This is a genomic window from Thermaerobacter subterraneus DSM 13965 (genome assembly GCF_000183545.2).
GTDB classification, from domain to species: domain Bacteria; phylum Bacillota; class Sulfobacillia; order Thermaerobacterales; family Thermaerobacteraceae; genus Thermaerobacter; species Thermaerobacter subterraneus.
This window is the reverse complement of record NZ_JH976535.1, coordinates 2,128,550-2,359,235: the sequence shown is the minus strand read 5'-3', so window position 1 is coordinate 2,359,235 and position 230,686 is coordinate 2,128,550. Positions and strand designations below refer to the sequence as shown.

Genomic DNA, 230,686 nt, shown 5'->3' with positions numbered 1-230,686 from the left:
GGTGGGGTTGGTGGGCGGGCTCGTCGGGGCGCCGGGCGCCTTCATCTATGTGCCCTTGATGATGTACGTGCTCAAGATTCCCACCCGGGTCACCCTGGGCTCGACCCTGGCCATCGTCCTCTTCACCGCGGCCTTCGGCATGGTGGGCAAGGTGGCGACGGGGCAAGTCGACTGGCCGCTGGCGCTGGCGCTGGTGCTGGGTTCGGTCCCCGGGGCCCAGGCGGGGGGGTATCTGTCGAAACGGGTCCGCGCCGGTGCGCTGCGCTGGATGGTCGCCGTCGTGGTCTGGGGGTCCGTGGTCCAAATGTGGCGCCAGGCCGTCTCCGGGTAACAGATTGTGCCGGCCGGGCAGGCCTCATCGCAAGAGGATTTCGGTCGCCAACACCGAAGCCAACACCGAATACGGTGCAAGTGATATGGAAGTGCAAGTGATACGGAAGTGCAAGTGATACGGAGCTTCGATGCCGCGGTGACCGGCTGCCTGCGGGCCAGCGATGCCCTGAACATCTCAGGCCTGTGCGTCCAAGGCGCTGGTTCTCCGCGGCAGTGTCGTGCCTTGAAGGGGGTCCGTCGATCATGGGAGGGCACCGTCACGCGTCCGTGGAGCCATGCCGTGTTCGCGTACGTCCCGGCTCGCATGGGGCCACCCGCCTTGGCCTGGCCGGGCTGGTGGCCGCATCGCTCTTTCTCGCCGCGTGCGGCGGGGTGATGACCCCGGCTGCGACCATCGATCCCAACTACGAGGTGCGCTGGTACGAGTCCCAGAACGCTGCCGGGCCGGAACTCGATCCCAAGTGGGACGGTAACGGCTGGCTCTACGTCGCCGACGAGGTGAGCCAGGGTGTCACCGTGGTCGACCTGGCCACGGGCGAGCCGGTGCAGTTCATCCGCACCGAGGGCGGGGTACCGCACCACCCCTACATTACCAAGGACCAGCGCTGGGTGCTGGTGACCATCCGCTACGGCGACTGGGTGGCGGCCATCGACACGGAGAACGGCAACAAGGTACGCCGCATCGACCTGCCCAAGTCGGCCGACGGCAAGCCGGCGGGGCCGCTGCACATGGGCATGACGCCGGATGGCCGGTACGTGCTGGTCACGCTGAACGGCTCGGGCGCCGTGGCCGTTCTGGATGCCAAGGACCCTCGGCTGTTGCGCGTGGTGGAGGTCGGGAAGAAGCCGCGGGACGTGGTGGTCACGCCCGACAGCAAGAAAGCGTACGTGAGCCTGCAGGCCGACACGCGGGTGGCGGTCATCGACCTGGAGAACTGGAAGGTCGACCACATCAACCGGACGAACACGGACTACGGCAGCGGTTCCGGCAGCGGCCTGGGGATGTCGGCCGACGGCAAGTACGTGGCCGTCGCCAATACCCTGGATGATGAAGTGATCATCATCGACACGGCGACGGACCAGATCGTCCACCGGGTCGGGAACGTGCCCAAGCCGGTGAACGTGGAGTTCCTGGGCAAGACCCACGTCATCTCCACCGGCAACCGTTCCGACGGCTCCTTCTCCTTCATCGATGCGGACAAGGGCCAGCTGATCAAGACCGTGAAGACGGGGGGCGGGGCCAACATCGCCTACTACGGTCCCGACGGCAACGTGTGGGTGAACCACAACGGCGCCCAGCACATCAGCGTGCTGGACTTCGAGACCTTCGAGGTCATCAAGGAGATCCCGGTCGTCCAGAACCCGCACTGGATCTACTTCTCGCCGGACGGGAAGACCGCCTACGTCACCAACTGGGGCGCCAACTCGATCTCCATCATCGATGTGGAGAAGATGGAGCGCGTCAACACCGTGACGGTGGGCCTCAACCCGAACGGCCTGGCGCTGAAGTCCAACGTCCCGCCGGACGTCATCGCCCGGTGGCAGGAGAACAAGGACCAGGCCAAGGAGGTCATCGCCAAGGCCGCCAGGCTGGTGATGCCGGAGCCCCGCTCGGAGGCCGAGGCGTTATTCTTCCAGAAGTGCACGATCTGCCACGACGTGGGCCGCATCATCCGCAACAACGCCCGGGGTGACCAGTGGGACGCCATCGTGGAGAAGATGCGGGGCAACGGGGCTCCCATCAACGACCAGGAGGCCAAGATCATCGCCGAGTATCTCAAGAGCGACCAGCACCGTAGCCTCAACATCAAGACCGAGCTCCAGATCGAAAAGCCGTTGGACCCGGCCAAGGGGTACGACGACGATCCCGCCATGCCTTAGGCGGGAGCTTGCGGCCAGACCATCGGAAGCCGCCGCAGGAGCAGGATGCTCAGCCGGCAGCCAGGGGAGGTCCGGCAGAGTAGGCCTGGCGACGTCACCGCAAAAACCAGCCCGGCGGGTGAGCCGGGCCAACCGTCACCATGCTGCCGAGCGCCCTTCCCGCAGTTGACGGGAAGGGCGCTCCGCCTATGGCGGGTGCACCGGCCGGGCGGGACCGCTCGAGGCGTCCACGGCCGGGAACCCGCACTGCAGCCCCACCCGCTCGCCGGAGGGGCAGCGCGCTCCCTGGCAGGGCCGTTTCACCCCGGACCGCCCGGTCTCCCGTTCCCGGTACCTTTTACCGGGCCGCCCGCTGCGCTAGAAAGAGGAGAGAGGGGAGCGAAGGGCGTGATCGTGGGGACCGGGATCGACATCGTGCAGGTGGAGCGCATCGAAGCCATCCTGCGCCGCCGGGGGTGGCGCTGGGCGGAGCGGGTCTTCTCTCCGGACGAGCTGGCCGCCGCCGGCACCGGGCCCCACAGGGCCCGGCGCCTGGCGGCCCGCTGGGCGGCCAAGGAGGCCTTCGCCAAGGCCTTGGGCACGGGCCTGCGGGGGTTGCGCTGGCGGGACATCCGGGTCCGCCAGGACGAGGGGGGCCGCCCGTGGCTGGAGGTCGCGGGCCGGGCGTCCGCCCTGGCCCGGGCGGCCGGCGTCCGGCGCATCCACCTCAGCCTCTCCCACGACGGCCAGTGGGCGGTGGCCCAGGTGATCCTGGAAGGGACCGGCCCCGGGGAGGGACGGCCGTGACGGCGGAAGAACCGGCCGGAACCGCAGGGCCAGAATTTGCAGGTCCCGCAGCCGGGATGCCGGCCACACCCGGCCGGGCATCCGGGATGCCGGGAGGGGCAGCCTCGCTTCCTGGACAGCCGCCGGCGGCTGCGACAGGGGTTTCCGCCACCGGCGTCGCACCGGGCGGCCGTACCGCCCTGGAAGCGGAACCCCGCCCTGCAGGGGTGTGGATCCTCTCCGCTGCAGCGGTCCGGCGCGGCGACCGCCTGGCCGCCGAAGCCGGGCTGGGCGGCCCGGTGCTCATGGAGACGGCGGGGCGCACGGCGGCCACCCTGCTCTGGAAGGTGGCAGGCCCCTTTTCGCCGCGGGAGCCCGTGGTGGTGCTGGCCGGCGGCGGGAACAACGGCGGCGACGGGATGGTGCTGGCCCGCTGGGTGGCCCGCTGGGCGGGGCCTGCCGCGGTGAAGGTCTTCCTGCTGGCGGAGCCTGCCCGGTTGCGGGGCGAGGCGGCGGTTCAATGGTCGTTGCTGGCCCGTTCGGGCGTGCCGGCGATCGCGCTGGCGGGCGAACCGGCCCCGGGCGCCCGGCAGGAAGCCCGCCAGAACCCTGGGGCGGAGGGCGGGGTGGTGCCGGCGGCGGACGCGTTCTTCTACCACCTGGAAGCCGCCGTCGCCCGCGCCCGGGTGGTGGTCGATGCCCTGCTGGGCGTGGGTGTGCGGGGTGCCCTGCGTCCCCTGGCCGCCCGGGCCCTTCAGGTGGTGGGAGCTGCGGGGGTGCCGGTCTTCGCCCTGGACTTGCCCTCGGGCCTTGACGCCGACACCGGGGAGGCGGCGCCGGTGGTGCCGCGCGCCACCTGGACCGTCACCTTCGCGGCGGCCAAGTGGGGCCTCTTGCTCGGCCAGGGCCCGGAACGGGCCGGGCAGGTCTTCGTAGCCGACATCGGCTGGCCGCAGGAGACCGGCACAGGCGCGGGTGGGACGGGCAGTGAGACGGAAGCCGGCGCGCCCGGCGGCGGCAGCGAAGGATTTCCCTCCGCCCGCGTCCTCGAGGCGGCCTCCGTGGCGGCCCTCCTGCCCCACCGGCCCTGGGATGCCCACAAGGGCTGGGCGGGGCACGTCGTCGTGGCCGGCGGCCGCCCGGGCCAGGTCGGGGCCGCGGTCCTGGCGGGCACGGCCGCCCTGCAGGCCGGGGCGGGCACCGTGACCCTGGCCGTGCCCGCCCCGGTGCGGGCCGAGGCCGCGGTCCACCGCCCGGAGATCATGACCTGGGCCCTTCCCGCCACAACCGGCGGCGAGTGGGATGCGGCGGCCGCCACCGCGCTGGCGCAGCGGGAAGGGGAGCGCCGCGGCCGGGTGGTTCGGGTCATCGGCCCGGGGCTGGGCCAAAGCCCGGGGGCGGCGGCCTGCCTGGCCGGATGGCTTGGACTCGACGGTCCGCCCGCTACCCGCGGGCCCGAAGATCCTGGGCCCGGGGCTGGTTCGCCTGCCGGTGTCCCGGCGTTCCCGCCCACCGTTCTGGACGCCGACGGGCTCAACCTGGCGGCCCGCCTGGGCATCGACCGCCTGCGGGAGCGGCCGGGATCCTTCCCGCTGGTCCTGACGCCCCATCCCGGCGAAGCGGCGCGGCTGCTGGGCTGGACCACGGCCCAGGTGCAAGCCCGGCGGCCCCTGGCGGCCCTTGAGCTGGCCCGCCGGTCGGGAGCGGTGGCCGTCCTCAAAGGGGCCGGCACCCTGGTTGCCGGGCCGGCGGGCGATCTGTACGCCTGCACCCGCGGCCACCCGGGCATGGCCAGCGCCGGCATGGGCGACGCCCTGGCCGGCATCGTGGGTGCCATGCTGGCCCAGGGGCTCGAACCTCTGGCCGCCGCCTTGGCGGCCGTGTTCCTCCACGCCCTGGCGGGGGAACTGGCAGCGCCTGCGGCCGGCGTCCCCGTCCAGGCTACGGAGGTCATCGCCCGGCTCCCCGCCGCCTTGCAACGGGTCCGGCGCGGGCTGCCCCGCAGCGCCGAAGCCCTGGGCGTGCCGGGAGTGGCGTGGTTGCGGCCGCCGCTGGCCGGCTGAGACGGCCGGGGAGTCCGGCCGCTTGGCCGGCCGCCTCTTGGGATGGCCCGGTGGCCGGCCTGCCTTGCGGACCGCTGGGGAAGCTGTGACGGCGAGACGGCCGCCGGCGGGACTTGCCGCCGCCGGCGACAGGGTCCCGGGCCGGACCGGCGAACCCATTGAGGTGCGGCGGTGGCCGGGGAGGGCCACCGGCGGCGCCGTTTCGACCACGTCACCGCCAGCGGAGGAGGAGTGGCCTTGGAAGGGCCGGGCCGGGGGCGGCCGGTGCGCCCCACCTGGGTGGAAGTCGACCTGGACGCCATCGCCCACAACGTGCAGACCCTCCAGCGGCTGGCCGCCCCCGCGCAGCTCATGGCGGTGGTCAAAGCCGATGGTTACGGCCACGGTGCGGTGATGGTCGCCCGCACCGCCCTGGCCCACGGCGCCCGGCGCCTGGCCGTGGCCGTAGTGGAAGAAGGCGTTCACCTGCGGCAGTCCGCCATCGCTTGCCCCATCCTGGTCATGGGCTGGACCCCGCCCTGGCAATACGCCCTGGCCCTGCGTTATGAGCTGGAGCTGGCGGTCAGCAGCGAGGAGGAGGCCCGTGCCCTGGCCGAGGCCGCCCGGCGGGACGGCCGCAAGGTGCGGGTCCACATCAAGATCGACACGGGCATGGGGCGTCTGGGCCTGCGCTGGGACCAGCCCCGGCTGGCGGAGGTCGTCGCCCGCATCGCCGGCCTGGGCGGCCTGGAGGTGGCCGGCGTCTTCACCCACCTGGCCACGGCCGACGACCCCGAGGCTCCCTTGACCGAAGACCAGCTCGGTCGCTTCGACCGGGTGCTCCAGGCCCTGGACGAACGCGGCCTGCGGCCGGGCTTGCGGCACGCTGCCAACAGCGCCGCCCTGCTGCGGCTGCCCGGGGCCCGGTACGACCTGGTGCGGCCGGGCATCGCCCTGTACGGGCTGGAACCCTTCCCCGGGGCGGTGGCGGCCTTCGGCCTCCAGCCGGCCCTGGCGTGGAAGACCCGGGTTGCCCTGGTCAAGGAGGTGCCGCCGGGGACTCCCATCAGCTACGGGGCCACCTTTGTCACCCGCCGCCGCTCCCGGATCGCCACCCTGCCTGTGGGATACGCCGACGGCCTGCGCCGGGCGCTGTCCAACCGCGGGCAGGTGCTGGTGGGCGGCCGGCGGGTGCCCATCGTGGGCCGGGTCTGCATGGACCAGGTGATGGTCGACGTCACCGATGCCGGCCCCGTGGCCGTGGGCGACGAGGTGGTGCTGATCGGCCGCCAGGGCGGCGAGCAGATCACCGCCGACGAGATGGCCGGCTGGATGGACACCATCGGGTACGAGGTGGTGACCGGCATCGGCCGGCGGGTTCCCCGCATCTACTTACGCGGGGGCCGTCCCGTGGCGCAGGCGCCCCTGTCCCACCTTCTCTGAGGGAGCCGGTGGCGGGAAGGGAGCCGGCGGGCCGGCGGGCGCCGGTTCGTCCAAGCACGGGGAGCGAGGACCGCAAGGGGTGATGGGCGGTGGCGGAAGACGCCCAGTGGCAGGCGGTGGCCGCTGCGGCCACGCCTTCTCCCCCGCCGGCAGGAACCGGCGCGGGCACGGCAGGGTCCAACTTCACCGAGGAGGGCTTGCGCCGCGGCTATCAGGAGATGGGCCCCCTCAACCAGCGGCTGGCAGAGGAGTGGCTCCCCGGGGAACTGGAACCCCGGCGCTGGGATTGGGGTGGGGAGGGCGGTTGACGTGGACGTCCGCCGCGGCGACATCTTCTTCGCCGACCTGAGCCCCGTGGTGGGGTCCGAACAGGGCGGCATCCGTCCCGTGCTGATCGTCCAGAATGATGTGGGCAACCGGTACAGCCCGACCACCATCGTGGCGGCCATCACCTCCCAGATCAACAAGGCCAAGCTGCCCACCCACGTGGAACTGCCGGCGGGCAGCTACGGGCTGGAAAAGGACTCGGTGGTGCTCCTGGAGCAGATCCGCACCATCGACAAGCGGCGGCTGCTGGAGCGGGTGGCACGGCTGGATGCCGGCGCCATGCGCCGCGTCAACCTGGCGCTGGAGATCAGCCTGGGCCTGCGCGAGATCTAGGACCCGCCGGCAGCCAGGACCAACCGGCAATCCAGGACAAACCCGTGCGAAGGCGATTGGAGACGGTGGCATGGAACCCGAATGGCTGGTGGAAGTGACCCGGGGCGGCTGGGTGGAGAGCCGCCATGCCGGTCACGCGGTGGTGGTGGACAAGCAGGGCCGGGTGGTGGCGGCCCTGGGCGATCCCGAGCACATCACCTTCCTGCGGTCAACCCTCAAGCCCTTCCAGGCCCTGGCGGTGGTGGCGGCGGGTGCCGCCGGCGCCTTCGGCTTCGATGACGCCGAGGTGGCGCTGATGTGCGGTTCCCACGCCGGGGAACCGGAGCACGTGGAACGGGCGGCCGCCATGCTGGCCAAACTGGGGCTGGGGCCGGAGCACCTGGCCTGCGGGCCCCACCCCCTGTCGAGCCCCGCGGCCGTCGAGGCCCTGAAGGCGGCGGGCGGCGAGCCCACCCGGCTGCACAACAACTGTTCGGGGAAGCACGCCGGCATGCTGGCACTGGCGCGGTACCGGGGCTGGCCGGTGGAGGGCTACCACCGGCCGGACCACCCGGTGCAGCAGGCGGTACGCCAGCTGGTGGCGGCCCTGACGGGTCTCGAGCCCGGCGGTCCCCGCTGGCGCGAGGCGGTGGACGGCTGCGGGGTGGTCACCTTTGCCTTGCCCCTGGTGGACGTGGCCCGCATGTTCCGGTACCTGGGACGCCCCGACCTCTTGCCCCCCGGTCTCGACCACCTGGGACCGGCTCTGGAACGGATTCGGCGGGCGCTGATCGCCCATCCCACCATGATCCGCGGGGCCGGCCAGTTCGACACCGAGGTCATCCGAGCCACGGGCGGGGCGTGGATCGGCAAGGTGGGGGCGGAGGGATATTACGCCGGAGCCCTCGACACCGGGCACGCCGTGGCGCTGAAGATCGCCGACGGCCAGGATCGCGCCCGGCCCGTGGCCATTCTGGCCCTGCTGGGGCGGCTGGGCCTCCTGCCGCCGGGGGCCGGGTCCCTCCAGGCGCGGTGGGGCCGGGTGGCGGTGACCAACACCCGGGGTGAGACGGTGGGCGAGATCCGGCCGGCGGGCCGACTGGCCGGCGGGCCCTCGAGGTAGGCGATCCCCGCGGCGAGCCGAACCGGCATGTGGTGGAGGGACCGTGGCCGGGGAGGGGACCGGCAGCCGGTGGAGGAGGCGGCCTGGTACCGTGGCACGACCGGAAGCCGAGCTGATGCGCATCCACGACATGGCGACGCTGGAGCAGGTGGTCAAAGGCTGCACCGCCTGCGGCCTGCGGGCAGGGTGCCGAGGGGTGGTCTTCGGTGACGGCAACCCGTCGGCCCGCCTGATGCTCATCGGCGAGGGGCCCGGGGCCGACGAAGACCGCCTGGGGCGGCCCTTCGTCGGCCGGGCCGGCCAGCTGCTGGACCGCATCCTGGCGGCTTGCGGGTTCGACCGGCAGCGCCACGTCTACATCGCCAACATCGTCAAGTGCCGGCCGCCCGGCAACCGCACCCCCACCCCGGAAGAACGGGCCGCCTGCCTGCCCAACCTGCGGGCCCAGATGTGGCTGGTGCAGCCCGTGATCGTGGTGCTCCTGGGATCCACCGCCCTGCAGGCGCTGGTCGACCCCGCCGCCCGCATCAGCCGGGCCCGCGGCCAGTGGATCGTCCGGGACGGGGTCTGGTACATGCCCACCTACCACCCGGCGGCCCTCTTGCGTAACCCGGCCCTGAAGCGGGAGTGCTGGCACGATTTCAAGAAGGTGATCGACAAGTACCGGGAACTGGTCGACCCGGCCCACGTGGCGCCCCACTACCCGCCGGGTGCGGAAGGGCCGGCCCCGGCGGCGGACCGGCGCCGCGTCCCGGCGGGCGAGGAACCCTGGGCGGCGGGGAGCGCCGCGGCCGCGGGGAGCGCTGGCGGGCCGGTGGCCGGCGCGGCGGGAGCCGCAGCGGAGGAAGCCGCTGCGACCCGGGAGCCCGAGGGCGGGACCCCACCGGCCGGCTCCAGGGACCGGGTTCCGCCTGGCGACAGCGTGCCGTCCGGGAACGGCGTCCCGCCCGGGGACGGCGTCCACCAGTTGAACCTCTTTGACCAGGCGGGCGGCGAGGGGGGGAGCCGCCGGTGACGGGCTCCCGGACCGTGACGATCCCCTCCGCGGAGGCGATGGAGCGGCTGGGTGAAGGCCTGGCCGCCGCCCTGGCGCCGGGCGACTGGATCGCCCTGACCGGACCCCTGGGGGCCGGCAAGACCACCCTGGTCAGGGGACTGGCCCGCGGGCTGGGCTACCGCGGGCGGGTGGCCAGCCCCACCTTCACCCTGGTCCACCTCTACCGGGGCCGCCTGCCCCTGTATCACCTGGACCTGTACCGCCTGGAGGGCGAGGAGGCCTTGCGGGACGTGGTCGACCCGGCGGAGATGGAGGCGTCCGGCGCCGTGGTGGTGGAATGGGCCGACCGGGCGCCGGGGTGGATCCCCGCCGGAGCCCTCTGGCTGGAGCTGGCTCCCCTGCCGGCGGGGGAGGGCCGCCGGGTGACGGCCCGGGCCCAGGGGCCGCGGGCCGCGCGTCTCCTTGACACCCTCCCGGGAAAGGACGGCGGCTGGCATTGACCTGGATCCTGGCCATCGACACCTCGGGGCCCCGCTGCGGGGTGGCCCTGGTGCGGGACGGGGAGCCCGCCGGGGCGGAAGAACTGGCCGCGCCGGGCACCAACCGCGCCCTGATGCCGGCGGTGGACCGGCTCTGCCGGCAGGCCGGCATCGGCCCCCGGGATTTGGGCGGGGTGGCGGTGGCCTTGGGCCCCGGCTCCTTCACCGGCCTGCGCATCGGGCTGGCAGCGGCCAAGGGGCTGGCGGTGGCCCTGGGCTGCCCCCTGGCCGGCGTCGGGACGCTGGATGCCGTGGCCCTGGCGGCCGCTGGGGCACCCTCCGCACCCTCCCGGGACGGGGCGGCCGGCCGCCTGTGGCTGGTGGCGCGGCCCGCCCGGCGCGGGGAGTTCTACGCAGCGATCTTCTCGCCGGGCGGCCGTGGGGCCGAAGCCGCCGGTGATCCTGCCGCGGCGGACGGGCCCGCCGGGACGGCGACCAGCAACCCGGTGGCCGCGGCCCGGCCGGCAGGCAGCATCCCGCTCCTCCGGCGCCTGTGGGGTCCCGGCCTGGTGAGCGCCGCGATGTTGCGGGAATGGCTGGCCGGGCCCGCGGCGGTGCCGGCGGTACCGGCGGTGCCGGCGGTGCCCGCGGCGCCGGCCGATGCCTCCCGCCCTGCCGGCGCTGAACGCGACACCCGGGCGACCCCGGGGGTGGCGGCCGGGGGCTGGGTGCTGGTCATCGACCCGGTGCACGGGGCCGAGCTCGCGCCGGGCGGCCGGGACGGGGCCAGGGCAGGCCGGGAGGACCGGGAAGCCCAGGGAGACCGGGAGGACCGGGGTGGCCGGGCCGCGGCGGCGGGGGAGGGCCCGGCGGGTTCGGCTCCCGGCCCGGGACCGGGGCCGCGCCCCATGGTGGTGCCCGACCCCGGCGCCGTTCCCCTGGCGGTGGCCCGGCTGGCCCAGGACCGGCTGGCGGCGGGGGGCGACGACCCCGGCACCCTGGCGCCTCTGTACCTGCCCGCCGGTTCGACCTACCGGCCTTACGTGCATCCCGCTGCCCAGCCCACCCCCCCGTCCGGGACGGGGCGCAGCTCCTGACGGGCAGGTGGGCTGCGGTGCACGGGTTTCCCCCGCCCGCCCACTGGCCGGGGCGGGACATGGCCCACCGCCCGAAGGCCCCCGGCTGCCCGGGGGGAGCCGGCGACGCGCGGTAACCCCTGCCGTGGCCCGACACGCCCCGGCAGGGCAAGATGCTATGATGGAACTGCCCTCGCGGGAGGTGAGCGGGGTGGCCCTATCCCACGACGTGCAGAGCCAGCCCGGCGAGATCCGCATCGACCCCATGACGCCGGGCGATTTGCCGCTGGTGCTGGCCATCGAGCGCCGCTCCTTCCCCACCCCCTGGTCGGAGCGGGCCTTCGCCAGCGAGCTGCGCGACAACCTCTATGCCGACTACATCGTGGCCCGCCACGGGGACCGGCTGGTGGGGTACGCGGGCATGTGGTGCATCCTGGACGAGGCCCACGTCACCACCATCGCCGTCGACCCCGAGTTCCGGGGCCGGGGGATCGGCAACCGCCTGCTCACCGCCCTGGAAGAACGGGCCCTGCGGTACGGCTGCCGGCGCATGACCCTGGAGGTGCGGGTGAGCAACCACGTGGCGCAGCGGCTCTACCTGCGCCATGGCTTCCGCCCCTGCGGGATCCGGCGGGGTTATTACGTGGACAACGGGGAGGACGCCATCATCATGTGGCGCGACCGCCTGGACCCGCCGGGACCCGTGGCGGCGGAGGGGGAGGACGCCCCGCGCACCGGACGGGATGCCGGGCTCCAGGCCGGGACGGAGCCGGCCACCGGTGCCGGCGCGGCCCCTGGCGGGAGCGAGCGCCCGTGAGCCGGCCCCACCTCACCCTGGGCATCGAGACCAGCTGCGACGAGACCAGCTTCGCGGTGGTGGCGGGCGGCCGCCGCATCCTGGCCAACGTGATCCTCAGCCAGACGGGCGAGCACGGCCGCTACGGCGGCGTGGTGCCCGAACTGGCATCCCGGCGCCACGTGACCAACGCCGTGCCCCTGCTGCAGGAGGCCCTGGCCCGCAGCGGCATCACCCTGGCGGAGGTCGACCTGGTGGCGGTGACCCGCGGGCCGGGCCTGGTGGGCGCCCTGCTGGTGGGGGTCTCCCTGGCCAAGGCCCTGGCCTGGGCCCTGGACAAGCCGCTGGTGGGCGTCCACCACCTGGCGGGGCACATCTACGCCAACTTCCTGGCCGGTCCCGGGGACGAACCGGCCCCCGAGCCCCGCTACCCCGCGGTGGCGCTGGTGGTGTCGGGCGGCCATACCGACCTGTTCCACCTGCAGGAGGGCGGGGGCCTGGCCTGGCTTGGCGGCACCCGGGACGACGCCGCCGGCGAGGCCTTCGACAAGGTGGCCCGGGAGCTGGGGCTCGGCTACCCGGGCGGGCCGGTCATCGACCGCCTGGCCGAGCGGGGCGATCCCCAGGCCTTTCCTTTCCCCCGGGCCATGCTGGACGACGACTCGCTGGATTTCAGCTTCAGCGGCCTCAAGACGGCGGTGCTCTACGAGCTGGAGCGCCGGGGATGGCGCGACCCGCAGCGGCGGGGCGAGCTGGAGGCCCGCCTGCCCGACCTGGCCGCCAGCTTCCAGCAGGCCGTGGTGGACGTCCTGGTGGCCAAGACCCTGCGGGCCGCCCGGCAGGTGGGGGCGCGCCAGATCTACCTGGCCGGCGGCGTGGCGGCCAACCGGCGCCTGCGCCGGGACCTGGAGGCCGCGGCCCGGGAGGCCGGCCTGAACCTTGCCTGCCCGCCCCCGGTTCTCTGCACCGACAACGGGGCCATGATCGCGGCGGCGGGGTATGCCGCCTGGCGGCGGGGGCGCCGGGACGGGCTGGAGCTGGACGTCGATCCCGACCCGCCCCTGGACGAATGGTTTTAGCGCGGGAGGGGTGGCCATGGTGGCGGCAGGGGACGGGCAGGCCCAGGCGCGGTGCGGAGGCGGCCGGCCGCCGGGGGAGATGGCCTGGTCCCAGGCCCTGGCGGCCGCCGGAAGCGGCAGCCCAAGGCCGGGCGGGGCCGGCCCGTCCGGCGGGGAGGGGGCCTGGCAGGCGGTGCCGCGCCAGCAGCGGCTGCGCCGGCACCCGGTGCCGCCGGGGCGCAACTCGCTGCACTACTGGCGGGAGGCCAAGAGCCTGCCCCGGGTGGCGTGGAACTTCCTGGTGATCTCCCTCTGCCGGATCCTGCCCTGGTTCGGGGTGAAGAACTTCCTCTACCGGCGCCTGGGGATGAAGGTGGGCCGGGACGTGGCCTTCGGCCTCATGGCCATGGTGGACGTCTTCTGGCCGGAACTGATCGAGGTGGGCGACAACAGCATCATCGGCTACAACACCGTGCTTCTGGCCCACGAGTTCCTCATCGGTGAGTACCGGACGGGGCCGGTGGTCATCGGCCGCGACGTGATGATCGGAGCCAACTGCACCGTCCTGCCCGGCGTGGTGATCGGCGACGGCGCCGTCGTGTCGGCCCACTCCCTGGTCAACGCCGACGTGCCCCCGGGCGCGGTGGTGGGTGGCGTGCCGGCCCGGCCCATCGGCCACCGGGGCTGAGGGCGGCGGTTCCGCGCATGCCGCCGGGGCCGGCGGCGGCCGGGAGCAGGCCGCCGGGTTGCTGGCCGGGCCGGTCCCGCCCGGTGCGAATGTTTTCCAGCCCGCGACCCCAAGCTAGCCTTCAGAAGCTCTGGCTATAGGCCCCGGCAGGCCGCCGTGGCAACCCGCGGGCCCGCGGCATACATCGTGAAGTGCGCCGGGCGGCCGGCGGTGGACAAGGGAACGGGCGGCGCGATGCGAATTCATGGCGGCATAGATGCAGGGAAGGTGGAACGGGCGATGGAGGAACCGGGGTACGCGCCCCCCATGGACTGGTCGGGCAAGCGGGTGCACTTCATCGGTATCGGCGGTTACGGCATGAGCGGCCTGGCGCGCGTGCTCCTGGCCCGGGGCGCCCGGGTCAGCGGGTCGGACGTGCGCCCCTCCGATCGCACCCGGTGGCTGGCCGGGAACGGGGCGGAGGTCCACATCGGCCATGACGCCCGCCACGTGGCGGGTGCGGACCTGGTGGTCTACAACACCGACGTGCCGGCCGACAACCCGGAGCTGGTCGCCGCCCGCCAGGCGGGCATCCCCGTCTGGCACCGTTCCCAGGTCCTGGCCGACCTGCTCAACCACCGGCAGGCCGTGGCGGTGACGGGCACCCACGGCAAGACCACCACCACGGCCATGACGGGCCTGGTGCTGGTGGCCGGCGGGCTCGATCCCACGGTGCTGGTGGGCGGCGAGGTGCCGGAGTTCGGCGCCGCCACGGCGCGGCTGGGACATGGTCCCTGGGTGGTGGCCGAAGCCTGCGAGAGCGACGGCACCTTCCTGCGCTACTTCCCCCGGATCGCCGTGGTCACCAACGTGGAGCCCGAGCACCTGGACCACTACGAGGGCGACTTCCGGCGGCTGCTGGATGCCTTTCGGGGCTTCCTCGGCAACGTGCGGCCGGGCGGCCTGGTGGTGGCCTGCGGCGACCACCCCGTGGTCCGGCAGCTGCTGGCCGGCCTGCCGGCGGGCCGGGTCCGGGTCGCCCGTTACGGCGTGGAGGCCGAGGACTGCCACCTGCGGGCCCGGGACGTCCAGACCGGACCGGAGGGAACGCGCTTCAGCGTCTGGCAGGAGGGCCGGCCCCTGGGGGAGGTCACCCTGGCGGTGCCGGGGGAGCACAACGTGCTGAACGCCCTGGCCGCCCTGGCGGTGGGGCTGGAGGTGGGCGTTCCCTTCGGCGTCGCGGCGCAGGCCCTGGCGGGGTTCCACGGTGCCAAGCGGCGCTTCCAGGTGATCCACGACCGGGACGGCATCCTGGTGGTGGACGACTACGCCCATCACCCGACGGAGATCCGTGCCACCCTGCGCGCGGCGCGGCAGCGCCGGGGCGCCGCGGGGCGGGTCATCGCCGTCTTCCAACCCCAGCGCTATTCCCGCACCCGCCTGCTGATGGACGAGTTCGCCCGGGCTTTCGGCGACGCCGACAAGGTGATCCTTACGGAGATCTACGCCCCGCCGGGCGAGCGCCCCATCCCTGGCGTCTCCAGCGCCGTCCTGGCCGAGCGCATCGCCCAGGAAGAGGGGCGGCCCGTGGATCTCTTCGCCAGCCGGGAGGACCTGATCGAGCACCTGCTGGCCACGGTGCGGCCCGGCGATCTGGTGCTGACCATGGGCGCCGGCGACATCTGGACGGTGGCCCGGGACCTGGCCCGGCGCCTCCAGGCGGTGACGCCGGCCTGACGGGTCGGCCGCGACCCGTACACTGGTCGCGATCCGTACACTGGTTTCCGGTCCCCATTGAAAGGCCCACCCTGCCGTGTTACGTATGGAACCAATAACCCGGGTGCGCCGGGCGGCCGGCTTCGTCCCCGGCCCGCCCGACCGCCATGAACCCGGTGGGGAGGGGCGAAACGTGAGGGCCGATCCGATCACGGCCGGACCGGCCGGCGACGGGCTGGCCGGAGGAACCGGCCGCGCGGCCGCCGGCAAGATCGCCGGCGAAGGACTCACCTTTGACGACGTGCTGATTATCCCCGCAGCCTCGGAAGTGCTTCCCCGCGACGTCGACGTCTCCACCCGCCTGACCCGCCAGCTGCGCATCCGCATCCCTCTGGTCTCCGCCGCCATGGACACCGTCACCGAGGCCCGCCTGGCCATCGCCCTGGCGCGGGAGGGCGGCATCGGCATCATCCACAAGAACATGCCGCCCGAGCGGCAAGCGGCCGAGGTCGACAAGGTCAAGCGCTCCGAGCACGGGGTGATCGTCGACCCCTTCTCCCTCTCACCCCATCACCGGGTGCGCGATGCCCTGGAGCTCATGGCGCGCTACCATATTTCCGGTGTCCCCATTGTCGACGGCCACGGGATCCTGGTGGGGATCATCACCAACCGGGACGTGCGCTTCGAGGAGGATCTGGAGCGGTCCATCGCCGAGGTGATGACCCGGGAGGGCCTGGTGACGGCGCCCGAGGGCACCACCCTGGCCCGGGCCCGGGAGATCATGCGGCAGCACAAGATCGAGAAGCTGCCGCTGGTCGACGGCGCGGGCCGGCTGCGGGGGCTCATCACCATCAAGGACATCGAGAAGGCGATCCGCTACCCCAACGCGGCCAAGGACGAGCGGGGGCGCCTTCTGGTAGGAGCGGCGGTGGGCGTGGGCCCGGCGGGCCTCGAGCGGGCCGATGCCCTGGTGGAAGCCGGCGTCGACGTGCTGGTGGTCGACAGCGCCCACGGCCACACGCGCAACGTCCTGGAGACGGTCCAGGCCCTCAAGCGGCGCCATCCCCAGGTGCCCCTCATCGCCGGCAACGTGGTGACCGCCGAGGGCACCCGGGCGCTGATCGAAGCGGGGGCCGACGCCGTCAAGGTGGGCGTGGGGCCGGGCTCCATCTGCACGACCCGGGTGGTGACGGGGGCCGGCTTCCCCCAGCTCAGCGCCATCCTGGACTGCAGCCAGGAGGCGGACAGGTTCGACGTGCCGGTCATTGCCGACGGGGGCATCAAGTATTCGGGCGACATCGTCAAGGCCCTGGCCGCCGGCGCCAGCGCGGTGATGATCGGCAGCCTGTTCGCCGGAACCGAGGAGGCGCCGGGCGAGCTGGAGATCTTCCAGGGCCGCAGCTTCAAGGTGTACCGGGGCATGGGCTCCCTGGGCGCCATGAAGGAGGGGGGCGCGGAACGCTACTTCCAGGAAGGCGAGGCGAAGTTCGTCCCCGAAGGGGTGGAGGGCCGCGTACCCTATCGCGGCCCCCTGTCGGAGACGGTCTTCCAGCTGGTGGGCGGCCTGCGGGCGGGCATGGGCTACGCCGGGGCGCCGGACATCGAGACCTTGCGCCGCCAGGCCCGGTTCGTCCGCATCACCAGCGCCAGCCTGGTCGAGAGCCACCCCCACGACGTCACGGTGACCAAGGAGCCCCCCAACTACTGGCTGGGCCGGTTCTGAACACGGGCTGGAAGAACCGGCCCGGCCGCCCGAGGTGGGACGCAAGGGTTGCAGGAACGCAAGACCGGTGCGGAGGGACGGGCGCCGGGCCAGGAGGCGGTGGCCTACCTGCAGGGGCTCGGCCGCTTCGGCATGCGCCTGGGGCTGGAGCGCATCCGTGGCCTGCTGGAGCGGCTGGGCCACCCCGAGGAGGGCCTGCCGCCCGTCTACCACATCACCGGAACCAACGGCAAGGGGTCGACGGCCAGCCTGATGGAGGCCATCCTGCGGGCGGCGGGCTACCGGACGGCCCTCTTCACCTCCCCCCATCTGGTCCACTACGAGGAGCGGTTCCGCTTCGACGGCCGGCCGGTGTCGGGGGTGGAGCTGGCCGCCGCCGTCGAGCAGGTGCGGCGGGCAGCGGCGGCCCTGGCGGCCGGCGGAGGGGTGGAGCCGCCCACGGAGTTCGAGGTGGCGACGGCCGTGTTCTTCCTGCTGGTCCAGGCGCGGCGGCCCGACGCCGTGGTGCTGGAGGTGGGGCTGGGCGGCCGCTATGACGCCACCAACACGGTGCCGCGGCCGATGGTGGCGGTGGTCACCAACGTGGCCCTGGACCACACCGACCGGCTGGGGCCCACGGTGGAAGCCATCGCCTACGACAAGGCGGGCATCGCCCGGCCCGGCGTCCCCCTGGTGACGGGCGCCCTGGATCCGGCGGCCCTGGCGGTCCTGCGCCGGGAGGCGGCGGCCCTGGGGGCGCCCTTGTGGGAGGTGCGCCCCGAGGAGGCGGCGCCGGAGGCGCGGGATCCGCGGGACCAGGGCGGGCCGGCGGCCGTGGCCACCTACCGGCTTCGCTCGGCGGGTCCGGACGGGTCCTGCTGGGACTACCGGGGGCCGGCCCCGGTCCCCGCCCGCTGGGACCGGCTGCCCCTGGCCCTGGCCGGACCGCACCAGGTGGCCAACGCCGCGGTGGCGGTGACGGCGCTGCTGGCGGCCGCCGCGACGGAACGGGGCCTGCCGGTGACCCGGGAGGCGGTGGAACGCGGCCTGGCCGCTGCGCGCTGGCCCGGCCGCATGGAGAGGGTCCGGTGGCGGGGCCGGGAAATCTGGCTGGATGGGGCCCACAACCCGGCCGGCATGGCGGCCCTGGCCCGGACGGTGGCGGCCCTCTGGCCCGATCGCCGGGTGGTGCTGGTGGCCGGCATGCTGGACGACAAGGACGTGGAAAAGGCGGCGGCCGCCATCGCCCCGGTGGCGGCGCGGGCGGTGGTGACGGAGCCCCCCTCGCCCCGGGCCGCCCGGGCGGAGCGGCTGGCCGGGGCGCTGGCCGCACATGGGGTGGCGGTGGCCGTCCAGCGGGAGCCTCTGGCGGCCCTGGAGCGGGCCCTGCAGGAAGCAGGACCGGGCCAGCCCGTGCTGGTCTGCGGCAGCCTCTACCTGGTGGGGACGGTGCGCGCCCAGCTGCTGGTCCCCACGGCGGCACCCGGCGGCTGACCTTGCGGCACGCAGGGAACGGACCCTTGCAGCCCGAACTGCCCGGTAGAGGCCGGCCCGGTCGCCCCGGCGGGTTCGCCGGCGGCGTCCCCGGGGGCGGGGCATCGCCTCGGATTTGCTCCATTGAGGCCGGCCGTGCGGGGGGAGAGTTCGGTGAAGCAAACCGTGATCATCGACGGGGCACGGACGCCCTTCGGCAAGTTCGGCGGGGCCTTGAAGGACGTCCCGGCGGTGGAGCTGGGCGCCGTGGCGATCCGGGCGGCCCTGGAACGGGCCGGGGTCGCCGGCGACCAGGTGGACTACGTGCTGATGGGCATGGTCGTCCAGGCGGGGGCGGGCCAGATTCCCTCCCGCCAGGCGGCGGTCAAGGCGGGGTTGCCGGTGACGGTGCCCTCGGACACCATCAACAAGGTCTGCGCCTCCAGCCTGCGGGCCGTGAACCTGGCGGATGCCCTGATCCGGGCCGGGGATGCGGCCGTGGTGGTGGCGGGCGGCATGGAGAGCATGAGCCAGGCGCCGTACCTGGTGCGCCAGGCCCGCTGGGGCGCCCGCATGGGCCACGGCGAGCTGGAGGACGCCCTGCTCACCGACGGCTTGCTCTGCGCCTTCGGGGGCTGCCACATGGGCGTGTACGGCAGCCGGGTGGCGGCGGAGTACGGCGTCACGCGGGAGGAGCAGGACCGCTGGGCGCTGCGCAGCCACCAGCGGGCTGTGGCGGCCATGGACGCGGGGCGGCTGGCGGAGGAGATCGTCCCCGTGGAGGTGCCGGGGCGCAAGGGCCAGGTGACCCGGGTGGAGGCCGACGAGGCGCCGCGCCGGGACACCAGTTACGAGAAGCTGGCCGCCCTGCCCCCGGCGTTCGAGAAGGACGGCACGGTGACGGCGGGCAACGCCCCGGGCATCAACGACGGCGCCGCCGCCCTGGTCCTCATGGAGGCCGAGCGGGCCCGGGCCCTGGGCCTCAAGCCCCTGGCCACCATCGTCAGCCAGGGGCAGGCCTCGCTGGACCCGCCCTACCTGCACACCGTGCCCTATTACGCTGCCGAGCGGGCCCTCCAGAAGGCCGGCCTCGGCTGGGACGACATCACCCTCTTTGAGGTGAACGAGGCCTTTGCCGCCGTGGCCCTGACCACCATGAAGCTGGGCGGCTGGGACCCGGAGAAGGTGAACGTCAACGGCGGGGCCGTGGCCCTGGGGCACCCCATCGGTGCCAGCGGCGCCCGCATCCTCCTGACCCTGGCCTACGAGCTGCGGCGCCGGGGCGGCGGGTACGGCATCGCCACCATCTGCAGCGGTGGCGGCCAGGGCGAGGCGACCCTGATCCGGGTGGATCCCTGACGCCCGGGCGGCGGGCCGCCGGCCGGGAGGACAGCGGCCGCCAGCCGGCAGCTGCGCACAGGACACAGGCCGAGGTCGGCCATGGAACGCCAGCGGGCGTGTAGGCGGCCTGGGACGTCCCGGGCCGCAAGGCCCGCGCCCAGGGAGGTGCCGCCGTGGCGGGGTACGAACCCGAACCAGGCCACGAACCGGACGTTGCGGCTCGCGCCGCGGAACCCCGGGCCCCCGCGCCCGCGGGGGTGGGAACCGCGGCCGGTAGCGCATCCCAGGGACCGGTCCCGGATCCGGGCGGTGGGCCGGCACCGGCTTCCTCGCCGGAGTCCGGCCTGCCGGGCGGTGGCTTCCGGGCGCCCTTCCCCAGCGCCGGGCTCCCCACGGTGGCCGAGGCCCTCCAGCGGATCCTGGCGGCGGCAGGGCGGCCGCCCCTGGCGACGGAAGAGGTGCCCCTGGCCGTGGCCCTGGGCCGGGTGCTGGCCAAGCCCGTCTACGCCCCCGAGGACGTCCCGGGCTTTCACCGGTCGACCGTCGACGGATACGCCGTGCGCAGCCAGGACCTGCGGGGCGTGGAGCCCGGCCGGCCGGCCCGCCTGCAGGTGGCGGGCCGGGTGCTGGCGGGCCAGCCCGCTCAGGTGACGGTGGAACCCGGCCAGGCCGTGGCCGTGCCGACGGGCGGGATGCTGCCGCCGGGTGCCGATTGCGTGGTCATGTTCGAGCACACCACCCGGGAGGGGCCGTGGCTGCTGGTGCACCGCTTTGCCGGCCCCGGCGACAACGTCATCGCCCGGGGCGAGGACGCCGCCGCCGGCCTGGCCCTGTTGCCGGCCGGGCGCCGGCTGGGGCCCGCGGAGCTGGGTGCCCTGGCGGGCGCGGGCGTCACCCGCCTGGCCGTGGCCCGGGGACCCCGGGTCGCCCTGCTGCTGACCGGCGACGAGGTGGTTCCTCCCGGCCAGGTGCCCGCACCCGGCCAGATCCGGGACATCAACGGGGTGGCCCTGACGGCCGCCTTGCGGCAGGATGGCGCCGAACCCCTGGACCCCGTCTACGTGCCGGACGAGCCGGACGCCTTCCGGCAGGCCCTGGGGGCCGCCCTGGCGGCTGCCGACCTGGTGCTGATCTCGGGCGGCAGCTCCGTGGGCGAGCGCGACCTGACGGCCGAGCTGGCCGCCGAGCTGGAGCCGCCCGGCGTGATCCTCCACGGCATCGCCCTCAAGCCGGGCAAGCCCACCCTCTTCGCCATGGCGGGGCGCAAGCCGGTGTTCGGCCTTCCCGGCAACCCCGTCTCGGCGCTGGTGGTCTACCGGCTGCTGGTGCGGCCGCTGATCCAGCGCTGGCTGGGGCTTGCACCCGAGCCCGGTCCCGGCCCCCGCATCCGGGCGCGCCTGGAGACGGCCCTGCGCCGCCCGCCGGGCCGGGAAGAGTACGTACCCGTGGCCCTGATCTGGCGCGGGGGCGAGTACGGTGCCCGCCCCCAGCCCCGCAAGTCCGGCCTGATCTCGGCCCTCACGGGCGCCCAGGGGCTGGTCCACCTGCCCCTGGAGATCGAGGGCCTGCCGGCGGGTGCGGAGGTGGAGGTGATCCCCTGGTGAGGGAGCCCTTGCCTTCCGGACAGGGAGCGGTTCCCGGCGCCGGGGCGCCGGCCGGCGCCGGAGGGACCGGGCCGGGCCTGGCGGCAGGGGACCAGGGATGGACCCACCTGGACGGGGCAGGCCGGGCCCGGATGGTGGACACCAGCGGCAAACCCGTCACCCTCCGCGAAGCCGTGGCCCGGGGCCGGGTGCGCATGGCGCCGGCCACCCTGGCCCGCCTGCGCGCGGGCGACGTGCCCAAGGGGGACGTCTGGGCCGTGGCCCGGGTGGCGGGCATCCTGGCGGCCAAGGAGACCGGCCGGCTCATCCCGCTCTGCCATCCCCTGCCTCTGGACGCGGTGGCCGTCGACTTCCGGCTCGGCGCCGAGGGCGTGGAGATCCAGGCCACCGCCCGCACCACCGCGCGCACGGGGGTCGAGATGGAAGCCCTGACGGCGGTCACCGTGGCCGCCCTGACCCTGATCGACATGTGCAAGGCCCTGGACCGGGGCATGGTGATCGAGGCCGTCCGCCTGGTGCGCAAGACCGGCGGGCGCAGCGGCGAGTACACCCGCCCGGACGAGCCGGCCTGGGAGGACCTGGGCGAGCCGGTGGGGCCCCCGGGCCCGCGGGCATGACGGCAACCCCTGCCCCCGGGGCCACCGCAGACCCGCAACCCGGGGGACCGGAAGGGAAGGTGAAGGCCGTGCGGGTGGCGATCCTGACCGTGAGCGACGGAGTGAGCCAGGGATGGCGCCGGGATGACAGCGGCGAGTACCTGGCCCGCTGGGCTGCCGAGGGCGGGGCGGTGGTGGTGGACCGCGGCGTGGTGCCCGATGACCGGGACGCCATCGCCCGCTGGCTGCGGGCGGCGGCCGGGCGGGCGGACATCGTCTTCACCACCGGCGGCACCGGCCTGGGGCCCCGGGACGTCACGCCGGAAGCCACCCTGGACGTGGTGGAGCGCCTGGTGCCCGGGCTGCCCGAGCGGATGCGGGCCGCCACGGGCGCGGCCAACCCCATGGCCTACCTTTCCCGGGGGGTGGCGGGCATCCGGGGCCGCACCCTGATCGTCAACCTGCCGGGCAGCCCCCGGGGGGTGGCCGAGTGCCTGGCGGCGCTGGAACCCTTGCTGGCCCATGCCGTGGCCATCCTGCAGGGGGGCGGTCACGACGCGCCGGGCCACCCTCTCCCGCCCCCGCCCTCAGGCGCACCATCCGGCCATGCCTGACCGGCCACGCATAAAGCGCCCCTCGCGCGGGAACAGGATAAGCGGCCGAGTTGGGAGCGGCGGCCAAATCGGGGCTTGACGACCGTTTTTGGCCGCTTTACCATAGTCGGTGGCTTAGCACTCTCCGGAAGGGAGTGCTAACAGGACAGGCGTCCAGCGGCCCGGGGGCTCCGGCCCGCCGGCCCGCCGGCCGGTCATGCCGCAATCCATCATCCAATCGCTGTGGCCGGGCGCCCCGGAACCAACCTGCATCCTTTCAGGGAGGTGCACGGCGGTGAGCGTTCAGCCGCAGCCCAAGGGAGGGACCGTTTCGGTGAAGCTGCGCCCTCTCGGCGACCGGGTGGTCGTCAAGGTGCTGGAGGAAGAGGAGCGGACCAAGGGCGGGATCATCCTGCCGGACACGGCCAAGGAGAAGCCCCAGCAGGGTGAGGTCCTGGCCGTGGGCACGGGCCGCATCCTCGAGAATGGCCAGAAGGTGCCCCTGGAGGTCAAGGAAGGTGACCGGGTCATCTTCTCCAAGTACGCCGGCACCGAGGTCAAGCTGGATGACGAGGAGCTGCTGATCCTCAGCGAGCGGGACATTCTGGCCATCGTTCAGTAACCGAGGAGGGGAAGCGGCATGCCGAAGCAGCTGGTCTTCAACGAGCAGGCGCGGCGCAGCCTCGAAAAGGGGCTGAACACCGTCGCCAACGCCGTCAAGATCACGCTGGGGCCCAAGGGCCGCAACGTGGTCCTGGAGAAGAAGTTCGGCTCCCCCACCATCACCAACGACGGTGTGACCATCGCGCGGGAGATCGAACTCAAGGACCCCTTCGAGAACATGGGCGCCAAGCTCCTGACGGAGGTGGCGACCAAGACCAACGACGTGGCCGGTGACGGTACCACCACCGCCATCGTGCTGGGCCAGGCCATGGTCCGCGAGGGCATGAAGGTGGTGGCCGCCGGCGCCAACCCGATCCTGGTCAAGCGGGGCATCGAGAAGGCGGTCGCCGCCGTGGTGGAGGAGATCAAGCGGATCGCCAAGCCCGTGGAGACCAAGTCGGCGACCCAGCAGGTGGCCTCCATCTCCGCCAACGACGAAGAGATCGGCAAGATGATCGCCGACGCCATGGAGAAGGTCGGCAAGGACGGCGTCATCACGGTCGAGGAGAGCAAGACCCTGGACACGACCGTCGAGGTCGTGGAGGGCATGCAGTTCGACCGGGGCTACCTGTCGCCGTACTTCGTCACCGACCCGGAGGCCATGGAGGCCGTCCTGGAGGATCCCTTCATCCTGATCACCGACCGCAAGATCTCCTCGGTCAATGACCTGTTGCCGGTCCTCCAGCGGGTGGTGGAGCGGGGCAAGCCGCTGCTGATCATCGCCGAGGACGTGGAGGGCGAGGCCCTGGCCACCCTGGTGGTCAACAAGATCCGCGGCACCCTGCAGTCCTGCGCGGTGAAGGCGCCCGGCTTCGGCGACCGGCGCAAGGCCATGCTGGAGGACATCGCCATCCTCACCGGCGGCCAGGTGGTCTCCGAAGACCTGGGCATCAAGCTGGAGAACGTCACCCCTGACATGTTCGGCCGCGCCAAGAAGGTGGTCGTGGAGAAGGAGAACACGACCATCGTCGAAGGCGCCGGCGACCCGCAGAAGATCAAGGCCCGCATCAACGTCATCAAGCGGCAGATCGAAGAGACCACCTCGGACTTCGACCGCGAGAAGCTGCAGGAGCGGCTGGCCAAGCTGGCCGGCGGCGTGGCCGTGATCAAGGTCGGCGCGGCCACCGAGGTGGAGCTGAAGGAGAAGAAGTACCGCATCGAGGACGCCCTCTCCGCCACCCGGGCGGCGGTGGAGGAGGGCATCGTCCCCGGTGGCGGCTCCACGCTGGTGCACGCCATCAAGGCGCTGGACAAGGTGGAGGCCCGCAACGAGGACGAGCGGATGGGCATCGAGATCGTCCGCCGCGCCCTGGAGGAGCCCCTGCGCCAGATCGCGACCAACGCCGGCCTGGAGGGCTCCGTGGTGGTCGAGCGGGTCAAGCAGCTGCCCGACAACGAGGGCTTCGACGCCCTGACGGGCGAGTACGGCGACATGTTCGCCCGGGGCATCGTCGACCCGGCCAAGGTGACCCGTTCGGCGCTGCAGAACGCGGCCAGCATCGCCGCCATGGTGCTGACCACCGAGTCGCTGGTGGCCGACCTGCCCGAGGACAAGAAGGAAGCGGCCGGCGGCGGCATGGGCGACATGGACTTCTGATCCGGTCGCCGCGAAGGGACCGGCCCGATCGGGGTGGCCGCAAGCCGCTGGTGCGCGGCACCCTTCCCGGAACACAGCACGCCGCGGGGCGGAACCCCGCGGCGTGCTCTTTCAAGGGGGACCGGCGTGTCAAGGGGGACCGGCTTCAGGCCGGGCCATGGTATCATGCCGTCAATGAAAAGGAGCGATGGGACCATGTCCGATGCCCGTTCCCCCCTTTCCCCGGCCGAACCCGCCGAGCGGGTGGTGATCCTGGACTTCGGCTCCCAGTACGGCCACCTCATCGCCCGCCGGGTGCGGGAGCTGGGGGTGTACTCGGAGGTCCTGCCCCACAACGCGCCGCTGGCCCAGATCCTGCGCCACCGGCCGCGGGGCGTGATCCTTTCCGGCGGTCCGGCCAGCGTCTACGAGCCCGGTGCCCCCCAGTGCGATCCCGGCCTGTGGCATGCCGGGGTGCCCGTTCTGGGCATCTGCTACGGCATGCAGCTCATGGTCCACCAGCTGGGCGGGCGCGTGGCCCGCGCGGAAGAGCGGGAGTACGGCCCGGCGACCCTGGAGGTGGAGGAACCCGGCCGCCTGCTGGCCGGCCTGGGGCCGCGCCTGGACGTGTGGATGAGCCACGGCGACCGGGTGGAAACGCTGCCGCCGGGCTTCACCGTCCTGGCCCGCACGGCCGCCTCGCCCTTTGCCGCGGTGGAGGGAGGCGGCGGCCGCTGGCTGGGTGTCCAGTTCCACCCCGAGGTGGGCCACACCCCCCGGGGCCGGGAGATCCTGGCCAACTTCCTCTACGGCGTGTGCGGCTGCCGGGGCGGCTGGACCATGGCCGGCTTCGTCGAGGAAGCGGTGCCCGCCCTGCGCCGCCAGCTGGAGGGAGCCCGGGCCCTCTGCGCCCTGAGCGGCGGGGTCGACTCCACCGTGGCGGCGGTTCTGGTCCACCGGGCCATCGGGCCCCGGCTGGCCTGCGTGTTCGTCGACACGGGCCTGCTGCGGGCGGGGGAGGTGGAGGAGGTCCAGGAAAGCCTGGTCGGGCTGGGCATTGAGCTGCGGGTGGTCGACGCCCGGGACCGGTTCCTGGCCGCCCTGGACGGCATCGCCGACCCCGAGGCCAAGCGCAAGGCCGTGGGCGAGACCTTCATCCGCGTGTTCGAGGAAGAGGCCCGCCAGCTGGCCGAAGAACTGGGACCCATCCCCTTCCTGGTGCAGGGGACCACCTATCCCGACGTGATCGAGAGCGGGGGCGGCGCCGCGGCGACCATCAAGAGCCACCACAACGTGGGCGGCCTGCCCCCGGACCTGGCGTTCCGGCTGGTGGAGCCGCTCCGCTACCTGTTCAAGGACGAGGTGCGGGAGGTGGGGCGCCGCCTGGGGCTGCCGGAGGCCGTCGTCCAGCGGCAGCCCTTCCCCGGCCCGGGGCTGGCCATCCGCATGGCGGGGCCCGTGACCGCCGAGCGGCTGGAACGGCTGCGGGCCTGCGACCGCATCGTCCGGGAGGAGATCCGGCGGGCCGGGCTGGAGGGTCGCCTCTGGCAGGCCTTCGCCGTCCTGACGGGCACGCCCACCGTGGGCGTGATGGGCGACCGGCGCACCTACGGCGAGGCGGTGGCCGTGCGGGCGGTGACCTCGGGGGACGGCATGACGGCCGACTGGGCCCGCCTGCCCCACGAGGTCCTCGACCGTATCGCCCGCCGTCTGGCCAATGAGGTGGAGGGCGTCAACCGCGTGGTCTACGACATCACGTCCAAGCCCCCGGCGACCATCGAGTGGGAGTGACGCCGGGGGGTCAGGCCTGTGGGAGTGAGCCGTGGGGAGGCGTCAGACCTGGGCATGGCCGCCGGAACCCGGCCCCGAGGCCGGGTTCCGGGCTTAGGGACCCCTGCCCGGCCGGTGGCCCCGGGCGCATGGGTCCGGCCCCAGGCGAGGGGATCCCGGCCCGTGGCCCTGGACCCAGGCGGTGAGCCCCGGGTCCCAGACATCCTTCGACAAGAAGGGCGCCCGGGCGAGGGACAGGTTGGCCGTGGCAGCGGCGAAGGATGTATGTAGCCGGACTGGTCCCGGCGCTGCAGCCTGCCTGTGCCACAACATGACGAAAAAGGTCGAAGCACGGTCCTATTTTTTCGAATTTAGGAGGATCTTGCGGGGGCTTGTCGTAACCTTTTCCTAGCAGGGCCGGAGGGAACGGGCCGGGCCGCGACAAGGAGCGGCCGGTCGCCGCCCGGGATCAGCGGGAGGGGCGGGACCGGCCGGACGCGGGTGGAGGTGACGGGGATGCTTTACCGTGCGGCGAAGCTGCTGGCCGGTGTGCTGGCGGCGCTGACCATCGTGGTGAACTATCAGGTCAGCTGGCCCATGTAGTCCCTTGCCGGAAGGGTTGGGCCCGGACCCGCAGCCCTGGCCGGCCTGGCTGCAGGCACCACCGCGCCCCTCGCACCCGGGTTACCACCATCAAAACACGGGCACCGGTGGGGTGTAAAGGCAGGTGGAACCGGTCCGGCGGGCCCTCCGGCCCTCGGCCGGGGCTGCGGAGCCGGCTGCTGCGACGCGAAAGCCGCGTTCGCCGGGGCGAACGCGGCTTTCGCGTGGGCAGGGGCACCGGCACCGCGATTCCGGCCCGGGCTCCTGCGGCTGCACGCCGCCGGGGAGGGTTGCCGCTTGGACCAGCGAAGTGGAACCGCTATGAAGCCTTCGGGGACCGTCGCCCGGTACATGCTGGCCGTGGCCACCTTGGGCCTGGCGGGCCTGGTGGTCCAGGCCGTGCGCTGGCCGGTGCCGCCATCGGTGCTGGTGCTGGTGCTGGGTTGCGCCCTGCTGGTGGCCGAACTGTACCAGGTGCCCGCCCCCGGCGGGGAGGCGGTCTCCATGGGCTCTCTGGTGGTCCTGGTGTCCCTGTGGCTCCTGGGGCCGCCCGTGCCCATCTGGGCCGAGGTGGTGGGCTGGAGCTTGCTGGCCCTGCGCCGGCGCTCTTTCGGCCTGGTCACGGCCTTCAACATCGGCCAGACGGTGCTGGCCGTGCTGGCCGCCGCTGCGGCCTTCCGCTTCACCGGCGGCGCGTGGGGCCAGCCCCTCGTGGCGGGCGACACCGCCACCCCCTACCTGGCCAGCGCCGTGGCCTTCGGCCTGGTCAACGCCACCCTGGTGACGGTGGCCTTCGCCCTCTACAAGCGGGTTCCCCTGGGGCAGCAGGTGCGCACCTACCTGGTGGCCGACAGCTGGCGGCTGGCGGTGTCCGCCCTGCTGGCCCTGGGCGTCTACATCCTCTTCACCCGCCACGGCTATCCCCCCGCGGCCCTGGCCGCCTTCCCCGCTTTGACGGTGGTCCACCACTACGTGGCCACCGTCTGGACCCGCCACCTGCGGCAGCGGGCGGTGGAACGCTTCCTGCGCACCCTCCAGGCCGACCCCCAGGGTCTGCGCCGGGCCGACATGCTGGTGCGGCTGGTCACCGAGCTGGCCGAGGCGCTGGGGGTGTCCGGGCGGGACGTCGACAACCTGCGCCAGGCCGCGCTTCTCCACGAGGCAGGCGGGCCGCGCCCCCTGGGCATGGACGACGGCGATCCCGCTCCGGCCCAGCTGGCCCGCCACGCCGTGGCCTCGGCCCGGGAGGTGGCGCGGATCGCGGTGCTGGAGCCGGTGGCGAGGGTCCTCCGGCACCACCACGAGCATTGGGACGGCAGCGGCGGGCCCGACGGCCTGGGGGGCACGGCCATCCCCCTGTGCAGCCGGATCCTGGCCGTGGCCGAGGCCTATCTTTTCGCCCTGCAGCGCTGGGGCGATCCCGGGGCGGCCTGGGAGGCGGTGCAGGGCCGGGCCGGCAGCCGGTTCGACCCCCGGGTGGTGGAGGCCCTGGGACAGGTGCGGGGCAGTGTGGCCTGGCTGCCCGAGCGGGGACTGAGCATGGCCGGGGAGCTGGCCGTGGCGGCTGAGCAGCTGCGCCGGTTCGTCCGGGAAGCGGGGCGGGGAGCGAAGGGCCGGGGTACGGGCTTCGACGACGAGGTCCTGGTGCGGCAGGCGGCGGGAGCGGTGGTGGCTCTCTCCCACCTGGCCCGGGTGATCAACGCCACCCTGCACCCGGACGAGGTGGCCGAGTGGGTCCTGGACACCTTCCTGCAGGTCGTGGGCGGGCGCGTGTTGTGGCTGGTTCCGGGGGGCCGGGCCGGCGTGCTGCGGGTGGCGGCCCTGCGCAACGGGCCGCCGGGCCTGGTGGGCGGAGAGCTGGATCTGCACCGCCCGCCCTTCCAGCGGCTGCTGGAAGGGCGCAGGCCGCTGCTGGCCCGGCTGGAACCCGGCCAGGGGCCGGACTGGCTGCTGGCGGGCCAGCGGCGGTGGGTGCTGGCCCTGCCCCTGGTGGCCAGGGACCAGCTGCTGGCGGCGGTGGTGGTGGTCCGGGACGAGCCCCTCCCCCAGGCCCTGAGCCAGACGGACCTGCTGGCGGTGGTGGCCAGCCAGGCGGCCCTGAGCCTCGACAACGCCCGCCTGTTCGAGCAGGTCCAGGCGCGCCTGCAGGAGCTCACCGCCCTGAAGCGGTTCCAGGACCTGATCTTCGAGCAGGTGGGGACAGGCATCGTCGCCGCTGACGCCGCCGGCACGGTCACCCTGGTCAACCGCGCGGCGGCGGCCATCCTGGAGCGGGCCGGCTGGGCGCCGGCCGTGGTATCGCGGCGACTGCCTAAAGTTTCAGTAGGTGCTGGTGGGGGAAAAGCGAAGGAGAGACCTCACCAGGTTGTCCCAAACGGGACAGCCGATCCTTCTGGCCAAGGATGGAGGTGAGGCCTCTCCATGAAGGATGTGATTCGCCGCATCGGGGAGATCACCCTGCAGCTTGCGCGGGTTGTGGAAAAGGCCGTGTGGGAGGCGCCGGACTTTCGAATGCTGGAGGTGGCCGTGGTCCGAGGGGCGCAGGAGGCCGCGAGGCAGCTGCTGGTCACGGCCTTGGAGGCGCTGGACCGGCAGCTGATGGAGCAGCGGGACCGGCGGCAACTGAAGTGCGTCAACCGGCAACCACGAAGCCTGATGACGTGGGTGGGCGAGATCCAGTGGGAACGGCGGTATTACCAGGAGCGGCCAAGCGGGGTACGGCGGTTCTTGCTGGATGAAGTGCTCGGGTTGGCGCCGCGGCAGCGGTACTCGCCGCTGGTGCAGGAGTTCGGGATTCAGCTGTGCACCCAAGTGCCGTTCGCGGCGGCAGCGGACTGGCTGGAGCGGGTGAGCTGCGGGGCCGTGCGGCTGAGCGCCATGGCCTTGTGGGCGGACGTGCAGGCGGCCGGGGCCCGAGCGGACGAAGCGGCGAAGGCGCAGCGGGAGGGCGGTGTTTGAGCGGGGCGAGATCCCGCCCGGGAGCCGGCCGGCGGCCGCCGTCGACCTGGAGTTTGACGAGCTGCTGGTGCGGGGCCGGCGGCGCGGGCCGGATGGGCAGAAAGAGCGGATCGCGCTGATGCATGCACTGGCGTATGAGGGCAAGGCGACGGACGCGCGGGGGCGGACGGTGCTGAAGAACCGGCGGGTGCACGTGGCCGTGGGCGAAGGGACGGCGTCCATCGAGGAGGCGCTGGCGGCCTTTGCGGCGGCGTGGGATTGGGCCCGGGTGGAACAGTGCACGGTGGGTGGGGACGGGGCGCCGTGGATCCGCAAGGTGCTGGAGTACCTCCCCCAGGCCACCTATCGCCTCGATCCGTTCCACCTCAAGCGGGCGCTGCGGCGCGGGCTGCGGCATGATCCGGAAGCCCACCGGCAGCTGGCGGCGGCGCTGGCCGAGGGGAAGCCGTGGCCCGAGGTGGCGGCGATCCTGGATGCGGCTCGCCGGCGGGCGCAGGGAGACGACCGCGACCGCGTCCAAGAGCTGAAGCAGTACATGAAGAACCACTGGGACGGCATCGTGGCCGACGCGAACGTGCGGCGGCTTGGTGCGATCGAGGGGCAGAATTACCACGTGCTGGCCCGGCGGATGAAGCGACGGGGAGCGTCGTGGAGCGAAGGCGGGGCACGGCACCTGGCCCGCCTGTTGGCGGCCCGAGCAAATGGGGAGCTCGAGCGCTATGCGCGTCCGGTCTGGCAGCGCCGCCAGGCGCCACCGGTGGTGTCGACCCCGCAAGGCCGGCTGTTCGGGCAGCGCCTGAGTCGGAGCGACGTGGAGGATGTCGCCCAGTGGCTGCGGGTGCGGATCCCGGCGCTCTACGGGCCGCATGCGGACCGTGAGTGGGTGCAGGCGTTACGGCACCTGGCCGGCCTTTCTGTGGCGTAACCGGAGCATGGGTCGGGGGGATCCACCTACCGAAGCTTGATGCAGTCTATCGCGGCCGCGGCCCTTGGGGGCGAGCAACCCCTGTGATAGCATGCTTCTGGAACAGCTGGAGGCGACCGAGCCCCTGCCCCCGCGCCTCTTGGAGCTGGAGGGGCGGGACGGGTCACCGCTGGCCGTGGCGGTCCGGGCCTTTCCCCTGGTGGGACCGGACGGGGAGAAGGCCGGGGCCGTGGTGTTGTTGCAGGACGTGACCCAGGAACGGGAACTGGAACTGCGGGCGCGGCGCTCGGAGCGCCTGGCGGCGGTGGGCCAGCTGGCGGCGGGCGCTGCCCACGAGATCCGCAATCCCCTCACCGCCATCAAGGGGTTCATCCAGCTCCTGGACCGGCGGCTGGAAGGCGAGGCAGCGGGCTACATCGACATCGTCCTGCAGGAGATCGAGCGGATCGAGACCATCGTCAACGACCTGCTGCTGCTGGCCCGCCAGCCCCGGCTGCGCCTGCGCCGCGTGGATGTGGGGGCGCTGCTGCAGAGGCTGGTGGACATGATCCGGCTGGACCAGGCGGCCCGGAGCTGTGTGGTGGAGCTGCGGGTGAGGGAGCCGCTGCCGCCCGTGGTGGCCGACGAGAGCCAGCTGAGGCAGGTGTTCCTCAACCTGATCCGCAACGGCCTGGACGCCATGCCGGAAGGCGGCTGCCTGCAGATCCGGGCCTTCGCCAATCCCGCGGCGGGGACCGTGGTGGTCGAGGTGGAAGACCGCGGGCCCGGGATTCCGCCCGAACATCTGGGCCGGATCTTCGACCCCTTCTTCTCCACCAAGGAGGGGGGTACGGGCCTGGGCCTGGCGGTGAGCTACGGCATCGTCCGCAGCCACGGCGGGCATATCGACGTGGAAAGCGAGCCGGGCCGAGGCACGCGCATGCGTGTGGTGCTGCCCGTCGACGGTCCCCCGCCCACGGCGCCCGCCTCGTCGACGGCGGGCGAGCCGGAAGCCGCCGGCTCCCCGGCCCCGGGCGCGCAGCCGGGGCCTGCGGGCCGCGTGGGGGGAAAGGGCCGGACCGGCTCCTGACCGGCCTCGGGTCGGTCCCTGTCCACAAGAGCCGGCCCGGCGTGATCCGGGACCGGCAGGTCCGGCGTGGGGAGGTTCTGGTTTTGACGGATTTGCTGGCAGATCTGAACCCTGCCCAGCGGGAGGCGGTCACCCATCCCGGCGGTCCCGTGCTGGTGCTGGCCGGGGCCGGGAGCGGCAAGACCCGGGTGCTGACCCGCCGGGTGGCCTACCTGCTGGAGCAGGGGGTGGCGCCCCACCAGATCCTGGCCATCACCTTCACCAACAAGGCGGCCCGGGAGATGCGGGAGCGGGTCGAGCAGCTGGTGGGGGCCGGCGCCCGGGACATGTGGATCGGCACCTTCCACGCCAGCTGCGTGCGCATCCTGCGCCGGGACGGTTACCGCATCGGCTACGATCGCAACTTCGTCATCCTGGACGAGGACGACCGCCGCGCGGTGCTCCGGGAGGTCCTCAAGGAGCGGAACCTCAGCGAGACCCGCTACCCGCCCAACGCGGTGGGGGCGGCCATCTCGGCCGCCAAGAACCAGCTGCTGGATCCCGAGCAGTTCGCCGCCCGCTACCGGGACTTTTACCGCCAGCAGGTGGCCATGGTGTACGCCGCCTACCAGCAGCGGCTGGAGCGCAACGGCGCCATGGACTTCGACGACCTGCTGATGCAGGCGGTGCGCCTGCTGGAAGAGGCGCCCGACGTCCTGGCCTACTATCAGCGCCGGTTCGTCCACATTCTGGTGGACGAGTACCAGGACACCAACCACGCCCAGTACCGGCTGCTGCGCCTCCTGGCGGCAGGGCACCGCAACCTGTTCGTGGTGGGCGACCCGGACCAGAGCGTCTACCGCTGGCGGGGCGCCGACATCACCAACATCCTGCGCTTTGAGGAAGACTATCCCGACGCCCGGGTGGTGCGGCTGGAGCTGAACTACCGCTCCACGGCCTCCATCCTGGGAGCCGCCCAGGCGGTGATCGAGCACAATACCCAGCGCAAGGAGAAGCAGCTGCGCTCCGTCCACGGGGAGGGGGCGCGGGTGGTGGTCTTCGGCGCCGCCGACGAGCACGACGAGGCCTGGTTCGTGGCCCGGGAGATGGAGCGGTTGCACGCCGAGGGCCACGAGTACGGGGAGATGGCCGTTCTCTACCGCACCCACGCCCAGTCGCGGGTGGTGGAGGAGACCCTGCTGCGCCGGGGCATCCCCTACCGCATCGTCGGGGGCCTCAAGTTCTACGAGCGCAAGGAGGTCAAGGACATCCTGGCCTACCTGCGCCTGGCGGTGAACCCCGAGGACCGGATCAGCCTGCGGCGGGTGATCAACGTGCCCCGCCGCGGGATCGGGGAGGCCACCCTGGCCCGGCTGGAGGCGTACCTGGACCGGGAGGGCGCCGGCCTGCTGGAGGCTCTGGCGGCCGCCGAGACCATACCGGGCATCACCCGTCCCCAGGCGGCCGCCCTGCTGGCCTTCGGCGGAGTGATCGCCGACCTGCGGGCGGCGGCGGAAAACCGGCCGGCCTATGACGTCATCGCCCTGGCCCTGGAGCGCACGGGCTACCGGGAGATGCTGGAGCAGGAGCAGACGCCCGACGCCATGACCCGCCTGGAGAACCTCAAGGAGCTGCTCTCGGTGGCCCGGGACTTCGAGCGCCAGCGGGGGCCGGGCGACGCGCCCCTGGTCGACTTTTTGGCGGAGGTGGCCCTGGTCAGCGACGTGGACCAGCTGGAGGAAGGGGCCCGGGCCGTCTCCCTGATGACCCTGCACAGCGCCAAGGGCCTGGAGTTCGACGTGGTCTTCATCACGGGGATGGAAGAGGGGGTCTTCCCCCACAGCCGTTCCCTGGACGACCCGCAGGAGCTGGAGGAGGAACGCCGCCTCTGCTACGTGGGGATGACCCGGGCGCGGCAGCGGCTCTACCTGTGCTTCACCCGCCAGCGGACCCTGTTCGGCGCCACCCGGCGCCAGGTACCCTCCCGCTTCCTGGAGGAGGCCGACGAGCGCTACCTGGAGTGGCAAGGACTGCCGCCCGGCGGGGGCGATCCGGACCTGGACGAGGAGGAGCCCCTCTGGGGCGGCAACGGTCGCCCCGGGCGCGGGTCCAGGGCGGCGTTCTCGGGAGGCTATCTGGGGGCCTGGACCGGGCCGGGCCGCACCGCCCGGCCCGGCGGCCCATGGGGTGCCGGGCCGGCCGCCCGGGCCGGTTCCACCGGTCCGGGCAGGGGTGCTGCGGGAGGAACCGGCGGCGCCGGCGGCGCCCACGGCGGGGCGGGCGCGGCGGGGAGCGCCCTGTCCGGGCGCGTCCCCGGGGGCGATTTCCGGCCCGGGGAGAGGGTGGTGCACCCGCGCTTCGGCCAGGGCACCGTGATCATGCGCCGGGGCGAGGGGGACGACGCCGAGGTGACCATCGCCTTCCCCGACGCCGGCCTCAAGACCTTCATCGTGCGCTACGCCAACCTGCGGCGGGCTTGAACACGCCGGGGCAAGGGGGAGTGGTCATGGACGGCCAGGGGGACCTGTGGAGCGCGGGGGAGGGCGCGGGAGCAGGCCCGCGGGCCGCGGGGGATGGGGCTCCAGCGGCGGGCAAGGGCCTGGGGTCGGCCGGGGCCGGGGGAAGGGCGCCGGCGGAGCGCCCGGCGGAGGACGTTCCGGCCGACCTGGAGGCGGCCCGGGCCCGGGTGGAGGCCCTGCGCGAGCAGATCCGGCATCATGACTACCTTTATTACGTGCTCGACCGGCCCGAGATCGACGACGCCGCCTACGACGCCCTGATGCGCCAGCTGCGGGAACTGGAGCAGCGGTTCCCCGAGCTGGTCACCCCCGACTCGCCCACCCAGCGGGTCGGGGGCCGCCCGGCCGCGCCCTTTGCTCGGGTCGAACACGCCGAGCCCATGCTCAGCCTGGACAACGCCTTCAGCCGGGAGGAGCTGGAGGCCTTCGACCAGCGGGTCCGCCGCGCGGTGGGGGACGACGTGGCCTATGTGGCGGAGCTGAAGATCGACGGCCTGTCCATCGCCCTGACCTACGAGGGAGGCCGGTTCGTCCGCGGCGCCACCCGCGGCGACGGTGAGGCCGGGGAAGACGTCACCGCCAACCTGCGCACCATCCGCAGCCTGCCCCTGCGGCTGCGGGACCGGGAGCGACCGGTGCCCCGGCGGGTGGAGATCCGCGGCGAGGTCTACATGACCTTCGACGCCTTCCGCCGGCTCAACCAGGAACAGGAGGCACGGGGGCTGGCGCCCTTCGCCAACCCGCGCAACGCGGCGGCCGGCTCGGTGCGCCAGCTGGATCCGGCGGTGACGGCCTCCCGGTCGCTGAACCTGTGGGTCTACGCCCTGGCGGGCTGGGAGGGCGACGAGCCGGCGCCGCGCAGCCAGTGGGAGGTGCTCCAGACCCTGCGGGCATGGGGGCTGCCCGTCAACCCCCACGCCCGGCGGTGCACCGGCCTGGACGAGCTCTTCGCCTACATCGACGAGTGGGCGGAGCGGCGCCACCAGCTGCCCTACCTGACCGACGGCATCGTGATCAAGGTCGACGACCTGGAACAGCAGCGGCAGCTGGGGGCCACGGCCCGCAGCCCCCGCTGGGCCATCGCCTACAAGTTCCCGGCGGAGAAGGCGCGGACGCGGGTGCGGGACATCCTGGTCAGCGTGGGCCGCACCGGTGCCCTGACGCCGGTGGCGGTGCTGGATCCCGTGCTGCTGGCGGGGACCACCGTCAGCCGGGCCAGCCTGCACAACGCCGACTACATCCGGGAGAAGGACGTGCGCATCGGCGATCTGGTGGTGGTCCACAAGGCGGGGGAGATCATCCCCGAAGTGGTCGAGGTGGTGAAGGAGGCCCGCACGGGCGCCGAGCGGCCCTTCTCCATGCCCGAGCGCTGCCCCGCCTGCGGCAGCCCGGTGGTGCGGGTGGAAGGCGAGGCGGCCACCCGCTGCCCCAACGCGGCCTGCCCGGCCCAGCAGCTGGAGCGCATCCGCCACTTCGCCTCGCGGGACGCCATGGACATCGAGGGGCTGGGGCCGGCCATCATCGAGCAGCTGGTCGGCCGGGGGCTGGTGCGCGACGTGGCCGACCTCTACCACCTGGAGCCGGAGCCCCTGGCCCAGCTGGAACGCATGGGTCCCAAGTCCGCCGCCAACCTGGTGGCCGCCATCGACGCTTCCCGGGGGCGGCCGCTGCGCCGGCTGCTCTACGGCCTGGGCATCCGCTTCGTGGGCGAGCGGGTGGCCGGGCTCCTGGCGCGGCACTTCGGCACCATCCAGCGCCTGATGGCGGCGGGGCCGGACGAGCTGATGGCCGTCCCCGAGATCGGGCCCCGCATCGCCGAGAGCGTGGTCATCTTCTTCCGGGACGAGCATAACCGCCAGCTGATCCGCCGGCTGGCGGAGGCGGGGGTGGAAGCGGCGGCGGGCGCGCCGGAGCCGGGCAGTGCCGCGGCGCGGGCGGTGGTAGCGGCGGCGACGGCCGCGGGCGGGCCCGCGGGAGCAACGGGCACGGCGCCTGGTGGCCCGGCGGCTGCAGGGGCGCCCGGGACCGCGGCGGGCGGCGTCGCAGGGGCGGGCGCGGGGGTGGCTGCGGCCCGCAGGGCAGGCGCCGGGGATGGGGCTGCCGGGGCCGGGTTCGTCCCTGGAGCCGGCCCCGGGGCGGGAGCTGGTGCCGCCGGTGCGCCGGCCGCTTGGCCCGATGTCCCGCCCGAGGTGCGGGAGCGGGTGGCCGGCAAGACCTTCGTGTTCACCGGCGGCCTGGCCAGCATGACCCGGGACGAGGCCCAGGAACTGGTGGAGGCGCTGGGCGGCCGGGCCACCGGCAGCGTCAGCCGCAAGACGGACTACGTGGTGGCCGGCGAGGGGGCGGGTTCCAAGCTGGCGCGGGCGCGGGAGCTGGGCATCCCCGTGCTCGACGAGGCGGCCTTCCTGCGGCTTGTCGGCCGCGAGCCGGCGGGAGGGTGAGGGGCGGCCCCCCGCACAAGAGGTGCGGGATCCGGCGGCGCATCCCGCCATGCTCCGGTGGAACGGCAGCCCGGCCCAGGCCCGGCGGGACGGCCGGAGTCCCCCTGGCGGCGACCATGCCCGGCCGGAGCCCCTGCGTGGCCGGGCGGAACCCCGCAGGCCCGGGGAGCGCGCGGGGAAAGGGGCATCTGCCGCCTGCGGCTGCCGGCGGGAAGGATCCCGGCATCCTGCAGCGAACCAGTGCAGGGAATTGCTACCGGACATGCTGCGCACCGGCCGCCGCCGGCCCCGCCGGCGGCGCTCCGTCTACCGCACCTGGGAGGAACCCGCGTTGCCCGAGGCAGCCCAGTCCCCGTTTGCAGCCGGGGCCGGGGCGGCGCCCCCGTTCCCCGGCCGGTCGCCGGTCCCTGCCGGCCCTCCCTCGCCCTCGCCGGTCCCGCCCGGGACGGGGTCCCGGCCCGCTGGCGCGGCGCCCCGGACCGGTACGGCATCGGAGGCGGCGGGCCGGCCCGGGAGGGCCGAACCCCTTCTGGAAGTGCTCGACTTGCGCACCGAGTTCCACGCCGGCGGGGTCCGCTTTGCCGCCGTGGACGGTGTCAGCTTCACCATCCACCGCGGCGAGACGGTGGGCCTGGTGGGGGAGTCCGGATCAGGGAAGAGCGTGACCTCCCTTTCCATCCTGCGGCTCGTCCCCTCGCCCCCCGGCCGCATCGCCAGCGGCTCCATCCTGTTCGAGGGCCGGGATCTCTTACGCCTCGGCGAGGCCGAGATGCGCCGCATCCGCGGCAACCGCATCGCCATGATCTTCCAGGAGCCCATGACCTCCTTGAACCCCGTCTTCACCGCCGGCGAGCAGATCGCCGAGACCCTGCGCTGGCACCGCCGCCTCCCCCGCCGGGAGGCGCAGGCCCGGGCGGTGGAGCTGCTGCGGCTGGTGGGCATCCCCGACCCGGAGGTGCGGGCGCGCCAGTACCCTCACCAGATGTCGGGGGGCATGCGCCAGCGGGTGATGATCGCCATGGCTGTGGCCTGCGACCCCCAGCTGCTCATCGCCGACGAGCCCACCACGGCCCTGGACGTGACGGTGCAGGCCCAGATCCTCGATCTCATGAAGGACCTGCGCCGGCGCCTGGGCACGGCCATCCTGCTGATCACCCACGACCTGGGTGTGGTGGCCGACATGGCGGACCGGGTGCTGGTGATGTACGCCGGCCGCATCGTGGAGGCGGCGCCGGTGGACGACCTGTTCGCCCGGCCGCTCCACCCGTACACGGAGGGCTTGCTGGCCTCCATGCCCCAGCTGCACCGGCGCGCCCAGCGGCTCCACGTGATCCCGGGCCAGGTGCCGAGCCCGGCCCGGCTGCCGGCGGGGTGCCGGTTCCACCCGCGCTGCCCCTACGCCATGGACATCTGCCGCCATCAGGAGCCGGCGCTGAAGCCCGCCGGCGAGGGGCGCTGGGTGGCCTGCTGGCTCCGGGACGAACCGGCCGCCGGCGGAGCCCCGGCGGCGGGGGCCGCCCGGGCGGGCGGTAACCCGGGCGCCGGCGACCCCGCGGCCGGTGGAGACGGCCGGGCCGGCGGCGTCCCGGCCGCCAGGGCCGTCCCGGCCGGCATGGACGGCGCGGCGTACGGTGATCGCCTGTCCGCTGGGGCCGACCAGCGGCCCGGCGCGGCCCCGGGAGGGATCCGCCCATGAGCCGCCCGCTAGTCGAGATCCGCGGCCTGAAGAAGTACTTCCCCGCCGCCGGCGGCCGGCTGGGCCGCCCGCGCGGCTGGGTACGGGCGGTGGACGGCATCGACCTCGACATCTTCCCGGGGGAGACCCTGGGGCTGGTGGGCGAGTCCGGTTGCGGCAAGACCACCACGGGGCGGCTGGTCCTGCGGCTGCTGGAGCCCACGGCCGGTTCGGTCCGGTTCGACGGCACGGACATCTTCCAGCTGCGCGGCGCGGCCCTGCGGCGGCTGCGGCGGGACATGCAAATCATCTTCCAGGACCCGTTCGGTTCCCTCAACCCGCGGCGGACGGTGGGGGACATCATCGGCGAGGCCCTGGCCGTCCACGGCATCGCCCGCGGCCGCGCGCTGCGGGAGCGGGTGGCCGAGCTGTTGGAGCTGGTCGGGCTTGCTCCCGAGCATGCCCGGCGCTACCCCCACGAGTTCTCCGGCGGCCAGCGCCAGCGGATCGGCATCGCCCGGGCCCTGGCCCTGAACCCGCGGTTTGTCGTCTGCGACGAGCCGGTCTCGGCCCTGGACGTGTCCATCCAGTCCCAGGTGATCAACCTGCTGGAAGACCTGCAGGACCGCTTCGGTTTGACGTACCTGTTCATCGCCCACGACCTGTCGGTAGTCCGCCACATCAGCGACCGGGTCGGGGTGATGTACCTGGGCAAGCTGGTGGAGCTGGCACCGGTGGATGACCTGTTCCGCCGCCCCCTGCATCCCTACACCCAGGCCTTGCTGTCCGCCGTGCCGCTGCCCGACCCGCCCCGACAGCGGCAGCGGGAGCGCATCGTGCTGCAGGGCGACGTGCCCTCGCCGGCCAACCCGCCGGCCGGCTGCCGTTTCCACACACGCTGTCCCTTTGCCGAGGCCATCTGCCGCCAGGAAGAACCGGCCCTGCGGGCCGTGGAGGGCGGCCGCCTGGTCGCCTGCCACCTGGCCGAGAAGCTGCCCACCTCGGGTGCCTGGGAGGCACCGGCCGGCGTGGCCGGCGGGGGATGATCCGGCCCGGGAAAAAGCGCGGCCAAGCGGCGCGGATCCCAGGGGTCTTGGGTCCTCGGTGCGCCCTGGTCCTCCGCCCTGCCGGCGCACGGGACCCCGAAGGTTCGAAGCCGGTGGGGCCCGTCATGTCCAGGCGGGCACCGGTCCGATGCTTCAGCGGCGGCGTCCCTTCCAAGGGGCCCGCCCGCAGCCACGGTGGCGCTGACGGTGGGGACCGCCTGGGAGGGACGCCGGTTATTCCCTGTGAAACGGACCGTATCACAGGAGGAAATCGCGCGACCGGCGAGAACATCCCTACGGTGTATGCTGCTTGTCGAAAGAAAAATGACCGGTGAAAGGAGGTGAATCCCCATCCGAACCGGTCTTGCGCCGAGGAAGGCGCAAACCAGCATCAGGGGGGTACCCATGTTGAAGCGTAATCGCAAGCTGTTCGCGCTGTTTAGCCTCCTGGTGGTTGCGGCCCTGGTCCTGTCCGCCTGCGGCAGCGGCGGTGGCAGCCAGGGTGACAACAACCAGCAGCAGGAGGAACCTCAGCAGCAGGCCGGCGGGCCCGACAGCCCCAACTACCTCAAGCTGAATCTGGGCGACGAGCCGCCGAGCCTGGACCCGCAGCTGGCGACCGACACGATTTCCTTCCAGATTATCGGCGCCACCTACGAGGGCCTGGTACGCCAGGACCCCAACGGCGAGATCAAAGAGGGCAGCGGCATGGCGGAGAGCTGGGAGGTCTCCGAGGACGGGCTGACCTGGACCTTCCACCTGCGCGACGCGCAGTGGAGCGACGGCAAGCCCGTCACGGCCAACGACTTCGCCTACGCCTGGAAGCGGGCCATGGACCCGCGGCTGGCCTCGCAGTACTCCTACATCATCGCCCCGTACATCAAGGGCGGTAATGATGTGGCGAACGCCTGCGGTGACGACGGCTCCTGCGAGGGCGACGATGCCAAGATCGAAGAGGCCCTCAACAACGTCGGCATCGAGGTCGTCGACGAGAAGACGCTGAAGGTCACTCTGAGCCAGAACGTTCCCTTCTTCCTGAACCTGCTGACCTTCGGCACCTGGCAGCCCGTGCGCCAGGACATCGTCGAACAGTACGGCGACCAGTTTGCCACCGATGCCGACAAGGCCGTCTACAACGGCCCCTTCATCGTCAAGGAGTGGAACCACAACAACTCGCTGCGCATCGAGAAGAACCCGAACTACTGGGATGCTGCCAACGTCAAGCTTGACTATGTCGACTACGTGATGGTGAGCGACGCGGCGGCGTACATCAACGCGTACGAGGCCGGCGAGATCGACGTCACCGGCGTGCCGGCCGAATTCAAGGAGCAGTTCGAGCAGACCCACGCCGACGAGCTGGGCCGCTACGCCGACGGGGCCACCTTCTACCTGGTCCTGAACACGACCAAGAAGCCGTGGAACAACCCGAAGGCACGCCAGGCCGTCTCCTACGCCATCGACCGGGAGACCTACATCAACGCCCTGAACAAGGGCATCGGTCTGCCGGCGGTGAGCTACACCAACCCGGTGATCACGGCGCCGGGCGAGCCGGGCGTCAGCTTCGAGGAGAAGTACGTCCGCCCGCTGAACCTGTTCCCGGCCAAGGCCGACCCGGCCAAGGCGAAGCAGCTCTGGCAGGAGGCCCTCCAGGAGGAAGGCCTGACCGAGGTCCCGACCCTGGAGTTCGTCGGTGACAACGGCGACGTGGTCAAGACGCGCCTGGAGTTCTTCCAGCAGCAGCTGAAGCAGAACCTGGGCATCGACATGCAGATCGTCCAGGTGCCCTTCGAGGAGCGGCTGGAGCGGCAGCGCACCCAGAAGTTCGACATCATCATGGCCGGCTGGGGTCCCGACTATGACCACCCGCTGACCTTCCTGGACATGTGGGTGTGCGACGGGCCCTACAACGACGGCAAGTACTGCAACGAGGAGTACGACAACCTGGTCAAGCAGCTCCAGCAGGCGAAGGACCCCGCCCAGCAGCGGGAGATCGCCATCCAGCTGGAGAAGCTTATTGGCCAGGACGTGCCGATCGTGCCGATCTACCACCGCGAGGTGCTGTACGCGCAGAAGCCCTACGTCAAGAACCTCATCCGGCGGGCCATCGGCTACAGCCCCGAGTTCAAGTGGGCGTACACCGAGGGCCGCGGCCAGTGAGGTCGTAGGGCGGTCAGGCGCGGTCCGTCCTGGAAGGAGACGATAGGCCGGGTCCGGCCGGGCGGGCCCCGTGGCCGCACCGCGCGGCGGAGGGGCCCGCCGGCCGCCCTGACCCGAGGCTTGCGCACCCGACGACGAGACCGGTTGGGACGATGGGATCCCGGCCTCGTGCCGGGATCTCGTGCGTCTGCTGCGTTCGTCCGATGATTGGTGATGCTGGTCGGGGGAGGAAGGGGGGACGTCGCATGCGCCGTTACATCGCCCAGCGCCTGGTGCTGATGCTGGTGTCCATCTGGGCCGTGGTGACCGTGACCTTCGTGTTGATGCACGCCATTCCGGGGAATCCCTTCGCCGATCCGCGGTTGCGGCCCGAGATCCTGGCGCTGATGATGGACAAGTACGGCTTGAACGATCCGCTCTGGGAGCAGTACCTGCGTTACTGGGGCAACCTGCTCCAAGGCGACCTGGGTGTGTCGTTGAAGAACATCGGCCAGAGCGTCAACCGGATGATCGCCGAGGGTTTCCCCTGGTCCGCCTGGATCGGCGGCCAGGCGCTGGTCTTCGCCTTGGTCGTCGGGCTGACCCTGGGCACCATCGCCGCCTTGAACCGTAACCGCTGGCCCGATTACACGGCCATGGTCATCGCCGTCCTGGGTGTCTCGGTGCCGAGCTTCGTGATCGCCGTGTTCGCCCAGTGGCTGTTCGCGGTGAAGCTCAAGCTGGTGCCGGTGCTCTGGAACGGGACCTTCGTCGCATCGATCCTGCCCTCCCTGGCCCTGGGCGGGACGATGCTGGCCACGCTGGTCCGGATGATGCGCACCCAGATGCTGGACGTGATGGGCCAAGACTACATCAACACGGCCCGAGCCAAGGGCCTGTCCCAGGGTGAGGTCATCTGGCGCCACGCCCTGCGCAACGCGATCCTGCCCATCGTGACGATCCTGGGCCCGCTGGTGGCGGGCATCCTGACGGGCACCGTGGTCATCGAGGCCATCTTTGGAATCCCCGGCCTTGGCAAGTATTACGTTGAGAGCGTATATCAGAGGGACTATCCCTTGATCTTGGGGACCACGGTGTTCTATTTCATCTTCCTGATCGTCGCCAACTTCCTGGTCGATCTCTCCTATGGGATCATCGACCCGCGGATTCGGCTGACGAACCGGGCCAGGGGGTGATTCCATGGCGGTGAACCGGGCGGCGAGGCCGGCGTCGGCGACGGGACCCGATCTGACGCCGGACCTCTTCCAGCCGGCGCCCATGGCCGCCGGCGAGGCGGAGGCCATCGTCCGGCCAAGCCTGACCTTCTGGCAGGACGCTTGGATCCGTTTTCGCGCGAACCGGCTGGCCATGCTAGGTATGGTGCTGCTGATCTTCATGGCCCTGGGATCGTTGTTGGGCCCCGTGATCTCCTATCACGTCGGGGGCCACACCTTTGACTTCCAGGATTACGCCAACATCAACAAGCCGCCCTCGGCCCAGTACTGGTTCGGCACCGACCAGATCGGTCGCGACCTGTTCACCCGGGTCTGGATGGGTGGGCGGATCTCGCTGTTCATCGGCATCGTGGCCGCGCTCCTGGAGCTGATCATCGGCGTGCTCTACGGCGGGATCTCGGGCTATCTGGGCGGGCGCGTCGACGAGATCATGATGCGCATCATCGACGTGCTCTACGGCATCCCGTACCTGCTGCTGGTGATCCTGCTGCTGGTGGTCATGAATCCGGGGTTGCCCACCATCATCCTGGCCATGGGCTTGACGGGCTGGGTCGGCATGGCGCGGCTGGTGCGCGGCCAGATCCTCCAGCTGCGGGAGATGGAGTTCGTGCTGGCAGCGCGGGTCCTCGGGGTGCCCACATTGCCCCTCATCCTGCGGCACCTGGTGCCCAACGTGATGGGGCCGATCATCGTCAGCCTGACGTTGACGGTCCCGGGTGCTATCTTTGGCGAGGCGTTCCTCAGCTTCATCGGCCTGGGGGTGCCGCCGCCGCGGGCCAGCTGGGGGACGTTGATCAACGAGGCGTATACCGTCATGCGGATCTGGCCGTGGCAGTTCGCCTTCCCGGCCCTGGCCCTGAGCATCACCATGTTCGCCTTCAACGCCGTGGGCGACGGCCTGCGGGACGCCCTGGATCCGCGCTTGCGGGCCCGGTAGAAAGGACGAAGCCTATGGAGAAGCTGCTGGAAGTCCGCGACCTGCGCGTCCACTTCCGCACCCATGGCGGTGAGGTCCAGGCGGTCCGCGGCGTCTCCTTCGACCTGCACAAGGGTGAGACGCTGTGCATCGTGGGCGAATCGGGCAGCGGCAAGTCCGTCACGGCCCAGACCATCATGCGCCTGATCCCTATGCCGCCGGGGCGGATCGTGAGCGGCAGCATCCGCTTTCAGGGCAAGGACCTGGTCAAGCTGCCCGAGCGGGAGATGCAGAAGATCCGGGGGCGGTCCATGGGCATGATCTTCCAGGATCCCATGACCTCCCTCAACCCGACCATGACCATCGGGCGGCAGATCACCGAACCGCTGATCAAGCACCAGGGGATGCGGCCCGACCAGGCCATGGCGCGCGCCATCGAGCTCCTGCAGATGGTCGGGATCCCCAATCCGGAGACCCGGGTGCGCCAGTACCCCCACCAGTTCTCGGGGGGCATGCGCCAGCGGGCGATGATCGCCATCGCCCTGGCCTGCAACCCGGCGCTGCTGATCGCCGACGAGCCCACCACGGCGCTCGACGTGACGATCCAGGCCCAGATCCTCGAGCTGATGCAGGATCTGAAGAAGCGCCTGGGCACGGCCATCATCCTGATCACCCACGACCTGGGCGTGGTGGCTCGCATGGCCGACCGCATCGCCGTGATGTACGCCGGCCAGATCGTGGAGCAGGGGTCTGCGGAAGAGATCTTCCACCATCCGAAGCACCCCTACACGGAGGCGCTATTGCGGTCCATCCCGCGACTTGACGACCGGCGGGACCGGCTGCAGGCCATCCCGGGGACGCCGCCGGATCTGTTCGCACCGCCTGCGGGCTGCGCCTTCGCCGCCCGCTGTCCGTACACCATGCGGGTCTGCCACGACCACGACCCCGCGCTGGAGGAGATCCGGCCCGGGCATTACGCCAAGTGCTGGCTGCACCATCCGTACGCGCCGGTGGTGGGTCTCAACGCCGAGGAAAGGGGGGCGTGAGCAATGGCCAAGGGTGGAACGGCGACGGCGGTGGCGGCGCGGGACGCTGCGGGGCCCGGGCGGGAGCAGCCGGCCCAGGATCGTCCGCTGCTGGAGGTGCGCAACCTCAAGCGCCACTTCGAGGTCGGCCGTGGCGCCGTCCTCAAGGCTGTGGACGGCGTCTCCTTCCAGATCCGGCGCGGTGAGGTCCTCGGCCTGGTGGGCGAGTCGGGCTGCGGCAAATCCACAGTGGGGCGCACCATTGTCCGCCTGTACGACCCCACCGAGGGGCAGGTGCTCTTCGACGGTCAGGACGTCCACAAGTTGGCGGGCCAGGACCTGATGCGCTTCCGCCGCCGCGCGCAGATGATCTTCCAGGACCCCTACGCCTCCCTCAACCCGCGCATGCTGGTGTCGGAGATCATCGGCGAGGCCCTGGACCTGCACGGCATGGTGAAGGGGCGCAAGGAGCGAACGGAGCGCATCCACGAGCTTCTGAACCTGGTGGGACTGAACCGGGAGCACGCCAACCGCTTCCCCCACGAGTTCTCCGGAGGCCAGCGGCAGCGCATCGGCATCGCCCGCGCCCTGGCGGTCAAGCCCGAGTTCATCGTGGCCGACGAGCCCATCTCGGCCCTGGACGTATCGATCCAGGCCCAGATCGTCAACCTGATGACCGACCTCAAGGACCAGTTCGGGTTGACCTACATCTTCATCGCCCACGACCTGTCCATGGTCAAGCACATCAGCGACCGGGTGGCCGTGATGTACCTGGGCCAGATCATGGAGCTGGCGCCCAGCGACGAGCTCTACCTCCGGCCCCAGCATCCTTACACCCAGGCGCTGCTCTCGGCGGTGCCCATCCCTGACCCCAGCGTGGAGCGCACCCGGGAGCGCATCGTGCTCAAGGGCGACGTGCCGAGTCCGGTCAACCCGCCGCGGGGGTGCCCCTTCAACACCCGCTGCCCCCTGGCGGAGAAGATCTGCTTTGAAGAGCGCCCCGCGCTGGAGGAGATCGCCCCGGGCCACTGGGCCGCATGCCACCTGGTCAAGGGGACCGGCGCCGCCGCCTGAGGGGTCCGGCGGCAGCCCCTGGCGCCGCCCGGCGAGAGGTCATGGCCCAGGCGCGGCCGGGGCGAACCCCCCACTGGACGAACCGGCAAGGCGCCGGAGGACCGTGACGGTCCTCCGGCGCCTTGCTTTTCTGCGTTCAAACGGCCCGGTGAGCGTCGCGTGGTGGCCGGTTCCGCGACATCCGGAACGGCGGCGGGGAGCGAAGGGCACGGCTGGTGGGCGATAACAGGCCACTGTTTATGGTTCCACGACCTGATTTCGGAAGGAGAGGGGCCGTGTCGCGGAGTATTCCTTCCGACAACCCGGGAGCTCCCAGGAGAAGGGGGGCACCAGGTGGGGGTGGGAGCGGCCGGAGTCGACTGGAGACTGTGCTTGGCGCCGCGTGGACTCGTTGCTGCCATGGCGCGGCGCTTGACGGTAGGGGCGCTCCGGGAGCCGAAGCTCGGGAGCAGACCAAGGGCGTGGTGCCTGCTCCGCAGGCTCCCGGCAAGGCTGTAGTGCGAGGGAGGTTGTGAGGGTGGTTCGTACGGGCCGACTCGGTGCTGTTCTGGCCATTTTGCTTGTCGCCGCCTTCGTGCTGGCGGCATGCGGCCAGGGAGGCAGCCAGGCCCCTGCCCAGGGGGAGCAGGGGCAGGAACAGCCGGCCGGGGGTGAACAGGCCGGACCCAAGAAGGGCGGTACCCTGACCGTCGGTACCTTCTCGGACATCATCACGATTAATCCGCTCTTCATCGACGACGTGCCGTCGCAGGAAGTGGCCAACCTGGTGCTGGCTTCCCTGTACGATGTCGACCCCAAGGGCAATCTGGTGGTCAGCGAGACCTCCCTGGCCGCCGAGATGCCCGAGATCAGCGAGGACGGCCTCACCTACACCGTGAAGCTGAAGGACACGCCCAAGTGGACCGACGGCAAGCCCGTGACCGCGGAGGATGTGGCCTGGACAATCGAGATGTACCGGACCCCCGAGGTCGGCTCGCCCGCCATCGCGTACTTTGACAAGGTCGACAAGGTCGAAGTGGTGGACGAGCATACCGTCCGGGTCACCTTGAAGCAGGTTTACGCGCCTTTCATCTACGCGTTGGGGGACCTGCAGCCGCTGCCGAAGCATGCCTTCGAGGGCGTCGCTCCGGCGGACCTGCAGAAGCAGCCCTACGGCACCGATCCCGCCAAGACCATCACCAACGGCCCGTGGAAGTGGACGGAGTGGACGCAGAAGCAGTACGTGACGCTGGAACGCAACGAGGACTACTGGGGACCGGAACCCTACATTGACCGGGTGGTCTTCAAGATCTACGCCGACCAGAACACCCTGGCCCAGGCCATGCTGAACCATGAGATCGACGTCCTGACGGGCGTCAGCATCAACACCCTGCCGGCCCTGGAGGGACAACCCGGCATCAACATCCTGGAATCGCCGGGTCCCGTGTATGACTATCTCGGCTTCAACTTCAACCCCGACAACTTCCCTGACGGGTTCGTACCGTGGGAGAGCCAGAAGACCCGCCAGGCCATCGCCCATGCCATCAACCGGCAGGGTATGGTGGACAGCATCCTCAAGGGGCACGGCACCATCCTGAACGGGCCCTTCCTGCCCGGGTCGTGGGCCGACGCCGGAACGGCCGTCAACTACGAGTACGATCCCGAAAAGGCGAAGCAGCTTCTGGCCGAGGACGGCTGGACGCCCGGGCCCGACGGCATCCTGCAGAAGGACGGGCACAAGTTCGAGTTCACCCTGCAGACCAACGCAGGCAACGAGCGGCGCGAGCATGTGGTGTCCGTCATCCAGCAGAACCTGCAGGAGGTCGGCATCAAGGTCAACATCCAGACCCTGGACTTCTCCAGCTGGGTGAACGACTACATCGTGCCCGGCAAGTACCAGGCCATCGTCCTCGGCTGGCGCCTGTCTCTCGACCCGGATGCCGAGTCCATCTTCAGCTCCAAGTACTTCCCGCCCAACGGGCAGAACTCGGGCTGGTACAAGAACGAGGAGATCGACCGGCTCTGGGTCGAGGGGTACTCGACCACCGACCAGGAGGAGCGCAAGCAGGTCTACGCCGAGATCGCGCGCCTCATCTCCCAGGACCTGCCCTACGTCTTCCTCTACACCCAGAATGTCATTGCTGCCTACAGCGACCGGGTGAAGTGGGCGGAGGAAGACAAGCCCGTCCTCACCCTGCCTGACGGGTGGCAGTACAACATGGAGAAGTGGTGGCTGGCCGACGCCGGCAGCTAGTGAACCATCGGAGGCGAATCACCGGGGTCAGGGCGGGGCGGCTTCAGGCTGGCCCCGCCCGCCTGCCCCGAGGGCAGAGGGGGCATCCGATCGTTGGCGGAGTACCTGGTGCGCCGGGTGTTGCAATCCCTGCTGGTTCTCTGGCTGGTCACCGTGGTGACCTTTGCCATCATCCACCTGGCTCCCGGCGGGCCCGTTCAGATCTTCCTCCAGCCCGGGCTCTCGCCGGCTGCCATCGAGCAGCAGATCAAGAACCTGGGGCTCGACCGGCCCATTCCCGTTCAGTACCTGGACTGGCTGGGGGATCTGCTGCGCGGCGACCTGGGCCATACCTTCAAGGGCTACATCCCGGTGGCCCAGATCATCTGGCCCACCTTCAAAAACACCCTGATCCTGATGGGAACGGCATGGGTGGTAACGCTGCTCCTTGCCATCCCCTGGGGTGTGTACAATAGCGCCCGCCAGTACGGGCTGTCCGACACGCTGGCGTCCCTGGTGGGCTACGCAGGCTTGGCCATGCCCTCCTTCTGGCTGGGCATCATCCTCCAGCAGGTGTTTGCCCTGAAGTTGAAGTGGTTGCCCCTGTCGAACATGTACACCTACGGCCGCGAGGGCGACTTGTTGGATCTGGTGCGCCATATGGTCCTGCCGGTGGCCACCCTGGTGATCATCAACCTGGCCGCCTACCTGAAATACGCCCGGGCCAGCATGCTGGAAGTTCTCGGCCAGGACTACATCCGCACCGCGCGGGCGAAGGGCGTGCCCGAGCGGCGGGTCATCTTCCGCCACGCCCTGCGCAACGCCTTGATTCCCATCATCACCATTCTCGGGCTTGACCTGCCCTTCGTGGTCTCCGGTGCCGCCCTCACCGAGGCCGTGTTCAACTGGCCGGGCATGGGCCAGCTCTTCGTCCAGATGGCTTTCGCGCGGGAATACCAGGTGTTGATGGCCATCACCTTGATCGTCACCGTGGTGGTGGTGGTCGGCAACCTGCTGGCCGACGTGCTGTACGCCGTGGTCGATCCCCGGGTGCGCTTGACGGGGAAGGGGGTGCAGTCTGCATGAGCCATCCCCTGCCGTGGCAACCCGGCGCCGGCCCCCAGGGAGAGGGGCCCGGTGCGGGGGGGCCGGGCGTCGCGGGCCCCGCGGAACTGCCCGTGGACGGGGCCGAGCCCGCGGGACCGGCGGTGGCCCTCTGGCGAGTGGCGCTGCGCCGGTTCTTCACCAACCCGTGGGCGGTGGGCGGACTTCTGGTCCTGTTGTTCTTCATCGGCGTGGCCGTGGCGGCGCCATGGATTGCCCCGCACCCGCCGGAGAAGATCGATCTGCTCAATGTGGACGCGCCGCCCAGCCCGGATCATCCCCTGGGCACCGACGGCATCGGCCGCGACATCCTCTCCCGCTTGATCTACGGCAGCCGGGTTTCCCTGGTGGTCGGCTTTGCCGTGGCCGCCGGCACCATGTTGCTGGGATCGCTGGTGGGGGCCCTGGCGGGCTATTTCGGCGGCTGGGTCGATACCGTGTTGATGCGGCTGATCGACGTGATGCTGTCGTTCCCCTCCCTGTTCCTGAATATCCTGGTGCTGGCCATCTTCGGTTCGGACTTCAAGTACCTGATCTCCATCCTGGTGCTGACCAGCTGGATGGGGGTGGCACGGCTGGTCCGCGGCCAGTTCCTGCAGCTGCGGGAGATGCAGTACGTGGAAGCGGCGCGGGCCATCGGCACCCCGGCTTGGGAGATCATCGTCCACCACCTGCTGCGCAACGCCACGGCGCCCCTGATCGTCAACGCCACCCTGATGATCGGCGGGGCGATCCTGGCCGAATCGGCCCTGTCCTTCCTCGGCCTGGGGGTCCAGCCGCCCCAGACCAGCTGGGGCCAGATGCTGAACAACGCCCAGGAGTACATGCTGACCAACCCCATGCTGGCCGTGTACCCGGGCGCCTGCATCTTCTTGACGGTCCTGGCCGTCAACTTCGTGGGCGACGGGATCCGCGACGCCCTCGACCCGCGGCAGAAGGAGCGGATCGGGCGGGGCATGCGGCTGGCCGCCCGGGCGGCGGTGGCCTTCGGCCGCCGGCATGCCGGCGAGCTGGAGGCCCGGGGAGGTGAGGCCCGTTGATCCGCAAGGCGTGGGCTGCGGCGCCCGCCGGAGCACCGCTGCCGGTGACCGGTGCCGCCGGGGGCACCAACCCGGCGAGAGAAAGCCGGCCCCTGCTGCAGGTGGAGGACCTGACCGCCGGGTTCATCACCCGCCAGGGCCCCCTGCTGGCGGTGGAGGGCATCTCCTTCCGCGTCGACGTGGGGGAGACGGTCTGCCTGGTGGGGGAGTCGGGCAGCGGCAAGAGCGTGACCTCCCTGGCCATCATGCGGCTGCTGGAGTATGACAACGGGGCCATCTTTGGAGGCCGGATCCTGCTGGACGGCACCGACCTGGTGGCCCAGAGCCAGGAGGCCATGCGCCGGATCCGCGGGCGCCACGTGGCCATGGTCTTCCAGGAGCCCATGACGGCGCTGAACCCTGTCTTTCCCATCGGCGACCAGATCGCCGAAGCGGTGATGCTCCACGAGGGCAAGAGCCGGGCGGAGGCCTGGTCCCGGGCGGTGGAGATGCTGCGGCTGGTGGGCATCCCCGAGCCCGAGGTGCGGGTGCGCCAGTACCCCCACCAGTTCTCCGGCGGCATGCGCCAGCGGGCCATGATCGCCATGGCCCTGGCGTGCCGCCCCCGGCTGCTGATCGCCGATGAGCCCACCACGGCCCTGGACGTGACGATCCAGGCCCAGATCCTCGAGCTGCTGCGGCAGCTCAAGGCCGAGCTGGGCATGTCCATCCTGCTCATCACCCACGACATGGGCGTGGCGGCGGAGATGGCCGACCGCATCGTGGTCCTCTATGCCGGCCGGGTGGTGGAGGAAGGGCCGGTGGACCGGATCTTTGAACGGCCCGCCCACCCCTACACCATGGGCCTGCTCTCATCGGTGCCGGACCTGGAGCGGCCGCGGCAGCGCCGGCTGTGGGCCATTCCCGGTTCGGTGCCCAGCATCGACCGGATGCCGCGGGGGTGCCGGTTCCACCCGCGCTGTCCCTACGCCGAGCCCCGTTGCAGGGAAGAGGAGCCGCCCTTGCGGCCCTGGGAAGGGGGCCACGTCGCCTGCTGGCTGGCCGAGCAGGTGGCCGCCCAGGGGCTGCGGTTCGGAGAGGCCCCTGCCGGGCCGGCCGGGTTTGCTACCGGAAACCCGGAGGAGGCCGGGCTGGTTGCGGGGCACCGGGGTGCAGGGGGCAGCCCGGCGCATCCGTCCGGAGGCCCGGCGGCTTTCGGCGGCGGCCGGGCCGAGGCAGCGGGCGGTGCTGGGGAGGTGACCGGTTGATGGCAGCGGTCGAACCCGCAACCCCCGCGGTCCGGCCGGCCGGGGCAGCAGGCACCGGCGAAGCACCAGGCCAGGCCGGCCAGGGGGGCGAACCTCTGGTCAGGGTGGAAGGACTCAAGAAGTACTTCCCCATCACCCGCGGCATCCTGTCCCGCACCGTGGGGCATGTGCGGGCCGTGGACGGCGTGTCCATGGAGATCTACCCCGGGGAGACCTTCGGCCTGGTGGGCGAGTCGGGCTGCGGCAAATCCACCCTGGCGAGGCTGATCCTGCGGCTGGTCGATGCCACGGAAGGGAAGGTCTGGTTCGACGGCCAGGACCTGTTTGCCCTAACGCCGGCCGCCATGCGCCGGGTGCGGCGCCAGATGCAGATCATCTTCCAGGATCCCTTCGGCTCGCTGAACCCGCGGTTCACCGTGGCGGACATCATCGGCGAGCCGCTGCGGGTGCACGGCATGCGCCGGCGGGCCGACCGCGATCGCCGGGTGGCGGAGCTCCTGGAGCTGGTCGGGCTGAACCCGGCCTGGCGCCACCGGTTTCCCCACCAGTTCTCCGGCGGCCAGCGCCAGCGCATCGGCATCGCCCGGGCCATCGCCCTGAACCCGCGGTTTGTGGTCGCCGATGAAGCCGTCTCCTCCCTGGACGTGTCGGTGCAGGCCCAGATCCTCAACCTGCTGGCGGACTTGCAGGAGCGGCTGGGGCTGACGTACCTCTTCATCGCCCACGGGCTCAACGTGGTCCGCCACGTCTCCACCCGCGTGGGGGTGATGTACCTGGGCCAGCTGGTGGAGGTGGCGCCCGTGGACGAGCTCTTCCAGCACCCGGCCCACCCCTACACGGCGGCCCTCCTGTCGGCGGCTCCGGCACCCCACCCGCGGCGCCGCCGGGAACGCATCGTCCTGCAGGGCGACGTGCCGTCGCCAGCCAGCCCGCCGCCGGGTTGCCGGTTCCACCCCCGCTGCCCCTTTGCCCAGCCTCGCTGCCGGGAGGAGATGCCGGTTCTCCGGGTGCTGGGCCCGGGGCACGCGGTGGCCTGCCACTTCCCCCTGGGGTGAGGGGGCGGCCGGCACGGTAGAAGGGCACGGCCGGGACCCGCGCCGCCGGCTCCGGCTTCGCCCGGGGCCGCGGCGAGCCCGGCCGCCGGCCGCCGGCCAGGGTACGCGGCCCCTGCCCGCGCAGTCATGGCACGGGCAGGGGCTTTCATGCCGGGAGGGAATGCCCCCGCCCTCGTGGAAGGTGGGGGCACCGGCGCCCCCGTTGCCGCCGTGACCGTCAAGGGCGGAGCCAGGCGCCCGTGGTGCTGGCCCCTGCGGCGCCTATCATGCCGGCGGTACCGGCCTCTGCGGCGCCACGCCGGTAGCGCTGCCCCCTGCGGCGCCGCGGCCATACCGGCCGGCCGCTTCCATACCCGGTTCTGCGGCCGGCCACGCTGCTTGCGGAGAAGGAGGGGTTCGGCCTTGGAAGGTGCCCTTGCCTACAGCCGGGCCCACCGGGAGACGGCGCTGGACGACCTGCGCACCCTGCTGCGCCAGCCCTCGGTGGCGGCCCAGAACCTGGGCATGGAGGACTGCGCCCGGCTGGTGGCATCCATGCTCGAGGGCATCGGCGCCACGGTGGAGGTGGTTCCCCTGGAGGGGGGCTTCCCCGTGGTCTATGGGGAGATCGACGCCGGTGCACCTCGCACGCTGCTCTTTTACAACCACTACGACGTCCAGCCGCCCGAGCCCCTGGAGGAATGGGAGGTCGACCCCTTCGCGGCCGAGATCCGCGACGGCCGCCTGATTGCCCGCGGGGTGGCCGACAACAAGGGCAACCTGATGACCCGCATCAAAGCGGTGGAGGCGTGGCTCAAGGGCGAGGGCCGGCTGCCGGTCAACGTCAAGTTCGTCATCGAAGGGGAAGAGGAGATCGGCAGCGTCCACCTGCACCAGTTCATGGACCGTTACGCGGACCGGCTGGCCGCCGACGGCGTGGTCTGGGAGTCGGGCGGCAAGGATGCCCGGGGGCGGCCTGCCATCTCCGCGGGGTGCAAGGGCATCCTCTACGTGGAGCTGGTGGCCCGGGCGGCCAACCAGGACCTGCACTCCAGCCTGGCCGCCATCGTGCCCAACCCCGCCTGGCGCCTGGTGCAGGCCCTGGGCACCTTGAAAGACGTGGCGACGGACCGGGTGCTGATCGAGGGCTTTTACGACGCCGTGCGCGGCCCGACCCCGGCCGAGCGCCGGCTGCTGGAGCAGTTCCCCCTGGAAGAAGACGAGATGCTGGCCTCCTGGGGGCTTAAGGAGTTCATCGGCGGCCTGCGGGGGACGGCACTGCAGGAAAAGCTGCTCTACGCTCCCACCTGCACCATCTGCGGCCTGGTGTCGGGCTACACGGGCCCGGGGACCAAGACGGTGCTACCCCGGGAGGCTCGGGCCAAGATCGACTTCCGCCTGGTCCCCGACCAGCGGGCCGAGGACATCCTGGCGAAGCTGCGGGCCCACCTGGAGCGCCACGGTTTCGGCGACCTGGAGATCGTGGTGCTGGGCCCGGAAGATCCGGCCCAGACGGACCCGGACCACCCCCTGGTAGGCGTGATCCGTGACACGGCCCGGGAGGTTTACGGGGTCGAACCCGTGGTGCGGCCGCGAGCGGCGGGGACAGGCCCCATGTTCCTCTTCCACCGCATCGGCCTGACCGCCACCGTGGACGGGGTGGGCATCGGCCACCACGGCTCCCTGGTCCACGCGCCCAACGAGAACGCCTACGTGGACGACTACTACCGCGGCATCGAGCACGTGATCCGCATCCTCGACCGGTTTGGCCGGATTTGACGCGGTTTCCCAGTTCCACCGTTCACCGGATTCCACGCTGCGTGGGCGCCACCAGGCGCACTGCATGGAGGGGGCGGCGATGGGACGATGACCGTTCACACCGGTGGCCACCAGCACGACTGGCGCATCAGCGACGCCGAGCTCCTGCGCCGGCGCCGCCGGGTCCAGGAGGAACTGGCCCGGCAGGGGGCGTCGGCCTTCATCACCTACAGCCCCACGTCCATCTTCTATCTGACCAACTTCCATTTCATCCCCACCGAGCGGCCAGCCGCCCTGGTGCTGGACGAAACCGGCCGCTGCGGCCTGCTGGTTCCCCGCTTGGAGCTGGAGCACGCCCAGCTGGTCGCCCTGGTGGACGAGGTGCGGGACTACCCCGAGTACCCCGGCGAGATCCACCCCATGGATCACCTGGCCCGCTGGCTCAAGGACCGGGGCCTGGGGGCGGCCCACCTGCTGGCGGAGGCCGCGGGCTACGGCTCCTCCTGGGGCTACCAGGGGCCGGCCCTGGCGGAACTGCTGCCGGAGGCCCGCATCACCGTGGATGCCAAGCTCATCGAGCGGCACCGGCTGGTCAAATCCCCCGAGGAGATCGCCCTGATCCGGGAGAGCTGCCGCTGGGGCAACCTGGCCCACGAGCTGCTCCAGGAGTATGCGGTCCCCGGGGCCAGCGAGGTGGAGATCAGCCATCAGGCCTCCCACGAGGCCACCATGGCCATGATCCGGGCCTTCGGCCGGGCACGCCGGCCGGTGGGGCCGCTCTCGGCCCTGGCCACCTTCCGCGGCCAGGTGGGGCCCAACAGCGCCCTGCCCCACGCGGTCACCATCAACGCCATCCTGAAGCCGGGCGACGTGCTGGTGACGGGTGCCGCCGCCTACGTGGGCGGGTATTTGAGCGAGCTGGAGCGGACCATGTTCGTGGGCGAGCCCAGCGCCGAGCAGGTCCGGTTCTTCCGGCACATGGTGGAGCTGCAGGAGGTGGCCTTTGGCGCCATCAAGCCGGGCGTGCCGTGTTCCGCCGTCGACCGGGAGGTGCGCCGCTACTACGACGAGCACGGCCTCTGGCCCTACTGGCGCCACCATGTGGGGCACAACCTGGGCCTGCTGGCCCACGAGGCGCCCTTCCTGGACATCGGCGACGAGACCCTGATCGAGCCGGGCATGGTCTTCTCCGTCGAACCCGGACTCTACGTGCCCGGCCTGGGGGGCTTCCGCCACTCGGACACGGTGCTGGTCACCGAGACGGGGATCGAGCTTTTGACCTACTACCCCCGGGATCTGGAGAGCCTGATCTGCGGGCTGTGACGGGATGGGGCGCGAGGATCAGCAAGGCCGGTGACGCCCCCGCCGCGGCGGGCCGGGCGGCGCTGCGCGCCGTCCTGCGCCGGGGGGTGCTCGGCCTGCGGCGGGCGGCGCTGCCGGTTCCTCCGGGGCCGGGAAGGCTTGGTGTATAATGGCCGCACGAAAGGAGGACGAGCATGGCCGACATCACGCGGGAGGAGGTGCGGCGCATCGCCGCCCTGGCCCGGCTGGGGCTCGATCCGGCGGAAGAGGAGCGCCTGGCCGGCCAGATGGTCCGCATCGTCGAGGCCATGGCCCAGCTGCGCCGGGTCGAGACCGGCGACGCCGAGCCCCTGACCCACGTTCTGGGCGGCCTGGGCAACGTCACCCGGCCCGACGAGCCCCGGCCGGGGACGGACCGGGAGGCGTTGCTGGCTGCCGCCCCCGATCGCAACGGCCCATTCCTGCGCGTTCCCCGGGTGATCGAATGATGGAGGAACTCTGGTTCGAGCCGGCCCACCGCCTGGCCCAGCGCCTGGCGAAGGGGGAGGTCAGCTCGCGGGAGCTGACCCGCCTCTTCCTGGACCGGATCCAGGAGCTGGACGGCACGGTGGGGGCTTACCTGACGGTGACGGCGGAGCTGGCCCTGGCCCAGGCCCGCGAGGAAGACGAAAAGCGCCGCCGGGGCGAGGCGGCGGGGCCCCTGGCGGGGGTGCCCGTGGCCGTCAAGGACAACCTTTGCATCCAGGGCGTTCCGACCACGGCGGCCTCCCGGCTGCTGGCCGGCTACCGGCCGCCGTACACGGCCACGGCGGTGGAGCGGCTGCGCCGGGCGGGGGCCGTGATCCTGGGCAAGACCAACATGGACGAGTTCGCCATGGGGTCGTCCACGGAAAACTCCGCCTTCCGCATCACCCGCAACCCCTGGGATCCCCAGCGGGTGCCCGGCGGATCCAGCGGCGGGTCGGCGGCGGCGGTGGCGGCGGGCGAGGCGCCGGCGGCCCTGGGTTCGGACACCGGCGGCTCCATCCGCCAGCCGGCGGCCTTCTGTGGCGTGGTAGGGCTCAAGCCCACCTACGGCCGGGTGTCCCGCTACGGCCTGATCGCCTTCGCCTCGTCCCTGGACCAGATCGGCCCCCTGGCCCGCGACGTCACCGATGCAGCCTTGCTGCTGGAGGCCATCGCCGGCCAGGATCCGGCGGACGCCACCTCGGCGCCCGTGCCGGTGGCCGCCTGGCGCGACGCCCTGACCGGGGAGGTGGAGGGCCTGCGCATCGGCCTGCCCCGGGAGTTCTACGGCGAGGCGGTGGAACCCCCGGTGGCGGAGGCGGTCCGGGCGGCGGTGGAGCGGCTGTTGGCCGACGGCGCCGTGGCGGAGGAGACCTCCCTGCCGTCGGCGGAGCACGCCCTGCCCGCCTACTACCTGATCGCCACGGCGGAGGCTTCCTCCAACCTGGCCCGCTACGACGGCGTGCGGTACGGCTTCCGGGCCGAGGCCGGCGACCTGGCGGGCATGTACCTGGAGACCCGGAAGAACTTCGGCCCCGAGGTCAAGCGCCGCATCCTGCTGGGCACCTTCGCCCTGCGGGAAGGCTACTACGACGCCTACTACCGCAAGGCGCTGCAGGTGCGCCGGCTGATCAAGGACGACTTCGACCGGCTCTTCGCCACCTTCGACGTGCTGATCACGCCCACCTCGCCGGTGGTGGCCTTCCCCCTGGGCGCCCGCACCGAGGACCCGCTGGCCATGTACGCCGCGGACATCTGCACGCTGCCCGTCAACCTGGCGGGCCTGCCGGCGGTGTCGGTCCCCTGCGGCTTCGCCGGCGGGCTGCCCGTGGGGCTGCAGATCATCGGCCGGCCCTTCGCCGAGGACGCGGTGCTGCGCGTCGCCTACGCCATCGAGCAGCGGTTGCAGCTGGACCTGCGACCGCCTGTGGGGAGGGTTGCGGCATGACGGGTGCGGCGGAGGCCCATCGTGCCCACGACGCCGCGGCGATGCCGCCCGGGGCCGCCATGGCGCCGGCCGCGGCGACTGGGGTTGCGGTGCGTGATGCCGCTGCGGGGCAGGCCGCTGCGACCCCTGCCGCCGGAGGCCCGCGACCGGCGGCCGGTTCGTCCGCGGATCCGTGGCAGGAGCAGGACGGGCTGCGCTACCGGGTGATCGTGGGGCTGGAAGTCCACGTGGAGCTGCGCACCCGGACCAAGATCTTCTGCAGCTGCCCCAACCAGTTCGGCGCCGAGCCCAACACCCACGTCTGCCCGGTGTGCATGGGCCTGCCCGGCACCTTGCCGGTCCTCAACCAGCAGGCCCTGGAGTACGCCGCCCTGGCGGCCCTGGCCCTCAACTGCCGCATCGCCCGGGAGACCAAGTTCGACCGGAAGAACTACACCTACCCCGACCTGCCCAAGGGCTACCAGATCTCCCAGTACGACCAGCCCCTGGCCACCGGCGGGTGGGTGGAGATCGACACGCCGGACGGCCCGAAGCGCATCCGCATCCGGCGGCTGCACCTGGAGGAGGACGCCGGCAAGTCCGTCCATGACCAGGACGCCACGGGTACCCTCCTGGACTTCAACCGGGCGGGGGTGCCCCTGATCGAGATCGTCACCGAGCCCGACCTGGCCTCGCCCGAGGAGGCGCGCCTGTTCCTGCAGGAACTGCGGGCCGCCATCCTTTACACCGGCGTCTCCGACGTGCGCATGGAGGAGGGCTCCCTGCGCTGCGACGCCAACGTCAACGTGGTGGTGGCGGGGGCCGGGCCGGGGGGGACCGACCTGCGCACCCCCATCACCGAGATCAAGAACCTCAACTCCTTCCGCTCGGTGGTGCGGGCCCTGGAGCATGAGGTGGCCCGGCACCTGGATGCGGTGCGCCGGGGCGAGCCGCTGCAGCGGGAGACCCGCCACTGGGACGAGGGGCGGGGCGTGACCCGGCCCTCCCGCGGCAAGGAGGAGGCCCACGACTACCGCTACTTCCCCGAGCCCGACCTGCCCCGGCTGGTGCTGGACGAGGCCTGGGTCGAGGGCTTGCGGGCGCGGCTGCCGGAGCTGCCCCGCCAGCGCCGGGCCCGGTACGTGGACGAACTCGGCCTGCCGGCCTACGACGCGGGCGTGCTGACCGCCGATCCGGCCCTGGCCCGGTTCTTCGAGGACGTGGTGGCGGCAGGGGTGGCGCCCAAGGCGGCCAGCAACTGGATCATGAGCGAGGTGCTGGCCCACCTCAACGCCACGGGGCGATCGGTCCAGGACCTGCCCTTCGGGCCGGGCCAGCTGGCGGCCTTGCTCCGGCTGGTCGACCAGGGCACCATCAGCGGCAAGATCGCCAAGCAGGTCTTCGCCATCATGCTTGAAGAAGGTGGCGACCCGGAGGTCATCGTCCGGGAGCGGGGCCTGGTGCAGGTGACCGACGAGGCCCAGCTGGCCGAGTGGGTCGACCGGGCCATCGCCGAGAACCCCGAGGCGGTGGCCAACTACCGGGGCGGCAAGGAGACGGCCCTGGGCTTCCTGGTCGGCCAGGTGATGCGCTTCAGCAAGGGCAAGGCCAATCCCCAGCGGGTCAACGAGCTCCTGAGGGAGCGGCTGAAGGGCTAGATGGCCGGACCGGTGGCTCCGGCCGGGCTGGCCTGCGGGGAGCAGCCCGGGTGGACCGGGTGGACAGGAGGGCGGCCCAGCAGGTCGCCCGCGGTCCAGGGAGCGCAAATGCGGGGATAAAAGGGGGGCCGGCGGGCCACCCTCCAAACCGGCGGCGCCGGCGCGCCGCCGGTCCTTTTCGGGGAGGGTCCGCGGTGCCGGTCTGGCGCTGGGCCATCGCACGGCCGGTGGCCACCCTGATGGCCATGGGGGTGCTGGTGTGGGCCGGGTTCTTCGCCCTGCGCACCTTGCCCGTCGGCCTGTTGCCTGCCCTGAACCCGCCGGTGCTGACGGTGGTCGCCTCCCTGCCAGGGGCCTCGCCCGAGGCCATCGACCAGCTGCTGGGCCAGCCCCTCTCCCAGGCCCTGCGGACCGTCAGCGGGGTCGACGAGATCACCTCCCGTTCGGGTGACGAGACCGCCGTTGTGGTCCTGCGCTTCCACTGGGGGACCGACCTGGAGGCGGCCCGGGAGCAGGTCCACCAGCGCCTGGACGCCGTGCCCCTCCCGCCCGGGACGGGCCGGCCCCAGATCCTGCGGTTCGACCCCCAGCAGCTGCCCGTCATGGAGATCAGCCTGGCGGGGCCCGGTGACGCGGTGGAACGGGCCCGCCGGGCGGAAGAGGTCCTGCTGCCGCGGCTGGAGGCGGTGCCCGGCGTGGCCGCCGTCACCCTGCGCGGCGCTCCCGCGGAGCGGGTGGAGGTGGTGCTGGACGCCGCAGCCTTGCGGCGGCACGGGCTGGTGCCGGGGCAGGTGCAGGTCGCCGTGGCGGCGGCCGCCGCCACCGTGCCGGCAGGCGCCGTGGCGGGGAGCGACGGGAGCCGCCGCTGGCCCGTGGAGGTGGAGGGCGGGTTCCACCGCCTGGAGGAGCTGGAGCGGGTGGTGGTCGGCCTGTCCTCGCCGGTGGCGGTGCCGGCTCCGGCGGCACCGGCGGCGCCGGGCGGTGTCCCCGGCGTCCCCGGCGTCCCGGGCAACGACCCCGGCCTGCCGCTCCCGCCCGGCAGGACGCTGGGGGACCTGCTGCGGGACCCGGGAGCGTTGCTCCGGAAGCTGGGTGGCGGGCCGCTTCCCGGACTGTCCCCTTCTCGGTCCCGGGACGGGATGGCGGGGGGAACGGATCTCGCCCAGGCCCCTGGTGGCGCGGCCCCCGGTGGTCGAACGGGGCGGGCTCCGGGGTCCGATGGCGCGGCGCCCGGCCGGGTTCCGGGGTGGGGCGCCGCGGCCGTGGGTGGAGGGGACCCGGCCGCGGTGGCGGGCGGCGTCCTCGGCCGGGCCGCGGGGCAGGGGGCGCCGGTGCTGGCCGGCGCCGTGCCGGTGCGGCTCGGCGATGTGGCCCGGATCCACATCCGGCGGGATCCGCCCGGCAGCCTGGAGCGGCTGAACGGCAGGGACGGCCTGGGCCTGATGATCTACCAGGAACCCGCGGCCAACACCGTGTCCGTCAGCCGGGCGGTGCGCGCGGCCCTGGCGGCCGCCCTGGCCTCCCTGCCGGGCTGGCAGGCCACGGTGACCTACGACGGCGGCCTGCTGGTGGAGCGGGCGGTGCGGGGCGTGGGGCAGTCCCTGCTGGCCGGCAGCCTGCTGGCCGTGGCCATCCTCTGGCTCTTCCTGCGCCGCGGCCGGGCGGTGCTGGTCATCGCCGCCGCCATTCCCGTCAGCGCCTGCGCCACCCTGGCCGCCATGCACCTGGCCGGCATGACCCTCAACGTGATGAGCCTGGGCGGCCTTGCCCTGAGTGCGGGGGTGCTGGTCGACCAGGCCATCGTGGTGCTGGAGAGCATTGCCCGCCGCCGGCAGGAAGGCCTCCCTGCCGCCGAGGCCGCCGCGGCCGGCACCGAGGAGGTGGCGGCCGCCATCGCCGGCTCCACCGTCACCAACCTGATCGTCTTCCTGCCCGTGCTCTTCCTGGGCGGGCTGCCTGGCCAGCTGTTCCACGACCTGGCGGTGACCAACGCCCTGGCCCAGGCCGCCTCCCTGCTGGTCGCCGTCACGATGGTTCCCGCCCTGGCGGCCTGGTGGCTGGAAGAACCGGCCACGGCGCCGGCCGGCGCTCCAAGCCCCCAGGTTCCCGCCCCAGCAGCTGCCGGCCCGCGGTCTCCCGCCGGCGGATGGCCGGCCGCCGCACCGTTCGGCCGGCCCGCTGCGCCCGCCTCCGCCGCCGACACCGGAGGGGCGGGCGCAGCCGGCCGGTTGCCGCGGCCCGTGGAGGCTTGCCTGGCCCACCCGGGCCTGACGCTGCTGGCGGCCCTGGTGATGGTGGCCGCTTCCATCCCGGCGGCGGCGCGCCTGGGGACTGAATTCCTGCCCGCGGTGGACGAGGGCGCTGTGGACATCGCCGTGACCCTGCCCGAAGGGGCGTCCCTGGCCGCCACCGCCGGCGCCATCCGGCAGGTGGAGTCGGCCCTGGCCGGCCTGCCCGGGATCCAGGCGGTGATCAGCCGGGCGGGCGGCGGCCCGTGGCCGGGGCAGGCGGGAGGGCCGAATCAGGGGCTGGTCAGGGTCCACCTGGCGGCAGGGGCCGGTTCGTCCCAGGCTTGGGCCGAGCGCATCCGCCGGCTCCTGGCCCGGGCCGGGGAAGGCCGCGGCGGCCTCGGGGGAGCCGAGGTCACCGTGCGGCCGCGCAACCTCTGGGCCGAAGTGGGGGCCGGGGCGCCGGTGGTGGAACTGGCGGTGCGGGCTCCCGACGCCGCCACCTTGGCCCGGGCGGCGGAACGGGCTCGCCGTGCCCTGGCGGCCACCCCCGGGCTGGCCGACGTGGCGGTCGATCTGGACCGCAGCGAGCCCCGCCTGGCCGTCCGGGTCGACGCGGCGGCCGCGGCGGGCTTTGGGCTGGCCCCGGTCCAGGTGGGGCAGCAGCTGCGCCTGGCCCTGGCCGGCGAGACGGTGGCCCGGGCGCGCGTGGAAGGGCGCTGGCTGCCCGTGGTCCTGCGCCTCGGCGAGGCGCCGACCGGGACGGCCACCCCGGTCCTGGCAGGCGGCGCGGGCGGCGCAGGCGCCGCGGCGGCTGCCGGGGGCGGGGAAGGTGCCGCGCAACCCCCGGACGGCGGGGGCCTTGAAGATGCCGGAGCACCGCAAGGTGCTGGCAGCGGGGGCCTGGCGGGCCTGCCCGTGGCCGGAGGGACGGGCTGGGCGCGGCTGGCCGACCTGGCGGTGGTGCGTCCCGGTCACACGCCGGCCGCCCTGGTGCGGCGGGACGGCTGGCTGGCGGCGACCCTGACGGCCCGGGTCCAGGGAGTTGACCTGGGCACCGCCGTGGCCCGGGCGCGGGAGCGGGTGGCCGCCGTGCTGCCGCCGGGCGCCGCGGTGGAACCGGCGGGCACCGCCGTGCTGATGGCCGAAGGGTTCGGCACGCTGGTACCGGCGGCCCTGGGCGCCCTGCTTCTGATCTACATGGCGATGGCGGCCCAGTTCGAATCCCTGGTGCATCCCCTCCTCATGATGGTGACCCTGCCCCTGGCCCTGACCGGCGCCGTGGCGGGCCTGGCCGCCACCGGCCATGCCATCGGGCTGACGGCGGTGATGGGGGCCGTGGTCCTGGCGGGGATCGCGGTCAACAACGGCATCGTGCTGGTCGACGCCGCGCGCCGTTACCGGGCGGCCGGTGCGGACGCCGCGACCGCCATCCGCCTGGCCTGGAGCCGGCGGCTGCGGCCGGTGTTGATGACGGCCCTGACCACTTTGCTGGGCTCCCTGCCCATGATCCTGGTGCCGGGGCAGGGCAGCGAGCTGGAGGTGCCCCTGGCGGCGGTGCTGGTGGGCGGCCTGTTCACCTCCACGGTCCTGACCCTGGTGGTCTTGCCTTGTGCCTGGCTGCTGGCCGAAGGCCGGCGACGGCCCGGTGCGGCCGGCCGGGCCTGAACGGGGGTCGCCGGCGGCCCGCGCTGGTGCGCCGCCGCCGGCCTCCGGCACTCCGCCGGCCTCCGGCACGCCGCCGGCGGGGCTCGCGGTCCTCTCCAACGCGGCCCCCGACCCAGGCACTTCACCTGAGGGAGCCGTGCTGCTCCTCCGCCGCGGCCACCGGCCCCGGCACTTTGCCGGCGGGGCCCGCCGCCGCCCTGCAGCGCCGCGACTGCCCGCCGGGGGTGGGAGGAGCCATGATTCGCCAGACAACAGGGCAGGGTCCGCGGCCGCCGGTGGCGAAGCGAGCCTGCCGGGCCCGCCCCGGGCCCCGGCCGCCTGTGCGCCCGGGGCCGGCGACCAGAGCATGGGGGGAAGGGGATGGACTGGCGGAACTGGCGCCATGTGGTCAAGCTGGATCCCGCCCGCCCGCTGGATCCGGCGGTCATTGCCCGGCTGCCGGCCACCGGCACCGACGCCCTGGTCCTGGGCGGCAGCGACGGCATCCGGCGCGGGGCCGTGTTCGGCCTGCTGGGTGCGGCCCGGGAGACGGGGCTGCCCGTGGCCATCGAGGTCTCGTCGGTGCAGGCGGTGGTGCCGGGGGCCGACTGGTACCTGATCCCCATGGTGCTCAACACCACCGACCCCCGCTGGCTGGTGGGCGCCCACCAGGAAGCCTTTGCGAACCTGCACCGCATCGCGCCGGGCATTCCCGTTCCCTGGGACCGGGTGGTCACGGTGGCCTATGTGGTCTGCAACCCCGCCGCCACGGTGGCCCGGGTGGCGGCGGCGCGGCCGCCGGAAGGCCCCGCGGCGGTGGCGGCCTGGGCGACGGTGGCGGAGAGGCTCTTGCGTGCAGACATCGTGTACATTGAGTACAGTGGCCGGTTGGGCGACCCGGCCTGGGTCGAGGCGGCGGCCGGTGCCCTGCGGAGGGCCCGCCTGTTCTACGGCGGCGGGCTGAGCACCGCCGAGCAGGCGGCGGTCATGGCCGCCCGGGCCCACACCGTGGTGGTGGGCAATGCCCTCTACCGGCCGGACGGGCTGGAATGCATCCGGGCCACCGTGCGGGGCGCGCGCCAAGTGCGGCCCGGAGAGGGAGGGGAACCCTTTGCCGCCGGAAGTCGTCTTCCTTAACGGATCCTTTGTTCCCTACGAGCAGGCCGTGGTGCCCGTGGAGGACCGCGGCTTCCTCTTCGCCGACGCGATCTACGAGGTGATCCGCTGCTACGGCGGCCGGTTCTTCCGCCTGGACGATCACCTGGAGCGGCTGGAGCAGAGCGCCGCGGCCCTGGACATCCCCCTGCCCTATGACCGGGCCCGGTGGGCGGCCCTGCTCGACGAGCTGATCCGGCGCAACGGGGTGCGGGACGGGTCGGTGTACGTCCAGGTGAGCCGCGGGGTCGCCCCGCGCAGCCATGCCTGGCCCCAGGGGCTGCAGCCCACGGTGGTGGCCATCGCCCGGCCGGGCGGCACGCCGCCGGCGGAGGCGGTGGAGCGGGGCGTCAAGGCCATCACCGTGCCGGACAACCGCTGGGGGCTCTGCTGGGTGAAGACCACCGGTCTCTTGCCCAACGTCCTGGCCAAGCAGCAGGCGGCGCGGGCGGGGGCCTACGAGGCCCTGTTCGTCCGGGACGGCCTGCTGACCGAGGGCACGTCGAGCAACGTGTTCGTGGTGCTGGACGGCATCCTTTACACCCACCCCCTGGCCAACATCCTGCCCGGCGTCACCCGGGCCGTGGTCCTGGACGTGGCGCGGCAGGCGGGGCTGGCGGTGCGGGAACAGGCCATCCCCGCCGTCTGGCTGGAGCGGGCGGAGGAGGTCATCCTCTCGGGGACCAACAGCGAGGTGCTGGCCGTGGTGGAGATCGACGGGCGGCCCGTGGGCGGCGGCCGGCCCGGACCGGTGTTCGCCCGCTTGCGGGAGGGCTACCTGGCGCGGGTGGCGGCGGAGACCGGCGCAGCGGTGGAACCGGGCCCGGGCGCCTGACGGCGTCTCCGGAAGGTGAGCCCGGTGGCGACGCGGGTCCTGGTGCTGTCCGACACTCACATCCCCGGCCGGGCGCGGGCGCTGCCCCCAGCGGTGCTGGAGGCGGCCGCTACGGCCGACCTGATCATCCATGCGGGGGATCTGGTGAGCCTGGACGTGTATGATGAACTGGCGCTGCTGGCGCCGGTCGTCGCCGTCCACGGCAACGTGGACGACCCGGAGGTGTACCGGCGGCTGCCGCCCCGGATCGTGGTGGAACGGGACGGGGTCCGGGTGGGGGTGACCCACGGGCATCTGGGCCGGGGACGGTCGACCGCCGAGCGGGCCCTGGCGGCCTTCGCCGGCGAGGAACCGCCGCCGGCGGTGGTGGTCTTCGGCCACAGCCATCAGCCGCTGGTGGAGCGGCGGGATGGGGTGCTGTTGCTGAACCCGGGTTCGCCCACCGACCCGCGCTGGGCGCCGGCGCCGAGCTATGGGTGGCTGGAGCTGGAGGGGGGCGAGGCCCGGGCGCGGCTGGTCCAGCTGCCCCGGCGGTAGGGACGGGACAAGCGGCCGTCCCCCGCGGGGCCTGCGGCGGGGCCCGGGCAGGGCAGGCCAGGCCCTGGCCGCGGCGAGCCATGGGTGAGCAACGGGTAGGGAGAGGATGGCGCTTGACCGAGCAGACCCTGAGCTGGCGGCGCCGCCTGGGGGCGGCACTGATCCTGGCCCTGGTGATCACCGCCGTGGCAGGAATCTGGCGCATGGCCGGCACCACGGGTCGCGCCCCCGCGATGCCGGCCGGCGGCGGCGCGACGCCTGCGCCGGCGCCCGGGGACGGCCCCCAGCCGCCCCAGCTGGTGCTGGGCAGCCTGGGCGGGTTTGAAGGGTGGAACCCGCTCTTGACGGAGCGCCACCCCCTGCAGCCGCTGCTCTTTCGCAGCCTGGTGCGGTACAACGACCGGATGGAAGTGGAGCCCGATTTGGCCGCCTCGTGGGAGGTGGGCAAGGACGGGCGCGTCTACACGCTGCACCTGGCGGAGGCCACCTGGTGGGACGGGCGGCCCGTGACGGCCAGCGACGTGGTCTTCTCCCTGACCACTCGCCTCCACCCCCGGGCCGACCGCCTGGCGGCCTACAACCTAGCCGCCTTGAACGGCGCCGAGACCTACCTGGCGGAGCTGGACCGGCTGGACCGGGACCGCCAGGCAGGCCTGCTGGATGAAGCCACCTGGGAGGCCCGGGCCATGGCGGCCTACGACCGCTGGCTGGAACGGGGCGCGGTGCGGGCTCCCGATCCCCGGACGGTGGTGGTGACCTTTTCCGAGCCCTACGCGCCGGCGCTGGAGCTCTTCACCCTTCCCGTCGTTCCCGCCCACGCCTTCGCCAGCCGGGCCGAGGCCCTGGACCCCCGCCACCCCTTCCACACGGGCCACCCCGTGGGTTCCGGGCCCTATCGCCTGGACAGCTGGGTGCCGGGTGTCCAGGCGCGACTGGTGGCCCGGGAGGACCTGCCGCCGGAGCAGGCCCCCGGATACCCGCTGGTGGTGGTCCGGTTCTTCCACGAGCAGGAGGAGCTGGACCGGGCGGTCCTGGCAGGCGAGGTCGACGCCGGCAGGCTTTCGCCGGAGGCCGCCCGCCAGGTGGTGGCGGGACAGGCGCCGCTGCGGCTGGTGGAGTTCCCGGACCTGGGCTATACCTATCTGGCATACAACCTGGCCGACCCGATCCTGGCCGACCCGGCGGTGCGCCGGGCCGTGGAGCAGGCCGTTGACCGTTCGGCCCTGGTGGGCGCGCTGTTCGGGCGCTATGCGGAGGTGCTGGCGGGACCGGGCCTGCCCGGGACCTGGTGGGCGGCGCCCCAGGCCCCGCCGCGCTATGACCCGGAGGCCGCCCGCGCCCTGCTGGAACAGGCCGGCTGGGTCGACGGCGACGGCGACGGCGTGCGCGAGCGGGGCGAACAGCAGCTGGCCATCCGGATCATCACCCACCGGGAGAACCGCTACCGCGAGGAGGCCGCAGAGATGCTGGCCGGGTTCCTCCGCCAGGTGGGCATTGCCGCCGAGGTGCAGGTGGTGGACTGGCCCGACCTGGTGGCGGTCCTGCGGGAGGGCCGGTACCAGGCGGCCCTTCTCGGGGTCGGCGTGGGCGTCGACCCCGACGGGTACGCCCTCTGGCACTCCGCGGGCCACCTCAACTTCACCGGGTTGCACGACGCGGAGGTGGACCGGCTGCTGGAGGAGGGCCGGCGCGGCGGGGACCGGCGGGTGATCTACCGCCAGGTCCAGCAGCGGCTGGCCGAGCTGGAGCCCGCCCTGTTCCTCTGGCAGGAGATCCTGGTGCTGGGCGTGCGGCAGGGGGTGGAAGGCCCCATCAGCGGCTCCCCGGGCGGGTTCTTCTGGAACGTGGCCGCCTGGCACCCGGCGGACGAACCTGGCCCCACCGGCGGGCCGGCAGCGGCAAGGGGCGGGACCTCGAAGGCCCGGCGGCAGCCGGCGCATGCCGGCGGCGCGCCCGGGGTACACGGGGCGGCCTCCCGGTGACCGGCGCCGGGGACCGGCGAGAGGGGGGAGCCCGGCCCCGGCCCGGTGAAGCTCCGGGCGGCGCCCTCCGGGCAGCGCCCTGAGAGTGCACCAGCCCGCATGGCGCTTTGGTTGACACCCATTTTTGCTTCTCCATATAATGTGGATGGCTTTCGGGCGGGCTCCTTCATGTTCCGAATTTCACGAAGTCCCGCCCGTCGCCTTTCTTACCTCTTGCCCGGTGACGCCCACCCGGTAACGCCGGCCGGTAGACGGTGTCCGGTGGCGGCAGCCCGCCGGGGGAACGGGGGTCGGCCAGTTGGATTCCCGGATCTGGATCGACGTGCTGGTCTTCCTCATCGCCGGGGCCAGCTTCCCCATGGTCAACGTGGCCGTGAGCCGGCTGCTGCGGCGCGACTGGCGCGAGCCCAGCAAGCTCACCACCTACGAGACCGGGATCCGCCCCTACGGCGATGCCCGCGTGCGGTACAGCATCCACTATTACATCTTCGCCCTGATCTTTCTGGTGTTCGACGTGGAAGTGGTCTTCCTCTATCCCTGGGCCGTCCGCTTCCGCGAGCTGGTCCAGGCGGGTCCCTTCGCCTTCATCGAGATGGCCCTGTTCATCGTCATGCTGGGCGTGGGTCTGATCTACGCCTGGAAGAAGAAGGTGTTACGATGGGTGTGACCAACCCGCGGGTGACGGGTCCCTCCGGCATCACCGTGGCCGACTTGGCCTGGGACGAGACGGACCCCGAGCACCTGATCGACCGGGCGGCGGAGCGCCTGCCTGGGGTCTGGGAGTACCTTCCCGGCGTGATCACCACCAACCTCCAGACCCTGGTCAACTGGGGCCGCAAGAACTCCCTCTGGTACCTGCTCTTCGGCATCGCCTGCTGCGCCATCGAGATGATGGCGGCCGGCGCCTCCCGGATCGACCTGGACCGGCTGGGGTCGGTGTTCCGTGCCTCGCCGCGCCAGGCCGACATGATGATCGTGGCGGGGACCGTCACCGAGAAGATGGCGCCGGTGATCAAGACCCTGTACGACCAGATGGCCGAGCCCAGGTACGTCATCGCCATGGGCGCCTGCGCGTCCAACGGCGGGCCGTACTACCAGGGCTACAATGTGGTCGACGGGGTCGACAAGATCGTTCCTGTGGACGTGTACGTGGCCGGGTGCCCGCCGCGGCCGGAGGCGCTGATCTACGCCATCATGAAGCTGCAAGACAAGGTGGCCCGGGCGAACCTGCCGGCCTGAGATCCGACGTCGCAGCCCCGCGGGGAGCGGGGCTGGCGTTTGCCTGGGGACCCGCACCGGCGGCGGCCGCCGGAGCGGACGAGCCGGCGCCCCGGGCCGGGCCGGGCGGGGCCCGCCAGGTAGGGCGCCGGGACGGACCGCTGTGGAGACCCGGCGGCCCCGGCCCGGCGGCGGGCCCGAAGAATGGGGGGAAGAACCTGTGGCCGAGCACCCTGAGGCGGCGCCCGCCCAAGCCGGGGACGACCGCCCGCTGCACACGCACCAGGACGACAAGCCCCTTCTCGAAGCGCTGCCGCTTCCGGCGGAGGGGACCTTCGTCGATCCCAAGGCCAAGAAGAAGGCGCCCGCGGGGGAGGCCGGCGCCGAGCCGGCGGTGGATCCGGTGGTGGCCCGCCTGCGGGAAGCCTTTCCCGACGTGAGCTTCGATCCGGTGGCTGCCACCGCCGACGGCTGCCCCATCGTGACCGTGCCTGCGGAGCGGTGGCTGGAGGTGGCCCGGTTCCTCCGCGACGATCCCCAGCTGGGTTTCGACTACCTGTCCGATCTCTGCGGCGTCGACTACAAGGACGCCCTGCAGGTGGTCTACCAGCTGCGGGGAGTGGGCCACGACCGGCGCCTGACGGTCAAGGTCAACGTGAGCAAGGAGCAGCCGGAGGTCCCCAGCGTGGTCGAAGTCTGGCCCGGCGCGGGCTGGCACGAGCGGGAGGCCTTCGACATGTTCGGGGTCCGCTTCAGCGGCCACCCGGACCTGAGGCGGATCCTGATGCCGCCGTGGACGCCGGACGACGTCTTCCCGCTGCGCAAGGACTTCGTCGACCGGCGGCCCAAGCGGGAGCGCAAGGTGCGGCCGCGCTGACGGCCGGCGGAGCCGGCGCCCGGCCTGCCCGCCGGCCCGGCGGAGCGGGTGCCGGTGAGGGCGCGGCGAGGAGACGGAAGGGCATGAGCGCGCCGGAAGGGCTGGTATGGGCATAGGGAAGGCGAGGTGAGGGCCGTGAGCCTGACGCGGGAACCGGTGCAGCCGCTGGAGCTGGATCCACGCCTGGGGGACCGGGTGCGGATCGAGCCCCTGGAAGGCGGGCGCCAGACCATGACCATGAGCATGGGCCCCCAGCACCCCAGCACCCACGGGGTGTTGCGGGTCGTGCTCAGCCTGGACGGCGAGACGGTGGTCGACGCCCAGCCCGACATCGGCTACCTGCACCGCAACTGGGAAAAGATCGCCGAGTACATGACGTACGCCATGACGGTCCCCTTCTCGGACCGGAACGACTACCTGGCCGCCATCACCAACGAGCTGGCCCTGGTGCAGGCGGTGGAGAAGCTGACGGGCCTGGAGGTGCCCGAGCGGGCCCAGATCCTGCGGGTGATCTTCTCCGAGCTGCAGCGCATCACCAGCCACCTGCTGTGGTTCGGTACCTTCGGCCTCGACCTGGGTGCGGTGACGGCGTTCCTCCACGCCTTCACCGCCCGCGAGTACTGCTACAAGCTCTTCGAGCAGGCCACCGGCGCGCGGTTCCTCTACGCATACCTGCGCATCGGCGGGCTGCGCAACGACGTGCCCGACGGCTGGATCGAAGATTTGCTCTCCTTCCTGGACCAGCTGGAGAACAAGTACTGGCCCGAATTCATGAAGCTGCTCATCGAAAACCCGATCTTCATCCGCCGCACCCGGGGCATCGGGGTGCTGAAGCCGGAGGTGGCCGTGGCCTACGGCGCCAGCGGGCCGGTGCTGCGGGGTTCGGGCATCAAGTACGACGTGCGCAAGGCCGACAACTACCTGCCCTACGACCGGTTCGAGTTCGACGTTCCGGTGGGGGAGAACGGCGACGTCTACGACCGGGCCCTGGTCCGCATGTACGAGATCCTGGAGAGCGCCCGGATCATTCGCCAGGCCGTCAAGGAACTGCCCGACGGCCCGGTGATGGCCAAGGTACCGCGGGCCATTCGCCCCTACGGCGAGGTGTACCACCGGGTGGAAGGGCCGCGGGGCGAGGTGGGCGTCTACCTGGTGGCGGCCGGTGACACCAACGCCTACCGGGCCCGCTGGCGCTCGCCCTGCTTCGTCAACCTGCAGCTGCTGCCGATCCTGGCGAGGGGGCACCTGGTGGCCGACGTGGTGGCCATCATCGGCAGCATCGACATCGTCCTCGGGGAGGTCGACCGCTGATGCCGGAGTGGCTGGTGGCGGTGCTGTGGGCCATCCTCAAGGCCACCATTGCCCTCGCCTTCATCGGCGTGAACTTCATGTTCCTGGTCTGGCTGGAGCGGAAGGTGTCCGCCCGGATGCAATACCGGGTGGGGCCCTACCGGGTCGGCAAGCCCCACGGCTGGGCCCAGCTCTTCGCCGACGCCATCAAGATGTTCTCCAAGGAGGACGTCATGCCCGCGGCGGCGGACCGCTGGGTCTGGGCGGCGGCGCCGGTGGTGGTGTTTGCGCCGGCGGTGCTTTTGTTCGTCATCCTGCCCGTCGGGCCCGGTTTCGGCGTCCAGCCCGACTTCAACCTGGGCCTGCTGTTCCTCAGCGCCGTCTCGTCCTTCACCCTGTTCGGCATCTTCATGGCCGGGTGGGGTTCCAACAACAAGTACTCCCTGATCGGTGCCATGCGGGCCGCGGCCCAGCTGATGGCCTACGAGATCCCGCTGGTGCTGGCGGTGCTGGGCGTGGTCATGCTGGCGGGCAGCCTCAGCCTGCAGGACATCGTGGAGGCCCAGCAGCGGTACTGGTTCGTCTTCCCGCAGTTCCTCGGGTTCATCGTCTTCCTCATCGCCGCCATCGCCGAGCTGAACCGCACGCCCTTCGACCTCGCCGAGGCCGAGTCGGAGCTGGTGGCGGGCTACTTCACCGAGTACAGCGGGATCCGCTGGGGCATGTTCATGTTCGCCGAGTACACCAACCTGTTCACCATGTCCGCCATCGCGGCCAGCCTGTTCTTCGGCGGGTGGAACGGGCCGATCCTGCCGCCGGTGGTGTGGTTCCTGATCAAGACCTACGCCTTCGTCCTGCTGGCCATGTGGATCCGCTGGACCCTGCCGCGCATCCGCATCGACCAGCTGCTGGACCTGGGCTGGAAGTTCCTCGTCCCGGTGGGCCTGCTGAACCTGGTCATCACCGGGTTGTTCCTGGTCTGAAAGGCGGTGACCACGGATGAGCGTCCTGGCTGAGATCTGGCAGACCGCGAAGAGCCTGGTGGCGGGCCACGCCGTGACCTGGCGGTCGGCCGCCCGCCCGCCGGTGACGGTGAACTACCCGGACGAGCGGCCCGACCTGCCCAAGGGCTACCGCGGCATCCCGGTGCTCAAGACCAACCTGGAGACGGGCGACCTGAACTGCACGGCCTGCGGCCTGTGCGCCCGCTCCTGCCCCGTCAACGTCATCGAGGTCATCGAGGAGACCGACGAGAACGGCAAGCGCCTGCGCCGGCCCAAGGTCTTCAACATCGACATGTCGCGCTGCATGGTCTGCAACCTGTGCGTCGAGGCCTGTCCCTTCGACGCCCTGGAGATGGCGAACCACTTCGAGATCGCCGACTACTCGGTGCCCAACCTGATCTTCAACAAGGAGCAGCTGGCGGAGATCTGGAAGCAGTACGACGCCGTCCGGCTGGCTGGGGGCGAGAAGCCATGAGCGGGACGGCCGTCATCTTCGCCGTGCTGGCGGCGGTGGTGCTGCTGGGGGCCTGGCGGGTGGTGACCAGCGAGCAGATCGCCCACAGCGCCCTGTTCCTCGGCCTCACCTTCGTCGGCATGGCGGGCCTGTTCATCCTGCTCAAGGCGCCGACCTTCGCCCTGCTGCACGTGCTGGTGTACGTCGGGGCGATTCTGACCGTGGTGGTCTTCGCCATCATGCTCTCGGACCCCGAGGAGCTGCGGGGCGCGGGCGACCTTGCCCTGGGCGAGCGCCTGCGGCGCCGGTTCCTTTCGCCCTACTACGGCTGGCTGCCGGTGGTGGTGGCCGGGGTGCTGGTGGCCGTGATCCTGGCCGGCCTGGCTGCCGCCCAGCTTCCCCGGGTGCCCCTGGGCGAGCCCGTGGCCGACGACCTGCGGGCCATCGGGGGCGAGATGTTCACCCGCTACGCCATCCCCTTCGAGGTGGCCTCGGCCGCGCTGTTGGCGGCCCTCATCGGCGCCATCGGCCTGACGCGGCGCGAGACGGCGGAAGAGCGCGGTCGTGGCGGGCGCGACGGGGGGGCGGCCCGCACGGCGCCGGTCGCCCGGGTGCAGGGCGCCATGGCGGCCCAGGACCTGGGTGACGGGGTGCCGCAGGCCGGGACGCCCGCCGGATCCTCGCCGGCCGGGAACCGGGTGACGGCGGCGGCCGGTTCGTCCGGTGGAGCCGGTGCGGCAGGGGAGGTGGGCCGCTGATGGGCGGCATTCCTTTGCTGGATTATCTCGTGGTGGGGACCCTGCTCTTCGGCATCGGCCTGTGGGGCGCCCTGACCCGCACCAACGCCATCCGGATCCTGATGTGCATCGAGCTGATGCTCAATGCCGTCAACCTCAACCTGGTGGCGCTGAACCAGTACCTGGACCCCGGGTCGGTGGAAGGGCAGATCTTCGGCCTGTTCATCATCGCCATCGCGGCGGCGGAGGCGGCCATCGGCATCGGCATCGTGCTGATGGTGGTGCGGCGCCGCGGCGAGGTGGACGTCAACAAGATCCGGCTGATGCGCGGTTGAGCCCGCGACGGTCAGGCCGGGGTGCGATACGGAACGGGCTGGGTACGGACGGGACTGCGAGGTGAGCGGCGTGGTGGAATCGGCCTGGTTGATCCCGCTCTTCCCCCTGGCGGCCTTCGTGCTGACGGTGTTCTTCGGCCGCCGGCTGGGCGAGCGGGCGGGCTGGATCGGCGTCACCGGCATGCTGGCGGCGGCGATCCTGTCCCTGGGCGTATTCCGGGACGCGGTGGCCCGCCCCGAGGCCTACGAGGCCGCGTGGCGGTGGCTGCAGTTCGGCTCCTTCGAGCTGCGGGCCGGGTTCCGGGTCGACAACCTGGAAGCGGCCCTGCTCTTAATGGTGTCCTTCGTCAGCTTGATGGTGCACGTCTTCTCCCTGGGCTACATGCATGGCGATGCCCGCTACAACCGCTACTTCGCCCTGATCTCCCTGTTCACGGCGGGCATGCTCGGGCTGGTCATCGCCGACAACGCCGTCTTCTGGCTGATCTGGTGGGAGATCATGGGCGCCTGCTCCTACCTGCTCATCGGCCACTGGTTCGAGGAGCGGGAGAACCAGGCGGCGGCGTACAAGGCCTTCATCACCACCCGTATCGGCGACGTGCTGATGATGGCCGGCTTCTGGTACATGTTCCACCTGACGGGCAGCCTGCGTTTCGCCGACTGGCAGGCCTGGGTGGAGCACCAGGCGGGGGCGGGGGCCCCGGACTTCGCCCGGGCCATGACCGTAGCGGCCCTCCTGATCTTCGGTGGCGCGGTGGGGAAGTCGGCCCAGGCGCCGCTGCACGTGTGGCTTCCTGACGCCATGGCCGGTCCTACGCCCGTCAGTGCCCTGATCCACGCCGCCACCATGGTGGCCGCGGGCGTGTTCCTCGTCGCCCGGACCTACTTCATCTTCGCCGAGTCGGCCACGGCCCTGGCGGTGGTGGCCTTCCTGGGGGCGTTCACGGCCTTCCTGGCGGCCAGCATCGCCGTGGTACAGACCGATATCAAGAAGGTGCTGGCCTACTCGACGGTCAGCCAGCTGGGCTACATGGTCATGGCCTTGGGCGTGGGCGGCTACGCGGCCGCCATGTTCCACCTGTGGACCCACGGCTTCTTCAAGGCCCTGCTCTTCCTGGGCTCGGGGGCCGTCATCCACGCCGTGCACACCCAGGACATGCGGGAGATGGGCGGCCTGGCCGGCAAGATGAAGCTGACGGCCCTGACCTTCATCGTCGGCACCTTGGCCCTGGCCGGCATCTGGCCCTTCGCCGGGTTCTACTCCAAGGACGAGATCCTGCTGGCGGCCTACCACTCCCCCTACCCGGTGCTCTTCTGGGTGGGCACCCTGACCGCCGGGCTGACGGCCTTCTACATGACCCGGGCCGTGGTGCTGACCTTCTTCGGCCGGCCGCGGGACGTCCACAAGTACGAGCACGCCCACGAGGGCGGGCCGGAGCTGCGCTGGCCGCTGGTTTTGCTGGCCATCCCGGCCTTTGCCGCGGGCTTTCTGGCCCCGGCCCTCTTCGGCGCGCCGGTGCACGAGTTCATCACCTTCGGCGAGCACGTGGCGGCACACGAGCCCGAGTCCGTCGTGGTGCTGCTCGGCACCCTGTTCGCCGTGGGCGGCATCCTTCTCGGCATCGTGGTGTACGGCCTGGGCTGGATCTCGCCCGAGACCCTGCGCGCGGCCTTTGCCACGCCCTACTTCGTCCTGCAGGAGAAGTGGTTCTTTGACCGGGCCTACCAGGTGGTGGTCCTGGGCGGTTCGTCCGCGCTGGCGCGGCTGGTGGCCGGCTTCGACCGGCTGGTGGTGGACGGCATCGTCAACGGCGTGGCGCGCCTGGTGGCCGGCGTGGGCGAGGTGGTGCGGCGCTGGTCCACCGGCCTGGTGCAGGGGTACATGCTGACCCTCTTCGCCGGCGTGGTGGTGCTGGCGCTGCTGATCCTGCAAGTGACGGGAGGCTTGAGGTGATGTCCGCGTCGCTGCCCTATCTCAGCCTGATCCTGGGGGTGCCGGCGGCGGGCGCGCTGCTCACCCTCCTGATCCCCCGGGAGAACCACCGGGCCATTCGCCTCGTGGGGACCGTGGCCCTGGCCGTGCCGCTGCTGCTGGTGGCGGCGGTCTGGGCCGGGTTCGACCCGGCCGCGGGCGGCCCGCAGTTCGTGGAGCGCTACCGCTGGATCCCCACCCTGGGCGCCTGGTACTACCTGGGCGTCGACGGGCTGTCCCTGCCCCTGGTGGCCTTGACGGCGCTGGTCGCGCCCCTGGCGGCCCTGGCTTCCTGGGGCATCGAGCAGCGCGTCAAAGAGTACTGGGTGCTGCTGGGCATCCTGGTGACCGGGATCTTCGGCGTGTTCCTGGCGCTGGACTACCTGCTGTTCTACGTGTTCTTCGAGCTGTCCCTGATCCCCATGTACTTCCTTATCGGCATCTGGGGCGGCCCGCGCCGGGACTACGCCTCCCTGAAGTTCTTCATCTACACCCTGGTCGGCAGCATCGTGCTGATCGTGGGCATCCTGGGCCTGTACTTCCTCACCGGCGCCAGCACCTTCGACATGGTGGAACTGGCGCGCCGGGCGCCGGCGGCGGTGCCGCAGGCGCTCAAGCTGCCGCTGTTCCTGCTGCTCTTCGCCGGGTTCGCCATCAAGACGCCCATGTGGCCGGTGCACACCTGGCTGCCCGACGCCCACGTGGAGGCGCCGACCCCCATCAGCGTGATCCTGGCCGCGGTCCTGCTGAAGATGGGCACCTACGGCATGATGCGCATCACCTGGCCCACCCTGCCCGACGTGGCCCGGGACCTGGCCGGCACGCTGGCCGTGCTGGCGGTGATCGCCATCCTCTACGGCGCCTTCACGGCGCTGGGCCAGCGGGACTTCAAGCGGCTGGTGGCCTACTCGTCGGTCAGCCAGATGGGCTTCGTGGTCCTGGCCCTGGCGGCCGCGGCGGCGGCGCCGGCGGCGGCGGAGGCGGCTCAGCTGGCGGGGCGCGATCCCCAGGTGGTGCTCCAGGCGGGCCAGTCCGCCACCATGGCGGCCGTGTTCATGATGGTGGCCCACGGCCTGGCCTCCGCCCTGCTGTTCCTCCTGGTGGGCTTCTGGTATGACCGCACCCACACGCGGGATTTCGACCGGCTGGGGGGCATGTTCCGTACCACGCCGGTGGCGGCCACCTTCCTGGGCATCGCCGCCTTCGCCAACCTGGGGCTGCCCGGGTTCAGCACCTTCATCGGCGAGTTCTTCACCCTGATGGGGACCCTGCCGGTGTTCCCGGTGGCGGTGTACGTCGCCCTGATCGGCCTGGTGGGCGGTGCCATGTACAACCTCACCATGCTGCAGCGGGTGGCCATGGGCGGGCCGAAGCCGGAGTGGCACGGCCTGCCTGATGTGTCGGCCCGTGAGCTGGCGACCTTCGTGCCCCTGGTGGCGGCCATGCTGCTTCTGGGCTGGATGCCGGGGTTGCTGACCCAGGTCTTGAGCACGCCCGTCGCGCAATTCGTCGCCAAGTTGGGGGGGATGTGAGGATGCCAGTGCCATCGGCTGGAGAACTGGTCTATCTCCTGCCCGAGATCGTCCTGGTCTTCACGGCCATGCTCCTCCTGCTGGCAGACGCCTTTGCGGGCGGGCGGGCGGAAACCCAGGGGGCCGTGGCCTCGGGGGCCGGAACCGGGTCCGTGCCGTTGAGCAGCGCCCAAGAGGCGCGCCGGGACTGGATCGGCTATCTGGCCGTGCTGGGCGTGGTGGTGGCCATGATCCTGATCCGGCGCGACCTGACCCAGCCCGGGCCCATCCTGGGGAACATGGTGGCCAGCGACGGCTACGCCGCCTTTTTCAAGGCCGTGTTCCTCATCGCCACGGCGCTGGTGGCGCTGATTTCCATCGACTATGTGGCCGCCCGGGGCATCGCCGCGGGGGAGTACTTCAGCCTGCTGCTGCTGGCCACCACCGGGGCCCTGTTCATGGCGGGCGCGGCCAACCTGCTGACCTTCTACCTGGGCCTGGAGCTCCTGTCCCTCAGCTCCTACGCCCTGGCCGGCCTGATGCGCACCGATCCGCGTTCCCAGGAGGCCTCGCTGAAGTACTTCCTCAACGGCGCCCTGAGCTCCGGCATCCTGCTCTTCGGTATCTCCCTGCTCTACGGGGCCACGGGCACCTTCGACCTGGTCGAACTGGCCCAGCAGGCGGGCCAGGCGCTGCAGGGCGGCGCCACCGCCGGGCCGCTCCCGGCGCCGGTACTGGCCCTGGGCATCGCCTTCCTCCTGGCCGGCCTGGCCTTCAAGGCGGGTGCGGTGCCCTTCCACCTCTGGCTTCCTGACGCCTACCAGGGCGCGCCCACGCCCATCACCGCCTACCTGGCGGTGGCGTCGGAGGGTGCGGCCTTCGCCGCCATCCTGCGGGTGTTCTACGGCGGCCTGGGCGGCGCGCAGGGCAGCTGGCAGCTGGCCTTCGTCCTCCTGGCCGTGCTGACCATGACCGTGGCCAACGTGGCCGCGCTGCGGCAGACGGACGTCAAACGCCTGATGGCCTATTCGTCCATCGCCCAGGCAGGGTACATCCTGGCGGCCGTCGCCGCGGCCACCGAGCTCAGCCGGCCGGCCGTCCTGTACTACGTGATGGCCTATACCTTCATGAACGTGGGGGCCTTTGCCGTGATCACCGCCCTGCAGGTCCAGGGCGAGGGCCGGGAGGTGCGGGATTTCGCCGGCCTGGCCCGCCGGGAGCCGCTGCTGGCCGCCCTGCTGGTGGTGTTCCTGGTTTCCCTGGTCGGCCTGCCGCCCACGGCGGGGTTCATGGCCAAGTTCTCGGTGTTCCGGTCCCTGGTGGCCGCGGGCAACTACTGGCTGCCGGTGGTGGTGGCCCTCAACAGTGTGATCTCCGTGGGCTACTACTACAACTTGGTGCGGTACATGTACGTGGTGTCGCCGGAGAAGGAGCCCGTCCCCGACACCCCGGTGGCGGTGCCGGCGCCCATCTGGACCGTGCTGGTGGTGTGCGTGTTCTTCACCCTGGTGCTGGGGCTCTGGCCCGAGGCCTTCGTCCGGTGGGCCGAGGTGTCGCTGATGGCCATGGGGGGCCGCAGCTTCTAAGCCGGGCACGGCTTGCATGGGGGCAGGTCCCCTAGGGGTACCAGATCCCGCAGGAGAACGGCCAGGGGCCGGCGCGGTCAGGCGGCGCCGGCCCCTGTTCCTTGGCCCCCGGTCCTTGCGCGCCAGGTCCTTGCCTGGCAGGCCTGGTCCTTGCCTCGCTACTGGACGACAAGCACCGGCCCGTCCCAGTGCTCGATCACATAGGCGCTCACGCTGCCCAGCAGCGCCGCCTGCAACCGGCCCAAGCCCCGGCGACCGACCACCAGGAGGTCCGGCCTTTGTTCCCGGGCCACCGCCACGATCTCGTGGCCCGGGTCACCGCGGCGCAGCAGCTGGAGGACCGGGGGCCGGGGCTCGGGCAGGCGCCGGGCGGCGGCCTCCAGGATGGACCGGCCGAGGCGCTCCGATTCCTCCATGAACCGGTACACGGCGTCCAGACCGACGAACAGGTCACCGCTCATGCCGGCGACGCAGTGGACCAGGATCACCTGGGCGCCTTCCCTTCCCTGGATGAGGCGCCCGGCCATGTCCACGGCCCGGGCCGAGGGCGGCGAACCGTCGACGGCGACCATGACTTTCACGAGGTCCCGACCCCCTTCCGGCGCCATCAGCCGGCTTCTCCCGAGCGGGAGCCCGGGATGGGCGAGTAGGCGGCGGCACCCGACGGCGATCCGGGAGCCCTGCCGAAGGACCAGCGCAGCAGGATGGGTGTCAGCAGGGTGGTGAAGAGGGTCATCACTACCATGACGGAGAACACCGCCTGGGAGATGACGCCCTCCTGAAGCCCGATGCCGGCCACGATCAGGGCGACCTCGCCGCGGCTGACCATGCCGATGCCCACCCGCAGCGCCTCCATCCAGCCGAAGCCGAAGGGGCGCACCCCCAGCCCGGAACCCACGATCTTCCCCAGGACCGCCGCCACCAGGATGAGGACGAGGAAGCCCGGGCCGCTGGCGGCCACCGACTGGACCAGGTCGGCTTCGAGGCCGATGTTGACGAAGAAGATGGGGACGAAAAAGCCGTAGGCCAGGATGGCCAGCCGTTCTTCCACCGCCTGCTTCAACTCGGGGACCAGGGCGAGCATCACGCCCGCCATGTACGACCCGGTGATGGCCGCCACGCCGCCCAGTTCCTCCGCGGCGACGGCCAGCAGCAGGCCGGAGACCAGCGCCATGGCAAACTGGGGTTCCGTGCCAGGCCACCGGCCAGCCTGGCGGAGCAACCAGGGCAGGACCCACCGCCCAGCGGCGAGGGCCGCCGCGAAGAAGGCGGCCATGCGGAGGAGGATGAGGGCCACGGTCGCCAGCCCGGCCCCACCGGCACCGGCTGCGGGCCCTTCGGGACCGGCGGCCGCGGCGGCCTGGTCCGCCAGGGGTGCCGCGGCCATCCCGGCCTGATGCAGCGCCACCACCACCGAGAGGATCACGATGCCCATCACGTCGTCGATGACGGCGGCACCAAGGACCGTGGTGCCTTCGCGGGACCGCAGGCGGCCCAGTTCCAGCAAGGTCTGGGCGGTGATGCTGACGGAGGTGGCGGTGAGGATGGTGCCGATGAAGATGCTCTCGTAGACGGGAAAGCCGAAGGCGAGGCCCAGGGCCGTGCCGCTTAGGAAAGGCAGGGCCACCCCGCCGGCGGCGCCGGAGAAGGCGGCCGCGCCCACCTTGCGCATCTCCTGCAGGTCGGTCTCCAGGCCGGCCAGGAACATCAGAAAAATCACACCCAGCTCGGCCAGGTCGCCCACCAGATGCTCGAGATACTGGGGATCGGAGAACAGCGGCCAGTGGAGAATGTCCAGCAGGGTGGGACCCAGCAGGATCCCGGCCAGCAACTCCCCAAACACGGCAGGCTGGCCGAGCCGCTTGGAAAGCGCGCCGGCACCCTTCGCCGCGGTGATGACCAGCGCCATCAGAACCGCCACCTGCAAGAACGAGGGCATGTCCAGCAGGTCCTCCTCCGCCAGGGAACGGTCCGGCGGCGGCAACGCGTCCGGGACCGTTCCCGTACGTCCCCCGGCCGGAACGCCGGCCGGACGGGCTCCCCTCGCTCCTCAGGAGCGCGAGGGGTTGCCGGCCTGCCCGCGCCGCCCTGCGGCACCGGAGGCATCAGCCGGCCGGGATGGCTCCCCGGCAGCCGCCGTGGCGTACCACGCGGCGAGCCGCTCCGTCACGTGAGGGGATCCCTGGGCCTCGGCCGATGGCAAAACCAGCCGGCCCAGATGCTCGGGATTCAACTGCCAGCAGCCGTGCTCCAGTACCGGCCCGCCGGCCGGGCGCCGGGTCAGCACCAGGACCGGCTGCAGGGGTTCCGGCCAGGTTAGGCCGGCGGCGGCCAGGGACTCGCCCAGGGACCTGGTCCGTGCCTGCAGCAAGTCGCAGGCCCGCCGGAGGTGCTTGCGGGCCGATCGTGGCCGGGCGGCGGCCGACAGATCCAGCGTACCCAAAACCCACGCGCGGTTGGAGCCCACCAGCAGGATCTCCGCACCGCCCCGCCCGGCTGGACCCCTGTGGGCCGCGGGCAGGGCCACCCGCAAGATCCCCGGTGGCAGCTGGTCCACCGCGTCCAGCAAGCGCCGCCGGCCGTCGGCCACCTGCAACAAGGTGAAGAAGCGGGCCGCCGCCAGCCCGGCCCCGACCAGGCACCAGAATCCGAACATGTCCAGGATGTTCACGCCGGTCAGCTGGCGCAGGCGGAACAGCGAACCCGCGCCCCAGCCGAAGGCAAGACACGCCGCAGCCCAGCCCCAGGGGAGCGACGGGGGTTGCAGCGGGGTGCCGATCCAGCCTTGCCGGTTGCCGGCCACGGGGGTGGCCGCAGCCGGGCCTGCCGTGCTGGAGGAACCGCCCATACCCTCACGACCTCCTGTCCAGCGGGCGCCAGGGCCCTCAGACGAAGGATCTGTACAAAGCGCAGAGGGGCACCGGCCATCGGCACCCGGTGCCCCTCCCTTGCGACGCGGTGCGATGTCGCCACCAGCGGGGCGGCCTGAAGCAGCCCTGAAGAAGGCAGGGGCGGTGGTCAGGAGCCACCGCCGGCGCCACCCTGGGAACCGGACCCCCCACCCTGGCCCTGTCCCTGTTCGCCGGCACTGCCGCTGCCTTCAGCCGGGTTGGGCTCCTGGGCGGCGCGCTGGGCCACGTCGCCGAGACCCATCAGGAAGCGGGCCAGCAGGCGAATCTCTTCCTGCGACATGGCGTCCTTGTACGCCGGCATGATGCTGCGGAACTTCTCCGCTTCCTTGCGATACACCTCGGTCAGGTCCACCGGGGTGCCCTGACCGTGCCACACGGAGGGCATCCGCTCCCAGGGCTCGAAGGACTGCGGGTCGCTGATCCAGCGCTCGGTGAACTCCTGGCTGGGGAGCCACTCCCCGGCGCGGGTCAGGTTGGGCCCGACCACCCCGCCGTAGCTGCCCAGGGTGTGGCACTGGACGCAGTTCATCGTGACGAAGAGCTCCTTGGCCCGCTGGTTCTCTTCGTCCGTCAGGCCCGCCGCCTTGACGTCCAGATCCTGCGCCGTCACCGGCCGGGTGCGCTGTTCCTGCTGGCCGGTATCCTGGTTCTGGACGTACTCCGTCACGGTGAGGCGCGCTACCTCGGGAGCCGCGGCATGCTTGCTGGGCTCCTGCCAGTTCCCGTACATCAGGAAGGTCACCAGGTCGCGGATCTGCTGCTCGTTGAGCGGCCCGTTATCCGCGGTCGACCAGGTGGGCATCCGGGTGTACGAGTGGATCTTGCCGTCCTCGATCTCCCACGTGTTGTGGTCGAACCCCGGCCGGCCCCGGGCGATCACCTTGGTCAGGAAGTCCTGGATGGTCGCGGCCTGGATGGGTGTCTTGCCCTCGGCCCGGAACTCCTCCCGGTTCAGGGGGGGACCGATGATGCCCTCGCCCACCGGCCCGTGGCACAACATGCAGTTCTGGGCGTAGAGCTGGGCGCCGTGGGCGGCCTGTTCTTCCCGCGCCGCCGCCGACGCCTTGGTCATGCGCTGGCTTTCGAAGAGCCAGTACCCCTGGATGATCAGGATCAGCACCCAGAGCAGTGACAGGGCGACGACCTTGCGCTTGCTCAAGGCTGGGACTCCTTTCCGCGCGGCCGGGAGTCAGTCGTCCTCGCCGGACTTCTCCAGCGGGCGTCCCGTGAACCGCTCCACGGTGTCAACCGCCACCAGGCAGAGAAAGATCACGATCATCACGGCCAGAAGTTCAACGGATTCCAGTACCTCGAACATGGTCCCAACCTCCTCGCCGTGGCACCCGGCCGCACCGGCCCCTGGCCCCCGTCGCAACCGGCGGGGCGAAGCGGGCACGGGACGCCCTCACGCTGCGCCGGACCCGCCTCCGGACGGCCTCCCCGGGGAACGCCCCCCGGGACGGCCGGATTAAGAGACCGGTGTCAGCTGGCTGGGGTCAAAGGCCTGGCGCTGCTGCACACGGCCGGTGTCGACCCACACGTTGCCCGCGGCATCGATCTCGATGGGGAAGTAGTCCATCGGCCGCGGGGCAGGGCCGCCGATCTTCTCGCCGACCTTGTTGAACTGCGAACCGTGGCAGGGGCAGCAGAAGCAGCCGCCCGCGTCGGGCCGTTCTTCCGGCTTCCACGGTACCGTGCAGCCCAGGTGGGTGCAGCGCCAGTACAGGGCGATGAGCCCCTGCTCGGTGTGGACCAGGTAGAACTTGCCCGCGTCCACCTTGGTGACCGACCCCACCGGGAAGTTGGACACCGGCCCGATGTTGATCTTCTGCCCGAAGAAGCCCACCTTCCGCGGCCAGAAGTAATAGGCGAAGTTCCCGGCGAACTGGCCGAGCCAGAGCAAGGCCGATCCCCAGAGGGCCCAGTGCAGGAAATCGCGGCGCGTAACGGGCTCGTCCCGGCGGGCGGCGGCACCATGCCCGCCGGCCCGGGCCGCGGGCCTGGCCGCCGCACCGGCTGCGGACCCCGGCCCTGCGGCGGCACCGCCCTTGCCGGCTCCGGCCCCCGCCTTGGCGGCTGCCGCCTTGGCTGCGGCTGCCCTGGCTGCGGCCAGCTTTTCCGGATCCACCTTGGGCCGCGCCGGCGTGCCGGCGGCCTCCTGGCCCCCCTGGCCTCCCTGGCCCGCAGGCGCTCCGCCCGCGGCGACGGGAGTATCCTGGGGGGTGCCGGACGCTCCGCCTGCGGGCTCGGCCCGGTCCGGGCTTCCCGCTTCAGCGCCTGTCGCCGGCTGATCCTTGCCGGCTTCCGGGCTGCGCTCGCGTTCGTCGGCCATGTGCCAATCCCTCCAGCCATCAAGAGCATCCCGATGCCTAGTACCCGATCACTGGGGCGGTTCCAGCTGCCACGGCCACACCAGGTGCAGGCTCTCGCCGCGGAAGCCGGTGCCGATGATGGTCAGAACGAAGTAGGAGGCGACGAACACCGTGAACAGCGCGATGATGGTCTCCCGGGTGTTGGCCTGGTAACGCCGGCGCACGATGACCGCCAGGACGCCCGGCACCGCCGCCATGACGATCAGCGGAATCACCACGCCGGCGATGTGCTCCACCAGCTGCGCCTGGGCGTGGATCGCCTCGGGGCTCATGAACAGGCCGAACACCGCGGCGACCAGGCCGCGGGTGCCGATGTAGTCGACGCCCCCCACGTTGACCGCGAAGAAAGCGTCAAACAGGATCAGGCCCAGCACGATCAGCGACGTGTACAGGAAGGAGAACTTGAAGATCCGCAAGCCCTTCTCGCCCGCGAACCACACGCCGGTGTCCGAGGGGTCCGTATCGATGTAGGGGATGGCTGCGATCAGGACCAGCACGAGCCCCGGCACGATGACGCCGGCCAGGCTGGGGTGCATGTGCAGCAGCAGCTCCTGCAGGTTGAGGAAGTACCAGGGCGCCTTGGCCGGGTTGGGCGTGTGGGACGGGTTGGCCAGCTCCAGAAGGGGCGCCTTGATCAGGATGGCCAGAAGCGACAGGCCGATGGTGTAGATCAGGGCCCCGACGAATTCGATCAAGAGCAGGTGGGGCCAGACCGTCACCTGTTCCTTGGGGTTCGGCCGCTGCGGCTCCTCGCCGGTCGCGGCCGGAGCCGGTTGTGGCTGTGCCACGGGACTCCCTCCTCGTGCCCTCCGTTGCTGGCGTGTTCGGCGGATGCGGCCTCTGGCCGGGCTCGGGCGGCGAACCGCCCGTCTCCCCGGCTACTGCCTCAGCGGGAGAAGCCGTCCTTGCGGACCCGCCAGAAGTGCATCCCCATGAACACGGCCGCCACCAGCGGCAGGGCGAAGACGTGCAGCGTGTACCACCGGATCAGGGTGTTCTGGTTGATGTCGTAGCCGCCGATCAGGAGGAACTTCAGCTTGTCGCCCACGAAGGGCGTCGCGCCGGCCATGTTGGTACCCACCGTCACCGCCCAGTAGGCCAGCTGGTCCCACGGCAGCAGGTAGCCCGTGAAGCTCATCAGGAACGTCAGCACCAGCAGGATCACGCCGATGACCCAGTTGAACTGCCGGGGCGGCTTGTAGGCGCCGGTGTAGAAAACCCGTACCATATGTAGGAACACCAGCAGCACCATGGCGTGGGCCGCCCAGCGGTGGATGTTGCGGAAGAACTGGCCGAAGGCCACGGTGGTCTCCAGGTCTTCGATGCTGAAGTAGGCCTGGGGGACCGAGGGGATGTAGTAGAACATCAGGATGACGCCGGTGACCGTCAACAGGATGAACATGAAAAACGACGTGCCGCCGAGCCCGAAGGTGTAGCGGAACGTCAGCGCCTGCCGGGTGATCCGGCCCGGGTGCAGGTGCAGGAACAGGCTGTTCAGAACCGCCAGGCCGCGGGTGCGCCGGTCCCGCGGGTAGGGGTTCATGTACATCGACTTCCAGAGGGCGCTGTTGAAGATCCAGTCGGCAAGCCGCCCGATCAGCGACTTGCGCCCCCCGGACGCCGGCGGCTGTTGCTCCGGTGTACCAACCCGGCTCAACGGGAAGCTCCTCCTTCCGGCCGACGATGGTTGCCGCCCTGCGGAGCCGGCCGCGCGGGACCAGGCCCCAGCCCTGGAACGGCGCCCTGTCGAGCAGGCGGGATGGGCGCCAGGGGGGCGGCGGGCCGGCGGGGCCGGATCGGTCGAGCCGCCGGCAGCAACCCGGGCCACCCGGGTGTCCGGACGCCGGAACCGCGGCCCAGCGGCCTGCCGGTTCGCACGGGGCCCCGCATGTCTACCACTCAACACTACACAAAGTCGCTTTCCACCCGCAAGGGTCGCACACCGGATTATGCCTGGGCCGGCTCGGGCGACCATCCGAGCCGGCCCAGGCCAGGCCGGACGCCTGCCGCCCGTTCCCGGACACCGGGACCCTTGCCACGGCGAAGGCTCCCGAACCAGGGCGTTAGTATTCCCTCCCTGCGCAGGATCCCGTCCCACGACCTGTCAGGGGAGTTGCATCGGCGGCGCGCCTGTCGCACCCTGCAGGAGGCAGACCTTCGGACAGGTTCCTGGCACCCGGAAGGAAACCCGAGGGCGCTGGCGAATCCCGCCCTCGTAGATGGGACTACATATGGTGGAGAATGATGTCGCGGCGCCTAGATGTTGTTGTTCGGCGCCGCCGTCGTTCCCCCGGGCAGGGAAAGGAGGTGAGCCGGTGCGCTGTCCCCGCTGTCTCGCACCGGACACGCGGGTGCTGGACTCCCGCCCGACGGAAGAGGGCATGGCCGTCCGCCGCCGGCGGGAGTGCCAGGCGTGCGGCGAGCGCTTCACCACTTACGAAAAGGTGGAGGTCACGCCGCTCCTGGTCATCAAGAAGGACGGCCGGCGCGAGGCGTTCGACCGGGACAAGGTGCTGCGCGGCATGCTCACCGCCTGCGAGAAGCGCCCGGTCGAGCTGGAGCGCCTGCAGGCCATCGCCGCCGAGATCGAGCGCGAACTCCAGAGCCGGTATGACAAGGAAGTGGAGTCGCGGGTCATCGGCGAGATGGTCATGGAACGCCTGCGGCACCTGGACCAGGTGGCTTACGTTCGCTTCGCATCGGTCTACCGCCAGTTCAAGGACCTGGAGACCTTCCGCCGCGAGCTGGACCGGCTGCTGGGAGGGGACGAACCGGCTCCCGCTCCCCGCAGCGCCGGGGAGGCCTCCTCCGATCCTGTCGGGGACCGCCAGGCGCCGGCGGCCGCCGCCGGCGGCAGCGCCGGCCCGGTTCAAGCGGGGGACGGGCACCCCGCGGCCGGTATCGTGCGGGGGACAAGCCCGGTAGGCCCCCGCTGAAAAGGAGGACCGCCGATGGAACTCACGGGTATCCGGAAGACCGTGTTCCTGGATCGGTACGCCCGCAAGGGGCCCGACGGGAAACCGGTGGAATCGTCGCCGGAAGAGATGTGGGACCGGGTCGCCCGGGCCATCGCCGAGGTGGAGGAACCGGACCGGCGGGAGGTCTGGGAGCGGCGCTTCCGCCAGGCCCTGGATGGATTCAAGTTTGTTCCCGGCGGTCGTATCCTGGCCGGCGCCGGTACCGGGAACAAAGTGACTTATTATAACTGCTACGTGATCCCGTCCCCCGAGGACAGCCGCAAGGGGATCATGGACAACGTTTCGCTCATGGTGGAGATCATGTCCCGGGGCGGCGGCGTGGGCGTGAACCTCTCCACCCTGCGCCCGCGGGGCACCTACGTCAAGGGAGTGAACGGCACCGCCAGCGGTCCCGTGTCGTGGGCCGAGGTGTACAGCACGGCCACGGGCAGCGTGATCCAGGGCGGCAGCCGCCGGGGCGCCCTCATGCTGATGCTGGACGACGACCACCCGGACATCGAGGAGTTCATCACCGTCAAGCGGGACCTGACCAAGATCACCAACGCCAACCTTTCGGTGTGCATCAGCGACGCCTTCATGGAGGCCGTCCAGCAGGATCTGCCCTGGGACCTGAAGTGGAACGGCAAGGTGTACAAGACCGTGCGGGCCCGGGACCTGTGGGAGCTGATCTGCGAGTCGGCCTGGGCGTCGGGTGAGCCGGGCGTGGTGTTCATGGAGCGGGTCAACAAGCGCTCCAACACCTGGTACTGCGAGCCCATCAACTGCGTGAACCCCTGCTTCGTGGGGTCCACGCGCCTGGCCACCGCCGAAGGGCTCAAGACCATGGAAGAGCTCTACCGGGAGGGCCGTCCCGTCACCGTCCTCACCGACCTGCGGGCGGAGGACGCCGCGCTGCAGGTGGTGGGTGCGGGCGCCGGCTTCCCGCGCCTGGGGACCCGGTTGCGTCCGGCGGCGCCGGTCATGCTCACCCGGCGGCAGGCCGAAGTCATGCGGCTGGTCACGGAGCACGGCTTTGAGGTGGTGGCCACGCCGGATCATCCCTTCCTGACCCCGGCGGGCTACGTGGCGCTCAAGGACCTGCGCCCCGGCGACGTGCTGTTCCTGCAGTCCGGCGAGGGGGCCTGGCCGGCCGACCCGCAGCTGCCGGACGAATGGCACCGGGCGGTGGCCGCCCGCGGCCGCATGCGGGGGCGCATCGAGCGGGGCGAGGCCGCTCCGCCCCGAACCTGGAGCCGCGAACTCGGCCAGGTGCTGGGCTGGCTGACGGGCGACGGCTACGTGTACCGCGATCAAGGCAAGCCGCGGGTGGGGTTCGTCTTCGGTTGCGACGAGGCCGACGTCCTGCCGGTGATCCGTGAGCGGATCCGCCGCTGGTTCGGCGTCCGCGGAGCGGTCAGCACCAGGAACCACACCACGGCCCTGCTGTACGGTAGCACGGTGGCCACCTTCTTCGAGAGCCTGGGGGTCCGGGCCGTCAAGGCGCGGGAGAAGCGGGTCCCCGAGGCGTTGTGGCGCGCTCCCCGGGAGGCGGTGGTGGGTTTCCTGCAGGGGCTGTTCACCAGCGACGGCACCGTCAACCGGACCGACGCCAAGAAGTCCTGCTCGATCCGCCTGGCCAGCAGCTCGAAGGCGCTGCTGCAGGACGTGCAGTTGCTCCTTCTGAACCTGGGCATCGTGGCCGCGCTGCGGGAGCGACGGGCCGGTGGGGAGAGCCGGCTGCCCGACAGCCGCCGCCGGCTGCGGCGCTACGCCACCGCCCCGCAGTACGAGCTCATCCTGGACAAGGCCAACCGCGACCGGTTCCTCACCGAGGTGGGGTTCATGAGCCCGCGCAAACAGGAGAAGGTGGCGGCCTTCGTGGCCGGCAAGGCGCGGCGCTCCAACCGGGAGACCTACATCACCCGGGTGGTGGCGGTGGAACCGGCGGGCACCGCCGACGTGTACGACACCACGGAGCCGGTGACCCACTCGCTGATCGCCAACGGCCTGGTGGCCCACAACTGCGGCGAGCAGCCGCTGGGCCCCTGGGGCGTCTGCAACCTGGGCGCCATCAACCTGGCCGCGTTCGTCCACGAAGGCGAACTCGACCTGGAGGGCCTGAAGGACACGGTGGCCGTGGCCGTCCGGTTCCTGGACAACGTCATCGACGCCACGGAGTACTTCTTCCCCGAGAACGAGAAGGCCCAGCGGTACGGGGTGCGGCGCATCGGCCTGGGGACCATGGGCCTGGCCGACATGCTGATCAAGCTGGGTGTGCGCTACGGCAGCGAGAAGGCCTTCGAGGTCTGCGACCAGGTGTACCGGCTGATCCGCGACGAGGCCTACCGGGTGTCGGCGCTGCTGGCCCAGGAAAAGGGGCCCTTCCCCCTGTTCGACCGGGAGAAGTACCTGCAGGGCTGGTTCATCCAGCGGCTGCCCGAGGACATCCGGCAGCTCATCGCCCAGCACGGCATCCGCAACGGGTTCCTGCTGACCCAGGCGCCCACGGGCACCACCAGCCTGCTGGCGGGCGTGAGCTCGGGCATCGAGCCGGTCTTTGCGTTCTCTTTCAAGCGCACGGACCGGACGGGCACCCACATCGTCTATCACGAGCTCTACAAGGAGTGGCTGGAGAAGCACCCTGACGAGCCCGTGCCCGACTACTTCGTGTCGGCGGACCAGCTGACGCCGGAAGAGCACGTGCGCATGCAGGCGGTGATCCAGCAGTACGTGGACGCCTCCATTTCCAAGACCGTCAACGCGCCGCGGGAGCATACCGTCGACCAGGTGCGCACCCTGTACCGGTTGGCGTACGAGCTGGGCTGCAAGGGCATCACCTACTACCGCGACGGCAGCCGGGAAGGCGTGCTGCACAAGCTGGACGACGGCGAGAAGGGCCGGCAAGGCAAGGGGGCGGCCCAGGGGGCTGCGGCCGCAGGGGCCGGCGCGGGGCCGGACACGGGCGGTGCAGGCGAGCCCCAGCAGCCGGCGGTGGCGGTGACGGGGGCGCCCGGTACCCCGGGCGGCCTGCGGGTCACCTGGGGGCAGATCCGGCCCATCGAGCGGCCGAGCAAGCTCAACGGCTTTACCGTGCGGCGGACCACGCCGCTGGGCAACCTCTACCTGACGTTGAACACGTTCAACGGTTACCCCTTCGAGCTGTTCGCCCAGATCGGCAAGGCGGGCTCCGACGTGGCGGCCTTCACCGAGGCCATTGCCCGTCTGGTGTCCCTGGCCTTCCGGGCCGGCATCGACCCCCACGAGGTGGTGGAGCAGCTGCGTGGCATCGGCGGCAGCCGCTCCGTCGGGTTCGGCCCCAACCGGGTGCTGTCGGTGCCCGACGCCATCGCCCAGTTCCTTGACGATTACCTGGCCGGCAAGATCGAGCGGGACCCGGTGGATGAGGTGGCCGCCGGTCAGCTGACGGTCTTCCCCGGCGACCCCGCCCAGGAGGCGCGGGAGGTCGTGGCGGCGGCGCGGGCGGGCCAGGGGGCTGCCGCTGCGGACGAACCGGCCGGCGGCACCGGGGCGGGTCTCGCCGGCGATGCCGGGACCGGCGCCCAGGGATCCGGTGGGGCGGCCGGCAACGGCGCGGCCGGCAACGGCACGGCCCGGACCGATGGCGTCACGGCGGGCGGACGGGCCCTTGCCGCCGGAGGCACGGCGGGCCACGGGCGGCAGGGGGCAGCGCCCATCACCGGCGGCAACGGCCGGGAGCTCAGCATGAACCTGTGTCCGGAGTGCGGCAGCCACGCCCTGGTGCATGAAGAGGGCTGCAGCAAGTGCCTGGCCTGCGGATACAGCGAGTGCTGAGGCGGCAGGGGCCGGGCGCCGGTGGCCGGGCACAGGGCGGGACACCGGAGGCGGAAGGGCAAGACGGGGCCTGAGGCCCCAGGGCAAGGGGGCGACCGGGCCGCCGCCCGGCCGCAACGGGCAGGGCTGGCACGGGCGGCGGAACCGGGCCCCAAGCCGGGCCGAGACGGCAGAGCCGTGGCAGGGGGCGGGGGCAGGATCCCCGCCCCCGCCTTCCATGGGGCCCGCCTGTCATCACCGGGGCCGGCCGGCGGCCCATGGTCCCAAGGCCTGCGCCGACGGCCTGCCGGTTGCCGTGGCCAGGATCAAGGGGGGTCGCTTGCACTGGCGGTCCGAACGTCACCTGCCGTCGGGAGCCAGGGCCGCCCCGCCGGGGGAAATCGTTTGACCTGCCGATCCGGCCAAAGAGCGGCTGAAAGAACCTCGGGGGCCGGAGCGGCGGACCAAACCAAGGACCAGGGAGGGCCCAAGGTGCCGGAGCGGGAGCTGTCGGGGCAGGTGTGGGTGATCACCGGCGGCGCCGGGGCCATCGCCGGCAGCGTGGCCCGTGCCTTCGCCGCTGCGGGGGCGCGGCTGGTGCTGGCGGACGTGGCCGGCGCAGCCCTGGAGGCCCGGGCCCGGGAACTGGGGGCCGAGTTCGTCCCGGTGGACCTGACCCGGGCCGGGGAGGCCGAGGGGCTGGCCCGGCAGGTCCAGGCCCGCATGGGGCGGATCGACGGGCTGATCCACACCGTGGGCACCTACGCCGGTGGCCGGGTGCACGAGGTGGACCCGGCCCAGTACGACCGGCTCTTCGACCTGAACGTGCGGACCCTGTTCTACTGCGTGCGGGCGGTCCTGCCGGTGATGCTGGAGCAGGAGGAGGGTTTCATCGCCGGTTTCGCCTCCGGTCCCGCATGGCGGGGTGCCGGACCCCGCGCCGCCCTGTACGCGGCGGCCAAGGGCGCCGTGGCCACCTTCCTCCAATCGCTGGACGAGGAGCTGCGGGAGGGGCAGCCGCCGGGTTCCGGAGGTGCACCCCCGTCCAGGGGGCGCATCCGCGTGGCCGTGGTCTACCCGATGGGCGTGGTGGACACCCCCGCCAACCGGAAGGCCATGCCCGGTGCCGATCCGGCGGGCTGGATCGACCCCGGCGAGATCGCCGCGGCCCTGCTCTTCGCCGCCACCCGGGGACCCGGCGGGAGGCTGCTGGAACTGCCCGTCTACCCGGGACGATGAGGGACGGCACAGTGACGGCCTGGCAGCCGCCCCGGCGGGAGGGGCGCCGGCCGGGCAGGCGGCGGAGGGAACCGCCCAGCCGGCGGGCCGCCGGGGCCAGGCCAGGGCGGCCCGGGCGTTGCCCGGGAAGCGGGCCGGCCCACCGCTCAGCCCGCGGCCGCTGGTCGTTGGGGACCTGTCGCCATGCGGCTCGAGAGCAGGAGGGTCGCCGCCAGCACCGCCGCACCGCCTGCCAGCATGGGCGGCGTGAAGGGAACGCCCAGCCAGAGGGTGGCCGAAGCGGCGGCGGCCAGCGGTTCCATGCAGGCCAGCAGGCTGGTCTGGGACGGGCGCAGGTGGCGGAGGCTGACCAGGTACAGGGTGAAGGCCAGCAGGGTGCCGCCCAGCACCACGAAGGACCACAGGCCCGCCGCCACGCCGTCCCAGGGGACGGGACGGGGACCAGGGTGCCACGGCGGCGCCACGATGCCCATGGCCGCCCCGCCCAGCGCCATGGCCCAGCCGATGACCAGTGCCGCCGGCCACCGCCGCAGGAGGCCGGCACCGGCCACGGTGTAGAAGGCCAGAGTCAAGGCCGAGACCAGGCCCCAGACCACGGCCCCGGCCGGTACGGCCAGCCGGCCCACGGACCCGCCCGTGGCCAACAGCAGCGTGCCGCCCAGCGCCAGCAGCAGCGCGGCCACCTCATGGTTACGGGGCCGGCGCCGCCAGCGCAGCACCTCGTACACCGTGACGAAGGCCGGCCCGAGGTATTGGAGGAACGTGGCCGTGGCCGCGTTGCCCAGGGCGATGGAGGCCATGTAGCTGTACTGAACCCCGACCAGGCCGCCCAGGGCGAAGGCGACCAGCTGCCGGCGGGACGCCCCGTCCCGCCAGGGTGCCAGGCGGTCGCGGGCGCCGAGCCACGGGCTGGCCAGAAGCAGCACCAGCCCCGCCACCAGCATGCGGGTGGTGACCAGCCACTGGGGGGTGACGCCGTAGCCCTGCATCAGCTGCTGGGCGGCGGTGCCGGAGAGGCCCCAGAGGCCGGCGCCGGCCAGCACGCCGGCCATGGCCCGCCGTACCTGGGCGGCGGTGCTGCCCGTGCTCGCAGGGAGCCCGGTCGGGGAAAGGGCCTGGGGAGCAGCCATGATGGCTTGGTGATTCGTGGCCCCGGCCCGGGATCCTGCCGGTCCGGCCTGCTGGGCAGGCCCGTCGCGCAAGCCCGTTTCTCGGCCGCCGGGGGCCTCGCCGGGAGGTTCGGGGCGGTCCCGGCCTGCAGCGGCGCCGGGGCGCAGCGGCGCCGGGGTGACACGGCCGGTCCGGGCCGGGGCGTACCCCCATCCATGCTGGCCGGCCGCAGCTGGCGTAAGATGAAAGCGGTGATGGCCGTGAACGTGGCCTTCTTCCTCCTGCCCAAGTCCGACGTGGTCTGGCTCAGCCCCCGTAACACCCTGCGCCAGGCCATGGAGCGGATGGAGCACCATCGCTACACGGCAGTCCCCCTGGTCGACGACGAAGGACGCTACGCCGGCACCCTGACGGAAGGCGACCTGCTCTGGTACATCAAGGGCGCCCGGAACTTCTCCTTCGACCGGGCGGAGCGCATCCTGGTGGCCGAGGTGCCGCGCCGTTTCCGCTATGAGCCCGTCTCCATCTACGCCGAGGTGGCCGATTTGATCCGGCTGGCGGCAGCCCAGAGTTTCGTTCCGGTGGTGGACGACCGCGGCCTGTTCATCGGCATCGTGCGCCGGCGGGAGATCATCGAGTACTGCGCCCGGCTGCTCTTCGAGGGCGGTGATGCGGAGGGGGCGAGCTAGGCTGTAACCCGGCCGGCTCGGAGAGCCGGACTGGCACCCCGCCCGCCGAAGGGTGCCGTCTCGTGGCCGCCGGCTCGCTTGGCAACTTCACTGAGCTGGCGTGATGAAGATGGGCTTGACGCCGGCGCCTGGCACGCGGCTGCCACGCAGCCCGCCCCTGCCGCTACCCAGCCCGCCCACCCCCGTCGCCTGCCCGGCTGCCTGCCCCGCCTCCGGCCCCCGCCGGGCAACGTCTGGCCTTCACAGGCGCCGCCACCGCCGGACGAACCGGCTGGCCGCCCGGCACAGGCGGGCGCCGGGCCCGCCGGCCGCCACCAGCTGCCGGGCCACGGGTTCCAGTCCCTGGCTCGCCACCTTGGGGTCCGTCAGGTACAGGCCCAGCAGGCCGTCGACCACCAGCCGGTGCAGGGCGGCCTCGGGCAGGCGTTCCGCCTGCCGGGCTGCCTGGCGGGCGAAGGCGGCGAGACCGGCCGCAGCCCGCTGGGGGTCGCCGTAAGGCCGGACCAGATTGAGGTCGCCTCCCGCCCGGTCCTCCGCCTGGTCGATGAGGTAATCCAGCAGGATGTGCAGCCCGCCGATCCAGGGGAAATAGGCGCCGGCCAGGGCCCTGATCCGGGCCGGGGACGGCTCCGCAGCCAGCAGGGCTTCCCGGAAGAGGGCGAAGACCCCCAGGGTCGAGCCGCAGGCGGCGGCGAACTCCCACCAGGCCAGCCGTCCCTGCCACGGCCCCGCCTCCCGGCGGTACCAGGATTGCAGGCGGGCCAGGCGCCCTTCCCGGTCCCCGTGCTTGTTCACCTGCAGGTCGCTGTACAGGGACACCAGCCGCCGGACCGTCCCCGCCACCTGCGGGTAGCCAGGGAAGCGGGCCAGGGCCTGCTGGCAGGCCGCCACAAGGGACTCCAGGTAGCCGCCGTCGTCCCGGTGGGGGTGAAGGCGGTAGTAAGACCCGCCGTCGCGGGCAGGTCCGGCCCAGCGGGGCGGGGCTTCCGGGACCGCCCGGGGCCCGGGCCCGTCGGGCCCGCCGGGCAAGGTCCGGGCGGGCGGGGGACCGCCTGGCAACGGCTCGCCGGGCAGGGGCATGCCGTCTTCGCCGCGCCGGGACTCCCGGGGGCCTGCCGGCAGGGACCTGCCGGGCACCGCCACGGCGTCCAGCATGGCCTGATGCAGCTCCCGGTAGTCTGCCGGGTCCAGGCTGTCGCTGCGGTCGCAGAGGTTGTCCAGGTAGTCGCTGATGGTTTGCAGGGCGACCACAGCCTCAAGCAGCAACGGCCGCCGGTCCGCAGGCACCGCGGCGGCGAAGACCGCCCCACCCTGGCAGTGGAAGCGCTTGGCCCGCAGGCTGGCCAGGGCCTGGCGGCGCAGCTCGGGGTCCGGGATGCGGCTTGCCCGCTCCTGCCAGCGCTGGAGGAGCCGGTCGACCACCGGCAGGACGGCGCCCACGTAGACGGCCAGGAGCGCCGCCTCCCCGGCGAAGCGTCCCACCGGCCCGAGGGCCGGGGTGCGCCCGCCGGCCCCGGCCTGAGGGGTATCCTGCGGCGTGCCCGTGCACGTGTCCACGGAATTAACATGCCCCGTTGTTGGCCTGCCCCGCGTCCCGGGAGAAAGGGGCAGGGAAGGGATAAAGGCGGCGCGGCCCCCTCTCGGGGCCGCGCCGCGGGGCCGGGTTCGTCCCGGAACGGTCCCTGGTGCGAGTCCGCGGACGGCCGGCATGCCTTCTCTCCGGCGGGGAAGCGGCCTGCCGCTGCAAGGGCGGCAGCCCTGCGGGCACCATTGTGCGGGGTTCGCCGCCCGGACGGCACCGCCCCACCGGGTAGCCCGTCCAGGGAGGGTTCTCCGCAAGCCGGTGGCCTCGGGGCTACTCGCCCGAGGCGCTGCGCCGGCCGGCGGCACCGTTGCCACTGGAGGCCAGGAACCGGGCGGGATCGACCCCCGGCGGGGGATCCCAGGGTTCGACGTCATCGGATGTGCATTCTTGCTCGTGACCGGATTGCCAGCGTACGCGGATGGATTGGCGGGAACTGCGGAGCCGGACGATGATCCCCAGCTCACCGGACCGGCGGTGGCGCACCCACTGGCCGCGACGGAACACGGCATCGCCCCCTTTCCGGTAATCGGGCTTTGCCAGTATAGACTTCGGGGCCAGGGGGGCGGTTTCCTTTTACTGGGGCAGCCTGGGCGCCGGCGGCCCGCCGTTGACCCCACGTCAGTCCTCCAGCCGCACGCACGCGATGTAGGGCAGGTACCGGAACTGCTCGGCGTAGTCGATGCCGTAGCCCACCACGAACTCGTCGGGGATGGTGAAGCCCACGTACTCCACGGGCACGTCCACCACCCGCCGCTCGGGCTTGTCCAGCAGGACGCACGCTCTCAGGGAAGCGGGATCCTGGGCCAGCAGGTGTTCCCGCAGGTAGCGCAGGGTCAGGCCCGTGTCCACGATGTCCTCGATGAGCAGCACGTGCTGACCCCGGATGGGCCGGTCCAGGTCCTTCAGGATGCGGATGATGCCCGACGTCTGGGTGGCCGAGCCGTAGCTGGAGACGGCCATGAAGTCGACCTGCAGCGGGACCCCCTGTTCACCCAGGGCCCGGACCAGATCGGCGGTGAAGACGAAGGCCCCTTTGAGGATCCCCACCACCGTCAGGGTGGGAAGGCCGCCATGGCCACCGGCCGCCCCCTCAAGGACCGGGCCTGGGGCCGCCCGCCCGGCAGTCCCGTAGTCGTGGCGTATCCGTTCCGCCAGCTCCCGCACCTTGCGGGCGATGGCCTCCTGGGAGAAAAGGATCCGGTCGATCCGGGCCTTGCGCGGGGCCGCGGGCGGCATGCCGCCCGTGACGCCGCCCGTGTCGTCGCCGTGCATGGTTCACGCTCCTCCGGGCCGGGGGAGCCGGTCACCGGTTGCCGGCCGCGGGACGCGGGCCGCCCCGGTTCCCGGTCCCCGTGGGACCGATCCGCCAGCGGTGGAATCCACGGACGATTGTGGCCCATGAACCCGATTCTGTCCAGTTATCGTTAACTTTTCCGGTCCGCCCCGGTTAACCGTTCGGAAACCGCCGCCCGTCGGGGGCCAACCCGGTGACGGGGGCCGGGACCCGCCGGACGGCCGGAACCGGCATGGGAGCCGGCCGTCAGCAGGCGTGCCCTCCGGGGAAGCCGCGGTTTCACCGCCGTCGCCAGGGCGGTGCCCCATCTCCCGAGCCGGCGTGCCGCGGCCTGGGCCAGGGCGGCGGTATCCGGCACCAGCAACACCCATCGGAACCGCCAGCCGAAGTGGCGTTCCAGATCGCGGCGCAAGGTGCGGGCGACGTCCCGCACCGCCTCGCCGGGCAGGGCGGCGGGGTCCGGCGCATACCGGGCGCTCTCGTAGAGGGTGGCCAGCCGCTCCCAGGTCGGCGCCAGCTGGGGCAGGCGCCCCTGGAGCCAGCCGGCGTACTCCCGTGCCGTCATGGCCGGAGGCCGCCCGTAGCCCAGGCGATCCAGCCACCGCTCCACCCGGACGAACACGGTCCGCGCCGCCCGGGCCGGGTCGGGCGGAAGCCCCCGGCGGCGCCGGCGCCAGAGCACGGCGGTGGCCGCACCGCCGGCCAGAAGCCCCCCCAGGGCGAGCCCTGCCGCCCATCCCCAGGATGCTCCCTGGCGGGCACCGGTTCCGGCACCGTCCCTCCGGTCACCCGGTGCCGGGGCAGGCTCCGCCGGGTCCTCCACGGGTTGGGGTCGCCGGGTGGGCAGCGGCAGGTCAGGGCCGGTGGCTTCCCCGTCCCCGCCGGTCCCGGCGTCTTCCCCGGTCGAAGCGGGCAGCAGCGGGCCTTCAGGGTAGGCCGGCGTGGGCTCCAGGGGGATCCAGCCGTAACCGGGGATCAGCACCTCCGGCCAGGCGTGGGCCTGGGCGTAGGTGACGGGGTAGGTTCCCGGCCGCCCTCCCGTGGGGATCACAAAGCCCTCCACCCACCGGGCAGGAAGCCCGGCGCTGCGCAGCAGCACCACCGCAGCCGAGGCGAAGGCGACGCAGTACCCCCGCTGCAGGTCGAAGAGGAAGAAGTCGACGAAATCCCGGTCCCGGGGCATGAAGGGCATGTTGGGGTCGTAGCGGAAGCCGCGCAGGTAGCGCTCGATGGCCCGGGCCTGGTCGTAGGCGTTGTCCTGGCCGGCCGTCAGCCGGGCGGCCAGATCCCGCACCCGCTGGGGAAGATCCTCCGGCAGCTGCAGGTACACCCCCAGAGCGGGGTCGTCCCGCCAGCGGGGATTGAGGGCCTCCGCCCGCGCGGCCGCCTGGCGGGCCGCGGCCGGGTCGACCCGCGGCACCAGCGACCGGACGGTGTAGGGCTGCTCCACGGGGTGGAGGACCATCAGGGCGCTGTCGGCGGTGCGCATCACCGGGTTCTCCCGGCCGGGGTCGTAGTGGATCCCCGGCTGCGGACGTTCGACCAGGGGCGGCCGGCCGTCGACCTCCCGGACCTCGAAGGCGCCGTAGAGGTACGGGTGAACCGGCACCTGCGGCACGATCTCCTGCTCCAGGGTCCGGGCATCCCGCAGCACCGGCAGCGGGGCCCCGGGGTCGCCGTAACCGTTGACATGGTACGAGGCGTCGCCGCCGGGGCCGCCCCCCGCCAGCCAGCCGGACAGGCCCTGCCGGCTGGCCCAGGCCACGTCCACCGGCGGGCCCCAGGAGCGGCCGTCGTAGGCTACCCGCACCGGGCCGCGCAAGTAGACCGTGGCCGGGATGTCCTCCCCCGCCAGGCGAACCTCCAGCAGCGGCGTCGGGTCGGGGAAGAAGGGCCCGCCCAGGAACTGGCGGGAAGCGGCGGTCAGCCGGCCCGCCGCACCGGGGACGGCACCCCAGCCGCCGGTCCGGTCGGCCACGGTGAAGGGCAGCAGCCGGTTGGCCACGCTGGTGACGGCGACCCAGTCGGCGGCGGGTTCGTCCAGGAAGGGGGCGGCACCGGCCAGCAGGGCCGCCACCAGGATCACCGCCAGGGCCTGGACCGCCACGGGAAGAACCAGATGGCCCGGCACCGCCCGCCGGCCCGGCCCGGCGCTGGCGCCCCGCGCCAGGGCCACGAAGGTGAAAGCCAGGCACAGGTAGGCCAGCAGCGGCCCTTCCGGGCGGGGGAGGTCGCCGTAGAACCAGGCCAGGAGGAGCAGGAGGCCGCCCGCTACCGGCGGGACCAGGGCGAGGCCGGGCCGCCGGGCGGCCAGGAAGACCAGGCCCAGGTGGACCCCGGCCACCAGGGCGGTTCCGCTCCGCAGGAGATCGGAGGGCAACTGCTCGTAGGCCCCGAGCCACAGGTCCTGAAGAACCGGTGCCCAGCGGGCGGCCATGCCTGCACCCAGCCCGGAGACTTCCCCGTCCAGGAAGGTGGCCAGCCGCTCGGGATGGCGCAGGGCCAGCCAGCCCACCCATGCGGCTGCACCTCCCGCCAGGCCGAGGAGGAGCCAGGGGAAGGTGAGGGGCGCCCACAGCAAGGCTGCCAGGGCCAGGACCAGGCTCACGGGCTCGGGCTGGCCCGGCGGCCAGCCGAGGAAAGGCATCAGGCCTCGCACCAGGGCCAGGGTGCTGGCCACGCCCGTGGCCACCAGGAGGGCATACCACGGGCTGAGCACCGGTACCCGGGCCGGCCCGGGACCGGCGGGCCTGCGCCTCATGACCACCACCCCCGGGTGCGGGCGACGGGGGCCGCAGCATCCTGCGCGGACCGGCGGAGCCCGGTTCCCCCCAGCCGAACCCGGCCGGGCGGCGTGCCCGGCCAGGGGACGGCCGCCTCCGACGGGCCGGGCCCGCCAGGGCCAGGGTGCTGGGGCGCCCGGCGCCCGGCTCCAGCCGGTGGCGGGGCAAGGGGCCTTCGGAGTCCGGACACGCCGGCCGCTCCGGGCGGGCCCGCCGGGGCGGCGAGGGAGCGCCCCTCCGCCCCGGCATCCGCTCCGGGGTGCTCCGGCCATGGCACCGGGTGGATCTCCACCCCTTCCGACAGCAGCCAGCGCACCAGGGCGGGATCAACCCCCGGGATAGCACCTGCCGCACTGGCGCTGGCGCCGGTGTTCGCCCCGGCGCTCACCCCGGCGGCGCCGCTCGCATCGGGCCGGGAAGGGGCGGAACCTTCGCCCCCGCTCCCGCTGGCCGCCCGGATCGTGCCGGCGGCAGGCGACCCGGCACCGCCGCCCCCGGTTGCCGGCATTCCTTCCCGGGTGGCCGCGGCAGAGGCCGAGGCGGTGACCGCGGCCGCCGTGCCCCCATCCTGGTGCAGGTACCACACGGCGACGGCATGGCCCTGGCTCCGCAACTGGGCGAGCACCCGGCCCAGGCGCCGGTCCATCTGCGGCGTGACCACCAGCACCGCCGACCGGGGGGTCAGCCAGCTCCGCCGGGCGGCGAGGAAGTCGGCCAGCGGCATGGTGCCGGGCTGGTTCACGTCGACCAGCCACTCCAGCAGGCGCCGGTACTGCTGCGGTCCCCGGCCCGGCGCCAGCCGGTGGGGCCGGCCGGTATGGGCGGCCGCGGCCACCACCAGCTCGCGGTGGAGGGCCAGGGCCGCGATCCCCGCGGCCACGCCCGCCACCCCCTCGCTGATGTCCAGGGGGAGCGGCTCTGGGGCCGGCCCGGTGCGGGGCGGCTCCGCTGCGGCCGCCCCCGGGCCCGTCACCGGTGCCCGCCCCGGCCCACCCCTCAAGGCTTTCCCTGCCGTCGCCATGCCGGCAGCCGGCGGGCCGCCCAGGCCCGCCGGGCTTGGCGGGCCCGCCGGGCCGGCCCGCTCATCCGGTGACACCCGGCGGCCGCCCGTCCAGGGGTCGCCCTCGGGGCCGGCCCCGGCGTGGAGGTCGAGGAACAGGTAGCAATCCGTGGTCGCCCGCAGGTCGAACTCTTTGACGTGCAGCTCGTCCAGGCGGGCCGACACCTTCCAGTGGATGTGCTTCGGGTTGTCTCCCGGCCGGAAGGGGCGGACGTCGGCCAGGCTGGAGGGATCCTGCCAGGCCCGGGTGTCCACCCGCTGCCGCCCGAAGGGCTGGCGGGGAAGAATGGGCAGCCCGTCTACGGGCACGGGCCGCGGGTACACCACCAGGGCCGGCTCGGCGAACACGGCCCGCCGCAGCCGGAATAGGCCCAGGGGCTCCTGCACCTCGACCACCACGGGTCCCAGGCGATACCGGCCGCGCCGCGGCAGGATCACCGCTTCCCGGTGCAGCAGGTTCCCCAGGGGTCCCAGACTGCGGTAGAACACCCGGCCGGGTTCCGGCCACGGGCTGGGGCGCCCCCTGCCACCGGCGCCCGCCGCGGACGGGGGGTCGCCGTCCTCCGGACCCGGCCGCCAGCCGCCCGGCCGGAGCGGCTCGTCCCAGGCGGGCAGGGCGATGACCAGCCGCGGTGCGGGCAGGACGGACTCGTTGTGCACGAAGACCTCAAGTTCCACCCGCTCGCCCGCCACGGCCCGCCCCCGGTCGACGCGCGCCTGCACGTCCAGCCCGCGGGCCAGCAGCCAGGCCCAACCGGCCCCCAGCAGGTGCAGCGCCAGCAGGAACTTGAACAGGAACCAGGGTACGGGCCCGCCGGTGGTCAGGGCAAAGACCAGCGCCGCCAGCGTCCACAAGGGCAGGCCCCAGCTCTGCAGCCGCATGGCTCGCCTCCCATGGTTCGCCTCCGATGGCTCGCCTTCCCGAACCTTCTACAGCCGGCCCAGGAGCCCGCCGATCCGGCGTCCCGGCCGGTGTTCCACCCGGCGCTCGACGGGTGCCGGCACGTGCTCCAGCACCTCCCGCACCACGGCCTCCGGATCGGCGTCCTGCCACCGCGCCTCGGGCTGCAGCACCAGCCGGTGGGCCAGCACCAGCGGCGCCAGCTCCTTGACGTCATCGGGAAGGACGAAGGAGCGGCCGTCGATGGCGGCCAGCGCCTGGCTCAGGCGGTACAGGCTCAGGCTGGCCCGGGGGCTGGCGCCCAGATAGACGGCGCTGTGGACCCGGGTGGCCTGGATGATCCGCACCAGGTAGTCCTTGACGCTGTCGTCCACGTGGACCTGGGTGATGAGCTGCTGCAGTTCCAGGATCTCCTCCGCCGTGGTCACCGGCTCCAGGCCGTCCACGGGGCGGCCGCCGTGGTGGAGGTCCAGGATGGCCCGTTCTTCCGCGGGGTGCGGGTAACCCAGGCGAATGCGCAGTCCGAACCGGTCCAGCTGGGATTCCGGCAGGGGGAAGGTGCCCTCGTACTCGATGGGGTTCTGGGTGGCCAGGACGAAGAAGGGCCGGGGCAGGGGGTAGGTCTGCCCGTCCACCGTGACCTGGCCCTCCTCCATGGCCTCCAGCAGGGCCGACTGGGTCTTGGGCGACGTGCGGTTGATCTCGTCGGCCAGGACCACCTGGCTGTGGATGGGCCCGGGCCGGAAGGTGAACTGGCGCGTGGCCGGATCGTACACGGCCAGGCCCGTGATGTCCGAGGGCAGCAGGTCCGGTGTGAACTGGATGCGCCGGAAGGTACAATCAATGGAGCGGGCCAGGGCACGGACCATGGTGGTCTTGCCGACGCCGGGGACGTCTTCGATCAGCACGTGACGGTTGGCCAGCAGCGCGGCCATAAGGTAGCGGATCTCGGCCCGCTTGCCCACGATGGCCCGCTCCACGCTGGCCAGCACCCGTCCTGCCACTTCTTGCACGCGTTGCATGGGCCACCTCGGTTCGCAGGGGAATGGATCGGGAAGAACCCGCGCCGCGCCAGCCTCGCGCCCCCCGGCCCTGAAGACCCGCGCGGTCGCGGCCGGGGTGCAGCGAAGGCCGGCCCTAGGTCCAGCAGGAATCCGCCCGGGGCACGGCCGCGGACCGCGGCGGACCGCGGCGGAACCCTGGCAGTAGCTTTCCACTTGCAAACAGCTATTCCTTGCGCTCGGGTTGCAGGTTTGCCGTGCCAAACCCTGCCCGGCGCCCATGGGGAGGGGGGAAGACCATGGCCGGGAGCGGGGCCGGGGAGGTGCGGTTCGACTACGATGCGGTGTTCGACCCCGACGACTATCTGTACTTCTATGAACCCATCCTGACGTCCGAGCGCACCCAGCGGGAGGTGGCCCTGGTCTGGACCCTGCTGGACCTGCGGCCGGGAGAGGCGGTGCTGGACCTGGCCTGCGGCCACGGCCGGCTGGCGGTACCCCTGGCCACCCTGGGTGCCCGGGTGACGGGGCTCGACCGCAGCGTGGGGTTCCTCGCCCGGGCGCGGGAGGAGGCGGCCCGCCAGGGCGTGGAGGTGGAATGGGTCCAGGGCGACATGCGCCGGCTGCCCTGGCGGGACCGGTTCGATGCCGCCTTCAACGTGTTCACCAGCTTCGGCTACTTTGCGGACGAAGAGAACCTGGCGGTGCTGCAGCAGGTGGCGCAGGCCCTGCGGCCGGGAGGCCGGTTCCTCCTGGAGACGGTGTTCCGGGACGCCGTGCTGGCCCGTTTCGCCCCCTACAACGTGGTGGAACGGGGGGACGACGTCCTCATCGACGCCCACCGCTGGGATCCGGTGACGGGGCGGATGATCACCCGGCGCACCGTCCGGCGGGCGGGGCAGGTACGGCGGGGGGAGTTCTTCGTCCGCCTGTACACGCCGCCCGAGCTGGCGAGCCTGTTCGAGCAGGCGGGGCTCGAGGTCACGGGGTTCTATGACGAGACGGGCGCCGCCCTGTCGGCCCAGAGCCGGCGCCTGGTGGTGGTGGGCCGCAAGCGGCCGGCAGGCCGCCGGGTGCAGGGGGGCGGGGCGGAGGGACCCCCGCCGGGAGCCCTGGTGCCGGCGGCCCTGGCCGAGTTCCTCCGCCTCTACCATGCCGGCCGGTTCTTCGAGAGCCACGAGGTGCTGGAAGAGGCCTGGCACCGCACCCGCAGCGATTTCTACCACGGGCTCATCATCCTGGCCGCCGCCTTCGTGCGGCGGGACCGGGGAACGCCCCGGGGCGTGCGACGCAACCTGGCCAAGGCCCGCCGGTACCTGGAACGTTATCGGCCCCGCTACCTGGGGCTCGACGTGGAGGCCGTGCTGGCCTTCATCGACCGGCAGATCCCGGCGGTGGAGCAGGCCGGCGACCCAGAGGGGGATGCGCTGCGCCGGCTGGTGCCGGACCTGCCCCTTCCGGTTCATCCCGGCTGGGTGCGGGGGGACGAGCCGGAGTGGCAGGACGAGGTGGTGTAGGGAGGGCGGCGGGGCTTCGAGGGGCTCGCGGGCACTTGCGGGGGCTTGCGGCCCGGGCTGGGCGGCCAGGTTCGGAAAGCGGCTCCCGCCGGCGGGCGGTGGACGGGTCCAAAAGAGCGGGTTTGGCAACAAGCGGGCAACGTCGTGGGAGGCCGACGAAGAAGAACAATCCTCGGAAGAACAATACCTCGGGCTGAGGTACCAACAGCCATGTACTGGGGAGGGACAAGCCCATGGTAAAGGTGGGCGAGCAGGCGCCGGACTTTACCGCCGTGAACGACCGCGGGGAGACGGTGCGGCTGTCCGACTTTCGCGGCCGCAAGGTGGTGCTGTACTTCTACCCCAAGGACGACACGCCCGGCTGCACCCGGGAAGCCTGCAGCTTCCGGGACGACTACGGGCAGCTGCAGGAAGCCGGCGCCGTGGTGCTGGGGGTGAGCCCGGATCCGGTGGAATCCCACGTCAAGTTCCGGGAGAAGTACGGCCTGCCCTTTCCGCTCCTGTCGGACCCCGATCACCAGGTGGCCGAGGCCTACGGGGTCTGGAAGGAGAAGCGGATGTACGGCCGGACCTACTGGGGCATCGAGCGGACCACCTTCGTCCTGGACGAGGAGGGCAAGGTGCTGGCGGTGATCCGGGGCGTCAAGCCCGAGGAGCACCCGCGCCGGGCCCTGAAGGCGCTGGGGGTGGCCTAGGAGGGCCGGGCGGGGCCGGCTCCTGTGTGCGGGATGGCCGGTCGCCGCCTGGTGCAGCTCGCGGGGTGCCCTGCGCCTTCCTGGTGTTGCCTTGCTGTCCGAGGATGTCGATTGCTAGGATGGGGGCGGCGGTCGCCGTCGGGGGAGCAGCTGGTGACTGGTGTCGCCCCTGGTCTTCAAAACCAGTGGGGGGCGGAAAGACCGTCCCCGGTGGGTTCGATTCCCACATGCTCCCGCAAGGGTTTTCGGGCTATACCCCCTCCGGGGTATAGCCCGATTGGCGTTCAATCGGGGGCATTTTGCAAATCTTTTGCAAATCCGACGACTCTGGTAGGGCTTACGGGTTTTCCGCCGGGGCACTCAGGAGGGCATCGACCACGCGGGCGGCGGCTTCCTGCATGTCGGGAAGGGAATGCCCGTAGGTGTCGAGGGTGAAGGCGGCGGACGCATGGCCGAGCCTTTCCGCGACCGCCTTGATGGGCGTCCCGTCCCGCAGGAGAAGCGTCGCATGACTATGGCGCAGGTCGTGGAACCGGAGGTCAGGGAAGCCCGCCCGCTTCGCCAGGCTGGTAAACGCCTTCGAGAACTCGGCGGGATCGTAGGGCTTCCCGTTGGCTTGAGCGCACACGAGGCCATGATCCTGGTAGGCGGGGCCTAAGCGAAGCTTCTCCTGGGCCTGCTGCGCTCGATGGCGGCGGAGGGCTTGCACAACGAGTGGGCCGATCCGAATCACGCGGCGGCTCCGGTCGGTCTTCGGGTCGGTGAATTGAAGTCCGTCGCCCGTCTTAACGAGGGTCTGCCGGACGCTGATCCGCCCGCCCTCCAGGTCCACGTCCTCCCACCGGAGGGCAAGAATCTCGCCCCGGCGCATCCCCGTGGCAATGGCAAGCAGGATCGGGATGTAGTACCGGCTCCGGCGTGCTGTTTCGAGGAGCCGTTCGATCTCGTCCTTGTCCAGAACCCGCATTTCCTTGCGCTCGGGCCGTGGGGGCTTGACGGCGTCAGCAGGGTTCCGGGCCAACATCTGAAGCTGGACAGCGTGTTCCAGGGCCTCGTGAAGCACGCGGTGATGGTGAAGCACGGTGCGCTTGGAGAGGCCGCCCTTGCCGTCCCTGCGCCCGTTCTCCAGGGCATCCCTGTAGTACGCCTGAATGTGGGCGGGACGGAGTTTCTGAAGCTGGTACTTGCCAAGGGCCGGAATTAGGTGCCGTTCCACGATGATTTCATAGCGGTGAAACGTGGTAGGGGCCACACGGGACCGGATGTCTCCGAGCCAGAACCGAAGGTACTCCGCGACCGACATCTTTTCGGGCTCCACATACGCGCCCGTGTGGGCGTCGTTGACCAGGCGGGCTAGTTCCCGCTCGGCATCGGCTTTGGTCTTGAAGCCGCCGTGCCAGCGGTACTGCTTCTTCCCCGTCGCTTCATCCCTGCCCAGGTAAATCACGACGGCCCACTTGTTTCCCCGCTTTCGGATGTGCCCCCTCACGAGGTTCCCTCTCCTTCCTGATTTCTGTGGGCGTTCCGCCAGCGCCGCATTCTGTCTGCTGAAGCACAGCGCGGCGAGCAGTAGCGACGGTCCGAACGATGAGTCAGAAACCAGTTGCGGCAGGTTCGATTCTGACACTTGCGGGGAACGTCATCAGTTTCCAGTATGTCACGAGCCAATTCGAGGTACATGCTGGCAAGCAAGTCATCGATGTGCAAGGCTAGTTCTAGACGCTCTCCAAAATCCACGATGGCGACCTCTACCTGTACGTGCTCAAGCTGCCGAGTTAGCGCCTTGCTGAGAAGGTACCGCGCATGGGCCTGCAGGCTCTCGATGTCTTCCTCCACGGGGTGCCCTTTCTCTCCCCAAACTGCTTCCAACATGCGACATGCTTCAAGGAGTTGTTGGGCATCGGCAGGTTCGGTCCGAAGGGCCTCCACGACCTGGAGGACAGCCCTCATCTTACGGATCTCATGGGCAATAGCGTCAATCTCATCAGTCCCCAGCCAGCCTTCCCGGCTCACAAAGTCGGCTAGAGCCTCTGGGTCCTCCTCGTTTAGGGACGCGAACTGAACATACGGAGGTTCTTCCCCCTGCGCTATGCGCTCTTCTAGGTGACTGTGCGGGTTCCTGAGCTCCGTGAGGTCTTCCCATGTGCCTGCCGGAACCAAGCGGCCTCCCTGCGGACGGACCCGCTGGACCGGGACAATACCGAGAATCAACACGACCAACTCCCTCCCCCGTTACGCAAAGGTTACGCCTCCGTTACGCGAATGATGGATTGTTTGCGTGACAGGTCCAGTATAACATGGAAGCACAGGCAAGGAAAGGAGGGGAGAGGGGATGCAGGGCACGACAGTGCGGAGCATCGAAGACCTGCCGCTCCTGCTCACCGTGCCCGAAGCGGCCAAGGTGCTGCGGGTTGGCGTGAGTCGGGCTTACGAGATGGCACACCGGGGCGAGATTCCGGCGGTTCGAATTGGGCGCCGCGTTCGCGTTCCTCGCGACGCCCTGACGTTGTTCCTCAAAGGGGTTCCAGAGGAAAGGAATTCGCCGATTGCGCGTGTGTGAGGACCATTAGTGGGGAAAACCGGGGTTTCGATGCGGGGTGAAAGGAGGAAAACCTGGTTTTCCCCTTGACTTTTTCTCAAAAGTGTGATATAATATTGATAGGAGTGGTATGCCAGAAAGGGGGTCGCGATGAATGGAGAACCCGCTTGTAGAGGCGGTTCGCAAGGCCGGCCTGACCCGAGCCGCCCTTTCGCTCCGAGCTGGCCTCTCTTACGCCGCCGTAGCGCACGCCCTGCGGGGATATCCGAAGAAACCCCCGCAGGCAATGCTCAAGGTTCTGGAGTCCCTGGGTTGGGACGCGGAAGAACTTGAGCGGCGGTACGTTGAGTGGCGCAGCGCATACCGTGACCATTAAGGCTCGGTGCCGTAGGTGGGGAAAACGGGGGAGTCCAGGAAGGGAGGGAATCTAAGCAAAGGAGGAAAAACAGCGTGAAGCCGAAGGTCATCGGCTACCTCGTCGTCCAGCAGCCCCCGCCACCCAGACCCTCGCTTGAAGAAATCCTCAAATCCGATTCCATCTCCTTCGCAAAGCCCATCCGAATCATCCCCCTCCTGTTAAGCGACGACAACCAGCCCGTCGTTGACGCTGGGGAAGTCGTCCTTGGCGTCATCCCGGCGTGTGCCTGTTTGGGGGAAAAGAAGGAGGAGTGAAGCCAGGTGACTGTGGTTGCGACCAACGGAACCGAGGCGGTGCGGTACCTCAAGAGGGGGTGGACCATCGTCCCCTTATGCTGGCCAACTGACGGTGGGTGCGGAGCAGGTCACCCCACCTGCTCCGCCGATCCCCGCCATATCGGTAAAGCCCCCATTAAAGGTAGCACGCTGTTCAGGCCAGGGCAAGAGGCCGAGGCGGAACGGTTTTGGTCGGAGTACCCGAAGGCGAATATCGGCATTCGGCTCGAAGAATCCGGGCTGATCGTTGTGGACATTGACGACCCTGACGCGGTTCCGCCTGAAGACCGCCAGCGCTTCGACCTGTATGAAGACTACGTAAGCACGGGCCGGGGCAAGCATATCTACTTCCGCCGGAACGACCTGCCCATTCCGAAGGCGGCCATCGACCTACGGAAAGAACGAGGGTGGGAAATTCGGCTGCGGGGCTACGTGGTGGCCCCGCCAAGCCGTCACAGATCGGGTAAGGAATACCGCTGGTCCAGGGGAATCGAAGTGGTCCACCCTGAAGTTCCCGACTGGATTGCCGAAATCATCCGGGCGGCCAGCGAGCAGAAAGTCCAAGACGTCAACATCGACTGGGACCACCTGCCCGACGTGGATATCTCCCGGATTCCCCTGTCCATCGAGACGCGGGAGTTAATCCGGTTCGGTGCGCCGAAGGGGGCGCGGTCGGAGGCGATCTGGCGGGTCATCGGCGACCTCATTCGGGCCGGGTGCGACGACGCGACGGTGGCGGCGGTGCTGATGAACCCCGAGCACCTTATTTCGGAGAAGATTCGGGAGAAGGCCCCCGAACAACAGCACAAGTACGTCGAGTACCAAATCGCGAAGATGCGATCCGAGTTTCGGTCGCCGGCCTCAAAGGGTGCGGAGTGGACGAACATGGACCAATCCGTTGCAAGTGCACAGCCGGCCATGGAGCACTTTACGGATTTGGGTAATGCAAAACGCCTTGTCCGAAGGCACGGTAAGAACCTGCGCTACTGCCCTGAGTTGGAAAAGTGGCTGGTCTACGATGGACGCCGTTGGGTTGTGGACAAAACGGGCGAGGTCATGCGTCGGGCGAAAGAGACGGTGCAGTCCATGTACCAGGAAGCCGCGCAGATCGCGGACGAGGATAAGCGCAAGAAGCTCGTCCAATGGGCTTTGAACTCCGAATCTGCGTCCAAGCTGAAGCACATGGTGGAACTGGCCCAAACAGAACCCGGCATTCCCGTGAAACCATCGCAGTTGGACCGTGATCCGTGGCTTCTCAACTGCCTGAACGGAACCATCGACCTTCGGTCTGGAGAGTTGCGCCCGCACAGGCGGGATGACCTCATTACGAAGCTGGTTCCCGTTGAATACGATCCCGACGCCAAGGCTCCGCTGTGGGAGAAATTCCTCCATCGGATCATGAACGGGAACCAGCGCCTGATCGAGTTCTTGCAACGAGCCGTGGGATACACCCTAACCGGCGACACAAGCGAACAGGTGTTGTTCCTGTTGTACGGCACAGGTGCGAACGGAAAGAGCACGTTCCTCGAAGTGTTGAGGAGTTTGTTCGGCGACTACGGTCAGCAGGCGGAATTCAGTACGTTCCTCGCTCGTGATACCGAACGTGTGCGCAATGATCTCGCCAGGCTGGTCGGAAAGCGGTTTGTATCGGCTGCGGAGGCCGAGGAGGGAAGACGCTGGTCAGAGGTTGTCATCAAACAACTAACTGGAGGCGACACCATCACGGCCCGGTTCCTCTACCGGGAATACTTTGAGTTCCGCCCAGCCATGAAACTCTGGTTGGCGGCTAACCATAAGCCCCGCGTGCGTGGTACGGACTACGCTATATGGCGACGCCTCCGACTGATTCCTTTCACCGTCACCATTCCGGAGGGAGAGCGCGACAGGGACCTGTCTTCGAAACTGTGTCAGGAGCTACAGGGCATCCTCGCATGGGCTGTTCAGGGGTGTCTGAAATGGCTGGATAGGGGTTTGGACGCACCGCCAGAAGTGATGGAGGCCACGAACCAGTACCGCGAGGAGCAGGACGTAATCGCCCAATTCATCGAGGCGGCGTGTGTCCCACACCCGAATACCCGTGTCAATGCCACCGACCTGTATAAAGCCTACCTGAAGTGGTGCGAAGACGTGGGTGAGCGACCCGTGAGCCTGACCGAGTTCGGTGAACGGCTAAACGAGAAGGGCTTCCCTACCAAGAAAATTCAAGGGCTGAAGTATCGTTTGGGCATCGGGCTGTTGGCGAACGCCGAAAAGGCACAAGCGCAAAAACTCGTGGACAATGACGGAGGTGGGGAGGGTGGGGATAGTGGGGACACTTCCTCGAAAAATTCCCCTATAAAGAGGGTCGAGCCAAAGTTTTCTGATAAGGGTCCCCAACTGTCCCCACTGTCCCCACAGCCTTTGGGAGAACCTATGCGGAACTTGCCTCGCAGCGAGTTCTACCAGCTTCAGTCCGCTGGTGCCCGGCAAGATACCGAGGACGAGGACGATGATCGCATCGAGTGGGACGATTATGAGGGGGCCGAAACCGCATGACCCCTTCGCCCCGGTTCGTGACCTGGCTCCTCATCCACAGCGACCTTCTCGCCGCGTGCCTGGTCCTCCTGGTGATGCTGGCAACTCGATAGCGCCCGTGGTCCTGGGCGGGTGGGGAGAAACCCTGCCCGCCCCTTTCTCGTTTTCGGAGAACTCCCAAAGCGATGGGAGCGGTACGAGGAGCAACTGAATAAGGATGCGGAATCGGTGCATAAATACCAAATGGAAGGACTCGTGCGGGGAAAAACGAACCAAACCCCACCGAAACCACAGCACACGGGGAGGCGTGCAGGTGGACGCACAGAGGGGAGGAGGGCGTGGAGAGGGAGAATCCCGCCCTGTCAGTCCCATATGACCCCCGTTCCCCGCTTCGCTGGTTCCCTCCTGCTCTACAGCAATCTCCTCGCGGGATGGCTGACTTTCTTGGCTGCTCTTTGGTCGCGGTAAGAACGAGCCACACGGCGGGTAGGGGGCGACCCTACCCGCCTTTTGTTTTGGGGAACCTCCCAACGACAACAACCGCAAACAAAAGGGGATGAATAAAATTTCACCAACATCGTATAAGTTTGCATCCGCAGGATTTGCTTGAGGAAAAACGAACCACCGTCCACGGACACCGATCGGGGGAGGGTCCGTACATGGCTGCAACGGCGGAAAAGGAGCACGTCACGCTTCAACGGCGGCCCGCAAGCCCCGTATGGCTTCTCTACGGCGTGTACCTCGTGCTCCTGGGGTGGTTGGCGTTCGGGTCGCACGCGCCGGACACCGAGAAGATGTTGATTTCCTTTGGAGTTCGGCGGCTTTGGGAGAGGCCGTTTGTTGTGCAGGAATCGCTATTCGGTCAGAACTTTGAAAGCCTTAAGGTTCTTAGCCGATACGGCCCGAACTACGGCGGGGTGCTCCTTTACGCGGTCGGAGGTGGTCTCGTGGCATACTACCTGAACGACCGGCAACGACGGGCGGAAGGGCGAACGGAGCAGGAAGACCCGGTTCCCCGCAGGAGTACGCAGTAAGCTCTGTAAGAGAGCGCAATGCTCGCGTGTGCCTGTGGGGGTGGAACAGCGTGAAACCGTTCGTACCGATGGTTCTGACGGTGGTGCTTCTTACGGGTTGTGGTGCACAGGCACAGCAGGCCAACCAGGTTCAGGTTTTCGAGCAGCGAATGAAGGCCCTCGAGCAGCGTCAGCAGGAACTTGAAGCCCAGCTTGAACAGACGCAGAAGGAAAGAGCGGAACTCGCCAAGCGGATCGAAGAACTTCAGGCGGCACAGCAGGCCATCCAGGAGCGGCAGGCTGCGTTCGAACAGAACGTCGAGAAGTGGGCGACCGACATGACGACGGCCCTCGAACAAACGCAAAAGGCCGTGGCACAGCGCCCGAAGCCGAACTGCAAGGACCCCGGCAAAGCGCTGGCCGAGGCGGTGGAGAGGCTGAACGGCCTCCCAAGCCCTGCCATGCTCCAAACTCTCGCAGACATCGCGTTTCGAGAGTACGACGCCTGTATGAGAGCGGCAGGAAGGTAACAGGACGCCGTGCCACCTGTGGGGCGGCGTCAGTTGTGCGCTACACCGCGATGACCGTGTGTCCCTTGCTATACATCGAGCCATTGGTGGCACTAGGGGATTTTGGGACGATCTAGAGGCTGGACGGAACGTAGAGGTTACCTTTGTCGTTGAACAGGAACTGAAAGCCCTTCACGAAGCGGGGTTTTGGGTTTTCGGGTCCTTGTCGAAACGACGGATTCGGGCGCGTGCCCTTGACCAAACCCACGAAGATGTATGGCCTGTAGCGGTCGTTTACGTCGCACGGGAGGACAATCCGACGATTGTAAAAGGCCATATACCCACGTTTTCCAGGCAGCAGACACGGGGGCAGGCCGTTATGAGGGCCTTGATCCAAGACGCGTTTGCGGGAGTCCTTACCGCCGTAATCCTTTCGGGCTTAGTAGCCGGGCGGCGCTGGGTGGGGGTGGCGGCTTCACGGTGCCGGCCTCCTGCTGATGCGGATATTCGGGATTACGGGACGGTGGTGGTATTCGGCACGCGGCCCGGCAGGCCCACGTCGTGGAAGCACCGTCTGTGGTGGGCTGTGCTTTGGCGGTTTGACCCGACCTGGAAGGGCGGGCGACCTTCATCCTGGTATGAATAGAATACGCCCCCATGCGTAGCTCCTACACACGGGGGCGCGACTTTAAGTGGTAGCCGTTACTGTGTGTTGAGGAGGGCCGCCAGTACCTCCAAGGCGCGTGGTTCCCCGACCCGTGGCCGATCCGTCAGACCCAACTCCTCCGTCGTTGGAACGTACATACCCTGCCGGCGGAGGTTCGTGATTTGGTCCTGGAGGCGGCGTGCGTAGAGCATGGAGCCAACGGCGAGTTCGCGTTCGGGGTTGAATGGTGACGCGAAGGAACTCATGCCGGAGAGTCCCCGGAGGAGTTGTTCGAGGGCGCTTTGTTCGGGGCGCGGCGGGAGTTCCGTCACCTCCTCGACCTGCGGGCGGAAGGTGCGGGTCAGCGACCGGCCCGCCACCGGGACGAGTTGCTCGAAGAGGTAGAGGAGCCGGGGGTCGACCTGGCGCTGAACGGGGCCAACCTGGAGGGGAATGACCTGCCCTTCGCGGCTCTGGATGGGGGAGCCGCTGAAGAACTGGGTGTTCCCCGCCAGTTCCATCGGCACACGGAGGAAGGGCGTCATCTGCCCGCCGACGTACCGGGCGACGGACTGGAGAAAGTCGCCGGCCCCTTCGGTGGGGGATTCGATGCCCGACAGCGGGTCGACGGGGAAGCCGAGCGAACCGGCGTAGAACCGCTCGCCGATCCGGTACACGAGGCCGAGGTCCTGCCGGACCCACTCCGGCACTTCCTCCTCCGAGACGCCCGCCGCTTCCCGGGCTTCACGGCTCGCATACCCGCCCGCCTTAAAGAGTTCGGGGTGGGAGAAGATGCCCTCGAAAAGGACCGGCAACTCCTTCCGCCAGAAGGTGTAGAACCAGAAGAAGTTCCGAAAGATGTGCTTCTCCGCTGGCGTGATGTCGGTATAGTCGAACAGATAACGCCGCACACGCCGGGCCGCTGCGTCGGGGTCGAGGCCCTGTGCGATGAGGTCCCGAAGGAGGGCCAGCTTCGAGTTCGTGTCGACGGCGGCGGAGGCCCGGTGCGGCGGGAGGCGGCGAATCTTCTCCGCCGCCCGTTCGAGGAGGGAGTTCGTCGCTTCGGCGGCAGGCCGCAGAAGGCCTGCAATCTCCGCCGTCTCGCCCGTCGAGATGAGGTTGTGCCGCCAAAGGATATCGTGCAGGTCCTTCCACCGATACGCACGGCCTCCGGCCTGCACAGCCACCTGCTCCGCCATTTCCGGTGTCCAGGACCGCAGGGACGCCACGAACCCCGAGAGGAACCGGAGCGGCGGCACACCCGCGATGACGGCGTTGAAGGTGTTGCCGATAAAGTCGCGGAAGACCTTGCCGGGGGTGGCGGTGACGATGCCCTTGAACAGCCCGTTCGCCAGTTCCGCCGTGCGGATGAGGTCCTGGATTTCCCGGCGGTTCGAGAGGGCGTCGTTGAGCGTCGTGATCGACCGGGCGAGTTCCGGGTGAAGGAAATACCGCGCCTTCACCCGACCGCTCTTCGTCCGGTCGATCAGGTTCTCCATGAGCATTTCCGCCGGCACCCAACCCTTCGGGGGGTTGGGGCGCTTCTTCCCCTTCGGGGCGCGGGCCGGAATCCGCACGATGGAGGCTGCATCCGCCTCGTCGGCCTTCTTGGCGAGCGAGCGGAGTTGCTGTGCCAGCAGGTGGTTCATCCGCGCCCGGGCCGACTGCCAGGACCGAATGGCGATGATCCGTTCGGGGTCGTAGATGACGTTGAACCCCGCCTCTTCGAGTTCCCGGGCGTAACTCTTCGACCGCGCCAGCCGGAACGCCGCGAACTCGGTGGTGCGGGCACGGGCCTGCTGGGCGAGGGAGGTTTGGAGGGAGCGAAGGTATTCCTCCGCCGCGTCCTGATCCCGTTCGACGAGGTGCGGCAGGTAGTTCTCCCTGCGGCGATAGGTCAGCCCCGTTGCCTGTTCGGCGTCGTACAGGGCGTCCATCTGCTGGCGGAGGAACTTCGAGAGCTTCTCGACGCGCTCTGCGGTCTCGGGGTCGGTCTTCCGAAGTTGGGCGAGGGCCTGAATCCCCTCCTCGTCGCCCTCCCCGGCAAGGAACGCAATCCGGTGGAGGGACGGGTCCATTTGATGAGCGCCGATCTCCCGAAGCGTCTTTCGGGCTTCGAGAATCTCCCGCGTCGTCAGGCCGCTTTGTGCGGCCTTCGTCTCGAAGACGGTCTGCTGGGCCTGACGAATCGCCTCCCGCATGGAAGCCGGAAGCCGGGCCGACGCCCCGCCCCGCGAGAAGAGGGGCCGGAGAGGGTCCACGATGGGCGCGGCGGCCCGTTCGACCGCGCCGACAACCCGCTCCGCCGGGGCGGAGGCGATGGTGCGGGCCGCCCCCGTGAAGGGGACTTGCAGGTTAACGACGAATCGCCGGGCGGCCTGTTCGACCCCCTCCCGCGCAAGGGCCTGTGCTCCTTCCCGGGCCACCGTGCCGAGGCCGAAGGAAAGGTACGACAGCGGGGAGGTCAGCACGTCGATGGCGGTGCCGCCGAGGAAACGGAGGACGGGGTTCTCGACGCCGAGTTCTTCGAGAAACTTCCCGCCGCCCTCACGGAGAGCCTGAAACCATCGTTCGTTCTCCAGCCCCGGGATTTGGGCGAGGGCGTTGAAAAGGAGCCGCCGGTCGAAATCGAGAAGGTTGACGAGGCTTTCGAGGGCGCTCCGGTTCTCCTCCGGGGCGGGGATGGGCTGGCCCACCGACGCCAGGCGGGCCTGTGCGTTGAGGATCGTGTTGAGTTGTTGTTCGGCAAAACTTCGCGGCTCGGGCTGGGGTTGGGCCAGCATGTCTTGAAGGGTGGGAAGGCGGTAGGCGTCGAGAAGACTCCCCCGCATGCCCCGACGGATGTTCGTCTGGGAGAGAATGGGGTAGTACGCCGCGAAGATGGCGTCCGAAGGGGTTGGCACGGAACTTCACTCCTTCCGCTTGCCCACCAGCGATCCAACCGCCCACGCCGGGTAACAAAAAGGACCCGTGGCGCACGGGGCGCACCACGGGTCCGTGGGGTGGGGGAAGGAGGAGTGTCGTGCCAACCTGAACCGGCGTGTCCTAAGCGGTTGGGGTGGGGCGGCGGTTGAGGAATTAAGATGCGACCCGCTCGCTTTCAACGGGCACAGGGGCTGCGTGTCCAATCAGGTCCCATATGTCCTGCAATACAGCGTACAGCCGTTTCAGCTCGTCGGGGGTGAGGTCGGCCCTCGTACGGGTGCGGTGGACATAGAGGTCGTCGACGATCTGCCTCACACCCTCCGGTAGCCGGTCTACGAACCGGACCACGGCCCGCGCAAATTGGTAGGGTTCATGTTCCTCTAGGGTTGCAACCGCAGCAAACGTGGGATCTCCGTAAACGGATCGCCGGCCCGCAGGACCTTCCCACGGAGCACGCCCCTTGGATAAACGGGCAACCCGCTCAACAACGGATTCAACGTAGTCCCGTAGGAACGGAAGATGCCGGAGAAGGTGTTCGGCGCGGGAGATGGGGTCCGGGAGGTTTGCGAGGGCTTCAAGGATGTCCCGAATGGGCACGGAGTAAACCTCCCTATTTCTATTATACCACAAGTCGGCGGCAAAAATCAAGTCATCGAGGCAAGAATTCTTCGGCCTCGATTCGGGGAATTGTGTGCGGGAGACTGGAGTCTCATGGGCGCTTGCCGCCCCGGTGGTCCCTACCCCCGGGGTGCCGGCGGGTTCCCATGCGGCCCGAATTCCTCCCCCGCCCCACCCGCCGCCCAACCCCGACGCACAGCCACGAAATGAGCCTAGACGGCCAGGAAGGAAACGGACGCGATCCACAGGACCCGCCAACGGTTCCAGGGCAGAATCGACGCACACAAGTTTTTCCGAGCAAGGGGTTGAAACGTGCTATAACACTTGTTATAGTATGGGCAGAACCGCCGCTCGGCGGGGGGAGGTGAAGAACATGACAGCGGTGGTTAACGCGACCCAAACCATCGAGGGAGGGGATACCATGCTGACGGAGGAAGCGGTTCGCCAGTTCGTGATGGATTCGGTTGCGTTCCATGCCCAGGAGCGGGAGGAGGCCCAGCGGAGGCTGGTGGATTTCCTGAAGACGTGCCGCTCCCAGGAGGAGGCCCGAGAAAAGGCGCTGTGGGAGCAGGTCGCCCGGGAGCCGGACCCCGACCGGCGAGCGAACCTGCTTTACTCCATCGGCAACGCAGAAGGTGCCGCCAGCGCGTTCCGGTTCGTCATCGACCTGCTGGAAGGCAACCTTGATGTCGAGGAGGAGTGAGGGAAGGGGGCCGGGGTTTCCGGCCCCCAATGGAAGCACGGGCCGCCGCTCAAGGCGGCCCTTTTCTCCATACCGTAGGAAGGGCGTGCGGGTCAATGGAAGCGGCAATCCTTCGTTTTCTCAAGAGCCTGGAGGCACAGGGCCGGAGCGCCAGCACCCTAAAGGCGTACCGCTGGTGGCTTGGCCGCTACGCCCGCTGGTGCGAGGAGGCGGGCGTGGACTTTCGGAAGGCGTCCTATCAGGACATGGAGCGGTTTCGGGATTGGCTCGTTGCTCAAGGAATCCAACCCCAAAGCCGACGGCAAACCATCACGGCGGTGCGGAGCTTCTATGACTTCCTGGCACGCGAGGGGGAGGTTCCGGCGAACCCTGTGCCCCGTGGACTTCGCTGAGTCGCAGTGTGGTAGGGATTCGGTTGGAGCCACCCTGCAAATCCGCTGCAAATCCGAGGGCCAGAAACCGGGGAGAAAACTCGGAACGGAGAGAGGGCCGGGAGGGGAGAGAAAGCCTTATACCACAAGGGTTTCCAGAAACTCAGGGCAGTACGAGGAAACGCAGAGACATGTCGTTGTCGAACTTCAAAACCAGTGGGGGGCGGAAAGACCGTCCCCGGTGGGTTCGATTCCCACATGCTCCCGCAAGGTCGGCATGTGGTGCCAGTGCACCGTGCCTCCGGCGCACCGTGTCGGCGGCACGCCGCGCAACAGGATCCGCGTGCTGAAGGGCCATGCCCGGGGCGGCGTCCCTCGGCATGGCCCTTCACTTTTCCTTCCTCTTTCCTTCTTCGCGGCAGGGGCCCCGAGGCGGCTCGCCGAATTGATGCCGAATTGATGGAGTGGAAAGGTTCTCCAGAGGGGGGGCGGCCCTTGCAATACCGGATCCTGCACCAGCCCAGCTACGCCCTGGCCATCGTCGAGCTGGAGCCGGGCGAGGAACTGCAGGCCGAGCCCGGGGCCCTGGTCTCCATGAGCGGCAACGTATCCCTGCAGGCGGAGGCCCGGGGCGGGCTGCTGGGCGCCCTGAGCCGCTCCCTCCTGGGAGGGGAGTCCTTTTTCACCAGCCGGTACCGGGCGGACGGGGCGCGGGGTGAGGTGATGCTGGCCCCCGCGTTGCCCGGCGACATCACGGTGCTGGAACTGGCCGGCGAGGTCGTGTACCTCAAGTCGGGTGCCTACCTGGCCGGGGCCACGACCCTGACCGTCGACGCCCGCTGGGGTGGTGCCCGGGGCTTCTTCGGCAGCGGGGGGCTCTTCCTGCTGCGGGTCGCGGGGCACGGCGCCCTCTTCATCAACAGCTACGGGGCGCTGCACCGCAAGGATCTGGCACCGGGCCAGCGTTATGTGGTCGACACCGGCCACGTGGTCGCCTTCACCGACGGCATGGCCTTCCAGGTACGAACGGCCGGCAGCGGCTTGTTCAGTTCCATCGCCAGCGGCGAGGGCCTGGCCTGCGAGTTCACCGGACCCGGCACCGTGTACATCCAGACCCGGTCGGAGGCGTCATTGCTTAGCTGGCTGATCCCGAAGCTCCCGTCGAGGCGCGAGTGAAGGCCTCCGTCGAGAAGGACTCCCGGGACGGGTGTCCGGCAGCAACGCTCCGGAGAGGGACAGCAGGGGAGGGACCGCAGGGGAGGGACCGCGGGCGGAACCCGGTCCCCGCCCGTGCCCTCCTGTCCATCCGGGCTGCCAGGTACGGGGCGGGTCCCGGATACGGGTGCTAGGATCCCAGGAACCGCCGCACCTCCGCTGCGTAGCGCTCGGGCTCCTCGATGTCGGGGAAGTGGGCGCTGCGCTCGAAGATCACCAGGCGGCCCTGAGGCAGCCTGGCACTGATGTCCCGGCAGAGGTCGACCCCGACATTGCGGTCGTGCAGCCCCACCATGACCAGGGCGGGGACCGGGATCCGGGACAGCGCCTCCATCCGGCTGGGGGGCTGGGGCTGGGCGGCCAGGGCGCGCTGCATGTCGCCGGTGTTGACGAGCCCGCTTTCCTCCCACAGCCGGCGGTTGAGCCGGGCGGCGGCGGGGTCGAAGAACAGGAAGCGGTCCACCGTTTCCGTGTCCACCAGGTTCCAGGCCTGCTCCAGGCGGGCCGGGGCCGGTTCGTCCCCTGCCAGGAGCCCGGCGATCCGGTCCTTGAGCTGTCCCGCTGCCACGTGGTAGAAGCCGTACAGCTGGATCCAGGCCAGCCGCACCGGGTCGCAGAAGGTGGGGGCCTGGAGGATCAACCGCTCCACCCGGCCGGGATGGGCCAGGGCATACTCTAGCGCCAGTTCCCCGCCGAAGGAGAAGCCCAGGGGGATGAAGCGGTCCAGACCCAGCCGGGCCCGCAACCCTTCAAGGTCCGACACCAGCAGCGGCAAGGAATAGTCCGCGGGACTGGCCGGCCGGTCCGACCGGCCGCAGCCCCGCTGGTCGTAGTAGATCACCGTCGCAAAGGCCTCAAGGAGAGGGCCGATGGTGCGCTCGAAGTTGTAGACGTTCCCACCGGGTCCGCCGTGGATCACCACCAGCGGTGTCGTGCCTTTCCCCGCGCCGGCGATCCTGTACCAGTGGCGGATCCCGTTCACGGTGACGTAGAACGCGCCGTCCTCTAGCGGTGCCCCGGGCATCGGGCCGTCGTGGGATGGGCCGTCGTGCAACGCGCCTTGCTCCTTTCCGCCTGGGGGACGCCCCCCCGCTCAGGATGACCGCTCGCCGCACGGGGGGCCAAGCCCCCAAGGGCAGGGGGCCCCGGGCCAAGGCCCCGGGCCATGGATCCCGGGCGAAGGAACCCGGATCGGACCCGGGGGCGCCGGGGTCGTCGGGGTCGCCGGCCGGCCCTCCGGCGCTTCCTCTCCGCCCGCGCGGGTCACTGCCCGAACCAGCTGCGGACGGCGTCCACGGCCGCCAGGACCCAGTCCCACAGGCGGTTGAAGAAATCCCGGATGATGGGCGTGTCCTCGCCCAGGAAGCGGTTCACCTGCTCCCGCACCCGCTGGAGCTGCGCCGTCACCGCCTGCCAGTCGATGCCGGCGTCCCGCAGCTTTTCCACCAGGGTGGCCAGTTCTTCCCGGAGGGCGTCGCTGAGCTGGATGCCCAGCTGCTGTTCCAGCTCGCGAATCAGGGCCAGGATCTCCTCCCGGCTGGTCGGCGGGTGCTCGGCCATGCGCTCCTTGAGCAGGGTCAGGAACTGGCTGGCCTTCTCGGGGCTTCCGATCTCCTGGGCGATGCGCACCATGACGCCGATCTCCCGGGCGCCCAGGTCCTTGCGCCCGGCGTCCAGGTTCTCGCCGGCGGAGACCTCGTAGGCCTTGTAGATGCCCGCCAGGGCGGCCGTACCCGAGACGTCGAAGGGCGCCGCCACGTAGACCACGGCGTCCTTCACCCCGGCGGTGGCCAGGGCCTCGGCGTACATCTCCGGCGCAACCCAGGTGATGTGCTTCGTCTCCACCCGGATGCCGCTGCCCGGCTCCGCCGGTTCGACCCGGACGGACGAGATGGCCCGGCTGCCCAGCTGCTCCCGCGGCACGTAGTCGCCCACCAGGGCCACTTCCTCCTGATGGGTCAGGATCAGGGGCTCGCCGTCCCAGGTGGCAGGGTCGAGGCCCAGGAGGCGCAGGACCTCCTGGCGCTGGGCTTCCGTCAGGTCGGCCCCCAGGACGACCACGGCCTTCCCGGGGGCGGGCGCCTCCTGCGGGCTGGCCTCCGGTGAGCCCGCAGCGCCGGCGGGCGCACCGGCACCCGCTGGCGCGGCCGAACCGCCCGCGCCGGTGGACGGGCCTGCGGCCGAGGACGCCGCGGCCAGGGCGGGCGCCAGCGTCATCAGGACGAAGGAGGCGACCAGGGTCAGCACCAGGGCGACCCATACCCAGCGCAGCTGCTGTTTCCGCCTGCCGGTTCCCATGGTCATCACCTCGCCGTTGCTTGCTGCGCCGCCTGCCGTGGCCCGGCCGGCCGCCGCCCCGCCAGGGACGGCCCGGCCGGCGTCGCTCCCGCGGGGTGATCCGGTCCCGCGTCGCTCCCGCTCGGGGCGATCCGGCCCGCATGCCCCCGCCTGGCGTGACCTGCTGCGCCAGGCTCGGCAGGGCGCCGTCAGGCCAGCAGGCCGCCCGTGCCGGGACCTGCTCAGCGCCGGGGCCATCCCGCCAGGCGCAAGCCGATGCCCACGGCGGCGGCCGCAAGGATCACCACCAGCAGCACGTGCTGGTAGACCCGGACCCACTCCTGGACCAGGGGCCAAGCCGCACCCAGGGCCGCCCCTGCCGCGGCCAGGGCGGTGTTCCACACCAGCGTGCCCAGGACGGTGTAGACCACGAAGACCGCCGCCGGCATCTCGGCGATCCCGGCCGGAATGGAGATCAGGCTGCGCACGATGGGCACCACGCGCCCCGCCAGCACCGCCCAGGGCCCGTGGCGGGAAAACCACGCCTCCGCCTTTTCAACCTGTTCGACGTGCACGCCCAGGTAGTGGCCGTAGCGCCGGGTCAGGGCCTCCAGGCGCCGGCGTCCCAGGACGCGGCCCAGCCCGTACAGGACCAGGGCCCCCAGCACCGAGCCCGCCGTCGAGGCGGCGATGACGCCCGGCAGGGTGAGGACGCCCAGGCTGGTGAGGAACCCGGCAAAGGGGATCACCACTTCCGACGGAATCGGCGGGAACAGGTTCTCCAGGGCCACCACGGCCACCAGGCCAAGGTAGCCCCAGCGCTCCACCACCTGGGTCAGCCAGTCCACGGCCTGCCCTCCTTGCTCAGGGCTGCGCGGCCCCCGGAGGTGGGGCACCGCCTTGTCCACGGGCTGGTTCATCCTACGCGGCCTGTCCCCGATTCTTGCCTGGTTCTTTCCCCGGTTCCTGCCGGGTTCGGCCGCGGGGTTGGGCCGCTTGACCGGGCTGCCGGGCAGGCCGGCCTTGGGCCGGCTGCCGGGTAGGGCGGCCGCCGCCGCGACCCGTGGCGCCCCGTCCATTATTGCGGAGGAACGCCCCCCGGCCAAGCGGGCAGCGGGGAAGCCCTGCACCGCGCCGTTCCCCTGGTCGCGCCGCAGGGGGCCGGTCCGGGAAGCGGTCCCGGGCCGTCTGCGGGAAGGACCGCATCCCAATGCATCCGGTCGTGCTACAACTGCACCGGGCTTCCGGCCCTGCCACCTCCGGTCCACCTTCCGGGCGCCCCCGGGCTCTGCGCTGTGCCTCCGCTGCCTGGGCCGGGCCGCCAGGGAAGGACCGGGCGGCCAGGGAAGGAGCGGAGGGCGGCGGAATATGGCACAATGGGCGCGGCGGGGCGGCCCGTGGGGTGGACGGCACGGGCCGCCGGGGCGCAGGGCGGCCCGCGTCAGGGCAAGAGCCGCAGAACGGGCGGCGGCCTCCGGGACCCGCTGGCGGTTCCGCTGGGCGTGACGTCTGCGCCCCAGACCCCGCTGCGGCCGCTACGGCCCGGGTTCCGCGGATCACGGCTTGCCCGAAGGACCCAGGAAGACAGGGCCACAGGACCGAGGGCCAGAGGAGGGACCGGCATGCCAGGGGGCTGGACCACGCTGCTCGTCACGGCCGCGGTGCTGGCGGCGCTGGTGCTGCTGGGCCGCTCGCTCTTGCGGGCGCGGCCACGGCTGGAGGCCATGCGCCGGCAGCGGGAATGGGAGGCGAGCCGGCAGGCCGACCGGGAGGCGGCGCGGCGCGTCCTGTCCGTTCCGCCCGGGGAGTGGCCGCTGCTGGAGCGGCTCCCCGAAGGGGTACCCGACCGGCCGGCGTATTATGCCGCCCGCTGCACCCTCCTCCAGGAACGCCCCGGCGGGGGCTATGGCTCCCTGGCCCGGGGCTGGCTAGTGGTGGGGCGGGACAGCCTGTTCTTCCATCCCGACGAGGGGGCCCCGGACACATCGCCCGACGCCCCCGGCGCCTCCCACGGCGGCCCCGGGACCCTCACGGCAGGCCCCCTGGACATTCCCTACGCCGCCATCGAGCGGGTCGACTCCCCCTACGTCAACGTGCTAGAGGTCATCGAGCAGGATCCGGTGACGCGGGTGTGGGTCACCCATGCCTTCCGCCTGAACCGGCCCCTGGTGGTGGCCGCCTACCTTTCCCGGCTGGCGCACTTCGAGCTGATCCTGTCCTGACGGCGTGACGCCGGGGATGCCGGGGAGCCCGCGCAGGGTGCAGGTCCAGGTCCCGGGCTACGGCTTAGCGGTACAGCCGGGGCTTAGGGGTGCTGCGCCCGGCTGGGTGCAGGTCCTGAAGCCGCTTCCTCCCGGGACCTGCCGGAATCGCTGCCCTGGGCTGGTCCAGGCCCGGCCCGGCCCACCTGCGCCCCTCAGCGGTACAGCTGCACCACGGCGGTGCCCGGGTAGTAGTGGGCCAGGATCTCCCGGTAGCCCCGCCCCTGCCGGGCCATGGCCTGGGCGCCCCACTGGTCCAGGCCCACGCCATGACCCCAGCCCCGGCCGCGGAAGATCCACACCCCGCCTTCCAGCGGCTCGATTTCGATCAAGTAGGTGGACTTGAGCCGGTTGGGCCCGATCTGGCGCCGCAGGGTGGCGGCGTGGACCAGGCGCGGCCCGATGCGCACCAGCACCGCCCGCCCCGAGGGCCCGCGGCGGGCGATGGAGACCTGCTGGACCAGGGAGGGGGCCACCCCGGCGACCCCTGCCAGCTCGCCGGCCGTCAAGGCCACCGACCAGCGTCGGATGAAATCGGGCGCCGCCCGCTCGCAGGGCGAGGGGACGGGGCGCAGGTAGGGCGCCTGCCGGTCGTCCCCCGGGAAGGATTCCCTCAGCCCGGCGGTGCGGTCACCGGCACAGGCGCTGAACAGGGCCACGATGGGTTTGCCATCGTAAACCACGATCTCCCCCCGGGTGGCCTGGACGGCCGCGGCCACCGGCGGCGGGACCACCGGGTTGAAGGCCTGCGCTTCGGCGGGGTCGGTGGAGGTGTCGGTGCCGTACAGCCGGCGAGGCGTCGACTGCTCGCCCGCCAGCAGCAGGGACACGGTGTAGGTCCGGGCGGCCACCGCCTGGGCCCGCAGGGCGTCGGCATCCCAGGAGGGGACGGCCTCGCCGGCCACCACGTGGGCGACGTACTCTTCCATCGGCATCGCCCGGGGCCCGCCGGCGGCGTGATCGAACACGGTGATCTGGGGTTCCCGGGCGAACCGCCGGGCGATGGCGGCATCGACCCGTCCCGGGGCGGCAGCGCCGTCGCCGGTGCCAGGTCCTTCCCCGTCGTTGCCCGTGCCCGGGGCGCCGGGCCGGGCTCCGGACAGGGGCGGCTTGGCGGCAGGTCCTCCGGCCAGCGGCGCCGGACCGGCAGCCAGCAGGGCCTGCACCAGCACCAGGGCCACCAGGGCCCAGGCGGCGACAGGCGGCAACAGGTTCCTCCCACCGGGCCCGGGTGCCTTCCGCGGTCGGGCCCGGTGGTCTCCCGTCCCGGGTCCGGCGCCGCCCCCGGCGGCGCCAGGGCGGGCATGACCGGTCATCCCACATCCCCCGCCCATAACCTGGGGCGAAAGGGGGCCCGGCCATACCCTGCACCTGCCCCGGGTTCCGGCCGGTCCGCCCCTCGGCGGGGGGTGGCGGGGAGTCACGGATCGTCCACGGGCAGCCACGGACGGCGGCGCCGTACCGGGTGCTGCACGGGGACACCCGGACCCCGGGACCGCGGCGCCCGAGGCCGTGGCGCTACAGCCCGGCGGGAGCGCCGTACCCCAGCAGCGCGCCGCTCCCGGGTGGCGGCAAGAGGGTCGGGCGGGCGGGAGCCCCGTCCGGCCGGATGGAGAGGGCTTCGACCAGGGCGTCGGCCACCCAGCGGGCCGTGCGCAACGACTCGGCCAGGGTGTTTTCCGCGCCGCCGATCTCGACGATCAGCGATCCCGGGAGAAGATCCTGGTTGTAATGCCACGGTTTGAGGGCGATGCCCCGCACCAGCTGCGGGTGGATGCGCCGCAGGCGGCCGGCCAGCGCCTCGGCCAGGGCCAGGTTCTGGTGCCAGCCCGGGTGGCCGGCTCCCACCACCAGCAGGACGCCGGCGGCCGGCTGGCCGCCCACCTGGACCCGGGTACTGACGGCGTCGCGATGGATGTCCAGGGCGATGCGCAGGGTCGGGTGCCGCGCCAGCAGGTCTTGAAGGCCCGCTCGGGCGCGCTCGTAGGCGTCGTCGCGGCCGGCGGCGTCGTACACCGTGCCCGACCAGACGACGTCAAGGCCCCGCTCGGCCAGCCGGCGGGCCACCGCTTGCCCCAGGGCCCGGACCGAGCGCCGGGCGTCGCGGGTGAAGGCGTCGCGGTGGATGTCCCGGTCCGGGCGGCGGCCGGCCGGCAGGTCGGGCAGGAACCCTTCCGTCGCGTGGGTGTGGTAGACCAGAACCAGCGGCCGCTCGCCCCACTGCAGGATTTCCGGCAGCGACCGGGCGCGCCACCAGAGGGAAGCGCCCACCACCACGGCCACCGCCAGCAGGATCCACAGGACGACCCGGCCTCCCGGCCCCGCCAGGAGCCCGGCCGGCAGGGGCCCCCGCAACCCGCGGCCTGGGCCGGTGGACGAACCTGCCATGTGCCGCACCCCCACCGGCGGCCCAATGACCCGCATGCCGCCTGCCCCTTACCTCTATTCCAGGACCCTGCCGGCCATGTCAGAGCCCGTCCCGCAGACCGCCGCGGGCTGCGACGTATGGTCTCAGCGGCGGTTACGGTCAGATTACAGCCGCTCATCAGAGCCAAACTAAGGCACCGGAGGTGGGAACCGATGCACCCTGCGGAACCCGCCGGCCGCCCGGCGGGCTGGACGGACGACGAAGCAAGCGGCGCGGCAGGTCATGCTGCGCCGTCGCCAGAACTCAGCGGTGCCGGCGCGCCCGCCCCCGAGCCCCAGGGGGCGGGCGCCGGCCCGGCCGGCACCCCGGAGGGGGCCATACGGGCGCCCCAAGCCCCGGCCGCGGCCGCCGGTCCTGAGGATGCGGCCCTGGCGGGAGGCCACCCCGCTGCAGGCGTCCCGGCCGGCAGCCCGCAGGGGGAGGGGCTGGAGGCGGCCACTTCCTTTCCGGCGGAACCGGCGGCCGTGACCTCGCCCTGGGCCGGCATCGAGCTGCCGCCCACCGCCACCTCCCGGCGCCGGCGCAAGCGGGGGCACCGGGGCGGGGTGGGGCGGCGGGGCGGCCGGCGCGTGGCCCAGCCCAACCCGGAAGACGACCCCCTCTACCCGTTCAAGGTCCAGGCGGCGCAGGAACTGGGCTTGTGGCCCAAGGTGGAGGCCGAGGGCTGGGGTGCCCTGACGTCCCTGGAGAGCGGCCGCATCGGCGGCTACATGCAGCGCCTGCTGAAGGAGGCCGTCGAGGAGGGCCGCCTCTCCGCGGAAGAGATGCAGCGCCTGCTGCAGCAGCGCAGGATTCGACCGGCCTCCACGGAAACCTAACGGAAATCCCGAGGACCCTTCCCGAAATCCGAGGACCCTTCCGGCGCCCGTGCCGGACGGGGGGCCTGGCGTCGAGGACGTCGCCGGGTCCGTGGTGACGGGGGGCGGAGACGAGGAGGCGGCGGCCCATGCGCCTCACCATCCTGGGCCGGGACGGGCCGTACCCGGGTCCCGGAGGTGCCTGCGCCGGCTATCTTCTCGAGGGCCCGGAAGGGCCCGTCTTGCTGGATTGCGGCCCCGGGGTGGTGGCCCGCCTGCGCCAGCGGGTCGACCCGGCCGAGCTGGCGGCGGTGTTCTACTCCCACTACCACCCCGATCACAGCAGCGACCACTTTGTCTTGCGGTACGTGCTGGACATCGCCCGCTACCTGGGCCGGCCGCGGTCGCAGCCCATGCCGCTGTACGGGCCCGCCCGGCCGCCGGAGCTGGCGGGACGCATGCCGTACAAGGACGTGTTTGCACCGCATTTCCTCGAATCCGGGGACCGGATCACGGTGGCGGGGTGGACGGTGGCGGTGCGGGCCACCGACCACCCCCTGCCCTGCCTGGCCTCCGCCTGGAGCGCCGGGGGGCGGCGTCTGGTGTACTCGGGAGACACGGGGCCGGAGGCCGCTGCCCAGCTGGTCGAACTGGCCCGGGGCGCGGACGTCCTGCTGATCGAAGCCAGCCTGCTGGCGCGGCGGGGCGACCGGGCGCCGGGCCACCTGACCGCCCGCCAGGCGGCGGAAATCGGGCAGGCGGCCGGGGTGAAGCGCCTTCTTCTCACCCACCTCCTGCCCGAGTACGATCCGGACGAGGTCCTGGGGGAGGCCCGGGAGGTATTCCCCACCGCCCAGCTGGCAGAGCCCGGGGCGGTGTTCGACCTCTAAGTCAGGGAGAGGATGAGCCGCGATGCACCTGTCGGCCCGAGCTCGGGGCATCCAGCCCTCGGTGACCATCACCATCGACGCCCGCGCCAAGGAACTCAAGGCGGCGGGGGAGCAGGTGATCAACCTCAGCGCCGGCGAGCCCGACTTCCCCACCCCGCGCCACGTGCGGGAAGCGGCCAAGGCCGCCATCGACGCGGGTTTTACGCGCTACACGCCGGCCGCCGGCATCGCCGAGCTGCGGCGGGCCATTGCCCAAAAGCACCGCCGGGACAACGGCCTGGAGTATGCCGAGGACGAGATCGTCGTCTCGGCCGGCGGCAAGCACGCCCTGTTCAACGCCTTCATGGCCATCTGCGATTCCGGGGACCAGGTCATCATCCCCGCCCCCTACTGGGTCTCCTACCCGGAGATGGTGCGGCTGGCGGGCGGCGAGCCGGTGATCGTGGAGACCGGCCCCGAGACCGGCTTCAAGCTCACGCCCGAGGCCTTGCGGCGGGCGCTGACCCCGCGCAGCCGGGCCCTTGTCCTCAACAGCCCCAGCAACCCCACGGGAACGGTCTACACCCGCCAGGAACTGGACGACCTGGCCGCCGTGGCGGCGGAGGCGGGGTTGTGGATGGTGACGGACGAGCTCTACGAGCATCTCATCTACGAGGGGGAGCACGTGTCCGTCGCGGCTCTGCGCCCCGAATACCGGGAGCGGGTGATCCTGATCAACGGCGTCTCCAAGGCGTACGCCATGACGGGCTGGCGCATCGGCTGGGCGGCGGCTCCGCGGCCCGTGGCCCGGGCCATGGCGGCCATCCAGTCCCAGGCCACCTCGTCGGTCAACTCCATCGCCCAGAAGGCCGCGGTGGCGGCTTTGACCGGTCCGCAGGACGAAGTGGCCGCCATGCGGGACGAGTACCGGCAGCGCCGGGACCTGCTGGTGGAGGGGCTGTCCCGGCTACCGGGGGTCGAGGTGCTCCGGCCGGCGGGGGCCTTCTACGTCTACCCGTCGGTCCGGGGCCTGCTGGGCCGCGAGATCGGGGGCCGGCGGGCCGGCGACGACGTGGCCCTGGCGGAGGTCCTGCTGGAGGCGGCGCGCATCGCGGTGGTGCCGGGCACGGCCTTCGGCACGCCGGGCTACCTCCGGCTCTCCTACGCCACCTCCCGGTCCGACCTGGAAGAGGCCCTGCGGCGCCTGGAGCGCCTGCTGGAGGGAGCCTGAATGCCGGCGGAGGGGCACGCGGGCCCGCCACCGGCGGCAAGGGAGGCACCGCTCCCGCCAGGGAGCATGGCGCAGGGGCCTGAGGGGAGGGCGGCAGGGCGGCCGGGGCACGGTGCCGCCGGGCTTTCGGTGGGGCACCCGGGCCGGGGGCCTGGAGAGCCCGCGGCCCGGTCCCCGGGGGAGCGAGGGGTGCGGCGTCCGGGAGCCACGCCGCCCCTGGCCGGCCCGGTGGCCGTGGTGGGGCTTGGCCGCAGCAACCGGGCCCTGGTCCGGTACCTGCTGGACCGGGGGATCCCCGTCGTAGGCTGCGACCGGGTGCCGCCGGAGCAGGCGGACCCGGAGATCCACCAGCTGGCCCGGGCCGGGGTCGAGCTGCACCTGGGGCCCGGCTACCTCCGTGTCCTCCAGGAGCGGCCCTTCGGCACCGTGTTCCTCACCCCGGGGATGAAGAAGGACCTGCCGGAGATCACCGCCGCCCGGGCGGCGGGAGCTGCCGTCCGCGGCGAGATCGACCTGTTCCTGGAACGGTGCCGGGGCAAGGTCCTGGGGGTCACCGGCAGCGCCGGCAAGACCACCACCACCACCCTGCTGGCCGAGGGCCTGCGCCAGGCGGCGGCGCCCGGCGGCCCGCTGGCGGGCCGCCCCGTGTTCGTCGGCGGCAACATCGGGCGGCCGCTGATCGAAGAGGTCGACCGTATCCCGCCCGAGGCCCTGGTGGTGCTGGAGCTCTCCAGCTTCCAGCTGGAGCTTTGCCACCGGGCGCCCGACGTGGCCGTGTACCTCAACCTGCGGCCCAACCACCTGGACATCCACGGCACCATGGAGGCCTATGCCGCGGCCAAGGCCCGCATCGTGGAGCTCCAGGAACCGGACGGCTGGGCGGTGCTCAACGCGGACGAACCGGCCCCGGCCGGGCTCGCCGGCCGGGCGCCCGGCCGCGTGGCGGCCTTCGCCGCCTCGGCCCGGGCGGCGCGGGAGCTGGCGGAGCGGGAAGCCGCCCGGCGGGGCGGGCCGGTCCGGGCGGCCTACCTGGCGGGCGACCGGCTGGTGGCGTGGGACGGGCAAGGGGAGCGGCCCCTGCTGGAGGCGGGCGCCATGCACCTGCGGGGCGCCCACAACCGTCTCAACGCCCTGGCGGCCATCCTGGCCGGGTGGGTGGCCGGCGCCGATCCCGCCGGGATGGCCCAGGCCGCCGCGGCGTTCCGCGGGGTCGAGCACCGGCTGGAGCCGGTGCGCGAGCTGGACGGGGTGTGGTACTACAACGACTCCATCGCCACCGCTCCCGACCGGACCCTGGCGGCCCTTGAGGCCTTCACCGAACCCGTGGTGCTGATCGCCGGGGGGTACGACAAGGGCATCCCCTTCGATCCCCTGGGGCCGGCCCTCTGCCGGCGGGCCCGGGCGGTGGTGCTGCTGGGCAGGACGGCGGAAGCGATCCAGCGGGTGATCGAGGAGGCGGCCCGCCAGGAGGGCAAGGCACCGCTGGTCCGGCGGGTGGCCTCCCTGGAGGAGGCGGTGGCGGAGGCCCGGCGCCTGGCCCGGCCGGGGGATGTGGTGCTGCTGTCCCCGGCCTGTGCCAGCTACGACATGTTCCGGGACTTTGCCGAGCGGGGCCGGCGGTTCAAGGAGCTGGTGATGGCCCTGTCCTGACCCGGGGGCCCGGCCCCGGGAGCCCGGCCTCGGGGGCCGGGGCCGGACCCTGCCTTCTTCTGGTAGGGTGGCCGGCCGGGGTGGGCACCACCGGCGCGCCACCGCACGGCGGGCCTCCCTTGCCACCGGGCTCTGCCTTGCGGCTTTGCGGGGCCTGAGAGGCCGGGGCGGGGGCTCAGGAGCCGGTGGTCGACCTGGGTCTATCGCTGGTTTCGCTGGTAACTTGCCCTTCAGGGCCCGTCCCGGCTTCCCGCCCCGGGGGAGGCGGGGACCGGTTCGACCCGCAGGCGCAGCAGGGAGCGGGGCCCCAGGACCACGCTCTCCACGGTGATCCGGTAAAGGGTGTCGTCCACCTGCAGGCGGCGCCGGTCGAACAGGTCCCGCACCACCGCTGGGCTGAGGTGGTAGACGTCCTCGCCCACCAGCCGCTGGGCCAGCGGTTCCAGCTCGCGACGCAGGACCACTTCGGTGGCCGGTGGCAGCCGTTGGCCCCGGCCGTCCACCAGCTCGAGCCGGGTCTCGTAGACGGCAACGGACGCCGGCGGCTCTTCCCGCAGGCGGGCCAGCTCGTTCTCCGTCTCGGCCAGCTCCCGCAAGAGGTCGGTGGCCAGCAGGGTCAGGGTGTCGACCCGGCGGGCCGCCAGGGGCAGGGTGAGACCGGCGCCCAGGAAGGCGCCGACGGCCAGGGCGGCCAGCAGCCTCAGGCGGGGCGACGGGGTCACTGCGGTCCCACCTCCGGGCGGTGCTGGTTTGTCACGGCCCCGGCCGGGCCGTTTTGGCCAGGGGGTCTCCTGCCGCAGAACCCGGGGTTTCGCCGTTCGACCCGCCTCCGGTGCACCCGCCGGCTTCAGCCGGACCCAGCCGGCCGCGGGGCCGGGGTCTTCAAGCCCTGGGGCCGAGGTGTCATGGCCCGGGGCGGGGGGGTCAGGGCCCGGGGGGCGAGCCGGCCAGGTAACGCAGGGCCACGTAGGCCAGGTGGGCCCCGGTGAAGGCGCTCAGGATCAGGAGCAGCTGGGTCGCGGCCACGCCGAAGGACCGCCCCAGGATGCCCGACTCCAAGTTTTGCAGCGCCGTCAGCGTGCCGCCCAAGGCGGCAAAGGTGCCCCACAGCTTGAGGCGGCTGGCCAGGTCGGGCAGCGAGCCCACGGGCAGGCTGCTGGGCGCGTCCAAAGGCACCTGGACGAACAGCAGCCGCGCCAGCCCGCCCGCCAGGGACCCGCCGACCACGATCCCCGCGGCGATGCACGCCACGTAGATCAGATGTCCGAGGGACAGGCGCGCCATGGTGGGATCCCTCCACCCCAGCCTATGTCCGGGGGCGCCGGACCAGAAGCTCGGCGTGACCGCCCCAGCGGGCGCCCCCCTTCCGGCCGGTGACTGCCTAAAGTTTCGGTAGGTGCAGGTGGGGGAAAGGCGAGACTTTCGGGCGCTAACGGCCCAACAATGACAAAGCTACAGGCGCGGAAGGGTCATCGTTACCCTTCGGGATGCTATAGTGCCTACTGCGTGTATGCGGACGATACAGTTGAGGTTGCAGGAGCGCTGGAGGGGAGGGTGTGCCGGTTCCTGGCCGACGCTCTTGAGCGGGCCGCCGGCGAATACGCCGAAGCCTGGCGCGAGAGCCAGCCTCGGTCGCACCCAGATGCGGCGTGGCGGGAAGCGGCGCCGGCGAGGGACGCGTCGTGACGGAGCGGTGGCTACTCGATACCAACCTCATCATCGATCTGCTTGCGCCCGATCAGGCGCCGAGCGACGCGGTGCGGGATCGGGTACGGGCGCTCTTTGAGCGAGCAGCCCGGGGCGCGGTGACCCTGGTCGTGACGCCGCTCGTGGTGTTTGAGACCTTGCTCGTGCTTTCCGGGTTCGACCTGAACGCCCGCGAAGCGGCCGGCCTTGTCGAGCGGGTGCTCGCCTTGCCCGGGGTGGAGTGTGAGGACGAGGAACACGTTCTGTATGCCCTGAGCCGGTATTCGAGGAAGCTCGACTTCGTGGACGGCTACCTTGCCTCGCGGTCCCAGACCGAGCCTTTCCGGGTCGCCACCCACCACCTCCTGGCGGTGGGCAACCCGCAGCTTGCCCCGCTCAGCCAGCGTCTTCATCCAGGCTGCCGACCGCAGTTCGGAGAACGTCACCTGCTCATCCAGCTCGAAGCCGCTCCGGATTGCCTCTCGGAGCTTCTCTGTCAACATCCCGGGCCTACCTCCCATGCCTCTGGATCACGCCCACCCTACTTACCGGCTTAGCGGATCTTCTCCACGGCCTCCCGTAGTCGCCGCTGGGCCACGTGGGCGTAGATCTGTGTCGTGGCCTGTGTCGTGGCCACCGTGGCATGACCGAGCAGGTCCTTGATGACCAGCAGGTCCACGCCCGCCTCCGCGAGTCGCGTCCCAAACGTGTGCCGGAGTTTGTGGGCGCTGGCCCGCCAGAGCCCGGCCCGGACCAGGTGGCGCTTGACGGCGACCTGGGCCGCATTCTTGGTCAAGGGCTGGCCGGTGAGCGTCCACCAGACCGGATCCTGCGGCGCCTTCGGCTTCTTCCGGCCGGGCCAGGTCGCAAGGTAGCGCAGCAGGGCTTCCTTCGTCCGGCGGTGGAGGGGGAGGAGGCGTTCCTTGTCGCCTTTGCCGATCACCCGCAGGGTGTCCTCGTCAAAGTCCACGTCCCCGTATCGCAGCCCCACGGCCTCGCTGATCCGCAGCCCCTGACAGAGTAGCGTCGTCACCAGGGCGTGGTCCCGTTCCTTAAGCCGGGCATGGTGGGCTTTCTGCCGGGGCGTGAGGCCCTGATCGGAGAGGACGGTGCGCAGAAGCCGCTCGGCCTCGGTCTCGGCGAGATAGACCGGAAGCCGCTTGTGCCGCTCGCCGCGAACCGGCCGTTCCAGGCCCGCAAAGGGGTCGCGGGGGAGAACGCCTTCGGCGACCATCCACCGGAACCCGCCGCCCACCGTGTTTCAGCGCCGGTCCCGCGTGGAGGGCGCCAGCTCCCGATCGGCCAGATGCGCGAGCCAGCGGCGGGCGCCGTCCCGGTCGAAGCCGGCCAGGTCCGCGTCGGTCAGGTCCTCGGGATTCTTGCGGAGCCGGCCCGCGAGCCCGCGGCAGAAGTCGGCCAGGTCGCGGCGGTACTCCTCAAGGCTCGAAGTCCGCAGGCCCCGTTCGACCCGCTTCGTTTCGAGGTACTGCTCGGCTCGTTCGGGGAGTGGCGTCAAAGGACAAGAGCCTCCTTCAGTCCATCTCAGCGACCGCTCAAACCTTTGCGTCCGGCCTGGCGGCCCTGGCTGGCCGCTGCCGGCACGGACTTACGGACTTTCGAAGGCCTCTTCGGCCAGGGCACGCTCCATCGCATCCCGGGCCGACCGCATGTTGAACCCCTCGGCGTCGATCCGCGGGAAATCGAGAAGGGACTGCCGGGAGAGCACACGGACCTCAAAGTGCCCCGGGTCCCGCGCTTCGAGCAACAGGACATCGCCCGGCTTGACGCCCACCGCCTTGCGGAAGGCGGCCGGCAGCGTGAACTGCCCTCGGCCCTGGACCCGTACGACCGCCACGGCTCGTCGCAGGTTCACCCGTTTTCCCTGCCTGGACCGATTATCGCATCGGAGCCGGTGTGCCGACCATGGAGGCTGTAGCCCTTGCCGGCCGATTAAAATCGGACGAACACGCATAGACTCCGAACACAAAGAGAATCGTTTGAGTTCCTCCTGCGGAGGTGGTAGCATGGGGACGCGAGGTGATCGCGCCGTGGCCATCGTGAAGATTCTGCAGAGGGGGCAGATGACGCTGCCCAAGGCTATCCGTGAGCGCGTGGGGCTGGAGGAAGGGGACGACGTACTCGTGTACGTCAACGGCCAGGGGGAGATCGTGCTCTACCCGCTGCCGCGGCCGCGGAGCCTCAAGGAGCTGGGCAACGTGCTCAAGATCGACCGGCCCGTCAGCCCGGCGGAGGCGCGGCAAGCCATTCGCGAGCACCGGGCCCGCCGGTGGGCCGAAAAGGACGGCCTTGAAGCTGCGGGGACGCAGGGACTGGCGCAGGCGGCCGCAGGCGGGGAACCGGCCGCAGAGCGGGTGAGGGAATAGCCCGTGAGCACCTGGTTGCTCGACGCCAACGTCGTCGTGTATTGCCTGGCCCGTGAGCATATCCTGGCGAACCCGCAGGCCGCGCACCTTCACGAGCGGCTCGAGGTGCTCGACCGGGCCCTGGAGCGGGCCATTGCCGCCGGGCACCGGCTGCGGATCACGCCGGTGGTCGTGGCCGAGACGCTCTACGTCCTGGAAGGCGCGTACGGCTACAGCCCTGCCGAGGCGGTCGCGGCGCTCCTTCAGTTTGTCCGGGCCCCGGAGGTGGACGTGGAAGACGAAGAGGCCGTCCTGGCCGGACTCCGCCACCATGCGGCGGGGCAGCTCGACTTCGTGGACGGCTACCTGGCGGCCCGGACGGCCGACGAGGACGTTTTCCTGCTCACCAACGATCGCGCCATCGCGAGGTTCACGGACGCCCGCGTGGTGCAGTGGTAGGCCCCGTCCCGAGGCGAGCCTGATGGCCGGGAATCGCAGCAAAGGAGGTGGGCTTGGGCATGGCCACGGGGCAGGTGATCGGCCCGGCACGGGTCCAAGCAGAAGGCCGCCTCCAAATCCCGGCGGCGCTCCTCGAAGCCCTGGGGATCCGGCCGGGCGATGGGTTGTTGTTTGAAGCAGTGGGACCGGATGAGGGACGGTTCTGGGTGATCCGGTCGCAACCGCGCCTCTCCCAAAAAGGGGATCAGGAATGTCGAGAGGGGATCAGGAATGTCGAGGCTGAAACGGGTGTACTGGCTGGCGGGTTTGATCCTCGTGCTGACCGTGGCTGCATTCGGGCTGCCCCTGCTCTTCCCGGATACTACAAGCAGCGACATATCTGACCCAGAGCTTCATCGGGAAGCGGTCCATCGCCTGCGTGTCGAAATCGATTCAATCTACAAGATCAATCCAGCGTACCTGCAGATCATTGAAGTGCGACTCGCGAGTGAGCAACCACCCATCGAACCCGAAGGAGTGGGCGTCTGGCGTACCCTCTTCGGTATACCGGTGGGTGTGGTTGAGTATAAGCTGCCAGACGTAGAGTTCAACCTGAACACTTCACGCCTAGGTATTGTGTGGGGTTCGTTCCTGTTGATACAGACTTTACTTGCGCGCCAGTTGGTCGTGGCATGTAGACGAGCCCACTAAACGTAGACAGGCTCAGTCTGCGCGTATGCATCGAACGGTTGGCCATGCACTTGCCCCGTTGTCGTGGACAGTTACAGGGCTGCAGGATCAAGGGCTGGCCGGCCAGGATCAACCGCCCGTTGCAAGGCGAATACCCCTGCCTCTAGGTCGACGCCAGCGGCAAGATAAAGGCAATGCGCCGGATTAGTCTGGTGATTGCCGGCCGGTCAACGGGTCCGCCCTCCATGCCGAAGGGCACGCCCAGCGTGGGGGACAGGTCCGACAAGAGCAGAAGTGGACACCGCGACTCCGCGGCGTCCCGGCGAAAGGGCCGCTGGCGACAAGGGTTTCCGTCGCCTGTCCAGGTGGTCAGGGCGTGGTGCCAGTCGATGGGCGATCAAGCGGTTACCCACCGACGGGAGACCCTGGCTGGTTCGTCCGGCGGGCGGCAGGCTGCGGGGTGCTACAATGGCAGTAGATCCGCCGGCAGCCAGGAGGGGTTCCGTTGACGCCCAGCCAGCGCTTCCTCGCCGCCTGCCGCCGCCAGCCCGTCGACCGGACGCCCGTCTGGTTCATGCGCCAGGCGGGCCGGATCTTCCCGGAGTTCCGGGCACTGCGGCGGCAGTACGGCTTCGTCGAGCTCATGCAGCACCCGGACCTCTGCGCCGAGATCACCGTGATGCCCGTCGAGCGGCTGGGGGTCGACGCGGCCATCCTCTTCGCCGACATCATGACGCCGCTGGCGCCCCTGGGCGTCGACTACCGCATCGAGCCCGGGGTGGGGCCCGTGGTGGGCCAGCCGCTGGCCGCGGCGGCCGACCTGGGGCGGCTGCGGCGGTTCGACCCGCGGGAGGAACTGGCCCCGGTGCTGGAGACGGTGCGGCTGGTCCGGCGGGCCCTGGGCGACCGGGTTCCCCTGATCGGGTTCGCCGGCGCGCCCTTCACCCTGGCCTGCTACCTGATCGAGGGCCGGCCGTCGCGGGAATTCCACCGGGCCCGGGCGCTGATGTATGGCGATCCCGCCTTCTGGCACGGGCTGATGGAGCGGCTGGCGGAGACGGTCCTCGACTACTTGCGGGCCCAGGTGGAGGCCGGGGTCCAGGCGGTGCAGCTCTTCGACTCCTGGGTGGGCGGCCTGGGGCCGGCGGCATACCGCCGGTTCGTCCTGCCCTACTCGAGCCGGGTGCTGGAGGGGCTGGCCGACCTGGGCGTGCCGCGGATCCACTTCGGCACGGGGAACGCGGCCCTGCTGCCCCTGATGGCCGAGGCGGGCGCCGAGGTGGTAGGGGTCGACTGGCGGGTCGACCTGGATCGGGCCTGGGAGGCCATCGGCCCGGACAAGGCGATCCAGGGCAACCTGGATCCCGCGGCGCTGCTGGCCCCCTTCGACCAGGTGGAAGAACAGGCGCGCGACGTGCTGCGGCGGGCGGCGGGGCGGCCCGGGCACATCTTCAACCTGGGCCACGGCGTGCTGCCCGAGACGCCCGTCGACCACCTGCGGCGGCTGGTGGAGCTGGTCCACCGGGAGACGGAGCGGCCGGCGGAAGCGGAGGCCCGGCCGGCGGCGGGGGTCTAGGGGCCGGTTCCAGGGTCCAGGGGTTGGACCGGAAGGGGGGTTGGGCGAACCCGTTGCCGCCGCACCGCAGCGCCAGCAGGTCGCCGGGCCGGGACCGGGCGGGCCCCCGGGAAGGACCGGCCGGGGACAGGGAGGGATCGCCATGAGCATGGAGATGCTCGACATGTTCTTTGCGCCCATGCGGGAGGAACTGGTCCGCCTGGGCTTCACCGAGCTGCGGACGCCGGAAGAGGTGGACGCGGCCATGGCGGAGGCGGGCGACGACGAGACCACCCTGGTGGTGGTCAACTCCATGTGCGGCTGCGCCGGCGGCATCGCCCGGCCGGCGGTGGCTATGGCCCTGGAGCATGAACGGCGGCCCCGGCGGTGGCTGACGGTCTTCGCCAGCCAGGACCGGGAGGCCACGGCCCGCATGCGGGAGTACTTCACGGGTCAGCCGCCCTCCTCGCCGTCCATCGCCCTGCTCAAGGGCCGGCAGCTGGTCTACATGCTGCACCGCAGCGACATCGAGAACCGCACGGCGGAGGAGGTGGCCGCCGACCTCAAGGCCGCCTTCGACCGCTTCTGCGCGTGACGGAGGCATGCCCATGCGGCACGGAACGGTGCGCTGGAAGGGCGGGAGCCGCTACGTCGGGGCCAACGACCTGGGCCTGGAGGTGCCCTTGCAGGGGGCGCCCCGGGAGGGCGAGCGGCGGGAGGCGCCGTCGCCCAAGGACCTGGTGCTGCTGGGGCTGGGCGGCTGCACGGCCATTGACGTGGTGGAGATCCTGAACAAGATGCGTCAGCCCTTGGGCTCGCTGGTCATCGACCTGGAGGCGGAGGAGCCCGAGGAGCACCCCAAGGTGTTCCGGCAGGTGCGGCTGGTGTACCGCCTGGAGGGCCACGGCCTGGATCCCGAGCGGGCCGTCCGGGCGGTGACCTTGAGCCAGCAGAAGTACTGCGGCGTCAGCGCCATGATCGGCCGGACCGCGGCGATCCACTACGCCGTGGAGGTCAACGGCGAGCGGGTGTACGAGGGCACGGCCGGCCTGGCGGCGGCCGGTACGGCCGACGGCAGCTGACCCGGCTGGTCCGAATCCGGCGGGCCCCGGGCGATCCGGTGCGCGGAGCCCACCGGGGCGGCTTGGTGAAGGAAGAAGCGGCGCGTCGCCCCGAGCACCCGGCGCTCGGGGCGACGCGCCGCATTGGCACCGCGGCGGCCCCGCCGTGCGGGGGCGGCTCCGGGGCGGCTTCAAGGGGGCAGCTCGGTCCGGGGCGGATCAATCCGTGGCGGGGTGCTGGACCTGGGAGGCGGCCTGCCGCCGGCTGCGCAGGGCGGCCTGCACCAGGAGCCCCAGGCAGACGGCCGCCACCAGGGCGTAGGCCAGCAGCCGGGTCAGGCCCGTGATGCCCGCAGCCCCGAAGAGGGTGCGCAGGTTGACCAGCAGGACCGCGGTCCCCACCATCACGCCCAGCACCTGGGCCGGCAGCCTGCGGGCCATCCAGGCCGCCAGGGGCGCCGCCACGGCACCTCCGGCCACCAGGGCGGCCACCTGCAGCCACGCCACCCCCTCCCAGCCCAGGGTGAGGGCGAAGCCCAGGGTGGCCGACACCGCCACGGCGAACTCGGCGATGGACACCGACCCCACCACCTGGTGGGGCGGCAGGTCGCCGCGCACCATGAGGGCCGGGGTGGCGATGGGACCCCAGCCGCCGCCGCCCGTGGCGTCCAGGAGCCCCGCCACGAACCCCAGCGGCATCACGTACCGCAGCCGCAGCCGCGGCGGCCGCCGGTGGCGCGGCATGGCGGCCAGGGTGAACCGCACCAGGATGTACACGCCCAGGACCAGGAGGAACCCGGCCACCACCGGCCGCACCCGCTCCGCCGGCAACGAGGCCAGCAGCACCGCACCGAGGAACGCCCCCACCGCCCCCGGCAGCACCAGGCCGCGAACGGTGGGCCGGTGCCAGTTGCCCATGCGCCAGTGGGCGAGACCCGACACGGCGGTGGTGATGGTCTCGGCCAGATGGACCGACGCCGAGGCGGCGGCGGGCGCCAGGCCGTAGAGCAAGAGCAGCGACGACGAGGTCACCCCGTAGGCCATGCCCAGGGCCCCATCCACCAGCTGGGCGATGAGGCCCACCAGGGCGAACGCCAGCAAGCGCTGCAAAGGGCTGCACCTCCCCAGGCGACGGGTTTCAGGCGGTGGGACCGCCGGCCGCCCGTTGCCCGCGGGCGCCCGTCCCGGCCCGGCCGGGCGCCGCGGCCGGGCGGGCCGGGCGCGCGTCACGGACCACCCTATGGACCGCCCGCAGCGCCGGTGCGTGTCCGGAGCGCCCAACGGTCGCCCGGGCCGGCCGGAATGCCCCGGAACTCCGATGGGCTTCGTCGTGGCCAAGCGGCGGCCGGCAGGGAGTGGGCTCTACCTGCGGGCGGCCGCAGGCTCAAGGGCAGGGGCCGGGGCCGGGGGTGCAGCGGTGGTGGGCGGCGCGGGCGGGCCGGGAACCCCGGCCCGAGGCGAGGGGGCCGCCAGGAGCCTTCATGGCCCGTGGCGAAGGTGGACAGGAACCGGTCGAACGGAGGGGTGGCGATGGAACCCTTCGTCCACCTGCACGTCCACAGCGAATACAGCCTGCTCGATGGCGCCGCCCGGGTCGGCGAGCTGGCCGCGCGGGCGGCCGAGCTGGGCATGCCCGCCCTGGCGCTGACGGACCACGGCGTCATGTACGGCGCCATCGACTTCTACAAGGCGTGCAAGAAGCACGGGATCAAGCCCATCATCGGCTGCGAGCTGTACCTGGCCCGGCGCACCCGGCACGACCGGGAGCCCAAGCTGGACGACCAGCCCTACCACCTGCTGGCCCTGGCCCAGAACGAGACGGGCTACCGCAACCTGATCCGCATCGTCTCCCGGGCCTATGCCGAGGGGTTCTACTACAAGCCGCGGGCCGACCGGGAACTGCTGGCCCAGTACAGCGAGGGCCTGATCGTCACCTCGGGCTGCATCGGCAGCGAGATCCCGCGGCTGCTCCTAGAGGGGCGGGAGGAGGAAGCGCTCCAGGCCGTGCGCTGGTACCTGGAGGTCTTCGGCGACCGCTTCTACTTCGAGATCCAGGACCACGGCCTTCCCGAGGAACGCAGGGCGTACGCCCGCATCCTGGAGCTGGCCCGGCGCTTCGACGTGCCGGTGGTGGCGACCAACGACGTCCACTACTTGAACAAGGACGACGCCGCCGCCCACGAGGTGCTGCTCTGCATCCAGACGGGCAAGACCCTGGACGACCCGAACCGCATGCGCTTCGAAGGGCCGGAGTTCTACCTCAAGACGCCGGAGGAGATGGCCGCCCTGTTCCGGGACGTGCCGGAGGCCCTGGCCAACACGGTCAAGCTGGCCGAGCGCTGCCAGCTGGAGTTCGAGTTCGGCCGGTTCCTCCTGCCCCACTACGAGGTGCCGGAGGGGCACGACGCGGCCTCCTACCTGCGCTACCTGTGCGAGAGCAAGCTGCCCGAGCGTTACCCCAACGCGGGCAGCGAGGTGCGGGACCGGCTGAACCACGAGCTCGAGGTCATCACCCGCATGGGCTACCCGGCCTACTTCCTGATCGTGTGGGATTTCGTGGACTACGCCCGCCGCAACGGCATCGCCGTGGGCCCGGGCCGCGGCTCGGCGGCGGGCAGCCTGGTGGCCTACGTGCTGGGGATCACCGACATCGATCCCCTGCGCTACAACCTGCTCTTCGAGCGGTTCCTCAACCCCGAGCGGGTCACCATGCCCGACATCGACATCGACTTCGACGACCACCGGCGCGACGAGGTCATCGAGTACGTGGTGCGCAAGTACGGCCGGGACCGGGTGGCGCAGATCATCACCTTCGGCCGCATGCTGGCCCGGGCGGTGATCCGCGACGTGGGCCGGGTGATGGGCCTGCCCTACGGCGAGGTCGACAAGATCGCCAAGATGGTCCCGGCCCAGCTGGGCATCACCCTGGACCAGGCCCTGGAGTCCAGCCCCGAGCTCAAACAGGCCTACGACCAGCAGCCGGTGGTGCGCCAGCTGGTCGACATGGCGCGCAAGCTGGAGGGGATGCCCCGCCACGCCTCGGTCCACGCCGCCGGCGTGGTGATCGGCCGCGACCCGCTGATGGAACACGTGCCCCTGCAGCGGATGCAGGACGGTTCCACCGTCACCCAGTTCCCCATGACCACCCTGGAGGAGCTGGGCCTGCTCAAGATGGACTTCCTGGGCCTGCGCACCCTGCACGTGATCCAGGAGACCGAGCAGATCATCCACCAGACGGGGGCCCGGGACGTGCTGGCGGAAGAACCCGGCCCGGCCGGGCCGGGCGGAGCAGGCGGCCCGGCCGGCGCGGGCGGCGCGGGTGGTGCGTCGGGGGAGGTTGGCAAGGATGGCCCGCGCGGCGCGGGCGGGGCGGGTGGCGGCCCCGGCGGCGACGGTACCGCCGCCCGCCGGCCCTTCCGGGTGCGGGACATCCCGCTGGACGACGCGGCGACTTTCGAGGCCATGAGCCGGGGCGAGACGGCCGCCATGTTCCAGGTGGAGTCGTCGGGTTTCACCCAGATGCTGCGCTCCCTCAAGCCGTCCAGCATCGAGGACCTGATCGCCGCCGTCGCCCTGTTCCGGCCCGGCCCCCTGGGCAGCGGCATGGTGGACGACTTCATCAAGCGCAAGCACGGCCAGGTGCCGGTGGAATACCCGCACCCGTGGCTCGAGCCGATCCTCAAGGAGACCTACGGGACCATCGTCTACCAGGAGCAGGTCATGCAGATCGCCAGCGTGATGGCCGGCTTCACCCTGGGCGAGGCCGACCTGCTGCGCCGGGCCATGGGCAAGAAGAAGCCCGAGGAGATGCAGAAGCAGCGGGAGAAGTTCCTGGCCGGGGCCGCGGCCAAGGGCATCGACGCCGAGCTGGCGGGCCGCATCTTCGACCTGATGGAGTACTTCGCCGGGTACGGGTTCAACAAGAGCCACTCGGCGGCCTACGGCTACCTGGCCTACGTGACCGCCTACCTCAAGACCCACTACCCGGCGCCGTACATGGCCGCCACCCTGAGCAGCGTGATGAGCAACTCCGACCGGGTGGCGGAATATATCGCCGAGTGCCGCCGCCTGGGCATCCCGGTGCTGCCTCCCGACGTCAACCAGAGCGAGGCCCGCTTCACCGTGGTGCCCGACCCCGGCGCGCCTGGCGGCCAGGCGATCCGCTTCGGCCTGGCGGCGGTGAAGAACGTGGGCTTCGGGGCCATCGAGTCCATCGTCGCCGCCCGGCAGGAGGGCGGGCCCTTCCGCTCCCTGGACGACTTCTGCCGCCGGGTCGACCTGCGCCAGGTCAACCGCCGTGCCCTGGAGAGCCTGATCAAGGCCGGGGCCTTCGACAGCCTGGGCGAGCCCCGCGCCCGGCTGGTGGCGGGCCTGGAAGAGGTAATGAACCGGGCCCAGCGCTGGCACAAGGAACGGGAGACGGGCCAGGTGTCCCTGCTGGACCTGACGGCGGCCCTGGTGGGGGCAGGCGGCCGCGGCAGCGGCGGTGGTGGAACCGGCGCCGGCGCCGCCGCCGCCGACCTGGAGGTCACCGAGCTGCCGCCGGTGGACGAATGGCCTCCCAACCGCAAGCTGGCCATGGAGAAGGAGGTGCTGGGCCTCTACCTGTCGGGCCACCCCCTGGCCCACTACCAGCGGGAGCTGGCCCGGCGGGTCACCGCCACCACCCGCCAGCTGGCGGACCGGGAAGACGGCGCCCGGGTCCAGGTGGGCGGCCTGGTGCAGGGCGTGCGCCGCATCACCACCCGGGGCGGCGATTTCATGGCCTTCGTCCAGCTGGAAGACCTGGAGGGAACGGTGGAGGTGGTGGTCTTCCCGCGGACCTACGCCGAAGCCGCCGAAGCCCTGCAGGAGGATGCGGTGATCGTCGTCCGCGGCCGGGTCGACCGCCGGGAGGAAGAGGAGCCGCCCAAGGTGGTGGCCGAGGAGATCTGGCCGCTGGTGACGGGGAAGCGGCTGGTGGTGGCCCTGCCGGACGGCGGGCCCGACGCCGTGGAGGGCGTGCTGGCCCGGGTGCGCGGCGCCTGCCAGCGCCATCCGGGCACCTCGCCGGTGGTGCTGGTCTTCCCGGGGCGGGGCCATGCCCTGCAGGTCGATGCCCAGTACTGGGTGACGCCGCGGGCGGAGCTCCTGCAGGACCTGGCCCGGGTGGTGGGCGACAGCGGGTTCTACCTGGACGATCACTGACCGCCGGGCGGACCGGAACATCGCGGGCCGGCCGGCGACATGGGAGGTGGCTGGCCGCCGGCGGCATGGCGGGTGCGGTCCGCTGGTGAGGGGATCCGGGCATGGGGCACGGTCCTGCCCCTTCGCCGCGGCCCCCGGGCGGGGGCCGGCCGGAGCGGTCCCCCGGGACGGTCTCCGCCTCCGGCGACAATGGAGGCCGGCAGCAGTGAGGCAAGGGGGGGCCCAGTTCCACGGACAGCGGTTGCCACGGACAGCAGTTTGCGCGGAGCAGCGATAGGCAGCGATCGGGCGAGGGAGGAAGCGGGGAGGAGGGGTCGGGTTGGCCGAAAGGGCGCCAAAGGTCTCCGAGCCGGTCCGCCTGCGGGTGGACCACCGGGCCGAGGTGATCCGCCGCCTGGAGCGGCGCGGGGTCACCCTGCGGGACATCGCGGAGATCGTCCTGGCCATCCAGGAGAAGTACGTGCCGGGCATCACCCTGGAGCAGTGCCTGGCCAGCGTGGAAGCGGTGATCGCCAAGCGGGAGGTCCAGCACGCCCTGCTGACGGGCATCGCCCTGGACGAGGCGGCGGAGCAGGGGCTGCTGGAGGAGCCGCTGCTGTCCATCCTGCGCACCGACGAGCCGCTCTACGGCGTGGACGAGGTCCTGGCCCTGGCCATCACCAACGTGTACGGGTCCATCGGGCTCACCAACTTCGGCTACCTGGACAAGGTGAAGCTGGGGGTCATCGAGCGGCTCAACAACGAGAAGAGCCAGGGGCGGGTGCAGACGTTCCTGGACGACCTGGTGGCCGGCGTGGCGGCGGCTGCCGCGGCGCGGATCGCCCACAACGAGCCCTGATGCTGCTCGGGTGAGCCCTGTCGCAGCCGGGGCCGGACCGTGGCGCCGGCCCCGGCTGCCGGGACGGGGCCCCGGCCCGGGCCTGCCGCGGCGGCGCGGCCCGGGCCGGCCGGAAGGAACCCGGGCCCGGCCCGCAGGAGGGAACCCGGGCCGGGCGGGGAAATGGGCACCAGCCGCCCTCGCGGAATCCGCCGGGGGCCGGGAGGTCGGGCCGGCCGCCGGAGGCTGGGGGCGGGGCGTGGAAGCCCGGCCGGCTTCTCGGGACGGCCGGGGGCTTGCGGCTTGCGGGGCGGCGGGGGCGCATGGCCCCCTGGGCGGCCAGTAAGGAGGGTGCCGGCAGCGCCGGCCCGGCGGGGTCCGGTAACGTAGCACCAGCCGGCCGCCGGCGGCGGCGGGCGCAACGGTCGCCGAACCGGGGCCGGCGGGAGGGGCGCGCGGTGGAACGGGAGGGGCAACACCCGCGGGAAGGCCACGGGATGGGCTCCGGGGCGCGGTTCAGCGGCACGCGGCACGGGGAGCCGGGGGTGGAATACCCCCCGGACGGGCCGGCCGGGCCCCGCGGGCAAGGCGGGCCCGAACCGGGCGGGGAGCACGGGGTGCCCCGCCCCGAGCCGCCCCTTGCACCTTCCGGTACACCGGGGCCGTCCGGAGCAGCGGGGGTTGGGGTACCGGTGGAGGAGCCAGGGGGACCCCCGGCCCCGGCCATCCTGCTGGCCGGCCCGGGGCGGGCCGGTTCCAGCCTGGCCCTGGCCTGGCACCGGGCGGGCGGGCCGGTGGCGTGGGTGACCGGCCGCCGGGACGAGCCGGCCCGCCGGCTGGCGGCGCAGGTGGGCGCCCGGACCATCGGCTGGCAGCGACTGCTGGCGGAGGGGCTCCCCGGTCCCTGGCCGCCCGTGGTGGTCCTGGCCGTGGCCGACCGGGCGGTGGCGGAGGCGGCCGCCCGGCTGGCAGGCCGGCTGGAGGCCGTGCCCGAGGCCTGCCGGCCCCGCTACGCCCTGCACCTGAGCGGCGCCCTGGGGCTGGAGCCCCTGGCGCCCCTGGCTCGGCTGGGCCTGGCCACCGAGGTGTTCCATCCCCTGCTGCCCCTGCCAGGTGGTCCCGCCGCCGGGCGGGACCACCTGGCAGGGGGGTACGCCACGGTGGTGTACGACCCGGGCCAGAACCGGGCCCCGGTGGGCCCGGTTCTGGCCCGGGGGCTGGGCGCCACGCCGGTCCTCTGGCCCGGCGCCACGGCCCGGCAGCTGGCCCTGTACCACGCCGCCGCCACCCTGGCGGCCAACGGGGTGACCGCCCTGCTCTGGGCCGCCCGGGAACTGCTCCGCCTGTCGGGGTACCCCGGCATGGCGATGGCCGCCCGGGTCGCCGCCGGCCGGGACCCCGGACCCGGGGCGGGACCCGGTTCCACCACGGCCGCCGGTTCCTCCTGGGGTCCCCTGGAGGCCCTGGCGCGGGCGGCGCTGGAGGCGGCGGCGGAGAGGGGACCGCTGGCGGCCCTGACGGGCCCCATCGTGCGGGGAGACGCGGCCACGGTGCAGCGCCACCTGGAGGCACTGGCCGGCGGAGCTGGAACGGGCGGCGGGCTGGGCGCCTTCGATCCCGGGCCCGCGGGTCGTTACCGGCTGGCGGCCACGCTGGTTCTGGCCGCCGCCTCGGCCCGACCCGGGGACCCGCCGGCAGGCCTTGAAGACATCGCCCGCCTGCTGGGGGCGGGCGGGGAGGGGGCCGGCCGGTGAGCGGTCCGGGCCGGAACCCGGCCCGCCCGCATCCCGAGGGCCATCCCGTGGGGGGAAGCATCATGGCGTCGCGGGTTACGGTGCGCACCGTCCTCGAGTACAAGGAACAGGGCCGGCCGGTGGTCATGGTCACGGCCTACGACTACCCCTTCGCCCGGCTGGCCGACGCCGCCGGCGTGGACATGATCCTGGTGGGCGATTCCCTGGGCAACGTGGTGCTGGGCTACCCGGCCACCGTGTTCGTCACCCTGGACGAGATGGTGCACCACACCCGGGCGGCGCGCCGGGGCGTGGAACGAGCCTTGCTGGTGGCCGACATGCCCTTCCTGACCTTCCACCTCTCCGTGGACGACGCGCTGCGCGCCGCGGGGCGCCTGGTGCAGGAAGGGGGTGCCGAGGCCGTGAAGCTGGAGGGGGCCGGCCGCGTGCTGGAAGTGGTCCACCGCCTGACCGGCGCGGGCATCCCCGTGGTGGGTCACCTGGGCCTGCTGCCCCAGCGGGTGCATGCCCTGGGCGGCTACCGGGTCCAGGGCCGGGACGAGGCCGAGGCCCGGCAGCTTCTCGACGATGCCGTCGCCCTTGAGCAGGCGGGGGCCTTCGCCCTGGTGCTGGAGATGGTGCCCCGGGAACTGGCCGCGGCCATCAGCCGCCGGCTGCGGATCCCCACCATCGGCATCGGGGCCGGGCCGGACTGCGACGGCCAGGTGCTGGTGCTCCACGACCTGCTGGGCCTGACCCAGGGCCGCGTCCCCCGCTTCGCCCGGCGGTATGCCGAGCTGGGGCAGATCGCCCTGGAGGCCCTGCAGCGTTACGCCGCCGACGTGCGGGCGCGTGCCTTCCCCACGGACGAGCACAGCTACCACATGGCGGCGGGGGAGGCCGGGTCCCGGGCCGGCGACGCGGCCGGTGCCCCGGCCGGTCCCGGGGGTTCCCGGTCACCCGCCCCTGCCGGTCCGGCCGGGGAGGCGCCCTGGGGCGGCCGTCCGGCCGGGGATGCCTCGTCCGGCGATGCGCCTGCCGATGCGCCCTACGGGGACCGGTAGGCGCTCGCCCGGATCCCGTGCCCGCGACGCGACCGGCGGGCCGCCAGGCTCCGCCCTGCGGCGCCCGGCAGCGGCGCGCCCGGATCGCACCCGGCAGCCACCGGGAGGAGGGACCCCCATGGAACTGGTGCAGGACATCACCACGTTGCGGCAGCACATCGCCCGCTGGCGCCGGGAAGACCCCGGGGGCCGGGTGGGCTTCGTCCCCACCATGGGCTACCTCCACGACGGGCACCTCTCCTTGATCCGCCGGGCCCGGGCGGAGTGCCGCCGGGTGGTGGTGAGCGTGTTCGTCAACCCGCTGCAGTTCGGCCCCCACGAGGACTTCGCCCGCTACCCCCGCGACCTGGAGCGGGACCGGGAACTGGCCGCCCAGGCCGGAGCCGACCTGCTGTTCCACCCCGCGGTGGAGACCATGTACCCTCGGGGCGAGCCGGGGGTCTACGTCGATGTGGGAGACCTGGCCCGCCGCTGGGAAGGGGCCCGGCGGCCGGGTCACTTCCGCGGCGTGGTCACCGTGGTGACCAAGCTCTTCCACCTGGTCCAGCCCGACCGCGCCTACTTCGGGCAAAAGGACGCCCAGCAGGCCGTCATCATCCGGCGCATGGTGGCGGACCTGGATTTTTCCCTGGAGGTGGTGGTCTGCCCCACGGTGCGGGAGCCCGACGGCCTGGCCATGAGCTCCCGGAACGTCTACCTGGATGCCGGGCAGCGCCGGGCGGCTCCGGTCCTTTACCGGTCGCTCGCGGCAGCCCGCCGCCTTCTGGAAGCCGGGGAGCGACGCCGGGACCGGGTGGTGGCGGCCATGGAGGCCGTCCTGGCCGCCGAGCCCCTGGTTGAACCCGAGTACGCGGCCGCCGTCGCCGCGGAGACCCTGGAGCCCGCCGATCCGGTGGAGGGCGAGGTGCTGCTGCTGGTGGCCGCCCGCCTGGGCACCACCCGGCTGATCGACAACTTCTGGCTGGTGGTCGGCCCGGACGGCGTCCGGGACCGCTGGACTTAGAGCAGCTACCTAAGAGCAACGTCGCGGCCCGTGCATACACTGCCGTAGGACGCCGCCGGCCCACGGGGTCCCGGTGCCGGGCCCCCGGGAGCAGGACGCCACGGGCCCGCGCGGCTCCCGTGCCGGGCCCCGGGGTGGCCGGGGCGCCGGTGGCCGGCCCGCGGTGCAGAACCCCCCGCCCCGGGACGCAAGACGGGGGACCGGTGGCGCGGGAGCACGGGTTCCGGCTCCGTCCGTCCCCAGATGCCCCCGGGACGAACCCCCTGGGATTTCCACCCTCGCCGGCCGGTTCTTCCTCCCACGACGAGCCCCGCCTACATAACGGCCCCGGGCGACCCCGGGCGGTCCGGGACGCCCAGGATCTGGATTGTCCGGCCCGCATTCGCCACCGCCCGGGCACATACATCCGGAAAAACCCCCACCCTCGCCGCTGGCCTGGACCGGCGCGGCGGCAGCCCGCCGGTCGTCCACCGAACGGCCGCTGCCCGGAAGGGGCCCGTACATACCGCGAGGGGGTGAGGTCCATGCCGCGGGGCGTGATCGACTGGTCCCTGCACCGCAAGGGGCCCGTCGACCAGGCGCGGCACCAGGAAAAGGTCCGCGCCGCCATCCGAGAGAACCTGGCCGATCTGATCACCGACGACTCCCTGCTGACCACCGACGGCCGCCGGGTGGTCAAGGTGCCCGTGCGCTCCCTGCGGGAGTACCGGTTCCGCTTCAGCACGACCGACAACCCCCAGGTGGGGCAGGGGCGGGGCGGCAGCCGCAAGGGGGACGTGCTGGCCCGCCAGCCCGGCCAGCCGGGCGGGCAGGGCGACCCCCACGGGGCGGGCCAGGGGCCGGGAACCGACTACTACGAGACGGAAGTCACCCTGGACGAGCTGGAGTCCATCTTCTTCGAGGAGCTGGAGCTTCCCGACCTCAAGCCGCGCCGGCAGCCGGCCCTGGACGCCCGGCGGCCGCGGTTCACCGAGGTGGCCCGGGCCGGGCCCCTGAGCCGGGCCGACCTGCGCCGCGCCCTGAAGGAGAACCTCAAGCGCCACGCCCGCCAGGGGGAGGCGCGGCTCGGCCCCTTCCGCCGCGAGGACCTGCGCTACCGCAGTTGGCGGGACGACCCCCGGCCCCATGCCCGGGCCGTGGTGGTCGCCATGCGGGACGTCTCGGGCAGCATGGGCGAGTTCAAGAAGTGGACGTCCCGGACCTTCTTCTTCTGGATGAACCGGTTCCTCCAGAGCCGCTACGCCGATGTGGAGCGGGTGTTCATCACCCACCACACCGAGGCCCAGGAGGTCGACGAGGAGCGCTTCTTCCACCTGGGCGAAAGCGGCGGCACCCGGGTCTCGTCGGCATACCGCCTGGCCCTGGACATCGTCACCGGCCGCTACCCGCCCGACGGCTGGAACATCTACGCCATCCACTTCTCCGACGGCGACAACTGGGGGGAGAGCGACAACGGGCTGTGCGTCCAGCTGGCGCAGCAGCTGGCCGACCTGTCGAACCTCTTCGCCTACGGGGAGATCAACGAGAGCGGTTACCGCTCCCCGCTGATGACGGCCTTCGAGCGGGTGCGCCACCCCCGGTTCGTCCGGGTGAAGATGAGCCGGCGGGAGGACATCTACCCCGCCTTGAAGGCCATCTTTCGCGCCCAGCCCGGCGGGGCCGTCCTGGGCGCGGGCCCGGGAGCGGGCGCGGGGTCCGGCGGGGGAGGTGAGGGACCATGAGCCGTCCCGGCGTCACCGCCTCGGGCCCCGGGGCCGAGGGGCTCCTGCCCCACCTGGAGCGCATCTGGGCCGTGGCCCGGGACCTGGGGTTCGACCCCCTGCCCACCCACTTCGAGGTGGTGCCGGCCCCCGTGGTCTACGAGGTGGCGGCCTACGGCCTGCCCGGCCGCTTCACCCACTGGAGCCACGGCAAGGCGTACCACTTGCTGAAGACCCGGCACGACTACGGTCTGCACCGCATCTACGAGCTGGTGATCCACGCCGACCCCTGCCAGGCGTTCCTGCTGGAGAGCAACAGCCTGTTCGAGAACCTGTTCGTGGCCGCCCACGTGGCCGGCCATGCCGACTTCTTCCACCACAACGTGTTCTTCCGCCGGGCGGGCCGCGAGATGGCGGGCCTGGCGGCCGTCCACGCCGAGCGGGTGCGCCGCTACGAGTACGATCACGGGGTCGAGGCGGTGGAGCGGGTGCTGGACGCCGCCCTGGCCCTGGAGCCCCACGCCGACCCGTGGCTGGCAGAGGAGCAGGAGATCCCGCCCCTGCGCCCCGAGGAGCCCTTTGAGGACGTGCTGCTGTTCATCCAGCACCACGCGCCCCACCTGGAGGACTGGGAGCGGGACCTTTTGGCCATGGTGCGCGCCGAGCGGCTCTACTTCTGGCCCCAGATCCGGACCAAGGTGATGAACGAGGGCTGGGCCTGCATCGCCCACAGCCGCATCCTGCGCCGGCTGGACCTGCCCGACGGCGACTACACCGAGTTCGCCCGGCTCCACGCGGCCATCCAGGCCTCCTCCCCCTTCGCGTTCAATCCCTACGCCGTGGGCTACCACACCTGGGAGCGGATCCTGGCCACCCGGGGCTGGGACGAGGCCCGGTTCATCCTGGAAACCGAGGACGACGTGGCCTTCCTGCGCAACCACCTGGACCGCCAGGTGGCCGAAGCCTGCGACCTGTACATTTACGCCCGCCAGGGCGACCAGTGGGTGATCGTGGAGGACGACTGGGCCCGGGTGCGGGACCTTTTGGTCTTGAGCCGCGTCCGCGGCGGGTTCCCGCTCATCGCCGTGGTGGACGGCGACTACCGGGGCCGGGGTGAGCTGCTTCTGCGGCATATCTTCGACGGCCGCGAGCTGGACCTGGATGAGGCCCGCCAGGCGCTGGCCCTGGTGGAGCGCCTGTGGCGGCGCCCCGTCCACCTGGAGACCCGGGCCGGCGGGCACGACGTGGTCCTGTCGGTGCCCGGGGGAGACAAGGGGTGAGCGTGACCATGGGGACGAACCTGCACGAGCTCCTCCGCCGCCACCGGGAAGAGGAGGCCCGCCTGCGCTGGGAGGGGACCTTTGCCGAGTACCTGGACATCGTGCGCCGGCGGCCGGAGGTCGCCCGCCTGAGCCACGCCCGGCTCTTCGACATGCTGCGGGCGGCGGGGGTGACGGAGGCGGAAGAGGGCGGCGACGGCGAGCGGCGGCCGCGGCAGATCCACTTCTTCGACGGCCAGCTCTTCGGCCTGGAGGAACCGCTCAACCAGCTCTACGACTACCTGGAGTCCGCGGCCCGGCGGCTGGAGGTGCGCAAGCGCATCCTGCTCCTCATGGGGCCCGTGGGCGGCGGCAAATCGACCATCGTCACCCTGCTCAAGCGCGGGCTGGAGCGCTATACCCGCACGGAAGAGGGGGCGGTCTACGCCCTCAAGGGTTGCCCCATGCACGAGGAGCCGCTGCACCTGATCCCCGACTCCCTGCGGCCCCAGGTCAGCGAGGAACTGGGCGTGCACATCGAGGGCAGCCTGTGCCCCGTCTGCCGCTACCGGCTGGAGGAGGAGTACGGCGGGGACATCGAGCGCTTCCCCGTCCAGCGCATCGTCTTCTCCGAGGCGGAGCGGGTGGGCATCGGCACCTTCACCCCGTCCGACGAGAAGTCCCAGGACATCGCCGAGCTGGTGGGGTCCATCGACCTCAGCACGGTGGGCGAGTACGGCACCGAGTCCCATCCTCTGGCCTACCGGTTCGACGGCGAGCTCAACGTGGCGAACCGGGGCCTGATGGAGTTCGTGGAACTGCTCAAGGCCCAGACGGAGTTCCTCTACGCCCTTCTTACCCTCTCCCAGGAGCAGTCCATCAAGACCGGCCGCTTCGCCATGATCTACGCCGACGAGGTGGTGATCGGCCACACCAACGAGGCGGAGTACCAGGCCTTCGTCAAGAACGAGCGCAACGAGGCCTTGATCGACCGGATGATCCTGATCAAGGTGCCCTACAACCTGCGCCTGTCGGAGGAGGTGAAGATCTACCGCAAGCTCCTGGCGGAGAGCGACCTCCAGGGCGTGCACGTCGCGCCCCACACCCTGGAGGTGGCGGCCATGTTCGCCATCCTGACGCGCCTGGAACCGCCCAGGCACCCCAACCTGACCCTGATGAAGAAGCTGCGCCTGTACGACGGCCAGCCGGTGGAAGGATTCAGCCCGCGGGACGTGCGGGAGATGCGGGAGGCGGCCGAGCGGGAGGGCATGACCGGCGTCTCCCCCCGCTTCGTGATCAACTGCCTGTCCAGCGCCGTGATCCGGGCGGAGAACCGTTGCCTGGGGCCCCTGAACGCCCTGCGCGCCCTGCGGGATGGGCTGGATCACCACACGGGGCTTACGCGGGAGCAGCGGGAGCGCTACCTCAACCTGATCCACGAGACCCGGCGCGAGTACGACGAGATCGCCAAGAACGAGGTGAACCGGGCCTTTGTCTACTCCTTCGAGGAGACGGCCCGCAACCTCTTCAACAACTACCTCGACCATATCGAAGCCTTCTGCAACAAGACGAAGCTGCGCGATCCCCTCACCGAGGAGGAGCGGGATCCCGACGAGAAGCTGATGCGTTCCATCGAAGAGCAGATCGGCGTCCCCGAGAGCGCCAAGAAGGCCTTCCGGGAGGAGATCCTGCTGCGGTTGTCGGCGCTGGCCCGGCGCGGGCAGAAGTTCGACTACACCTCCCACGACCGGCTGCGGGAGGCCATCGAGAAGAAGCTCTTCAGCGACCTGCGCAACGTGGTGAAGATCACCACTTCGGCTGCCCACCCCGACGAGGAGCAGCTCAAGCGGATCAACCAGGTGGTCCAGCGGCTGTGCGACCGCCAGGGCTACTGCCCGGCTTGCGCCAACGAGGTGGTTCGCTATGTCGGACAGCTGCTGGGCCGGTGACCGGCACTGGTGAACCGATCCGCACCCTGCAAGCGCGCGCGGGAGCCCGGCGGGGCTCCCGCGTGCCGTCTTGCCCGCCCGGTGGACCGGCGGGCGGGCGGTGAGGCGTGATCCACGGTACGGCCGGCGGTTATTTCTGCTTGTACTGGGGCTCCTGCTGCTGGATCTGCTGCAGCCGCTGCTTGAGGCCGTTGACGGTCTGCTCCATCTGGTTGGCCAGGTCCCGGAACAGCTGCTTGGCCTGCTGGTCCTGGGTCTCCAGCTGGTAGCTCTTCAGATCGGCAAGGATGCTCTCGGCGCTGGCCAGCGTCTGCTGCATCTTCAGGCCGACCGTCACTCCGCTCACCCCCGCCTCTAATGTCGGCGGGCACGACACGGGACATGTCCGGCAATGGGTTGCTGTGATGCCGCGGGACAAGCTGCGCTACCATGGAAGGGTCAGGGCGACGCCGGTCGGCGAGGGGCAGGGTGAGTACGGCCGGCTGCCGGCCGGCAGGGGGAGGGCAAGGCGTGAAGCGCATCGCACTTCTGACCAGCGGCGGGGATGCGCCCGGGATGAACGCGGCCGTGCGCGCGGTGGTCCGGCGCGCCCTGGCCAGCGGCTGCCAGGCGGTGGGCGTGCAGGAAGGCTATGCCGGCCTGATCGAAGGGCGTATGGAGGAGCTGGACCACCGCGCCGTGGGCGACATCATCCACCGCGGGGGCACCATCCTGCGCACGGCGCGCAGCCAGGCCTTCCGCACGCTGGAAGGCCAGGAGCGCGCCCTGGAACAGCTGCGCCGGCACGGCATCGACGGCCTGGTGGCCATCGGCGGCGACGGCACCCTGCGCGGTGCGCTGGCCCTGCACCGGCGCGGCTTCCCCGTGGCCGGCATCCCCGCCACCATCGACAATGACCTGGCCGGCACCGACGTCACCATCGGCTTTGACACGGCGGTCAACACCGTGCTGGAAGCCATCAACCGGGTGCGGGATACGGCCACTGCCCACGGCCGGACCTTCGTCATCGAGGTGATGGGGCGGCATAGCGGCCAGATCGCCCTGATGGCCGGCCTGGCCGGCGGTGCCGAGTCCATCCTGGTCCCCGAGGTACCCTACGACCTGGACGACATCTGCGCGCGCCTCCTGCGCGGGCGCCAGCGCGGCAAGCGCCACAGCATCATCGTCGTGGCGGAGGGTGCCGCCCACGGCTTCGAAGTGGCCCAGGCCATCGAGGCGCGCACGGGCCTGGAGACCCGGGTGACGGTCCTGGGGCACATCCAGCGGGGGGGCACGCCGTCGGGCCGCGACCGGCTGGTCGCCAGCATCCTCGGCGCCGCGGCCGTGGAGGTCCTGCTCGGCGGCCGGTCGGGCGTCATGGTGGGCGTCCGCGGAGACGGCTGGATCGCCACCCCCATCGAGGAAGTCCTCGCCACGCCGCGCCCGCTGCCGGCGGGGTGGATCGAGCTGGCCGAGGTCCTGGCCCGCTGACCCCTTGATTCTTGCGTCACCGAGGTGATCCCCGTGGAGTACCGGCGGACCAAGATCGTCTGTACCCTGGGCCCGTCCACCGACGACCCCTGGGTGCTGCGCCGCCTGCTGGAGGCCGGCCTTGACGTGGCCCGGATCAATCTCTCCCACGGCACGGCGGACGACCACCGGCGAAGGGTGGAGATGCTGCGCCAGGTGGCGGCCGAGCTGGGCCGCCGCGACGTGGGCATCCTGTTCGACACCCGGGGACCGGAGGTGCGGGTCGGCCCGCTGCCCGGTGGCGCCCTGGAGCTGGCCGGCGGCCAGCGGGTGGCCCTGGTCGCGGCGGAGCGCGGGGAGGCGCCAGGGGGCTCGGAAGGCTCCGGAGCCGGGGGGCGGGCGCCGGCCGGCTGCCCCGTGATCCCCGTCTCCTACAGCCGGGTGGCCACCAGCGTGGGGCCCGGCGACCGGATCCTGCTGGACGACGGCAACCTTGTGCTCACCGTGGAAGAGACGGACGGCGTCTACGTGTACTGCCGGGTGGACGCCGGCGGCCGCCTGCTCCAGGGCAAGAAGGCCACCCTGCCGGCCGAGAGCCTGGATCTGCCCTACCTCAACGAAGCGGACCGGGCCGACGTGCGCCTGGGCATCGAGCTGGGCATCGACTTCATCGCCGCCTCCTTCGTGCGCTCCGCCGCCGACGTCCACGCCCTGCGGCGGGTGATCGAGGAAGCCGGCGGCGACCAGTGGGTCATCGCCAAGATCGAGAACCGGCTGGGCGTGGAGCGGCTGGACGAGATCCTGGCCAGCGCTGACGGCATCATGGTGGCCCGCGGCGACCTGGGCGTCGAGCTGCCCGTCGAGGACATCCCCCTCCTCCAAAAGCAGATCATCCAGGCGGCCAACCGGGCGGGCAAGCCGGTGATCACCGCCACCCAGATGCTGGAGTCCATGGTCCACCACCCGCGGCCCACCCGGGCCGAGAGCACCGACGTGGCCAACGCCATCCTGGACGGCACCGACGCGGTCATGCTCTCGGCGGAGACGGCGGCGGGGCAATATCCGGTGGAGGCGGTGGAGATCATGGCCCGCATCGCCCGCCGCACGGAGGCCGCCCTGGACTATGCCCAGCGGCTGGCCCGCACCGGTCGGGAGGAACACCGCACGGTGACCGACGCCGTCAGCTACGCCTCCTGCACCGCCGCGGAAGATCTGGGGGCGGCGGCCATCCTGACGGCCACCCAGTCGGGCTACACGTCGCGGATGATCTCCCGCCACCGGCCGCGCCAGCCCATCGTGGCCGTCACCCCCAGCCAGCGGGTGGCCCGCAAGCTCAGCCTGGTCTGGGGCGTGCGGGCCCTGGTCACCGCGCCTCAGCACGACGTGGACGGCCTGATGGAGGAAGCGATGCGGGGTGCGGTGGAGGGCGGGTTCGTCCGGCCGGGGGACCTGGTGGTGATCACCGCCGGGGTGCCCGTGGGCCAGCCGGGGACCACCAACATGCTGCAGGTCCACACCGTGGGCCAGGCGGTGCTGCGAGGAACCGGCGTCGGCCAGGGCAGCCATACGGGGCCCGTGCGCATCGTGCGCGACCCCGAGGCGGCGGGTCCCTTCCACGGCGGCGAGGTGCTGGTGGCCCTGAGCACCGACCGCGACTTCATGCCCCTGATCGAGAAGGCGGGGGCTCTCATCACCGAAGAGGGCGGGCTGACCTCCCATGCGGCCATCGTCGGCCTGCACCGGGGCATCCCCACCATCGTGGGGGCGGTGGGTGCCCTGGAACGCCTGCAGGACGGCGAGACCGTCACCGTGGATGCCCGGCGCGGCCTGGTCTACCGCGGTTGGGCCCGGGTCGGCTGAGGACCGCGGCCCCTGGGCCCGCCGCCCGCCGCGGGTTCCCCGGTGACCGGCCGGAAGGGCTTGGCCCTGCCCCCCGCGGTGCCCGCCGGGCTCCGGTTGGACGGCCTCGGCGGGCTGCCGGCGGGCGCGGGCCCCCGGGGCTGGTACAATGGAGGCACGGAGAAAGGGGGGACGGCACCGTGTCCCAAGTGACGCGGGAACAGGTCCTCAGCGCCCTGGCGCAGGTCAAGGACCCCGAGCTGAACCGCAACCTGGTCGAACTGAACATGGTCCGCGACCTCCAGATCGACGGGGGCCGCGTGGAAGTGGAGATCGCCCTGACGGTGCGGGGCTGCCCGCTGCGGTACGAGATCAAGAAGGACGTGGAGGCCAAGCTCCAGGCCATCCCCGGGGTGACCGAGACGGTGGTCCACCTGGGGGCCATGACCGACGAGGAGCGGCAGCAGCTGATCGAGAAGTTCCGGCAGCCCCGCCAGCCCAAGTCGCGCATCATGGCCGACGACTCCCAGACGGTGATCCTGGCCATCTCCAGCGGCAAGGGCGGCGTGGGCAAGTCGACGGTGACGGCCAACCTGGCGGCCGCCCTCCATGCCTTGGGCTACAAGGTCGGCGTGCTGGATGCCGACATCTACGGCTTCAGCATTCCCGGCATGCTGGGCATCGAGGGGCGCAAGCCCGTGGCCTTCAACAAGGCCATCGTGCCGATCCCGGCCCACGGCATGCAGGTCATGTCCATGGGCTTCTTCGTCGACGCCGACACGCCCCTGATCTGGCGCGGTCCCATGCTGATGGGCGCCGTCGAGCAGTTCCTGGCCGACGTGCTGTGGGACGATCTGGACTTCTTCCTGATCGACCTGCCGCCCGGCACCGGCGACGTGCCCCTGAGCATCCTGCAGAAGCTGCCGCGGGCCCAGGTGGTGGTGGTCACCACGCCGCAGCCCGCGTCGGTGACCGTGGCCCAGCGCACGGGGATCATGGCCCGCAAGGTGCAGCATGAGGTGCTGGGCGTCATCGAGAACATGTCCTACCTGGTTTGCTCGAACTGCGGCGAGCGCCACGAGATCTTCGGCCGGGGCGGCGGCCGGCAGCTGGCGGAGAAGCTGGACACGCAGTTGCTGGGCCAGCTGCCCATCCAGGAGGAGCTGCGGGAGGCCGCCGACGCCGGCAAGCCCGTGGCGCTGTACGCGCCCGAGAGCCACGTGGCGAAGGCGTTCCTCGACCTGGCCGGTCGCATCGCCCAGCTGACCCTGCCGGCCGAGCGGCTGGCGGCCGCGTCCCGATAGAGGGATGCAGGGAGGCATCGCATGCACGGGAAGGACGCGGCCCGTCAAACGGAACGATCCTGCTCTTGATGGGGCGTTGATGGGGCGCCGGGCGGGCCGCGTCTGGGGGGTGCCGCCCACGACACCCCGCTAAGCAGGGGGCCGCTGCATGCCGCCGAGTGGGGCATCATCCCGTGGCCTCTGTGGCCCCCTTGCGACCCCAGCGCAAGGCTTGCGCTCCGCTTCCGCCGGCCGGGTGTCCCCGGGGAATCCCCGGCGACCCCGGCCGGCTGGCGTGTCTTGCCGCAGGCTGGAAGGTGGTCTCCGCCCCCGGGTCGAACCCGTTGGCTGGTTCGATGGCTTTGGCAAGGCGGATCTTCGTGGGCAGCCGGGCTCGCCGGCGTGGCCGGCAACCGGCTGGAACGCCAAGCGGGGGATGGCGGGTGAGAGGGAACCTGGGGGACCTAGGGGCCGGAACGGGCCGCCGGCCTCGCCTGCGGCGGTGGCTGGGGTGGAGCCTGGCGGCGTTCCTGGTGCTGGTCACGGCAGCCTGTGTGGCGATTTCCTGGCAGGTGGGCCTGGGCCTGATCCACCCCGAGCGAGAGCCGGTGACGGCGGACCCTTCCAGCCGCGGCCTGGCCTTTGAGGACGTGACCTTCACGAGCCGCGATGGCGTCCGCCTCGAGGGCTGGTTCCTCCCCGCGGCGGGCGGCGTGGCGCCGCGGACCGTGGTCTTCGCCCACGGCTACGGGAAGAACCGGCTGCAGGACGACGTGCCCGCCCTGGACGTGGCGGCGGCCCTGGTCCGGGCGGGATTCAACGTCCTGATGTTCGACTTCCGGAACAGCGGCAGTTCGGGCGGCGACCGCACCACCGTGGGCCAGGAGGAGGTGCAGGACCTGGCCGCGGCGGTGGAGTGGGTCCGCGCCACCTACGGCCCGGACCAGGCGGTGGGCCTGCTGGGCTGGTCCATGGGGGCGGTGACGGCGATCCTCACAGCGGGCGGGGCCGAACCGGTGCAGGCCGTGGTGGCCGACGCGCCCTTCGCCGACCTGCGCACCTACCTGGAGGAGAACCTGTCCCACTGGACCGGCTTGCCCGAGTTTCCCTTCAACTGGCTGATCCGCACCCTGCTGCCCCCGCTGGCCGGCGTCCACCCCGAGCGGGTGCGGCCCGTGGAGGCCGTGACCCGGATGGCGACCACCCCCCTGCTGCTGATCCACGGCACCGCGGACACGGTGATCGGCCCCCACCACAGCCGCCAGCTGGCCCTGGTGGCCGAGCGCTCGGGGGTGCCGGTGGAACTGTGGGAGGTGGAGGGGGCGGGGCACGTCAAGGCCTACGCCACGGCGCCGGAGGCGTACCTGCAGCGGGTCGTCGCCTTCTTCGACAGCCACCTGGGCGGCCCGTCCGGCCGGTAGACCTTTACACGGATGCCGCCGGGCGAAACAATACCGGACAAGGACTCTGGCGTTGGGACGGAGGAATGAGCCTTGTCCCTTTGGGTGTGGAAGTTCGGCGGCAGTTCTGTGGCGGGACCGGACCGCATCCGTCACGTGGCCCGGCGGGTGGCGGAGGCCCGCAAGGAAGGGCACGACCTGGTGGTGGTCGTCTCGGCCATGGGGGACACCACCGACGACCTCATCGATCTCGCCCGGCAGCTCCACCCCGAACCTCCTGCGCGGGAACTTGACGCCCTCCTGGCGACCGGCGAGCAGGCCAGCGCGGCCTTGCTGGCCATGGCCCTGGACGCTCTGGGTGTGCCGGCCCGCTCCTTTACCGGCTGGCAGGCGGGCATCCAGACCGAGGGGGCCCACGGCAACGCCCGGGTACGGGCCATCGCCGCCGAGCGGCTGCGGGAGGCCTTGGAGGCCGGGTTCGTCCCCGTGGTGGCGGGCTTTCAGGGGCTCAACGCCGAGGGGCACGTGACCACGCTCGGACGCGGCGGGTCCGACACCACGGCGGTGGCCCTGGCGGCGGCGCTGGAAGCCGAGCGCTGCGAGATCTTCAGCGACGTGGAGGGCGTGTTCACCGCCGACCCGCGGGTCGTGCCGGACGCCCGGCTGCTGCCCGTCATCTCCTACGACGAGATGATGGAGCTGGCTCGCCTGGGTGCCCAGGTGCTCCACCACCGGGCGGTGACCTGCGCCCAGCGCCACGGCATCGTGATCCATGCCCGCTCGACCTTCTCGGACCACCCGGGGACGCGGGTGGTGCCGGCGGGCACCGTCGAGCCCGACCGCCCCGTCAGCGGCGTCACCTCCGATCGCCACGTGGCGCGGCTGGCCCTGGTCTCGGTGCCCAACGTGCCGGGCATCGCCCACCGGGTCTTCAGCGCCCTGGCCGAGGCCGGGATCAACGTGGACATGATCAGCCAGTCGGTGGCGCGCAACGGCCACCAGGACATCGCCTTCACCATTGCCGACGGTCACCTGCCCGTGGCCCGCCGCGTGCTGGAACCGCTGGTGCGGGAGTTGCCGGCCCAGCGGCTGGTGGTGGACGACGGCATCGCCAAGGTCAGCGCCGTGGGGGCGGGGATGGCGACCCAGCCCGGGGTGGCGGCCACCATGTTCGGCGCCCTGGCGGGGGCCGGGATCAACATCGAGATGATCAGCACGTCGGAGATCAGCATCTCCTGCCTGGTGGCCCGGGAACAGGTGGACGAGGCGGTGCGGGCGGTCCATGCCGCCTTCGACCTGGGGCGGTGAGGCTGGCGGCGCCGGTTCACCCGTCCACCGGGGCCATCAGCTGGCACCAGAAAATGAAATTGACACTCAATAATGACTCCGTTACCATGGGCACTGTCTGATAACCCTTCTCATTAATTTTCGGGAGGGCGGGGTGCCCATGGAAGCGAGGTTGTTCGGTGGAAGCACGCAGACGGCCGGAGGAACGCGGCGGGCCAGGCGGGCGCGGGTGCCCAGGGGCAGGCTGCTGATCGTGGCCTTGCTCCTAGCATCCCTGATGCTCGCCGCCTGCGGCGGCTCGGCCGGGAACACCAGCGGCGGCACGCCGACCGGGACGGCCAGCGGCAGCGGGACCGGTACGGGCACGGGCTCGGCTGAAGGCTCGGCAGAAGAAGGCTATGTGGTCCGTCACGCCATGGGGGAGACCCCCATCCCCCGAACCCCGGAGCGGATCGTGGTGCTGACCAACGAAGCCACTGAGGCCCTGCTGGCCCTGGGCATCAAGCCGGTGGGGGCGGCCAATTCCTGGCTGGGCGATCCCTGGTATGACCACATCGCGCCCCTGATGGAGGGCGTGACGCCCGTCGGCAAGGAAGACCAGCCCAACCTTGAGGCCATCGCCGCCTTGCAGCCGGACCTGATCCTGGGCACCAAGATGCGCCACGAGAAGATCTACGGCCAGCTGTCCCAGATCGCGCCGACGGTCTTCTCCGAGACGATCCGCGGCAAGTGGCAGGAGAACTTCATGCTCTGGGCCGAGGCCGTGAACCGCAAGGCCGAGGGCGAGCACCTGCTGGCCGAGTGGGACCAGCGGCTCGAGCACTTCCGCCAGCAGGCGGGGGACAAGCTGGACCTGCAGATCTCCCTGGTGCGCTTCATGCCGGGCCGCGTCCGCATCCTCTACAAGGACACCTTCGCCGGCAGCATCCTGGAGGAGATCGGCTTCAAGCGGCCGCCGGCCCAGGACAAGCCGGAGTTCGCGGCGGAGGTCGGCAAGGAACGGATCCCCGAGATGGACGGCGACATCCTGTTCTACTACAGCTATGAAACCGGCGACGGCCAGGCCACCAGTCTGGAGCAGGAGTGGACCCAGGATCCCCTTTGGAAGAACCTGCCCGTGGTGAAGCGCGGCCAGGTCTACAAGGTCGATGACGTCATCTGGAATACCGCGGGCGGCATCCTGGCAGCCAACCTGATGCTGGACGACCTCTACCGGTACGTGCTGGGGACCGAACCGCCGGCCCGCTGATCTGGGGGCATCCGTTAGCCCGGGTGACCCGCGGGATGCATGCCAGGCGCGGGATGCATGCAAGGTGAGATGGTGGACGGCCGGGCCGGATGAGGGGCCTGCCCGCAAGGGCGGCCCCTCATCCGGCCCCTTGGTGCCGGGAGGCCCGGGATGCCGGAGCGGGTAGCGGCTCCGGCATCCCGGGCCTCATGCTTTTGGGACGGGCCGGCCGCGACGGCGCCGCGAACGAGCGGTCGAGCCGGCTTTGACCAGCTTCGGGCCGTAGCCGATCACGGGCCCGCGGCGGCCGCGCCTGGGGCGCCTGGGGCGAGCTCATGCCGGCGGCCGCCGGCGGCAGGCGGGATGGGGGTCCTTGTGTCCGCCTCTGCGGTGCGGGCCGTCGCGGTATCGGCCCCGGCCCCGGCCTGGGCCATCCACCGGCTGCACGGGACGCAAAGGGGCGTGCCGTGGATGGGGTCGGGGATGATCCGGCATTCGATGCCGAATACCTGGCGCACCAGTTCCTCCCGCAGCACCTCGGCCGGCGCCCCCTGGGCGTAGACCCGCCCCTGGTGGACGACCACCAGGTGGTGGCCGTACCGGGCCGCCTGGTTCAGGTCGTGGAGGACCATGACCACGGTCCGCCCGTCGTGGGCGTTGAGCCAGGCCAGGAGGTCCAGGATCTCCATCTGGTGGGCCAGGTCCAGGTAGGTGGTGGGTTCGTCCAAGAGGAGCAGGGGCGTGTCCTGGGCCAGGGCCATGGCGATCCAGGCCCGCTGGCGCTGGCCTCCGGAGAGGGCGTCCACCGGCTGGCCGGCCAGGTCCTCCAGGCCCGTCCAGGCCAGGGCCTGGCGGACCCGCTCCTCGTCCTCCCGGGTCCACTGCTGCAGCCACGACTGGTAGGGGTAGCGCCCCTGCTTGACCAGCTGCAGGACGGTCATGCCCTCGGGCGCCACGGGGCTCTGGGGGAGGATGGCCAGCTGCCGCGCCACCTCGCGGGTGGGCAGGGTGGCGATGGCGCGGCCGTCCAGCAACACCGCTCCTGCCTGGGGGCGCATCAGCCGCGCCAGGGCGCGCAGCAGGGTCGACTTGCCGCACCCGTTGCGCCCGATCAGCACGGTGATGCGGCCCGGGGGGATCTTCAGGTCGAGGTCCGCCACCACCGGCTCGCGGCCGTAGGACAGGGTCAGATGGCGGCTCTCCAGAACGGGCATGGCCTTGCCTCCTCTTTCAGGCGGCCGGTCGCACCGGCTTCAGCCCCGCTGCTGGCGATACAGCAGCAGCAGGAAAAAGGGCGCCCCGACGGCCGCTGTGAACACCCCCGCCGGCACATCCAGGGGTGGGAAGGCCACCCGGCCCAGGGTGTCGGCGGCCAGCAGCATCAGCCCACCCGTCAGGGCCGCCGCCAGCCCGCCCTGGCTGAAGGCGGGGCCTGCCAGGAACCGGGCGATGTGGGGGGCCAAAAGGGCGACGAAGCCCACCGCTCCGGCCACGGCCACCGCGGCTCCCGTCAGGGCGGCGGCCGCCGCCAGGGCCAGGACCCGGTCCCGATCGGGGCGCGTGCCCAGGCCCCCCGCCACCGCATCCCCCAGCTGGAGGGCGTTGATGCGGCGGGCTGCGGCCAGGGTCAATCCTCCTGCGCCCAGCAGCCACGGGGCCAGCAGCAGAGCGTCGGTCCACGTCGCGCCGTAGACGGTGCCGGTCAGCCACAGCATGGCCCGGTTCGTCAGGTAGATGGGGCTCTTGACCACGAACAGGGTGGTCAGGGCGGCGGTGGCCGCCCGCAGGCCGATGCCTACCAGGATGAGCCGCAGCGAGGCGCCCGTGCGCCGCGCCAGGGCGTGCATGGCCAGGGCGGTCACCATGGCACCGGCAAAGGCCGCCGGCGGCAGCCAGCGGATGCTCAGGCCCTCGCCATAGGTGAGGAAAGCGACGGCCGCCGCCGAGGCACCTCCCGTGACCCCTAGGATGTCGGGGGCCGCCAGGGGATTGCGGAAGACCGCCTGGGTCAGGGCCCCCGCCAGGCCCAGGGCAGCCCCGGCCAGGACCGCCACCAGGGCCCGCGGCAGGCGCAGGTTCTGCACCACAAAGGCTTCCGGCCCGGCGGCGGCGGTGGCAGCCGCGCCACCGCCTGTCCCGACCCCCGCCGCCGAAGCCCCGCCGAGCCCGTCGAGCAAGGCGGCCACCACCCGCTGCGGCGGGATGGCCAGGGAGCCGAGGCACAGGCTGCCGGTGAACGCGGCCACCGTGACGGCCAGCAGGGCGGCCGTGGCGACCACCGACCGCCGGCTGGGGTGGAAGGAGACCGGCAAACCCGGCAGCCGCAACGTCCAGTGGCCCGGCAGCGGCCGGCGGGAGAGCCGGGGCAGACCGGGCGCAGGGGCCGGTCGGAGCGGGTGGAACCGGGCGGCCTTCATCGCACCGCCCTCCGTCCCAGCAGGATGAAGAAGGGAGCGCCCAGCAGGGCGGTGGCGACCCCCACGGGCAGTTCCTCCGGCATGGCGAGGAACCGGCCGGCCAGGTCGGCCGCCAGCAGGGTGGCCGACCCGATCCAGGCGCTGTAGGCCACCATCCAACGGGGGTTGAGCCCCACGGCCGCCCGGGCCAGGTGGGCGGCCACCAGGCCCACGAAGCCGATGGGACCCGCTGCGGCCACGGAGGTTCCGGCCAGCACCACCACCGCCGCCCCCGCGGCCAGACGGACGGCACCGGCCGGGACGCCCAGTCCCCGGGCCACGTCGTCGCCCAGGGTCAGGGTGTGGAGGGCGGGGGCCACCGCCAGGGCCACCAGCCAGCCTAAAGCCATCCAGGGCAGCAGGGGGGCGAACAGGGGCAACTCGCGCCCGGCCACCGAGCCCTTGAGCCAGAAGAGCACCTCGTCCAGGGCCCGCTCGTGGGCGGTCAAGAGGCCGCTGGTCAGGGATTCGCCCAGGGCCCAGACGGCGGCGCCGGCCAGGGTCAGCTTCAGCGGCGTCGGGCCGTCACGCCCCAGGGCGGCCAGCGCGTAGACCAGAAGGCCACCGGCGGCGGCACCGGCCAGGGATGTGGCGGTGAGCACGCCCAGGGAGACGGGTCCTCCCAGCACGGCCAGCAGGACGACGGCCGTCGCCGCCCCCGCGTTGATGCCCGCCACCTCCACGTCGGCCAGGGGGTTGCGGGTCAGCATCTGCAGGAGCAAGCCGGCGATGCCCAGGCTGGCGCCCACCGCAACGGCCAGCAGGGTGCGGGGCATGCGGACGGTAGTCACCACCAGGTGGGCGTCTGTGCCGTCGAAACGGGTATACGCGCCGATGACCTCGCTCAGCGGGATCGCCATGGCGCCGTAGGCCATGCTGGCCGCCGCCAGCGCCGCGACGAGTCCGATGCCCGCCGTGAACCCGGCTGCCGGCCGCGCCAGGGGAAGGATCGGCGGCCGCCCGGGCGCCGCTGTCACCGGCCGCGCGCGCAGGAAGGAAGCCAACATCGACGCCCCCTCGCCCATCGACCGCTTCCGCCGCCGGGCCCGTGTCCCGACGGCCCCGTGGCTTCGGGCCCTTCACCGCTCCCCGTTGGACGGACGGCCCGCTGCGGGCACGCGGTCTCGGGGGCCCATGCGTGGCAAATGGTTTTGAGAATCCTTCTCCATTTCGCACTCGATTCGATCTTGAGGGGTCGGGCCCCTTCCCGTCAACCGCCCGGTCCAGACTGGATTGGAGGAGGCGGCGCGGGATCGGCGCACCGAGCCTGCACCTCACCGCGCCCCCGGAGGGGGCAGCAGCGGCAAGGCTTCCCCTCGGACAGCCGGAAACGAAGGCAGCAGGCCCGGCGGACGCGGCGGGCGGAGGGGGTCGCCGCGTCCCGCCACGGGCATTCCACGTACTCGATCCGGCCGGCCAGTGGATTGGGGTCGAACCCGGCGAGGGTCGGGGCGGTCAGCAGCCACGCGGCATCGTGGGCGGCGGCTTCCCGCAGGCCGGTGGGCACGGCCGCGAGAGGAGCCCTGGCGCCGCTGCTCTCACCGGTGGTGGACCCACGACGCTCACCGGCGGGATGTGCCGCGCCTGCGAGTTCTTCGTACAGGCTGGCGCAGAAGTTGGCCGTGTTCGTCCACAGGGTGGCAGGTCGGAGGCCCGTGGCCTGGTGCAGGGCGGCCACCATGGGAGCCACGTACTCCTCGAGAAGCAGGCCGAGGAGGTCGTCCATCCACGGGGCGCGGGGGACCGGCGCGCCACACCCGGTCGCGGCCTCGGGGACCGCCGTGGCCCCCGCCGCGGAGGCTGCGGGAAGCGCGCCAGGACCGGTCTCTCCAGCAAGCGGGGGGCGGCATTGGGGCCTGCCCAGGGAGATCCTACCCCGGCGCGGCTGGGAGCGGTGGCCCAGGAGCCTGGCGCCGATGCCGACGGGCAAGCCCGCGTTCCGCCCCGGTCCAGCCTCCAGGATGACGACGGTTTCCTCGCCGGGAGCGGCGAGCGCCACGCCCGCGCCGGTCATGGCGAGTAGGGGAGCGGTGAGGGCGGCAGCGCCGTAGTGCTTGTGCCACTGCGAGGCGACGGCTTCCACCGGGCCTCCCCAGCGGATTCGCAGGCCGGCGATCACGCGACGCAGATGTGCGGGATCGCGGAGGAGGGGCAGCGGCGCCGAGGGGTGGATCAGAGCACCCACGGTCCCGCGACCCCCCGCCCCTTCGGGGTCACCGGTCGTCGTGTCGACGGCGGCCGCCTTGCCGCCCGCCGTGCCCTCGCCTCCGGCCCCCGCATCGAGGTGCGATGCGGCCAGGGACACCAGCAGCCGGCGTCGCGTGCCCGGTGTCAGGGGGAGGGTGGTGAGGGCATCCAGAGCGGCCGCGTCGGCCGGGCAGCATGGGACCATGTTCCAATGATACTGCAAGCCGTTTGCAAGACCAACCGCGGGGGCACTCGCGGGCTTGCCCAAGCTTGAAATGCAAAAGTGCGGCGAGGAACTCCCCGCCGCCAAAGCCTGCAGGAGGTCTACTGCAATTTTATGCAGAGACATCCTCCTCTTTGAGATAATCAATGGCAAACTGCGACCAGGACTCCAGCCGCGCATAGAATTGCGGCTTGGTCAATTCAGAGACATCGGTCCAAAAACCGCGCAGCTGGTCTTTCTCCCGTACCTCAACCTGAATGGATTCATCAAGCTCCAGGAGAGTCAAAAGACCAATGTGCACACGTCCGACCCCGTTGATGTCATCGTTGATGAGGGCCATGACACCACGGTCCTCAACCGGCATATGACCATGACCAAAAACAATTTCTGTCCCGTCCGGCCGACGGAGCAAAAGCTCTTCAGTTAGCTCACGCATTGTTTCACCAGCAAGAACACTGCCGAAGGTTTCGGAATCAAAAAGCTTTTGCATGTGTCCACCAACGCCAATCGAAAGCTTATTGTGCAGGCGCGTCTCACCGCTACCGGATAGACGCTCGTAAACATAGATCTTTCCTGTGCCTTTCTGGCGCAGAACCACGTACGGAATAGGCTGTTTGTACGCCGGGTTTTCTTCGGCGTCGCCTCGACGCATCAGACGCGCATCCATCGTCATGTTCATTAGTACGACACGCACGTCATCCGGGTCTGTCAGGAGGCCTTGAAATGCATAAATTTCCCTTTCTCCAAAAAGCACACGTCGTGGCACAACAACAATTTGTTCGTCCATCTTTCCCATAGCGCAATCTTCTTTCTCCTCGACCTCTTTGTTCCCCAAGGGTTTCTTTGCTTTCGCGCGGTGTTGCCAGAAGTTCCAGCTCACTAATAAGGAGACATTATCCTGCTCCAAACTCGTCAGTAAAGCCTCGAAATCGGGGGGTGAACCGTCACAACACCCGCGGGCTGGAGCGGCATCGAATCGGTCTTCCCTTCACGCCGGTTCAACCCGCTGCGGACCCGGACGACCGGCGGTCGGGGAGATCGGAACGGGTGCCGACAGCAGCGGCGCGATGCGATATCCCTCCAGCCACTCGTCGCGATAGGCGGCGATGAAGACGAAGGGCGGCTCCGGTTCCAGCATGCGCGGCAAGAAGAGGGGGATGTTGCCGACCACACGGGGGTCGCGGAGCACCTGCTCCACCGGCCACCAGGCGAGCCGGCCCTCATCGGATGCCAGCAGCTCGCCGGTGGCGGCATGGGCTAAGAAGGTGTAGATCATCTGCGGCCGCCACCGGCCGTCCAACTCGTGGAAGCACAGGATCGCCCGCAGGACCGGGTCCTGGAGGACCAGCCCCGTCTCTTCCGCGAACTCGCGGACGACCCCCTGGATGGGGTCCTCGCCGGCTTCGAGCTTCCCGCCCGGCGCGTTCCAGCGCCCGGCGTTGGGCGGCTTGCGCCGTTCCAGCAGCAGGACCTGGCCCTCCCGGACCAAGAAGCCCAGGGTGAAGACCTCGAAGACGTGGCGCGGTTTCGGTGCCGTCGTGGTCATGGGTACACTGTTCGGCCCGCCTCCGTCGAATCCTGTTGCTGTCGACTCCCCGTGCTGGGGCGCTCTGCTGGCGGGCCGGGTCAGGTGGTGCCGATTTCCCGGGAAATGTGCCGGTCCGGGTCGCGCGGGCGCGAGCGGGTGCGGCCAGGGCAGGGCGCCGGGCGACCGGGCCGGCCGGCCGGGTGAAAGCGAGAACCGGCTTACGGCGCGGGGGGGCCGTATCCTGGGCCCATCAGGCAGGCGGCGCCGTCAGGTGCACCGGGATGCCATTGGGGTCCAGCACGGTCCAGCCCCGGGGCGACGGCCTGGCTTCCAGGCTCGCCCTCTGTACCCGCTCGAGCACGGTGGCCAGGCTGGCCTCGCCGGGGAGGGCCAGGGTGAAGCCGGCCAGGCCGGCGGCTCCCGGCGGCGGAGGGGGCGCGCCTTCCCCCGCCCATACGTTTAGACCCAGGTGATGGTGGTATCCCCCGGCCGCCACGAAGAGGGCTCCGGGGAAATCCCGCTGGGTCACCTCAAAGCCGAGCACCCCGCAGTAGAAGGCCTCGGCGGCGGCCAGGCTGGCCACCTGCAGGTGGACGTGGCCCACCACCGGGCCGGGGTCCTGGCCATCGTCCCCGGCCGGGGGCACGGCGCCGTACCCGGCCTGGAGCACGGCGCCGTGCTTATTGGGGGGCTCATGGGGCGTGCTGCCGCGACCTGGCCTGGACGGGATGGCGACGGCCGCCCTGGCGGCGCTCCCGGCCCTGGCGGCGCTCCCGGGAGCCGCGCCGGAACGTGAGCGGGCGGCGGATGCCACAAGATCGTCCAGATCCAGCGAGGCGGTATACATGGCGATGGTGCCGTCCGGGCGGCGGGGCCACTGGTCCCGGGGCCGGTCGGCATAGAGCTCGAGCCCGTTGCCTTCAGGGTCTGCCAGGTAGAGGGCTTCGCTGACGCCGTGGTCGGCAAAGCCCTGAAAGCGCCACCCGCCCTCCAGCAGGCGCAGGAAAGCCCGCGCCAGGGCCGCCCGGCTGGGATAGAGCAGCGCCACGTGGTAGAGACCGGTGGTCCGGGGTGGGCGCGGCAGCGCCTCGGGAGCCTCTTCCAGGCAGATCAGCGGCGGTCCCCCCGCCCTGGCGGCCAGGCCTGTGACGGTCGCCGCTTCCCGGTGCGGTTCGGCATCCCGGTGGGGCCCGGCCGGGGCATGTACGGCCGCGCCGGGCGCCGGTGCGCCGCCGTTCTGGCGGTGTTCATGCGTATCCACAGCCGGCTCCCTTTCCCCCGGCCGGGGGACCGGTACGGGGACCAGACCCAGCCGATCGCGATAGAACGCCAGGGCGCGGGACAACTGGCGCACCCGCAGGTAGACCGGGCCGAGGCGCAAGCTGGCCGGCAGGGGGGTGGCCGGTGGGGGCGTGGGGTTCATGGCGCCAAAACCTCCTCAGAGTCTTCACCGGTCGTTGGATTCGTCGTTGGATTCACGGGTCATGCGCATGGGTTGGATGATGGGCCGGTGCTTACTGCCATTGTCGCCCATGGACGGCCGGCGTGTCGCGGTCCGGCAACGTTGGGTTGGCTCGTCGGGGGCCGGGACCGATTCACAGGAGGGTCGCGCCCGGCCCCCGAGGGGGGTGGGGTGAGGCGCGGGTGAGCGCTGCCCCCGGAGGCCGGAAGGGAGAGGGGGCGCTGGGGTCGAAAGCCATGACATCAACCCGGCATGTCAACCCGGCAAGGCGGTGTAAGGTTTGTCGACGGCGGCAGAGCGGTTCACACCGCGCCAGCGGGAACTGCTGGCCCGGTTCGTCAGCAATTTGGACGAGAACGTGTATGCAATTTACAACCTGCCCGAAGAAGTCGTCGCGGTGATCTTCGCCTACGTGAGCCGCAGCCCCCGCAGCTTTCGGGAGAATCTCTTGCGCCTGATGGAAGACCCGGAGCTCAACCTGCTCGGCAGCCTCCCGTCCCAGCCCGAGCCCGCGGCCGCCGGGGGGCCGGCCTCCGCCGCCGCGGCGTCCGACCCAGCGGGCCCTGACCCGGCCGGCGTCCATCGGGAGGGCACGATGGCGCTGGCTCCGGGAGCGACGGGCCCGGCGGGCGTAGAGGCGACCGGCGAAGCAGGGGGGGCGGGGCGCCCCGCGGCCACCGCTGGGGCCCGTTCTGCACCCTCTGCGGCACCGGCGGGGACGCCGGCGGCGGCGGGCGCCGGGGACCGTCCGCAAGGGGCAGGCTCCCTGGCCGTGGCGGCGGAAAAGGCGCGCCGCTTCCACGAGAAGTGGGTGGTCGGCTACGGCCACGCCTCGGTGGCCGAGCTGGCCAAGGCTGCCGTCGGTATCGAGGGCATCTCCCGACTGGCCAGCGCGCGCCTGGAGACGGCCAACCCCTGGCTCTCCTTCATCGAATACAGCCAGCGCTATCAAATGCCGCGGCGCGGCGCGTACGTCGTACCGCCGGAGCTGGAGGCGGCCGGCGCGCCCGAGCTGCTGGACGAGTTCCACCGGGTTCAGGAGATCACCTACGACGCCTACCAGGAGCTGTTCCGGGGCCTGGTGGAGCACCTCGACCGGGTCGAACCGGCCCAACCCGGCGAAACCGCGCGGGCGCGGGCCAGCCGGCTGGAGAAGCTGGCCTTCGAGGACGCGCGCTATGCCCTGACCCTGGCCGTCGAGACCAACCTGGGCATGGTGGGCAACGGCCGTGCCCTGCGGGATGCCATCGTCCGTCTGCTGTCGGACCCCTACGAGGAGACCACGCGGCTGGCCCTGGCCATCCGCCGGGAGGTCACGCGGGTTCTGCCCACGCTGGTTCGATATGCCGAACCCAACCCGCGCCTGCAGGCGGCGGAGGCGGAGGTGGCCCGGGGTGTGGCCGAGGCCCTCCAGCGGTACCGCGGGGTCCGGGCGGTGGCCAGCGACCCCGTGCTCCTGCTGGACTGGACAGGCCGGGGGGCAGGCGCTGGGGGCGGGCCGGCGGTTGCCACGGCATCCGGCGGCGCCGGACTGCCCGGTGCGGTAGCGGGGGCCGGCGCGGGACCGGAATTCGGCGTGACGCCTGGGGCCAGTGCGGCTCAGGGGGCCGGTGCGGCGCCGGAGGCGGCCGGTGCGCTCGGTGCAGGTAGTTCGCCGGGGGTCTCCGGTTCGCGCGGGACCCTCGCTTCGCCCGGGGCCGTCGCGGAGGCGTTGCCGACCACGCCCGACGAGCAGGCGGCCCTGGACGTGATCCTGGCCGCCTGGATCAACGAATACGGGTCGGGCGGCTGGCCGGAGACCGGCGACGTGCTGGCGGCCATGACGGCGGCAGAGAAGCTGGCGCTGCTGGAAAAAGCCGTGGCTGGCCTCGGGCCCCACGATCCGCCGCCCGACGCCTTCAAGCTGGTCCGATACCGGGCCGAACTCACCGTTTCCGAGGCCTGCTGGCACCAGCTGCTGCGCCACTCCCGCCGCATGCACTTCGCCGCCCAGGCGCCGGGGGTCGAACACGGCATCACCGTACCGCCGCGCATCCAGGAGGCGGGCCTGGCGCCCGTGCTGATGCGCGCCGTCGATGCGGCGGAGCGCCTGTTCTTCCGGCTGGTGAGGGCGGGCCTGCCGCTGGCCGCCCATTATGTGGTGACCAACGCGCACCGGCGGCGGGTGGTGGCGGAGTTCGATCTCTGGCAGCTGTACCACCTGATCACGCTGCGGGGCAAGCCGGAGGCGCAGTGGGATATCCGGCAGGTGGTCCACCGGCTGGCGCAGCGGGTGATGGAAGTGCACCCCAACCTGGTGCGCAGCGCGCCCCGGCTGATGGCGGTACTGGAGGCCGCCGGCACCCTGGAGCCGGTTGCCAGGGAGCAGCCCCGTTGAGGGCATCCCGGCGCTGTGCTACCATGCTGATACGTGAGCCGGGGTGTCGGAACCGGTAGACGAGGCGGACTCAAAATCCGTTGGGCGCGAGCCCGTGCGGGTTCGAATCCCGCCCCCGGCACCGAAGGGCACTACGACGACCGTGATGTGCCGGAGACAGCTTCGCCGTTTTTAGACAGCTTCCGTTTTTAGACAGCTTCGTTGTGTTTCGATCAAGGCCCGCGCCGCGGAATGCCCGGCGCGGGCCTTTTTCACCACGTGGGCGCTGCCGCCACGTGGTGGCCCAGGCCTCTTGGAATCACGGCCGCTTCGTCTGGTGGCACAAGTACAGCGCGTCGATCGGGTCGCCTGCTGCCTGGTCGATTGGTTTTGACTGACCGGAAGGGAAGTCCGCATTAGTATCGAAGTGATATCATAACGATATAGTCCCTTGGGGGGGACCAGAGGATGCAGGGGATGAAGGAACTGCGGGCCCGCGCCCTTCCGGGCATTGTGGGCGTGCTGCTGGCGCTCGCGCTGGAGGCCCTGGCAGTGTACCTGTTCGTCCGCGGGGCTACGGCTCTTGACGAAGGGGGGCCGCCGCTGCTGGGGCACGGCGGAGTGGATCTGGTGGTGAGCTTCGTCCTCCTGGCGGCCGGGACGGTGGTGGCCACGGGACTGGTCATCGTGCAGCCCAACTACTCCCGCTCGGTGATCTTCCTGGGCCGGTACCTGGGCACCTTACGGGAAGCGGGCTGGTGGTGGACGGTGCCCCTGACCTCCAAGCCGGCCGTGTCGCTGCGGGTGCGAAACTTCGAGAGCGAGAAGCTCAAGGTCAACGACCTGCGCGGGAACCCCATCCAGATCGCCGCGGTGGTGGTCTGGCGGGTGATCGACGCCGCCCGCGCCCTGTTCGAGGTCGACCAGTACGAGGAGTTCGTCAAGATCCAGAGCGAGACGGCCCTGCGCCACATCGCCAGCCAGTACCCCTACGACCACTTCGAAGACGAGAGCACCCCCTCCCTCCGGGAGAACACCGACCGGGTCTCCCAGGCGCTGGCCCAGGAGTTGCAGGAGCGCCTGGCGGTGGCCGGCGTGGAGGTGCTGGATGCCCGCCTGACCCACCTGGCCTACTCGCCCGAGATCGCCCACGCCATGCTGCAGCGCCAGCAAGCCGAGGCCGTGGTGGCGGCGCGGGCCAAGATCGTGGAGGGCGCCGTGGGCATGGTGGAGATGGCGCTGCGGGAACTGCAGCGGAGCGGGCTGGTCGACCTGGACGACGAGCGCCGGGCGGCCATGGTGAACAACCTGATGGTGGCCATCGTCGGCGAGCGGGCCGTCCAACCGGTGATGAACGCCGGAACCATTTACTGATGGGCAGCCCCAGGGTGCGGCCCCAGGCCCGCGATCCGGAGGAACCCGGCCGGCCTCCGGTGCCTTCCCGGGGCGCCGGCCGGGGCGCTCCCGCCGGATCGGCAATGGGAAGTGACGAACTTGCCCGAAAAGAAACGCTTCCTCCTGCGCATCGACCCGGAGATCTACGACGCGATCCAGCGCTGGGCCGCGGACGAGTGGCGCAGTGTGAACGGCCAGATCGAGTATCTTCTGCGCGAGGCGTTGCGGAAGGCGGGCCGGTTGCCCGCACCGGGCCGGCGGGCTGCCCGCCGGGGCGGCGGGCAGCCCGAGGTGCCTCCGGACCCTGCAGGCGATGCACCCACGGGCGGCGCTGGCGGGGTGGACCCGCCGGCGCCAGGGAAAACAGGTGAATGAGGGCAGGGCCGTGAACGCGCGACCCCCGCCGCCCGAGGGCGGAGCGGGGGTCGTGCCTTTCGGTCTTGGCTCCCGGCCACGGCTTCGATTCACGGTCCCGGGCCGCGGTTCCCGGCCACGGCCCCGGGTCGCGGTTCCGGGCCACGGCTCCCGGCCACGGCCCCGGGTCGCGGTTCCGGGCCACGGCTCCCGGCCACGGCGCCGGACCATGGTTCCAGGCCCCGTAACCGCGCCTCAGCGCGGCCCCATCCGCAGGGCGCCGTCCAGCCGGATGACCTCGCCGTTCAGCATCGGATTCTCCACGATGTGCCGCACCAGCATGGCGTACTCCCGCGGCCGGCCCAGGCGGGAGGGGAAGGGAACCTGTTGCTCCAGGGACTTGCGGGCGGGTTCGGGCAGCCCCGCCATCATGGGTGTGTCGAAGATGCCCGGGGCGATGGCCACCACCCGGATCCCGTACCGGGCCAGCTCCCGCGCCACGGGCAGGGTCATGGCCGCCACGCCGCCTTTGGAGGCCGAATAGGCCGGCTGGCCGATCTGGCCGTCGAAGGCCGCCACCGAAGCGGTGTTGACGATCACGCCCCGCTCGCCCTCGGCGTTGGGCTCCTGCTGGGCCATCACCGCCGCCGCCAGCCGGATCACGTTGAAAGTGCCCACCAGGTTGACCTCGATCACGCGCCGGAACCGGTCCAGGTCGTGGGGGCCTTCCCGGCCCAGGACCTTCTCGGCGATGGCGATCCCCGCGCAGTTGACGGCGCCGTGCAGCCCGCCGAAGGCATCCACCGCCGCCTGGACCGCCTGCTGCACGCTCTCCGGGTCGGTCACGTCCGTGGGGACGAACCGGGCCCGCTCGCCCAGCCTTGCGGCCACCGCCTCGCCGGCCTGGCGGTTGACGTCGGCGACGACCACCTGGCCTCCCGCCTCAAGCAGGAGCTCGGCCGTGGCGGCGCCCAGGCCCGAGCCGCCGCCGGTCACCAGAAAGGTTGCGCCCTTGACCTCCATGGATGCGCCTCCTCCTACTCCAGCCGCTCGATGATGGTGCAGGTGGCCATGCCGTGGCCGATGCACATCACCTGCAGGCCGAACTGGCCGCCCGTGGCCTCCAGCCCGGCCAGCATCTTGGCCATCAGGCCGGCGCCCGTGGCCCCCAGCGGGTGGCCGTGGGCGATGGCTCCGCCCCACGGGTTGACCTTGTACATGTCGGGGTCCAGCTCCCGCGCCCAGGCCAGGACCACGGTGGCAAAGGCCTCGTTGATCTCGATCCAGTCGATGTCCCGCAGGCTCAAGCCCGCCCGTTCCAGCGCCAGCCGGGTGGCCGGGATCACGGCGGTCAGCTGCATGGTGGGATCGTCACCCACCACCACCCGGGCGCGGAAGCGGGCCTTCGGCCGCAGCCCGTCGGCCAGGGCCGCCTCCCGGTCGGCCACCAGCACCGCGGAAGCGCCGTCGGAGATCTGGCTGCTGTTGCCTGCGGTCACGATGCCGTTCCCCTGGGGGCGAAACACCGTGGGTAGGGCCGCCATGCGCTCGGGGTCGATCCGGTCGCGGATGCCCTCGTCCCGGGTCACGGTGACGGGCTGCCCGTCAGGGTCCAGTCCCTCGACGGGCACGATCTCCCGGTTCTTGCCCTCGCGGGCGGCGGCGCTGGCCCGCCGGTGGCTCTCGGCCGAGTAGGCGTCGGCTTCCTGGCGGCTGATCCGCCAGCGCTCGGCGATGCGCTCGGCGCTCTCGCCCTGGTGGATCAGCTCGTACCGCTCCCGCAAGGCGGGGTTCAACGTTTCGAAGCCGCCCCGGATGTCGCTGAACATGGGCACCCGGGTCATGCTCTCCACACCGGCGGCGATCACGTAGCGGGCGTCGCCGGCGGCCACGGCCTGGGCCGCGAAGTGGATGGCCTGCTGGCTCGACCCGCACATCCGGTTGAGGCTTACCGCCGGCACCCGGACGGGGAATCCGGCCAGCAGCACGCCCAAGCGGCCGATGTTGGCTCCCTGCTCGCCGGCCTGGGTGACGCAGCCGGTGACCACGTCATCGACGGCCGCCGGGTCCAGCCCGGTTCGCTCGATCAAACCCTGCAGGGCCAGGGCGAGCAGCTGGTCCGGGCGCGTGGCGCGGTGGACCCCGTCCCGCCGGCCAAAGGGTGTGCGAACGCCCTCCACAAGCACGGGTTCGCCCATGGCCAACCCTCCTTCCCGGATCCCGGCCGGGATGGGGACGAACCCGCGGCCGGGTCGGCTGATGGACCCTTCGGCGCCGCCGGTCGCCGCCCCTGCCGGAACCGCCCCGCCCGGGGATTCCGGCGAGCCCGGCTACGCCGGCTACGGCTCCCTGTCACGGGCCACTGCGCGGGCGGGCCCGGCACCCGCTCAGCCGGTCCCCTCGGCAAACCGGGCGCGCAACTCGCGCTTCAGGATCTTGCCCGAGGCGTTGCGGGGCAGGTCGTCCACGAAGATGACCCGTTTGGGGACCTTGAAGGGCGCCAGGTGCTGGCGGGCGTGGGCGATCAGGTCGTCCGCCGTGGCGGTGGCGCCCCGCTTCAACACCACCACCGCCGTCACCGCCTCGATCCACCTGGGGTCGGGCAGGGCGATCACGGCCACCTCCGAGACGGCGGGATGGGTGTAGAGGACCTCCTCCACCTCCCGGCTGGCGACCAGCACGCCGCCCGTGTTGATCACGTCCTTGATCCGGTCGACCACGTACAGGTACCCTTCTTCGTCCATGTAGCCCAGGTCGCCCGAGTGGAACCACCCGCCCTGGAACGCCTCCGCCGTCTCCTCGGGCTTCTCCCAGTAACCCACCAGCAGCTGGGGCGACCGGTGGACGATCTCCCCCAGCTGGCCCGGCGGCACGTCCCGCATGTCCGGGTCGACCACCCGGGTCTCCACGTGGAGCACGGGGCGCCCGGCCGAGGCGGGGCGGGCGTCGTGCTCCTCGGGGCGGAGCACCGTGGCCAGGGGGGCGATCTCGCTCTGGCCATAGCAGTTGTAGACCGCCACCCCCGGCAGCCGCTGCCGCAGCTCCTGCAGCACCGGTACCGGCATGATGGAGGCGCCGTAATACACCTTCTTCAGGCTCGACAGGTCATGCCGGTCGAACTCGGGATGCCGGAGAAAGTTGATCCACACCGTGGGCGGGGCGAACATCGAGTTGATCCGCTGGCGGGCGATCAGGGGCAGGCACACCTCCGGCACCGGCGCCGGGAGGATCCAGCCCGTGGCCCCCACCAGGAGCTGCGGCATCAGGAAGACGTGCATCTGGGCGGAATGGTAGAGGGGCAGGGCGTGCAGGCAACGGTCGTGGTGCTGGATGTCCAGTTCCACGATGCAGCTCAGGTACTCCGCCAGGAGGGCCCGGTGGGTCATCATGGCCCCCTTGGGGGCGGCGGTGGTGCCCGAGGTGTACAGGAGCTGGACCACCTGGTCCTCGTCCACGGCCGCGAAGGCGGCGTCACCGGCGGCGTCACCACCGGCGTCATCACCGGCGTCACCACCAGCGTCGGGTGCGCCACCGGCAGCGGCATCCGGAGCCCCGCCGGCCGAAGCGGGGGAGCCGCTGGCGGGAGCGGGCGAGCCTGCACCGGGCGCGGCCCCAGATCCCTCCTCGCCCGGTCCGGCGGCCAGCACGGTCTCCAGCAGCGACTCCATGGTGGCGAAGAGGGTGGCGGCGGCCTGGTCGCGCACCGCGGCCACCGCCGGCTCCAGCTGGGCGTCGTAGAACACCGCCCGGCTGCCCGACTGGTTCAGGATGTAAAGAAGCTCCCGGCCCGTCAGCATGAAGTTGACCGGCACATGGATGAACCCGGCCCGAGCGCAAGCGAGAAAGAGCAGGACGTAGGTGTCCGAGTTGCGGCCCAGGGCGGCCACCCGGTCGCCCGGCTCCAGGCCCATGGCCAGCAGGGCCCGGGCGAGGCGGGTGACGGCGGCATCCAGCCCGGCATAGGTCCACCGGCGGTCGCCGAAGTGGAGGGCGATGCGGTCGCGGTGCTTGCGGGCGGACCGGCGCAGGGCGTCGCCGATGGTGTTGCGGAGGGCCAGGCGCAGGGCCGGATCGTCCGGTGCGGGGGGCATGGGACGGCCTCCTTTCCAGAGGTGGCTCCAGAGGTGGCAGGAGCTGGCCGGCAGTCGAGCGGGCGGCGGGCGGCTCAGCCGCCCGCCGCCAGGTGGTCACGGAAGCGCTCCCGCAGGGCGGCCTTGAGGAACTTGCCGGTGGATGTGCGAGGAATCTCCGGCACGAAGACCACGTCGTCGGGCAGCCACCACTTGGCGAACTTGGGCCGGAGCCAGTCCAGGAGTTCCTCCCGGGTGACCGTGTGGCCCTCTTTGAGGACCACCACCGCCAGGGGCCTCTCCTGCCACCGGGGATGGGGTACGGCGATGACCGCCGCCTCGGCCACGGCGGGGTGGGCCATCAGCTCGTTCTCCAGGGCCACGGAGCTGATCCACTCGCCGCCGGACTTGACCAGGTCCTTCTCCCGGTCCTTGATCTCCACGAAGCCCCGCGGGTCGATGGTGGCGATGTCGCCGGTGCGCAGCCAGCCGTCGGCGGTCCAGCGGTCGGCAGCCTCGGGAGCGTTGTAATAGGAGGCGGCGACCCAGGCGCCCCGGATCTCCAGCTCGCCCATGGTTTCGCCGTCCCACGGCGCCACGCCCTGGTCGTTGCGGATGCGGACCTCCACCAGGGGAACCGGCCGGCCCTGCTTGGCCCGCAGGTCGTACTGGACGCCGGCGGGAGCCTCCGCCAGGTCCGGGGGCAGGTGGGAGAGGGTGCCCACGGGGGAGGTTTCGGTCATGCCCCAGCCGTGGATCACCCGCAGGCCGTGCCGCTCCTGGAACGCCTGGATCATGCCGCGGGGCGCTGCCGAACCGCCCACCAGCATGGCCCGCAGGCTGGAGAGATCCCACCGGCCCGGGTTCTTGTCGAGCTCCTGCAGGATGCCCAGCCAGATGGTGGGGACGCCGGCGGTCAGCGTCACCCGCTCCTGGGAGAAGTCTTCCAGCAGGCTGACGGCGTCCAGGTGGGGCCCGGGGAAGACTTGCTTGGCCCCCACCATGGTGGCCGTGAAGGGCATGCCCCAGGCGTTGGCGTGAAACATGGGAACCACGGGCAGGCAGCAGTCGGCCTCGCCCATGCCCACGCAGTCGGGCAGGGCCGTGCCCAGGGAGTGCAGGACCAGGGCCCGGTGGGAGTAGACCACGCCCTTGGGACGCCCGGTGGTGCCGGAGGTGTAGCACATGGCGGCGGCTTCCCGTTCATCCAGGTCCGGTTCCCGGTACCGGGAGGGGTCGGCGGCGGCCAGCAGCTGCTCGTAATCGAGGAACCCGCCGGCGCCGGCCGCCTCGCCCGCGCCGGAACCCCCCGCGCCCGGACCGGCGCCCGCCGGCGCGGCGCCCACCACGATCACGTGCTCCAGCTGCACGTGGTCGCGGAACTGCTGGTAGAGGGGCAGCAGGGTCCGGTCCACGATCAGCACCTTGTCGCCGGCGTGCTGAACGATATAGGCCAGCTCCGAGGGGTGCAGGCGCAGGTTCAGGGTGTGCAGCACCGCCCCGGCGGCGGGAATGCCGAAATAGGCCTCCAGGTGCTGGTACTGGTTCCACATCAGCGTGGCGACCCGGTCCCCGCGGCCGACGCCCAGCTCCTGAAGCGCCACGGCCAGGCGCCGCGCCCGCTCGGTGAACTCCCGGTAGGTGTAGCGGTGGAAGCTCTTGTCCGGCAGGCGGGTGACGATCTCGCGGGCACCGAACAGGGCCTCGGCCCGCCGAAAGATGGTCAGGAGAGTAAGGGGGAAGTCCATCATCAGTCCCTGCACGGGCCATCCTCCTCTCGCGGGTGGCCGGCCCCGGCCCCCAGTGCCGGGACGGCGGCTGACGATTGCCGGGAACCGTGGCAGCGCCGGCTGCCGCCTCATCGCGCCCGATCCGTCAACGCCTTGCGTCTGCAGCGCCATCCGCTTTCCGGCATCACCTCCCTGAGGGTGCCTCCGGCCTCACCGCTGCCCGCACGGCGACGATGGGCAGGTCCCGGCAGCGTGCCCAGGCCTCCCACTCCTCCGCCGTGCGGCGGCGGAAGGCGGTGGCCAGGCGAGCCTCCACCCCCATGGGCAGGACCGCCGACAGGCCCGCCCCCCTTGAGGTCGCCTCGAGCAGCCCGCTCAGGGCGCCGGGGGCGGGAAGGGGGGTGTCCTGGGTGCTTTGCCGGTCCCCTGGCGCGGCCGCGCTCTCCTTCGGTCGAGGGGCGCCGCCGGTGCCCTGGCCGGTGTCTTCCAGCAGCTCGCCGTCTTCCAGCAGATCGGCCAGCAGCCGCCGGGCGAAGTGGGGCTCCAGGGCCGCCACGGCCACCCAGCCTTCCCGGGCAGCGTAGCACCGGTAGAAGGGGAAGGCGCCCCCCAGCAAGCCACCGGGTGCCGTCAGCCCGTGCCGCAGGGGCTCGGCCAGGGCGAAAGCCGCCTCGGCCAGGCTGACCTCGACCGGGTGGAGGGGGAGGCCCCGCTCCCGCGCCAGCAGGAGGGCCAGGGCGGCGGCCACCGCCCGTTCGGCCCCGGCCAGGTCGGCCAGCAGGGTGCGGGGTAGAGCCGGCGGGTCGAGCAGTCCCGCTTCCGCCAGGTAGGTCAGGTCGTGGCCGGGTTCTTCCTGCCGGGGCGCGGGGTAGCCCACGATGGCCACGTGGGCCAGCTGCCGAAAGCGCCGGCCCAGCTCGGCGGCCGAAAGCCCGAGCCGGGCCAGGGCCGAGGGGCGCTGGGCGGTCAGAAGCAGATCCGCCCCCGCCAGCAGGCGGTACAGCTCATCCCGCCCTGCCGCCGACTTCAGGTCCAGGCGGCGCACCTCCTGCCCCGCGGTCAGGGACCGGTACCAGGCGGGAGCCGCCGTGGCCAGCGGATCGCCGCCCGGTGGTTCGATTTTGTAAACCGTGGCGCCCAGGGCTTGAAGCCGGGCTGCGGCCACCGGCCCCGGGACGTTGACAGCCAGGTTGACGACCCGGCAACCCTGCAGCGGAGCCAGGGACGGGGGCGGCGCGGGGGAGGGGCGGGCATGGGCGGGCACGCACTTCACCCCGATTCGTCGCCAGAAGTGGTGGTGGACACGGAATTCGCCGTGCCCGGCCGGTATCCTGCCGGATGCCGCTGAACCCGTGGCCGAATCCGGCCCCGGCGCGGCTCTTCCCTTGCGGCCCCGCACCTTGGAGTCCCCCGGCCCCACCGGCCGGGGCGGTCCCCCTGCGCACCGGCCGTGCGGCCCTATACCGTTCCGACAGCTCGCCGGCCCGGCCGGCCCTCCCAGCCGCGAGGGCCCACCAGGCCGGTTCCGGGATCAGCTGGAGCGGTCCCGTGGCGGATCCCCGGCCGGGGTGTCGCCCGCCAGGGCCCGGTAGAGCAAGGGCAGCGAGAGGTCGTAGCGGTGGGCGATGCTGAAGTGGCCGCCGTCGAACTCGTCGTAGGTGTGGGCGATGCCCAGGTCATCCAGCGCCCGGTGCAGCTGCCGCGCGCCCCAGAGCAGGTTGAACTCGTCCTGGCGCCCGCAGTCGATGTAGACCAGCCGCAGGCGGCGGAGGGTGCCGGCCACCCGGGGCGCCAGGCGGACGGGGTCCAGAGCCAGCCACCGTTCCCAGACGGCGGGGCGCAGGGCGCCGATTTCCAGGTCGACCGGCAGGGCGATGCCGTGGGGTTCTGCGGGGTCGGGCGAGTAGCAGGCCGCCATGGCCAGGATGTTCAGGGACGCCTGCCAGGTTCGGTTGAGGGACCGGCCCTGGGCCCGCAGCTGGCGGTAGGCGTCCAGGTAGGCATCAAGGCCGCCCAGCTGGCGCACATGGTCGAGGAACTTGGGGAAATCGGGGAGGTAGCAGTACTCGAACGCCATGTCCCCCGAGTGGCAGGCGAAGGCCTGGAAGACCTCCGGGTGCCGCGCGGCCTGGACGAAGGACCCGTACCCGCCCGACGACTTGCCCGCCAGGCCGTGGGCCGACACGGCGTAGTGCCGCTCCACCAGGGGGACCAGCTCCCGGACCAGGTAGTCTTCGTAAGGGCCCACGGCGGGGGAGTTCAGGTACTGGCTGCCGCCCAGGAAGGTGAAGCAGTCGGGCAGGGCAAAGAGGGCGGGCCCGATGCGGCCCTCGGCGTAGAGGCGCCCCAGCCGCTCCGGCAGGGTCTCCTCCCAGGGGTTGAAGTTGAGCTGGCTCGCACCCGTTCCCCCGAAGCCGGAGAGGATCCAGATGCAGGGCACCGGCCGGTCCGGCAACCCATCGGGAGGAACCAGCACCCACAGGGAGCGCTCGGCCGGGTCGCCCCAGGGGTTGCCCGCCAGCAGCCGGCTGCGGTGGCGGTGTTCCACGGCCTGGAAGGGCGGGTGGTGGGGTCGGTGCACGATGGGATCACCTCGTCGCGGCAATCTGGGTTGAAGCAGTCCGGGTGCGGGGCCGCCTTCGGCCCGGCCCCCGGGCCCCCGGTGTGGTACCTTCTAAGGTAGCCCGATACCGGGATGTTCCCGATACCGGGATGTTTCTGGACGGCGGGCTTGCTTCCTGGCCGCGAGCCCGGCGCCGGGCGCCGGGCTGGGCCCAGGGCCTGAGAGAAGCCGCTTGGGCCGCGATTCGGGCCGCAGCGGCCCGCAACTGCAGGTCCTGACACCGAGGGGCCGCCCGCGGCCCGGCCCGCCCCATCCCGGTTGCCTGGAGGGTGGCCGTTGCTGCAAGGATACCTGGCCGGCATCCGCCGGCTGACCCTGCGCCAGGTCCCCGTGCCCGAGCCGGGGCCGGGGGAAGTGGTGGTCAAGATCCGCTGCGCGCTGACCTGCGGCACCGACCTGAAGACCTTCCGCCGGGGCCACGCGCGCCTGCCCGTTCCGGGCCCCTTCGGCCATGAAGCGGCCGGAGTCGTCCATGCCGCCGGCGAAGGGGTGGAACGCTTCCGGCCGGGCGACGCGGTGATGTGGGTGCCCACGGCACCGTGCGGCCAGTGCCCGCCCTGCCGGCGGGGCCAGGAGAACCTGTGCCGGCACCTCTTCGATCCCGAGCGCATGGCCCTGGGGGCGTATGCCGAGTTCATCCGCCTGCCGGCGCCCATCGTGGCCCGGCACCTGTTTGCCAAGCCCGGTCACCTGTCTTTCGAGCAGGCCGCCTTCCTCGAACCCCTGAGCTGCGTGGTGCGGGGCTGGCGGCGGCTGGGCCGGCCCGAAGAAGTGGTGGTCATCGGCACCGGCACCATCGGGCTCTTGCACGTCATGGTGGCGCGGGCGTTGCAGGTACCCCGCATCGTGGCCGTGGGGCGGCGAGCGGCGGGGCTGGAACTGGCCCGGCAGGCGGGGGCCACCGAGACCCTGGCGGCGGATGCCCAGGAGGCCCTGCCCCGGATTCGCGCCCTCTTCGGCGGTGAGGGGCCGGCGGCGGTCATCGAGGCCACCGGCCGCGCGGAAAGCTGGCAGGCGGCCGCCCAGTGGGTCCGGCCGGGCGGGCGGGTGCTGCTCTTCGGCGGCCTGGCCGGCGGCACCTGGGTACACTTCGAAGCCTTCCGGCTCCATTACGAAGAGGTCGACCTCATCGGTTCCTTCCACTACACCCCGGCCGACGTGCGGGAGGCGTACGATCTTTTGGCCCGCGGCCGGCTGCCGGTGGCGATGCTGATCACCCACCGGCGGCCCCTGGCCGAGCTGCCGGAGGTCTTCCAGGCCCTGGACCGGGGGGAGGCGATCAAGGTCGCCCTCTACCCTGAGGGGGCCGAAACGGGCGGGGCGGGCGAGGCGGGCGGGCCGGCCCGGCCGGGCGGAGGGGACGGGCCGGGTCAGGGTTCGTCATCGCAAACCCTGCCCTGAGTCCCGCCCGGAGCGGAAGCCGAGCCCCGGCGCCCGCCGGGTGCCAGGGCAGGAGGGGAGGCTGGGCATGGCGGAAGGGGTGACCGGTCCGGCGACGGGGGCGCCGGTTCTTCCGGAGGCGATGCAGGTGGCCCTTCTCGACGGGCAAGGGCAGGTCCGGGTGGCCCGGCGGCCCGTGCCGCAGCCCGGTCCGGGTGAAGCCCTGGTCCGGCTGCGGGCCTGCGGCATCTGCTCCAGCGACCTGCTGGACTGGTACGTGGCGGGGAAAGCCCGGGAGGGACCCTTCGTCTTCGGTCACGAGCCGGCGGGCGAGATCGTGGCCTTCGGGCCGGGTGCGGTGCCGCCGCCCGGGGTGGATGTGGGCAGCCGGGTCTTCGTCCACCACCATGCCCCCTGCATGGCGTGCGCCGCCTGCCGGAGGGGCGATTACGTCCACTGCCCCCTCTGGCGCCAGCCGGGCCTGCGGCCGGGCGGCATGGCGGAGTACGCCGTCATCGCACCCCAGGTGCTCCGGCACGACACCCTGCCCCTGCCGGAGGGCGCGGGATGGGAGGTGGGGGTCCTGGTCGAACCGGTGGCCTGTGCGGTCCATGCCCTGCAGCGGGCCGGCCTGGAACCGGGGCAGCGGGTGATGGTGATCGGCGCCGGGTTCATGGGCCAGGTGCTGGGGCTGGTGGCCCGGGCCTGGGGCGCGGCCGAGCGGGCCGTGGTCGACCGGGTGCCGGGCCGGCTGGCCTGGGCGGCCCGGCGCTGGGCGACCCTGGTCCTCGACACCCGGGCCGGGACCCAGGCCGAGCCGGCGCAGCCGCCGGGCGGTCCGGTGCCGTGGGTCCGGGTGGCCTCCGGCCCCGAGGAGGTGGCGCGCCGCCTGGCCGAGCGCTGGGGGGAGGGCGCCGACCTGGTCCTGGTCTCGCCAGCCGGGGAGCAGCCTCTGCGGCTGGGCATCGCCTGCGCCCGGCCGGGAGGTACCGTGGTGATGTTCGCCCCCACGGCCCCCGGCCACGATCCGGCCATTCCGGGGTATGACATCTTCTTCCGGGAGATCCGGCTGGTCCCCAGCTACTCGGCGGGGCCGCCCGACACCCGGGCGGCGCTGGACCTGCTGGCCTCCGGCCAGGTTCCGGCGCGCGAGCTGGTCACCCACCGCTACCCCCTGGCGGAGGTGGCCGCGGCCTACCGCCAGGTCAAGGACCCCGGCGCCTTGAAGGTCCTGGTCGAGCTGTGACACGGCCCGGGGAGGCGGCCGCGGAGGAGGTTGCCCGATGGAAGCGACGTCCAATCGTCCCCTGACGGCGGAGGAGTTCGGGCGGCTGCGGGTACGCCGGTTCGACCCCGCCACCTTCCGCTGGGAGGGCATTCCCGACCAAGTCTACCAGGGTCCGGAGGAACCGGCCCCCCGGTTCCGCGACGTGATCCGCCGCACCCTGGTGCCCGGCGGGGCCACCCCTGCCGCCTTCGAGGTGCGGTACTTCGAGGTGGGCCCCGGGGGTTACTCGCGCTTTGAACTTCACCAGCACATCCACGCGGTGCTGGTGCTGCGGGGCGAAGGGGAGGTCCAGGTGGGGGGCGAGGTCTACCGGGTCCGCCCCTTCGACCTGGTCTACATCCCTCCGGAGACGCCCCACCAGTTCCGGCACCGGGGGGCCCCGGGGGACGAGCCCTTCGGGTTCCTCTGCGTGGTCGACGCCCAGCGGGACCGTCCCCGGCCGCTGGATTGAGGGGGCCTGGCCCTGGGCCGGCTCACGGCCGGCGGGGTGGCCGCATTCACCGGAAGGGTTTCAGGGAGCCGGGCTCCCGCCCGGTGGCGAAGGAGGGCACAGCCCGCCGGGTGCCGCCGGCCCGGGGAGGAACGGGGACACCCGCGGCGGGCGCGCCCGGCGCCCCAGGCGGGTAGGAGGTCGCCCCGGCCGCCAGCCCCGGCCTGCCGGCGCCGGGCGGGAGGGTGGCGGCTCCCGGCAGGTCCGGCCCCGGCGCCGGGGAGGGCCCCGGCGCCCGGAGGACCGCCGGCGGCCGGAAGACCGCCGGCGGCTGAACGGCCGAGCCCGCTCCAGCCTCCCGCCCAGGTGATGGCGCCGTGATCGCGCTGCCCGCGGGACGCCGGGGGTCGAACCGGGTACCCCACCCGGGCGCCGGGGGGAAGGACCGCCGGCGGCAACCCCGCCAGGGCCTGGGGCACCGGCCGGAGACGGAAGGCCGCCGCCCGGGCCGGCGCGCCGTCCCGGGCCGTCGCCGGCCCGTCCTGCACCGGGTCCGAACCGGTGGCGTCTTGCCGCACGGGCGGTACCGGCTCCGGGCCCGCAGGTCCGGCCCCACCGGGCCCTTCCTCGGCCGGGGGCCCGGGATGCCCTGCGGCGGCCGGCTGACCCGGTTCCACCTCGGGGTCCTGCTCCTGGCCTGGCGCCGTGGCGTTTCCGGGGCGAGGGCCCGCCGGTGCCGGCTCCCTGAGACGGCCTTCCTCCCCGGCAGGGACACCGGGCCAGGCGTCCCAGTCCTGGCGGGTACCGCCGGCTCTGCCGGAATGGCCGGCCTCGGCCCCCCGGCCGGGTGCAGGCGGGCTCCCGGTCTCGCCGCCGGTGACCATGCCGGTTCCTCCGCCACCGGATGCTTCCCCGCTTCCCTCGCCGTGGCCGGTGCAACCTGGCAAAGAGAGGCCCGGCCCGGCATCGCCGCCTTCGGTGGCGGCGCCCTCGCAGGTGCCGCCCTCGGCGGTGGCGCGGCCCGCCGGGCCGCCGGGGTTCCCGGCGCGGGCCGGGCCGGTTTCCGGACGTCCGAGGGCGGGCCGGGCCCACGGCACCACGGGCTGCCGCGGCCCGCCGTAGAAGGCAACCAGCCCGGAGTAGAGGGCGGCGGCGACCACAGGAGCCGGCCAGCCCGCGGGCAGGGTCAGGCTGGCGGCGAGGGGAGCGACTAGGACGACCGCCCCGGCGGGCGGACCGGATCCCGGCGCGCCTGCCATGGCCCGCGGGCCGGCCGGTCCAGCGGGGCCGGGCGGTGCGGCTGCGGTGGCAAGGGGCTCCGGCCCGCCTGCGGAGGGGCGGTCCACCAGAAAGCGCAGCTTGTGCCGGGGCCAGGCCCGCTGGTGTACGGGCAGGCAGCCGGCTTCCCACAGGCTCCGGGCCAGGTGCCGGCCCAGCCACCAGGCCCGCCAGGGCCGGCGACCGGCGGTGGCGACCCGGCCCCGCAGGGAAACGGCGTCAAGGTGGATGTGGAGGGCGACGTCGGCTGCCAGGCGGGTGAAGGCCGGTGCGGCGGGGGACGAACCGGCGCCGCCGCTCCCGGCGGCCGCGCCGGAGCCCGCCGGGGCGCCGGAGGGGCTGCCGGTGCCCGCTGCCGGCCCGGGAGGGGCCGCGCCGGCCGCCCTGGCCGGCGCGGCTTGTGGGACGGGGACCTGCTGTGCCCCGCCCGCAGGCACCTGGACCACCGTCACCCCTGCCCGCTGGAGGATGGTGGCGAGTTCCTCGGCCAGCCTTTCCGCCGGCCCGCCGGGCTGCGGGGCAGCGGGGCCGGGCCCTCCACCTGGTGCCGCCGGCGGAGCGGTGCGGGGGCCCGGTTCGTCCGCCGTCACCTGCAGGATCACCGTCCGCCCGTGCAGGGCCGAGTCGACCGCCGCGTAAGCAGGCCCGTCCCCGCCGCCGCCCATCCAGACCCGGTGCCCCAGGCGTTCCAGCACGGTCACCCAGCCCGGGATGCCTGCGGTGTCGTCCACGTCGACCAGCCAGCGGTGGCGGACCAGCACCTGCATGGCGACCCCTCCTCCGGTCGCTGTCAGCATACGCACGGCCCGGAGGCGGGGTGCGGGGGAAAGGGGGCGGCTTTGCCCAGGTCCCGGGGGGCAGGTTTCAGGCCTCCTGGCGGGCGCCGTTCAGCACGCCGCCCAGGACACCGCCGTAGACCAGGTGGGCCAGGGCGGCCACCAGGGCGCTGCGGGCCCCGGAAAAGCCCGTGCCCAGGAAGCCGGGCGACGGAGCTGCACCGGCGGCGGACAGCAGGGGCAGGATGACCAGGGCCCCTGCGACCCAGACGGCGAGCCCAAAGGCCATACCGGTCACCGCATTGCCGGCGGGCGCCACGGCGCGGTACACGAAGGCCCAGAGGACGGCGGCCACCAGCAGGGCCGCCAGGCCGCCGATGGACATGGCGGCCTGGGCCGTGATCCGGCCGTCGCCCATGCCCAGGCCGTCGGCGACAAAGCGGCTGAAGGCGCCGCGCTGGGTGCCCAGGATGGGCTGCAGCACGTAGACCGTCGCGATCTGCACCAGCCCGGCGACCAGTCCGGCGGTCACGACGCGGGCGGTGGCCACCTTTCGCACCGGTGCCACGGCCATCTCACTCCTTCGTCTTCTGGCGAGGGCGCGCCGGACCGCGGCCCCAGGGCTGCCGGCCCGGCGGCAGGCATCATGGTTAGGGTGACCACGGGCCGGACCGGCCATGCGAGACCGGCCAGGCGATGCAGGATCGAGCCCGCGCCGCATTGCACCCGGCGGGTCCATGGGCTACGGTGGTCCTGGTCCGGCCCGGCGGTGCCGGGGTACGGCGCCCGCGGCGGGACCCGGTGCCGGGGAGGCTGCCGCCCGCCCGGGCCAGGGCCAGCGTTCCCAGGCGAGCTCTGCGGGCTTGTCTGGAGGTCTCAGGCTGGATTCGGCCAGCATTTGGGCACGAGCATTCCACGAGCCGGCCGGATTTCAAGGGGAGGGATGCGGGTATGCCCGATGGCGCGGCAGTTCCGGGGCACGGGGGCAGGCCGCCGGCCGGCAGCGGCGCCTTGCGGCCCGGCGGCGGCCTGCGCTGGCTGGCGGTGGTGGCGACGGTGACCATGTTCCTGGTGGTGGTCGCCGGTGCTCTGGTCACGGCCACCGGCTCGGGGGAGGGCTGTGGCCGCTCCTGGCCGCTCTGCGGGTCGCCGGAGTGGACCCTCCAGGCCGTCATCGAGTTCAGTCACCGGGTCATCTCCGGCATTGCCGCCCTGGCCGTGGTGGCGCTGGCCGTGCTGGCCCCGCGGCGCCTGGGCGGCCGCCGCGACGCCCGCTGGCTGGCGGCGGTGGCGGTCGCCTTCCTTTTCCTGCAGGCCGGGCTCGGTGCCGGCGTGGTCCTGTGGGGGCAGTCCGACGCCGTCCTGGCCCTGCATTTCGGTATCTCCCTGGTCTCCTTCGCATCGGTGGCGCTGCTCAGCCTGCGGGTGTGGCGAGGAGCCGCCGCCCCCGCGGGACGGGCCGGCCAGGCGGGCCCGGGCGGCGGGCACGGCGTGCCGACCGTGCTGCGCCGGGGGCTGTGGCTCGTGCTGGGCTACACGTACCTGGTGGTGTACACGGGGGCTTACGTCCGCCACACCCAATCCAGCCTGGCCTGCCCGGCCTGGCCGGCCTGCGGGACGGCGTGGGAGGGGGCCGCGCTGGTCCAGATGGTCCACCGGCTGGCAGCCGGCGCGCTGCTGGTGGGGCTGGGCATCCTGGTTGGGATGGCCCGCCGCCACCGTCGCGAGCTTCCCTCTCTGGTCCGGGGCACCTGGCTGGCGGCCGGCCTGGCCGTCCTGCAGGCGGCCAGCGGCGCCTACGTGGTCCTGAGCCGGCTGGAACTGGCGGCCACCATGCTGCACAGCAGCATCATGGCCCTGCTCTTCACCGTGCTGTGCCACCTGGCACTGGAGGCGGCGGGGCCGGCGTGGTCCCTGCACGGTGGTGTCGCGACGGCGGCCGGGCGCCCGCCATCTTCACTGCCGGGTCCGGCGGTAACGGCCGGTGCGGAGGAGCCGGCGGCCCTTGCCGGCTCGCCGGGCTCGGCGGCGGCCGCGCCGGCGGCCCGCAGCCGGCCGGCGGGGGCGCCCACGGGGCCGGCGTGACCCGGGTCGCAGCACCGGCGCGGGCCGGAGAGGGCCGGCGTAAAGACCAACGGCGCAGGGGGCCGGCCCCTGCGCCGTTGGTCCTGCATGGGTCTCTCGTCCCTTGCCCCGCTCGTCCCCTTGCCGCTCGGATCCCTCACATTCGGCCGAGCAGGGCGTTGACCACCTGGTGCAGCGTCACGTCCAGCACCATGGCCCCGAAGACGCCGAAGAGGTACACGATGCTGTAGCCGTAAAGGGCCCGGGCACGCCCCTCGGTGGTCTGCCGCAGCAGCCCGCGGGTGAGCCGCAGGTAGCGGGCGCCCAGGACCACGGCCACCACGGCGTAGGTCCAGCCCAGCTGGCCCAGAGGGAGCATGGCCAGGGTAACCGCCACGGTCACCCAGGTGTAGAAGTACACCTGGCGCAGCGTGGCCTCCACGCCGGCCACCACGGGCAACATGGGGACACGGGCTCTGGCGTACTCGTCCCGCAGAGCCACGGCCAGCGCCCAGAAGTGGGGCGGGGTCCAGAAGAACACGATCAGGAACAGGACCAGCGCCGCGACCTCCAGCCGCCCGGTGGCGGCGGCCCAGCCGATCAGCGGGCCCACGGCGCCGGCCGCGCCGCCGATCACGATGTTCTGCGGCGTCCGGCGCTTGAGCCACGCGGTATAGATCAGCACGTAGAAGGCGATGCCGCCCACGGCCAGGTAAGCGGCCAGCGGGTTGACCTGCGTGTACAGCAGCGCGAAGCTCACGACACCCAGGACCACGGCGAAGACCGTCGCCTGACCGGGACGGATCCGCCCCGCGGCGATGGGGCGCCGGCTGGTGCGGGGCATGGCGGCATCCATGTCCCGGTCCAGCACGTGATTCAGGGTTGCGGCGGAGCCACCGGCCAGCAGGGTCCCCACCAGGGTCAGGAAGAGGGTCCAGGGATGGGGTGCCTCTCCCAGGGCGACCCACATGGAGGCCGCCGTGGTGACCAGCACGAGCAGCATGACGCCCGGCTTCATCAGCGTCAGGTAGTCGCGGAGCGCGTTGCTCCGGCTGGTGGTGATGGCGCGCGCCAGCACCGCGCTGTTGGGCATGCTCATGTTCGTTCCTCCATCCGGCATGGCGAACCCGCCGGTCAAGGCATCGCGAAGCCGCCGGATTCCGCCAGCCGCGCCCTCGCAACGACTCGCAACGATTAGAAAATACCGTAAACCCGGAGGTTCATGCGACCCAAGGGGTGCCTGCTCCGGCTTCAGCCCGAGGCGCATCGGTTTCCAGCCCGATGGCCAGGACAGCGCCCGTTCGGGGACTTTTGATAGTGAGCTGCAGGAAAGAGGAGCGCGCAGGAACGATTACGCCACTATTCTACCGGTTTGCGGATCGCTGGCAAGACTGGGCACTGGGTGGATCGCGGCACCAGGGGCCGGCCTGCCGGTCTTGTCATTTGTCGCCTTGCGGCGGTGGGGGGGATCCCATACAATCCAAGCGGGCTTCGACCTTATTGCATCGCCGGTGCAACAGGGACGGATCGTCGGATTCTGGCCTTGCGGTCCGGAGGGAACGGTTGAATGCCCGCCGGGCCGCAGCGGGGATTGGAGGCAGAGGGCGACATGCAGCAGGCGACCGAGCGCGACAACCGGCGCGCCGGTGCTGTCATGACCCTGCTCATCGGGCTCGTCCTGGTGGCGGGTGTGGCGAGCACCGTATACGCGACGAAGCGCTGGTGGCTGCCGCCCCTGGTGTCGGCGGCCGCGGCGCCCATCGATCGCTTGTTCAACATCATCATGGTCAGCATCGGCATTGTCTTCGTGCTGACCCAGGGTTTGCTGGCCTGGTTCGTATGGAAGGCGGCGCGCAATCCGCGGGCGCTGTACTGGCATGAGAACAGGCGCCTGGAGTCCGGCTGGACCGTGGCCACCGCCGTCATCCTGACGGTCTTCATCGTGATGGGCTACCAGATCTGGCTGACGCTGCATACGCCGGCGGCTGCGGCGGCGGAGAAGTCGACGGTGGTGGAGGTCTGGGGGCAGCAGTTCTTCTGGACGGCGCGGTATCCGGGTCCCGACGGCCAGTTCGGCAAGACCGACCCGCAGTTCGTCGACTTCCAGAAGAACCCCTTCGGCATCGACCCCAACGACCCTGCTGGCAAGGATGACATCGTGATCGACGGCTCCAAGGGGCCCATCGTGATGCCGGCGGATTATCACGTAACGGTCAAGCTGAGCTCGCGGGACGTGATCCACAGCTTCTTCGTGCCCAATCTGCGCGTGAAGATGGACGCCGTCCCCGGTCGGGTGACGGAGGTCTACGTGCAGCCCACGGAGCCGGGTCGCTACGAAATCGCCTGCGCGGAACTGTGCGGTGTCGGTCACTTCGCGATGCGCGGCGAGATCGAGGTCCTGCCGGAAACGGACTGGCAGGCCTGGCTTCAGCAGCATGCGGGCCAGCACGGCGGCACGGCTCAGTGATCGGTAGCCTGTAGACCGTCGCCGGCTCGGAGAGAGGAGGAGCGGTCATGGCGCACGGCGGAACCCAGGCCGCGGTGGCAGGGCACGCGACGGGTGCAGCCCACCACCACGAGCCGCAGAGCTTCTGGCGCCGTTACATCTTCAGCACGGACCACAAGATCATCGCCATCCAGTACCTTCTGACGTCGCTGGTCATGGCGGCGGTGGGTGGCTTCCTGGCCATGCTGATGCGCGTGCAGCTGGGCTGGCCGGGGAAGGAGTGGCCGTTGCTGGAGGCCATCATGCCCAACGCCTTCAAGGGCGGGCAGATGAACCCGGACTTCTACTACGGGGCCGTCACCATGCACGGCACCATCATGGTGTTCTTCTTCCTGACCACGGCCCTGAGCGGTGGGTTCGCCAACTTCCTGATCCCGCTGCAGATCGGTGCCCGGGACATGGCCTTCCCGGTTCTCAACATGCTGTCCTTCTGGGCGTTCCCGGTGTCCATCGCCTTCGCCCTGGCGTCCTTCTTCGTCCAGGGCGGCGCGCCGGGTACCGGTTGGACGGCCTACGTGCCCCTCAGCGACCGCGAGACGGCCGGCCAGACCCTCTGGCTGATCTCGGTATTCATCCTGATGCTGGCGTTCCTGGCGGGTGGCATCAACTACATCACGACCACCCTCAACATGCGCACCAAGGGCATGTCCTTCAGCCGGCTGCCCCTGACGGTGTGGGCGCTGTTCGTCACGGCGCTGGTCGGCCTGTTCGCCTTCCCGGCCCTGATGGCGGCGTCGTTGATGCTGATCTTCGACCGGGTCGGCGGGACCCACTTCTTCGATCCGGCGGGCGGCGGCGACCCGATCCTGTGGCAGCACCTCTTCTGGTTCTTCGGGCATCCTGAGGTGTACATCGTCATCCTGCCGGCCATGGGCATCGTGTCCGAGGTCCTGGCGGCCCACGGCCGCAAGCCGGTCTTCGGCTACAAGTACATGGTCGGGTCGATCCTGACCATCGCGGGCTTGAGCTTCCTCGTCTGGGGGCACCACATGTTCTCCAGCGGCATGAGCCCGACGCTGGGCAGCACCTTCATGGCGACGACCCTGGCCATCGCGATCCCGTCGGCCATCAAGACGTTCAACTGGCTGGCGACCATCTACCGGTCGAAGATGCGGTTCACGGCGGCGTCGCTGTACGCCATCGGCTTCGTGTCGCTGTTCATCACCGGCGGCCTGACGGGCATCATCCTGGGCAACCCGTCCGTCGACTTGTACTTCCATGACACGTACTTTGTCGTCGGCCACTTCCACTTCATCATGGGAGCCGCGGCGCTGTTCGGCGTCTTCGCGGGGATCTACCACTGGTTCCCCAAGATGTTCGGCCGGATGATGAACGAGCGCCTGGGGAAGATCCACTTCTGGCTGACGTTCCTGGGGATCTACGGCACCTTCTTCCCCATGCACTTCCTGGGGACGGCCGGGATGCCGCGGAGGATCTACAACTGGGACGCCTATCAATTCCTGGGCGACGTGGCGACCCTGAACCATGTGATCTCCATCTCGGCCTTCGTGCTGGGCGCCGCGCAGTTGATCTTCGCGTACAACCTGTTCTACAGCATGTTCCGGGGTCCGAAGGCCGAGCGGAACCCGTGGCAGGCCAACACGCTGGAGTGGTGGGCGCCGTCGCCGCCGCCCCACGGCAACTGGGATGAGGCGGAACCGGTGGTCTACCGCTGGCCGTACGAGTACAGCCCGAAGGATGCCCCGGAGGGCGTGGACCATATCCCGCAGTGGGTGCCCGAACCCGCGCTGGCCGCTGCCGGTGGGGACCGGGCCGGGTCGCGGTGAGCGCATCGCCCGATTCGCGGGCCAAATGCCGGTAGGTGCCGGCAGGGCCCGCGGGACCGGCTGGACGGCCAGGTGCAAGGGCATCCACGCGCCATGGCGAATCGGGAGGTACCGGTGCCGGCGGCCTGCCGCCGAGGTCAGGGGGTGAACCCGATGGCGACAACGACACGGAAGCCGTCCCGAACCCGCCCGCGCACCCGCCCAGGCCGCCCGGCGGGGCGGCCGCCGGTGCCGGTGATCCCGGGGGGCCGGGCCGGTGAGCCGGTCCGGATCCCGCCCGGAGGCCCGGGTGGCGGCGGTGGCAACGGCCGCGCGCCCGGCGGCGGCGACGAGGAGGCGGCCCGCGCCCGGGCCGCGACCATGGCCACCTGGATCGTCGTGGCGGCGGTCACCCTGATGTTCATGGGTTTCACCAGCACGTACGTGGTGCGCAGCGCGGAGCCCGGCTGGGCGCGCCAGGACCTGCCCTCCCTGCTGTGGTGGAACACGGCGGTCCTGCTGGCCAGCAGCGTCATCATGGAGGTGGCCCGCCGCCGGGCCGCCCGTGGCGCCGTCCAGGGCGCCCGGCGGGCGCTGGCCCTCACCCTGGTGCTAGGCGCCGCCTTCGTCGCGGGGCAGGTGACGGCGTGGTTGCAGTGGCTGGCTGCGGGCATCGCGGCGGCGGGTAGCACCCATGCGGCGTTCTTCTACCTGCTGACCGGTACCCATGCGGTCCACGTGGCCGGCGGCATGGGCGCGCTGATCTACGGCCTGTGGCGGTTGGGGCGGCCTGGCACGACGGCGCAGCGGGCGGCGTCGCTGGCCAACATCGCCACGTACTGGCACTTCGTCGACGTGCTGTGGATCTATCTTTTCGCCTTGCTTCTCTGGTAACGACGGGGGTGTCGGCATGAGCACGATTGAGGCGACGCAGCATCCGCTGGCGGCCGACCAGGAGGCGGTGCTGCGCTCGGAGTGGGGCGGCGGGCGCTCGCCCTTCGGTGCTGCCCATTCCAAGCTGGGCATGTGGGTCTTCCTGGCGTCGGACGTGCTGGTTTTCGCCACGCTGCTGACGGCCTACGGGGTGGCCCGGCTGAAGGCGGGCACCTGGCCCGACCGGACCCACATCTTCGAGGGACTGTGGCTGGTCACGTTGATGACCTTCATCCTGATCAGCAGCAGCTCCACCATGGCGGCGGCCGTTGGCGCGGCACGCCGGGGCGACCAGAAGGCGGCGGTGCGGTTCCTGCTGCTGACCATCCTGGGTGGCCTGTTCTTCCTGGGATCGCAGGCGTTTGAGTGGACCAGCCTAATTCGTGAAGGTGCGCGGTTGTTTACCAATCCCTGGGGTGTGCCGCAGTTCAGCGCCAGTTTCTTCGTGATCACGGGCTTTCACGGCTTCCACGTGCTGACGGGCCTGATCTACCTGGCGGTGGTCACGCTCAACGCCATGCGCGGGCGCTACTCGGGCCTGGGCGTCGAGGTGGCCGGGCTGTACTGGCACTTCGTCGACCTGGTGTGGGTGTTCATCTTCACCCTGTTCTATCTGATCTAGGTTTGCTGGCGAGGAAGGAGGGGCGCCCGGTGAGTGGTTCCACGGAGCATGCGCTGGAGCATGGCCACGGCCACGAGCACGATCACGGCAACCGGCTGTACTTCACCACGTGGCTGTGGCTGCTGGTGATCACCGTGCTGGAGGTGGGTGTGGTCCTGTTCCACCTGCCCCGGGCCCTGCTGGTGGGCATCCTGCTGCTGATGACGGTGCTGAAGGCGGTGCTGATCGTCGCCAACTTCATGCACCTGCGTTTCGAGAAGCTCAACATGATCTACGTCATCATCACGCCGATGATCTTCGCGCTGATCATGTGGTACGGCGTGGCGCTGGACTACTGAGCGGGCGGGAAGGGTTCTCCGGAGGCACGGCTGCGGAAGGAGCAGGGCCGCGACACCCGTCGCGGCCCTGTGCTCCCGGAGGGGGAAGGCGATATGACGCCCCTGGAACTGGCCAGCCACTGGACAAGCGGCGCACAGCTGCCCAAGGCGTTCCTGCTGATCATGCTGGGCGTGACGTACGGGCTCATCGTGCTGCTGGGAATCGGCGCCTACCGGCTGCTGAAAGGTGGCCAGCGCCCGCCGGACGATCCCGGCAGGCCGCCGGAGCCGTCGGGGCGGGACCGGCAGATCGGCAGGCCGTAGCCCCGTGACGGCGCGGGCAGGTCGGGATGGGCGCAGGCAGGGCCGGGCAGGGCATGGATGGATCGGGGAGACGGACCGGAGTGCAGGCGGGCGGTGCCCCAGGGCACCGCCCGCCCGTTTGGCACCGGCCATCTCACAGGTGGCCGCCCCGGCACCTACCTGGCCCGGGGACCTACCTACCGGTAGCGGTCGCCCAGGAACAGCTGAACCACCAGGACACCGTACGGAATGGGCACCACCGCCACGCCGATGGCGTCGTGGCTGGGGTTGAGCAGGTTGGCCCGGTGCCCTTCGCTCGCCATGAGCTGCAGATGGGCCCGGTCCACGTCCCGCGACATGGCCAGGTTCTCCGCGCCCATGACCCGGGCCGAGATGCCCGCGCGCCGTTCCATCTCATAGGGCGAGCCGTAGGTTGGGGATACGTGGTCGAAGTAGCCGCGGGCGCGGAGGTCCTCGGCCTTCAGCCGGGCCAGCCGCACCAGATCCGGGTCGACGGCCAGGGCCGGGAGCCCGCGGTCACGGCGCGCGTCGTTCACCAGGTCCACCAGGTGTTTCTCCGCGGCCGTCAGGGCCGGCCGTACGGCGGGACTGGACGGAGACGGCGCCGCCGGGGCAGGGGTGGACGGCGCGGAACCCGGCCCACTGCCGCGGGGCGTCGGCGCCACCGGGGCCGCCGGGGTGCTGCCGCCTGCCGGTGCCGGCTGGGTGGCGGGACCTGCCGTCCCGTCGGCCGAACGCTGGCGGAGGATGGCCAGTTTCCAGGCGTAGTACCAGGACGGGGAGCCGGCAGCGACCGGGCGGGCCGTGTCCACGGCCTGGTTACCCGTGCCAGGGAGGGGCGCGGTTTGCTGGGGCTGCTGGACCGGGGCGGGAGCCGGTGGGCTGGCGGTCCGGACCCCGGCAGGTGCGGACCGAGACCGGACCAGATACCACGATGCCTGGGCGGGGCTTGCGGTAACGGCCATCAGGAGCAGGGCCGCCGCCGTTGCGGCGGCGCGCCGCCAAAGAGAGGCCATTCCCATAAAATCCCTCCCCTTTTGAGTGGAACCCAGCATCCATTGTTCAGACCTGCAGCCTGAGGGGCAAACGCTTGAGTTGGCATCGTACCGGCCGAGGAGAGAAAGGACGCCGCCGGGGAGGGCTGTCCGTACGGCCAGGCATCTTTCGAAGCCCATGGAAGAATTCGGCTAGGGGCGGGAGCCATGGGGGAACGGGCTTCTGCCCGGCCTGGCGACGTGCCCCACCGCCGGCACTGTCCCTGGAGGCCTCAGATCGCCCTGGACGGGTTCCGGCGCAGGTTCCCCGGAAGGTCCTGCGGGCGGGAGCGGCTGCATCCGGGGCGCCTCCACCTCGGCGGGCGGTGTCCCCTGGGAGGTCTCCCCGAGGGGTGCAGTCACCCCCAGGTCCGCCAGCCAGCCGATGTCCACGGTGGTTCCGGCCTGGACCGGCGGCGGCGGTTCCGGAGCCTGGTCGGCCTCCGCCTTAGCGGGGGCCGGTTCGTCCGGCTGCCGGCTGCAGGCTTTCCGGCGCAGCTCCCCCTCCGGGGTGATCTGGGCGAGGAGCCGCACCCCGCCAGACCCGGTTCCACCGGGACCGGCCAGAACCAGGGCGGCGCCCCCGGCGGGAGCCACAAGCAACCGCACCATGGCCCAGGCGGCAGGGGGGCGACGGGCGGGGAGCCTGGTGGCGGGTCCTGCACCGGGCGAGGCCGGCCGGCCGGTGGTGGGGCAAAGCGAGGAAAGGTCGAGATCGACCCATTCGGCGAGCCAGTAACCGTCCCCTTGACGCCGCCAGATCCCCAGCCAGAGCCCGGGACCGCCAGGGCGGGCCGGAGGCGCGCCTTCAGGTTGCCCGCCCTTCCGAGCCGCCGCCGTGCCGGGTCGCGGGGCGGGTTCCTCGGCGGCGAGCCGTTCCCCGGAAGGGACGGCGGTCGCCCCTGCGGGCGCCGGCCACGTTCCCCGCGGCAGTACCAGGAGCACCACGGGCGACGTGCCCCGGCACCAGCCGGCCGAAGCCGGCCGGGGGACCGGGCCGCTCTCGGCTCCGGCGGGGGCATGGGCGGCTCCGGCGGAGGCACGGGCGGCGGGGATGGCCGGTCCCGGAAGAAGGTCCCGGACCTCCACGGGGCCCACCGGCCCTGCACCGGCGGCCGTGAAGCCAGCCCTCCTGCTTCCCGTGCCCGGGAGAGAATGGCGCGAGGCCGGACCCGGATCCCCCGGCCCGGTGGGATGGGGCACCACCGGCTCGTCGCGCCACCGCTGCCGAAACCAGAGAACACGCCACTCCCCCGCGATCCCGGCCATACCCTGGGCCGGTCCCGCCCGGAACCAGGGGACGAACACGGCCCGTCCCCGCGGGTCGCTGCAGGGAACGGCCATCAACACCCGCTCGCCCCAGAGGGGCCTTACCCGGGCCCCGCCGGCCGGGCCGCCCCCAGGATCGATCCACACATCCACGTCACCCGGATCGGATCCCCGTGCCCACCGGGTGAGAACCACCCAGGGCACGGCCGGGGCGGTGCCCGTTCCCCCCGCTGCTGGATGCGGGAACCGGGTCTCCCGGGCAGCAGGGCCCCATCCGGCCCAGACCAGCGGCCCGCCCGCCGCCCGGCCCGCCACGGGACTGGCTCGTCCCAGCCAGGGGGTTCCGGCGGCACCGGCACCCGCCACCAGAAGCGGCTGTCCGGGCAGGGGCTGCCAGCTCCACGGTTCCCCCTTCGGCCCAAGACCGAGGAAGACCAGGCCGGCGCCCGGGTCCGGGCCTCCTGGGACCTGGCCGGTCCGCACAGGGGGCTCGGCTTCGGGGCGACCCGCGACCGGTGGTCCGGCCATCTGCGGCTCAGGCTTTGGGGCGGCGGGAGCCACCCGCTCGTCCAACGGAAGGGACGGCCCGTTGCCTTCGCCAGCGGGATCCTGCCCTGGACCACAGCCCCAGGGGCGCTTGACGTCCATGGGCCGCACCCTCCCCCCAGGTTCTGCAAGCTTCTACGGCGATCCCGGCCGGGCTATGCCACCCTGCGCCACGGGATGGCGGCCCAGCGGAGCGGGCCGCGCGACCCCGCCCCAGCCCGCCCAAGCCCTGGCGGGGTGCGGCGACCGCCCAAGGGGAGTGGTGCAACCGGCCTCGCCCCGGGGACACGAACCCAATCTTGGGACCAGGCCGTGGCCACCCTGGAGGGCGGCTCATATAGCGGTAGCAGGCGAGGCGGGACGACCGGCCGGGCCTTGTGGGTCCGCCGGGTTGACCCATGGGTGGGCGCCGGGGGGCAAGCAGGGGCGCGAGCCCCCGCCGCACGCAACACGCCGGGTGCCCGGTGGTCCAAGGGGACTGCCGGGACCGGCTGAACACACCGGCCCACGGGGCAGGAGGGATCGTCGTGAGCGACGGAGTGCGGGTGCAGCAGGTCGATCAGGTGGTGCCCGGGCCATGCGACCCGGTGTACGGGTGCCCCGATCCCACCGAGATCGTCTGCATCGAGACGGTCAAGGTGTACGACTTCTGTTTCCAGACGGACCGGCGGGAGAACGTGTGCTTCCCCATCCCCGCCGCGTTCCAGGGGATCCTGCTCTCCGACCTGGTGACCTGTGAGATCGTGCAGGTCACCTGCCAGGAGGTCTCGCGGGAGGAGGATCCCAACAATCCCGGCTTTGCCGACGTGACCCTGCTGGTCACCGTGACCATGCAGTTCACCATCCGGCGCAATGACAGCGTGGTCGCCCAGTTCGAGGATTCCTTTGGATTCCTCAAGACGGTGTTGCTCTGCGCGCCGGAGGGGACGGTGATCCAGTGCGAGTCGGCCGGCTCGCGCTGCGGCCCGTGCGTGATCATCAACGGCCAGGTCTGCTGCGAGGTCGACCTGTGCCTGCTGATCCAGTCCAAGGCGCTGGTCAAGCTGCTGGTGCCGGCCTACGGCTTCTGCGTGCCGGCGCCCTGCGTCACCCTTCCCAAGCCGCCCCTGGTCTGCCCGCCGGAGAACCTGTTCCCCCCGCAGTGCGTGCCGCCCACGACCTGACGAACCGGCGGCACCGGCGCAAGGGGCCGCACCGCCAGGCGGTGCGGCCCCTGCAGCTTCTGCGCCGGCTGCCAGGGGAGGCGAGCGGGTGGCAAGGCGAAAGGAGGGTGGCCGCATGGCACGGTCCGCCGGTCCGTGCTCCGGCTCCGGCCCCGCCGGGGCCGGAGCCGGAGCGAGTGGCACCGGGGGCCCGGGTGCCGGAGGAGCCGCCACAGGCCCTGGCCCCGGCGCCGGGCCCCATGACCCGGCGAGCGGCGCGGCCCCCGGTCCGGCCCGCCCCCTCACCCAGGGGGGCCGCGGCGAGAGGCCCCGTTCAACCCCGGGCGGGGCAAGCGGCACGTCCAGGGTTCCCGCTCCGGCCGGGCAGGGCGAGCGAGACCGGGTGGGCCGGATTCCCCTGTCCCCAGCCGCCGGTCAGGCCCTGCGCCGCTGGGAGGCCACGGTGCGGCCGCGCTACCCTGATCTCGACCCCCGGTTGCTGCGCCCCGGCTTTTGTTTTCCGCTGCCCCGGGGCAGGTACCGGTTCGACCGGGACACCTTTGGTGATCCGCGGCACTGGACCCCTTCGGGCCCGCGACCCCGGCGGCACCAGGGCAACGACCTGCTGGCGGCCAGGGGGACGCCCGTCCGATCGGTGGGGCCGGGCCGGGTCCTGGCCCGCGGCTGGAGCCCCTACGGGGGCTGGTTCATCGTGGTGGAACTGGCCGGGACGGGCTACGCCGCCTACTACTCGCACCTGAACCGCTACTCTCCCGAGGTCCGGGTGGGGCAGCGGGTGCGGGCGGGACAGGTCCTGGGGTACGTGGGCAACACGGGCTACGGCCCACCGGGGACCCGGGGCAAGTTCTGGCCCCACCTCCACTTCGAGTTGCGCCGGCAGGGCGGGCACCCGGGGCCGGTGAACCCGTACCCTTATCTCCGGTACTGGGAGGCCCTGGAGGCCGCGGAAGGGGACGGCTGATCCCGAACCGGCCGGCCAAAAGCCGGCCAGAAGGAAAAGGGGCCGGGCGGGGTGACCCGGCCCCTTTCGCGATTTCCCCCGCCGGTTTCCATCGTTGCCCTCCTTCGCTCCTGCTGTGCCTGCTCCGGTGCTTCATCCCGCGCCGGCGGCCGGCCATGCCCCGTTGCCTGGCGGCCCGCCTCACTCGCCGCCCGGAGCCTCCGGTCCAGCCCCGGAAGGACCCGGGCCTGGCCCCGCTCCCGGCGCCCCCGCGCCCGCCGCCCTGTAGACCTCCACCGTCGCCTCGACCATCGCGTCGAGGCTAAGGCGGGCCTCCGCGTAGCGCCGGCCGAAGGCCATCAGCTCCGCCAGCCACCTCCGGTCCCGGTAGAGCCGCAGAAGGTCCTGGAGGATGGCCGCCGGATCCGGCGGCCCCAGGCCGCGGCCGGTGCCGCTGAAGTCGGGGAAGTCCATTCGTTCCACCAGGTCCGGGGTCACCGGGCCGTGGTACTCCCGCCCCAGGACCAGGCAGGCCGCTCCTGAGGCCAGCCCCTCGCGGATGACCCGGCCCGTGCCGGCGACCACGTGCACCCGTCCCATCACCCGCTCCAGTTCGGAAACCCAGCCCAGATTCTGGATTCGCCCCCCTCCCAGGCGGCGGGTGCTGGCCGCCCACACCTGGGCGTCCCGGGGAAGTCCCTGCACCGCTTGCCGGAACGCAGCCAGGGCGGGCCGCTTCCAGCGATCCACCCGACCGGCGTACAGGAGGGTCCAGTGCGGCTCGCGAATACCGGGGCGAAACCGTTCCAGATCCACGCCGTTGCCCACCACGGCGATCTTCGACCGGTAGGCTCCCAGGTCGCGGGCCACGCGGGGGCCCACGCAGATGAGCCGGCTGGCCGCTGCCAGGGCGCGCCGGTAGGCCGGCTGGTCGAGCCCGAGACCGTGGCAGGTCAGCACCAGGGGAACGCCGAGCACCTCGGCCAGGCGGCGGCCCAGTTCGAAGGACCAGGACGACTGGGCATGCACCACGTCGTAGCGCTCGCCCGGCAGGCCGGCCCGCTCGCCCACTACGGGGGCGGGGAGGAAACGCACCGCCACCCCCGCCCCTTCCAGGGCGGCCACCGTGCTGGCGTGGGCCTGGCGACCGCCGCGGGAGTGGGTGACCCACAGGTCCACCCGGTGCCCCCGCCGCACCAGCCCCCGGGCCAGGTCCAGGACGTGGGCCGTCTGTCCGGAAGGGAAGAAGGCCGCCGTGAGCATCAGGACGTGCAAGGTGCCATCCCTCCCGTTGCCTGGAACCTATGCGCCGGCGATGGTGGCCGTCCCCGGGAACCGGCGCCGGGATCCTGGCGTCCAAGGCGGTGCAGAGAGGAGGACGGCGATGCACCTCGGCGAGGGCGGGCGGCTGGCTGCCGGGCCCGCGGCCGCAGGGACCCCGCCCGGCGGTGAGGCCGTCAACCCCCCGGTTCCGGCCGGCGACCAGGCCTCCGACGAGGACCTGGTCCAGCGGGCCTGCCAGGGGGACCACAATGCCTTTGCGGAACTGGTCCGGCGGCACCACGGGCTGGTCTACAACCTCTGTCTCAGGCTGGTGGGGCAGCCGGCGGACGCGGCCGACGCCACCCAGGAGGTCTTTCTTCGAGTGTTCACCCGGCTGGCCCACTTCCGTGGCCAGGCCCGGTTCCGCACGTGGCTTTACCGGATCGCCGTCAATACCTGCCAGGACGAGCTGCGCCGGCGCCGCCGGCGACCCTGGCCGTGGGGCGACCTTCACGGCGACCTTCACCCGGGTTCCACCCGCAGGAGGGGCGCAGCCCTGGGGTCCGGTCCGGATCCCGCCGGAGGGTCCGGTGCCGGGCCCTCCGCAGGCGGGGTAGGGGACGAACCCGGCCCAGCCGGCGAACCCGCCCGGCCGCCCGCCGGCCGGGGGGCAACCGCCGCACCTGCTGAAGCCGGCGGCACCGGCGCCGGCGCCGGTGCCGCGGTAGCCGGGGCCGCGGTGGCCGGGGCCACGCCGGACCCTGGCGGCGGGGGCATCCGGACCGGTAGCAGCGCCCTCCGGGGCGGGAGCGGGGACCGCGCGGCAGGTGCGGCGCGGCACCCTGCCCGGTTCCCGGATCCCTTCGCTCCGGGCTCCAGTCCGGAAGCGGCGGTGCTGGCGGGGGAGATCCGCCAGGCCGTTGCCGCCGCCCTGGCCGGCTTGCCCGAGCCGTTCCGGGTGGCGGTCGTCCTCCGTGACCTGCACGACCTGTCCTATGAGGAGATCGGCGCCGTCCTGGGTTTGCGCCCGGGAACGGTGCGGTCCCGGATTCACCGTGGCCGCCTGCTGCTGCGGGACGCCCTGATCCGCGCCGGCTGGGCGCCGGGAACCGGAGGCGAGACGCCATGAGATGGTCCTGGATCGACTTCCTGGCCGGTTTCCCGGGCCTGGGACTCCACCCGGTCCGCTGGCTTGACGGTGACGCCCGCGCCCAGCTGCCGCCGCAGCGGCGGCAGGCCGTCGAGCGCCACCTGGCCCGTTGCCCCCGGTGCCGGGCCCTGGCGGAAGCCGAAGCCCAGGCTCGCATGGCCCTGGCGTCCCTGGAGCCGGTGGAACCGCCGCCCGGCCTGCTGGAGGCCATCCTGGCCCGGACCGGGATCCCGGCCGGCGTCCCCTCCCCCGCGGCCGCGTCCGCACCAGCAGACCGGCCGGAAGCGGGACGGCCGGTGGTGGGGCCCGCACCCGGGGAAAGGGCCGAACCGGCGGCAAGGCCCGGCCCGGAGCAAGGGGACCGCCACGGGGGCCGCCACGGCCCGGGGCGCCGCCGGGTTCCGGGGCGCGGGCCGGGGCGCGGGCCCCTGCCGGCGGTGCTGGCGGCCGCGGCGATGGTGGCCCTGGTCCTCCTGGCCGGCCGGTTCGGCGGCACCGGTGACGGCCCGGCCGGCTCGCAAAGCACCCCTCCGGGCCGGCAGGGCCTGCCCGCCTTGGAAACGGCGGGCACCCCCGCCGGCGGCCCTGCGGTGGCGACCGATGGCGACGAGCTCCGGGACGGCGGGGCCGTGACGGCGAACCGGGCGGGCGCGGGGGAGGCCGCAGAGGCCGGAGCGGAGGGATTCGGGGACGGGCCGGGAGCGGCTGAAGGAGCCGGGCCCGCGGACCCCGCCGGCGTGCCGGCTCCCGGACCCCGGGGCGGTGACGCCGCCGAAGCCCGCCTCCTGGCTGCGGGTCCCGGCCAGGACCAGCAGGGCCCGTGGCTGATCCGCTCCGGCCGCCTGGAGCTGGCCGTGCCGGACGTGGAGCCCGCCTTCCGGGAGGCGCAGGCCGTGGCCCGGCGCCTGGGAGGCTTCACCGAGCAGGCGCAGCTTGAGGGCGGGGGACCGGCCCGCTTTGCCTACCTGGTGCTCCGCGTGCCCGACCAGCGGCTGGAGGAGGCCATGGACCGGCTGGCGGGCCTGGCCGGTGACGGCCGGGTCGACCTGAGGGCCCTGAGCGCCGAAGACATCTCCCAGCAGTGGGTGGATACCCAGGCCCGCTTGGCCAACTTGCGGGCGCAGGAGGAACGGCTGCGGCAGCTGGCCGGGCGTTCGGGCAGCGTGGAGGAGCTGCTCAAGGTGGAACAGGAGCTCTGGCGGGTGCGCGGGGAGATCGAGCGGCTGGAGGGCCAGGTCCGCTACTGGGGACAGGCCATGCGCCTGGCCCGGATCGAGCTGGCCATCGAGGCCCTGGCACCGCAGCCTGCTCCTCCCGCCGGCGACCTGTTCACCCGCGTCCGCCTAGCCTGGCAGGCCTCGCTGCGGTCTCTCGCCTCCCTGGCCACCCTGGCGCTGGTGGGGGTGGCGGTGGTGCTGCCGTACGCCGTCCTGGCCGGCGCCGCCTTGCTGGCCTGGCGCAGCTGGCGGCGGTGGCGGGGACGCTGACGGGTGGTGTCCTTGGGCGGGCGGGGCCCTTGGGCGGCCGGAGCCCCTAAGGAGCTGCGCCGGGCCGGAAGCGGCCCCCGCGCCCGGAACCGGGGCGAACCTGCCTTCAGCCGGCTCGAAGCACCTTCACAGGGCACCTTTTGGGACCGTCTCCCGCCGGCGGCGGGACCCCAAACCTACGAATTTGGGCCCGCGGCATCAAGGAGACCGGGGGCCGACCTCGTAATTGGCATCCCCAGATCCTGCAAGGAGGGGATGCTGCATGGGTTCACGGCGTCCTTCCGTACCCACAGGGGTTGGTCTGCGGTGCCGGTCCTGGCGGCACCGGCTGGCGGCCTGGGCAGCCGCCGGGAGCCTGATCCTGCTCTCCCTCGGCCAGGCCCTGGCTGCCGTGGCGGCGTCGCCGGGGCCGGGCCGGGGGGCCGGCAGCCCGCTGTTTTCGGCGGTGACGGTCGCAGCGGCCGGTGCTCCCTCGGCGCCATCCGGACCCGGGGCGGCAGCCGGTGGGGACGGCGACGGCGCGGCGGCAAGCGGAAAGGAGCCCGCCAGGGCGGGGTGGCCCGCCGGCATTCTACCCGTCCTGACGGACACCGACGGGGACCGGGTGAGCCAGGATCTCGAGGACTGGCTGGCCCAGGCGTCACCTGGCGACCGCCAGGCGGTGATCGTCCGGCTGCGGCCCGGGACCCTGGGGCGGGAAGGCGGCGTGCACCGGCTGGTCGGCCGGTGGCAGGCGGCGGTGGGGAGCTTCGCGGCCGGTCCCTCCTGGCAGCACGCCCTGGAGGGATTCGCGGCGCGCCTGACCCCCGGACAGATCCGCGCCCTGGCCCAACAGCCCGAGGTGGCCGTCATCGAGCCGGACCGGCCTGTCCGCGCCCATCTCGGCACCGCCACCACCTGGACCGGGGTTCGCCAGGCCTGGAGCGACTTCGGCGTCACGGGCGACCGGGACGGGCGGCCCACCGCCTACTCCCGTACCGACGTGGTGATCGCCGTCATCGACACGGGCATCGACGCGACCCACGTCGACCTGGACGGCGGGAAGGTGATCGGCTGGTACGACGCCGTGCGGGGCCGCACTACCCCCTACGACGACAACGGCCACGGCACCCACGTGGCCAGCATCGCCGCCGGTACCGGCGAGGGGAACGCCGCCTACACCGGCGTGGCGCCGGGAGCGGCGCTGGTGGGCATCAAGGTCCTGAACCAGCAGGGCAGCGGCACCACCTCCCAGATCCTCAGCGGCATCGACTGGATGGTCCGGAACAAGGACACCTACGGCATCCGCATCGGCAACATGTCCCTGGGAGCCGCCGGCTGCTCCGACGGCACCGACTCGCTGTCCACGGCGGTGAACAACGCCGTGGCGGCGGGGATCGTGATGATGGTGGCGGCGGGCAACGAGGGGCCCAACCGCTGCACCATCGGGACCCCGGGTGCGGCGGCCGGCGCCGTCACCGTGGGGGCCGTGTACGATCCCGGCGAGCGGGGCTGGGTCCTGGCCGAGTTCTCCAGCCGGGGGCCCACGGCCGACGGGCGCGTCAAGCCCGACGTCACCGCCCCGGGCCGCAACATCACCGCGGCCAAGGCCGGTTCGACCACCGGGTACGTGACCTACAGCGGGACGTCCATGGCGACGCCCTTCATCGCCGGCACGGCGGCCCTGATGCTGGACGCCAACTACGGGCTCACGCCCTCCCAGGTGAAGAACCTGCTCACCGCCTCGGGCAACGTGAAGGATTTCGGCCCGGGCGGCAAGGACATCGACTGGGGCGCCGGCATCAGCATCGCCTACAACGCGGTCAAGGCCGCCGGCGGGTACAGCGGCAGCTTCAGCGACGGCCTGCAGCACGCCTACTGGGCGGGGTCCCTTTCGGGCAGCGGCGACGGTGACCTCTACAGCGTGACCGTCACCGACGCCACCCGCCCCCTGGGCCTGACCATGAACATGGCCTCGAACCCCAGTTGCGGCCTCTGGAGCTGCAGCCCGGACTTCGACCTCTACCTGTACGATCCGGCCGGACGCCTGGTGGCGCGCTCCGAGGGAACGGCGCGGCAGGAGCAGATCCTCTACCAGCCCTCGACGACGGGGACCTACCGGGTGGAGGTCTACAGCTACGCGGGCGCGGGGAGCTACCACCTGGACACCAGCTACCGTTAGCACCCGTTGCCGGTCCGGTGGCGGGTCCCGCCGGCCGTGCCGGTTCCGGTAGGACGGCGGGTGGCAGGGTCCCGGTGACCGGTCTCCGTTGGATCGGTGCAGGATGGGGTGACGGGTCTCGGACCTCCGCGGGGTAGGGGCGGCGGGGCTGCGGCTCGCCGGGGAGTTCATGGCGGCCCGCAGGATGACCGGTCACCGCGGGGAAGGGGCCGCCGGCAGGCTCGGCCCAGCTCCTGAGGCCGGTCCATGGCCGGCCCGCCAATCGAGGGTGCCCCGGGCCCTCCGGCCAGGCGGCCGGAGGGCCCGGCGGTTTTGAGGGGCATCCTGGGCGTCCCGGTCCGCCGGCCCGCCGGTCCGCCGGTCCGCCGGTAGAACGATCAGGAAAGGCCGGCACGGCCGTCCGAGACCGGCGACGCCCCCAGGCCCCGCAACGCGGCCGGAGCGGCGGTGGCCGGTGCTACAATGGACGGGACGAACCCCGTCACCCCATGGGGACACGACGGGCACGGAGGCACGGCAGCCGCCGGGCGCGGTTGTCGCGGGGAGGGGGCAGCACGCCGATGGACGCCGATCGCCAGCCACAGGTAGCCGGGTCGCCGGGCGCGACCCGGGCAGGAGGAACCCGGCCCCGGCGGGCGGCCGGGGGGGCGAAGACCCCGCCGGCGGGGCAGGAGGGCAGCACCGGCGGGGGGCGCCGGGGAGGGACGGGGCGCTCCCAGGGCCGGGGCACCGGTGCCCCATCCCGCCCCGAGGACCTGCTGGCGCCTGACCCGGCGCAACTCGAAGATAAGCTGGTCCTGATCGACGGGCACAGCCTGATGTACCGGGCCTTCTTCGCCCTGCCTCCCCTGACCACGGCCGACGGCCTGCCCACCAACGCCGTCTACGGCTTTCTCACCATGCTGCTCCGCCTCCTTGAGGAGGAGCGGCCGCGGTACGCGGTGGTGGCCTTCGACCGGGGGCTGCCCGCCTTCCGGGTCGAGCGATATGCCGCGTACAAGGGCCACCGGCCCGAAACCCCCGACGACCTGCGCAGCCAGTTCCCGGTGGTCAAGGAGATCCTGGCCGCCCTGGGGATCCCCATGGTGGAACACGACGGCTACGAGGCCGACGACCTCCTGGGCACCCTGGCCCGCCGCGCCCGAGAGGCGGGTGTGGGCAGGGTGCTGCTGGTGACCGGCGACCGGGATGTGCTACAGCTGGTGGGCGACGGCATCGAGGTGCTCCTCACCCGGCGAGGCATCAGCGACGTGCATCGCTATGACGCCGCCCGGATCCGGGAGGAGATGGGGATCGACCCGGCCCAGTACCTGGACGTCAAGGCGCTGATGGGCGACCCGTCGGACAACATCCCCGGCGTGCCGGGCATCGGCGAGAAGACCGCCCTCAAGCTGATCCAGCAGCTGGGCGATCTGGAGTCCGTGCTGGCCAACCCCGAGGCGGCCGGGGGCAAGAAGCTGCCCCAGGCGCTGCAAGAGTACGCCGATCAGGCCCGCCTGAGCCGGGATCTGGCCCGGATCCGCACCGACGCGCCCGTGGACTTCGACCCCCAGCGCTGGTGCCGCCGGCCTGCCGATGCCGGGCTCTTGCGGCCCCTGCTCTTGCGCTTGGAGTTCCGCAGCCTGCTCGACCGCCTGGGCCTGGCCCAGCGCACGCCCCAGGCGGGACAGGAGGCCGCGGAACCGCCCGGTGAAGGTGCAGGTGGCGCTGCCGGTGCGCCGGGGACGGCCACCGTGGCCCAGGAGGGCGTGGGAGCCGGGGAGGACGAGGTCGGGGCAGCAGGAGCCCGGAGAGAGGGGGGCAGGCAAGAAGGATCCAGGGAAGAAGGAGCGGGTCTGCCTGTTCAGGTCGAGCCGCTGTCTGCCGGGGACGTGGCCGCCTGGCTCGATGAGGCCCTGGGCCGCCTTGCCGCCGGTACTGCCCAGGGTTCTCCGGACCCGGGCGAAACCGATGCGACCGCGGCCGGCGGTGACGTGGCGGTGGTCGCCGCCTGGCTGGGGGAGGCGGAAGGTCCCCAGGGGGGTGCCGGTGCCGTGCTGGCGGGGCTCGGCCTGGCCGCAGCGGGCAGGGTGGGCGCCTGGCTGGCGGGAGAGCCGGAGGACGCCGCCGGGGACGCGGCCGGTCGCGTCCGGGAGGCGCTGTCCGGCCGGCCGCTGGCCGGCTTCGACCTCAAGCCCCTGTACCGGTGGCTGCTCCGCCGGGCGGGCGCGGCAGGGGAGGACCCGGATCCTGCCGCCCAGACCGCCCAGAGCCCGGAGGGTGAAGGACCGCCCGCCCGGGCGGGCCGGCACGTCCGGCACGTCCGGCCCGTTCTTCCGGCACCGGTGACGGATCTCAAGCTGGCCGCCTACCTGCTGGACCCGGTACGCAACCGTTACCACCTGGTGGACACCGCCCGCCAGTTCTTCGGCTGGGACCTGGAGGAGGGACCCGCCGACCGCCCCGGCGACCCCGCCGTATGCACCTCCTCCCTGCTGGGTCGGGATGCGGCCCTGTGCGCCCGGCTCCGCCCTGCCGTGGAAGCCGAGCTGGCGGCTCGGGGGCTGGAGCGGGTCTACCGGGAGATCGAGCTGCCCCTGGTGCCGGTGCTGGCCGCCATGGAAGAGGCGGGCATCGCCGTCGACCGGCGCCAGCTGGAGGAGCTGGGCCGGCTCTTCACCCGGCGCAGCCAGGAACTGGCCGAGCAGATCTACGAGCTGGCGGGGCAGACCTTCAACATCAACTCGACCCAGCAGCTGGGCCAGATCCTGTTCGAACGGCTGGGCCTGCCCGTGGTGAAGAAGACGAAGACGGGCTATTCCACCGACGCCGAGGTCCTGGAGACCCTGGCGGCCCGCCACCCCATCGCCGAGCTGGTGCTGGAATACCGGTCGCTGGTCAAGCTGCAGGGCACCTACGTGGACGGGCTGGCCGAGCACATCGGCCCCGACGGCCGCATCCACACCACCTTCCAGCAGACGGTGGCGGCCACGGGCCGGCTCTCCAGCACCCAGCCCAACCTGCAGAACATCCCCATCCGGGACGAACCCGGCCGCTCCCTGCGCCGCGCCTTCGTGGCGCCGCCGGGACACCGGCTGGTGGCCGCCGACTACTCCCAGATCGAGCTGCGGGTCCTGGCCCACTACAGCGGCGACCCCGGCCTGGTGGAGGCCTTCGCCCAGGGGCAGGACGTCCACGCCCGGACGGCCAGCGAGATCTTCGGGGTGCCCCTGGAGCAGGTGACCCCCGAGCAGCGGCGGGTGGCCAAGGCGGTGAACTTCGGCCTGGCCTACGGCCAGACGGACTTCGGGCTGGCCCGCGCCCTGCGCATCGACCGCGCCGACGCCCGCCGCTTCATGGAACGCTATTTCGAGCGGTATCCCGGCGTGAAGCGGTACATGGAGGAGACGGTGCGGCGGGCGCGCCAGCAGGGCGAGGTGACCACGCTGCTCGGGCGGCGGCGGCCGGTGCCCGAGATCCGGCACCGGGTCTTCCACATCCGGCAGAACGCCGAGCGGGTGGCGATCAACACGCCCATCCAGGGCACCGCCGCCGACATCATGAAGCTGGCCATGATCCGCGTCCACCGGGCCCTGGCGGAAGAGGGGCTGCGGGCCCGCATCGTGCTGCAGGTCCACGACGAGCTGCTGGTGGAAGCCCCCGACGCGGAGGTGGCGGCCGTGGCCGCCCTGCTGCGCCGGGAGATGGAAGGCGCCTTCCGCCTCGACGTCCCCTTGGTGGTCGAGGTCAAATCCGGTGCCAACTGGTACGAGATGGAGGCCGTGGACGCCGGTGCCTGAACTGCCCGAGGTGGAGACCATCCGGCGCGACCTGGAACGCCATCTGGCCGGCGCCCGGATCACCCGGGTCCACGTCCTGCGGCCCGAGGTGGTGTGCGGTGCCGGGGGGGAGGCCATCGGGCCGGAGGCCTTTCGGGCCGTTCTGGAGGGAACCCGTTTGGGCCGCTTTGCCCGCCGGGGCAAGTACCTGCTCATTGAGCTGCACCGGGCGGCGGGGGATCCTGCGGCCGGGTCCGGGCTCAACACCGCGCCCGTGCTCCCGGACGAACCGGCCGGGAGGCGGGTTCGTCCGGCCGGGCCGGGTGGCGGGCGGCTGTGGCTGGCGATCCACCTGCGCATGACCGGCCGGCTTACCCTGGCGCGGCGGGGCGAGCCGCGGCCGCCTCACACCCACGTGGTGTTCGAGCTTGAGCCCGGTCCGGGTCGGTCGTGGGAGGAACTGCGTTTCTCCGACGTGCGCCGCTTCGGCCGGCTGTACCTGCTGCCGGACAACCCCCTGGCCCGCGCCCGCGGCCGGCCGGCAAAGCGCCGGGCGGGGGGCACGGTCCCGGAGGGACCCCACGGAGGAACCGGCCTGCAAGGCCTCTACACCCTTGGGCCTGAACCCCTCAGCCGCCGCTTCGGCGCCGCCGAACTGGGCCGGCGCCTGGCCGGGCGCCGGGCGCCCATCAAGGCCGTGCTCCTGGATCAGCGGGTGGTGGCGGGGCTCGGCAACATCTACGCCGACGAGGCCCTCTTCCGCGCCCGCATCCACCCGGCCCGGCCGGCAGGATCCCTGACGGGCCAGGAGGTGGCGCGCCTGGCCCGGGCCATCCGCAGCGTGCTGCGGGAGGCCGTGGCGGCCGGTGGCACCACCTTCTCCGATTACCGCGACGGGCTGGGGCGGGAAGGCCGGTTTGGCCGCCGGCTGGCGGTCTACGACCGGGAGGGCCTCCCCTGCCCCCGCTGCGGCACCCCCGTGGCAGCCTTGCGCCTGGCCGGCCGCACCAGCCACTACTGCCCTCGCTGCCAGCCGAGCGGACCCGGGTGGTGCCCGGTCCCGCGCGGCTCGGCAAGCTGAGCCCGCCGGCTTGGCAACCGGCTCCCTGCCGCCTGCTCCATCGGAACCGCGGGACGGGCCCCGGGATCTATCTCCGGGGTCCTGGCGCACCGCCGTGGCGGGTGCCGGGGCGGCGGGCGGCACCGGGCGGCGTGGCGGGCCCGCCCTCGCCGGGTGCCGGCCGGGTCGCTTCCGGCGCGCCGTACGCGGTGCGGCCGGGTTCCTCCCCGCCGATGTCCGCGGTCACCCGCAAGCCCGGCACCTCGAATTCCACCTGGGGCCGGATGCCCATGGCACGGGCTTGGCTGTCCGCCAGGTCCTCCAGCTCGTCGATCCAGCGGTCGTCGTCGGTGAAGGAGGCCGGTGCGCCGGCAGCGGTCAGGTCGTCGCGCTCAGGGGCCCCCGCTTCCGGTTGAACCGGGCGGCCGCGGCGGCCGTCCGGCCTCACCCGGGCCGGCCCGCTGGCCGCGCCCTCCGGGTCGCCCGGGTGCAGGGCCCCGCCCTGGCTCCCTCCCTGGTTTGCCGGAGCACCGCGACCTTCACCGGGGCGCGGCCTGCCATCTGGTCCTGTCATCGCTTCCCGCTCCTTTGCCGGTCCACCCCGTCTCGGGTTCCCGCCCCCATCGCCGGCACCGCAGGGGGCGGCACTCCATGGCGCAGGTCGAATCTGTGCCGGGAACCGGCCCGGGTCAGGGTCCGTACGGACCGCCGCCTGGCAACCCGCCGGCCCGGGGTGGGCCGTCCCCACCGGGGACGGCGGCCGGCGTGACCCTGCGGCGGCCCGGTCCCGGGCAGTTCCCGCTGCGGCCGGTGGCCGGGGTTGGACTATACTAGCGTGGCCGACTGGAGGCCGGTCCAATCGTGGAAGGCAATGGGGCGGGACAAGGGGCGCCCGCAGGGGCGCGCAGACCGGCGGGGGAGCGGAAGGCCTTCGCCACCGGCCGCGCAGCCAACGGCCTGGAACCTGCCGGAGCAAGGCCAGGGGCGGGGACCCTGAGTCCCCGCCCCTGCCTTCGGTCCCCGGCCGGCGGCCGGGGACCGTGCCCGATGGAGTCCTGCATCGTCAATCCCGGCGTCCACCCCGCCCGTCGCCCCGGGCCCGTGCGGGATGGTGCCGCCGCCAGGGCCGGCGCCGGCCGGCACCGCCGGAAGGGAACCTCAGTAGGCGAACCGGTGGTTGCCGATCCAGCCCGCGCTGGGCCGGCTCTCCAGGAAGGGCTGGTAGCCCGACTTGACGGGATTCCAGAAGTAGAGGGCGCCGCCCGTGGGATCCCAGCCGTTGACCGCGTCGATGGCCGCCTGCCAGGACTCGGCGCTGGGTTCCTGCCAGAAGGTCCCGTTCAGCACCGGCTCGAACTGGTACGGCTCGAACAGCACGCCCGCCACGGTATCGGGGAACAGCGGGCTCTTCACCCGGTTGAGGATCACGGCCGCCACGGCCACCTTGCCCACGTAGGGCTCGCCGGCCGCCTCGGCCTCGACCATCTGGGCCAGCAGGCGCAGTTCATAGTCGGTCGCGCGCACCCCCTGCCCGCCTGCCTGCGACCGGGAGGGAGCCGGCGCGGGTGCCGCCGCGGCAGTCCCGCCCGAGGGCGCGCCCGTCGCACCACCCAGGGGCACGATCAGCCGCTGTCCGGGCAGGATCAGGTCACCGGCCAGGGCGTTGGCTCGCTGCAGCTCGGCGGCCGCCAGCCCGTAGGCGGCGGCGATCTTGAACAGGGTATCGCCCCGCCGCACGGTGTAGATGTCGTAGCGGTCGATCCTGGGGATCGCCAGGTAGGTGCCGGCCCAGACCACGCTGGCCGACGGCAGGCGGTTCAGCTGCACGATGTCGTCCATCGGAACCCCGTACTTGCGGCTGATCTTCCAGATGGTCTCGCCGCGCTGGACGTAATGGGTGACGAAGGCCGGACCGCCCCCGGAGGCCGCCGCCGGGACCGTGCTGCCCATCACGGCCAGGACGGACAGGCTCACCCCGGCCAGCAGGCCGGCCAGCGCGCGCCGCCACCGACAATTCGCCATGCGTCTCCCTCCCCGGACGAAATCTGGATGTAACATGGACGAAACGAATTATAGAAAACTGCAATATTCGCAGGCATTAGCAAAATGTTTCCTGTAGAGCCGGGAGGGATAAATGGCAAGGGATTGGTAAAAACCGGGGGCGGGCGCCGGTCACGGCGCCCGCCCCCGGGTGGAGCCATCGCGTGGGATCGAGAAGGAGCCACCGCTCGCAATAGCCAGGTCAGGACCTCGCGTTGCAACAGCCACTCCGGACCTCGCGAGGGCTGGCTCGCGAGGTCCGGAACGAACTCCAACCTCAGTAGGCGAAGCGGTGATTGCCGATCCAGCCGGCGCTGGGGCGGGACTCCAGGTGGGGCTGGTACCCGGACTTGGCCGGGTTCCAGAAGTAAAGGGCTCCGCCGGTGGGGTCCAGACCCCGGGCGGCATCGCGAGCGGCGCGCCAGGAAGCGGCGCTGGGCTCCCGCCAGAACCAGCCGTTGAGGACGGGCTCGAACTGCCAGGGCTGGAAGATGACCTCCTCGACCGTGTCCGGGAACAGGGGGCTGCGCACCCGGTTCAGGATCACGGCGCCCACCGCCACCTTGCCCTCGTAGGGCTCCGCGCCGGCCTCCGCCTCGATCATCTGGGCCAGAAGCCGCAGTTCCCGGGGAGTCAGGTGCATGGCGCGCTCCCGCGCCTGGGCCCGCAGACCGGCCTGCCCGGTACCAGGCGTACGCGCCGGGCCGGCAGCGCGCCCGCGCTCCCGGGCCGAGCCGGCTGCCGCCGCCTCCTGGCGCTCGTCACCGCCTGCCGCGCCGGCCCGGTCCGGCGAGCCGGCCGGGTTCTTCCGCCCACCGGCCTTCTCGGCCCGGTCCGCGGCCCGCTGCTCGGCCTGCTGGACCGCTGCCACCAGGCCACCCGTGGTGGCGCTCTTCTCGTCCTCGGCCCCGGCCAGGCTTGCCTTCGCCGTCACGGCCACCGGACCGGACCCTGCCGCCCCGGCGACACCGCCCTGTTCCGAGGGCTTCGCGGCGATGGCCAGGGCCGCCGCCGGCCCGGACAGCACGAAGGCCAGCGCCAGGGCCGCACCCACCAGGGGCAGCCCCGGGCGCCGGCTCCGGCCGCCCCGGCCGGTCAAGCTTCGGGCCGGCGGGGTAGCCTGCTCCATCGCTGTAGCCCGCATTTCATTCCCTCCTTGCTTCCGAAAGGGACTTATATCTACGGTTGTCGTTGAAATTATAAAAAGTCGCTATTTACGTGGCATTATTGAATCCATGGTCATCGGGCATGGGTTCAACAGAATAGGAAAAATATCGGCATCCGGCAGGAAGGCGTCTCCGGCCAGGCAGGAAGCGGGTGCTCGCGTCCGTTCAGTGCAGGCGCCCGGCGGCGGCAGCTGCCGGCATGGGGCCTGGCATCCGGCTTTCGCCGCCGGCCCCGGCAGGCGGTATAATCCGGGCGGGATCATCGTGGCGGCCGCCGGGCATCGCCCGGGCGGGGATGGGAGGGAGGCCCCATGATGGTGGTGGCCCTGGAATTCGAAGACGAGAAGAAGCTGGAGGCGGCGGTCCAGCGCCTGCGCCAGAACCTGGGCGTGACGGGGGAACTGGCCATCAAGCCCCTGGAGGGCGGCCGCTGGCGGCTGACCATCAGCTCCGAAAAGCCGTTGCGGGAGAGCTCTCTGGAGAAACTGGGCGGCCGGCGGGTCGACCTGTGATGCCGGGCGGCGGCGCCCGCGCCGCCCGCCGGCCCCTGCTGATCGGTCTGACGGGCGGCATCGGGAGCGGCAAGAGTTCCGTGGCAGCCATGCTGGCGTCCCTGGGTGCCGCCGTGGTGGACGCCGACGCCATCGCCCGCGAGGTAGTCGAACCCGGCGAGCCGGCCCTGGCCAGGCTGGTGGAAGCCTTCGGCCCCGGTATCCTGCGTCCTGACGGCACCCTGGACCGGCGGGCCCTGGGACGCCGGGTCTTCGGCGATGATGCGGCGCGCAAGGCGCTGGAGGGCATCGTTCATCCCGCCGTTCGCAAGCGCACGTGGGATCGCATCGGCGCCCTGATGGCGGCAGGACGCCATCCGGCGGTGGTGTGGGACGTGCCCCTGCTCTTCGAGGTCGGGGCCGAGAAGCTGGTCGACCAGATCTGGGTCGTCACCGCCCCGCGCGGCGTGCGCCTTCAGCGCCTGCGGCAGCGGGACCCCGACCTCTCCCCGGAAGAGCTGGAACGGCGCATGGCGGCGCAGATGCCCTTGGAGGAGAAGGCGGCCCGGGCTCATGTGGTGATCGACAACGGCGGCGACCTGGAGGCGACCCGCCGCCAGGTGGAGGCAGCGTGGCGCCGGCACGTGTTGCGTGAAGAGGGCTCCGCGACCTGGCAGGGCTCCAGGCCCGGCGACCGTCCGGAGGACCGGGCGGGTTCCGGTCGCCGTACCGGTGCGGAGGGAGGCAGCGGGTGCTGAACATGGTGCGCTGGCTGGGGTGGGGTACGACCCTGGCCGTCGCCGCGCTGGTCGCCATGGCCGTCCTGTACGCGGCCTATCCCGTGCCGATGGCGGCGTTGATTCAGCGGGAAGCCCGGGCGTGCGGGCTGGACCCCTTGCTGGTGGCGGCGGTGATCCGGCGGGAGAGCGGTTTCGAGCCCCGCGCCGTGTCCAGCCGGGGCGCCCGCGGCCTGATGCAGCTCATGCCCGAGACGGGCGCGTGGGCGGCCTCCCGCCTGGGAATCGAGGGATTCCACCCGGACCGGCTCTTCGAGCCGGAGGTCAACCTTCGCCTCGGGTGCTGGTACCTGGCATACCTGCTGGACAGGTTCGGCGGGGATCCCGTGGCCGCCCTGGCCGCCTACAACGGTGGGGAGGGAACGGTGGCGGACTGGATGGCGCGGGGCCACTGGCACCCCGCCCAGGGGCCGGGCGAGATCCCCTTTCCGGAGACCCGCCACTTCGTCGCCGGCGTGCTGCGGGATTACCGGGTCTACCGCTGGCTCTACCGTCACCTGCCGGCCGTGTGGGGCAGGGTGGAGCAGCTGGCGGCGGCCGGCACGGCGGCAGTGGAAGAGCGCCTGGGCCGGTAGGCCCGGCCTTCCTCACCGCCACCGGCCCTGCCCCGTCGCCGGCCAGGAGGGGCTTGCGCCGGGCGCATGCAGGTGCTATATTACGAACTGCGCAGCCGGTCGAGCCGGCAGCGAGCATGCCGAAGTGGTGGAACTGGCAGACACGCGGTGTTCAGGGCGCCGTGGGCTTACGCCCGTGTGGGTTCGAATCCCACCTTCGGCACCGGCGGACAGGAAATCCTGTCCGCCTTTCCCGTCCAGAAAGAAAGCCGTTGGCCCGGAAGGGCCGGGCGGCCGTGCGAGGGTGCTGGAACTGGCAGACAGGCACGTTTGAGGGGCGTGTGGGTTTATCCCGTGCGGGTTCGAGTCCCGCCCCTCGCACAGGACAGAGGCGCCGGGCGGCGTGGTAACCAGGCCACGCCGCCCGGCGCCTTCTCGCTTTCTGCACCCGGCCTGCGCGGATGCGGCCGGGCGGCCTCGCCCGAGGGTCTGAGGCCTCCGGCTCCCGCCTGCTGCGACTCCCTGGCGCGGGCGCGGAGCCGCTTTCGCGGGCCTGCGGCAAAGGATAAGATCAAGCCGGAGCCCGTCCCTGGAAGGGGCATCCAGGCCGTGCCCGCGCCCGGCCGGCGGCGACGTGCACCGGGCGCCGCCACCTCGTCACATGCGGCGCGATCCCGCGCCGTGAGGTGGTGCTGCCGGCGCCGCCCAGGCGGCACGCCGGTGCCGTCCGCCCGTGGTCCGGCGCCGGGAGGGGAGCCGCGGGGTCGTGCGGGCGGCCCCCGGCGGCGGGCGGCCCAGGGCTGGGTGCGGCGGGCGCCCAGGGCCGGACGCGGCGGGCGGCAGGCCAGGGGCGGACGCGGAGGGCGGCAGGCCGGGACCGGCGGCCCTGGCGGCGGGGCGTTGCGGGCTGGCGCCGGCCCGCCCCGGACCCGAGCCGGACTACGGCAAGGCAAAGGCAGGTGACACCCGTGCAGCAGCTCTTCCCGGAGGCGCGGCCGTGGCCCGATCCTCTCACCATCTACGACGACCTGGATCTTCCTGCCGGGCCACCCCACCGTCCCTACGTGCTGGTGAACATGGTCTCCACCGTGGACGGCAAGGTCACCATGGGCCGCGGCGCCGTCCAGGAGCCCATCGGCAGCAAGGTGGACCACGGCCTCATGGCCCGGCTGCGGGCGCCGGTGGACGCCGTGTTGCGCGGCGCCGGTACCGTCCGGGCCTACGACGTGCCGCCGCGCGTGCCCGCCGAGTACGCCGAGCGGCGGCAGGCCCGGGGCCTGCCGCCCCAGCCCCTGCCGGTGGTGATCACCGGTTCCTGCGACCTGCCCCTGGACGCCCGGTTCTTCCGGGAAGCGCCGCGGCGGCCGCTGGTGCTGACGCGCCGGGCGGCCCCCGCCGACAAGGTGGAGGCCGTGCGCCAGGTGGCCGACGTGGCCTTCGCCGGGGAGGAGCAAGTGGAGATGAGGGCGGCCCTGGCCCTCTTGCGGGAGCGCTACGGCATCCAGCGCCTGCTCAGCGAGGGCGGCCCCACGGTGAACTTCGCCATGCTGGAGGCCGGCGTGGTGGATGAGCTCTTCTGGACGGTGGCGCCCAAGATCGCCGGCTACGCCGAGGACAAGACCATGGTGATGGGGCCCCGTGCCCTGGATCCCCTGGTCCGCCTCAGCCTGGCCAGCGCCTTCTTCCACGAGGGAGAGCTCTACCTGCGCTATCACGTCCTGGACTGATCTCCCGGACGAACCGGCAGCCGCCCGAGTTCCCGCAGGGGCCGGCGCTGCCGGCCGGTGACGGCGTCGAAGGGCCAGCCGCCGGCCGGTTCGTCCCAGCCGCGGACCAGGGCGTCGGCCATGCGGGCCACCCGGGCGTTGGCCCGCACGTCGTGGACGCGCACCATGTCGGCGCCGTGGACCACGGCCAGGGCCGTGGTGGCCAGCGTGCCCTCCAGCCGGTCGCCGATGGGCGTCTCCAGGATGTTCCCGATCACCGAGGTGCGCGAGGCGCCCAGCAGGACGGGGTATCCCAGGCTGCGGAAGGCGCCCAGGTTCTCCAGGATCTCCAGGTTGTGCCGGGTGCGCTTGCCCACGCCGATGCCGGGGTCGACCACAATGGCTTCGGGGCGCACGCCGGCGGCCAGGGCCCGCTGCACGCCCTCGGCCAGGTAGCGGGCGACGTCCAGCACCACGTCGTCGTAGCGGGGTTCCCGGGCCAGGCGCCGCGGGTGGCCTTGCAGGTGCATGATCACCACCCCGGCACCGTAGCGGGCGCAGACGGCCGCTAGGTCGGGGTCGGCGTGCAGGCCGCTGATGTCGTTGATGATGTGGGCACCGGCCTCGAGGGCCGCTTCGGCCACGGGCGCCTTGTAGGTGTCGATGGAGATGGGCACGTCCACCTCCCGCACCAGCCGCTCGACCACCGGGACCAGCCGGGCCAGTTCCTCCTCCAGTTCCGGTTTGGAGGCGGCGATGTTGGCGCTCTCGGCCCCTACGTCAATGAGGTCGGCGCCTTCGGCCACCATCTCCAGGGCGCGGCGCAGCGCCCGGTCGGGGGCGTTGTAGCGGCCTCCGTCGGAGAAGGAGTCGGGGGTGACGTTGAGCACGCCCATGATCAGGGTGCGCCGGCCGAAGAGCAGGGAGCGGCCCCGGAAGTCGACCTTGCGGGGACCCAGGGCCAGGGGCACGGGTCCCGCCGGGAACCCCCCGGCGGGCCAGGGGGCGCCGGCCGCCGGCGCCGCGGAAACCGGCCCCGCCCTCCCGCGCCCGGCGGGGGCCGTTCCCCCGACCGGGGAGCCTGCAGGAACCCCGGCGGGCGACAAGGGGGCGGCGCCGCCCTCTGCCCCCAGCCGCCCGGGCGGGAGATGGGGCAGCGAGAGGAGAGCCCGCGCCAGGGCGTGGCCGGCAGAGCGGGTCAGGTCCTCGCCGGAGGCGGGTTGGTCACGGCCGGTGAACGGGGCGCCGAGGCCCGCCGTGGTTCCTCCGGGCTCCGGGCCTCTGCCCGGGTCCGGGACCGCAGGGTGACCGCCCCACCGGCAGGCCAGGGACCACAGCTGGGGCAGCGAGCCGCCCAAAAGCAGGCTGGCGGCGCCGGCGTAGGGGCGCCAGGTGGCGAAGCCCGTCTGGCCGGCGGCCTCGTGGGCCAGGCGGCGGGCCAGCTCGGGCGGCAAGGGCGCGATCTCCAGGACGTGCTGCCAGCGGTCGTACAGGGCGCCGGCACCGGGCCAGCCCGCCCGGACCAGCCGGGCCGCGGCGTCGCCGGCGGGCCAGGGGCCGCGCAGCACGGCCACCACCGCCCGGGGGCCGGGCCCGCCTCCGGCCGGGGCGGGACCGGGCGCCTGGCTGTCGATGCCGGCAGGCCGTTCGGGGTTGCGGTGGTCCAAGACCGTTCCTCCTTGAGATGGAGATGACCCTTGATGGGGAAAGGGGCTTCCGCCTGGAGGCGGTGCGCCGGGCCCGGCCCCTTCAGCGTTCTCACCCGGGCCGGCATCCGGTCCGGTGCCCAGGGTCGCGGGGGCCAGTTCCGCCCAGGCCCGGTCGGCCAGCGGGCCCCAGAGGTCGTAATGGGGGATGCTCCCGTGGCGGCAGATGCCCCGGGCGGGAAGCCCGTAGCGGGTGCCCCAGGCCGCCAGGCGCCCTTCGTCGGCGCAGAGCACTTTGACCAGGTACGGGGCCACCGTCCCGCCGGGCACGGGCCGGTGCCAGGGCTGGCGCAACACCGCCAGCTCGCCCCGGCGGGCTCGCGCCAGGGCGCGGCGCCACTGATCCACCAGGCGCAAGGGCATCCTCCTTCCGGGCGGCCGGGGCCCGTTCTTCCCCAATATACCAGGAGGTGCCGGGCGATGCGGCAGGAGGAGCCGTGGACGGCCGGTCGGCTGGCCGGGGAGGTGGCGGTGGTGACGGGGGCGGCCCGCGGCATCGGGCGGGCCATCGCCCTGAGGCTGGCGGCGGAAGGCGCGGCGGTGGGCGTGCTGGACATCGACGGCCCGGGGGCGCGGCGAACGGCCGGAGAGGCTTGTGGCGCGGGCGGGCGGGCCGTGGCCGTCGAGGCCGACGTGGCGGACAGCGGGGCGGTGGCCCGGGCCATGGCCCAGGTGGCCGGGGAGCTGGGACCGCCCACCATCCTGGTCAACAACGCCGGCATCGGCGGGTTCGTCCCCCTGGAGCACGAGGCGGCCGAAGCCACCTGGCAGCGGGTGCTGGCGGTGAACCTGACGGGCGCCTACCTTTGTGCCCGCCACGTGGTGCCGTACATGCGGCAGGCCGGGCGGGGCGCCATCGTGCAGATCGCCTCGACCCGCGCCCTCATGTCCGAACCCGACGGGGAGCCCTACGCGGCGGCCAAAGGGGGGCTTTTGGCCCTGACCCACGCCCTGGCCGTCAGCCTGGGCCGCTACGGCATCCGGGTCAACGCCATCAGCCCGGGCTGGATCGACACGGGCCACGAGCCCGTGGGGGAGCAGGACCACGCCCAGCATCCGGTGGGCCGGGTGGGCCGGCCCGAAGACGTGGCCGCCGCCTGCGCCTTTCTGGTGTCGCCGGAGGCCGGGTTCATCACCGGCCAGAACCTGGTGGTCGACGGCGGGATGACGGTGAAGATGATCTACCTCTGACCGGCCTCGGATTCACCGGAGCCTGCGGGCGATCTCCCGCCAGGCCGCCGGGTCTTCCATCCCCAGCCGCCAGATGGCGACGCCCCGCACCCGGTGCCGCCGAACCAGGTTGATCTTCTCCGCCCAGCTGCGAGCGTTTTCGAAGTACACCGCGTGGCTGGAGCCGTCCTCGGCCGTGTAGGTGAAGTAGGGTACCCGGGCCCGGTCGTCCCAGCGCACGTCCACGCCCTGCTGGCGGGCCAGCTGCACCGCCTGGGCGTGATCCAGGTAGCGCGGGAAGGTGCCGCCGCCCCAGTCGAAGCCGAAGGCGCCGAGGCCCACGATCACCTTGTCCCGCGGTACGTAGCGCAGGGCGTAGCGCACCATGCGGTCGACGTAGTCCAGGGACGCCAGGGGACCCGGCGGCGTGTCCGCCCGGTGCTCGGAGTAGGTCATCAGGATGAAGAAGTCGACGGCCTCACCGAGGGCGGCGTAGTCGTACACGCCCGTGTTGGGGTCCGTGCGGTCGTCCCGGTCCCGGGGGAAGACGGCGATGCTGAGGAGCTTGCCGTCCGGTAGCGCGTCCCGCACCTTGCGGACGAAGGCCGTCAGCCGCGGGCGCTCTTCCGGCGGCACCGTCTCCAGGTCGATGTGGATGCCGTCGTAGCCCTCCTGCCGCATGATGTCCAGCAGGCCGCGGACGGCCCGCTCCTGGGCCTGGGGGTCCCGGAGGAACCGGCGGGCGGTGGCCGCGCTGCGCTCGCCCGAGCCGTAGAGCAGATTGTGGACGATGAGTTCCACCTTGAGGCCGCGCCGGTGGGCTTCCCGGATCACCTGCTTGCGGCGCTCGGGCGGCGGCGCGGCGTAGGCTTCGATGGTGCCGTCCCCGCTTTCCGCCAGCCGGAACCAGAAGGGCACGATCACATCCAGGTCCCGGGCGTGGCGGACCATGGTCTCGAAGGAGCCGGCCAGGGGCGGTTCGGGTTCGGTGTAGAACCCGTAGACCACGGGGTCCTTGCCGACGATGTCCGCGGCGCCGCCCGTGCCGGGCCCTGCGCCGGGCCCCGGCTTGGCGGGGGCACGGGAGGCCGGGCCGCCGGCCCGGCAGGCGCCGAGGAACAGGGCGATCAGCAGCAGGGCGGTGACGGCAGGGACTCCCCGCCGCCGTCCCGGGCGGGCGGGGGGCACGCCGGCTGGGCTGCGTCGCGGCGGCAGCAGGCTCCACCCCCGGCGGCGACACGGGTGCGGGTTCATCGGGCATCCCTCCGCCCGCAGTGTCACCGACCCGGGGGAACGCCATGCGCCCGGACACCCAGCTGGGCCAGCCCCCGGACCAGGCCTTCCACCGCCGCGGCGGCCAGGTGCCGGCGGCCCTGGGGGCTCAGCAGGATGGCGCGGTCGGCGGGGTTGGTCAGGAAGGCGAACTCCACCAGCACGGCGGGGCGGCCCGCCTTCGCGAGAAGGAAGAAGTCGGCGGGCAGGGCCTCGTTGCGGGCCTCCGGCGGGAAGGCGGCGTTCAGGCTCGCCTGGACGGCCAGCGCCAGGCGGCGGCCGGGTTCGTCCCCGAACTGGTAGAAGACGATGGGGCCGCGCAGGCGGCTGTCCCGGGCGGCGTTGACGTGCAGGCTGACCAGGGCGGCGGCCCGGGCGTCGCGGGTGATGCGCAGCCGCTCCTCCAGGTCGCGGCGCACGCTGGCGTCGTCGTCGCCGGGGGCCAGGGCGTAATCGGCGGTGCGGGTCAGGACCACGCGGAACCCGGAGGCTTCCAGCAGGGGCGCCATCGCCTGGGCCAGCTGCAGGGTGAGGTCCTTTTCCAGAATGCGCCCCTGGAGGTGGGTGCCGCCGTCGATGCCGCCGTGGCCCGGGTCCAGCACGATGACCGGGCCGTCACGGTTCGAGGGGGCGGGAGCATGGGCCCGCTGGGACAGGAGCACAAGCACCAGCACGGCCGCAAGTACGGCCAGCAGTGCCGTCTCCCCGCCGGAATCCCGCACCGGGCCTGGGTGCCGCCTGCGGGCATGCACGGACCTCCACCTCCTCCGGCTGGGCTGGGCCGGTGGGCGCGGGGGCTGGGGCGGTGCGGCGGGCCGCCGCCGACCGGCCCAACACGGACGGGTTCGCGCCATTCCTCCCGGCCGGGGCCTCCGATGCGATGTATGCAAGGGCGTCGCGGATCTTGTGGGGAAGAACCGCGGGGACGAACCGGGGCTCGGGACCTCACGGGCCCTGGCCCGATGCCCGCCGCACCCGTGGAGCGTCCGGTCGTCCGGGACGGGGAGGCCCGGCGGGAGGAACCGGCCCGTGCGGGAGGGAACTGACGGGCAGAGGACGCCGGGCAACGGAAGGACCGGGCTCCGGGGGACGCCGGCGGGGAAGCGGCCGGTGCGGGGCCTGGACCGCCGGGGACGCGGTCCGGGACGTGGCCTGCCCGGGGAGAGGGCAGGGACGGCGGCGTCGGGTGCCCGGTCCGGGCGGTCGGGCGCCGGCCGCGGCGTGACCTGTGCCGGGCACGGCGTGACCCGGATGGCGGTGGTTTCGCCCGGGGGAGGGTGGCTTGGATGTCCCGTGCAGACGGCCGGCAGGTACCCGAGGAGTCCCGCCGCCGGGCGGGGCCGCCCGCGGGAGGGGGGAAGGCGGCCGGACCCGGGCCGGCGGGTGGAGCCGGGGAGGGCGGGGCCGGCGGGCAGGGCGGCCGTGACCTGCTGTTGATCCGGCCTGCTGACGTCCGGGCCCAGGGGGTGGAACAAGATCTGCGCCTGGGGGAACAGGCAGCGCGGGGGGCGGAGGCGGGTCCCCGGCGCCTTCGGCGCCGGTGGCTTCCCCGGCTCCAGCGCCGGCCCGGGGCGCCGGAGGCAGGGCAGGCGACCCCGGCGATCCCTGGCCGGGAAGCCTTGCCGGCCGGGGACGGCGATCTTCCACCCCCGGTGGATCCTGCGCCCCTGGGCTGGTTCCTCCTGGCGGTCACCTACGCCTTGACGGCGGTCTACAGCGCGGTGCCCGCGGCGGGCAGCACCCTCTTCGGCGCCGGCGCCCAGGGGGCAGGCCGGATGGCGGCGGCCCTGGTGGTGATTCCCTACGTGGTGGCGGGCGTCTACACGGGTTGCACCGCCGGGGGCCGGGGCTGGCTCTACCCGGCGACCTTCGCGGCCTGGCCGGTTCTTCTGGAGCGCCTGGCCCTGTACCTCTTCGGCATGGCCGGCCAGTGGATGGTGGCCGGCTTCCCCCACGGCTGGCGGGAGGCCCTGCCGCTGGACACGGCCCTGGCCTTCACCCGCGCGACCCTGGCTCCCTACGCGACGGTGGGCTACCTGGCGGCGGGGGCCGCCAGCCTGGCCCTGGCGGTCGGCGTGTTCTTCGCCACACGGTGGCTCGCCGCCCGGGTGGCAAGGAGCCGCTTCTAGATGCCCCTGGACGGTGCCGGCAGCCTGGGCCGGCACCCTGGCCCCGGCCAGGAAGCCCGCCGGCAATCACCGTACTGCCCGCTATTGCGCCGCTTTTCGTCCCTTCATCCCCACCCCCTAGCGGAACCCGCTTTAAAGTTCCAGGCCTGGAACAGAAATTCGTTGTCTTGAAGGTGCCCGCCACCCGCGGCCGGCAGGATTTGGGCCGCCGGCGCGGAATTAGGCATCCCATATCGTGCCATGGGACGTTCCTGGAACAGGCGTGCCCCGGCCGGAAGCCATGGCGCTGAAAGGGGGCGATGAAAGAGAAGGGGAGGGAGAAAGCTGCCGGCGGGAGCCGGAGGGAAAGGCAGGGGCATCGCGCCGGTACTGCGGACCGGTGACGACCCTCTGGATCACGGCGGCGCCATCACGGGGAAAGGCAGGGGCTTCGCACCGGTACTGGGGACCGGTGGGGGCCCTGGCCGGCAGGGCGCCCGGCCAGGAGCGTTCCAGGGACCGCGAGAGGGGAGGTTTCCTGCATGGGGGCCGTCAGTGCCACTGCGGCCGGGCCTGCGGACAGCCGGAACATCTGGCGTGTCATCGCAGCCTCGGCCGGCGGTACCGTCATCGAGTGGTATGATTTCTACATCTTCGGCAGCCTCTCCACCGTCATTGCTTCGGCCTTCTTTCCCAAGGGGAACCCGACCGTCGCCTTGCTCAACACCCTGGCCATCTTTGCCACCGGGTTCCTGGTGCGGCCCTTCGGCGCCCTGGTGTTCGGGCGGTTGGGGGACCTGATCGGGCGCAAGTACGCGTTCCTGATGACCCTGCTGATCATGGGCGGTGCCACCACGGCCATCGGCCTGGTACCCACCTACAGCCAGATCGGCATTGCCGCACCCCTCATCGTCCTGGTGTTGCGGCTCCTGCAGGGTCTGGCCCTGGGCGGCGAGTACGGCGGCGCGGCCACCTACGTGGCCGAGCACGCCCCCGACGGCCGGCGCGGGTTCTACACGTCCTTCATCCAGACCACGGCCACGCTGGGCCTGTTCGTTTCGCTGGGTGTCATCCTCATCGTCCGCCTGTCCATGAGCCCGGAAGCCTTTGCTGCCTGGGGATGGCGAATCCCCTTCCTGCTCTCCGCCGTGCTGCTGGTGCTCTCGGCGTGGATGCGCATGCGCCTGCAGGAATCGCCCCTGTTCCAGCAGCTCAAGGCCCAGGGCAAGACCACCCAGGCGCCGATTCGAGAGACGTTCCGCAACTGGAAGCTGGTCCTGCTGGCCCTGCTGGGTGCCACGGCCGGGCAGGCGGTGGTCTGGTATACGGGCCAGTTCTACGCCCTGGTCTACCTGCAGAATACCCTGAAGGTTGACTTCGTCACCGCCAACATCATCGTGGCCGTCGCCCTGGCCCTGGGCACGCCCTTCTTCGTCGTCTTCGGCCACCTGTCGGATCGCATCGGCCGCAAGCCGATCATGATGGCAGGCAACCTGATCGCTGCCCTGACCTACTATCCGCTGTACCAGCTGATGCACCAGAACGCCGGCAATCCGGTGGTGCTCACCCTGCTGGTCTGGATTCAGGTGCTCTACGTCACCATGGTCTACGGGCCCATCGCCGCCTTCCTGGTCGAGACCTTCCCCGGCAAGATCCGCTACACCGCCCTGTCGCTGCCCTACCACCTGGGCAACGGCTGGTTCGGCGGCCTCACGCCGTACATCTCGGCCAGCCTGGTGGCCAGCACGGGCAACATCTATGCCGGCGTCTGGTATCCCACGGCGGTGGCCCTGATCACCTTCGTGGTGGGGACCTTCCTGCTGAAGGAGACCAGCGTGGTGTCCATCTGGCAGGAGACCCATGCCACCGAAGCCACCGCCGACTGATCTGGCGGACGAACGGGCCGGTGGGCGCCGGCCCCGCGGGCCCTGGCGGCGCCGCGGGGCCGGCTTTTGCCCGGGGCCGGCAAGGGCCGGGCGGTAGGGTCGCGACGGCGCCTTCCCGGTGCCGCGGCTTCGCCATGCCCGGCCGCCGCGGCGGCGACGCGGCGGCGCGCCTCGCGTCAATCGCGTCCCCGGGGCCCGGGGCGGAGGGACGTGCGGGACCCGCTCGGGCCGTCCCCGCGGAGGAGGGGTTGGGCGCCGGCCGCAGGATCTGAGCGAGTTCCGTTCTAATTAGAGGTATAGGGGACGAATTCCGGCGGGACCGAGCCCGCAGAGGGAGGGGACACCATGGCAGACGCGGCAGGAAGGCCCATCGATGCCCTGCTCCGGGAAGAACGGCGTTTCGCACCCCCCGAGTCCTTCCGGGCCCGCGCCCACGTGCGGGACGAGTCGGTCTACGAGGAAGCGGAAAGGGATCCCGAGGGCTTCTGGGCCCGGTGGGCGGAAGAGCTGGAGTGGTTTCAGAAGTGGGACCGGGTGCTGGAGTGGAACCCGCCCCATGCCCGGTGGTTCCTCGGCGGCAAGCTGAACGCCAGCGTGAACTGCGTCGACCGGCACATCCGCGGGCCGCGGCGGAACAAGGCCGCCATCATCTGGGAAGGTGAGCCGGGGGATACCCGCACCCTGACCTACTATGACCTCTACCGGGAAGTCAACAAGTTCGCCAGCGTCCTCAAGGGCCTGGGCGTGAAGAAGGGCGACCGGGTGACCATCTACCTGCCCATGATCCCCGAGCTGCCCATCGCCATGCTGGCCTGTGCCCGCATCGGCGCGCCCCACTCGGTGGTCTTCGCCGGCTTCAGCCCCCAGGCCCTGGCCTCGCGCATGGAAGATGCCGGCTCCCGGTTCCTCGTCACCTCTGACGGGTTCTACCGCCGGGGGAAGGTGGTTCCGCTCAAGGCCCAGGCCGATGAGGCGCTCAAGCTGCTGGCGGGCAAGCAGGATGTGGAGGCTGTGGTGGTGGTGCGGCGCACCGGCCATGAGGTACCCTTCACGCCGGGCCGGGACCGCTGGTGGCACGAGCTGATGGAGCAGGCGGAGCGGCTGTGCCCGCCCGAAGCGATGGACGCCGAGGATATGCTCTTCATGATGTACACCTCGGGCACCACGGGGCGGCCCAAGGGCATCGTCCACACCACGGGCGGGTACCTGACGGGCGTGTACGCCACCACCAAGTGGGTCTTCGACCTGCAGGAAGACGACGTGTACTGGTGCATGGCCGACATCGGCTGGATCACCGGCCATTCGTACATCGTCTACGGCCCGCTGGCCAACGGCGCCACGGTGGTTATGTACGAGGGGGCGCCCGACTGGCCGGACAAGGACCGGCCGTGGGTGATCATCGAGAAATACGGCATCACCATCTTCTATACGGCTCCCACGGCCATCCGGGCCTTCGCCGCCGACGGCCCCGAGTACCCGCGGCGGCACGACCTCTCGAGCCTGCGCCTCCTGGGCAGCGTGGGCGAGCCCATCAACCCGGAGGCCTGGATGTGGTACCACGAGCACATCGGCGGCGGCCGCTGCCCCATCGTGGACACCTGGTGGCAGACGGAGACGGGGGCCATCATGATCACCCCGCTCCCCGGGGTGACGGTCACCAAGCCCGGCAGCGCCACCCGGCCCTTCCCCGGGATCAAGGCGGCGGTGCTGGACGACCAGGGCAACCCCGTGCCGCCCGGCCAAGGCGGCGGCTACCTGGCCATCCTGCGCCCCTGGCCTTCCATGCTCCGGGGCATCTGGGGCGACGAGGAGCGCTACGTCAACACCTACTGGTCCAAGTGGGGCCGGGATGTGTACTACCCCGGCGACGGCGCCAAGATCGACGAAGACGGCTACTTCTGGGTGCTCGGCCGGGTGGACGACGTGATGAACGTGGCGGGTCACCGGCTGAGCACCATGGAGATCGAGAGCGCGCTGGTGTCCCACCCGGCCGTGGCGGAAGCGGCGGTGATCGCGGCACCTCACCCGGTCAAGGGCCAGGTGCCCGTGGGCTTCGTGATCCTGGAGGCCGGCCGGCAGGGCGGTCCCGAGCTGGAGGCGGAACTCAAGGAGCACGTGGCCAAGGTGATCAGCCCCATCGCCCGGCCCGACCGGGTGCTGTTCGTGCCCGACCTGCCCAAGACCCGCAGCGGCAAGATCATGCGGCGCCTCTTGCGGGATATCGTGGAAGGGCGCCAGCTGGGCGATACCACCACCCTGCGTGATCCCGACGTTCCGGAGCAGCTGCGCCAGATGTACGCCTCCCAGCCTGCCCGCTGACCACCCGCTCACCAGCCTGCTGCTGGCGGGCGGACCGGGCCAGCTCCCGGCCGGGGACCGGGGTCCTGCGGGATCCCGGTCCCTTTCCGGTGAGGGCGGATGACCAGCCCACCGCCCGCCACGCCCGGCCGGGATCATGCCCTCTGTTGCTTCGCATGGTCCCGGCCAACCGCTCTGGTCGGGCGGGGCAGGCTTTTTGCGATCCGCTCTGGTTGAAAGCGTCAAGAAAAGTTTACAATCGAACACGATTGATATAAGTGGTCGCCCCCTCTTTCGCCATCGTTCGACAGGTTTTGTCGAAAATGCGCGGTCGGTGGGTGGCGACCCCCACTGGTCACCGCACCGGCGGCACCCCCGGCCCTGCGGCTCCATGGCCCGTGGGCGGCCGGGCCGGCCTCCCGCGGCCGCTGGGCGGCGCCCGTACGGAGGGGAAAGAATGGAACTGGCGCCTGATGGGCCCCTGGCGCCTGGCGCACCGCACCTGGAACGGCCGGACACCGGGGGCGCAGGGCCCCGCCTGGACCAGCCCCAGGAGGCGGCGCCCGCCGGAGGGCCGGCCCCTGCTCCGGAGCCGGAGCCGGCGCAGGCCGGTTCGCCCGGTGACCACCGGGCCGGGGACCGGAGCGGGGCCGAAGGCGAACCCGGCGCCGCTGCCGCGGCGACCGGCCTGGCGGGGATCCCCCTCGACTTGCTGGACATCCCGCCTCGGGTCCGCCTGGCGCTCCAGCAGCGGGGTTACGAGACCGTGGGCGATCTCGCCTGGCGGCATGACCCGCGGCTTCTGGCCGCCCGCGGCATGGGGACCCGGGGCCTGCTGGCCCTGGTCACCGAGCTGGCGCGGGTCATGGCCGACGGAGCCTACCAGCGGCAGCTGCTGGCGCGGGCCACCCGGTACGACCCCCAGCGGTTCCCCGAGGCCGTTCGCCGGCGGCCCGTGGACGATCTCGGGCTGGGCCAGCGGGCCTACCGGGCCCTGCGCCGGGCCGGGATCCAGACCGTGGGCCAGCTGCTGGAGCTGGGGGAACCGGGGCTGCAGCGGCTGCGAGGGCTCGGGCCCCGCTCGCTGGCGGAGATCTGCCATCGCCTGGACGCCCTGCAATCGGGCCGGCCCTTGCCGCCACCCGGCGGTGCCACCGGCGACCCCCTGGCCCCCGACCTGATGGACGATCCGGCTCCCATCGGTGCCCTGCTCCTGCCGCGCCGGGTCGTCACCGCCCTGCAGCGGGCGGGGCTGCACACCGTCGGGGCCTTGGCCGGCTTTACGCAGGAAGGGCTGCGCCGGTTGCGCGGGCTCGGGGAGAGCGGCGTCGCGGCCGTTCTGCAAAGCCTGCACCAGTACCGGCAGGAGTGCAGCCGCAGGGGAGCGTTCCCCCGCCGGCTGGAGGACTGGCTGCAGGAGCTGATCGAGCCGCTGCCCGACCGGGAGCGGGAAGTGCTGGCCCTGCGGTACGGCCTGCTGGGGGAGGAAGCCCACGACCTGTCGGCCATCGCCGCGCGCTGGCAGACCACCCGCCAGTGGGTCAGCGTGGTGCAGGGGCGGGCGCTGCGCCGCGCCAGGGCCCGGGCACGACTGGAGCGCTTCCAGCCGCTGGTGGACGCGGTCCGGGCTGCGGCGACCCGCTGCGGCGCCGCGGGGCCTGCCGAGCTGGCCGAGGCCCTGCGCCAGGACGGCACCGTGGGCGTGCCCGAGTCGACCGACCAGGCGGTCCGGCTGGTGGGCCTGCTGGTGCACGTGACGCCCGGGCTGCGGCGGGTGGCGGGGTCGACCTGGTCGACGGCGGAGATCGCCCAGCACCTGCCGGAGGCGGCCCGGCGCCTGCAGGAGTTCCTGGCGGCGGCCGGCCGCCCGCTGGCCCTGGCCGAACTGGCCGCCCACCTGGAGGAAGGCATGGGGGACCTGCCCGCCCCTGCGGAGGCGCTGGCCCGGGCGGTGGTGACCACCCAGGCTTCCTTCGCCCGCTTCCCCGGCGGGACCTACGGCCTTGCCAACTGGCGCGCGGGACGAAGGATGCGGGCCCGGGACTACGTCTACCAGGCGCTGCAGCGGCACGGGCGGCCCCTGCACTACGCCGAGCTCACCCGGCTGGTCAACCAGCTGTTGCCCGAAGGGCGGAAGATGCCGCCGACCCACGTGTTGACCATCCTGTCGTCGGGGGAGCCCTTCCGCCGCGTGGACCGGGGGATTTACGGCCTGAGCCACTGGGAACGGCAGCCGGAGCGGAACCTGGCGCAGCTGTGCCGCGATGCCCTGGCCGAAGCCGGGGAGCCGGCCAGCCTGGACCAGGTGGTCGCGGCCGTCCAGCGGGTGCGCAGCTACCCGCGGCGGACGGTGGCCCGGGCCCTCAACGAGGACACCGCCGTACTGCGCTACGGCCGGGACCGGTTCGGCCTGGCCGCGTGGCTGGCGACGGACCCCCGGTCCGCGGGGACGGTGCGGGTGCCTGCCTATGGCCCCCGCCCCACCAACCTGGCGGCGGTACGCGGGCTGCTGGCCGAGCTTCTGGCCGGTCACGTGTACGACACGTCCCAACTCACCTCGTACCTGGGCCGCTGGCGGCAGCGTTCCCAGGCCCGGCAGGTCATCGCCTACCTGGCCACCATGGGCTGGCTGACGGGCGTGGAGGACACCTGGACGGCCACGTCCCTGAACGACGGGTGGGTCCGGGCGGGCGGCGAGATCGACCAGCTGGCCGCCCTGGCTCTGGCCGACCCGGCCTTCGCCCACGCCGTCGTGCTCCACGGAGCCTTCCGCCAGCTGGCCCAGGGGGATGCAGGGCCGGCCCTTGACGTCGCCGCCGCCGCGGGCGGGGACGGGGGCGCTGGCG

188 protein-coding genes and 4 tRNA genes (2 of these 192 cut by a window edge) are annotated in these 230,686 nt (G+C 72.0%); 136 read left to right on the top strand and 56 right to left on the bottom strand.

What is annotated here, in order from left to right; translation table 11 throughout:
- The 63 genes from THESUDRAFT_RS09595 to THESUDRAFT_RS09285 form a co-directional block, all read left to right on the top strand.
- Positions 1 to 331, top strand: partial view of a sulfite exporter TauE/SafE family protein gene (locus tag THESUDRAFT_RS09595; protein ID WP_006904595.1) — the final stretch only. The gene continues 443 nt to the left of window position 1, outside the view; only the last 331 of its 774 coding nucleotides appear in the window; the start codon falls outside the window, past its left edge; it ends in the stop codon at positions 329 to 331.
- Between the two features lie 245 nt (positions 332 to 576).
- Positions 577 to 2,214, top strand: a complete 1,638-nt coding sequence (locus THESUDRAFT_RS09590) for a YVTN family beta-propeller repeat protein (protein WP_006904594.1) — start codon at positions 577 to 579, stop codon at positions 2,212 to 2,214.
- A gap of 387 nt (positions 2,215 to 2,601) precedes the next feature.
- Entirely contained in the window at positions 2,602 to 3,000 is a 399-nt protein-coding gene (locus THESUDRAFT_RS09585; protein ID WP_006904593.1) for a holo-ACP synthase, read from the top strand.
- Positions 3,001 to 3,206: 206 nt separating this feature from the next.
- Positions 3,207 to 5,042 (top strand): NAD(P)H-hydrate dehydratase, encoded by a 1,836-nt coding sequence (locus THESUDRAFT_RS09580; protein WP_242823310.1) that lies wholly within the window; start codon positions 3,207 to 3,209, stop codon positions 5,040 to 5,042.
- Between the two features lie 237 nt (positions 5,043 to 5,279).
- The gene (gene alr, locus THESUDRAFT_RS09575) at positions 5,280 to 6,464 is read left to right on the top strand and encodes an alanine racemase (RefSeq protein WP_006904591.1); all 1,185 of its coding nucleotides are present in this window, start codon (positions 5,280 to 5,282) and stop codon (positions 6,462 to 6,464) included.
- An 89-nt stretch (positions 6,465 to 6,553) separates the two neighbouring features.
- The gene (locus THESUDRAFT_RS09570) at positions 6,554 to 6,772 is read left to right on the top strand and encodes a hypothetical protein (protein WP_006904590.1); all 219 of its coding nucleotides are present in this window, start codon (positions 6,554 to 6,556) and stop codon (positions 6,770 to 6,772) included.
- A gap of 1 nt (position 6,773) precedes the next feature.
- Positions 6,774 to 7,124: a type II toxin-antitoxin system PemK/MazF family toxin gene (locus tag THESUDRAFT_RS09565; RefSeq protein WP_006904589.1), complete on the top strand. Its 351-nt coding sequence runs from the start codon at positions 6,774 to 6,776 to the stop codon at positions 7,122 to 7,124.
- A 70-nt stretch (positions 7,125 to 7,194) separates the two neighbouring features.
- Entirely contained in the window at positions 7,195 to 8,226 is a 1,032-nt protein-coding gene (locus tag THESUDRAFT_RS09560) for an asparaginase (RefSeq protein WP_006904587.1), read from the top strand.
- 91 nt (positions 8,227 to 8,317) lie between these two features.
- Positions 8,318 to 9,241: a uracil-DNA glycosylase gene (locus tag THESUDRAFT_RS12455; protein WP_006904586.1), complete on the top strand. Its 924-nt coding sequence runs from the start codon at positions 8,318 to 8,320 to the stop codon at positions 9,239 to 9,241.
- A complete protein-coding gene (tsaE, locus tag THESUDRAFT_RS09550; protein ID WP_006904585.1) occupies positions 9,238 to 9,723 on the top strand; it encodes a tRNA (adenosine(37)-N6)-threonylcarbamoyltransferase complex ATPase subunit type 1 TsaE in 486 nt (161 codons plus the stop codon). Before THESUDRAFT_RS12455 ends, tsaE begins: the two co-directional genes overlap by 4 nt.
- The gene (gene tsaB / locus THESUDRAFT_RS14680; protein WP_006904584.1) at positions 9,720 to 10,799 is read left to right on the top strand and encodes a tRNA (adenosine(37)-N6)-threonylcarbamoyltransferase complex dimerization subunit type 1 TsaB; all 1,080 of its coding nucleotides are present in this window, start codon (positions 9,720 to 9,722) and stop codon (positions 10,797 to 10,799) included. The genes tsaE and tsaB overlap by 4 nt, the downstream gene beginning before the upstream one ends.
- 190 nt (positions 10,800 to 10,989) lie before the next feature.
- Positions 10,990 to 11,595 (top strand): ribosomal protein S18-alanine N-acetyltransferase, encoded by a 606-nt coding sequence (gene rimI, locus THESUDRAFT_RS09540; protein ID WP_242823309.1) that lies wholly within the window; start codon positions 10,990 to 10,992, stop codon positions 11,593 to 11,595.
- On the top strand, positions 11,592 to 12,653 hold the full coding sequence (gene tsaD / locus THESUDRAFT_RS09535) for a tRNA (adenosine(37)-N6)-threonylcarbamoyltransferase complex transferase subunit TsaD (RefSeq protein WP_006904582.1): 1,062 nt from the start codon (positions 11,592 to 11,594) through the stop codon (positions 12,651 to 12,653). Before rimI ends, tsaD begins: the two co-directional genes overlap by 4 nt.
- Positions 12,654 to 12,669: 16 nt before the next feature.
- Positions 12,670 to 13,320, top strand: coding sequence for an acyltransferase (locus THESUDRAFT_RS09530; RefSeq protein ID WP_006904581.1), 651 nt, complete (start codon positions 12,670 to 12,672; stop codon positions 13,318 to 13,320).
- 279 nt (positions 13,321 to 13,599) lie between these two features.
- Positions 13,600 to 15,036 carry a UDP-N-acetylmuramate--L-alanine ligase gene (murC, locus tag THESUDRAFT_RS09525; RefSeq protein ID WP_006904580.1) on the top strand — a complete coding sequence of 479 codons (1,437 nt, stop codon included), beginning with the start codon at positions 13,600 to 13,602 and terminating at the stop codon, positions 15,034 to 15,036.
- A 214-nt stretch (positions 15,037 to 15,250) separates the two neighbouring features.
- A complete protein-coding gene (guaB, locus tag THESUDRAFT_RS09520) occupies positions 15,251 to 16,738 on the top strand; it encodes an IMP dehydrogenase (RefSeq protein WP_083855432.1) in 1,488 nt (495 codons plus the stop codon).
- A 48-nt stretch (positions 16,739 to 16,786) separates the two neighbouring features.
- A complete protein-coding gene (locus THESUDRAFT_RS09515; RefSeq protein ID WP_006904578.1) occupies positions 16,787 to 18,211 on the top strand; it encodes a bifunctional folylpolyglutamate synthase/dihydrofolate synthase in 1,425 nt (474 codons plus the stop codon).
- Positions 18,212 to 18,364: 153 nt separating this feature from the next.
- Positions 18,365 to 19,549: an acetyl-CoA C-acetyltransferase gene (locus THESUDRAFT_RS09510; RefSeq protein ID WP_040826455.1), complete on the top strand. Its 1,185-nt coding sequence runs from the start codon at positions 18,365 to 18,367 to the stop codon at positions 19,547 to 19,549.
- A gap of 155 nt (positions 19,550 to 19,704) precedes the next feature.
- Positions 19,705 to 21,135: a molybdopterin molybdotransferase MoeA gene (locus tag THESUDRAFT_RS09505; RefSeq protein WP_006904576.1), complete on the top strand. Its 1,431-nt coding sequence runs from the start codon at positions 19,705 to 19,707 to the stop codon at positions 21,133 to 21,135.
- Positions 21,132 to 21,752 (top strand): cyclic pyranopterin monophosphate synthase MoaC, encoded by a 621-nt coding sequence (moaC, locus tag THESUDRAFT_RS09500; protein WP_006904575.1) that lies wholly within the window; start codon positions 21,132 to 21,134, stop codon positions 21,750 to 21,752. Before THESUDRAFT_RS09505 ends, moaC begins: the two co-directional genes overlap by 4 nt.
- The gene (locus tag THESUDRAFT_RS09495) at positions 21,749 to 22,345 is read left to right on the top strand and encodes a MogA/MoaB family molybdenum cofactor biosynthesis protein (RefSeq protein WP_006904574.1); all 597 of its coding nucleotides are present in this window, start codon (positions 21,749 to 21,751) and stop codon (positions 22,343 to 22,345) included. The genes moaC and THESUDRAFT_RS09495 overlap by 4 nt, the downstream gene beginning before the upstream one ends.
- A gap of 274 nt (positions 22,346 to 22,619) precedes the next feature.
- Entirely contained in the window at positions 22,620 to 22,946 is a 327-nt protein-coding gene (gene groES / locus THESUDRAFT_RS09490) for a co-chaperone GroES (RefSeq protein WP_006904573.1), read from the top strand.
- A gap of 18 nt (positions 22,947 to 22,964) precedes the next feature.
- Positions 22,965 to 24,584 (top strand): chaperonin GroEL, encoded by a 1,620-nt coding sequence (gene groL, locus THESUDRAFT_RS09485; RefSeq protein WP_006904572.1) that lies wholly within the window; start codon positions 22,965 to 22,967, stop codon positions 24,582 to 24,584.
- 195 nt (positions 24,585 to 24,779) lie between these two features.
- Positions 24,780 to 26,354 (top strand): glutamine-hydrolyzing GMP synthase, encoded by a 1,575-nt coding sequence (guaA, locus tag THESUDRAFT_RS09480; RefSeq protein WP_006904571.1) that lies wholly within the window; start codon positions 24,780 to 24,782, stop codon positions 26,352 to 26,354.
- Positions 26,355 to 27,233: 879 nt separating this feature from the next.
- A complete protein-coding gene (locus THESUDRAFT_RS15125) occupies positions 27,234 to 29,348 on the top strand; it encodes an HD domain-containing phosphohydrolase (RefSeq protein ID WP_006904570.1) in 2,115 nt (704 codons plus the stop codon).
- Between the two features lie 9 nt (positions 29,349 to 29,357).
- Positions 29,358 to 29,894 (top strand): UPF0236 family transposase-like protein, encoded by a 537-nt coding sequence (locus tag THESUDRAFT_RS15120; protein ID WP_006904569.1) that lies wholly within the window; start codon positions 29,358 to 29,360, stop codon positions 29,892 to 29,894.
- On the top strand, positions 29,887 to 30,819 hold the full coding sequence (locus tag THESUDRAFT_RS15115; RefSeq protein WP_006904568.1) for a UPF0236 family transposase-like protein: 933 nt from the start codon (positions 29,887 to 29,889) through the stop codon (positions 30,817 to 30,819). The genes THESUDRAFT_RS15120 and THESUDRAFT_RS15115 overlap by 8 nt, the downstream gene beginning before the upstream one ends.
- 91 nt (positions 30,820 to 30,910) lie before the next feature.
- Positions 30,911 to 31,888 (top strand): two-component system sensor histidine kinase NtrB, encoded by a 978-nt coding sequence (locus tag THESUDRAFT_RS09460; protein WP_006904567.1) that lies wholly within the window; start codon positions 30,911 to 30,913, stop codon positions 31,886 to 31,888.
- Positions 31,889 to 31,971: 83 nt separating this feature from the next.
- Positions 31,972 to 34,347: an ATP-dependent helicase gene (locus tag THESUDRAFT_RS09455; protein ID WP_006904566.1), complete on the top strand. Its 2,376-nt coding sequence runs from the start codon at positions 31,972 to 31,974 to the stop codon at positions 34,345 to 34,347.
- Between the two features lie 185 nt (positions 34,348 to 34,532).
- Complete coding sequence (gene ligA, locus THESUDRAFT_RS09450) at positions 34,533 to 36,827, top strand: NAD-dependent DNA ligase LigA (protein WP_040827492.1); 2,295 nt, start codon at positions 34,533 to 34,535, stop codon at positions 36,825 to 36,827.
- A gap of 535 nt (positions 36,828 to 37,362) precedes the next feature.
- Positions 37,363 to 38,523: an ABC transporter ATP-binding protein gene (locus THESUDRAFT_RS09445; protein WP_423219088.1), complete on the top strand. Its 1,161-nt coding sequence runs from the start codon at positions 37,363 to 37,365 to the stop codon at positions 38,521 to 38,523.
- Positions 38,520 to 39,548, top strand: coding sequence for an ABC transporter ATP-binding protein (locus THESUDRAFT_RS09440; protein WP_006904563.1), 1,029 nt, complete (start codon positions 38,520 to 38,522; stop codon positions 39,546 to 39,548). The genes THESUDRAFT_RS09445 and THESUDRAFT_RS09440 overlap by 4 nt, the downstream gene beginning before the upstream one ends.
- Before the next feature lie 405 nt (positions 39,549 to 39,953).
- Positions 39,954 to 41,705: a peptide ABC transporter substrate-binding protein gene (locus THESUDRAFT_RS09435; RefSeq protein ID WP_006904562.1), complete on the top strand. Its 1,752-nt coding sequence runs from the start codon at positions 39,954 to 39,956 to the stop codon at positions 41,703 to 41,705.
- 245 nt (positions 41,706 to 41,950) lie between these two features.
- The gene (locus THESUDRAFT_RS09430; protein WP_006904561.1) at positions 41,951 to 42,880 is read left to right on the top strand and encodes an ABC transporter permease; all 930 of its coding nucleotides are present in this window, start codon (positions 41,951 to 41,953) and stop codon (positions 42,878 to 42,880) included.
- A gap of 4 nt (positions 42,881 to 42,884) precedes the next feature.
- Positions 42,885 to 43,856, top strand: coding sequence for an ABC transporter permease (locus THESUDRAFT_RS09425; RefSeq protein ID WP_006904560.1), 972 nt, complete (start codon positions 42,885 to 42,887; stop codon positions 43,854 to 43,856).
- Between the two features lie 14 nt (positions 43,857 to 43,870).
- Complete coding sequence (locus THESUDRAFT_RS09420; RefSeq protein ID WP_006904559.1) at positions 43,871 to 44,881, top strand: ABC transporter ATP-binding protein; 1,011 nt, start codon at positions 43,871 to 43,873, stop codon at positions 44,879 to 44,881.
- A 3-nt stretch (positions 44,882 to 44,884) separates the two neighbouring features.
- Positions 44,885 to 45,934 (top strand): ABC transporter ATP-binding protein, encoded by a 1,050-nt coding sequence (locus tag THESUDRAFT_RS09415; RefSeq protein ID WP_006904558.1) that lies wholly within the window; start codon positions 44,885 to 44,887, stop codon positions 45,932 to 45,934.
- Positions 45,935 to 46,451: 517 nt separating this feature from the next.
- Complete coding sequence (locus THESUDRAFT_RS09410; protein ID WP_006904557.1) at positions 46,452 to 48,167, top strand: peptide-binding protein; 1,716 nt, start codon at positions 46,452 to 46,454, stop codon at positions 48,165 to 48,167.
- A 93-nt stretch (positions 48,168 to 48,260) separates the two neighbouring features.
- Positions 48,261 to 49,232 carry an ABC transporter permease gene (locus THESUDRAFT_RS09405; RefSeq protein ID WP_006904556.1) on the top strand — a complete coding sequence of 324 codons (972 nt, stop codon included), beginning with the start codon at positions 48,261 to 48,263 and terminating at the stop codon, positions 49,230 to 49,232.
- Positions 49,229 to 50,290 (top strand): oligopeptide ABC transporter permease, encoded by a 1,062-nt coding sequence (gene opp4C, locus THESUDRAFT_RS09400; protein WP_006904555.1) that lies wholly within the window; start codon positions 49,229 to 49,231, stop codon positions 50,288 to 50,290. The genes THESUDRAFT_RS09405 and opp4C overlap by 4 nt, the downstream gene beginning before the upstream one ends.
- On the top strand, positions 50,287 to 51,537 hold the full coding sequence (locus tag THESUDRAFT_RS09395) for an ABC transporter ATP-binding protein (protein ID WP_006904554.1): 1,251 nt from the start codon (positions 50,287 to 50,289) through the stop codon (positions 51,535 to 51,537). Before opp4C ends, THESUDRAFT_RS09395 begins: the two co-directional genes overlap by 4 nt.
- Positions 51,537 to 52,592 carry an ABC transporter ATP-binding protein gene (locus THESUDRAFT_RS09390; RefSeq protein ID WP_006904553.1) on the top strand — a complete coding sequence of 352 codons (1,056 nt, stop codon included), beginning with the start codon at positions 51,537 to 51,539 and terminating at the stop codon, positions 52,590 to 52,592. Before THESUDRAFT_RS09395 ends, THESUDRAFT_RS09390 begins: the two co-directional genes overlap by 1 nt.
- Positions 52,593 to 52,994: 402 nt before the next feature.
- Entirely contained in the window at positions 52,995 to 54,350 is a 1,356-nt protein-coding gene (locus THESUDRAFT_RS09385; RefSeq protein ID WP_006904552.1) for a M20/M25/M40 family metallo-hydrolase, read from the top strand.
- Positions 54,351 to 54,437: 87 nt separating this feature from the next.
- Complete coding sequence (locus THESUDRAFT_RS09380) at positions 54,438 to 55,652, top strand: M24 family metallopeptidase (RefSeq protein ID WP_006904551.1); 1,215 nt, start codon at positions 54,438 to 54,440, stop codon at positions 55,650 to 55,652.
- Positions 55,653 to 55,825: 173 nt separating this feature from the next.
- Positions 55,826 to 56,119: an Asp-tRNA(Asn)/Glu-tRNA(Gln) amidotransferase subunit GatC gene (gene gatC, locus THESUDRAFT_RS09375; protein ID WP_006904550.1), complete on the top strand. Its 294-nt coding sequence runs from the start codon at positions 55,826 to 55,828 to the stop codon at positions 56,117 to 56,119.
- The gene (gene gatA, locus THESUDRAFT_RS09370) at positions 56,116 to 57,585 is read left to right on the top strand and encodes an Asp-tRNA(Asn)/Glu-tRNA(Gln) amidotransferase subunit GatA (RefSeq protein WP_006904549.1); all 1,470 of its coding nucleotides are present in this window, start codon (positions 56,116 to 56,118) and stop codon (positions 57,583 to 57,585) included. The genes gatC and gatA overlap by 4 nt, the downstream gene beginning before the upstream one ends.
- Positions 57,582 to 59,222, top strand: a complete 1,641-nt coding sequence (gene gatB / locus THESUDRAFT_RS09365) for an Asp-tRNA(Asn)/Glu-tRNA(Gln) amidotransferase subunit GatB (protein ID WP_006904548.1) — start codon at positions 57,582 to 57,584, stop codon at positions 59,220 to 59,222. Before gatA ends, gatB begins: the two co-directional genes overlap by 4 nt.
- Before the next feature lie 194 nt (positions 59,223 to 59,416).
- Positions 59,417 to 63,118, top strand: a complete 3,702-nt coding sequence (locus THESUDRAFT_RS09360) for an efflux RND transporter permease subunit (RefSeq protein WP_006904547.1) — start codon at positions 59,417 to 59,419, stop codon at positions 63,116 to 63,118.
- Positions 63,119 to 63,478: 360 nt separating this feature from the next.
- Positions 63,479 to 64,234: a geranylgeranylglyceryl/heptaprenylglyceryl phosphate synthase gene (locus THESUDRAFT_RS09355; RefSeq protein WP_006904546.1), complete on the top strand. Its 756-nt coding sequence runs from the start codon at positions 63,479 to 63,481 to the stop codon at positions 64,232 to 64,234.
- Positions 64,209 to 65,087, top strand: coding sequence for a D-amino-acid transaminase (gene dat / locus THESUDRAFT_RS09350; RefSeq protein WP_006904545.1), 879 nt, complete (start codon positions 64,209 to 64,211; stop codon positions 65,085 to 65,087). The genes THESUDRAFT_RS09355 and dat overlap by 26 nt, the downstream gene beginning before the upstream one ends.
- 24 nt (positions 65,088 to 65,111) lie before the next feature.
- Positions 65,112 to 65,624 (top strand): metallophosphoesterase family protein, encoded by a 513-nt coding sequence (locus THESUDRAFT_RS09345; protein WP_006904544.1) that lies wholly within the window; start codon positions 65,112 to 65,114, stop codon positions 65,622 to 65,624.
- 113 nt (positions 65,625 to 65,737) lie between these two features.
- On the top strand, positions 65,738 to 67,606 hold the full coding sequence (locus tag THESUDRAFT_RS09340) for an ABC transporter substrate-binding protein (protein ID WP_006904543.1): 1,869 nt from the start codon (positions 65,738 to 65,740) through the stop codon (positions 67,604 to 67,606).
- A gap of 298 nt (positions 67,607 to 67,904) precedes the next feature.
- Positions 67,905 to 68,273 carry an NADH-quinone oxidoreductase subunit A gene (locus THESUDRAFT_RS09335; protein ID WP_006904542.1) on the top strand — a complete coding sequence of 123 codons (369 nt, stop codon included), beginning with the start codon at positions 67,905 to 67,907 and terminating at the stop codon, positions 68,271 to 68,273.
- Positions 68,264 to 68,845, top strand: a complete 582-nt coding sequence (locus THESUDRAFT_RS09330; protein ID WP_006904541.1) for an NADH-quinone oxidoreductase subunit B — start codon at positions 68,264 to 68,266, stop codon at positions 68,843 to 68,845. Before THESUDRAFT_RS09335 ends, THESUDRAFT_RS09330 begins: the two co-directional genes overlap by 10 nt.
- 199 nt (positions 68,846 to 69,044) lie before the next feature.
- The gene (locus THESUDRAFT_RS09325; RefSeq protein ID WP_006904540.1) at positions 69,045 to 69,701 is read left to right on the top strand and encodes an NADH-quinone oxidoreductase subunit C; all 657 of its coding nucleotides are present in this window, start codon (positions 69,045 to 69,047) and stop codon (positions 69,699 to 69,701) included.
- A 135-nt stretch (positions 69,702 to 69,836) separates the two neighbouring features.
- On the top strand, positions 69,837 to 71,012 hold the full coding sequence (locus tag THESUDRAFT_RS09320; protein ID WP_006904539.1) for an NADH-quinone oxidoreductase subunit D: 1,176 nt from the start codon (positions 69,837 to 69,839) through the stop codon (positions 71,010 to 71,012).
- Positions 71,012 to 71,974, top strand: coding sequence for an NADH-quinone oxidoreductase subunit NuoH (gene nuoH / locus THESUDRAFT_RS09315; RefSeq protein ID WP_006904538.1), 963 nt, complete (start codon positions 71,012 to 71,014; stop codon positions 71,972 to 71,974). The genes THESUDRAFT_RS09320 and nuoH overlap by 1 nt, the downstream gene beginning before the upstream one ends.
- A 16-nt stretch (positions 71,975 to 71,990) precedes the next feature.
- Complete coding sequence (locus tag THESUDRAFT_RS09310; RefSeq protein WP_006904537.1) at positions 71,991 to 72,470, top strand: NuoI/complex I 23 kDa subunit family protein; 480 nt, start codon at positions 71,991 to 71,993, stop codon at positions 72,468 to 72,470.
- Entirely contained in the window at positions 72,467 to 73,207 is a 741-nt protein-coding gene (locus tag THESUDRAFT_RS09305; RefSeq protein ID WP_006904536.1) for an NADH-quinone oxidoreductase subunit J family protein, read from the top strand. The genes THESUDRAFT_RS09310 and THESUDRAFT_RS09305 overlap by 4 nt, the downstream gene beginning before the upstream one ends.
- Positions 73,207 to 73,521 carry an NADH-quinone oxidoreductase subunit NuoK gene (nuoK, locus tag THESUDRAFT_RS09300; protein ID WP_006904535.1) on the top strand — a complete coding sequence of 105 codons (315 nt, stop codon included), beginning with the start codon at positions 73,207 to 73,209 and terminating at the stop codon, positions 73,519 to 73,521. Before THESUDRAFT_RS09305 ends, nuoK begins: the two co-directional genes overlap by 1 nt.
- A gap of 70 nt (positions 73,522 to 73,591) precedes the next feature.
- Positions 73,592 to 75,475 (top strand): NADH-quinone oxidoreductase subunit L, encoded by a 1,884-nt coding sequence (nuoL, locus tag THESUDRAFT_RS09295; protein WP_006904534.1) that lies wholly within the window; start codon positions 73,592 to 73,594, stop codon positions 75,473 to 75,475.
- On the top strand, positions 75,475 to 77,025 hold the full coding sequence (locus THESUDRAFT_RS09290) for a complex I subunit 4 family protein (protein ID WP_006904533.1): 1,551 nt from the start codon (positions 75,475 to 75,477) through the stop codon (positions 77,023 to 77,025). Before nuoL ends, THESUDRAFT_RS09290 begins: the two co-directional genes overlap by 1 nt.
- 2 nt (positions 77,026 to 77,027) lie before the next feature.
- Complete coding sequence (locus THESUDRAFT_RS09285; RefSeq protein ID WP_006904532.1) at positions 77,028 to 78,590, top strand: NADH-quinone oxidoreductase subunit N; 1,563 nt, start codon at positions 77,028 to 77,030, stop codon at positions 78,588 to 78,590.
- Positions 78,591 to 78,748: 158 nt separating this feature from the next.
- Here THESUDRAFT_RS09285 and THESUDRAFT_RS09280 read toward each other — a convergent pair whose 3' ends face one another.
- From THESUDRAFT_RS09280 to extP, 8 genes are all read right to left on the bottom strand, one after another.
- On the bottom strand, positions 78,749 to 79,162 hold the full coding sequence (locus THESUDRAFT_RS09280; protein ID WP_242823390.1) for a universal stress protein: 414 nt from the start codon (positions 79,160 to 79,162) through the stop codon (positions 78,749 to 78,751).
- 35 nt (positions 79,163 to 79,197) lie between these two features.
- Entirely contained in the window at positions 79,198 to 80,529 is a 1,332-nt protein-coding gene (locus THESUDRAFT_RS09275; RefSeq protein WP_006904529.1) for a cation:proton antiporter, read from the bottom strand.
- 111 nt (positions 80,530 to 80,640) lie between these two features.
- Positions 80,641 to 81,438 (bottom strand): hypothetical protein, encoded by a 798-nt coding sequence (locus THESUDRAFT_RS09270; RefSeq protein ID WP_006904528.1) that lies wholly within the window; start codon positions 81,436 to 81,438, stop codon positions 80,641 to 80,643.
- A 170-nt stretch (positions 81,439 to 81,608) separates the two neighbouring features.
- Positions 81,609 to 82,661, bottom strand: a complete 1,053-nt coding sequence (locus THESUDRAFT_RS09265) for a c-type cytochrome (RefSeq protein WP_006904527.1) — start codon at positions 82,659 to 82,661, stop codon at positions 81,609 to 81,611.
- A gap of 30 nt (positions 82,662 to 82,691) precedes the next feature.
- Positions 82,692 to 82,820, bottom strand: coding sequence for a hypothetical protein (locus tag THESUDRAFT_RS15110; RefSeq protein ID WP_006904526.1), 129 nt, complete (start codon positions 82,818 to 82,820; stop codon positions 82,692 to 82,694).
- A 150-nt stretch (positions 82,821 to 82,970) separates the two neighbouring features.
- On the bottom strand, positions 82,971 to 83,834 hold the full coding sequence (locus THESUDRAFT_RS09260) for a QcrA and Rieske domain-containing protein (RefSeq protein WP_006904525.1): 864 nt from the start codon (positions 83,832 to 83,834) through the stop codon (positions 82,971 to 82,973).
- A gap of 48 nt (positions 83,835 to 83,882) precedes the next feature.
- Positions 83,883 to 84,662: a cytochrome b family protein gene (locus tag THESUDRAFT_RS09255; protein WP_006904524.1), complete on the bottom strand. Its 780-nt coding sequence runs from the start codon at positions 84,660 to 84,662 to the stop codon at positions 83,883 to 83,885.
- 98 nt (positions 84,663 to 84,760) lie between these two features.
- Positions 84,761 to 85,531, bottom strand: a complete 771-nt coding sequence (gene extP / locus THESUDRAFT_RS09250) for a selenite/tellurite reduction operon b-type cytochrome ExtP (RefSeq protein ID WP_006904523.1) — start codon at positions 85,529 to 85,531, stop codon at positions 84,761 to 84,763.
- Between the two features lie 658 nt (positions 85,532 to 86,189).
- Here extP and nrdR point away from each other — a divergent pair.
- The 3 genes from nrdR (at position 86,190) to THESUDRAFT_RS09235 (ending at position 91,862) form a co-directional block, all read left to right on the top strand.
- The gene (nrdR, locus tag THESUDRAFT_RS09245; protein ID WP_006904522.1) at positions 86,190 to 86,810 is read left to right on the top strand and encodes a transcriptional regulator NrdR; all 621 of its coding nucleotides are present in this window, start codon (positions 86,190 to 86,192) and stop codon (positions 86,808 to 86,810) included.
- 15 nt (positions 86,811 to 86,825) lie between these two features.
- Positions 86,826 to 90,644 carry an intein-containing adenosylcobalamin-dependent ribonucleoside-diphosphate reductase gene (locus tag THESUDRAFT_RS13555; RefSeq protein WP_006904521.1) on the top strand — a complete coding sequence of 1,273 codons (3,819 nt, stop codon included), beginning with the start codon at positions 86,826 to 86,828 and terminating at the stop codon, positions 90,642 to 90,644.
- Positions 90,645 to 91,115: 471 nt separating this feature from the next.
- Positions 91,116 to 91,862: an SDR family oxidoreductase gene (locus tag THESUDRAFT_RS09235; protein WP_006904520.1), complete on the top strand. Its 747-nt coding sequence runs from the start codon at positions 91,116 to 91,118 to the stop codon at positions 91,860 to 91,862.
- 146 nt (positions 91,863 to 92,008) lie between these two features.
- Here THESUDRAFT_RS09235 and THESUDRAFT_RS09230 read toward each other — a convergent pair whose 3' ends face one another.
- Complete coding sequence (locus tag THESUDRAFT_RS09230) at positions 92,009 to 93,064, bottom strand: DMT family transporter (RefSeq protein ID WP_242823307.1); 1,056 nt, start codon at positions 93,062 to 93,064, stop codon at positions 92,009 to 92,011.
- Between the two features lie 162 nt (positions 93,065 to 93,226).
- On the opposite strand from THESUDRAFT_RS09230, the gene THESUDRAFT_RS09225 reads away from it, so the two are divergent.
- Positions 93,227 to 93,661 (top strand): CBS domain-containing protein, encoded by a 435-nt coding sequence (locus THESUDRAFT_RS09225; RefSeq protein ID WP_242823306.1) that lies wholly within the window; start codon positions 93,227 to 93,229, stop codon positions 93,659 to 93,661.
- Between the two features lie 240 nt (positions 93,662 to 93,901).
- Here the strand turns inward: THESUDRAFT_RS09225 and THESUDRAFT_RS09220 are convergent, their stop codons facing one another.
- The 6 genes from THESUDRAFT_RS09220 to THESUDRAFT_RS09195 all read right to left on the bottom strand — a co-directional run bounded on the left by THESUDRAFT_RS09220 (position 93,902) and on the right by THESUDRAFT_RS09195 (position 102,306).
- Positions 93,902 to 95,218 (bottom strand): tetraprenyl-beta-curcumene synthase family protein, encoded by a 1,317-nt coding sequence (locus tag THESUDRAFT_RS09220; RefSeq protein WP_242823305.1) that lies wholly within the window; start codon positions 95,216 to 95,218, stop codon positions 93,902 to 93,904.
- Between the two features lie 298 nt (positions 95,219 to 95,516).
- A complete protein-coding gene (locus tag THESUDRAFT_RS09215) occupies positions 95,517 to 95,750 on the bottom strand; it encodes a hypothetical protein (protein WP_006904516.1) in 234 nt (77 codons plus the stop codon).
- Between the two features lie 114 nt (positions 95,751 to 95,864).
- Positions 95,865 to 96,518, bottom strand: coding sequence for a hypoxanthine phosphoribosyltransferase (gene hpt, locus THESUDRAFT_RS09210; RefSeq protein ID WP_006904515.1), 654 nt, complete (start codon positions 96,516 to 96,518; stop codon positions 95,865 to 95,867).
- A gap of 152 nt (positions 96,519 to 96,670) precedes the next feature.
- Positions 96,671 to 99,301 (bottom strand): DUF4129 domain-containing transglutaminase family protein, encoded by a 2,631-nt coding sequence (locus tag THESUDRAFT_RS09205; protein WP_006904514.1) that lies wholly within the window; start codon positions 99,299 to 99,301, stop codon positions 96,671 to 96,673.
- Entirely contained in the window at positions 99,298 to 101,265 is a 1,968-nt protein-coding gene (locus THESUDRAFT_RS15105; protein ID WP_006904513.1) for a DUF58 domain-containing protein, read from the bottom strand. The genes THESUDRAFT_RS09205 and THESUDRAFT_RS15105 overlap by 4 nt, the downstream gene beginning before the upstream one ends.
- A gap of 48 nt (positions 101,266 to 101,313) precedes the next feature.
- Positions 101,314 to 102,306, bottom strand: coding sequence for an AAA family ATPase (locus tag THESUDRAFT_RS09195; RefSeq protein WP_006904512.1), 993 nt, complete (start codon positions 102,304 to 102,306; stop codon positions 101,314 to 101,316).
- Between the two features lie 278 nt (positions 102,307 to 102,584).
- Between THESUDRAFT_RS09195 and THESUDRAFT_RS15100 the strand changes: the two genes are divergently transcribed.
- The 3 genes from THESUDRAFT_RS15100 (at position 102,585) to THESUDRAFT_RS13550 (ending at position 104,733) form a co-directional block, all read left to right on the top strand.
- Complete coding sequence (locus tag THESUDRAFT_RS15100; protein ID WP_006904511.1) at positions 102,585 to 103,802, top strand: DUF309 domain-containing protein; 1,218 nt, start codon at positions 102,585 to 102,587, stop codon at positions 103,800 to 103,802.
- 233 nt (positions 103,803 to 104,035) lie between these two features.
- Positions 104,036 to 104,497 (top strand): thioredoxin-dependent thiol peroxidase, encoded by a 462-nt coding sequence (gene bcp, locus THESUDRAFT_RS09185; protein ID WP_006904510.1) that lies wholly within the window; start codon positions 104,036 to 104,038, stop codon positions 104,495 to 104,497.
- 142 nt (positions 104,498 to 104,639) lie between these two features.
- Positions 104,640 to 104,733 (top strand) — tRNA-Sec (locus tag THESUDRAFT_RS13550).
- A gap of 101 nt (positions 104,734 to 104,834) precedes the next feature.
- On the opposite strand, the gene THESUDRAFT_RS09180 is transcribed toward THESUDRAFT_RS13550, so the two are convergent.
- Positions 104,835 to 105,986 carry a site-specific integrase gene (locus THESUDRAFT_RS09180; protein WP_006904509.1) on the bottom strand — a complete coding sequence of 384 codons (1,152 nt, stop codon included), beginning with the start codon at positions 105,984 to 105,986 and terminating at the stop codon, positions 104,835 to 104,837.
- Positions 105,983 to 106,711, bottom strand: coding sequence for a CGNR zinc finger domain-containing protein (locus THESUDRAFT_RS13545; protein WP_006904508.1), 729 nt, complete (start codon positions 106,709 to 106,711; stop codon positions 105,983 to 105,985). Before THESUDRAFT_RS13545 ends, THESUDRAFT_RS09180 begins: the two co-directional genes overlap by 4 nt.
- Positions 106,712 to 106,829: 118 nt before the next feature.
- Here THESUDRAFT_RS13545 and THESUDRAFT_RS09170 point away from each other — a divergent pair, with 118 nt between their 5' ends.
- From THESUDRAFT_RS09170 to THESUDRAFT_RS09150, 5 genes are all read left to right on the top strand, one after another.
- A complete protein-coding gene (locus tag THESUDRAFT_RS09170) occupies positions 106,830 to 107,057 on the top strand; it encodes a helix-turn-helix domain-containing protein (RefSeq protein WP_006904507.1) in 228 nt (75 codons plus the stop codon).
- A 429-nt stretch (positions 107,058 to 107,486) separates the two neighbouring features.
- Positions 107,487 to 107,708 carry a hypothetical protein gene (locus THESUDRAFT_RS09165; protein WP_006904505.1) on the top strand — a complete coding sequence of 74 codons (222 nt, stop codon included), beginning with the start codon at positions 107,487 to 107,489 and terminating at the stop codon, positions 107,706 to 107,708.
- Between the two features lie 6 nt (positions 107,709 to 107,714).
- Positions 107,715 to 110,264 (top strand): phage/plasmid primase, P4 family, encoded by a 2,550-nt coding sequence (locus THESUDRAFT_RS09160; RefSeq protein WP_006904504.1) that lies wholly within the window; start codon positions 107,715 to 107,717, stop codon positions 110,262 to 110,264.
- A gap of 638 nt (positions 110,265 to 110,902) precedes the next feature.
- Positions 110,903 to 111,277: a hypothetical protein gene (locus tag THESUDRAFT_RS09155; RefSeq protein ID WP_006904502.1), complete on the top strand. Its 375-nt coding sequence runs from the start codon at positions 110,903 to 110,905 to the stop codon at positions 111,275 to 111,277.
- 50 nt (positions 111,278 to 111,327) lie between these two features.
- Positions 111,328 to 111,786: a hypothetical protein gene (locus tag THESUDRAFT_RS09150; RefSeq protein WP_040826444.1), complete on the top strand. Its 459-nt coding sequence runs from the start codon at positions 111,328 to 111,330 to the stop codon at positions 111,784 to 111,786.
- Positions 111,787 to 112,467: 681 nt separating this feature from the next.
- On the opposite strand, the gene THESUDRAFT_RS09145 is transcribed toward THESUDRAFT_RS09150, so the two are convergent.
- Together THESUDRAFT_RS09145 and THESUDRAFT_RS13540 are read right to left on the bottom strand one after the other, a co-directional pair.
- Positions 112,468 to 115,314 carry a hypothetical protein gene (locus tag THESUDRAFT_RS09145; protein ID WP_006904500.1) on the bottom strand — a complete coding sequence of 949 codons (2,847 nt, stop codon included), beginning with the start codon at positions 115,312 to 115,314 and terminating at the stop codon, positions 112,468 to 112,470.
- Between the two features lie 175 nt (positions 115,315 to 115,489).
- Positions 115,490 to 115,933: a hypothetical protein gene (locus THESUDRAFT_RS13540; protein ID WP_006904499.1), complete on the bottom strand. Its 444-nt coding sequence runs from the start codon at positions 115,931 to 115,933 to the stop codon at positions 115,490 to 115,492.
- Positions 115,934 to 116,327: 394 nt separating this feature from the next.
- On the opposite strand from THESUDRAFT_RS13540, the gene THESUDRAFT_RS09140 reads away from it, so the two are divergent.
- From THESUDRAFT_RS09140 to THESUDRAFT_RS09130, 3 genes are all read left to right on the top strand, one after another.
- The gene (locus tag THESUDRAFT_RS09140; protein ID WP_006904498.1) at positions 116,328 to 116,657 is read left to right on the top strand and encodes a hypothetical protein; all 330 of its coding nucleotides are present in this window, start codon (positions 116,328 to 116,330) and stop codon (positions 116,655 to 116,657) included.
- A gap of 29 nt (positions 116,658 to 116,686) precedes the next feature.
- Entirely contained in the window at positions 116,687 to 117,049 is a 363-nt protein-coding gene (locus THESUDRAFT_RS15310) for a tyrosine-type recombinase/integrase (RefSeq protein WP_083855403.1), read from the top strand.
- A gap of 474 nt (positions 117,050 to 117,523) precedes the next feature.
- On the top strand, positions 117,524 to 118,204 hold the full coding sequence (locus THESUDRAFT_RS09130; RefSeq protein ID WP_006904496.1) for a TIGR00266 family protein: 681 nt from the start codon (positions 117,524 to 117,526) through the stop codon (positions 118,202 to 118,204).
- Positions 118,205 to 118,373: 169 nt separating this feature from the next.
- On the opposite strand, the gene THESUDRAFT_RS09125 is transcribed toward THESUDRAFT_RS09130, so the two are convergent.
- The 3 genes from THESUDRAFT_RS09125 to THESUDRAFT_RS09115 all read right to left on the bottom strand — a co-directional run bounded on the left by THESUDRAFT_RS09125 (position 118,374) and on the right by THESUDRAFT_RS09115 (position 121,368).
- Positions 118,374 to 119,297: an alpha/beta fold hydrolase gene (locus THESUDRAFT_RS09125; protein WP_006904495.1), complete on the bottom strand. Its 924-nt coding sequence runs from the start codon at positions 119,295 to 119,297 to the stop codon at positions 118,374 to 118,376.
- Positions 119,298 to 119,506: 209 nt separating this feature from the next.
- Positions 119,507 to 120,541, bottom strand: a complete 1,035-nt coding sequence (locus tag THESUDRAFT_RS09120; RefSeq protein WP_006904494.1) for a DUF1002 domain-containing protein — start codon at positions 120,539 to 120,541, stop codon at positions 119,507 to 119,509.
- A gap of 221 nt (positions 120,542 to 120,762) precedes the next feature.
- Positions 120,763 to 121,368, bottom strand: coding sequence for a DedA family protein (locus THESUDRAFT_RS09115; RefSeq protein ID WP_006904493.1), 606 nt, complete (start codon positions 121,366 to 121,368; stop codon positions 120,763 to 120,765).
- A 774-nt stretch (positions 121,369 to 122,142) separates the two neighbouring features.
- Between THESUDRAFT_RS09115 and THESUDRAFT_RS09110 the strand changes: the two genes are divergently transcribed.
- On the top strand, positions 122,143 to 122,742 hold the full coding sequence (locus THESUDRAFT_RS09110; RefSeq protein WP_006904492.1) for a hypothetical protein: 600 nt from the start codon (positions 122,143 to 122,145) through the stop codon (positions 122,740 to 122,742).
- 194 nt (positions 122,743 to 122,936) lie between these two features.
- Here the strand turns inward: THESUDRAFT_RS09110 and THESUDRAFT_RS09105 are convergent, their stop codons facing one another.
- Complete coding sequence (locus THESUDRAFT_RS09105; RefSeq protein WP_006904491.1) at positions 122,937 to 123,989, bottom strand: SpoIID/LytB domain-containing protein; 1,053 nt, start codon at positions 123,987 to 123,989, stop codon at positions 122,937 to 122,939.
- Positions 123,990 to 124,299: 310 nt separating this feature from the next.
- Positions 124,300 to 125,205 (bottom strand): stage II sporulation protein P, encoded by a 906-nt coding sequence (spoIIP, locus tag THESUDRAFT_RS09100; RefSeq protein WP_006904490.1) that lies wholly within the window; start codon positions 125,203 to 125,205, stop codon positions 124,300 to 124,302.
- Positions 125,206 to 125,361: 156 nt separating this feature from the next.
- Here spoIIP and THESUDRAFT_RS09095 point away from each other — a divergent pair, with 156 nt between their 5' ends.
- From THESUDRAFT_RS09095 to murD, 4 genes are all read left to right on the top strand, one after another.
- Positions 125,362 to 126,027, top strand: a complete 666-nt coding sequence (locus tag THESUDRAFT_RS09095) for an alpha/beta-type small acid-soluble spore protein (RefSeq protein WP_006904489.1) — start codon at positions 125,362 to 125,364, stop codon at positions 126,025 to 126,027.
- Between the two features lie 128 nt (positions 126,028 to 126,155).
- Complete coding sequence (locus THESUDRAFT_RS09090) at positions 126,156 to 126,896, top strand: MBL fold metallo-hydrolase (protein WP_006904488.1); 741 nt, start codon at positions 126,156 to 126,158, stop codon at positions 126,894 to 126,896.
- Between the two features lie 22 nt (positions 126,897 to 126,918).
- Positions 126,919 to 128,106: a pyridoxal phosphate-dependent aminotransferase gene (locus THESUDRAFT_RS09085; protein ID WP_006904487.1), complete on the top strand. Its 1,188-nt coding sequence runs from the start codon at positions 126,919 to 126,921 to the stop codon at positions 128,104 to 128,106.
- A 189-nt stretch (positions 128,107 to 128,295) separates the two neighbouring features.
- Positions 128,296 to 129,756 (top strand): UDP-N-acetylmuramoyl-L-alanine--D-glutamate ligase, encoded by a 1,461-nt coding sequence (gene murD / locus THESUDRAFT_RS09080; protein ID WP_242823304.1) that lies wholly within the window; start codon positions 128,296 to 128,298, stop codon positions 129,754 to 129,756.
- A gap of 230 nt (positions 129,757 to 129,986) precedes the next feature.
- Here the strand turns inward: murD and THESUDRAFT_RS09075 are convergent, their stop codons facing one another.
- Positions 129,987 to 130,478, bottom strand: a complete 492-nt coding sequence (locus THESUDRAFT_RS09075; RefSeq protein ID WP_006904485.1) for a hypothetical protein — start codon at positions 130,476 to 130,478, stop codon at positions 129,987 to 129,989.
- Between the two features lie 202 nt (positions 130,479 to 130,680).
- Entirely contained in the window at positions 130,681 to 131,040 is a 360-nt protein-coding gene (locus THESUDRAFT_RS09065) for a YtrH family sporulation protein (protein WP_006904484.1), read from the bottom strand.
- Between the two features lie 365 nt (positions 131,041 to 131,405).
- Between THESUDRAFT_RS09065 and THESUDRAFT_RS15305 the strand changes: the two genes are divergently transcribed.
- Entirely contained in the window at positions 131,406 to 131,999 is a 594-nt protein-coding gene (locus THESUDRAFT_RS15305) for a PIN domain-containing protein (protein WP_423219085.1), read from the top strand.
- Here the strand turns inward: THESUDRAFT_RS15305 and THESUDRAFT_RS09055 are convergent.
- From THESUDRAFT_RS09055 to THESUDRAFT_RS09045, 3 genes are all read right to left on the bottom strand, one after another.
- On the bottom strand, positions 131,996 to 132,676 hold the full coding sequence (locus tag THESUDRAFT_RS09055; RefSeq protein ID WP_040826438.1) for a tyrosine-type recombinase/integrase: 681 nt from the start codon (positions 132,674 to 132,676) through the stop codon (positions 131,996 to 131,998). The genes THESUDRAFT_RS15305 and THESUDRAFT_RS09055 overlap by 4 nt on opposite strands.
- Positions 132,677 to 132,703: 27 nt before the next feature.
- A complete protein-coding gene (locus THESUDRAFT_RS09050) occupies positions 132,704 to 132,958 on the bottom strand; it encodes a site-specific integrase (RefSeq protein ID WP_040826436.1) in 255 nt (84 codons plus the stop codon).
- 90 nt (positions 132,959 to 133,048) lie between these two features.
- Entirely contained in the window at positions 133,049 to 133,315 is a 267-nt protein-coding gene (locus tag THESUDRAFT_RS09045; RefSeq protein WP_006904482.1) for an AbrB/MazE/SpoVT family DNA-binding domain-containing protein, read from the bottom strand.
- Positions 133,316 to 133,466: 151 nt separating this feature from the next.
- Here THESUDRAFT_RS09045 and THESUDRAFT_RS09040 point away from each other — a divergent pair, with 151 nt between their 5' ends.
- The 6 genes from THESUDRAFT_RS09040 (at position 133,467) to THESUDRAFT_RS09020 (ending at position 137,570) form a co-directional block, all read left to right on the top strand.
- The gene (locus tag THESUDRAFT_RS09040; protein ID WP_006904481.1) at positions 133,467 to 133,826 is read left to right on the top strand and encodes an AbrB/MazE/SpoVT family DNA-binding domain-containing protein; all 360 of its coding nucleotides are present in this window, start codon (positions 133,467 to 133,469) and stop codon (positions 133,824 to 133,826) included.
- Between the two features lie 3 nt (positions 133,827 to 133,829).
- The gene (locus THESUDRAFT_RS09035; RefSeq protein ID WP_006904480.1) at positions 133,830 to 134,264 is read left to right on the top strand and encodes a PIN domain-containing protein; all 435 of its coding nucleotides are present in this window, start codon (positions 133,830 to 133,832) and stop codon (positions 134,262 to 134,264) included.
- Positions 134,265 to 134,552: 288 nt separating this feature from the next.
- The gene (locus THESUDRAFT_RS13020; protein WP_242823303.1) at positions 134,553 to 134,954 is read left to right on the top strand and encodes a hypothetical protein; all 402 of its coding nucleotides are present in this window, start codon (positions 134,553 to 134,555) and stop codon (positions 134,952 to 134,954) included.
- A gap of 484 nt (positions 134,955 to 135,438) precedes the next feature.
- Positions 135,439 to 136,509: a uroporphyrinogen decarboxylase gene (gene hemE, locus THESUDRAFT_RS09030; protein ID WP_006904478.1), complete on the top strand. Its 1,071-nt coding sequence runs from the start codon at positions 135,439 to 135,441 to the stop codon at positions 136,507 to 136,509.
- Between the two features lie 142 nt (positions 136,510 to 136,651).
- A complete protein-coding gene (locus THESUDRAFT_RS09025; RefSeq protein ID WP_006904476.1) occupies positions 136,652 to 137,083 on the top strand; it encodes a BrxA/BrxB family bacilliredoxin in 432 nt (143 codons plus the stop codon).
- A 13-nt stretch (positions 137,084 to 137,096) separates the two neighbouring features.
- Positions 137,097 to 137,570 (top strand): OsmC family protein, encoded by a 474-nt coding sequence (locus THESUDRAFT_RS09020; RefSeq protein ID WP_006904475.1) that lies wholly within the window; start codon positions 137,097 to 137,099, stop codon positions 137,568 to 137,570.
- 198 nt (positions 137,571 to 137,768) lie between these two features.
- Here the strand turns inward: THESUDRAFT_RS09020 and THESUDRAFT_RS09015 are convergent, their stop codons facing one another.
- Entirely contained in the window at positions 137,769 to 138,659 is an 891-nt protein-coding gene (locus tag THESUDRAFT_RS09015) for a sulfite exporter TauE/SafE family protein (protein ID WP_006904474.1), read from the bottom strand.
- A 420-nt stretch (positions 138,660 to 139,079) separates the two neighbouring features.
- On the opposite strand from THESUDRAFT_RS09015, the gene dnaE reads away from it, so the two are divergent.
- The 8 genes from dnaE to THESUDRAFT_RS08975 all read left to right on the top strand — a co-directional run bounded on the left by dnaE (position 139,080) and on the right by THESUDRAFT_RS08975 (position 152,261).
- Positions 139,080 to 142,736, top strand: coding sequence for a DNA polymerase III subunit alpha (dnaE, locus tag THESUDRAFT_RS09010; protein ID WP_006904471.1), 3,657 nt, complete (start codon positions 139,080 to 139,082; stop codon positions 142,734 to 142,736).
- Between the two features lie 319 nt (positions 142,737 to 143,055).
- Positions 143,056 to 143,574, top strand: a complete 519-nt coding sequence (locus tag THESUDRAFT_RS09005; RefSeq protein ID WP_006904470.1) for a phosphatidylglycerophosphatase A family protein — start codon at positions 143,056 to 143,058, stop codon at positions 143,572 to 143,574.
- A 671-nt stretch (positions 143,575 to 144,245) separates the two neighbouring features.
- On the top strand, positions 144,246 to 145,307 hold the full coding sequence (locus THESUDRAFT_RS14650) for a DUF2520 domain-containing protein (protein WP_278199619.1): 1,062 nt from the start codon (positions 144,246 to 144,248) through the stop codon (positions 145,305 to 145,307).
- A 62-nt stretch (positions 145,308 to 145,369) separates the two neighbouring features.
- Positions 145,370 to 146,350, top strand: coding sequence for a 3-methyl-2-oxobutanoate hydroxymethyltransferase (panB, locus tag THESUDRAFT_RS08995; protein ID WP_341349091.1), 981 nt, complete (start codon positions 145,370 to 145,372; stop codon positions 146,348 to 146,350).
- 118 nt (positions 146,351 to 146,468) lie between these two features.
- On the top strand, positions 146,469 to 147,353 hold the full coding sequence (panC, locus tag THESUDRAFT_RS08990) for a pantoate--beta-alanine ligase (protein ID WP_006904467.1): 885 nt from the start codon (positions 146,469 to 146,471) through the stop codon (positions 147,351 to 147,353).
- A gap of 524 nt (positions 147,354 to 147,877) precedes the next feature.
- Positions 147,878 to 149,074 carry a sporulation protein YhbH gene (gene yhbH, locus THESUDRAFT_RS08985; RefSeq protein ID WP_006904466.1) on the top strand — a complete coding sequence of 399 codons (1,197 nt, stop codon included), beginning with the start codon at positions 147,878 to 147,880 and terminating at the stop codon, positions 149,072 to 149,074.
- Entirely contained in the window at positions 149,071 to 150,333 is a 1,263-nt protein-coding gene (locus tag THESUDRAFT_RS08980) for a SpoVR family protein (RefSeq protein WP_006904465.1), read from the top strand. Before yhbH ends, THESUDRAFT_RS08980 begins: the two co-directional genes overlap by 4 nt.
- An 8-nt stretch (positions 150,334 to 150,341) precedes the next feature.
- On the top strand, positions 150,342 to 152,261 hold the full coding sequence (locus tag THESUDRAFT_RS08975) for a PrkA family serine protein kinase (RefSeq protein WP_040827461.1): 1,920 nt from the start codon (positions 150,342 to 150,344) through the stop codon (positions 152,259 to 152,261).
- Positions 152,262 to 152,391: 130 nt separating this feature from the next.
- Here THESUDRAFT_RS08975 and THESUDRAFT_RS08970 read toward each other — a convergent pair whose 3' ends face one another.
- Entirely contained in the window at positions 152,392 to 152,598 is a 207-nt protein-coding gene (locus THESUDRAFT_RS08970; RefSeq protein WP_040826433.1) for a DUF1657 domain-containing protein, read from the bottom strand.
- A 173-nt stretch (positions 152,599 to 152,771) separates the two neighbouring features.
- Between THESUDRAFT_RS08970 and pfkA the strand changes: the two genes are divergently transcribed.
- From pfkA to THESUDRAFT_RS08940, 6 genes are all read left to right on the top strand, one after another.
- Positions 152,772 to 153,731, top strand: coding sequence for a 6-phosphofructokinase (gene pfkA / locus THESUDRAFT_RS08965; protein ID WP_006904461.1), 960 nt, complete (start codon positions 152,772 to 152,774; stop codon positions 153,729 to 153,731).
- A 33-nt stretch (positions 153,732 to 153,764) separates the two neighbouring features.
- Positions 153,765 to 155,570, top strand: coding sequence for a pyruvate kinase (pyk, locus tag THESUDRAFT_RS08960; protein WP_006904460.1), 1,806 nt, complete (start codon positions 153,765 to 153,767; stop codon positions 155,568 to 155,570).
- A gap of 179 nt (positions 155,571 to 155,749) precedes the next feature.
- Positions 155,750 to 156,853, top strand: coding sequence for an Mrp/NBP35 family ATP-binding protein (locus THESUDRAFT_RS08955; protein ID WP_006904459.1), 1,104 nt, complete (start codon positions 155,750 to 155,752; stop codon positions 156,851 to 156,853).
- Positions 156,854 to 157,275: 422 nt separating this feature from the next.
- Positions 157,276 to 158,253, top strand: coding sequence for an alpha/beta hydrolase (locus THESUDRAFT_RS08950; RefSeq protein ID WP_006904458.1), 978 nt, complete (start codon positions 157,276 to 157,278; stop codon positions 158,251 to 158,253).
- Between the two features lie 72 nt (positions 158,254 to 158,325).
- Positions 158,326 to 159,540 (top strand): aspartate kinase, encoded by a 1,215-nt coding sequence (locus THESUDRAFT_RS08945; RefSeq protein WP_006904457.1) that lies wholly within the window; start codon positions 158,326 to 158,328, stop codon positions 159,538 to 159,540.
- Between the two features lie 208 nt (positions 159,541 to 159,748).
- Positions 159,749 to 160,768 (top strand): ABC transporter substrate-binding protein, encoded by a 1,020-nt coding sequence (locus tag THESUDRAFT_RS08940; protein WP_242823302.1) that lies wholly within the window; start codon positions 159,749 to 159,751, stop codon positions 160,766 to 160,768.
- A 269-nt stretch (positions 160,769 to 161,037) separates the two neighbouring features.
- On the opposite strand, the gene THESUDRAFT_RS08935 is transcribed toward THESUDRAFT_RS08940, so the two are convergent.
- The 7 genes from THESUDRAFT_RS08935 to THESUDRAFT_RS15095 all read right to left on the bottom strand — a co-directional run bounded on the left by THESUDRAFT_RS08935 (position 161,038) and on the right by THESUDRAFT_RS15095 (position 168,564).
- On the bottom strand, positions 161,038 to 161,961 hold the full coding sequence (locus tag THESUDRAFT_RS08935; RefSeq protein ID WP_006904455.1) for an ABC transporter ATP-binding protein: 924 nt from the start codon (positions 161,959 to 161,961) through the stop codon (positions 161,038 to 161,040).
- 39 nt (positions 161,962 to 162,000) lie between these two features.
- The gene (locus THESUDRAFT_RS08930; RefSeq protein ID WP_006904454.1) at positions 162,001 to 163,164 is read right to left on the bottom strand and encodes a FecCD family ABC transporter permease; all 1,164 of its coding nucleotides are present in this window, start codon (positions 163,162 to 163,164) and stop codon (positions 162,001 to 162,003) included.
- Positions 163,161 to 164,210, bottom strand: a complete 1,050-nt coding sequence (locus THESUDRAFT_RS08925) for a FecCD family ABC transporter permease (protein WP_006904453.1) — start codon at positions 164,208 to 164,210, stop codon at positions 163,161 to 163,163. The genes THESUDRAFT_RS08930 and THESUDRAFT_RS08925 overlap by 4 nt, the downstream gene beginning before the upstream one ends.
- A 203-nt stretch (positions 164,211 to 164,413) precedes the next feature.
- Complete coding sequence (locus THESUDRAFT_RS13015; protein WP_156821780.1) at positions 164,414 to 165,595, bottom strand: IucA/IucC family C-terminal-domain containing protein; 1,182 nt, start codon at positions 165,593 to 165,595, stop codon at positions 164,414 to 164,416.
- A gap of 130 nt (positions 165,596 to 165,725) precedes the next feature.
- Positions 165,726 to 166,493 carry a hypothetical protein gene (locus THESUDRAFT_RS13010; protein ID WP_207635425.1) on the bottom strand — a complete coding sequence of 256 codons (768 nt, stop codon included), beginning with the start codon at positions 166,491 to 166,493 and terminating at the stop codon, positions 165,726 to 165,728.
- Between the two features lie 108 nt (positions 166,494 to 166,601).
- The gene (locus tag THESUDRAFT_RS08910; protein WP_006904450.1) at positions 166,602 to 167,159 is read right to left on the bottom strand and encodes an NUDIX hydrolase; all 558 of its coding nucleotides are present in this window, start codon (positions 167,157 to 167,159) and stop codon (positions 166,602 to 166,604) included.
- Positions 167,160 to 167,391: 232 nt separating this feature from the next.
- A complete protein-coding gene (locus THESUDRAFT_RS15095) occupies positions 167,392 to 168,564 on the bottom strand; it encodes a VOC family protein (RefSeq protein ID WP_006904449.1) in 1,173 nt (390 codons plus the stop codon).
- A 319-nt stretch (positions 168,565 to 168,883) separates the two neighbouring features.
- Between THESUDRAFT_RS15095 and THESUDRAFT_RS14640 the strand changes: the two genes are divergently transcribed.
- The 4 genes from THESUDRAFT_RS14640 to THESUDRAFT_RS08885 all read left to right on the top strand — a co-directional run bounded on the left by THESUDRAFT_RS14640 (position 168,884) and on the right by THESUDRAFT_RS08885 (position 172,729).
- Positions 168,884 to 170,980, top strand: a complete 2,097-nt coding sequence (locus tag THESUDRAFT_RS14640; protein WP_006904448.1) for an FAD-dependent thymidylate synthase — start codon at positions 168,884 to 168,886, stop codon at positions 170,978 to 170,980.
- Positions 170,981 to 171,017: 37 nt separating this feature from the next.
- Positions 171,018 to 171,101: transfer RNA gene (locus tag THESUDRAFT_RS08895), tRNA-Leu, on the top strand.
- 335 nt (positions 171,102 to 171,436) lie between these two features.
- Positions 171,437 to 172,333, top strand: a complete 897-nt coding sequence (locus THESUDRAFT_RS08890; protein WP_006904447.1) for an SPFH domain-containing protein — start codon at positions 171,437 to 171,439, stop codon at positions 172,331 to 172,333.
- Positions 172,334 to 172,453: 120 nt separating this feature from the next.
- Positions 172,454 to 172,729: a type II toxin-antitoxin system antitoxin gene (locus THESUDRAFT_RS08885; protein WP_006904446.1), complete on the top strand. Its 276-nt coding sequence runs from the start codon at positions 172,454 to 172,456 to the stop codon at positions 172,727 to 172,729.
- A 234-nt stretch (positions 172,730 to 172,963) separates the two neighbouring features.
- Here THESUDRAFT_RS08885 and THESUDRAFT_RS08880 read toward each other — a convergent pair whose 3' ends face one another.
- The 6 genes from THESUDRAFT_RS08880 to THESUDRAFT_RS08855 all read right to left on the bottom strand — a co-directional run bounded on the left by THESUDRAFT_RS08880 (position 172,964) and on the right by THESUDRAFT_RS08855 (position 181,089).
- Positions 172,964 to 173,731, bottom strand: coding sequence for a 3-hydroxyacyl-CoA dehydrogenase (locus tag THESUDRAFT_RS08880; protein WP_006904445.1), 768 nt, complete (start codon positions 173,729 to 173,731; stop codon positions 172,964 to 172,966).
- A gap of 14 nt (positions 173,732 to 173,745) precedes the next feature.
- The gene (locus THESUDRAFT_RS08875; protein ID WP_006904444.1) at positions 173,746 to 174,906 is read right to left on the bottom strand and encodes a thiolase family protein; all 1,161 of its coding nucleotides are present in this window, start codon (positions 174,904 to 174,906) and stop codon (positions 173,746 to 173,748) included.
- A 189-nt stretch (positions 174,907 to 175,095) separates the two neighbouring features.
- Positions 175,096 to 176,799, bottom strand: coding sequence for an acyl-CoA synthetase (locus THESUDRAFT_RS08870; protein ID WP_006904443.1), 1,704 nt, complete (start codon positions 176,797 to 176,799; stop codon positions 175,096 to 175,098).
- Positions 176,800 to 176,873: 74 nt separating this feature from the next.
- The gene (locus THESUDRAFT_RS08865; protein ID WP_156821907.1) at positions 176,874 to 178,529 is read right to left on the bottom strand and encodes a long-chain fatty acid--CoA ligase; all 1,656 of its coding nucleotides are present in this window, start codon (positions 178,527 to 178,529) and stop codon (positions 176,874 to 176,876) included.
- A 163-nt stretch (positions 178,530 to 178,692) separates the two neighbouring features.
- The gene (locus THESUDRAFT_RS14635) at positions 178,693 to 179,781 is read right to left on the bottom strand and encodes a CoA transferase (protein WP_242823301.1); all 1,089 of its coding nucleotides are present in this window, start codon (positions 179,779 to 179,781) and stop codon (positions 178,693 to 178,695) included.
- Between the two features lie 258 nt (positions 179,782 to 180,039).
- On the bottom strand, positions 180,040 to 181,089 hold the full coding sequence (locus THESUDRAFT_RS08855) for an alpha/beta hydrolase (protein ID WP_006904440.1): 1,050 nt from the start codon (positions 181,087 to 181,089) through the stop codon (positions 180,040 to 180,042).
- 318 nt (positions 181,090 to 181,407) lie between these two features.
- On the opposite strand from THESUDRAFT_RS08855, the gene THESUDRAFT_RS08850 reads away from it, so the two are divergent.
- The 3 genes from THESUDRAFT_RS08850 (at position 181,408) to THESUDRAFT_RS08840 (ending at position 184,250) form a co-directional block, all read left to right on the top strand.
- Positions 181,408 to 182,532 (top strand): zinc-dependent alcohol dehydrogenase, encoded by a 1,125-nt coding sequence (locus tag THESUDRAFT_RS08850; protein ID WP_006904439.1) that lies wholly within the window; start codon positions 181,408 to 181,410, stop codon positions 182,530 to 182,532.
- A gap of 67 nt (positions 182,533 to 182,599) precedes the next feature.
- Entirely contained in the window at positions 182,600 to 183,757 is a 1,158-nt protein-coding gene (locus THESUDRAFT_RS08845; protein WP_006904438.1) for an alcohol dehydrogenase catalytic domain-containing protein, read from the top strand.
- Between the two features lie 37 nt (positions 183,758 to 183,794).
- Positions 183,795 to 184,250, top strand: a complete 456-nt coding sequence (locus THESUDRAFT_RS08840; protein WP_006904437.1) for a cupin domain-containing protein — start codon at positions 183,795 to 183,797, stop codon at positions 184,248 to 184,250.
- On the opposite strand, the gene THESUDRAFT_RS13520 is transcribed toward THESUDRAFT_RS08840, so the two are convergent.
- Together THESUDRAFT_RS13520 and THESUDRAFT_RS08835 are read right to left on the bottom strand one after the other, a co-directional pair.
- The gene (locus THESUDRAFT_RS13520; RefSeq protein WP_006904436.1) at positions 184,133 to 186,274 is read right to left on the bottom strand and encodes a hypothetical protein; all 2,142 of its coding nucleotides are present in this window, start codon (positions 186,272 to 186,274) and stop codon (positions 184,133 to 184,135) included. The two genes, THESUDRAFT_RS08840 and THESUDRAFT_RS13520, sit on opposite strands and share 118 nt — an antisense overlap.
- Before the next feature lie 97 nt (positions 186,275 to 186,371).
- Complete coding sequence (locus THESUDRAFT_RS08835; protein WP_006904435.1) at positions 186,372 to 186,851, bottom strand: hypothetical protein; 480 nt, start codon at positions 186,849 to 186,851, stop codon at positions 186,372 to 186,374.
- 383 nt (positions 186,852 to 187,234) lie between these two features.
- Here THESUDRAFT_RS08835 and THESUDRAFT_RS08830 point away from each other — a divergent pair, with 383 nt between their 5' ends.
- The gene (locus THESUDRAFT_RS08830; protein WP_006904434.1) at positions 187,235 to 188,368 is read left to right on the top strand and encodes a COX15/CtaA family protein; all 1,134 of its coding nucleotides are present in this window, start codon (positions 187,235 to 187,237) and stop codon (positions 188,366 to 188,368) included.
- A gap of 136 nt (positions 188,369 to 188,504) precedes the next feature.
- Here THESUDRAFT_RS08830 and THESUDRAFT_RS08820 read toward each other — a convergent pair whose 3' ends face one another.
- Positions 188,505 to 189,446 carry a heme o synthase gene (locus tag THESUDRAFT_RS08820; protein WP_006904433.1) on the bottom strand — a complete coding sequence of 314 codons (942 nt, stop codon included), beginning with the start codon at positions 189,444 to 189,446 and terminating at the stop codon, positions 188,505 to 188,507.
- 555 nt (positions 189,447 to 190,001) lie between these two features.
- Between THESUDRAFT_RS08820 and coxB the strand changes: the two genes are divergently transcribed.
- From coxB to THESUDRAFT_RS08790, 6 genes are all read left to right on the top strand, one after another.
- A complete protein-coding gene (gene coxB, locus THESUDRAFT_RS08815; protein ID WP_242823300.1) occupies positions 190,002 to 190,814 on the top strand; it encodes a cytochrome c oxidase subunit II in 813 nt (270 codons plus the stop codon).
- Between the two features lie 47 nt (positions 190,815 to 190,861).
- Entirely contained in the window at positions 190,862 to 192,640 is a 1,779-nt protein-coding gene (locus THESUDRAFT_RS08810; protein WP_006904431.1) for a cytochrome c oxidase subunit I, read from the top strand.
- 228 nt (positions 192,641 to 192,868) lie between these two features.
- Positions 192,869 to 193,513: a cytochrome c oxidase subunit 3 gene (locus THESUDRAFT_RS08805; protein WP_242823299.1), complete on the top strand. Its 645-nt coding sequence runs from the start codon at positions 192,869 to 192,871 to the stop codon at positions 193,511 to 193,513.
- Positions 193,514 to 193,529: 16 nt separating this feature from the next.
- Complete coding sequence (locus THESUDRAFT_RS08800) at positions 193,530 to 194,174, top strand: cytochrome c oxidase subunit 3 (RefSeq protein ID WP_006904429.1); 645 nt, start codon at positions 193,530 to 193,532, stop codon at positions 194,172 to 194,174.
- A gap of 29 nt (positions 194,175 to 194,203) precedes the next feature.
- Positions 194,204 to 194,512, top strand: coding sequence for a cytochrome C oxidase subunit IV family protein (locus THESUDRAFT_RS08795; protein WP_006904428.1), 309 nt, complete (start codon positions 194,204 to 194,206; stop codon positions 194,510 to 194,512).
- A 93-nt stretch (positions 194,513 to 194,605) separates the two neighbouring features.
- A complete protein-coding gene (locus THESUDRAFT_RS08790; protein WP_006904427.1) occupies positions 194,606 to 194,815 on the top strand; it encodes a hypothetical protein in 210 nt (69 codons plus the stop codon).
- A gap of 176 nt (positions 194,816 to 194,991) precedes the next feature.
- On the opposite strand, the gene THESUDRAFT_RS13745 is transcribed toward THESUDRAFT_RS08790, so the two are convergent.
- Positions 194,992 to 195,627, bottom strand: coding sequence for a CAP domain-containing protein (locus THESUDRAFT_RS13745; RefSeq protein WP_169328716.1), 636 nt, complete (start codon positions 195,625 to 195,627; stop codon positions 194,992 to 194,994).
- 375 nt (positions 195,628 to 196,002) lie between these two features.
- Positions 196,003 to 197,766 carry a hypothetical protein gene (locus THESUDRAFT_RS08780; RefSeq protein ID WP_006904425.1) on the bottom strand — a complete coding sequence of 588 codons (1,764 nt, stop codon included), beginning with the start codon at positions 197,764 to 197,766 and terminating at the stop codon, positions 196,003 to 196,005.
- Positions 197,767 to 198,191: 425 nt separating this feature from the next.
- On the opposite strand from THESUDRAFT_RS08780, the gene THESUDRAFT_RS08775 reads away from it, so the two are divergent.
- Both THESUDRAFT_RS08775 and THESUDRAFT_RS08770 read left to right on the top strand, forming a co-directional pair.
- Positions 198,192 to 198,827, top strand: a complete 636-nt coding sequence (locus THESUDRAFT_RS08775; RefSeq protein WP_006904424.1) for a hypothetical protein — start codon at positions 198,192 to 198,194, stop codon at positions 198,825 to 198,827.
- A 382-nt stretch (positions 198,828 to 199,209) separates the two neighbouring features.
- On the top strand, positions 199,210 to 199,788 hold the full coding sequence (locus THESUDRAFT_RS08770; protein WP_051009269.1) for a M23 family metallopeptidase: 579 nt from the start codon (positions 199,210 to 199,212) through the stop codon (positions 199,786 to 199,788).
- A gap of 180 nt (positions 199,789 to 199,968) precedes the next feature.
- Here the strand turns inward: THESUDRAFT_RS08770 and THESUDRAFT_RS08765 are convergent, their stop codons facing one another.
- On the bottom strand, positions 199,969 to 201,042 hold the full coding sequence (locus THESUDRAFT_RS08765; protein ID WP_006904422.1) for a glycosyltransferase family 4 protein: 1,074 nt from the start codon (positions 201,040 to 201,042) through the stop codon (positions 199,969 to 199,971).
- A gap of 109 nt (positions 201,043 to 201,151) precedes the next feature.
- Here THESUDRAFT_RS08765 and THESUDRAFT_RS12430 point away from each other — a divergent pair, with 109 nt between their 5' ends.
- The 5 genes from THESUDRAFT_RS12430 to mutM all read left to right on the top strand — a co-directional run bounded on the left by THESUDRAFT_RS12430 (position 201,152) and on the right by mutM (position 210,667).
- Positions 201,152 to 202,159, top strand: a complete 1,008-nt coding sequence (locus THESUDRAFT_RS12430) for an RNA polymerase sigma factor (protein ID WP_006904421.1) — start codon at positions 201,152 to 201,154, stop codon at positions 202,157 to 202,159.
- Positions 202,156 to 203,667, top strand: a complete 1,512-nt coding sequence (locus THESUDRAFT_RS08755) for a DUF4349 domain-containing protein (protein ID WP_006904420.1) — start codon at positions 202,156 to 202,158, stop codon at positions 203,665 to 203,667. The genes THESUDRAFT_RS12430 and THESUDRAFT_RS08755 overlap by 4 nt, the downstream gene beginning before the upstream one ends.
- Positions 203,668 to 203,929: 262 nt before the next feature.
- Positions 203,930 to 205,828 carry a S8 family serine peptidase gene (locus tag THESUDRAFT_RS08750; RefSeq protein ID WP_006904419.1) on the top strand — a complete coding sequence of 633 codons (1,899 nt, stop codon included), beginning with the start codon at positions 203,930 to 203,932 and terminating at the stop codon, positions 205,826 to 205,828.
- A gap of 560 nt (positions 205,829 to 206,388) precedes the next feature.
- Entirely contained in the window at positions 206,389 to 209,607 is a 3,219-nt protein-coding gene (gene polA / locus THESUDRAFT_RS08745; protein WP_006904418.1) for a DNA polymerase I, read from the top strand.
- Positions 209,600 to 210,667: a bifunctional DNA-formamidopyrimidine glycosylase/DNA-(apurinic or apyrimidinic site) lyase gene (mutM, locus tag THESUDRAFT_RS08740; RefSeq protein WP_006904417.1), complete on the top strand. Its 1,068-nt coding sequence runs from the start codon at positions 209,600 to 209,602 to the stop codon at positions 210,665 to 210,667. The genes polA and mutM overlap by 8 nt, the downstream gene beginning before the upstream one ends.
- Positions 210,668 to 210,734: 67 nt before the next feature.
- Here mutM and THESUDRAFT_RS13940 read toward each other — a convergent pair whose 3' ends face one another.
- The 3 genes from THESUDRAFT_RS13940 to THESUDRAFT_RS14630 all read right to left on the bottom strand — a co-directional run bounded on the left by THESUDRAFT_RS13940 (position 210,735) and on the right by THESUDRAFT_RS14630 (position 213,830).
- Positions 210,735 to 211,220, bottom strand: a complete 486-nt coding sequence (locus tag THESUDRAFT_RS13940; protein ID WP_006904416.1) for a hypothetical protein — start codon at positions 211,218 to 211,220, stop codon at positions 210,735 to 210,737.
- A gap of 584 nt (positions 211,221 to 211,804) precedes the next feature.
- Positions 211,805 to 212,668: a cell wall hydrolase gene (locus THESUDRAFT_RS08730; RefSeq protein ID WP_006904415.1), complete on the bottom strand. Its 864-nt coding sequence runs from the start codon at positions 212,666 to 212,668 to the stop codon at positions 211,805 to 211,807.
- 295 nt (positions 212,669 to 212,963) lie between these two features.
- On the bottom strand, positions 212,964 to 213,830 hold the full coding sequence (locus THESUDRAFT_RS14630) for a cell wall hydrolase (RefSeq protein ID WP_006904414.1): 867 nt from the start codon (positions 213,828 to 213,830) through the stop codon (positions 212,964 to 212,966).
- Positions 213,831 to 214,163: 333 nt separating this feature from the next.
- On the opposite strand from THESUDRAFT_RS14630, the gene THESUDRAFT_RS08720 reads away from it, so the two are divergent.
- From THESUDRAFT_RS08720 to THESUDRAFT_RS08695, 6 genes are all read left to right on the top strand, one after another.
- Entirely contained in the window at positions 214,164 to 214,364 is a 201-nt protein-coding gene (locus tag THESUDRAFT_RS08720) for a hypothetical protein (protein WP_006904413.1), read from the top strand.
- Positions 214,364 to 215,101, top strand: coding sequence for a dephospho-CoA kinase (coaE, locus tag THESUDRAFT_RS08715; RefSeq protein WP_006904412.1), 738 nt, complete (start codon positions 214,364 to 214,366; stop codon positions 215,099 to 215,101). The genes THESUDRAFT_RS08720 and coaE overlap by 1 nt, the downstream gene beginning before the upstream one ends.
- A 2-nt stretch (positions 215,102 to 215,103) precedes the next feature.
- Positions 215,104 to 215,715 (top strand): lytic transglycosylase domain-containing protein, encoded by a 612-nt coding sequence (locus THESUDRAFT_RS08710; protein ID WP_040827425.1) that lies wholly within the window; start codon positions 215,104 to 215,106, stop codon positions 215,713 to 215,715.
- 118 nt (positions 215,716 to 215,833) lie between these two features.
- Positions 215,834 to 215,917 (top strand) — tRNA-Leu (locus tag THESUDRAFT_RS08705).
- A 75-nt stretch (positions 215,918 to 215,992) separates the two neighbouring features.
- Positions 215,993 to 216,075: transfer RNA gene (locus THESUDRAFT_RS08700), tRNA-Leu, on the top strand.
- Positions 216,076 to 216,662: 587 nt separating this feature from the next.
- Complete coding sequence (locus THESUDRAFT_RS08695) at positions 216,663 to 217,421, top strand: RibD family protein (protein WP_040826422.1); 759 nt, start codon at positions 216,663 to 216,665, stop codon at positions 217,419 to 217,421.
- On the opposite strand, the gene folP is transcribed toward THESUDRAFT_RS08695, so the two are convergent.
- Positions 217,406 to 219,454 (bottom strand): dihydropteroate synthase, encoded by a 2,049-nt coding sequence (gene folP, locus THESUDRAFT_RS14625; protein WP_242823385.1) that lies wholly within the window; start codon positions 219,452 to 219,454, stop codon positions 217,406 to 217,408. The two genes, THESUDRAFT_RS08695 and folP, sit on opposite strands and share 16 nt — an antisense overlap.
- A gap of 72 nt (positions 219,455 to 219,526) precedes the next feature.
- Between folP and THESUDRAFT_RS08685 the strand changes: the two genes are divergently transcribed.
- Complete coding sequence (locus THESUDRAFT_RS08685; RefSeq protein ID WP_006904408.1) at positions 219,527 to 220,297, top strand: glucose 1-dehydrogenase; 771 nt, start codon at positions 219,527 to 219,529, stop codon at positions 220,295 to 220,297.
- Between the two features lie 12 nt (positions 220,298 to 220,309).
- Here THESUDRAFT_RS08685 and THESUDRAFT_RS08680 read toward each other — a convergent pair whose 3' ends face one another.
- Both THESUDRAFT_RS08680 and THESUDRAFT_RS08675 read right to left on the bottom strand, forming a co-directional pair.
- The gene (locus THESUDRAFT_RS08680) at positions 220,310 to 221,530 is read right to left on the bottom strand and encodes a glycosyl hydrolase family 18 protein (RefSeq protein ID WP_006904407.1); all 1,221 of its coding nucleotides are present in this window, start codon (positions 221,528 to 221,530) and stop codon (positions 220,310 to 220,312) included.
- A 23-nt stretch (positions 221,531 to 221,553) separates the two neighbouring features.
- Positions 221,554 to 222,300, bottom strand: a complete 747-nt coding sequence (locus THESUDRAFT_RS08675) for an N-acetylmuramoyl-L-alanine amidase family protein (protein ID WP_006904406.1) — start codon at positions 222,298 to 222,300, stop codon at positions 221,554 to 221,556.
- 534 nt (positions 222,301 to 222,834) lie between these two features.
- On the opposite strand from THESUDRAFT_RS08675, the gene THESUDRAFT_RS08670 reads away from it, so the two are divergent.
- The 4 genes from THESUDRAFT_RS08670 to THESUDRAFT_RS15090 form a co-directional block, all read left to right on the top strand.
- On the top strand, positions 222,835 to 223,677 hold the full coding sequence (locus tag THESUDRAFT_RS08670) for a hypothetical protein (RefSeq protein ID WP_006904405.1): 843 nt from the start codon (positions 222,835 to 222,837) through the stop codon (positions 223,675 to 223,677).
- Between the two features lie 521 nt (positions 223,678 to 224,198).
- A complete protein-coding gene (locus tag THESUDRAFT_RS08665; RefSeq protein ID WP_006904403.1) occupies positions 224,199 to 225,542 on the top strand; it encodes an MFS transporter in 1,344 nt (447 codons plus the stop codon).
- Between the two features lie 345 nt (positions 225,543 to 225,887).
- Complete coding sequence (acs, locus tag THESUDRAFT_RS08660; RefSeq protein ID WP_006904402.1) at positions 225,888 to 227,861, top strand: acetate--CoA ligase; 1,974 nt, start codon at positions 225,888 to 225,890, stop codon at positions 227,859 to 227,861.
- Positions 227,862 to 228,297: 436 nt separating this feature from the next.
- On the top strand, positions 228,298 to 230,686 hold the 5' portion of the coding sequence (locus tag THESUDRAFT_RS15090) for a DNA-directed RNA polymerase subunit alpha C-terminal domain-containing protein (RefSeq protein ID WP_006904401.1). It continues 824 nt past the right edge of the window; 2,389 of the gene's 3,213 nt are visible here — the first part of the coding sequence; its start codon is at positions 228,298 to 228,300; the stop codon falls past the right edge of the window.

Bases quoted from the DNA above. Each gene is read 5' to 3' on its own strand.
- THESUDRAFT_RS09275 (WP_006904529.1), bottom strand. From the start codon at position 80,529: ATGCCCTCGTTCTTGCAGGTGGCGGTTCTGATGGCGCTGGTCATCACC.
- gatA (WP_006904549.1), top strand. From the start codon at position 56,116: ATGATGGAGGAACTCTGGTTCGAGCCGGCCCACCGCCTGGCCCAGCGC.
- THESUDRAFT_RS09390 (WP_006904553.1), top strand. From the start codon at position 51,537: ATGGCAGCGGTCGAACCCGCAACCCCCGCGGTCCGGCCGGCCGGGGCA.
- THESUDRAFT_RS08875 (WP_006904444.1), bottom strand. From the start codon at position 174,906: ATGGGCGAACCCGTGCTTGTGGAGGGCGTTCGCACACCCTTTGGCCGG.
- THESUDRAFT_RS09225 (WP_242823306.1), top strand. From the start codon at position 93,227: ATGGCCGTGAACGTGGCCTTCTTCCTCCTGCCCAAGTCCGACGTGGTC.
- THESUDRAFT_RS08935 (WP_006904455.1), bottom strand. From the start codon at position 161,961: ATGCCCGTTCTGGAGAGCCGCCATCTGACCCTGTCCTACGGCCGCGAG.
- THESUDRAFT_RS09205 (WP_006904514.1), bottom strand. From the start codon at position 99,301: ATGAGGCGCAGGCCCGCCGGTCCCGGGCCGGCCCGGGTACCGGTGCTC.
- THESUDRAFT_RS08820 (WP_006904433.1), bottom strand. From the start codon at position 189,446: ATGAGCATGCCCAACAGCGCGGTGCTGGCGCGCGCCATCACCACCAGC.
- THESUDRAFT_RS09435 (WP_006904562.1), top strand. From the start codon at position 39,954: ATGTTGAAGCGTAATCGCAAGCTGTTCGCGCTGTTTAGCCTCCTGGTG.
- THESUDRAFT_RS09195 (WP_006904512.1), bottom strand. From the start codon at position 102,306: ATGCAACGCGTGCAAGAAGTGGCAGGACGGGTGCTGGCCAGCGTGGAG.
- panC (WP_006904467.1), top strand. From the start codon at position 146,469: ATGGAACTGGTGCAGGACATCACCACGTTGCGGCAGCACATCGCCCGC.
- THESUDRAFT_RS08750 (WP_006904419.1), top strand. From the start codon at position 203,930: ATGGGTTCACGGCGTCCTTCCGTACCCACAGGGGTTGGTCTGCGGTGC.
- THESUDRAFT_RS09120 (WP_006904494.1), bottom strand. From the start codon at position 120,541: ATGGGAACCGGCAGGCGGAAACAGCAGCTGCGCTGGGTATGGGTCGCC.
- THESUDRAFT_RS08830 (WP_006904434.1), top strand. From the start codon at position 187,235: ATGCCCGATGGCGCGGCAGTTCCGGGGCACGGGGGCAGGCCGCCGGCC.
- THESUDRAFT_RS14630 (WP_006904414.1), bottom strand. From the start codon at position 213,830: ATGCGGGCTACAGCGATGGAGCAGGCTACCCCGCCGGCCCGAAGCTTG.
- nuoK (WP_006904535.1), top strand. From the start codon at position 73,207: ATGGGCGGCATTCCTTTGCTGGATTATCTCGTGGTGGGGACCCTGCTC.
- THESUDRAFT_RS08810 (WP_006904431.1), top strand. From the start codon at position 190,862: ATGGCGCACGGCGGAACCCAGGCCGCGGTGGCAGGGCACGCGACGGGT.
- THESUDRAFT_RS08890 (WP_006904447.1), top strand. From the start codon at position 171,437: ATGAAGGAACTGCGGGCCCGCGCCCTTCCGGGCATTGTGGGCGTGCTG.
- THESUDRAFT_RS13940 (WP_006904416.1), bottom strand. From the start codon at position 211,220: ATGACAGGACCAGATGGCAGGCCGCGCCCCGGTGAAGGTCGCGGTGCT.
- groL (WP_006904572.1), top strand. From the start codon at position 22,965: ATGCCGAAGCAGCTGGTCTTCAACGAGCAGGCGCGGCGCAGCCTCGAA.
- THESUDRAFT_RS09020 (WP_006904475.1), top strand. From the start codon at position 137,097: ATGCGGCACGGAACGGTGCGCTGGAAGGGCGGGAGCCGCTACGTCGGG.
- THESUDRAFT_RS15100 (WP_006904511.1), top strand. From the start codon at position 102,585: ATGGCCGGGAGCGGGGCCGGGGAGGTGCGGTTCGACTACGATGCGGTG.
- acs (WP_006904402.1), top strand. From the start codon at position 225,888: ATGGCAGACGCGGCAGGAAGGCCCATCGATGCCCTGCTCCGGGAAGAA.
- gatC (WP_006904550.1), top strand. From the start codon at position 55,826: ATGGCCGACATCACGCGGGAGGAGGTGCGGCGCATCGCCGCCCTGGCC.
- THESUDRAFT_RS09560 (WP_006904587.1), top strand. From the start codon at position 7,195: ATGGAACCCGAATGGCTGGTGGAAGTGACCCGGGGCGGCTGGGTGGAG.
- THESUDRAFT_RS08730 (WP_006904415.1), bottom strand. From the start codon at position 212,668: ATGGCGAATTGTCGGTGGCGGCGCGCGCTGGCCGGCCTGCTGGCCGGG.
- THESUDRAFT_RS09290 (WP_006904533.1), top strand. From the start codon at position 75,475: ATGTCCGCGTCGCTGCCCTATCTCAGCCTGATCCTGGGGGTGCCGGCG.
- THESUDRAFT_RS08680 (WP_006904407.1), bottom strand. From the start codon at position 221,530: ATGAACCCGCACCCGTGTCGCCGCCGGGGGTGGAGCCTGCTGCCGCCG.
- opp4C (WP_006904555.1), top strand. From the start codon at position 49,229: ATGAGCCATCCCCTGCCGTGGCAACCCGGCGCCGGCCCCCAGGGAGAG.
- THESUDRAFT_RS09040 (WP_006904481.1), top strand. From the start codon at position 133,467: ATGGGGACGCGAGGTGATCGCGCCGTGGCCATCGTGAAGATTCTGCAG.
- THESUDRAFT_RS09085 (WP_006904487.1), top strand. From the start codon at position 126,919: ATGCACCTGTCGGCCCGAGCTCGGGGCATCCAGCCCTCGGTGACCATC.
- THESUDRAFT_RS09310 (WP_006904537.1), top strand. From the start codon at position 71,991: ATGAGCGTCCTGGCTGAGATCTGGCAGACCGCGAAGAGCCTGGTGGCG.
- THESUDRAFT_RS08865 (WP_156821907.1), bottom strand. From the start codon at position 178,529: ATGATGGACTTCCCCCTTACTCTCCTGACCATCTTTCGGCGGGCCGAG.
- THESUDRAFT_RS09495 (WP_006904574.1), top strand. From the start codon at position 21,749: ATGACGGCAACCCCTGCCCCCGGGGCCACCGCAGACCCGCAACCCGGG.
- THESUDRAFT_RS15110 (WP_006904526.1), bottom strand. From the start codon at position 82,820: ATGTTCGAGGTACTGGAATCCGTTGAACTTCTGGCCGTGATGATCGTG.
- THESUDRAFT_RS08870 (WP_006904443.1), bottom strand. From the start codon at position 176,799: ATGCCCCCCGCACCGGACGATCCGGCCCTGCGCCTGGCCCTCCGCAAC.
- hpt (WP_006904515.1), bottom strand. From the start codon at position 96,518: ATGCACGGCGACGACACGGGCGGCGTCACGGGCGGCATGCCGCCCGCG.
- THESUDRAFT_RS09590 (WP_006904594.1), top strand. From the start codon at position 577: ATGGGAGGGCACCGTCACGCGTCCGTGGAGCCATGCCGTGTTCGCGTA.
- THESUDRAFT_RS09420 (WP_006904559.1), top strand. From the start codon at position 43,871: ATGGAGAAGCTGCTGGAAGTCCGCGACCTGCGCGTCCACTTCCGCACC.
- THESUDRAFT_RS09280 (WP_242823390.1), bottom strand. From the start codon at position 79,162: ATGGTCGCCGTCGACGGTTCGCCGCCCTCGGCCCGGGCCGTGGACATG.
- yhbH (WP_006904466.1), top strand. From the start codon at position 147,878: ATGCCGCGGGGCGTGATCGACTGGTCCCTGCACCGCAAGGGGCCCGTC.
- THESUDRAFT_RS08780 (WP_006904425.1), bottom strand. From the start codon at position 197,766: ATGGACGTCAAGCGCCCCTGGGGCTGTGGTCCAGGGCAGGATCCCGCT.
- THESUDRAFT_RS09170 (WP_006904507.1), top strand. From the start codon at position 106,830: ATGCAGGGCACGACAGTGCGGAGCATCGAAGACCTGCCGCTCCTGCTC.
- THESUDRAFT_RS15120 (WP_006904569.1), top strand. From the start codon at position 29,358: ATGAAGGATGTGATTCGCCGCATCGGGGAGATCACCCTGCAGCTTGCG.
- THESUDRAFT_RS09260 (WP_006904525.1), bottom strand. From the start codon at position 83,834: ATGGCCGACGAACGCGAGCGCAGCCCGGAAGCCGGCAAGGATCAGCCG.
- murC (WP_006904580.1), top strand. From the start codon at position 13,600: ATGGAGGAACCGGGGTACGCGCCCCCCATGGACTGGTCGGGCAAGCGG.
- THESUDRAFT_RS09140 (WP_006904498.1), top strand. From the start codon at position 116,328: ATGACAGCGGTGGTTAACGCGACCCAAACCATCGAGGGAGGGGATACC.
- polA (WP_006904418.1), top strand. From the start codon at position 206,389: ATGGACGCCGATCGCCAGCCACAGGTAGCCGGGTCGCCGGGCGCGACC.
- gatB (WP_006904548.1), top strand. From the start codon at position 57,582: ATGACGGGTGCGGCGGAGGCCCATCGTGCCCACGACGCCGCGGCGATG.
- THESUDRAFT_RS09155 (WP_006904502.1), top strand. From the start codon at position 110,903: ATGGCTGCAACGGCGGAAAAGGAGCACGTCACGCTTCAACGGCGGCCC.
- guaA (WP_006904571.1), top strand. From the start codon at position 24,780: ATGTCCGATGCCCGTTCCCCCCTTTCCCCGGCCGAACCCGCCGAGCGG.
- THESUDRAFT_RS09330 (WP_006904541.1), top strand. From the start codon at position 68,264: ATGGGTGTGACCAACCCGCGGGTGACGGGTCCCTCCGGCATCACCGTG.
- THESUDRAFT_RS15105 (WP_006904513.1), bottom strand. From the start codon at position 101,265: ATGCGGCTGCAGAGCTGGGGCCTGCCCTTGTGGACGCTGGCGGCGCTG.
- THESUDRAFT_RS09270 (WP_006904528.1), bottom strand. From the start codon at position 81,438: ATGGGCGGTTCCTCCAGCACGGCAGGCCCGGCTGCGGCCACCCCCGTG.
- THESUDRAFT_RS08755 (WP_006904420.1), top strand. From the start codon at position 202,156: ATGAGATGGTCCTGGATCGACTTCCTGGCCGGTTTCCCGGGCCTGGGA.
- THESUDRAFT_RS09415 (WP_006904558.1), top strand. From the start codon at position 44,885: ATGGCCAAGGGTGGAACGGCGACGGCGGTGGCGGCGCGGGACGCTGCG.
- THESUDRAFT_RS08670 (WP_006904405.1), top strand. From the start codon at position 222,835: ATGTCCCGTGCAGACGGCCGGCAGGTACCCGAGGAGTCCCGCCGCCGG.
- nuoH (WP_006904538.1), top strand. From the start codon at position 71,012: ATGCCGGAGTGGCTGGTGGCGGTGCTGTGGGCCATCCTCAAGGCCACC.
- THESUDRAFT_RS08840 (WP_006904437.1), top strand. From the start codon at position 183,795: ATGGAAGCGACGTCCAATCGTCCCCTGACGGCGGAGGAGTTCGGGCGG.
- THESUDRAFT_RS08975 (WP_040827461.1), top strand. From the start codon at position 150,342: ATGGGGACGAACCTGCACGAGCTCCTCCGCCGCCACCGGGAAGAGGAG.
- THESUDRAFT_RS09460 (WP_006904567.1), top strand. From the start codon at position 30,911: ATGCTTCTGGAACAGCTGGAGGCGACCGAGCCCCTGCCCCCGCGCCTC.
- THESUDRAFT_RS09425 (WP_006904560.1), top strand. From the start codon at position 42,885: ATGGCGGTGAACCGGGCGGCGAGGCCGGCGTCGGCGACGGGACCCGAT.
- THESUDRAFT_RS09065 (WP_006904484.1), bottom strand. From the start codon at position 131,040: ATGGCGCGCCTGTCCCTCGGACATCTGATCTACGTGGCGTGCATCGCC.
- THESUDRAFT_RS09110 (WP_006904492.1), top strand. From the start codon at position 122,143: ATGCCAGGGGGCTGGACCACGCTGCTCGTCACGGCCGCGGTGCTGGCG.
- THESUDRAFT_RS08845 (WP_006904438.1), top strand. From the start codon at position 182,600: ATGGCGGAAGGGGTGACCGGTCCGGCGACGGGGGCGCCGGTTCTTCCG.
- THESUDRAFT_RS09285 (WP_006904532.1), top strand. From the start codon at position 77,028: ATGCCAGTGCCATCGGCTGGAGAACTGGTCTATCTCCTGCCCGAGATC.
- THESUDRAFT_RS09530 (WP_006904581.1), top strand. From the start codon at position 12,670: ATGGTGGCGGCAGGGGACGGGCAGGCCCAGGCGCGGTGCGGAGGCGGC.
- THESUDRAFT_RS08880 (WP_006904445.1), bottom strand. From the start codon at position 173,731: ATGGAGGTCAAGGGCGCAACCTTTCTGGTGACCGGCGGCGGCTCGGGC.
- THESUDRAFT_RS09090 (WP_006904488.1), top strand. From the start codon at position 126,156: ATGCGCCTCACCATCCTGGGCCGGGACGGGCCGTACCCGGGTCCCGGA.
- THESUDRAFT_RS09305 (WP_006904536.1), top strand. From the start codon at position 72,467: ATGAGCGGGACGGCCGTCATCTTCGCCGTGCTGGCGGCGGTGGTGCTG.
- THESUDRAFT_RS08710 (WP_040827425.1), top strand. From the start codon at position 215,104: ATGGTGCGCTGGCTGGGGTGGGGTACGACCCTGGCCGTCGCCGCGCTG.
- THESUDRAFT_RS08930 (WP_006904454.1), bottom strand. From the start codon at position 163,164: ATGAAGGCCGCCCGGTTCCACCCGCTCCGACCGGCCCCTGCGCCCGGT.
- THESUDRAFT_RS09430 (WP_006904561.1), top strand. From the start codon at position 41,951: ATGCGCCGTTACATCGCCCAGCGCCTGGTGCTGATGCTGGTGTCCATC.
- THESUDRAFT_RS09095 (WP_006904489.1), top strand. From the start codon at position 125,362: ATGCACCCTGCGGAACCCGCCGGCCGCCCGGCGGGCTGGACGGACGAC.
- THESUDRAFT_RS13520 (WP_006904436.1), bottom strand. From the start codon at position 186,274: ATGCAGGTGCTGGTCCGCCACCGCTGGCTGGTCGACGTGGACGACACC.
- THESUDRAFT_RS09025 (WP_006904476.1), top strand. From the start codon at position 136,652: ATGAGCATGGAGATGCTCGACATGTTCTTTGCGCCCATGCGGGAGGAA.
- THESUDRAFT_RS15310 (WP_083855403.1), top strand. From the start codon at position 116,687: ATGGAAGCACGGGCCGCCGCTCAAGGCGGCCCTTTTCTCCATACCGTA.
- THESUDRAFT_RS09380 (WP_006904551.1), top strand. From the start codon at position 54,438: ATGACCGTTCACACCGGTGGCCACCAGCACGACTGGCGCATCAGCGAC.
- dnaE (WP_006904471.1), top strand. From the start codon at position 139,080: ATGGAACCCTTCGTCCACCTGCACGTCCACAGCGAATACAGCCTGCTC.
- THESUDRAFT_RS08925 (WP_006904453.1), bottom strand. From the start codon at position 164,210: ATGTTGGCTTCCTTCCTGCGCGCGCGGCCGGTGACAGCGGCGCCCGGG.
- THESUDRAFT_RS08720 (WP_006904413.1), top strand. From the start codon at position 214,164: ATGATGGTGGTGGCCCTGGAATTCGAAGACGAGAAGAAGCTGGAGGCG.
- THESUDRAFT_RS09055 (WP_040826438.1), bottom strand. From the start codon at position 132,676: ATGGTCGCCGAAGGCGTTCTCCCCCGCGACCCCTTTGCGGGCCTGGAA.
- panB (WP_341349091.1), top strand. From the start codon at position 145,370: ATGGCGTCGCGGGTTACGGTGCGCACCGTCCTCGAGTACAAGGAACAG.
- THESUDRAFT_RS08790 (WP_006904427.1), top strand. From the start codon at position 194,606: ATGACGCCCCTGGAACTGGCCAGCCACTGGACAAGCGGCGCACAGCTG.
- bcp (WP_006904510.1), top strand. From the start codon at position 104,036: ATGGTAAAGGTGGGCGAGCAGGCGCCGGACTTTACCGCCGTGAACGAC.
- THESUDRAFT_RS08980 (WP_006904465.1), top strand. From the start codon at position 149,071: ATGAGCCGTCCCGGCGTCACCGCCTCGGGCCCCGGGGCCGAGGGGCTC.
- THESUDRAFT_RS13015 (WP_156821780.1), bottom strand. From the start codon at position 165,595: ATGGTCCCATGCTGCCCGGCCGACGCGGCCGCTCTGGATGCCCTCACC.
- THESUDRAFT_RS09355 (WP_006904546.1), top strand. From the start codon at position 63,479: ATGGACTGGCGGAACTGGCGCCATGTGGTCAAGCTGGATCCCGCCCGC.
- coxB (WP_242823300.1), top strand. From the start codon at position 190,002: ATGACCCTGCTCATCGGGCTCGTCCTGGTGGCGGGTGTGGCGAGCACC.
- THESUDRAFT_RS08800 (WP_006904429.1), top strand. From the start codon at position 193,530: ATGAGCACGATTGAGGCGACGCAGCATCCGCTGGCGGCCGACCAGGAG.
- coaE (WP_006904412.1), top strand. From the start codon at position 214,364: ATGCCGGGCGGCGGCGCCCGCGCCGCCCGCCGGCCCCTGCTGATCGGT.
- THESUDRAFT_RS08665 (WP_006904403.1), top strand. From the start codon at position 224,199: ATGGGGGCCGTCAGTGCCACTGCGGCCGGGCCTGCGGACAGCCGGAAC.
- spoIIP (WP_006904490.1), bottom strand. From the start codon at position 125,205: ATGCGGGTCATTGGGCCGCCGGTGGGGGTGCGGCACATGGCAGGTTCG.
- THESUDRAFT_RS15095 (WP_006904449.1), bottom strand. From the start codon at position 168,564: ATGAACCCCACGCCCCCACCGGCCACCCCCCTGCCGGCCAGCTTGCGC.
- THESUDRAFT_RS08910 (WP_006904450.1), bottom strand. From the start codon at position 167,159: ATGACCACGACGGCACCGAAACCGCGCCACGTCTTCGAGGTCTTCACC.
- THESUDRAFT_RS09440 (WP_006904563.1), top strand. From the start codon at position 38,520: ATGAGCCGCCCGCTAGTCGAGATCCGCGGCCTGAAGAAGTACTTCCCC.
- THESUDRAFT_RS13555 (WP_006904521.1), top strand. From the start codon at position 86,826: ATGGAACTCACGGGTATCCGGAAGACCGTGTTCCTGGATCGGTACGCC.
- THESUDRAFT_RS08685 (WP_006904408.1), top strand. From the start codon at position 219,527: ATGCGGCAGGAGGAGCCGTGGACGGCCGGTCGGCTGGCCGGGGAGGTG.
- THESUDRAFT_RS12430 (WP_006904421.1), top strand. From the start codon at position 201,152: ATGCACCTCGGCGAGGGCGGGCGGCTGGCTGCCGGGCCCGCGGCCGCA.